Source organism: Priestia sp. SB1, from assembly GCF_038898415.1.
In genome coordinates this window covers 228,434-459,119 of sequence record NZ_JBBJSS010000001.1, presented here as the reverse complement: position 1 = coordinate 459,119, position 230,686 = coordinate 228,434, and the positions used below count along the sequence as shown (strand labels likewise).

225 protein-coding genes, 2 pseudogenes and 1 other annotated feature (2 of these 228 cut by a window edge) are annotated in these 230,686 nt (G+C 39.5%); of the genes and pseudogenes, 219 read left to right on the top strand and 8 right to left on the bottom strand.

Annotated features, from left to right (window positions below):
* From trpE to WKH56_RS02225, 20 genes and pseudogenes are all read left to right on the top strand, one after another.
* A protein-coding gene (trpE, locus tag WKH56_RS02320; protein WP_028411503.1) for an anthranilate synthase component I crosses the window boundary here: on the top strand, window positions 1-1,072 show its 3' portion. The gene continues 443 nt to the left of window position 1, outside the view; only the last 1,072 of its 1,515 coding nucleotides appear in the window; its start codon lies off the left edge, out of view; it ends in the stop codon at window positions 1,070-1,072.
* Window positions 1,065-2,090: an anthranilate phosphoribosyltransferase gene (gene trpD / locus WKH56_RS02315; protein WP_028411502.1), complete on the top strand. Its 1,026-nt coding sequence runs from the start codon at window positions 1,065-1,067 to the stop codon at window positions 2,088-2,090. Before trpE ends, trpD begins: the two co-directional genes overlap by 8 nt.
* Window positions 2,080-2,847: an indole-3-glycerol phosphate synthase TrpC gene (gene trpC / locus WKH56_RS02310; protein WP_028411501.1), complete on the top strand. Its 768-nt coding sequence runs from the start codon at window positions 2,080-2,082 to the stop codon at window positions 2,845-2,847. The genes trpD and trpC overlap by 11 nt, the downstream gene beginning before the upstream one ends.
* Window positions 2,837-3,430 (top strand): annotated as a pseudogene (locus WKH56_RS02305) (phosphoribosylanthranilate isomerase); the annotation flags it as partial. The gene trpC and the pseudogene WKH56_RS02305, both read left to right, overlap by 11 nt.
* Before the next feature lie 30 nt (window positions 3,431-3,460).
* Window positions 3,461-4,675: a tryptophan synthase subunit beta gene (gene trpB / locus WKH56_RS02300; RefSeq protein ID WP_028411500.1), complete on the top strand. Its 1,215-nt coding sequence runs from the start codon at window positions 3,461-3,463 to the stop codon at window positions 4,673-4,675.
* A complete protein-coding gene (trpA, locus tag WKH56_RS02295) occupies window positions 4,662-5,477 on the top strand; it encodes a tryptophan synthase subunit alpha (RefSeq protein WP_034270878.1) in 816 nt (271 codons plus the stop codon). Before trpB ends, trpA begins: the two co-directional genes overlap by 14 nt.
* Before the next feature lie 4 nt (window positions 5,478-5,481).
* Window positions 5,482-6,585, top strand: a complete 1,104-nt coding sequence (gene hisC, locus WKH56_RS02290; protein WP_034270875.1) for a histidinol-phosphate transaminase — start codon at window positions 5,482-5,484, stop codon at window positions 6,583-6,585.
* A 72-nt stretch (window positions 6,586-6,657) separates the two neighbouring features.
* Window positions 6,658-7,758: a prephenate dehydrogenase gene (locus tag WKH56_RS02285; protein ID WP_310884086.1), complete on the top strand. Its 1,101-nt coding sequence runs from the start codon at window positions 6,658-6,660 to the stop codon at window positions 7,756-7,758.
* Window positions 7,759-7,779: 21 nt separating this feature from the next.
* Window positions 7,780-9,069 (top strand): 3-phosphoshikimate 1-carboxyvinyltransferase, encoded by a 1,290-nt coding sequence (aroA, locus tag WKH56_RS02280; RefSeq protein WP_047749880.1) that lies wholly within the window; start codon window positions 7,780-7,782, stop codon window positions 9,067-9,069.
* A gap of 298 nt (window positions 9,070-9,367) precedes the next feature.
* Window positions 9,368-10,630, top strand: coding sequence for a tetratricopeptide repeat protein (locus tag WKH56_RS02275; protein ID WP_285851863.1), 1,263 nt, complete (start codon window positions 9,368-9,370; stop codon window positions 10,628-10,630).
* 97 nt (window positions 10,631-10,727) lie between these two features.
* On the top strand, window positions 10,728-11,273 hold the full coding sequence (locus WKH56_RS02270; protein ID WP_013058996.1) for a ReoY family proteolytic degradation factor: 546 nt from the start codon (window positions 10,728-10,730) through the stop codon (window positions 11,271-11,273).
* Between the two features lie 117 nt (window positions 11,274-11,390).
* Window positions 11,391-11,849 (top strand): YpiF family protein, encoded by a 459-nt coding sequence (locus tag WKH56_RS02265; RefSeq protein ID WP_028411494.1) that lies wholly within the window; start codon window positions 11,391-11,393, stop codon window positions 11,847-11,849.
* A gap of 204 nt (window positions 11,850-12,053) precedes the next feature.
* Window positions 12,054-12,554: a QcrA and Rieske domain-containing protein gene (locus tag WKH56_RS02260; protein ID WP_013058993.1), complete on the top strand. Its 501-nt coding sequence runs from the start codon at window positions 12,054-12,056 to the stop codon at window positions 12,552-12,554.
* 3 nt (window positions 12,555-12,557) lie between these two features.
* The gene (qcrB, locus tag WKH56_RS02255; protein WP_013058992.1) at window positions 12,558-13,232 is read left to right on the top strand and encodes a menaquinol-cytochrome c reductase cytochrome b subunit; all 675 of its coding nucleotides are present in this window, start codon (window positions 12,558-12,560) and stop codon (window positions 13,230-13,232) included.
* A 110-nt stretch (window positions 13,233-13,342) separates the two neighbouring features.
* A complete protein-coding gene (locus tag WKH56_RS02250; RefSeq protein ID WP_034270862.1) occupies window positions 13,343-14,110 on the top strand; it encodes a menaquinol-cytochrome c reductase cytochrome b/c subunit in 768 nt (255 codons plus the stop codon).
* A gap of 134 nt (window positions 14,111-14,244) precedes the next feature.
* The gene (gene lhaT, locus WKH56_RS02245) at window positions 14,245-14,832 is read left to right on the top strand and encodes a lipoprotein heptaprenylglyceryl N-acetyltransferase LhaT (RefSeq protein WP_028411492.1); all 588 of its coding nucleotides are present in this window, start codon (window positions 14,245-14,247) and stop codon (window positions 14,830-14,832) included.
* An 82-nt stretch (window positions 14,833-14,914) separates the two neighbouring features.
* Window positions 14,915-15,325, top strand: coding sequence for a YlbD family protein (gene ylbD, locus WKH56_RS02240; RefSeq protein ID WP_034270859.1), 411 nt, complete (start codon window positions 14,915-14,917; stop codon window positions 15,323-15,325).
* Between the two features lie 5 nt (window positions 15,326-15,330).
* Entirely contained in the window at window positions 15,331-15,567 is a 237-nt protein-coding gene (locus tag WKH56_RS02235) for a YlbE-like family protein (RefSeq protein ID WP_013058988.1), read from the top strand.
* 99 nt (window positions 15,568-15,666) lie between these two features.
* Window positions 15,667-16,053 carry a carbohydrate-binding protein gene (locus WKH56_RS02230; protein ID WP_033579756.1) on the top strand — a complete coding sequence of 129 codons (387 nt, stop codon included), beginning with the start codon at window positions 15,667-15,669 and terminating at the stop codon, window positions 16,051-16,053.
* A gap of 100 nt (window positions 16,054-16,153) precedes the next feature.
* The gene (locus WKH56_RS02225) at window positions 16,154-16,600 is read left to right on the top strand and encodes a YlbF/YmcA family competence regulator (protein ID WP_028411490.1); all 447 of its coding nucleotides are present in this window, start codon (window positions 16,154-16,156) and stop codon (window positions 16,598-16,600) included.
* A 5-nt stretch (window positions 16,601-16,605) separates the two neighbouring features.
* Here the strand turns inward: WKH56_RS02225 and WKH56_RS02220 are convergent, their stop codons facing one another.
* Window positions 16,606-16,920 carry a hypothetical protein gene (locus WKH56_RS02220; protein WP_033579757.1) on the bottom strand — a complete coding sequence of 105 codons (315 nt, stop codon included), beginning with the start codon at window positions 16,918-16,920 and terminating at the stop codon, window positions 16,606-16,608.
* Between the two features lie 77 nt (window positions 16,921-16,997).
* On the opposite strand from WKH56_RS02220, the gene WKH56_RS02215 reads away from it, so the two are divergent.
* Window positions 16,998-17,273 carry a YlbG family protein gene (locus WKH56_RS02215; protein WP_013058985.1) on the top strand — a complete coding sequence of 92 codons (276 nt, stop codon included), beginning with the start codon at window positions 16,998-17,000 and terminating at the stop codon, window positions 17,271-17,273.
* Window positions 17,274-17,347: 74 nt separating this feature from the next.
* Here the strand turns inward: WKH56_RS02215 and WKH56_RS02210 are convergent, their stop codons facing one another.
* The gene (locus tag WKH56_RS02210; RefSeq protein ID WP_034270854.1) at window positions 17,348-17,734 is read right to left on the bottom strand and encodes a DUF7147 family protein; all 387 of its coding nucleotides are present in this window, start codon (window positions 17,732-17,734) and stop codon (window positions 17,348-17,350) included.
* Between the two features lie 589 nt (window positions 17,735-18,323).
* Here WKH56_RS02210 and rsmD point away from each other — a divergent pair.
* The gene (gene rsmD, locus WKH56_RS02205; protein WP_013084870.1) at window positions 18,324-18,893 is read left to right on the top strand and encodes a 16S rRNA (guanine(966)-N(2))-methyltransferase RsmD; all 570 of its coding nucleotides are present in this window, start codon (window positions 18,324-18,326) and stop codon (window positions 18,891-18,893) included.
* 35 nt (window positions 18,894-18,928) lie between these two features.
* Entirely contained in the window at window positions 18,929-19,423 is a 495-nt protein-coding gene (gene coaD, locus WKH56_RS02200; RefSeq protein WP_013058982.1) for a pantetheine-phosphate adenylyltransferase, read from the top strand.
* A gap of 58 nt (window positions 19,424-19,481) precedes the next feature.
* On the opposite strand, the gene ylbJ is transcribed toward coaD, so the two are convergent.
* Window positions 19,482-20,690: a sporulation integral membrane protein YlbJ gene (gene ylbJ, locus WKH56_RS02195; RefSeq protein WP_033579758.1), complete on the bottom strand. Its 1,209-nt coding sequence runs from the start codon at window positions 20,688-20,690 to the stop codon at window positions 19,482-19,484.
* A 466-nt stretch (window positions 20,691-21,156) separates the two neighbouring features.
* Here ylbJ and WKH56_RS02190 point away from each other — a divergent pair, with 466 nt between their 5' ends.
* Together WKH56_RS02190 and WKH56_RS02185 are read left to right on the top strand one after the other, a co-directional pair.
* A complete protein-coding gene (locus WKH56_RS02190; RefSeq protein ID WP_028411486.1) occupies window positions 21,157-21,954 on the top strand; it encodes a patatin-like phospholipase family protein in 798 nt (265 codons plus the stop codon).
* Window positions 21,944-22,960, top strand: coding sequence for a SepM family pheromone-processing serine protease (locus WKH56_RS02185; RefSeq protein WP_028411485.1), 1,017 nt, complete (start codon window positions 21,944-21,946; stop codon window positions 22,958-22,960). Before WKH56_RS02190 ends, WKH56_RS02185 begins: the two co-directional genes overlap by 11 nt.
* Before the next feature lie 27 nt (window positions 22,961-22,987).
* On the opposite strand, the gene WKH56_RS02180 is transcribed toward WKH56_RS02185, so the two are convergent.
* On the bottom strand, window positions 22,988-24,187 hold the full coding sequence (locus WKH56_RS02180) for a nucleotidyltransferase (protein ID WP_221817794.1): 1,200 nt from the start codon (window positions 24,185-24,187) through the stop codon (window positions 22,988-22,990).
* 179 nt (window positions 24,188-24,366) lie between these two features.
* Between WKH56_RS02180 and WKH56_RS02175 the strand changes: the two genes are divergently transcribed.
* The 4 genes from WKH56_RS02175 to WKH56_RS02160 all read left to right on the top strand — a co-directional run bounded on the left by WKH56_RS02175 (window position 24,367) and on the right by WKH56_RS02160 (window position 26,842).
* Entirely contained in the window at window positions 24,367-24,885 is a 519-nt protein-coding gene (locus WKH56_RS02175; RefSeq protein ID WP_014458367.1) for a YceD family protein, read from the top strand.
* Window positions 24,886-24,950: 65 nt separating this feature from the next.
* Entirely contained in the window at window positions 24,951-25,124 is a 174-nt protein-coding gene (gene rpmF / locus WKH56_RS02170) for a 50S ribosomal protein L32 (RefSeq protein ID WP_013058976.1), read from the top strand.
* A gap of 169 nt (window positions 25,125-25,293) precedes the next feature.
* Window positions 25,294-26,061: an enoyl-CoA hydratase/isomerase family protein gene (locus tag WKH56_RS02165; RefSeq protein ID WP_028411483.1), complete on the top strand. Its 768-nt coding sequence runs from the start codon at window positions 25,294-25,296 to the stop codon at window positions 26,059-26,061.
* A 178-nt stretch (window positions 26,062-26,239) separates the two neighbouring features.
* Entirely contained in the window at window positions 26,240-26,842 is a 603-nt protein-coding gene (locus tag WKH56_RS02160) for an RsfA family transcriptional regulator (RefSeq protein ID WP_028411482.1), read from the top strand.
* Between the two features lie 81 nt (window positions 26,843-26,923).
* Here the strand turns inward: WKH56_RS02160 and WKH56_RS02155 are convergent, their stop codons facing one another.
* Entirely contained in the window at window positions 26,924-27,394 is a 471-nt protein-coding gene (locus WKH56_RS02155; protein WP_013058973.1) for an N-acetyltransferase, read from the bottom strand.
* Window positions 27,395-27,707: 313 nt separating this feature from the next.
* On the opposite strand from WKH56_RS02155, the gene WKH56_RS02150 reads away from it, so the two are divergent.
* From WKH56_RS02150 to pyrE, 42 genes are all read left to right on the top strand, one after another.
* Window positions 27,708-29,060, top strand: a complete 1,353-nt coding sequence (locus WKH56_RS02150; protein ID WP_034265301.1) for an acetyl-CoA carboxylase biotin carboxylase subunit — start codon at window positions 27,708-27,710, stop codon at window positions 29,058-29,060.
* Window positions 29,057-29,269 (top strand): biotin/lipoyl-containing protein, encoded by a 213-nt coding sequence (locus WKH56_RS02145; protein WP_033579761.1) that lies wholly within the window; start codon window positions 29,057-29,059, stop codon window positions 29,267-29,269. Before WKH56_RS02150 ends, WKH56_RS02145 begins: the two co-directional genes overlap by 4 nt.
* 19 nt (window positions 29,270-29,288) lie before the next feature.
* The gene (locus tag WKH56_RS02140; RefSeq protein WP_049166164.1) at window positions 29,289-30,830 is read left to right on the top strand and encodes an acyl-CoA carboxylase subunit beta; all 1,542 of its coding nucleotides are present in this window, start codon (window positions 29,289-29,291) and stop codon (window positions 30,828-30,830) included.
* Window positions 30,831-30,988: 158 nt separating this feature from the next.
* Window positions 30,989-31,870, top strand: a complete 882-nt coding sequence (locus tag WKH56_RS02135) for a 2-dehydropantoate 2-reductase (protein ID WP_342834720.1) — start codon at window positions 30,989-30,991, stop codon at window positions 31,868-31,870.
* A 1-nt stretch (window position 31,871) separates the two neighbouring features.
* The gene (locus WKH56_RS02130) at window positions 31,872-32,255 is read left to right on the top strand and encodes a DUF3397 domain-containing protein (protein ID WP_013058968.1); all 384 of its coding nucleotides are present in this window, start codon (window positions 31,872-31,874) and stop codon (window positions 32,253-32,255) included.
* Between the two features lie 90 nt (window positions 32,256-32,345).
* Complete coding sequence (bshC, locus tag WKH56_RS02125) at window positions 32,346-33,971, top strand: bacillithiol biosynthesis cysteine-adding enzyme BshC (RefSeq protein WP_098112913.1); 1,626 nt, start codon at window positions 32,346-32,348, stop codon at window positions 33,969-33,971.
* Window positions 33,972-34,305: 334 nt separating this feature from the next.
* Window positions 34,306-35,241 (top strand): 16S rRNA (cytosine(1402)-N(4))-methyltransferase RsmH, encoded by a 936-nt coding sequence (rsmH, locus tag WKH56_RS02120; RefSeq protein WP_028411477.1) that lies wholly within the window; start codon window positions 34,306-34,308, stop codon window positions 35,239-35,241.
* A gap of 33 nt (window positions 35,242-35,274) precedes the next feature.
* Complete coding sequence (ftsL, locus tag WKH56_RS02115) at window positions 35,275-35,634, top strand: cell division protein FtsL (RefSeq protein ID WP_028410764.1); 360 nt, start codon at window positions 35,275-35,277, stop codon at window positions 35,632-35,634.
* Window positions 35,635-35,639: 5 nt separating this feature from the next.
* Entirely contained in the window at window positions 35,640-37,898 is a 2,259-nt protein-coding gene (locus tag WKH56_RS02110) for a penicillin-binding protein (protein ID WP_310884085.1), read from the top strand.
* A 69-nt stretch (window positions 37,899-37,967) separates the two neighbouring features.
* Complete coding sequence (locus WKH56_RS02105) at window positions 37,968-39,884, top strand: stage V sporulation protein D (protein ID WP_221832065.1); 1,917 nt, start codon at window positions 37,968-37,970, stop codon at window positions 39,882-39,884.
* Window positions 39,885-40,095: 211 nt separating this feature from the next.
* A complete protein-coding gene (locus WKH56_RS02100; protein WP_221832067.1) occupies window positions 40,096-41,559 on the top strand; it encodes a UDP-N-acetylmuramoyl-L-alanyl-D-glutamate--2,6-diaminopimelate ligase in 1,464 nt (487 codons plus the stop codon).
* A gap of 61 nt (window positions 41,560-41,620) precedes the next feature.
* Entirely contained in the window at window positions 41,621-42,595 is a 975-nt protein-coding gene (gene mraY / locus WKH56_RS02095) for a phospho-N-acetylmuramoyl-pentapeptide-transferase (RefSeq protein WP_013058961.1), read from the top strand.
* Complete coding sequence (gene murD, locus WKH56_RS02090) at window positions 42,596-43,945, top strand: UDP-N-acetylmuramoyl-L-alanine--D-glutamate ligase (RefSeq protein ID WP_028411474.1); 1,350 nt, start codon at window positions 42,596-42,598, stop codon at window positions 43,943-43,945.
* A 61-nt stretch (window positions 43,946-44,006) separates the two neighbouring features.
* On the top strand, window positions 44,007-45,107 hold the full coding sequence (gene spoVE / locus WKH56_RS02085) for a stage V sporulation protein E (RefSeq protein ID WP_013058959.1): 1,101 nt from the start codon (window positions 44,007-44,009) through the stop codon (window positions 45,105-45,107).
* A gap of 540 nt (window positions 45,108-45,647) precedes the next feature.
* Entirely contained in the window at window positions 45,648-46,553 is a 906-nt protein-coding gene (gene murB, locus WKH56_RS02080) for a UDP-N-acetylmuramate dehydrogenase (protein WP_028411473.1), read from the top strand.
* Between the two features lie 153 nt (window positions 46,554-46,706).
* The gene (locus tag WKH56_RS02075) at window positions 46,707-47,465 is read left to right on the top strand and encodes a cell division protein FtsQ/DivIB (RefSeq protein WP_016765445.1); all 759 of its coding nucleotides are present in this window, start codon (window positions 46,707-46,709) and stop codon (window positions 47,463-47,465) included.
* Window positions 47,466-47,890: 425 nt separating this feature from the next.
* Window positions 47,891-49,186, top strand: a complete 1,296-nt coding sequence (gene ftsA, locus WKH56_RS02070; protein WP_013058956.1) for a cell division protein FtsA — start codon at window positions 47,891-47,893, stop codon at window positions 49,184-49,186.
* A 41-nt stretch (window positions 49,187-49,227) separates the two neighbouring features.
* Window positions 49,228-50,385: a cell division protein FtsZ gene (gene ftsZ / locus WKH56_RS02065; protein ID WP_013058955.1), complete on the top strand. Its 1,158-nt coding sequence runs from the start codon at window positions 49,228-49,230 to the stop codon at window positions 50,383-50,385.
* 276 nt (window positions 50,386-50,661) lie between these two features.
* Window positions 50,662-51,585: a sigma-E processing peptidase SpoIIGA gene (spoIIGA, locus tag WKH56_RS02060; RefSeq protein WP_014458377.1), complete on the top strand. Its 924-nt coding sequence runs from the start codon at window positions 50,662-50,664 to the stop codon at window positions 51,583-51,585.
* 30 nt (window positions 51,586-51,615) lie between these two features.
* Complete coding sequence (sigE, locus tag WKH56_RS02055) at window positions 51,616-52,335, top strand: RNA polymerase sporulation sigma factor SigE (RefSeq protein ID WP_013058953.1); 720 nt, start codon at window positions 51,616-51,618, stop codon at window positions 52,333-52,335.
* A 148-nt stretch (window positions 52,336-52,483) separates the two neighbouring features.
* Complete coding sequence (gene sigG / locus WKH56_RS02050) at window positions 52,484-53,263, top strand: RNA polymerase sporulation sigma factor SigG (RefSeq protein ID WP_013058952.1); 780 nt, start codon at window positions 52,484-52,486, stop codon at window positions 53,261-53,263.
* A 345-nt stretch (window positions 53,264-53,608) separates the two neighbouring features.
* Entirely contained in the window at window positions 53,609-53,863 is a 255-nt protein-coding gene (locus tag WKH56_RS02045) for a YlmC/YmxH family sporulation protein (RefSeq protein WP_013058951.1), read from the top strand.
* A 74-nt stretch (window positions 53,864-53,937) separates the two neighbouring features.
* A complete protein-coding gene (gene pgeF / locus WKH56_RS02040) occupies window positions 53,938-54,759 on the top strand; it encodes a peptidoglycan editing factor PgeF (RefSeq protein WP_063248569.1) in 822 nt (273 codons plus the stop codon).
* A gap of 7 nt (window positions 54,760-54,766) precedes the next feature.
* On the top strand, window positions 54,767-55,450 hold the full coding sequence (locus tag WKH56_RS02035) for a YggS family pyridoxal phosphate-dependent enzyme (RefSeq protein WP_048019827.1): 684 nt from the start codon (window positions 54,767-54,769) through the stop codon (window positions 55,448-55,450).
* 16 nt (window positions 55,451-55,466) lie between these two features.
* Window positions 55,467-55,934 (top strand): cell division protein SepF, encoded by a 468-nt coding sequence (locus WKH56_RS02030; protein WP_014458381.1) that lies wholly within the window; start codon window positions 55,467-55,469, stop codon window positions 55,932-55,934.
* 3 nt (window positions 55,935-55,937) lie between these two features.
* Window positions 55,938-56,207 carry a YggT family protein gene (locus tag WKH56_RS02025; protein WP_028411469.1) on the top strand — a complete coding sequence of 90 codons (270 nt, stop codon included), beginning with the start codon at window positions 55,938-55,940 and terminating at the stop codon, window positions 56,205-56,207.
* A 51-nt stretch (window positions 56,208-56,258) separates the two neighbouring features.
* Window positions 56,259-57,032 (top strand): YlmH family RNA-binding protein, encoded by a 774-nt coding sequence (locus WKH56_RS02020; RefSeq protein ID WP_013058946.1) that lies wholly within the window; start codon window positions 56,259-56,261, stop codon window positions 57,030-57,032.
* Window positions 57,033-57,116: 84 nt separating this feature from the next.
* Window positions 57,117-57,611: a DivIVA domain-containing protein gene (locus WKH56_RS02015; protein WP_013058945.1), complete on the top strand. Its 495-nt coding sequence runs from the start codon at window positions 57,117-57,119 to the stop codon at window positions 57,609-57,611.
* A 69-nt stretch (window positions 57,612-57,680) separates the two neighbouring features.
* Window positions 57,681-57,901 (top strand) — a binding site (T-box leader).
* A gap of 71 nt (window positions 57,902-57,972) precedes the next feature.
* On the top strand, window positions 57,973-60,738 hold the full coding sequence (gene ileS / locus WKH56_RS02010) for an isoleucine--tRNA ligase (protein WP_014458384.1): 2,766 nt from the start codon (window positions 57,973-57,975) through the stop codon (window positions 60,736-60,738).
* Between the two features lie 170 nt (window positions 60,739-60,908).
* Window positions 60,909-61,196, top strand: a complete 288-nt coding sequence (locus tag WKH56_RS02005; RefSeq protein WP_028411468.1) for a conjugal transfer protein TraR — start codon at window positions 60,909-60,911, stop codon at window positions 61,194-61,196.
* 80 nt (window positions 61,197-61,276) lie between these two features.
* Window positions 61,277-61,744 carry a signal peptidase II gene (lspA, locus tag WKH56_RS02000; protein WP_013084844.1) on the top strand — a complete coding sequence of 156 codons (468 nt, stop codon included), beginning with the start codon at window positions 61,277-61,279 and terminating at the stop codon, window positions 61,742-61,744.
* Complete coding sequence (locus tag WKH56_RS01995; RefSeq protein WP_013058941.1) at window positions 61,741-62,655, top strand: RluA family pseudouridine synthase; 915 nt, start codon at window positions 61,741-61,743, stop codon at window positions 62,653-62,655. Before lspA ends, WKH56_RS01995 begins: the two co-directional genes overlap by 4 nt.
* Before the next feature lie 191 nt (window positions 62,656-62,846).
* Window positions 62,847-63,389 (top strand): bifunctional pyr operon transcriptional regulator/uracil phosphoribosyltransferase PyrR, encoded by a 543-nt coding sequence (gene pyrR, locus WKH56_RS01990; protein ID WP_013058940.1) that lies wholly within the window; start codon window positions 62,847-62,849, stop codon window positions 63,387-63,389.
* A 156-nt stretch (window positions 63,390-63,545) separates the two neighbouring features.
* The gene (locus tag WKH56_RS01985) at window positions 63,546-64,853 is read left to right on the top strand and encodes a uracil-xanthine permease family protein (protein ID WP_028411467.1); all 1,308 of its coding nucleotides are present in this window, start codon (window positions 63,546-63,548) and stop codon (window positions 64,851-64,853) included.
* Between the two features lie 148 nt (window positions 64,854-65,001).
* On the top strand, window positions 65,002-65,940 hold the full coding sequence (locus WKH56_RS01980) for an aspartate carbamoyltransferase catalytic subunit (RefSeq protein WP_028411466.1): 939 nt from the start codon (window positions 65,002-65,004) through the stop codon (window positions 65,938-65,940).
* A complete protein-coding gene (locus WKH56_RS01975; protein WP_063248571.1) occupies window positions 65,903-67,192 on the top strand; it encodes a dihydroorotase in 1,290 nt (429 codons plus the stop codon). Before WKH56_RS01980 ends, WKH56_RS01975 begins: the two co-directional genes overlap by 38 nt.
* Window positions 67,177-68,262, top strand: coding sequence for a carbamoyl phosphate synthase small subunit (locus tag WKH56_RS01970; RefSeq protein WP_028411464.1), 1,086 nt, complete (start codon window positions 67,177-67,179; stop codon window positions 68,260-68,262). The genes WKH56_RS01975 and WKH56_RS01970 overlap by 16 nt, the downstream gene beginning before the upstream one ends.
* Window positions 68,262-71,474, top strand: coding sequence for a carbamoyl-phosphate synthase large subunit (gene carB, locus WKH56_RS01965; RefSeq protein WP_014458390.1), 3,213 nt, complete (start codon window positions 68,262-68,264; stop codon window positions 71,472-71,474). The genes WKH56_RS01970 and carB overlap by 1 nt, the downstream gene beginning before the upstream one ends.
* A complete protein-coding gene (locus WKH56_RS01960; protein ID WP_034265289.1) occupies window positions 71,471-72,244 on the top strand; it encodes a dihydroorotate dehydrogenase electron transfer subunit in 774 nt (257 codons plus the stop codon). Before carB ends, WKH56_RS01960 begins: the two co-directional genes overlap by 4 nt.
* Entirely contained in the window at window positions 72,241-73,182 is a 942-nt protein-coding gene (locus tag WKH56_RS01955; protein ID WP_221832069.1) for a dihydroorotate dehydrogenase, read from the top strand. Before WKH56_RS01960 ends, WKH56_RS01955 begins: the two co-directional genes overlap by 4 nt.
* Window positions 73,154-73,876 (top strand): orotidine-5'-phosphate decarboxylase, encoded by a 723-nt coding sequence (gene pyrF, locus WKH56_RS01950; protein ID WP_028411462.1) that lies wholly within the window; start codon window positions 73,154-73,156, stop codon window positions 73,874-73,876. Before WKH56_RS01955 ends, pyrF begins: the two co-directional genes overlap by 29 nt.
* Window positions 73,873-74,511 (top strand): orotate phosphoribosyltransferase, encoded by a 639-nt coding sequence (gene pyrE, locus WKH56_RS01945; RefSeq protein WP_063248572.1) that lies wholly within the window; start codon window positions 73,873-73,875, stop codon window positions 74,509-74,511. Before pyrF ends, pyrE begins: the two co-directional genes overlap by 4 nt.
* 34 nt (window positions 74,512-74,545) lie before the next feature.
* Here the strand turns inward: pyrE and WKH56_RS01940 are convergent, their stop codons facing one another.
* A complete protein-coding gene (locus WKH56_RS01940; protein ID WP_176343453.1) occupies window positions 74,546-76,258 on the bottom strand; it encodes an Rqc2 family fibronectin-binding protein in 1,713 nt (570 codons plus the stop codon).
* 141 nt (window positions 76,259-76,399) lie between these two features.
* On the opposite strand from WKH56_RS01940, the gene WKH56_RS01935 reads away from it, so the two are divergent.
* From WKH56_RS01935 to spoVM, 17 genes are all read left to right on the top strand, one after another.
* Window positions 76,400-79,078 (top strand): cation-translocating P-type ATPase, encoded by a 2,679-nt coding sequence (locus WKH56_RS01935; RefSeq protein ID WP_028411459.1) that lies wholly within the window; start codon window positions 76,400-76,402, stop codon window positions 79,076-79,078.
* A gap of 153 nt (window positions 79,079-79,231) precedes the next feature.
* Window positions 79,232-80,107: a YicC/YloC family endoribonuclease gene (locus WKH56_RS01930; protein WP_028411458.1), complete on the top strand. Its 876-nt coding sequence runs from the start codon at window positions 79,232-79,234 to the stop codon at window positions 80,105-80,107.
* A gap of 46 nt (window positions 80,108-80,153) precedes the next feature.
* Entirely contained in the window at window positions 80,154-80,414 is a 261-nt protein-coding gene (locus tag WKH56_RS01925; protein ID WP_013084831.1) for a DUF370 domain-containing protein, read from the top strand.
* A 13-nt stretch (window positions 80,415-80,427) separates the two neighbouring features.
* Window positions 80,428-81,042, top strand: a complete 615-nt coding sequence (gene gmk, locus WKH56_RS01920; RefSeq protein ID WP_013058927.1) for a guanylate kinase — start codon at window positions 80,428-80,430, stop codon at window positions 81,040-81,042.
* A gap of 2 nt (window positions 81,043-81,044) precedes the next feature.
* Window positions 81,045-81,266: a DNA-directed RNA polymerase subunit omega gene (gene rpoZ / locus WKH56_RS01915; RefSeq protein WP_013058926.1), complete on the top strand. Its 222-nt coding sequence runs from the start codon at window positions 81,045-81,047 to the stop codon at window positions 81,264-81,266.
* A gap of 180 nt (window positions 81,267-81,446) precedes the next feature.
* Window positions 81,447-82,664 carry a bifunctional phosphopantothenoylcysteine decarboxylase/phosphopantothenate--cysteine ligase CoaBC gene (gene coaBC, locus WKH56_RS01910; RefSeq protein WP_342834719.1) on the top strand — a complete coding sequence of 406 codons (1,218 nt, stop codon included), beginning with the start codon at window positions 81,447-81,449 and terminating at the stop codon, window positions 82,662-82,664.
* On the top strand, window positions 82,661-85,075 hold the full coding sequence (gene priA / locus WKH56_RS01905) for a primosomal protein N' (RefSeq protein ID WP_028411456.1): 2,415 nt from the start codon (window positions 82,661-82,663) through the stop codon (window positions 85,073-85,075). Before coaBC ends, priA begins: the two co-directional genes overlap by 4 nt.
* 70 nt (window positions 85,076-85,145) lie before the next feature.
* On the top strand, window positions 85,146-85,619 hold the full coding sequence (gene def, locus WKH56_RS01900) for a peptide deformylase (RefSeq protein ID WP_013084828.1): 474 nt from the start codon (window positions 85,146-85,148) through the stop codon (window positions 85,617-85,619).
* A gap of 10 nt (window positions 85,620-85,629) precedes the next feature.
* Entirely contained in the window at window positions 85,630-86,568 is a 939-nt protein-coding gene (fmt, locus tag WKH56_RS01895; protein ID WP_028411455.1) for a methionyl-tRNA formyltransferase, read from the top strand.
* Window positions 86,561-87,901: a 16S rRNA (cytosine(967)-C(5))-methyltransferase RsmB gene (rsmB, locus tag WKH56_RS01890; RefSeq protein WP_028411454.1), complete on the top strand. Its 1,341-nt coding sequence runs from the start codon at window positions 86,561-86,563 to the stop codon at window positions 87,899-87,901. The genes fmt and rsmB overlap by 8 nt, the downstream gene beginning before the upstream one ends.
* A gap of 2 nt (window positions 87,902-87,903) precedes the next feature.
* On the top strand, window positions 87,904-88,995 hold the full coding sequence (gene rlmN / locus WKH56_RS01885) for a dual-specificity RNA methyltransferase RlmN (RefSeq protein ID WP_342834748.1): 1,092 nt from the start codon (window positions 87,904-87,906) through the stop codon (window positions 88,993-88,995).
* Window positions 88,996-88,999: 4 nt separating this feature from the next.
* Window positions 89,000-89,743 carry a Stp1/IreP family PP2C-type Ser/Thr phosphatase gene (locus WKH56_RS01880; protein WP_048019836.1) on the top strand — a complete coding sequence of 248 codons (744 nt, stop codon included), beginning with the start codon at window positions 89,000-89,002 and terminating at the stop codon, window positions 89,741-89,743.
* A 5-nt stretch (window positions 89,744-89,748) separates the two neighbouring features.
* Complete coding sequence (pknB, locus tag WKH56_RS01875; RefSeq protein ID WP_048019985.1) at window positions 89,749-91,794, top strand: Stk1 family PASTA domain-containing Ser/Thr kinase; 2,046 nt, start codon at window positions 89,749-89,751, stop codon at window positions 91,792-91,794.
* A 13-nt stretch (window positions 91,795-91,807) separates the two neighbouring features.
* The gene (gene rsgA / locus WKH56_RS01870) at window positions 91,808-92,689 is read left to right on the top strand and encodes a ribosome small subunit-dependent GTPase A (RefSeq protein WP_048019837.1); all 882 of its coding nucleotides are present in this window, start codon (window positions 91,808-91,810) and stop codon (window positions 92,687-92,689) included.
* Window positions 92,690-92,691: 2 nt separating this feature from the next.
* The gene (gene rpe / locus WKH56_RS01865) at window positions 92,692-93,348 is read left to right on the top strand and encodes a ribulose-phosphate 3-epimerase (protein ID WP_013058916.1); all 657 of its coding nucleotides are present in this window, start codon (window positions 92,692-92,694) and stop codon (window positions 93,346-93,348) included.
* A gap of 116 nt (window positions 93,349-93,464) precedes the next feature.
* On the top strand, window positions 93,465-94,112 hold the full coding sequence (locus tag WKH56_RS01860) for a thiamine diphosphokinase (protein ID WP_048019838.1): 648 nt from the start codon (window positions 93,465-93,467) through the stop codon (window positions 94,110-94,112).
* 79 nt (window positions 94,113-94,191) lie between these two features.
* Window positions 94,192-94,272 (top strand): stage V sporulation protein SpoVM, encoded by an 81-nt coding sequence (spoVM, locus tag WKH56_RS01855; protein WP_016765421.1) that lies wholly within the window; start codon window positions 94,192-94,194, stop codon window positions 94,270-94,272.
* A gap of 57 nt (window positions 94,273-94,329) precedes the next feature.
* On the opposite strand, the gene rpmB is transcribed toward spoVM, so the two are convergent.
* Window positions 94,330-94,518: a 50S ribosomal protein L28 gene (rpmB, locus tag WKH56_RS01850; protein WP_013058914.1), complete on the bottom strand. Its 189-nt coding sequence runs from the start codon at window positions 94,516-94,518 to the stop codon at window positions 94,330-94,332.
* A gap of 314 nt (window positions 94,519-94,832) precedes the next feature.
* Here rpmB and WKH56_RS01845 point away from each other — a divergent pair, with 314 nt between their 5' ends.
* The 129 genes and pseudogenes from WKH56_RS01845 (at window position 94,833) to spoVK (ending at window position 228,463) form a co-directional block, all read left to right on the top strand.
* Window positions 94,833-95,195, top strand: coding sequence for an Asp23/Gls24 family envelope stress response protein (locus WKH56_RS01845; protein WP_013058913.1), 363 nt, complete (start codon window positions 94,833-94,835; stop codon window positions 95,193-95,195).
* 16 nt (window positions 95,196-95,211) lie between these two features.
* Entirely contained in the window at window positions 95,212-96,879 is a 1,668-nt protein-coding gene (locus WKH56_RS01840) for a DAK2 domain-containing protein (RefSeq protein WP_048407589.1), read from the top strand.
* Between the two features lie 195 nt (window positions 96,880-97,074).
* Window positions 97,075-98,103 carry a PTS sugar transporter subunit IIC gene (locus WKH56_RS01835; RefSeq protein WP_016765419.1) on the top strand — a complete coding sequence of 343 codons (1,029 nt, stop codon included), beginning with the start codon at window positions 97,075-97,077 and terminating at the stop codon, window positions 98,101-98,103.
* A gap of 212 nt (window positions 98,104-98,315) precedes the next feature.
* The gene (gene sdaAB / locus WKH56_RS01830) at window positions 98,316-98,978 is read left to right on the top strand and encodes an L-serine ammonia-lyase, iron-sulfur-dependent subunit beta (protein WP_028411448.1); all 663 of its coding nucleotides are present in this window, start codon (window positions 98,316-98,318) and stop codon (window positions 98,976-98,978) included.
* Window positions 98,979-99,057: 79 nt separating this feature from the next.
* Window positions 99,058-99,945, top strand: a complete 888-nt coding sequence (gene sdaAA, locus WKH56_RS01825) for an L-serine ammonia-lyase, iron-sulfur-dependent, subunit alpha (RefSeq protein ID WP_013084817.1) — start codon at window positions 99,058-99,060, stop codon at window positions 99,943-99,945.
* Window positions 99,938-101,986, top strand: coding sequence for an ATP-dependent DNA helicase RecG (recG, locus tag WKH56_RS01820; RefSeq protein ID WP_048019840.1), 2,049 nt, complete (start codon window positions 99,938-99,940; stop codon window positions 101,984-101,986). Before sdaAA ends, recG begins: the two co-directional genes overlap by 8 nt.
* 263 nt (window positions 101,987-102,249) lie before the next feature.
* A complete protein-coding gene (fapR, locus tag WKH56_RS01815) occupies window positions 102,250-102,813 on the top strand; it encodes a transcription factor FapR (protein ID WP_013058909.1) in 564 nt (187 codons plus the stop codon).
* Between the two features lie 20 nt (window positions 102,814-102,833).
* A complete protein-coding gene (gene plsX, locus WKH56_RS01810) occupies window positions 102,834-103,838 on the top strand; it encodes a phosphate acyltransferase PlsX (RefSeq protein ID WP_048019841.1) in 1,005 nt (334 codons plus the stop codon).
* 3 nt (window positions 103,839-103,841) lie between these two features.
* A complete protein-coding gene (fabD, locus tag WKH56_RS01805; RefSeq protein WP_048019842.1) occupies window positions 103,842-104,786 on the top strand; it encodes an ACP S-malonyltransferase in 945 nt (314 codons plus the stop codon).
* Between the two features lies 1 nt (window position 104,787).
* Entirely contained in the window at window positions 104,788-105,528 is a 741-nt protein-coding gene (gene fabG / locus WKH56_RS01800; RefSeq protein ID WP_013058906.1) for a 3-oxoacyl-[acyl-carrier-protein] reductase, read from the top strand.
* 138 nt (window positions 105,529-105,666) lie between these two features.
* Complete coding sequence (gene acpP, locus WKH56_RS01795; protein ID WP_013058905.1) at window positions 105,667-105,900, top strand: acyl carrier protein; 234 nt, start codon at window positions 105,667-105,669, stop codon at window positions 105,898-105,900.
* Window positions 105,901-106,080: 180 nt separating this feature from the next.
* Window positions 106,081-106,827 carry a ribonuclease III gene (gene rnc, locus WKH56_RS01790; protein ID WP_013058904.1) on the top strand — a complete coding sequence of 249 codons (747 nt, stop codon included), beginning with the start codon at window positions 106,081-106,083 and terminating at the stop codon, window positions 106,825-106,827.
* A 77-nt stretch (window positions 106,828-106,904) separates the two neighbouring features.
* Window positions 106,905-110,465 (top strand): chromosome segregation protein SMC, encoded by a 3,561-nt coding sequence (gene smc / locus WKH56_RS01785; RefSeq protein WP_221832072.1) that lies wholly within the window; start codon window positions 106,905-106,907, stop codon window positions 110,463-110,465.
* A gap of 25 nt (window positions 110,466-110,490) precedes the next feature.
* Complete coding sequence (gene ftsY / locus WKH56_RS01780) at window positions 110,491-111,489, top strand: signal recognition particle-docking protein FtsY (protein WP_013058902.1); 999 nt, start codon at window positions 110,491-110,493, stop codon at window positions 111,487-111,489.
* A 273-nt stretch (window positions 111,490-111,762) separates the two neighbouring features.
* A complete protein-coding gene (locus WKH56_RS01775; RefSeq protein WP_025750337.1) occupies window positions 111,763-112,095 on the top strand; it encodes a putative DNA-binding protein in 333 nt (110 codons plus the stop codon).
* A gap of 12 nt (window positions 112,096-112,107) precedes the next feature.
* Window positions 112,108-113,451, top strand: a complete 1,344-nt coding sequence (ffh, locus tag WKH56_RS01770) for a signal recognition particle protein (protein WP_028411443.1) — start codon at window positions 112,108-112,110, stop codon at window positions 113,449-113,451.
* A 137-nt stretch (window positions 113,452-113,588) separates the two neighbouring features.
* Complete coding sequence (gene rpsP / locus WKH56_RS01765; RefSeq protein ID WP_013058899.1) at window positions 113,589-113,861, top strand: 30S ribosomal protein S16; 273 nt, start codon at window positions 113,589-113,591, stop codon at window positions 113,859-113,861.
* A gap of 11 nt (window positions 113,862-113,872) precedes the next feature.
* Window positions 113,873-114,103 (top strand): KH domain-containing protein, encoded by a 231-nt coding sequence (locus WKH56_RS01760; RefSeq protein WP_013058898.1) that lies wholly within the window; start codon window positions 113,873-113,875, stop codon window positions 114,101-114,103.
* Between the two features lie 151 nt (window positions 114,104-114,254).
* Window positions 114,255-114,638, top strand: a complete 384-nt coding sequence (locus WKH56_RS01755; protein WP_013058897.1) for a YlqD family protein — start codon at window positions 114,255-114,257, stop codon at window positions 114,636-114,638.
* Between the two features lie 12 nt (window positions 114,639-114,650).
* Window positions 114,651-115,163, top strand: a complete 513-nt coding sequence (rimM, locus tag WKH56_RS01750) for a ribosome maturation factor RimM (protein WP_028411442.1) — start codon at window positions 114,651-114,653, stop codon at window positions 115,161-115,163.
* A complete protein-coding gene (gene trmD / locus WKH56_RS01745; RefSeq protein ID WP_014458419.1) occupies window positions 115,163-115,903 on the top strand; it encodes a tRNA (guanosine(37)-N1)-methyltransferase TrmD in 741 nt (246 codons plus the stop codon). Before rimM ends, trmD begins: the two co-directional genes overlap by 1 nt.
* A 161-nt stretch (window positions 115,904-116,064) precedes the next feature.
* Window positions 116,065-116,409, top strand: coding sequence for a 50S ribosomal protein L19 (gene rplS, locus WKH56_RS01740; protein WP_013084808.1), 345 nt, complete (start codon window positions 116,065-116,067; stop codon window positions 116,407-116,409).
* Window positions 116,410-116,585: 176 nt separating this feature from the next.
* The gene (lepB, locus tag WKH56_RS01735) at window positions 116,586-117,137 is read left to right on the top strand and encodes a signal peptidase I (protein WP_013058893.1); all 552 of its coding nucleotides are present in this window, start codon (window positions 116,586-116,588) and stop codon (window positions 117,135-117,137) included.
* Between the two features lie 21 nt (window positions 117,138-117,158).
* Window positions 117,159-118,025 (top strand): ribosome biogenesis GTPase YlqF, encoded by an 867-nt coding sequence (gene ylqF / locus WKH56_RS01730; RefSeq protein ID WP_025750333.1) that lies wholly within the window; start codon window positions 117,159-117,161, stop codon window positions 118,023-118,025.
* 107 nt (window positions 118,026-118,132) lie between these two features.
* On the top strand, window positions 118,133-118,900 hold the full coding sequence (locus WKH56_RS01725) for a ribonuclease HII (protein WP_048019844.1): 768 nt from the start codon (window positions 118,133-118,135) through the stop codon (window positions 118,898-118,900).
* 44 nt (window positions 118,901-118,944) lie between these two features.
* Window positions 118,945-119,079: a hypothetical protein gene (locus WKH56_RS01720; RefSeq protein ID WP_342834718.1), complete on the top strand. Its 135-nt coding sequence runs from the start codon at window positions 118,945-118,947 to the stop codon at window positions 119,077-119,079.
* A 189-nt stretch (window positions 119,080-119,268) separates the two neighbouring features.
* Window positions 119,269-120,429, top strand: a complete 1,161-nt coding sequence (gene sucC, locus WKH56_RS01715; RefSeq protein WP_013058890.1) for an ADP-forming succinate--CoA ligase subunit beta — start codon at window positions 119,269-119,271, stop codon at window positions 120,427-120,429.
* 18 nt (window positions 120,430-120,447) lie between these two features.
* Window positions 120,448-121,350, top strand: a complete 903-nt coding sequence (sucD, locus tag WKH56_RS01710) for a succinate--CoA ligase subunit alpha (protein ID WP_310884083.1) — start codon at window positions 120,448-120,450, stop codon at window positions 121,348-121,350.
* Between the two features lie 63 nt (window positions 121,351-121,413).
* A complete protein-coding gene (dprA, locus tag WKH56_RS01705; RefSeq protein WP_033579776.1) occupies window positions 121,414-122,295 on the top strand; it encodes a DNA-processing protein DprA in 882 nt (293 codons plus the stop codon).
* Between the two features lie 154 nt (window positions 122,296-122,449).
* Window positions 122,450-124,525 carry a type I DNA topoisomerase gene (gene topA, locus WKH56_RS01700; RefSeq protein ID WP_028411437.1) on the top strand — a complete coding sequence of 692 codons (2,076 nt, stop codon included), beginning with the start codon at window positions 122,450-122,452 and terminating at the stop codon, window positions 124,523-124,525.
* A gap of 206 nt (window positions 124,526-124,731) precedes the next feature.
* Window positions 124,732-126,036, top strand: coding sequence for an FADH(2)-oxidizing methylenetetrahydrofolate--tRNA-(uracil(54)-C(5))-methyltransferase TrmFO (trmFO, locus tag WKH56_RS01695; RefSeq protein WP_028411436.1), 1,305 nt, complete (start codon window positions 124,732-124,734; stop codon window positions 126,034-126,036).
* Between the two features lie 65 nt (window positions 126,037-126,101).
* Entirely contained in the window at window positions 126,102-127,004 is a 903-nt protein-coding gene (xerC, locus tag WKH56_RS01690) for a tyrosine recombinase XerC (protein WP_014458427.1), read from the top strand.
* Window positions 127,005-127,018: 14 nt separating this feature from the next.
* The gene (gene hslV, locus WKH56_RS01685; protein WP_013058884.1) at window positions 127,019-127,561 is read left to right on the top strand and encodes an ATP-dependent protease subunit HslV; all 543 of its coding nucleotides are present in this window, start codon (window positions 127,019-127,021) and stop codon (window positions 127,559-127,561) included.
* A gap of 16 nt (window positions 127,562-127,577) precedes the next feature.
* Window positions 127,578-128,978 carry an HslU--HslV peptidase ATPase subunit gene (gene hslU / locus WKH56_RS01680; protein WP_013084801.1) on the top strand — a complete coding sequence of 467 codons (1,401 nt, stop codon included), beginning with the start codon at window positions 127,578-127,580 and terminating at the stop codon, window positions 128,976-128,978.
* A gap of 28 nt (window positions 128,979-129,006) precedes the next feature.
* Window positions 129,007-129,786: a GTP-sensing pleiotropic transcriptional regulator CodY gene (gene codY / locus WKH56_RS01675; RefSeq protein ID WP_013058882.1), complete on the top strand. Its 780-nt coding sequence runs from the start codon at window positions 129,007-129,009 to the stop codon at window positions 129,784-129,786.
* A gap of 443 nt (window positions 129,787-130,229) precedes the next feature.
* Window positions 130,230-130,619, top strand: coding sequence for a flagellar basal body rod protein FlgB (gene flgB, locus WKH56_RS01670; protein WP_028411435.1), 390 nt, complete (start codon window positions 130,230-130,232; stop codon window positions 130,617-130,619).
* A gap of 2 nt (window positions 130,620-130,621) precedes the next feature.
* On the top strand, window positions 130,622-131,071 hold the full coding sequence (flgC, locus tag WKH56_RS01665; RefSeq protein ID WP_063248579.1) for a flagellar basal body rod protein FlgC: 450 nt from the start codon (window positions 130,622-130,624) through the stop codon (window positions 131,069-131,071).
* Between the two features lie 12 nt (window positions 131,072-131,083).
* Window positions 131,084-131,374: a flagellar hook-basal body complex protein FliE gene (gene fliE / locus WKH56_RS01660; protein ID WP_028411433.1), complete on the top strand. Its 291-nt coding sequence runs from the start codon at window positions 131,084-131,086 to the stop codon at window positions 131,372-131,374.
* 49 nt (window positions 131,375-131,423) lie between these two features.
* Window positions 131,424-133,016 (top strand): flagellar basal-body MS-ring/collar protein FliF, encoded by a 1,593-nt coding sequence (gene fliF, locus WKH56_RS01655; protein ID WP_048019845.1) that lies wholly within the window; start codon window positions 131,424-131,426, stop codon window positions 133,014-133,016.
* An 11-nt stretch (window positions 133,017-133,027) separates the two neighbouring features.
* The gene (gene fliG, locus WKH56_RS01650) at window positions 133,028-134,047 is read left to right on the top strand and encodes a flagellar motor switch protein FliG (protein ID WP_310884082.1); all 1,020 of its coding nucleotides are present in this window, start codon (window positions 133,028-133,030) and stop codon (window positions 134,045-134,047) included.
* The gene (gene fliH, locus WKH56_RS01645) at window positions 134,040-134,828 is read left to right on the top strand and encodes a flagellar assembly protein FliH (protein ID WP_063248580.1); all 789 of its coding nucleotides are present in this window, start codon (window positions 134,040-134,042) and stop codon (window positions 134,826-134,828) included. Before fliG ends, fliH begins: the two co-directional genes overlap by 8 nt.
* Window positions 134,803-136,116 carry a flagellar protein export ATPase FliI gene (gene fliI, locus WKH56_RS01640; protein WP_034265238.1) on the top strand — a complete coding sequence of 438 codons (1,314 nt, stop codon included), beginning with the start codon at window positions 134,803-134,805 and terminating at the stop codon, window positions 136,114-136,116. The genes fliH and fliI overlap by 26 nt, the downstream gene beginning before the upstream one ends.
* A gap of 2 nt (window positions 136,117-136,118) precedes the next feature.
* Window positions 136,119-136,562 (top strand): flagellar export protein FliJ, encoded by a 444-nt coding sequence (gene fliJ / locus WKH56_RS01635; RefSeq protein ID WP_028411429.1) that lies wholly within the window; start codon window positions 136,119-136,121, stop codon window positions 136,560-136,562.
* A 9-nt stretch (window positions 136,563-136,571) separates the two neighbouring features.
* Window positions 136,572-137,204 carry a MotE family protein gene (locus WKH56_RS01630; protein ID WP_063248581.1) on the top strand — a complete coding sequence of 211 codons (633 nt, stop codon included), beginning with the start codon at window positions 136,572-136,574 and terminating at the stop codon, window positions 137,202-137,204.
* Window positions 137,205-137,221: 17 nt separating this feature from the next.
* On the top strand, window positions 137,222-139,840 hold the full coding sequence (locus tag WKH56_RS01625) for a flagellar hook-length control protein FliK (RefSeq protein WP_310884081.1): 2,619 nt from the start codon (window positions 137,222-137,224) through the stop codon (window positions 139,838-139,840).
* Between the two features lie 9 nt (window positions 139,841-139,849).
* Window positions 139,850-140,278 (top strand): flagellar hook assembly protein FlgD, encoded by a 429-nt coding sequence (gene flgD, locus WKH56_RS01620; protein ID WP_063248582.1) that lies wholly within the window; start codon window positions 139,850-139,852, stop codon window positions 140,276-140,278.
* 25 nt (window positions 140,279-140,303) lie between these two features.
* Window positions 140,304-141,098 (top strand): flagellar basal body rod protein FlgG, encoded by a 795-nt coding sequence (gene flgG / locus WKH56_RS01615; protein ID WP_033579783.1) that lies wholly within the window; start codon window positions 140,304-140,306, stop codon window positions 141,096-141,098.
* Between the two features lie 35 nt (window positions 141,099-141,133).
* Window positions 141,134-141,343: a flagellar FlbD family protein gene (locus WKH56_RS01610; RefSeq protein WP_025750317.1), complete on the top strand. Its 210-nt coding sequence runs from the start codon at window positions 141,134-141,136 to the stop codon at window positions 141,341-141,343.
* 3 nt (window positions 141,344-141,346) lie between these two features.
* On the top strand, window positions 141,347-141,778 hold the full coding sequence (gene fliL, locus WKH56_RS01605; protein ID WP_028411424.1) for a flagellar basal body-associated protein FliL: 432 nt from the start codon (window positions 141,347-141,349) through the stop codon (window positions 141,776-141,778).
* 20 nt (window positions 141,779-141,798) lie between these two features.
* The gene (gene fliM, locus WKH56_RS01600; protein ID WP_034265235.1) at window positions 141,799-142,800 is read left to right on the top strand and encodes a flagellar motor switch protein FliM; all 1,002 of its coding nucleotides are present in this window, start codon (window positions 141,799-141,801) and stop codon (window positions 142,798-142,800) included.
* Window positions 142,790-143,920, top strand: a complete 1,131-nt coding sequence (fliY, locus tag WKH56_RS01595; RefSeq protein WP_028411423.1) for a flagellar motor switch phosphatase FliY — start codon at window positions 142,790-142,792, stop codon at window positions 143,918-143,920. Before fliM ends, fliY begins: the two co-directional genes overlap by 11 nt.
* Before the next feature lie 21 nt (window positions 143,921-143,941).
* Window positions 143,942-144,304: a response regulator gene (locus tag WKH56_RS01590; RefSeq protein ID WP_033579786.1), complete on the top strand. Its 363-nt coding sequence runs from the start codon at window positions 143,942-143,944 to the stop codon at window positions 144,302-144,304.
* Window positions 144,305-144,367: 63 nt separating this feature from the next.
* Window positions 144,368-145,009, top strand: coding sequence for a flagellar biosynthetic protein FliO (locus tag WKH56_RS01585; protein ID WP_063248584.1), 642 nt, complete (start codon window positions 144,368-144,370; stop codon window positions 145,007-145,009).
* Window positions 145,002-145,670, top strand: coding sequence for a flagellar type III secretion system pore protein FliP (gene fliP, locus WKH56_RS01580; RefSeq protein WP_028411420.1), 669 nt, complete (start codon window positions 145,002-145,004; stop codon window positions 145,668-145,670). The genes WKH56_RS01585 and fliP overlap by 8 nt, the downstream gene beginning before the upstream one ends.
* Before the next feature lie 10 nt (window positions 145,671-145,680).
* Window positions 145,681-145,950, top strand: coding sequence for a flagellar biosynthesis protein FliQ (gene fliQ, locus WKH56_RS01575; protein WP_033579787.1), 270 nt, complete (start codon window positions 145,681-145,683; stop codon window positions 145,948-145,950).
* A gap of 2 nt (window positions 145,951-145,952) precedes the next feature.
* Window positions 145,953-146,729, top strand: a complete 777-nt coding sequence (gene fliR / locus WKH56_RS01570) for a flagellar biosynthetic protein FliR (RefSeq protein ID WP_310884080.1) — start codon at window positions 145,953-145,955, stop codon at window positions 146,727-146,729.
* Between the two features lie 2 nt (window positions 146,730-146,731).
* A complete protein-coding gene (gene flhB, locus WKH56_RS01565) occupies window positions 146,732-147,814 on the top strand; it encodes a flagellar biosynthesis protein FlhB (protein WP_310884079.1) in 1,083 nt (360 codons plus the stop codon).
* Between the two features lie 30 nt (window positions 147,815-147,844).
* A complete protein-coding gene (flhA, locus tag WKH56_RS01560) occupies window positions 147,845-149,881 on the top strand; it encodes a flagellar biosynthesis protein FlhA (RefSeq protein WP_033579790.1) in 2,037 nt (678 codons plus the stop codon).
* Window positions 149,881-150,978: a flagellar biosynthesis GTPase FlhF gene (gene flhF / locus WKH56_RS01555; RefSeq protein ID WP_310884078.1), complete on the top strand. Its 1,098-nt coding sequence runs from the start codon at window positions 149,881-149,883 to the stop codon at window positions 150,976-150,978. Before flhA ends, flhF begins: the two co-directional genes overlap by 1 nt.
* Complete coding sequence (locus WKH56_RS01550; RefSeq protein WP_274862950.1) at window positions 150,971-151,840, top strand: MinD/ParA family protein; 870 nt, start codon at window positions 150,971-150,973, stop codon at window positions 151,838-151,840. Before flhF ends, WKH56_RS01550 begins: the two co-directional genes overlap by 8 nt.
* Before the next feature lie 9 nt (window positions 151,841-151,849).
* On the top strand, window positions 151,850-152,893 hold the full coding sequence (locus WKH56_RS01545; RefSeq protein WP_310884077.1) for a protein-glutamate methylesterase/protein-glutamine glutaminase: 1,044 nt from the start codon (window positions 151,850-151,852) through the stop codon (window positions 152,891-152,893).
* A gap of 14 nt (window positions 152,894-152,907) precedes the next feature.
* On the top strand, window positions 152,908-154,887 hold the full coding sequence (locus tag WKH56_RS01540; RefSeq protein WP_310884076.1) for a chemotaxis protein CheA: 1,980 nt from the start codon (window positions 152,908-152,910) through the stop codon (window positions 154,885-154,887).
* 30 nt (window positions 154,888-154,917) lie between these two features.
* Entirely contained in the window at window positions 154,918-155,346 is a 429-nt protein-coding gene (locus WKH56_RS01535) for a chemotaxis protein CheW (RefSeq protein WP_014458457.1), read from the top strand.
* Window positions 155,347-155,396: 50 nt separating this feature from the next.
* On the top strand, window positions 155,397-155,891 hold the full coding sequence (locus WKH56_RS01530; protein WP_028411411.1) for a chemotaxis protein CheD: 495 nt from the start codon (window positions 155,397-155,399) through the stop codon (window positions 155,889-155,891).
* Between the two features lie 56 nt (window positions 155,892-155,947).
* Window positions 155,948-156,709 (top strand): FliA/WhiG family RNA polymerase sigma factor, encoded by a 762-nt coding sequence (locus WKH56_RS01525; protein ID WP_025750299.1) that lies wholly within the window; start codon window positions 155,948-155,950, stop codon window positions 156,707-156,709.
* A 15-nt stretch (window positions 156,710-156,724) separates the two neighbouring features.
* On the top strand, window positions 156,725-157,252 hold the full coding sequence (locus tag WKH56_RS01520) for a hypothetical protein (RefSeq protein WP_310884075.1): 528 nt from the start codon (window positions 156,725-156,727) through the stop codon (window positions 157,250-157,252).
* Window positions 157,253-157,410: 158 nt separating this feature from the next.
* Window positions 157,411-158,130 carry a 30S ribosomal protein S2 gene (gene rpsB, locus WKH56_RS01515; protein WP_013058850.1) on the top strand — a complete coding sequence of 240 codons (720 nt, stop codon included), beginning with the start codon at window positions 157,411-157,413 and terminating at the stop codon, window positions 158,128-158,130.
* Between the two features lie 107 nt (window positions 158,131-158,237).
* On the top strand, window positions 158,238-159,119 hold the full coding sequence (gene tsf, locus WKH56_RS01510; RefSeq protein ID WP_013058849.1) for a translation elongation factor Ts: 882 nt from the start codon (window positions 158,238-158,240) through the stop codon (window positions 159,117-159,119).
* Window positions 159,120-159,195: 76 nt separating this feature from the next.
* The gene (gene pyrH, locus WKH56_RS01505) at window positions 159,196-159,918 is read left to right on the top strand and encodes a UMP kinase (protein WP_028411409.1); all 723 of its coding nucleotides are present in this window, start codon (window positions 159,196-159,198) and stop codon (window positions 159,916-159,918) included.
* Between the two features lie 2 nt (window positions 159,919-159,920).
* Complete coding sequence (frr, locus tag WKH56_RS01500; protein WP_013058847.1) at window positions 159,921-160,478, top strand: ribosome recycling factor; 558 nt, start codon at window positions 159,921-159,923, stop codon at window positions 160,476-160,478.
* A gap of 134 nt (window positions 160,479-160,612) precedes the next feature.
* The gene (locus WKH56_RS01495; protein ID WP_028411408.1) at window positions 160,613-161,395 is read left to right on the top strand and encodes an isoprenyl transferase; all 783 of its coding nucleotides are present in this window, start codon (window positions 160,613-160,615) and stop codon (window positions 161,393-161,395) included.
* Window positions 161,396-161,413: 18 nt separating this feature from the next.
* Window positions 161,414-162,205, top strand: coding sequence for a phosphatidate cytidylyltransferase (locus WKH56_RS01490; RefSeq protein ID WP_033579794.1), 792 nt, complete (start codon window positions 161,414-161,416; stop codon window positions 162,203-162,205).
* Window positions 162,206-162,240: 35 nt separating this feature from the next.
* A complete protein-coding gene (dxr, locus tag WKH56_RS01485; RefSeq protein ID WP_310884074.1) occupies window positions 162,241-163,389 on the top strand; it encodes a 1-deoxy-D-xylulose-5-phosphate reductoisomerase in 1,149 nt (382 codons plus the stop codon).
* Between the two features lie 78 nt (window positions 163,390-163,467).
* Window positions 163,468-164,727 (top strand): RIP metalloprotease RseP, encoded by a 1,260-nt coding sequence (gene rseP / locus WKH56_RS01480; protein ID WP_028411405.1) that lies wholly within the window; start codon window positions 163,468-163,470, stop codon window positions 164,725-164,727.
* A 104-nt stretch (window positions 164,728-164,831) separates the two neighbouring features.
* On the top strand, window positions 164,832-166,529 hold the full coding sequence (locus tag WKH56_RS01475) for a proline--tRNA ligase (RefSeq protein WP_063248589.1): 1,698 nt from the start codon (window positions 164,832-164,834) through the stop codon (window positions 166,527-166,529).
* A 118-nt stretch (window positions 166,530-166,647) separates the two neighbouring features.
* Window positions 166,648-170,958: a PolC-type DNA polymerase III gene (locus WKH56_RS01470; RefSeq protein ID WP_028411403.1), complete on the top strand. Its 4,311-nt coding sequence runs from the start codon at window positions 166,648-166,650 to the stop codon at window positions 170,956-170,958.
* A gap of 365 nt (window positions 170,959-171,323) precedes the next feature.
* Window positions 171,324-171,794, top strand: coding sequence for a ribosome maturation factor RimP (gene rimP, locus WKH56_RS01465; RefSeq protein ID WP_028411402.1), 471 nt, complete (start codon window positions 171,324-171,326; stop codon window positions 171,792-171,794).
* Window positions 171,795-171,831: 37 nt separating this feature from the next.
* Entirely contained in the window at window positions 171,832-172,944 is a 1,113-nt protein-coding gene (gene nusA, locus WKH56_RS01460; RefSeq protein ID WP_028411401.1) for a transcription termination factor NusA, read from the top strand.
* 13 nt (window positions 172,945-172,957) lie between these two features.
* Window positions 172,958-173,239 (top strand): RNase P modulator RnpM, encoded by a 282-nt coding sequence (gene rnpM / locus WKH56_RS01455; protein ID WP_013058838.1) that lies wholly within the window; start codon window positions 172,958-172,960, stop codon window positions 173,237-173,239.
* Window positions 173,239-173,538: a YlxQ family RNA-binding protein gene (locus WKH56_RS01450; protein ID WP_028411400.1), complete on the top strand. Its 300-nt coding sequence runs from the start codon at window positions 173,239-173,241 to the stop codon at window positions 173,536-173,538. The genes rnpM and WKH56_RS01450 overlap by 1 nt, the downstream gene beginning before the upstream one ends.
* Window positions 173,539-173,560: 22 nt before the next feature.
* Window positions 173,561-175,429: pseudogene (gene infB / locus WKH56_RS01445) on the top strand (translation initiation factor IF-2); the annotation flags it as partial.
* Window positions 175,426-175,704 carry a DUF503 domain-containing protein gene (locus WKH56_RS01440; RefSeq protein WP_013058835.1) on the top strand — a complete coding sequence of 93 codons (279 nt, stop codon included), beginning with the start codon at window positions 175,426-175,428 and terminating at the stop codon, window positions 175,702-175,704. The pseudogene infB and the gene WKH56_RS01440, both read left to right, overlap by 4 nt.
* A 14-nt stretch (window positions 175,705-175,718) precedes the next feature.
* Window positions 175,719-176,084 (top strand): 30S ribosome-binding factor RbfA, encoded by a 366-nt coding sequence (gene rbfA / locus WKH56_RS01435; protein WP_013058834.1) that lies wholly within the window; start codon window positions 175,719-175,721, stop codon window positions 176,082-176,084.
* Window positions 176,085-176,176: 92 nt separating this feature from the next.
* Window positions 176,177-177,094, top strand: coding sequence for a tRNA pseudouridine(55) synthase TruB (gene truB / locus WKH56_RS01430; protein WP_342834717.1), 918 nt, complete (start codon window positions 176,177-176,179; stop codon window positions 177,092-177,094).
* 28 nt (window positions 177,095-177,122) lie between these two features.
* Window positions 177,123-178,079 carry a bifunctional riboflavin kinase/FAD synthetase gene (gene ribF / locus WKH56_RS01425; RefSeq protein WP_048019858.1) on the top strand — a complete coding sequence of 319 codons (957 nt, stop codon included), beginning with the start codon at window positions 177,123-177,125 and terminating at the stop codon, window positions 178,077-178,079.
* A gap of 149 nt (window positions 178,080-178,228) precedes the next feature.
* Window positions 178,229-178,498, top strand: a complete 270-nt coding sequence (gene rpsO, locus WKH56_RS01420) for a 30S ribosomal protein S15 (RefSeq protein WP_013058831.1) — start codon at window positions 178,229-178,231, stop codon at window positions 178,496-178,498.
* Between the two features lie 168 nt (window positions 178,499-178,666).
* Entirely contained in the window at window positions 178,667-180,793 is a 2,127-nt protein-coding gene (gene pnp, locus WKH56_RS01415) for a polyribonucleotide nucleotidyltransferase (protein ID WP_014458473.1), read from the top strand.
* Window positions 180,794-180,935: 142 nt separating this feature from the next.
* A complete protein-coding gene (locus tag WKH56_RS01410; protein WP_033579798.1) occupies window positions 180,936-181,916 on the top strand; it encodes a polysaccharide deacetylase family protein in 981 nt (326 codons plus the stop codon).
* A gap of 28 nt (window positions 181,917-181,944) precedes the next feature.
* Entirely contained in the window at window positions 181,945-183,189 is a 1,245-nt protein-coding gene (locus WKH56_RS01405; protein ID WP_028411394.1) for a M16 family metallopeptidase, read from the top strand.
* Window positions 183,190-183,287: 98 nt separating this feature from the next.
* A complete protein-coding gene (locus WKH56_RS01400; RefSeq protein ID WP_013058827.1) occupies window positions 183,288-183,554 on the top strand; it encodes a YlmC/YmxH family sporulation protein in 267 nt (88 codons plus the stop codon).
* Between the two features lie 188 nt (window positions 183,555-183,742).
* Complete coding sequence (gene dpaA / locus WKH56_RS01395; RefSeq protein WP_013058826.1) at window positions 183,743-184,642, top strand: dipicolinic acid synthetase subunit A; 900 nt, start codon at window positions 183,743-183,745, stop codon at window positions 184,640-184,642.
* The gene (locus tag WKH56_RS01390; RefSeq protein WP_013058825.1) at window positions 184,642-185,247 is read left to right on the top strand and encodes a dipicolinate synthase subunit B; all 606 of its coding nucleotides are present in this window, start codon (window positions 184,642-184,644) and stop codon (window positions 185,245-185,247) included. The genes dpaA and WKH56_RS01390 overlap by 1 nt, the downstream gene beginning before the upstream one ends.
* 191 nt (window positions 185,248-185,438) lie before the next feature.
* Entirely contained in the window at window positions 185,439-186,482 is a 1,044-nt protein-coding gene (asd, locus tag WKH56_RS01385; protein ID WP_013058824.1) for an aspartate-semialdehyde dehydrogenase, read from the top strand.
* A 39-nt stretch (window positions 186,483-186,521) separates the two neighbouring features.
* Entirely contained in the window at window positions 186,522-187,754 is a 1,233-nt protein-coding gene (gene dapG, locus WKH56_RS01380) for an aspartate kinase (RefSeq protein ID WP_028411393.1), read from the top strand.
* A gap of 75 nt (window positions 187,755-187,829) precedes the next feature.
* Window positions 187,830-188,702 carry a 4-hydroxy-tetrahydrodipicolinate synthase gene (gene dapA / locus WKH56_RS01375; RefSeq protein WP_013058822.1) on the top strand — a complete coding sequence of 291 codons (873 nt, stop codon included), beginning with the start codon at window positions 187,830-187,832 and terminating at the stop codon, window positions 188,700-188,702.
* Window positions 188,703-188,896: 194 nt separating this feature from the next.
* A complete protein-coding gene (locus tag WKH56_RS01370; protein WP_047749913.1) occupies window positions 188,897-190,564 on the top strand; it encodes a ribonuclease J in 1,668 nt (555 codons plus the stop codon).
* A 105-nt stretch (window positions 190,565-190,669) separates the two neighbouring features.
* Entirely contained in the window at window positions 190,670-191,422 is a 753-nt protein-coding gene (locus tag WKH56_RS01365; protein ID WP_013058820.1) for a ClpP family protease, read from the top strand.
* Window positions 191,419-191,628 (top strand): YlzJ-like family protein, encoded by a 210-nt coding sequence (locus WKH56_RS01360; protein WP_028411391.1) that lies wholly within the window; start codon window positions 191,419-191,421, stop codon window positions 191,626-191,628. The genes WKH56_RS01365 and WKH56_RS01360 overlap by 4 nt, the downstream gene beginning before the upstream one ends.
* 138 nt (window positions 191,629-191,766) lie before the next feature.
* Window positions 191,767-194,124, top strand: a complete 2,358-nt coding sequence (locus tag WKH56_RS01355) for an FtsK/SpoIIIE family DNA translocase (protein ID WP_310884073.1) — start codon at window positions 191,767-191,769, stop codon at window positions 194,122-194,124.
* A gap of 640 nt (window positions 194,125-194,764) precedes the next feature.
* Window positions 194,765-195,490 carry a GntR family transcriptional regulator gene (locus WKH56_RS01345; RefSeq protein ID WP_028411389.1) on the top strand — a complete coding sequence of 242 codons (726 nt, stop codon included), beginning with the start codon at window positions 194,765-194,767 and terminating at the stop codon, window positions 195,488-195,490.
* Between the two features lie 133 nt (window positions 195,491-195,623).
* Complete coding sequence (locus WKH56_RS01340; protein WP_310884072.1) at window positions 195,624-196,712, top strand: BMP family lipoprotein; 1,089 nt, start codon at window positions 195,624-195,626, stop codon at window positions 196,710-196,712.
* A 119-nt stretch (window positions 196,713-196,831) separates the two neighbouring features.
* Window positions 196,832-198,361 carry an ABC transporter ATP-binding protein gene (locus tag WKH56_RS01335; RefSeq protein WP_048019860.1) on the top strand — a complete coding sequence of 510 codons (1,530 nt, stop codon included), beginning with the start codon at window positions 196,832-196,834 and terminating at the stop codon, window positions 198,359-198,361.
* Complete coding sequence (locus WKH56_RS01330; RefSeq protein WP_014458483.1) at window positions 198,358-199,419, top strand: ABC transporter permease; 1,062 nt, start codon at window positions 198,358-198,360, stop codon at window positions 199,417-199,419. The genes WKH56_RS01335 and WKH56_RS01330 overlap by 4 nt, the downstream gene beginning before the upstream one ends.
* Entirely contained in the window at window positions 199,416-200,375 is a 960-nt protein-coding gene (locus WKH56_RS01325) for an ABC transporter permease (protein WP_048019861.1), read from the top strand. The genes WKH56_RS01330 and WKH56_RS01325 overlap by 4 nt, the downstream gene beginning before the upstream one ends.
* A 258-nt stretch (window positions 200,376-200,633) precedes the next feature.
* Window positions 200,634-201,929, top strand: a complete 1,296-nt coding sequence (yfmF, locus tag WKH56_RS01320; RefSeq protein ID WP_028411385.1) for an EF-P 5-aminopentanol modification-associated protein YfmF — start codon at window positions 200,634-200,636, stop codon at window positions 201,927-201,929.
* Window positions 201,916-203,199: an EF-P 5-aminopentanol modification-associated protein YfmH gene (gene yfmH, locus WKH56_RS01315; protein WP_025750276.1), complete on the top strand. Its 1,284-nt coding sequence runs from the start codon at window positions 201,916-201,918 to the stop codon at window positions 203,197-203,199. Before yfmF ends, yfmH begins: the two co-directional genes overlap by 14 nt.
* Before the next feature lie 63 nt (window positions 203,200-203,262).
* A complete protein-coding gene (gene ymfI / locus WKH56_RS01310; RefSeq protein ID WP_048019862.1) occupies window positions 203,263-203,988 on the top strand; it encodes an elongation factor P 5-aminopentanone reductase in 726 nt (241 codons plus the stop codon).
* A 65-nt stretch (window positions 203,989-204,053) separates the two neighbouring features.
* Window positions 204,054-204,314 carry a DUF3243 domain-containing protein gene (locus WKH56_RS01305; RefSeq protein ID WP_013058809.1) on the top strand — a complete coding sequence of 87 codons (261 nt, stop codon included), beginning with the start codon at window positions 204,054-204,056 and terminating at the stop codon, window positions 204,312-204,314.
* Between the two features lie 213 nt (window positions 204,315-204,527).
* Window positions 204,528-205,319 carry a DUF3388 domain-containing protein gene (locus tag WKH56_RS01300; RefSeq protein ID WP_013058808.1) on the top strand — a complete coding sequence of 264 codons (792 nt, stop codon included), beginning with the start codon at window positions 204,528-204,530 and terminating at the stop codon, window positions 205,317-205,319.
* Between the two features lie 12 nt (window positions 205,320-205,331).
* Window positions 205,332-206,309: a helix-turn-helix domain-containing protein gene (locus WKH56_RS01295; protein ID WP_223268970.1), complete on the top strand. Its 978-nt coding sequence runs from the start codon at window positions 205,332-205,334 to the stop codon at window positions 206,307-206,309.
* Between the two features lie 144 nt (window positions 206,310-206,453).
* Window positions 206,454-207,038 (top strand): CDP-diacylglycerol--glycerol-3-phosphate 3-phosphatidyltransferase, encoded by a 585-nt coding sequence (gene pgsA, locus WKH56_RS01290; protein WP_028411382.1) that lies wholly within the window; start codon window positions 206,454-206,456, stop codon window positions 207,036-207,038.
* Between the two features lie 16 nt (window positions 207,039-207,054).
* Window positions 207,055-208,296, top strand: a complete 1,242-nt coding sequence (locus tag WKH56_RS01285; RefSeq protein WP_048019864.1) for a competence/damage-inducible protein A — start codon at window positions 207,055-207,057, stop codon at window positions 208,294-208,296.
* Window positions 208,297-208,495: 199 nt separating this feature from the next.
* Window positions 208,496-209,533: a recombinase RecA gene (recA, locus tag WKH56_RS01280; protein WP_013058804.1), complete on the top strand. Its 1,038-nt coding sequence runs from the start codon at window positions 208,496-208,498 to the stop codon at window positions 209,531-209,533.
* A gap of 281 nt (window positions 209,534-209,814) precedes the next feature.
* Window positions 209,815-211,374 carry a ribonuclease Y gene (gene rny, locus WKH56_RS01275; protein ID WP_013058803.1) on the top strand — a complete coding sequence of 520 codons (1,560 nt, stop codon included), beginning with the start codon at window positions 209,815-209,817 and terminating at the stop codon, window positions 211,372-211,374.
* 81 nt (window positions 211,375-211,455) lie between these two features.
* Complete coding sequence (locus WKH56_RS01270) at window positions 211,456-212,253, top strand: TIGR00282 family metallophosphoesterase (RefSeq protein ID WP_028411380.1); 798 nt, start codon at window positions 211,456-211,458, stop codon at window positions 212,251-212,253.
* Window positions 212,254-212,476: 223 nt separating this feature from the next.
* Window positions 212,477-212,737 (top strand): stage V sporulation protein SpoVS, encoded by a 261-nt coding sequence (gene spoVS, locus WKH56_RS01265; RefSeq protein WP_003181955.1) that lies wholly within the window; start codon window positions 212,477-212,479, stop codon window positions 212,735-212,737.
* A 75-nt stretch (window positions 212,738-212,812) separates the two neighbouring features.
* Window positions 212,813-213,730: a dipeptidase gene (locus WKH56_RS01260; RefSeq protein WP_048019865.1), complete on the top strand. Its 918-nt coding sequence runs from the start codon at window positions 212,813-212,815 to the stop codon at window positions 213,728-213,730.
* A gap of 185 nt (window positions 213,731-213,915) precedes the next feature.
* A complete protein-coding gene (locus tag WKH56_RS01255) occupies window positions 213,916-214,092 on the top strand; it encodes a hypothetical protein (protein ID WP_014458494.1) in 177 nt (58 codons plus the stop codon).
* A 17-nt stretch (window positions 214,093-214,109) separates the two neighbouring features.
* Window positions 214,110-215,867: a 2-oxoacid:acceptor oxidoreductase subunit alpha gene (locus WKH56_RS01250; RefSeq protein ID WP_310884071.1), complete on the top strand. Its 1,758-nt coding sequence runs from the start codon at window positions 214,110-214,112 to the stop codon at window positions 215,865-215,867.
* The gene (locus WKH56_RS01245; RefSeq protein WP_013058799.1) at window positions 215,854-216,720 is read left to right on the top strand and encodes a 2-oxoacid:ferredoxin oxidoreductase subunit beta; all 867 of its coding nucleotides are present in this window, start codon (window positions 215,854-215,856) and stop codon (window positions 216,718-216,720) included. The genes WKH56_RS01250 and WKH56_RS01245 overlap by 14 nt, the downstream gene beginning before the upstream one ends.
* Before the next feature lie 254 nt (window positions 216,721-216,974).
* Window positions 216,975-218,504, top strand: coding sequence for a tRNA (N6-isopentenyl adenosine(37)-C2)-methylthiotransferase MiaB (gene miaB, locus WKH56_RS01240; RefSeq protein ID WP_025601388.1), 1,530 nt, complete (start codon window positions 216,975-216,977; stop codon window positions 218,502-218,504).
* Between the two features lies 1 nt (window position 218,505).
* On the top strand, window positions 218,506-218,937 hold the full coding sequence (locus WKH56_RS01235) for a YlbF/YmcA family competence regulator (protein WP_013058797.1): 432 nt from the start codon (window positions 218,506-218,508) through the stop codon (window positions 218,935-218,937).
* A 236-nt stretch (window positions 218,938-219,173) separates the two neighbouring features.
* The gene (locus tag WKH56_RS01230; protein ID WP_013058796.1) at window positions 219,174-219,719 is read left to right on the top strand and encodes an outer spore coat protein CotE; all 546 of its coding nucleotides are present in this window, start codon (window positions 219,174-219,176) and stop codon (window positions 219,717-219,719) included.
* 177 nt (window positions 219,720-219,896) lie between these two features.
* Window positions 219,897-221,294 carry a branched-chain amino acid transporter BcaP gene (gene bcaP, locus WKH56_RS01225; protein WP_048019867.1) on the top strand — a complete coding sequence of 466 codons (1,398 nt, stop codon included), beginning with the start codon at window positions 219,897-219,899 and terminating at the stop codon, window positions 221,292-221,294.
* A gap of 163 nt (window positions 221,295-221,457) precedes the next feature.
* Window positions 221,458-224,115: a DNA mismatch repair protein MutS gene (gene mutS / locus WKH56_RS01220; protein WP_275210793.1), complete on the top strand. Its 2,658-nt coding sequence runs from the start codon at window positions 221,458-221,460 to the stop codon at window positions 224,113-224,115.
* 18 nt (window positions 224,116-224,133) lie between these two features.
* On the top strand, window positions 224,134-226,011 hold the full coding sequence (mutL, locus tag WKH56_RS01215) for a DNA mismatch repair endonuclease MutL (RefSeq protein ID WP_028411376.1): 1,878 nt from the start codon (window positions 224,134-224,136) through the stop codon (window positions 226,009-226,011).
* A 100-nt stretch (window positions 226,012-226,111) separates the two neighbouring features.
* On the top strand, window positions 226,112-227,062 hold the full coding sequence (gene miaA, locus WKH56_RS01210) for a tRNA (adenosine(37)-N6)-dimethylallyltransferase MiaA (RefSeq protein ID WP_342834747.1): 951 nt from the start codon (window positions 226,112-226,114) through the stop codon (window positions 227,060-227,062).
* A 32-nt stretch (window positions 227,063-227,094) separates the two neighbouring features.
* Window positions 227,095-227,319, top strand: a complete 225-nt coding sequence (gene hfq / locus WKH56_RS01205) for an RNA chaperone Hfq (RefSeq protein WP_013058791.1) — start codon at window positions 227,095-227,097, stop codon at window positions 227,317-227,319.
* Window positions 227,320-227,524: 205 nt separating this feature from the next.
* Complete coding sequence (spoVK, locus tag WKH56_RS01200) at window positions 227,525-228,463, top strand: stage V sporulation protein K (RefSeq protein WP_223546698.1); 939 nt, start codon at window positions 227,525-227,527, stop codon at window positions 228,461-228,463.
* A gap of 31 nt (window positions 228,464-228,494) precedes the next feature.
* Here spoVK and WKH56_RS01195 read toward each other — a convergent pair whose 3' ends face one another.
* Window positions 228,495-229,106, bottom strand: coding sequence for a trimeric intracellular cation channel family protein (locus tag WKH56_RS01195; RefSeq protein WP_013058789.1), 612 nt, complete (start codon window positions 229,104-229,106; stop codon window positions 228,495-228,497).
* A 277-nt stretch (window positions 229,107-229,383) separates the two neighbouring features.
* On the opposite strand from WKH56_RS01195, the gene hflX reads away from it, so the two are divergent.
* A complete protein-coding gene (gene hflX / locus WKH56_RS01190; protein ID WP_080968623.1) occupies window positions 229,384-230,646 on the top strand; it encodes a GTPase HflX in 1,263 nt (420 codons plus the stop codon).
* Window positions 230,647-230,660: 14 nt separating this feature from the next.
* Window positions 230,661-230,686, top strand: the 5' portion of a protein-coding gene (locus WKH56_RS01185) for a methionine gamma-lyase family protein (RefSeq protein ID WP_033579808.1). 1,237 nt of this gene lie beyond the right edge of the window; 26 of the gene's 1,263 nt are visible here — the first part of the coding sequence; the start codon lies at window positions 230,661-230,663; the stop codon falls past the right edge of the window.

Sequence of the window (230,686 nt, the reverse complement as noted above, 5' to 3'; positions counted from 1 at the left end):
TATCTATTGTCAAACGATGCTCGCTTATAATCACCAAACAAAAGAGCTTATGGTGATTCACTACATTCAGCTTGATGAGCAAGATAAAGAACAGCAGAAAAAAGAAAAACATGATGAAGCTCTAGCAGAGATCAATCGATATGTTGAAAGAATAGCGCAGACGGTGAAAGAAAAGCCGATGATGTTTGAAAGCGAGCAGCGCGAAGTTAGCTTTGAAGGTGTGACATCGTCATACCAAAAAGATAAATTTGTGCAAGATGTGGAAAAAATTAAGGAATACATTAAAAGCGGAGATGTTTTTCAAGCCGTATTGTCGCAGAGATTTCAAATTGATACGACCGTAGCTGGATTTGATATTTACAGAGTATTGCGATTAGTTAATCCATCTCCTTATTTATTTTACGTGAAAGTAAAGGGAGTGGAATTGATTGGAAGTTCCCCTGAGCGGTTGATTCAAATTGAAAACGGCCATTTAGAAATTCATCCAATTGCAGGAACGAGAAGACGCGGCAGAGATGCAGAAGAAGATGCGCGCTTGTATGAAGACTTAATTAACGATGAAAAAGAGCGGGCAGAACACTATATGCTCGTGGACTTAGCAAGAAATGACATCGGCCGAGTTGCACAGTATGGAAGTGTCCAAACGCCGGTATTAATGCAGCAGGTTAATTTTTCGCACGTCATGCACTTGATTTCTAAAGTGACAGGACGCCTAGATGAAAAAGTACATCCTATTGATGCGCTGCTTTCTGCATTTCCAGCGGGTACCGTATCTGGCGCTCCAAAAGTGCGGGCGATGCAAATCTTAAATGAAATTGAACCAGTTGCGCGAAATGTATATGCAGGAACCGTAGCATATCTCGGATTTGATGGAAACATTGATTCGTGCATTGCAATTCGTACCATTCTTTTGAAAGACCAAACCGCTTATATACAGGCTGGAGCAGGAGTGGTTGCTGACTCAAAACCGGAGCTTGAGTGGAAAGAAACCCGCAATAAAGCTAGCGCTTTAATTAAAACAATTCAATTAGCTCAAGACATCTACGATAAAAAGGAGGATGTATATGTTTAAAGAATTGTTGAAAAAGTGTTTGCGCGGCGAGTCACTTTCAGCGGAAGAAGCAGAAAAAATTATGAATGATATTATGAACGGTAAAGTCCCGGCAGCTCAAATTGCTAGCGTGCTAACCATTTTAACGTACCGAGGAGAAACCGTCGATGAAATTGTTGGTTTTGTCCGGGGTATGAAAAACAACATGAATGCTATTTCTCTAGAAGAATTAAACGTAGTAGATACGTGCGGTACGGGAGGAGACGGCGCCTCTACGTTTAATATTTCGACGGCTAGTGCGATTGTGGCATCTGCTGCTGGAGTAAAGGTTGCGAAACATGGGAATCGCGCGGTGTCTTCTAAAAGCGGAAGTGCAGACGTGTTAGAACATCTGGATATATGGATTCAAGGAAATGAAAAAGAAGTGAAAAATGCGGTGTCTGACCTCAACATGTCCTTTTTATTTGCGCCGCTTTATCACCCTGCTATGAAGCACGTTGCTGCTACTCGAAAGGAATTAGGGTTTAGAACCGTTTTTAATGCATTAGGTCCGTTAGCAAACCCTACTAATTGCACAAAGCAAGTAATTGGCGTTTACTCTATTGAGCTTGCACGGAAATTAGCAGAAGCGCTTGTTGTACTGGGAGCTAACCACGTTCTTCTCGTTGCGGGCAGGGACGGTTTGGATGAAATTAGTGCCACGGATGTAACGGATATTGTAGAAGTGCAAGACAATGTTATTACAGAATATACGCTTGCACCAGAGGATGTACACTTACAGAGAGGTAAGCTTGAAGACTTGGTGGTAGAAGACGCGAAATCGAGTGCAGAGCTCATTGAATCGCTATTTTTAAATAAAAGTAATGTAACTGCTAAAAATGCAGTCGTGTTGAACTCTGCTGCAGCTATTTACGTTAGCGGAAACGTTTCTACTTTTGAAGAAGGAGTAGCTGTAGCTTTAGAAACAATTGAATCAGGTGCTGCATACACGCAATTACAACGATTGAAATCGAAAAAGGTGGTTGAACATGCTCAATAAAATTATTGAAACAAAAAAAGAAGAAATTCAAAACCTACAGTTACCCGAACAGCAAAATGTTACAAAACGATCATTTTTAGAAGCTTTATCAAATCCAAATCGAGAGCTGGCTCTTATTGCAGAAGTAAAAAAAGCCTCTCCTTCCAAAGGATTAATAAAGGAGAATTTTCAGCCTGTGGAAATTGCTAAAGCCTACGAGGAAGGAAAAGCAGATGCTTTGTCTGTGTTAACGGATCAGCACTATTTTCAAGGACACCGAACGTTTTTAAGTGATATTAAACAGCATGTCTCTATTCCTGTGCTTCGTAAGGATTTCATCATTGATTCCATTCAAGTGGAAGAAAGTGCAAGAATCGGTGCCGATGCTATTTTACTCATCGGAGAAGCACTTGAACCATTAAAATTGCAAGAGCTTTATCTTCAAGCTGCTGAAAAAGAGTTAGATTGTTTAGTAGAAGTGCATTCTTTAGAAACTCTTGAACAGCTGTTAGCTGTATTTACACCGAAGATTATCGGGATTAATAATCGAAATCTTCATACGTTTGAAACCAGCGTGCAGCAGACAAAAGAAATCGCTAAGCACGTGCCGAAAGATCAGCTTTTAGTAAGTGAAAGCGGCATTTACTTATACGATGATGTTTCCTACGTAAAAGAAGCCGGAGCAAAAGCTATTTTAGTAGGAGAATCGCTTATGAGACAGGATAATCAAACCAAAGCGATTAAAAAGCTGTTTGGGGAAAGTGAATATGCTTATTAAGTACTGCGGTATTCGATCAAAACAAGATATAGCTTTAATCGAAAAGTCGGCTGCTACTCACATTGGCTTTATTTTCTACCCTAAAAGTAAACGATATGTAAAGCCTGAACGAGTAAATGAGTTTGTAACGGATGAAATAAAAAAACAAGTCTCGCTAGTAGGGGTATTTGTTAATACACCGGTGGATCAAATACTTGAAATTGCCTCCGTGACAAATTTAGATGTGATTCAGTGCCACGGGCAAGAGACTGCTGCTGAAGTACGTGAGTTAAAGCAGCGTGGATATGAAGTATGGAAAGCACTCCCGCACAATAACGAGACGCTGCAGCAAATGCATGTATATGAAGAAGCTGACGGTTATGTAATTGACAGCAAGGTTAAAGAACAATTCGGAGGAACGGGCGTCGCTTTTGATTGGAGCTTCGTTCCTCAGTATGAATCAGCTGCACAAAAGTTAGGTAAAAAATGCTTTATTGCTGGAGGAATCAATGCTTTTAACATTGAGAACTTGTTACCCTACAAGCCTGGGGCGATTGATATTTCTGGCGGTATTGAAACAAATGGAACGAAGGACTATACAAAAATTATAGAGATTGAAAGGAAGATCCATACTATGACATACAATCATCCTGATGAATTTGGCCGCTTTGGTGAATTTGGCGGAAAATACGTACCTGAAACATTAATGAAACCACTTGAAGAAGTAGAAGCAGCTTTGAATCAAGCAATGAAAGATCCGGCATTTAAAGATGAGTATCTATCCTTACTCGTCAATTACTCAGGGCGTCCAACGGCTTTAACATATGCTGATAATATTACCGAAACACTCGGCGGGGCAAAAATTTATTTAAAACGTGAAGACTTAAATCATACGGGTGCTCACAAAATCAACAATGCCATTGGACAGATTTTACTTGCTAAACGGATGGGCAAAACAAAAATTATTGCTGAAACAGGAGCGGGTCAGCACGGGGTAGCCACAGCTACAGTAGCTGCAAAGTTCGGAATGGAATGTAAAGTATTCATGGGAGAAGAAGATATTGAACGTCAGGCGTTGAACGTCTTTCGCATGAAGCTTCTAGGAGCGGAAGTCATTCCTGCAACTTCTGGAACAAAAACGCTAAAAGATGCAACAAATGAAGCAATCCGCTACTGGGTTCAACACTGTGAAGATCATTTTTACTTAATTGGTTCGGCAATTGGACCGCATCCTTATCCTAAAATGGTTCGAGATTTCCAAAAAATTATTGGAGAAGAAGCAAAAGAACAGTTTACAGCGGTAGAAGGAAAACTTCCGAATGCTGTCGTGGCATGTGTCGGAGGCGGCAGTAATGCAATCGGTATGTTTTATGATTTTATTAAAGAAGAACATGTACGCTTGATTGGAGTAGAAGCAGGGGGGAAAGGACTAAATACAGCTCTTCATGCTGCTAAAATGGCTAAAGGCACAAAAGGTGTTATTCATGGAACGCTCACGTATTTACTTCAAGATGAAAATGGTCAAATTACAGAGCCTTATTCTATTTCAGCAGGTTTGGATTATCCGGGTATCGGTCCAGAGCATTCTCACCTTTCATCTATTGGACGAGTAGAATATGAAAGTGTAACGGATGATGAATCAATCGAAGCTCTTCAGCTGCTGGCGAAAACGGAGGGAATCATCCCGGCTATCGAATCCGCCCATGCGCTGGCAAAAGCATTTGAACTGGCTAAAAGCATGACGAAAGAAGAAACCATTTTAATTTGCTTATCAGGTCGAGGAGATAAGGACGTTCATACATTAGTAAACTTGCTAGAAGGGAAGGAAGAAGAACATGAATACGTTTGAAGCGAGACTACCTAAACATGAAACATTATTTATTCCATTTATTACAGCAGGAGATCCTCATGAAGATGCAACGGTGGAGATTGCTTTGTCTTTGCAAAAGCAAGGTGCTTCTATTTTAGAGCTGGGCGTACCGTATTCCGATCCTTTAGCAGATGGTCCAATTATTCAAGAGGCGTCCAAAAGAGCTTTATCTGGCGGCATGTCTATTTCAAAAGCTATTAAGCTTGTATCGGTGATGAGAAAAAAAGGTGTGAAAATACCGGTAATTCTCTTTACCTATTTTAATCCTGTGTTACAATTAGGTTTAGAATCCTTTTTCGCGTTAATGCGAGAAAATGAAATAGATGGAGTGCTAATTCCGGATTTACCGTACGAAGAGAGTGGCCGTATCCGGGAGCTTGCCGCTGAAAATGAAGTTGCGTACATTTCAATGGTTGCTCCTACATCTAAAGAGCGTATTCAAAAAATTGCTGCAGATGCAACGGGCTTCTTATACTGCGTGTCGTCTTTAGGCGTTACTGGGGTTCGCTCTACGCTGCCGGCTGATATTGGCACCTTTTTAGAAGATGTGAAAGCAGTAGCTTCTATACCGGTTGCCGTCGGTTTTGGGATTTCAACAAGCGAACAAGTAGAGGTATTAAAAGAACACAGCGACGGCATTGTAATCGGAAGTGCAATTGTTAATAAAATTGGCCAGCTTGAACAAGTTCTTTTAAATAAGGATACACGCCGAGACGGATTAAATCAAATTGAGGAGTATGTTGCATCCATCGTTTCGCCTATACAAAAATGCGAGGTGTAACACGGTGAAAGTAAAAGAACAATTACTAACTTTATCTCCATATAAACCAGGTAAGCCAATTGAAGAAGTGAAGCGTGAATTTAATTTAGATCGCGTTGTAAAATTAGCATCCAATGAAAATCCTTACGGCAGCTCTGCTGTAGTAAAAGAGGCGATTGCTGCAGAAATTGAAAATATGGCGCTTTATCCAGACGGTTATGCAGCTGAACTGCGTGCAGCAGTAGCAAAACACGTAGGTGTAGAGCAAGATCAGCTGATTTTTGGAAATGGGTCTGATGAAGTCATTCAAATTATTTGCCGAGCTTTACTATCGGCTGATACAAACACTGTCATGCCAACGCCATCATTTCCTCAATATAAGCACAATGCCGTAATTGAAGGTGCAGAAATTCGTGAAGTACCGCTGCGCGGCGGAGATCATGATTTAAATGCTATGCTTCGTGCAATTGATGAAAATACGACAATTGTATGGGTATGCAGTCCTAATAACCCAACGGGCACGTATGTGAAGGGCGATGAGTTAATTTCCTTTATGAAGCAAGTTCCTAAGCATACGTTAATCGTTATGGATGAAGCGTATTTTGAGTATGCAGCAGATCAAGCCGACTATCCGAATACGGTAGAGCTTTTGAATGAATACGAAAACTTAATTGTACTTCGCACATTTTCAAAAGCATACGGCTTAGCTTCTTTGCGTATTGGTTACGGTATTGCAAACGAATCATTGCTACAAAAAATTGAGCCGGCTCGCGAACCTTTTAATACAAGCCGCATGGCTCAAAAAGCAGCAATCGTTGCTCTTGAAGACCAAGCGTTCATTGAAGAGTGCAAAAAGAAAAATGAAGCAGGTTTGCAGCAGTACTATGCTTTCTGTGATAAGAATGGCTTAAACTATTATCCTTCTTTCACTAATTTTGTTCTAATTGATTTTGGCCGTCAAGGCGATGAAGTGTTTCAATTTTTATTGGAGCGCGGATTTATCGTTCGTTCAGGGAATGCATTAGGCTTCCCAACTTCCGTTCGTATTACGGTGGGAACAAAAGAACAAAATGAACAAATCATTGAATTGCTTCAGCAGTTTGTTAACCAAGAAACGGCGAAAGCTTAATACCTAATATAGTAAAAGATGAGAGTGTGATTTCACACTCTCATCTTCATATGCACAATGAGGTGAAGGAAAGTGAAAGAAAATGTTTTTGTTATAGGCCTAGGATTAATTGGAGGATCTCTTGCACTTAATATAAAAAAGACGCATCATCATCTTGATGTAATAGGTTTTGACATTAATCAAGAGCAGCTGGAGCTCGCTAAAACTCTAGGCGTAATTGACCAAGCGGCTTCTTCTTTGCAACAAGGCGCTGAGCAAGCGGATTATATTGTTATTGCCATTCCAGTCACCCAAGCAGCGGAAGTGCTAAAACAGTTCGAACATTTTACGCTCAAACAGTCTGTCATCGTAACAGACGTAGGAAGTACAAAAGAAGAAGTAGTGAAGACAGCCGAGGCTCTTATTTCTAAAGGCATTGAGTTTATCGGGGGTCATCCAATGGCGGGGTCTCATAAAAGCGGAGTAGCTGCTTCTAAAGCTCATTTATTTGAAAATGCAATGTATGTATTAACACCTTCATCTTCTACTTCTTCGGAGGCTTTAAACAGCTTAAAGGAATTGCTAAGTGGTACAAAAGCTAAAATTATTGTAATGTCACCAAAAGAACATGATAAATTAGCAGGTGTCATTAGCCATTTTCCACATATTATTGCTGCAAGCCTTGTTCATCAAGCAGAATATTACCAACAAGACAATCAGCTAGTTTCGCAGCTTGCGGCTGGAGGGTTTCGTGATATTACACGTATTGCTTCAAGCAGTCCAGCGATGTGGAGAGATATTTTGCTTCATAACCAGGATGCGCTTCTTTCAATGTTTGACCACTGGCTTGAAGAAATGAACGACGTGCGAAATATGATCGAACGAAAAGATGCGAATGATATCTATACATATTTTTCACAAGCGAAACAATTTAGAGATCAGCTTCCTGTACGAACCAAAGGAGCGATTCCATCCTTTTATGATCTCTATGTGGATGTTCCTGACTATCCGGGTATTATCTCAGAAGTAACCGGTTATTTAGCAGAAGATGAAATCAGTATTACAAATATTCGAATTTTAGAAACACGAGAAGATATATACGGAGTATTACGTTTGAGCTTTCAAACAGAGGAAGATAGAAAGCGGGCAAGAGCGTGTCTCTATCAGCATCAATATCAGACGTTTATTTCTTAATGTACGAAAGGTGTGAATGAAATGAGTGGAAAACCATTAAAAACGAATCTTTCATCTCTTCAAGGAGAAATTTCTATTCCCGGGGATAAGTCGATTTCTCACAGAGCTGTGATGTTCGGAGCGATGGCAGAAGGGAAAACTACGATTAATCATTTTTTAGCAGGTGAAGATTGCTTAAGTACCATCTCTTGTTTTGAAAAGATGGGCGTATCGATTAAAAGAGAAGGCGAGTATGTTGAAGTGGAAGGTAAAGGTATCGAAGGATTAAGTGAACCTACTTCCATCTTAGATGTAGGAAATTCAGGAACAACTACTCGTTTAATGCTGGGGATTCTTGCCGGTGTGCCATTTCATACGTCTCTAATTGGAGATGAGTCGATTGCCAAGCGTCCAATGAGCCGTGTTACGGTGCCGCTGCGCTCTATGGGTGCAAAGATTGATGGGCGTGAGCATGGCCAATATACGCCTTTATCTACTAGAGGAGGAGCATTAAAAGCAATTCATTACCATTCTCCTGTAGCAAGTGCACAAGTAAAATCGGCGATTTTACTTGCGGGACTTCATGCCGAAGGCACAACAAAAGTAACCGAGCCTTTTACATCACGCGACCATACCGAGCGTATGCTTCGCGCATTTGGAGTAGACGTAGAGGTAGATGGAACGACTGTAAGTATTGAAGGGGGACAATCCCTGCGCGGAACGGATGTGTACGTCCCTGGAGACATTTCTTCAGCTGCATTCTTTCTTGTTGCAGGAGCCATTGTTCCAAACAGCCGAATCGTTTTGAAAAACGTCGGACTCAATCCTACAAGAACAGGTATTATTGATGTGCTTCAGCAAATGGGTGCACGCCTTACAATTTCCAATGAACGTATTCAAAATGGAGAGCCTATTGGCGATTTGACGATTGAAACGTCTCAGTTGAAAGGGATTGAAATTGGGGGCGATTTAATTCCTCGTTTAATTGATGAAATTCCGGTAATCGCTCTTTTGGCGACTCAGGCAACTGGGAAAACGGTGATTAAAGATGCGGAAGAACTAAAAGTAAAAGAAACGAACCGCATCGATACGGTTGCAACCGAGCTAAGCAAGCTGGGTGCCTCTGTTACGCCAACAGCTGATGGCCTCATCATTGAAGGCAAGACGGCCCTGCGAAGCGGTGAAGTAGACAGCTACGGAGATCATCGAATTGGAATGATGCTTGCGGTCGCAGCAGCCATTGCAACGGGAGAGGTAACGCTAAATAGAAGTGATGCCATTCACGTCTCCTACCCTACTTTTTTTGAAGATCTTGATGAGCTAAGCCAATAAGGAAGAGGCTGGAACAAACGTATTTTGGTTGAAGGGAAATCCGAACGAGGAATTGATATTGTTGATGAAAAATCAAACTCGTTCGGATTTTTTATTGAGATGGTGAACGAAGGTTTCATGTCTCAATCTCGTTTTTACCTAAAAAAATGTAAGCGTATTCAAATTGATTTGTTGAACAAACGCTCAAACTATTTTATCATTGTGTATAGAAGCATGTGTTCTTGCTTCGAGTTTGGAAAAATAGAAAATTAATTCGTTTTATTTTTATATAAAAAGTGAATGTAATAATAAAGGAGAATTGTGTGTGAAAGAACTAGACCGCGCGATAGGTTACGTAGAATCCAATGAAATTGAAAAAGGTCTTGCCCTTATTCATGAATTGAAAGATAAAGCTACAGACGAAGAAAAGTTTTTAATGGCTGAACAGCTGCAGGAGTGGGGACTAGTAAATGATGCGCTGCCTTTAATAGACGAGCTCATCGCTAAATACCCAGAAGAAGGCGAGCTGTATTTATTAAAAGCTGAAATGCTCATTGATTTAGAAGAAGAAGAAGAAGCCATTCATATTTTAAATCAAATTAACAGCGAAGACGATAATTATGTGCCAGCTCTGCTTCTTGTAGCTGACTTATATCAAATGCAAGGCCTTAGTGAAGTAAGTGAGCAAAAGTTAATGGAAGCGAAAAAAATGCTTCCAAATGAGCCGGTTATCGATTTTGGGCTCGGTGAATTTTACAGCAGTCAAGGAATTTATCAAAAGGCAATTCCTTTTTATCAAACGCTGCTAAAAACAGAAAAAGAATTTAACGGTACGGATCTTCGTCAGCGATTAGCTGAAAGTCTAGCAGGTATCGGCCAGTTCGAAGAAGCGCTTCCTTACTTTGATCAAGCGTTAAAAGATAAGCTTGAGATTAACACACTATTTGAATATGCGATTTCAGCGTATCAAGCAGGTCATTATCAGACCGCTATTGAAAAGTTTACAGAACTAAAAGAGTTAGACCGTGAGTACCATTCTCTTTATTTATATTTAGCAAAGTCATATGAACATGAAGAGATGCTAGAAGAGGCTGCGGTGGCTGTCAACGAAGGTATTGCGCAGGATGAATTTCAAAAAGAACTTTACTTTTTTAAAGGTAAAATAGCATTAAAGCGCGGTCTAGAAGAAGAGGCTGAATCGGCGTTTCAACAAGCGATTGCACTAGATCCAGGGTACATTGAAGCTATTTTAACTCTCTCTAAACTTTATATGAGTCAAGAGAGATATGAAGATGTAGTAGAGAATATCGAGCATGCCAAAGAATATAATGAGCATGATCCTCATTTTGAATGGGATTTAGCAAAAGCTTATCAGGAATTAGAAAATTATGAAGAAGCGCTAAAATACTACGAATCTGCATATACTGTTTTTAAAGAAGAGTATGCGTTTTTAGAAGAGTATGGCTATTTCTTATTAGAAGAAGGACAGCGCTCGAAAGCGAAGGGGATTTTCCAAGCTTTATTAGCCATGGATCCAACAGTAGATGAAATTCAAGACATATTATTTCAATTAGAAGAATAAATAATAGTTCAGAGGATTTTATTGCTGCCGTGTGGAATAAATAACTGTAAAAGGTGTTTTAACTGAGAGTTTAAACACAGAGGAGGGAAGTGAGAATATGACGACCCCTGTTACTGTCAACGAGAAAAAAGAATTTGTTCGCTGGTTTTTAACGAATTATCAGCTGAAGCGCAGAGAATGTGTATGGATTTTAAATTATTTGATGAGCCATGATCAATTGATGAAACGAGTTCACTTCGTTGAGCAAGCACAGTTTTGTCCTCGCGGGATGGTGATGTCTACGCACTGTGTGGAAGACCCTCCATTTCGTTTTTATAAAGAAAATATCATGACAACCGATGCAGAAAAATCATTTCATGATATTCGTTTGAATCGAGAAGAAGACATTTATATTCAATTAAACTTCCGATCGTTGTATTCATCGCCTCAATATGTGGCTGTACTGGAAGACAATCCTTATATGCCAAAAGCTAATCAAACAAATGAAAAAGATAGAGTATTAGCTGAGCAAATATTGGAAGAATCTATTCAGAAATTTCAACGATCAAAAATCATGGAACTAATTGATAAAGCATTAGATGAAAATGATAAAGAGGAATTTCAGCGCTTAAGCGAATATTTAAATAACCATTATGTACAGTAGATAAACGAGAGATTGGCTAGCTTCTTAGAAAAAGGTCAATCTCTTTTTTTATCTCCTTATTCAGTTTGAAAAATAAATAAGACAAGCCTTAGCAAGCTTGCTGAGAGGAGAAGAAAGTTGAAGCTGCAGGCGAAGGAAATGGATGTGTATTTACAATCCAAAAGTTATGTTGATACTGTATTGGTTCCACTCATTCCTATTGATTTCGGAGAAGATTTAAAGCTTACTGCATCTATGAGTGAATATACGACTGCTCTTACTGAAGAGTTAGAGAGACAATTTAAAGGAAGAGTGATTTTAACACCTAGTTTTACATACTTAAAAAAAGATGGAGTAGCTGCTGTTTATGAAACATTACTTCGTTGGAATGAGCATATAAATGACAATGAAGTCAAACATCTTTTTGTGCTTACTAGCGACCGAGATTGGCTGCAGTATGAGAAAGAAATAGGGGCTCACTGCATTTGGATACCTGCTTTACCGCTTGAGCATATAGACGACTCGCATAAGTATACGCTCATACATGAACAAGTCCAACAGCTCCTGCCGATTTTTGTAGAGAAATGGAGTGTTTAAAAAGGCTGTAGAATAAGCAATGGAAGCGCAAACAAAATAATGACGAAAAATTTAGAAAAATAAAGATTATTTCCATGTTTTAGGTTTTTATTGTATTGACCTTCCAGAAATATTAATATATCATGATTATGTCCTAGTTTAATAGAATGGTCCATCATGTGTCCAAAATTCTCTGGACTGAACTTTTTTAAAGGGGGGAAAAGCATGGGTGATCGGGTATCAAGACGACAGTTTTTAAACTATACGCTCACTGGTGTAGGGGGATTTATGGCTGCTGGAATGTTAATGCCAATGGTGCGCTTTGCAGTAGATCCAATTTTGGAAAAAGAAGCGGGTCAGGATTTAGTAGCTGTAGCGCAGGTTAAAGACATTACAAAAGAGCCGAAACGTGTCGATTTTAAAATCAAGCAAGTGGATGCGTGGCATAAATCAGAAGAACCAAGATCGGCTTGGGTGTACAAAACTGATAAAGGTGAAATCGTCGCGCTGTCACCAATTTGTAAGCATTTAGGCTGTACGGTTAACTGGGCTGGTGACAAAAACTATCCACATCGTTTCTACTGCCCTTGTCATGGGGGAATGTATGAAAAAAGCGGTAAAAATGTACCGGGGACACCACCGATGGGACCGTTAGATGTATACGTTCAAAAGGTAAAAGGCGGTACGTTATATCTAGGAAAAGCCAAACCACAAGGAGGGGCATAGAAAATGTTGAATAAAATCTATGACTGGGTGGATGAACGGCTAGATATTACTCCTTTATGGCGAGATGTGGCCGATCATGAAGTGCCAGAACACGTAAATCCTGCACATCACTTTTCAGCATTTGTGTATTGTTTTGGTGGATTGACGTTTTTTGTTACCGTTATTCAAATTTTATCAGGCATGTTTTTGACCATGTATTATGTACCAGATATAAAAAATGCATGGGAATCCGTTTATTATCTGCAAAATGAAGTCGCTTTCGGACAAATTGTTCGAGGTATGCATCACTGGGGAGCAAGTTTGGTTATCGTCATGATGTTTTTACATACACTTCGTGTTTTCTTCCAAGGAGCATACAAAAAACCCCGCGAGTTAAACTGGATTGTGGGTGTGTTAATTTTCTTTGTTATGTTAGGTTTAGGTTTTACAGGTTATTTGTTGCCGTGGGATATGAAAGCGCTATTTGCAACGAAAGTAGGTTTGCAAATTGCTGAATCCACACCAATTATAGGCCAGCAAGTGAAGACATTACTCTCAGGACATCCAGACATCGTTGGTGCTCAAACACTAACTCGCTTTTTCGCCATTCACGTATTCTTTTTACCCGGAGCCCTGCTTGGCTTAATGGGTGCCCACTTCTTAATGATTCGTAAACAAGGAATTTCAGGACCACTATAAAAGTTTATACGCTTTATTCAATTAGTCAATCACACTAGTCATCATATGCATCAAGCACATACTCCGTTGTTAGTACTTTCACTAGAACAGTGAGAAAAAGGAGGGAGAACATGCATCGTGGTAAAGGGATGAAGTTTGTTGGAGATTCACGTGTTCCTGCAGAACGAAAACCCAATATTCCAAAAGATTACTCTGAATTTCCAGGGAAAACAGAAGCATTCTGGCCAAACTTTTTACTAAAAGAATGGATGGTAGGAGCAGTTTTTTTAATTGGTTATTTATGTTTAACCATCGCTCATCCATCTCCGCTTGAACGTATTGCCGATCCGACTGATACGGGGTACTTGCCTCTTCCCGACTGGTATTTTTTGTTCCTATATCAATTGCTTAAATATTCATTTGCTTCTGGTCCATATAATATTATAGGTGCATTTATTATTCCTGGGATTGCATTTGGCGCATTAATGCTTGCTCCTTTCATTGATCGGGGACCAGAAAGAAGACCGGCTAAGAGACCGTTTGCGACAGGATTCATGCTTCTGGCTATAGCAGCAGTCTTTTTCCTAACGTGGCAGTCAGCGACACAGGTAGATTGGAAAGCACGTGAAGAGCAAGGGAAAATTAGAGAAGAAGTAGCGATTGACAAAAATTCAGAAGGCTACAAAATTATGCAAAAGCAAACGTGCTTGACCTGTCATGGTGATAATTTACAGGGAGGCCCTGCGGCTCCGGCTTTAACAGGAATTGATTTATCTCCTGAAGAAATCGCCAATATCGCAAAAAATGGTAAAGGCAATATGCCAAAAGGTGTTTTCAAAGGTTCAGATAAAGAATTGAAAACGCTCTCGGAATTTGTCGGAAACTTAGGAAAAAAATAATGAAAACCAGCCAAAAGGCTGGTTTTTTTTGAATTTATTTAATGTTGTGGTTTATATCAATGAGATAGGTGCTTGCTATTGTCCAAAAACTGTACATAATAAAGAAGAGATTAAATGTAAAGGAGACTTTCTGAATGGCTTGGTTATGGTATACCTTAAAAGATAAGCGTTTTTTAACGCTTTTGCTGATTGTAAATATACTAGGAACAATCTACGGATATATTTGGTATGGGAGTCAATTAGCGGAAACACCTAAGAAGTTTTTATTATTTGTACCTGATAGTCCAACGGCAAGCTTGTTTTTTGTTATCGTACTTATCGGTCTTTTACTCGGAAAACATTTTTCACTATTTGAAGCTTTAGCCATGGTCACGCTGTTTAAATACGGGATTTGGGCCGTTATAATGAATGTATTGGTCTATGTGTTAACAGGATACATTGATTGGATGATGCTTATGTTAATGGCTTCTCATGCAGCAATGGCTTTTCAAGGGCTTTTATACGTACCGTTTTACCGGATTAAGTTATGGCATGTAGCGGTTGCCGCTGTATGGGCCGTACATAATGATATCATTGATTACGTTTTTTCTATGATGCCAAGATACAGCATGCTCAATGCGTATATGTCTGAAATTGGTTATTTTACATTTTGGCTAAGCATTTTATCTATTTTCATTACATACTGGTTCACAGTTCGTGCTTCTTCAAAAAAACAGCTATAAAAAATTTTTGAAATAGGCGCACGAAACGAGCTCTCTTTTTCTAAGATATAGTAGGCTATATTTAAGTATGAGGTGAGTTACTGTGAAGGAAACCAAACGAGAGCTTCATCCGTCCGTTGTGGAATTTAAACAATTTGTAAAATCACATCCCAAATTAGTAGAACAGGTTCGAAAGCAGCAAAAAACGTGGAAAGAGCTTTATGAAGATTGGTATTTATTCGGTGCAGAAGACCCAATGTGGGAGGCATATCGTTCAGAAGAAAGTGAAAAGGCTGAACCAGCTGCTACCACAGAGGAGAAAAAAGATATTATGGGTACAATCGTATCCTCGCTGAAAAACATGGACTTGAATCAAATGCAAAATCATATCACAAATGTAAATTCCGCTATTTCGAATATTCAACAAGTACTGCAGCAATTTCAGCCATCTAAGCCATCCGGTGGAGGAGCAGCTTCCGGGCCAGGGAATCCATTTGGCTTTAGGAAAGATTAAACGCAATGAGAAAAGATATATACGAGTATATGCAGTCTCGTCCTAAACTCAACGACTTCGTTCGTGAACAGCCAATGTGGTACCGGCGTTTATCTAGGAACCCTGAAGAACTGGAGAAATTTGAATTAGAATCCAAACACTACTACAAACAAACCATTCCTCATAAAGTTGAAAAGTTTTCGAATTCGATTCAAATGGCAAACATGATGTTTCATATGTTTCAATCCATGAAAAATCAATGATCTCTGCATACATAGCGATGCAGAGATTTTTGCACGTCATGAGTAAAAATAAAGAGTTTGTAAACACTATGGAGAAACGAATGATAAAGGAATGGTATTATGCGCTTACTATTAACGACGGCCTTATGTGTAGTTTCTCTGCTAGGATGCAACCATGATAAACCAAAACCTGAGACTAAAACTTCCTCTCAACCGCGGGCAGCTGAAACGTTTGGTGCAATGAATACAAAACCTTCACTGATGGTACACCAGCATGTGAAAGGACAGAACGTATACGTCGAATGTATTCTAAGCGGGTTTTCATTTTCAACAGAGAGTGGATTCCTTCAAATCACAGTAGATGGAAAACCATTTAAAGAAATGAAGCAAGCAGCCTTTGTTTTAAGTGATCTTCCAAAAGGATCTCATACTGTTACGATTGAACTGATGAAATCTAAAGAAGAAAGTTATCAAGTGAGGAATACCTTTACGGTTGAAATTATATAGTTAAAAAGTAGAACTTGTAGTAAATCAGTGTAAGCTGTTTTAGCAAGTTCTTTTTCTTTAGATCCAAAACGTGATAAGATAAAAACGGAGGTGCACAGCCATGCTGACAACAATGAGAACTGTTGAATTACTCGACGAGTCTGATCACGTAGCGAACATGGTGTTACAATCAGACGTAGCCGAGAACTATCGTCAATGTTTATATAGATTAAATAAAGATTCACATGCACAGGCATTAATTGCTCAATTTGTGAAAATAAAGGAACAGTATGAGGATGTTCAGCGATTTGGAAAATATCATCCTGACTATAAAACCATTACGAGACAAGTACGTGATGTAAAGCGTCAAGTTGATTTACATGCGACAATCGCTGCGTTCAAAAAAGCAGAAAATGAATTGCAAAAACTGCTTGATGAAATTAGCGTTATCCTTGGTCAAGCTGTTTCAGAGCATGTTAAAGTACCGACGGGAAATCCGTTTTTTGATACGGGAAGCAGCTGCGGCGGTGGCTGCGGATCTGGTGGAAGCTGCGGGTGCAGCGCATAAGCCGTTCACTGTATAAATCGAACGCAATCAGCACAGGAATTTCCGCAGCAGGCCATTTTACGCTGTGGAACGTAAAACCTGTGCTGATAGACATAAGTAAGATGCTGACTTCTGACAAAACTTGAGCGCCACGTAGCATTTGTATTGGATGTAGCAAAAATAGATGAAGCTTCTAGAAGCTCATCTATTTTTCTACGCTCAATTGATGTGTTTATATACAAAAAGGGTATATTTGTGATTTTTTTGAAAATGACTTGTTCAATAGCTCTGTGCTCGTTAAAATGAGTAAGAAAGAGCATCCAGATATCATCTAAATTCATACATAAAGCACCTACTTCATATAAAAGAATTTATGATAAAGAAAACCAATATAACGTATGCAAAAGGGGAACTAAATATGTTTGTTGAACGTCAAGGAATTGTGGCGTATGTGCATTCTGTTAAGCAAGCAAAAGCATTGCGAAAGTACGGAAATGTACATTACGTATCTAAAGAATTAAAGTATGTTGTCTTATATTGCAACCAAGATGGCATTGAAAAAACAATCCATAAACTTCAGTCTCTACCTTTTGTGAAGAAAGTAGATCCTTCTTATCGGCCGTTTTTAAAAACAGAATTCGAAAATTCAAAGCCGGATAAAGCGAAGGAATATGACTATAAGATAGGAATTTAAACAAAAAAGGAATGTAATGTACATTCCTTTTTTTATTTTACTTGGCCTTAGCAAACGAATAGGCAGGGATGAGGTTATTGCATTGGCGGAATAAAGCGGTTCATTCGCAAAATGCCAATAAGGTGCTGATAGTATAGTGCTGTTTCTGGAAAGGTAGTAGATGGTTTGACATCGAGTACCACAATTTCTTTTCCCGCTTCCTCAGCTGCTCGTTTAAATAACTCAACGCGCTTGCTGTCGTTTTGTTTTAAAACAATTCCTTCTCGGCAAACGTAAAGCGGTTGGAAATTCCCTTCAGCTGTTGGATGCAAGACAGCGACAAAAGAAGCTACTTGTCGATCTTTTTTTACTGTTCGCAGCATAATAAGATGGGCAAGACGATGTTTGTTGCTTTTGACAATCTCTAACAGCTCATAAATATCTGAATACCCTTCTCCGAGCTCAATAAAACGCTGAATCATATGTATTTCCCCCTCTATGTATTAAAAAAGCAAACTCACGTAGTTTAATGTATCACTGAATATTTTAGGAGTAAATAAAAAAATCCCTACAACTACTCATTGTAGGGCCCTTCAATAAAGGGGTGTAATCACCTCTGCGATTACAAGCACCTTGATGAAGGCAAAGGGAGAGGAGAAACCGGAGGAAGAACTTATGGGGAAACGTAAGTCTTCTCCGCGGTTGGCAACAACATCGGTTAGATGATGTTGTTACTAGTCAGTATGTCCGTTTTAAACGTTCATATACCTGTCTCGTGAAATTCACTTTTTAAAATATAAAAGACTGATAACATGACAGAGAAAAAGGGTAAATTTACGTTTATGATGACATATTAAAGTAAAGGAAATCTTTTATGAACGAAATGCCGAATGATCTGCATAGGTGTATCTAAGGAGACGGTCGTAAAAGTCCAGCATAAAAGCAAGCTGCTGGGTTATTGCACAGAATGCATACAGCATTGAATAAATTGAGGATTTTTGCTAGTCTTTGTAATTCAAAATATGTTAGGATAATGAAGAATAAGGAAGTAAAAGTAAGGTAGTGATAAGGATGAGAGTAGTAGCAGGTTTATATAAAGGCCATGCGTTAAAGGCGGTTCCAGGATACTCAACCCGCCCTACAACAGATAAGGTGAAAGAAGCTATTTTTAATATGATTGGACCGTTTTTTGAAGGTGGAACAGCTCTTGATTTGTTCGGTGGAAGCGGTGGCTTGGGAATTGAAGCTCTAAGTCGAGGAATAGATAAAGTCATTTTTGTGGATCGGGATGGCAAAGCGATTCAGACGATTAAAGCAAACTTAGCATCCTGTCGGTTAGAAGACCGCGCTGAAGTGTATCGAAATGATGCAGAGCGTGCACTGAAAGCGATAAAGAAAAGGGAGCTGACTGTCGATTTACTTTTGCTTGACCCACCGTATAAAGCACAAAAGTTGAAAGCGCTTATCGAAACGGTAAGTGAAGAAAACCTTCTGGCAAAAACAGGAATTATTGTAGCGGAGCATTCTCATGATGTACATTTAGATAATGAGATTGGTTTATTTGAAAAAATAAAAAGCGAAACGTACGGTATCATTGGTGTTTCTATTTATACATACAAGAAAGAAGAATCAGTTGAATAAATCAATGAGCTGTTAGATGTAGAAAGGGGATACGTATGGGCAGTATAGCTGTTTGTCCAGGAAGCTTTGATCCAGTTACGAATGGACATTTTGATATTATTAAACGAGGCGCAAATGTATTTGATACGATTTATGTGGTTGTTTTAAATAACTCCTCAAAAAGTCCTCTATTTACAGGGGAAGAGCGAGTAGCTTTGCTGAAAGAAGTAACAAAATCACTTCCTAATGTGGTAGTAGAGTCGTACAGCGGATTATTAATGGAGTATGCAAAAGAAAAGCAGGCAAAGACCATTTTAAGAGGTTTGCGTGCAGTATCAGATTTTGAGTACGAGATGCAAATCACATCTGTAAATCGCGTATTAGATAAAGAAATCGAAACGTTATTTATGATGACAAATAATCAATACTCGTTTTTAAGTTCTAGTATTGTAAAAGAGGTAGCTAAATATGGCGGGAATATTTCTGAATTAGTTCCTCCCCCTGTTAGAGAAGCGCTTGCAGAAAAATTTGAACAGCTGTCTCAAAAATAAGATAAAAAAGAACGTGACGTTTTCTTTGCCGATAAGAAAACGTCACGTTCTTTTTTTACTAGGAACGATGAAGAAACGCTCGTTTTGAATATAGATAAATATAGCAGCACAGCGTAAAAATCGTTAGGAGGGGGCCGTACACGTTTAGCCACTGCGATAGAATCGTAACGGACTCCAAGTGAGAAAAAACCGGCAGTGCTCCTTCAGATGCTTGAAAAGTAGTAATGGATTCCCGAAGAGGACCCCATAGAAAGATAGTGAATACTACCGCAAAACAGCCGTGAAAAATTCGGGCAATAAAAAACGGGAAAAATCGAATATCTGTTTCGGCGAGTATGCTAGCTACTTGTGCTTGAACAGAGAAACCGCTAAAGCCTAATACAAAGCTAACGATGATAATTTGATGAAACAGCAGCGTGTCCGGTGCTTCGCTTGCTAGGCGGCTTCCTAACGTAATTTCAAAAAGCCCCGAAATAAAGGGAAGGCTCAGCTCAGTCCCTATATGACAAAGGGAAAATAAATAAGCTAGACCGCTGCTTAAAACGGCCGTGATATGAGTCACATATAAAAGTTTGTTTAATACAGAAAATAAAATGATAAAACCGCCAATCATTAAGAGAGATTGAACTGCAGAAGTAACCGCATCTCCTAAAAGCTTCCCGATAGGACGCTTATCTTTTAATCGCGTTTTATGCATTTCGTGAAAAGCTAACGATAAAGAAGGTTTTTGAATTACTTGTCCTTTAGGTTTTGCTGATCCATAAAACCGCATCACCAGTCCTACACAAATATTCCCTATGTAATGAGAGAGAGCTAATATGATACCGACAGCTGGATTGTGAAAAAAGCCAACTGCCACAGCTCCAAAAATAAAAATAGGGTTAGATGAGTTAGTAAATGATACGAGTCTTTCAGCTTCAATAGCTGTTAGCTGTTTTTCTTGGCGCAGCCGGGAAGTGATTTTTGCACCTGAAGGAAATCCAGAAGCCATGCCCATTGCTAAAGCAAAACCCCCTACTCCAGGTACTCGGAATAAAGGCCTCATAAACGGCTCTAATAAGATCCCAATGAACTTCACTACGCCAAACCCAATAAGCATTTCTGAAACAATAAAAAAGGGCAGCAGAGAAGGAAAGACGACCTTCCACCATGTGTTGAGACCTCTTACTGAACCTTCTAGCGCTTCTTTTGGATATACAATAAGCGCAATAGCGAGAAGTGTTACGCTCGTCCCGAGCAGAAGTGTTTTCACCATCGATTTATTCAACGAACGATTCATCTCCTTTTCTAAGCTCACGTCATTTTGATAGGAATGAAATGAGGAGTTTTAGGCAAATGTACAAGTTCTTCTATATATCAATATACGAAGCTATGCATCGACTTTATGCCTATGTGTAAGGAGAAAATAAATTCATACTGAATAAAAAGGCGTCTTGTCACATTTGGAAATACAATTCATATACATAAATCAATGCACTTCTAGAATAGTCAAGGAGTAAAAAAACGTATACGCAGCAAGAGAAGAGTAAGAATTTCTTAAAACAACCTTCAGTATAGTATAATGCTTAATAACCACCGTTGATTGAGCAAAACATATCTTTAGCTTCATACAAAATGAACAAATAGAAAATGAAGAATAGTCCTATTGAAGACAGGGCAACAATGATAGAGAAGCTCATCAAAAGTTTTTACATTTTTAGAAGTCTATAAGGTAAAACGAGGGGGCAGGTAAAGTGGAAAGCCCAAAAATAGGAGTTGCGTTAGGCTCAGGTGGAGCTAGAGGTTTTGCACATTTAGGAGTAATCAAAGCGCTAACAGAAAATAACATTCCTATTGATTTTCTAGCTGGCAGCAGCATGGGAGCTTTAGTTGGTGCACTATATGCGTCAGGTATTGAACTGGCAACTCTTTATAAAATGGCGCTAACGTTCAAACGAAAGTATTATTTGGATTTTACCGTGCCAAAAATGGGATTTATTACGGGCAACAGAGTAAAGTCGTTGGTTCGCACTTTTACGCAAAATAGAAACATTGAACAGTTATCTATACCGTTTGCCATTGTAGCGACAGATTTGAAAACAGGAGAGAAAGTGGTGTTTAAAAAAGGACCTATCGCTGAAGCGGTGAGAGCAAGTATTTCAATTCCAGGAATTTTTGCTCCCGAAGTAATTGATGGGCGATTGCTTGTAGACGGCGGGGTAGTGGACCGTATTCCTGTATCGGTTGTAAAAGAGATGGGATCTGATATTGTCATTGGAGTCGATGTATCAAAAGCGAAAGTGAATGCAGAAATCAGCTCCATTTTTGATGTCATTATGCAAAGTTTAGATATTTTGCAAGATGAGCTAGTAGCTCACCGAACTATTGCTTCAGACGTTATGATTCGTCCTAATCTCGATACTTTTAGTTCCAGAGCATTTACAAACATTCAAGAAATGATGTCAATTGGTGAACAAGCAGCACATGAGCAGTTGCCTTCTATTCTACAAGCAATTGATCATTGGAAGGAGAACAAAAAAAGTGAAATCTAGAATTAGAATTTTGGTATATTTGGCTGTTATTGCAGTGGTGGCAATGCTTTGTTTTTATCCATTACCGTACTACATTACAAAGCCTGGAATGGCAGAAGAACTTGCGCCTATTATTAAGGTAGAAGATGGATACCATGAAAAAGGGACGTTTATGCTTACAACTGTAAGAATGGGCAGAGCAACTCCTCTTTCATATGGTCTTGCGAAAATACAGGACTTTCATGAAATTTTCCCTACAAAGCAAATTTTGCAGCAGGGTGAAAGCGATGAAGATTACTCGACAAGGCAATTACATATGATGGATACGTCAAAAAATGCCGCTATTTCAGTAGCATATGAAGCAGCTGGAAAGAGCGTTTCCTACCACAATAAAGGCGTATATGTTACATATGTTGTAGAAAATATGCCTGCACATGGAAAACTTCATGTTGGAGATGTCGTGACAAAAGTAGATGAGAAAAAAATTCAAACTGCTGAGGACTTAATCAACTACGTATCGACTAAAAAAGCAGGAGATTCAGTATCAATTTATGTGAAAAGAGATGGCAAAGAAAGCAAACATACTCTAAAAGTTAAAGCATTTCCTGATGAGCCGAAACGAGTAGGCCTAGGAATTGCCTTAGAAACGAACCAAGAATTAAAAGTCAAGCCCGATATACATATTGATACTGAAAAAATAGGAGGGCCTTCAGCGGGACTGATGTTCTCACTTGAAATCTATAATCAGCTTGTTAAAGAGGACATGACAAAAGGCCACCGCGTTGCAGGTACAGGGACTATCAATGATAAAGGAGAGGTAGGACCAATCGGAGGTATTTCACAAAAGATTGTAGCCGCAGATAAAGAAGGAGCAGAGATTTTCTTTGCACCAAATGAAAAAGGGGCTGCTGGCTCTAACTACCGAGAAGCAGTGAAGACAGCCAAAAAAATAAACAGTGATATGAAAATTGTACCCGTAGATTCATTTTCGGATGCCGTAACCTATTTAGAAAAGCTGAAACCATAAAAAAATCGTCTCTTGCAGACGATTTTTTTATGGCCAAATGATAGGAGGCTGCGTATATTCTTGTTTCATAAACTGAGAGCGCAGAGGCTCCTGAAACGGCGTACTATAAACATGTGTCGCTTTAATATCGGTATCAATTTCTTTTAGTTTACATTGCGATACAGTGGATACAATAGGAAGGGACAGCTTTTTCTTAATTGTTTTTAAATAGGCTTGTCCGGTCTTTGACATTCCCAATAAGCGAATATAAGGATCAGCTTGTTGCATCTCACTTTTTGTTGTATTGGTTAAAAGGTGAACGCACATGCGCTGTAAACGGGTTCTCGTATATCGCTTCGTTTTAACATTTGTTAAAAAATCTTCAAATGAAGTAGATGAAGAAATATAAGATAGCAGTCGATGTTCAATACCTTCTTCTATTTCATAAATACGCTGTAAGTCATAAAGTGGAGTAGTTAATAATTTGTATTTCAAAAATGGGAAATAGTGCTCCCAATGATGAAACTGTCCGTGTGCTTGTTTGTAAGCTGCTAATTCGTTTGCTGTACTAACTGGCATATGCTTGCCCAGGTCCCCATTGCTGCTGCTGTCAAAAATAGCTTTACGTATGCTTGTAGCGCTTGAAATAAAAGAGGAAGACAGGGAATCATCGTGATAATGTGATTGAATTCGAGTGATTGTATATGGTTTAATAGATGCATGCTGTTTTTTTATGGCAGCTACATAGCTCATTCCAAGCACATTATTTGGCTGAGATAGATCAATAGGAGCCTCCGTGAAAAGCTGTAAGAAAGCATTGGAAGCTGATTTTGGATAACTGTTTCCTTTTTTCATCTCTTGTTGAATTAAGGCAGATAGTTCTGATTCATGAGCTTCGAGCAAATCAGCGGTGCGGGTAAATGAGTCAATATTGCCATTTTCGCTGCCAAAGCATACAAAGTCAGCGTGAAGGGATTCCAAAATAGAAATAGCGCCGCTTGCGAATGTTTCAGCTTTTTGAGTAGAAAAAGCATAGGGTAATTCAACGACTAAGTCTGCACCAGCGGCTAAAGCCATTCTTGTGCGGGACCATTTCGATACAAGAGCAGGCTCTCCGCGCTGCAAAAAGTGCCCGCTCATCACAGCAATCACACAATCTGCTCCGGTTTGTTGTTTGGCTTGCTGCAAATGATAAGCGTGTCCGTTATGAAAAGGATTATATTCGACAATTATTCCAACTGCTTGCATAATGTCTCCTTTTAATTTATTATTTTTAGTCTAGCTCTTTGTTTTAAAAACGTTTTTTTATGAAAGTAAGAAATTTTTACAAAAAAGCATATTTAAGTACATTATAGTGTAAAGAAAAAATATTGACAAATAATCTTGTGAAAGCTATAATAACCTTTGTTGCCTTGAGGTGATTAACAATGAAATGGACAATACATCAATTGTATCAGTTGCAAAATAAAGGTCTAACATTTGACGAAGTGATTGACGGCAAAGAGTTTATGAATGCTGATCCTCAAATTCGTAGAATGTCAGATGTAAACGTGAAAGGAAGAGCCGACATTAGCTCTTCGAAAGTAACGTTTCACCTTAAAATTTCAGGAGAAATGACGTTGCCTTGTGCTCGTACATTAGTTGACGTTCCGTATCCGTTTGAAATTAACGCAACTGAAACGTTTTTATTGAATGTGAATGCTGATTATGAAGAAGATGCTGAAGTACGCATTGTAGAGGGAGAAACGGTTGATTTACAACCTTTGATTCAAGAGTTAATTATTGTTGAAATTCCTCTGCAGGTATTTAGTGAAAATCAGCAAGCGGCAGGAGCAGCTCCACAGTCAGGAAAAGACTGGGAAGTTGTTACCGAAGAAGAACAGCAGGAAAAAGTAGATCCCCGCTTAGCCGTACTCGAAAATTTCTTTAAAGACAAAAAGAAATAAAAATGCGAAGATCCGGCTTTCGGGCCTTCATATGATTTTAAAATTCTTTTAAGGAGGTGGGAATAATGGCTGTACCTTTTAGAAGAACATCTAAAATGAAGAAAAGAACGCGTCGTACGCACTTTAAATTACAAGTTCCTGGTATGGTAGAGTGCCCAAATTGTGGTGAAATGAAACTATCACACCGCGTATGTAAAGCTTGTGGTACTTACAAAGGAAATGACGTAGTAAGCAAATAATTGCTTATTTAAATAAAAGACCCTCTTAAAGGGTCTTTTATTTTTTTTGCCTTTTTTCCTTCTCTGCCCTTTGGAAGAGAAGGATTTTTCTTATAGAACAAGAACTCTTTTTAAATAAACAATTACTGTTGTAAAAGGATTCATACCTTGTCCATAAGGAGGAAAAAGCATGAAAAAAAGCGAGCTGTTTACTACAAGCCAAGGCATTGCTACATTTGTGATTAATCGCCCTGAAAAGCGTAATGCCATTGATTATGATGTGATGAATGAACTGCAGCAAGCTGTAGATTATGTGAAACATAATCAGTTAGTAAAAGCTTTTGTAATTACAGGTGCTGGTTCAGACGCATTTTGCAGTGGAGGAGATTTAAGCGTATTTCATGAGCTAAAGACTTCGAAAGAGGCGTCTCAAATGTTAACGAAAATGGGGAGAATTCTTTATGAAATTTTAACGCTCCCAAAACCAACAGTTGCCCTTTTGAATGGAACATCGGTTGGGGGGGGGTGTGAGCTTGCGATTGCATGTGACTTCCGTATAAGTGCAACACATAGCGAAATGGGCTTTATTCAAGGGAATTTAGGAATTACAACAGGCTGGGGAGGAGGAACCATTCTTCTTGAAAAGCTGCGGTATCAAGAAGCGATGGAAATGATCTACAGTGCTCAGCTGTATGGAGTAGAACGAGCAAAGCAAATTGGATTTCTTTCCTATGTTACGTCGTTTAAAGAGCTAACTATGAGGTGTGAGGAGTGGTTAGCTCCTATTACTCATAAATCGACCCAAGTATTGCAAGCTTACAAAGAAATCGCTATTGAGAAATGGGAGCAAAGCCGGGTTTGGAATCGAATGGAACAAGAAATTCATCGCTGTTCGATATTGTGGGAATCGCCTGAACATGAAGAAGCGGTTCAAAAGGTCATCGTTAAAAAAACATAGTTATGAACTGCATTTCCATAGCAATATAGTTAATAAGCAAAAGATGAAAGAATCACGGATTTCCCATTTTGCTTCAAAGTATATGAAAGATTTTCTTGATTGAGAAGAGGAACAATAGTCTATCTTATCTAGTAGGTGCATATTCATTTAATAAGTACGGATAAGGAGGGATAGAAAAATGACTTCTTCTCGTCAAGATGCATGGACTCATGATGAAGATTTATTACTCGCAGAAATTGTACTGCGTCATATACGTGAAGGTGGCACTCAGCTAGCTGCATTTGAAGAAGTGGGGAAGAAACTTACACGAACATCAGCAGCTTGTGGCTTCCGCTGGAATTCTTTTGTGCGCAAACAATACAAGACTGGTATTGACCTTGCGAAAAAACAGAGAAAAGAATTAAAAGCAAGAACTGTTTCAAAAGACGACGAGCAGCCTGCACGCTTATCATATATGGAAGCAGAGAAACATATTTCGCTTAATGAGGTAATTAAGTATTTAGAAAATGTAGATCAAGGGCAAAAACACTCGTCGGAGCTTCTCGAAGCTAATGAAGAACTGCAGCAAAAGATTGAACGTTTACAAGAGAAAGTAACGATTTTGGAAAAAGAAAAAAAAGCTTTGCAAAACAATTTGTTAATTGTGGAAGATGACTATAAAGCTCTTATTGAAATTATGGAGAGGGCTCGTAAAATGGTTGTATTAAAAGAGGATGAAAAAAGTAGAAAAGTGAAATTTCAAGTGGATAAAAATTTAAATTTAGAAAAAGTTCAAAAGTAAAGCGATAGCTTGAATGCTCCCTACTTCATGTTAATCATATATACCACATAGATATAAAATAAACAGCTGGAAATCAGCTGTTTATTTTTGTTCGCTTACACCGTTTGGTAGCCAAATAAGAGGGTTTTCTCCCAAATCACGATCGATATCATACGTTACAGGTACGAACCCCATTTTTGACCAAAAATCACTCGATTTTACTCGCGGGCTTGTTTTGATAGGTAATTGAAAGGATTTGGCATATTCAACGAGCGTTTGACCTAATCCTTTGCGCTGAAAATCGCTGAGCACTTCAAGTTTCCACACTTCAATATACGTTTGAGGCGGCTCGAAATATTGATCGTACTGTTTGTTTCGTTTATAGAGACTCATGCGAGCCACTAAGCTATTTCCAAAATAAATGCCGTAAAACGGAGAATTTATTTCATTATCGGAAATCTTGGCATGTAATTCTTCTAGCATTGAAAGTTCTTGAATGCCATATTCTTTGAATTTCTTGAACTCTTCTAGCGTTTTAAAATTAATTTTTAAATGCTTCACTTCGTAATTCATCCCATATCCCCCTTGTTATGTCTCCTTGCTAGATGAACGAACTGGATTGGTTCGTTCATCTAATATTATATAACAAAAATACAAAATATTCTGTTTTCGTGATTGGTGAACGAATATTCAATGCGCACAAAGAAAAATGAATTCTTTCGGTTAAACACGAAGAATACATTACTATAAACATCACTTTTTAGAAAGGAGGCAAAAGGGAAACAGAATTCAAATAGAAAGCGTTTTCAAAAATTGTAGAGGAGTTTTAAAATTATTGTAGAATTATATGGGGGAAAGTAGAAATTTGAGGAAAGGGGAGAGAAAGGTGAAAAAAATACTGATTGCAAATCGAGGAGAAATTGCTCTTCGTATTATTCATACATGCAAACAAATGGGCATTGAAACGGTGGCTGTCTATTCCGATGCAGATGCAGAACTTCCTTATGTTCAAGCGGCTACAAAAGCACGTCGAATTGGAGAGCCTCCTGTGCAAAAGTCATATTTGAATGTGGAAGAGCTGCTTAGAATTAGTCATGAAGAAAAAGTAGACGCCATTCATCCTGGATATGGATTTTTATCGGAAAATAGTGCATTTGCTAAAAGAGCGATTGATGAAGGTTTTTGTTTTATCGGTCCTTCTCCCGAAATCATTTCGATGATGGGCGACAAAATTGCTGCCCGCGCTGCGATGAAAGAAGCGGGTGTACCTGTTGTCCCCGGCAGCGAAGGTGATGTGACGTCGGTTGAAGAGGCTTGTAAAGTAGCGGGGGTAATTGGATATCCCGTTATGTTAAAAGCAAGCGGAGGCGGCGGAGGAATTGGAATGGTGCGCTGCGATAACGAAGAAGCAGTAAAACAAGTATATGCCTCAACAAAAGCAAGAGCAAAAGCATATTTTGGTCATGAAGGAATGTTTATTGAAAAGCTTATAACAAACGCAAAACATATCGAGGTACAGGTCTTTGGAGATCAGCATGGTAATGTCGTTCATCTTTTTGAACGCGATTGTTCTGTACAAAGAAGAAATCAAAAAGTGATTGAAGAAGCCCCTGCGCTTTCTTTAAAAGAAAGTACGCGACAAGCCATGCAAAACCAAGCCGTTCAAGCGGCTAGAGCAATCGGCTATTATAATGCGGGTACGGTGGAGTTTATCGTGGATGAAGACGAAAATTTTTATTTTCTTGAAATGAACACGCGGCTGCAAGTTGAGCATCCGATCACCGAGCAAATTGCAGGGGTCGATTTAGTTAAGTGGCAGATCTTAGCTGCGCGCGGTGAAAAGCTTCCTCGTATGCAAGAGGAAATAGCAGCAAATAACTACGCCATTGAATTTCGAATTTATGCAGAAGATCCGTTTACTTTTTTACCGGCTCCGGGGAAAATTACGGGTTATCACTTGCCGGAGCGAACCTACGCGCGCGTAGATAGCGGCTACAGTGATATGAATGCGGTTACACCTTTTTATGATCCAATGATTGCAAAGGTTATCATTACTGGTCGTACGCGTTCAAATGCAATTGAACTAGCTAAATCATATTTTACAGAAGCTGTTGTAGAGGGAATCAAAACAAATATTCCTCTATTTAAGCAGTTGTTAAATGAAGAGTTATATGAAAAGGGCACCTATAACACATCGTTATTATCAACAGTATTAAATAAAGGAGGAGCACCACAATGAGTGAAATCAAAGCGACAATGGCAGGCATGGTATTTAATGTGTTTGTTCAGCAAGGAGCAAGTGTAACTAAAGGAGAAGTTGTTGTTGTATTAGAATCTATGAAAATGGAAATTCCTATTGAAAGCGATCAAGCCGGTATTGCAGAGACTGTCCATATAGCCGTGGGGGATTTTGTGAACGAAGGCGACGTTTTGGTGACTATTTCATAACTCATAAAGGGGAGATATCATGATACATACAGGTGAATCTCAGAAAAAATATGATGAAAACCGTCAAAAAGTAGAGCGGGGCAACGCTGAAAAGTACAAAGAGAAACTTGCAAAACAACAGAAGCTTTTTGTAAGAGATCGTTTAGCCCTTTTATTCGATGACGGGAAATATGAAGAAGACGGCATGTTTGCAAATAATAAAGCCGAAGGGTTGCCGGCAGACGGTGTTGTAACTGCGATTGGAAAAGTAAACGGTGAAACGGTTTGTGTAATGGCTAATGATTCTACTGTAAAAGCAGGGTCTTGGGGAGCTAGAACAGTAGAAAAAATTATTCGGATTCAAGAAGTTGCAGAAAAACTGCATGTGCCTTTACTGTACCTAGTGGATTCTGCTGGAGCGCGTATTACGGATCAATTAGATATGTTTCCAAACCGCCGAGGAGCTGGAAGGATCTTTCACAATCAAGTAAAACTTTCCGGCGTCATTCCTCAAATTTGTTTGCTTTTCGGTCCGTCAGCAGCTGGAGGGGCTTATATCCCTGCATTTTGTGATATTGTTGTGATGGTAGATGGGAACGCTTCTATGTACTTAGGGTCGCCGCGTATGGCGGAAGCCGTTATTGGAGAAAAGGTTACGCTAGAAGAAATGGGAGGAGCACATATGCACTGCAGCGTTAGCGGGTGCGGGGATGTGCTGGCTTATTCTGAAGAAGAAGCTATTTCGTATGCCAAATCTTATTTAACGTACTTTCCACAAAACTATCAAGAGAAGCCTAAAGTACAAAAAGCTAAAGAGCCTAAGCAGACAAAAGATTTAATAGAACTAATTCCGGAGAATCAAAATGTTCCATTTGATATCTATGAAGCAATTGATACCCTTATTGACGAGGGGAGCTTTTTTGAAATAAAAAAACTGTTTGCCGCCGAATTGGTAACAGGGCTTGCACGAATAGATGGAAAAGTAGTAGGGATTGTTGCTAATCAGCCAAAAGTTAAAGGGGGAGTGCTGTTTGTAGATTCAGCAGATAAAGGCGCAAAATTTATTCAATTGTGCGATGCATTCCATATTCCTTTGCTGTTTTTAGCTGACGTGCCTGGATTTATGATTGGAACCAAAGTAGAAAGAGCTGGCATCATTAGACATGGAGCCAAATTAATTGCAGCGATGAGTTCAGCTACAGTTCCTAAAATTTCCGTAGTCATGCGTAAAGCTTATGGCGCAGGGCTTTACGCTATGGCTGGTCCGGCTTTTGAACCAGATTGCTGCATTGCATTGCCTACTGCTCAAATTGCCGTAATGGGTCCTGAAGCTGCAGTAAATGCCGTCTATTCTAATAAAATTAATGAAATTGAAGATCCGAAAGAGCGGTTCATGTTTGTTAAACAGAAACAGCAAGAGTATAAAGAACACATCGATATCTATACGCTGGCATCTGAACTTATTATTGACGACATCGTTCCTGCTAACGAACTGCGTCGAACGTTAATTGACCGCTTTCGCTTATATGAAACAAAGAATGTGACCTTTAGCCGTCGTAAACATCCGGTGTATCCCGTATAATAGAAAAAAACGGGATCACTCTAAATAATTTACAATAAGCCCGGTGATTTTTAATCACACGGGCTATATGAATAGGTAAAATTTAAAGAATGCATTTAATTCAAAGCATTTTTTTGCTAAAATGAAACTCAATAATAGAAAGAGGAACAAAAAATACGATGAAAACTATAGGTATTATTGGAGGCGGATCATTAGGTCTGTTGTTTAGCGCGTATTTATCAGATTGTTATGATGTAACCTTGTACACGAAAACACCAACTCAAGCAAAGTGTATTAACGAAAATGGAATTACCTTACATAGACAAGGGGAACATCACACGAAAAAAGTCAGTGCTATCCCTCTGGAAAAAAACATAAAAGAAGCAGATTTAATCATTATTACTGTAAAACAGTATCATTTAAAAGAGATTATTCCTTTTATTAAAACCCTTACTATACATACTCCCCTTTTGTTTATCCAAAACGGTATGAGCCATATTGAAATTCTCAAAAACCTCCCGCAGCGCACTCTCTATTTGGGTACAGTTGAACATGGGGCAATGCGTACAAATATGGATAGCATCCATCATACAGGAATAGGAACAACCCGTATTGCTTCGTACAGAGGAGAAATGGAGTCTATCTTACCAATTGTGAATTTTCCTTGGGTAATTGAAAAAGATTGGTATGCGATGCTGGTGAAGAAATTAGTTGTAAATGCGCTCATTAATCCTCTTACGGCGCTGTATCGCGTGAAAAATGGGCAGCTGATTCACAACAGCTATTTTTATAAAACGATGCGTCTATTGTTTGAAGAGATTGCGGATGTATTAAAACTAGATTCAGCTTTTAATTATTGGGAAAATGCGCTGGGGGTTTGTTCGCGCACGAGTACCAATCAATCTTCTATGCTAAAAGATATACAGGAGGGGCGGCAAACCGAGATTGATGCTATCTTAGGTTATATCCAAACACAAGCTGCTGAAAAAAGAACGTCGACGCCTATTGTTGACTTTTTATATAGGTCAATAAAAGGAATCGAAGAAGAAAAGGGTGAGTAACATGGGAAGTTTTATTGCTGGCGTTTTTGCGACGTTTGTCACTCTGCCGCTCGTCGGTTTTTTTATTCTATACATGCTTTTACGCAAACTGACGAAAAATAAAAGGAAATCTGTCCACATAGCAACGTACATTACTACGGTTTTTCTTATTTTGTCCGTGCATTATGCAGCTGTGGAAATTTTCGGGCACTCTTTTTTGTGGTTGATTGCGTTAGTCCTTTTAGTTGTGGCAATGATTATGATGTTTGTACATTGGAAAGTCAAACATGACTTAGAAATGAAGCTTATTGCGAAAGGGTTCTTTCGGATGAATTTCGTTTTGTTTCTTATTGCACATATTGTGTTAAATATAGGTGGAATCGCTTTTCGTATTTCCTCTCTGTAAAGCATGTTACTAGACGTGAGCAGTTACATTATGGATAATGAAGCTATATGTAGAGAATATAAGTATTAGGAAAAGAAAGGAAGTTCTTTCATGGAGATTACAGACGTCTCTTTAAAGGCGGGAAACAAACTAACGAACGATTACATAAAAGGTGAAAAGCAAGCACTTTCCTTTTTTCATTATAATATACACGAAAAAGACGTATATGAAAAACGTTTAGCGGACGTTCAAAAGCAGTCTTATCCAAGAGAACAGCTTGCTGAGTATCTGCTTGATTTTAATAAGCGCTACGGAGCATCTTCTAAGACGATTGAAAATATTGAAAAGCTAAAAGATCCTAACAGCGTAGTGGTCGTTGGAGGTCAGCAAGCGGGGCTGCTTACGGGTCCTTTGTACACCATTCATAAAGTGATTTCAATTGTGCTGCTAGCTAAACAACAAGAGGCAGCTCTAAACGTGCCCGTGCTTCCGGTATTTTGGATTGCTGGAGAAGATCATGATTTTGCTGAGATCAACCATGTATACACAGAGCATAAAAACCAGCTTTTAAAGAAAACGTTAAAGCATTCTTTAAAGAAAAAGCAAATGGTTTCTCAAATCGAATTAGATCATGAAGCCTGTAGAAGCTGGGTTCGTGATGTTTTTCAAACGTTTAACGAAACGGCGCATACAAATCAGGTGTTACACTTTGTTTTAGAGGCGTTAGATAAATCACGTACCTATGTCGATTTCTTTGCTCATTTGGTTACCACATTGTTTGCAGAGTCAGGTCTTATTTTAATGGATGCAGCTTCTAAAGAAGTGCGCAGCATTGAATCTTCTTTCTTTGTGACGTTAATTGAACAAAATGACAAATTATCGTCAGCCGTTGTGGAACAGCAAACAGAGATTCAAAAACAATACGGACGAATGATTGAAGTGGGAGAAGAAACGGCCCATCTCTTTTATTCACACAACGAAAACAGAGTACTTTTAGAAAGAGACGCAGAGCAAGAGCAGTTTGTTGGAAAGCAAAATGAACTCGCGCTGTCTAAAGAAGAGCTGGTTCAAATTGCTAAACAAACGCCAGAGCTTCTTAGTAATAACGTTGTGACTAGACCCCTTATGCAGGAGTACTTACTTCCTACCCTTGCGTTTATTGCAGGTCCAGGGGAAGTAGCGTATTGGGCAGAGCTTGAAAAAGCATTTTCTTTATTTAGCTTTAAAATGCCTCCCGTGGTTCCGAGGTTATCCTATGCAATCGTAGAAAGACATATCGAGAAGTATATGGATGAACTTCAGTTAGACCTTTCGAATGTCATTAACAAAGGCGTAGATGCAGAGAGGGAGCACTGGCTTAAGACAGAAGTTCACAACCCGTACGAAATGTATTTTGAAAAAGCGAAAGAAGATTTTGAAAAAATTCATAAAACTCTTCGTGAAAATATTCAAAAAGAAGACAAAACATTTGATGAAGTCATGCTTAAAAATCGAGCGATTATTCAAAAGCAGTTTGAAACCATTCAAAAGATTGTCGAATCCAAACAGCTCATTAAGCACGATGTGAAGCATTCAAAATATGCTCAAATTGAACTTGCTCTTCGTCCCTACAATGCTCCACAAGAACGCATGTGGAATATTATGTATTATTTAAACGGCTATGGTATGCAATTTGTGTCAGATTTACTAAGTGCTGAAGTCGAATTAAATCACCAGTTAAAAGTCTATTATGTCTAATAAAATCCTGCTGAAAAGCAGGATTTTTATTTTGGAAAAGAGAACAAGTTTACAAGGTGAATGTCAGCCAATTGGATCCTTATAAGGTATTTATTTCTAATTACACAAAAAAACCTTATATTCCTTACATTTTATTCTACGAATATGTCCTACTTTTAACAAAATGACACTATTTGTGACAAAAAGACAAAATTCTACTTAATTCTTATATAAATAGCTGAAATAATGTTGAACTTTGATATATAATATAAACGTGTATATATATCAAAGAAAAACACCGTTTTTTGCTTTTTGTATACATAACTAAGTAGTTTAGAAAGAAGTAGGTGTCATAATGTTTAATCACACAACTGTTTTGCTTAAAGAAGCAGCGGAAGGCTTAAATATTAAGCCGGATGGAGTATATGTCGACTGCACGCTTGGCGGAGCAGGTCATAGTGAATATATCGTAAAACAGCTATCAGAAAAAGGGAAATTAATTGCGTTTGATCAAGACGATGTTGCTCTTGAAAATGCAAAAGAAAAATTAGCCCCGTATCTAGACAGAGTTATTCTAATCAAAAGTAATTTTCGCTATTTAAAAGAGCAGCTAATGAAACATGGAATTGAAGAAGTAGATGGAGTATTGTTTGACCTAGGCGTCTCGTCTCCTCAGTTGGATACACCAGAGCGAGGGTTCAGCTTTCATCATGAGGCCCCGCTTGATATGCGCATGGATCAAAACTCAAAGTTTTCTGCGTACAACGTAGTAAATGAATGGCCTTATGAAAAACTTGTAAAAATCTTTTTCCAATATGGAGAAGAAAAGTTTTCGAAACAAATTGCCCGCAAAATTGAGGCATATCGAGAGTCTAAACCAATTGAAACAACGCTAGAGCTGGTTGATCTTATTAAAGATGGTATTCCAGCGCCAGCTAGACGAACGGGTGGACATCCGGCAAAACGGATTTTCCAGGCTATTCGAATTGCTGTAAATGATGAGCTTCAAGTATTTGAAGATGCAATTGAACAGGCCATGGATGTAATCAAAAAAGGTGGACGTGTAAGTGTTATTACCTTCCATTCACTTGAAGACCGAATTTGTAAAGTAGCGTTTAAAAATGCAAGCACGGTTCCGCAGCTTCCTCATGGACTGCCGGTTATTCCAGAAGAATTTAAACCTAAAATGAAAGTCATTACAAGAAAACCTATTTTACCTTCAGAAGAAGAGGTAGAAGAAAATAAGCGCGCGCGTTCGGCAAAGCTTCGAATTGTTGAGAAATTAGTCTAATAAAAGGGTTTAATCAAAGAGGAGGGGACGAGAATGAACAATGCAGCATACAAAGTAAGAGAGCAAGACCAGCAGCAGAAGCAGCAAAAGACGGTACGTCAAGTTGTTCGAAAGACAAAAAGAAAAATCACGGTTGGTGAAAAAATTGTGTATTCTGGGTTTGTCGCACTCATGCTGTTTGGGTCTGTGCAAATCATTTCAAATCAATCTTCGCTTTATAGCATCAGTGAAGAAGTGCAATCACTCGATGGAAAGATTGACAAGCAAGAAGCAAAAAACAATGAGTTAAAATTACAGGTAACAGAGTTAAGTGCATACGATCGTATTTGGACAAAAGCAAAAGAACTTGGACTAAAATTGAATGAAAATAACGTAAAAGTCGTTAACGATTAATTGCGATGACTACGCCAAGAAAAAATAGCAATATTAGTACAGGAGCAGCAATATTAATTTTAATATTTGCATTGCTCTTTTTTGTATTAGCCATCAGGTTCTTTTACATCCAAGCGACGGGCAAAGCAGACGGAGAAGCTTTAGCCGAAATTGCACAAAAACAGCATACGCGAACGTCTAAAATTGAAGGACAGCGCGGTACGATTTACGATCGAAATGGAGAAGCAATCGCCCAAGACACGGGTGCTTATACGGTTGTGGCGATTTTAGATAAAAAACAAACAAAAGATAAAGATCACCCGCAACATGTGGTAGACCCAGAAAAAACGGCTCAAAAATTAGCCCCATTGTTGAAGATGGACGAATCGAAAATTGAAAGCATGTTAACGAGAGGAATTAAACGTGGTACCTTCCAAGTAGAACTTGGCCCAGGCGGACGTGATATTGATAACGTGCTAAAGCAAAAAATTGAGAAGCTAAATCTCCCGGGCATCACGTTTTTACGCGATTCGAAGCGCTTCTATCCAAACGGTGTATTTGCCTCAAGTATTTTAGGATATGCACAAAAAGATGATACGGGTAAAATCGTAGGGAAAATGGGAATTGAAAAAGTATTTGATAAGCAGCTTTCTGAAGAAGATGGATATGTAAAATACGAAGCTGCTAAAAATGGAATTAAGCTTCCGGATCCAAAAGAGTCAATTGTAGCTCCTAAAAACGGAGACAGCGTTACGCTTACGATTGATGAAAAAATTCAAACGTTTTTAGAAGATGCGATGACAACAGCAGCTAAAGAATATAAACCAGAAGAGCTAATGGCAACGGTAGTGAATCCGAAAACCGGTGAAATTTTGGCGATGTCAAACCGACCTTCATTTGATCCAAATATTCGTGATATCACTTCTTATCGCAATCCGTTTGTTGAAAACAGCTATGAGCTTGGTTCAACGATGAAAATCTTTACGCTAGCAGCCGCGATTGATGCAGGCGTTTATAACGGCGAAGACCGCTATCAGTCGGGATCTTATAAAGTAACGAAAAACAGCGTTCCGATTAACGATCACAACGGCGGAGTCGGCTGGGGAGCTATTACATTTAATGAAGGAATTCAAAGGTCTTCAAATGTAGCGGTTGCCATTTTAGCCAACGAAAAATTAGGTACCGACCGTTTGTATAAATACTTGGACAAGTTTGGCTTTATGGATAAGACGGGAATTGACTTGCCAAATGAAGCTTCTAGCAAGTTAGTGACGAAGTACCCGAGAGACCGCGTAACCACTGCGTTTGGACAGGCGTCTGCTTTTACGCCTATTCAAGAAATTCAAGCGGCTACTGCGATTGCGAATGACGGGAAAATGATGAAGCCTTACGTGATTAAACAAGTAGTCGATGAAACAAATAAGAAAACAATTAAGAAAACAAAACCTACCGTAGTAGGCCAGCCTATTTCTAAAAAAGCAGCGAACGAAACGCTAGGTATTTTAGAAACCGTTGTTTCTTCTGATGATGGAACAGGCAAACCTTACGCGATTGAAGGATACGATGTCGCTGGAAAGACGGGAACAGCTCAAATTCCTGGGCCTACCGGAGGCTACTTGCATGGACACGGAAAAAATTTCATTTCCTTTATGGGCTTTGCACCTGCTAAGGATCCAAAGCTCCTTGTCTATGTAGCCGTTAAAAATCCAACTCTCACGCCTCAAGAAACGGGTACTGCGCCGCTTACAGCTGTATTTAATCCGGTGATGAAAAATAGTCTGCAGTATTTAGGAGTGGAGCCTCAAAAAACGAATGAAGACGGAAAAGAAACGAAAGAAAAGAAAGTGGATTCAGAAATCAAGCTTAAATCTTACGTTAATGAATCAGTTGATAGTACCGTGAAAGACTTAAAACAAAAAGGACTTGTTCCTGTTGTAATAGGTAAAGGAGATACGGTAGAAAGCCAATCACCTACTTCTGATACTATTGTCACTGGTCAACGCGTGTTCATTAAGACAAATGGAAAAGCCACAATGCCTGATTTAACAGGTTTTTCACATCGTGATGTTATTCGCTTTAGTGAATTTGTCAACGTTCGACCTAGCGCACTTGAAAATGGTTATGTTGTAAGTCAAAGTATTAAAGCAGGCGATCCGCTAAAAGCAGGCACGTACCTGAAAGTGGAACTTGAAACGCCTAAAGAATTTTCAAGCACGTTAAATAAGTTAAAAGAAACGGAAAAAAGTGAATCTGATAGTAAAAAAGACGATAAGCAACTTGACTAGAAAATAAGTTCTAGTGAATCCTGTACAAGCATATATTGGAACGAGCCGATTCAGAGGAGGTTCTAATATATGCGGGTATCAGGAGTCACAGTTCGTAAAAGGCTAGCCATTGTTTTGTTTGTCGGTTTTATTGTGTTTTTGATTATTGATACAAGGCTTGGATATGTACAGTTGCTGACTGGGGATATGCTAACTGAAAAAGCCAAAGACTTATGGAGTCGGAATATTCCTTTTGAACCTGAAAGAGGAAAGATACTAGATCGCAATGATGTGGCACTTGCTACAAATAAAAGTGCACCGACCGTTTTAGTTATGCCAAGACAAGTTGAAAATCCAGCTGTTACGGCTGAAAAGTTAGCAAAAGTGCTGGGAGCATCAAAAGAAAAAGTATATGAACAAATAACAAAAGCTTCTTCTAGCGTATATTTGCGTCCTGAAGGAAGAAAAATTTCACATGCGAAAGCAAATGAAGTGCGAAATTTAAATTTAAAAGGCGTATATATAGCTGAGGATTCGAAGCGGTACTATCCGTTTGGAAGTTATTTGTCGCATGTATTAGGCTTTGCGGGAGTAGATAATCAAGGATTAACGGGCCTTGAATTATATTATGATAAAGAGCTAAAAGGACAAAAAGGTTCAGTTAAATTGTATTCTGATGCTAAAGGTAAAAAGATGCCCAATATAGCCGATGACTACACAGCGCCTGTGGACGGGCTCGATTTGAGATTGACCATTGATTCACGTGTGCAAACAATCATGGAGCGTGAGTTGGATAATGCTCAGACAGCTTATAATCCAGATGGTATGATAGCCATTGCCATGAATCCTAAAAACGGTGAAATTTTAGGTATGTCAAGTCGTCCGGGCTTTGATCCGACGGATTTTAAAAATGTGAAGCCTGAGGTGTATAATCGCAATCTTCCAATCTGGAGCGTATATGAGCCCGGATCAACGTTTAAGATTATTACACTGGCAGCTGCTCTTGAAGAAAAGAAAGTGGATTTACTAAAAGATCAATTCTACGATGATGGAGCCGCGGAAGTTGGAGGAGCGAGACTTCGCTGCTGGAAAAAAGGCGGACACGGACAGCAGTCTTTTTTAGAAGTTGTACAGAACTCATGTAACCCTGGTTTTGTGGAGCTTGGGGAACGTTTAGGAAAAGAGAAATTGTTCAAATACATTAAAGAATTTGGCTTTGGTCAAAAAACAGGTATTGATTTACAAGGGGAAGCAAAAGGAATTTTGTTCCCGCTTGAGCGCGTGGGGCCGGTTGAACAAGCTACAACAGCTTTTGGGCAAGGGGTTGCTGTTACTCCTATTCAACAAGTAGCTGCTGTTTCAGCAGCCGTAAACGGTGGAACGCTTTATGAACCTTATATTGCAAAAGAGTGGGTGGATCCAACTACCGGAAAAGTTGTAAGCAGTCATAAACCGGTTGCTAAGCGAAAAGTTATTTCCGAGGAAACGTCTAAGCAAGTGCGTTTTGCTCTTGAAAGTGTAGTCGCACAAGGAAGCGGAAAAGGAGCTTTTGTGGAAGGGTACCGCGTTGGAGGAAAGACGGGTACGGCGCAGAAAGCTCAAAATGGAAAGTATTTAAAAAATAATCACATCGTTTCTTTTATCGGTGTTGCACCAGCAGATAACCCTGAAATTGTCGTGTATGTTGCGGTTGATAATCCAAAGGGCACCATTCAGTTTGGTGGAGTGGTAGCAGCTCCGATTGTAGGTAAAATGATTGAAGACAGTTTGCGTGTGATGGACGTTAAACCGCGTAAAGGACAAATTGAAAAAGAGTTAACGTGGCTGGACACACCAATGATAAAAGTACCAAATGTCGTAGGAATGTCAAAAAAAGAGTTACAAGAACAGCTACTTAATTTAAAATTAGATGTGAGTGGCGAAGGAGATAAAGTGGTCAAGCAGTCTCCTGCAGCCGGAACGAAAGTTAAAGAAGGCGAAACGGTTAGAATTTATATGGGAAAATAAAAATCTCTATAAACTATTATTCTTCCTTGCATGATAATCAGCAGGTTACGCTGCGTGTGAACATGAAATCAACAAATAAGCCTTGGGGGTGTTCCCTCCGGGCTTCTTTTTCTGTAAAATGTAATAGGTTAGGTGCTAGAAAAAGAAGAATAGTTGCCATAGCGTCTTATAACAAACGTTTCACTTTACAAATAGAGAGGACATGGTAGGAATGGATTTACGAGAACTACTAACACATTTACATGATTTTGTTCAGCTTCCTGAACAGAATATTGATATTACGTCAATTGAAATGGATTCAAGAGAAGTTAAGCCCGGAGCATTGTTCATTTGTATAGACGGCTATACGGTTGATGGTCATAGCTTTGCACAGATGGCTGTGGAAAAAGGGGCAGTAGCAATCTTAGCAGAAAAGCCTGTGGATGTAGAAGTGCCCGTTGTACGCGTGAAGAGTACAAAGCGAGCAATGGCAGTGCTGGCGGATGCTTTCTACAATCAGCCCACACAAAAAATGCATTTAATTGGTGTAACAGGCACAAATGGAAAAACAACGATTACACATTTAATTGAGCATATCTTTAAATCACAGCATAAAAAGACGGGTCTAATTGGAACGATTGAAATTCGTATTGGTGATACGTCTTATGATGTGAAAAACACAACGCCTGAATCGCTGACTCTTCAAAAAACATTTAATCAAATGGTGGAAGAGAATGTAGAAGTAGCGATGATGGAAGTATCATCTCACGCGCTTGACTTAGGACGCGTACACGGGTGTGACTTTGACGTGGCGGTATTTAGTAACTTAACGCAAGATCACCTCGACTATCATCATACAATGGAAGATTATCGTCGTGCGAAAGGGTTGCTATTTGCACAGTTAGGAAATGCTTATAACCATACTCGTCCTAAATTTGCTGTTCTTAATGTCGATGATGCGGCAACCGAGGAATATATTAAAAACACGGCTGCTACAGTGATTACGTATGGTATTGAACGTGAAAGTGATATTCGTGCAACGAATATTCAAATTACAAACAGCGGCACAACGTTCGATTTGACAACACCGACAGAAACGGTTTCTGTAGAAATGAAGCTTATTGGGAAATTTAGCGTCTACAACGTATTAGCGGCTACGGCTGCATGTTTAGTATCTGGTCTCCCTCTGTCAGTTATTGTCGAGGAAATAAAAGTGTTAGAAGGTGTGTCTGGGCGTTTTGAAGTGGTTGATGCGCAGCAAGATTTTACGGTTATCGTGGATTATGCCCACACGCCGGACAGCTTAGAGAACGTGTTAAAAACTGTAAAAGAATTCGCAAAACGCAATATATATGTTATTGTTGGTTGTGGCGGAGATCGAGATCGTACAAAACGACCAATCATGGCTCGGATTGCAGCTGAATACAGTACACAAGCTATTTTGACATCTGATAATCCACGAAGTGAAGATCCATTGGCTATTTTAAAAGATATGGAAGAAGGTTTGGATACAGATAACTATGTGACGATTGCTGATCGTGCAGAAGCTATTCGCTATGCAGTGGAAACAGCGCATGCAGATGATGTTATTGTCATTGCTGGAAAAGGGCACGAGACCTATCAAATTATTGGTAAAAAAGTATTCGATTTTGACGATCGAGAAGTAGCACGCAAAATGATTGAGGAGCGAAAGTAGTAATGAAATGGGTAGAGAACAAAATGAGTCGGAATGAGTTGGAAGTTAAGGAGGGGGCATCGTGCTAGAACAATCAATTTTATTGACAATCGGCGTAGCCTTTTTGATTACGGTTGTATTGTCGCCGATTTTTATTCCCTTCTTAAGAAGATTAAAGTTTGGTCAAAGTATTCGTGATGAAGGCCCGAAATCTCACCAAAAAAAATCAGGTACACCTACAATGGGCGGTATCATGATTTTATTATCTATTATTGTGGCAACTCTTATTATGGTCAATCAATATGCAGAACTTACATATAAGACGTTTCTATTATTATTTGTCACAATCGGATTTGGTTTATTAGGATTTTTAGATGATTTTATAAAAGTAGTGTTAAAGCGTAACCTTGGATTAACATCTAAACAAAAGTTTTTAGGTCAGGTTGTCATTTCAATTATTTTTTACTTTATTGCAAGACAGTTTGAGTTTTCAACTGAAGTGACGATTCCAGGAATTAAAGACCCAATCGATTTAGGTTGGTTTTATGTTGTTTTCCTCATCATCTGGCTTGTTGGTTTTTCAAACGCGGTCAACTTAACGGATGGATTAGACGGACTTGTATCTGGTACAAGTGCGATTGCTTTTGGTGCATTTGCAGTTCTCGCCTGGAATGCAGAGCAGTTTGAACTATCTATTTTCTCAGTTGCTGTAGTAGGAGCTGTGTTAGGATTTTTAGTTTTTAACGCCCATCCTGCAAAAGTGTTTATGGGAGATACGGGTTCTTTAGCGCTAGGAGGAGCTATCGCTACGGTGGCTGTCTTAATGAAAATGGAATTCTTGCTTGTTATTATCGGTGGTGTGTTTGTTATTGAAACATTATCTGTTATTATTCAAGTCGCATCTTTCAAAACAACAGGAAAACGTGTGTTTAAAATGAGCCCGCTTCATCACCATTACGAGCTAAGCGGCTGGTCGGAATGGCGCGTAGTTATGACTTTTTGGGCTGTAGGACTATTATTTGCAATGCTTGGAATTTATATCGAGGTGTGGATTTAAATGAAATCAGTCAATACGTATCAAGGTAAACAAGTACTTATTTTAGGATTAGCCAAGAGCGGTTTAGCAGCCGCTCAGTTAGTTAAACAGCTTGGTGCTAAAGTAGTCGTTAATGATCAAAAACCGTACGAAGAGAACGCAGCAGCACAGGAATTAGAAAAAACGGGCATTGAAGTTGTCTGTGGACATCATCCGCTTGAGCTTTTAGACAAAGCGGACGTTATTGTAAAAAACCCTGGGATTCCGTATTCAAATGTTCTATTGCAAGAAGCATTAAAGCGACATATTCCGATTTTAACAGAGGTAGAATTAGCTTATGAAATTAGCGAAGCTCCTTTTATCGGAATTACGGGAAGCAATGGGAAGACAACAACAACAACGCTCATTTATAAAATGTTAGAAGAAGATCAAAAGCAGCCGTTGATTGCTGGAAATATTGGAACAGTAGCTTGTGAAGTGGCGCAAAAAGCAACAAAGGACAATGTAATTGTAACGGAGCTTTCTTCTTTTCAGCTGATGGGAATTGAAAAATTCCGTCCGAAAATCTCTTTATTATTGAATTTGTTTGATGCTCACTTAGACTATCATGGTACAAAAGAGGAATATATTAAAGCGAAAGCAAATCTCTTTAACAATCAAACAAGTGAAGACTTTGCCGTTATTAATGCGGATGATGAGCTAGTGATGAAAGCTAGTGCAAATATTAAAGCGACAAAAGTACCTTTTTCTGTTACAGCTCAAACGACAGAAGGAGCGTATATTAAAAACGAAACGATTTTCTTTAAAGATGAAGAAGTGATGTCGTTAAAAGATGTGGTGCTGCCAGGCAAACATAATCAAGAAAATATTTTAGCAGCTGTATCCGTTGTGAAGCTGTACGGCTGTTCAAATGAAGCTATCTACTCCGTGCTCACAACGTTTGCTGGTGTTAAACACCGCGTTCAATATGTCACGACAATCAACAAACGTAAGTTTTATAATGACTCTAAAGCTACAAATATGCTTGCTACAAAAGTAGCTCTTTCCGCTTTTTCACAGCCGACGATTCTACTTGCAGGCGGACTCGATCGCGGCAATGAGTTTGATGATTTAAAAGAAGAGTTTAAAAATGTGAAAGCTGTTATTACGTTTGGTGAAACGGCTCCTAAAATTGAACGCGTAGCCAAAGAAGAGGGAATACAAATTGTAAAACGTGTCGATAATGTTAAACAAGCAGTTTCAGAAGCATATGCTTGTTCAGATGAAGAAGATGTTATTTTATTATCTCCTGCTTGTGCAAGCTGGGATCAATTTAAAACTTTTGAAGAACGTGGTGACATCTTTATTGAATCTGTGCATAAACTGAAATAAGGGCTTGTCTAAACACCTAGAAAATACACTAGCCCTAATCTATTTTTAGAGGTGTGTGACAGTGTCGACAAAAAGGTCTACCCCAGATTTTTTTCTCATAATCGTTACGCTTTCCTTGCTAACCATCGGCCTTATCATGGTATACAGTGCAAGTGCGGTATGGGCTACATACAAGTTTAATGATTCTTTTTTCTTTGCTAAACGCCAGCTCTTATTTGCAGGGCTTGGAGTATGCGCGATGTTTGTCATCATGAATATTGATTATTGGATGTGGCGTACGTGGGCAAAGCCAATTGTAATCATTTGCTTTGTTATGCTGGTACTTGTATTGATTCCGGGAGTAGGGCTAGTACGGAATGGGTCGCAAAGTTGGATAGGAGTTGGAGCGTTTTCGATTCAGCCTTCAGAATTTATGAAGTTTGCTATGATTATATTTTTAGCGAAATATTTATCAGAAAACCAGAAGAAAATTACATCCTTTAGAAAAGGAATGTTACCGGCGTTATTACTGGTTTTCTTACCGTTTGGCATTATTATGATGCAGCCGGATTTAGGAACTGGAACGGTGCTTGTTGGAACTTGTTTAGTCATGATTTTTGTTTCAGGAGCAAAGGTAAGTCACTTTGCAGGTCTTGGGTTGCTTGGCGTTGCCGGTTTTGTAGGGCTTGTTTTATCAGCTCCTTATCGGATTAAACGCATCACCTCATTTTTAAATCCTTGGGAAGATCCGCTTGGAAGCGGGTTTCAAATCATTCAATCTCTTTATGCAATTGGGCCGGGGGGATTGCTTGGATTAGGGTTAGGGCAAAGTAGACAAAAGTTCTTTTATCTGCCGGAACCTCAAACTGATTTTATTTTTGCTATTCTGGCAGAAGAGCTTGGTTTCATCGGAGGAACACTTGTTCTACTTTTGTTTAGCTTATTGCTTTGGAGAGGAATTAAAGTAGCGCTGGGAGCACCTGATCTTTACGGAACGTTCTTAGCCTTAGGAATTATTTCAATGGTTGCGATTCAAGTCATGATCAATATAGGCGTGGTAACAGGTCTTATGCCTGTTACGGGAATTACGCTTCCATTTTTAAGTTACGGCGGATCGTCGCTGACGCTCATGCTGGCAGCAGTTGGAGTTTTGTTAAATGTTAGTAGATATTCTCGCTATTAATTGAAAAAAATTGTATAATGTCAAGTAGGCAATGGTCTACTGAAGTAAACCGTCATCTTAAATCCAAGTGCACGCCGGATTTTGTTGGCGGTTTATTTTCGATTTTTTACAGATAGATGATATTTTTGTATGAAATGTTTTTAAAATGTAATGTTGTGATAACCAATTTTGAGTCCAACTATGGTATGATGTGTAAGGTTAAATGTTTTATCTTAGTGAGTAGGTGAACGTATGTGCACTTATGAGCGTAGCGTTTTTTTATGACTGTCAGCATGTGTTTAACTTCTAAATGAAAAACGATAAAAAAACAATCAAAATTACTTTATATAGCAGATGAACGTACATTCTATGGGTGAATGTCATACGATAAATAAAAATGATGAAATTGACAACAGAATAGAGTGCCTTCGTAGAAAAAAGGTATCTTACAAGGTGCTGCTGCTTAGTTATGAATCTGTTCTTATTATTCTTATGCATTAGAAGTAAGGGCGCATTGACATGAAAGTTTTATAACAGCAAAGAGGGTTTTAGGAGGTTCTTATGGAAGCGTTAGTAAAAGAGTTAGTCGAAGCGAATATTGGAAAGGTTCGTGAAAATGAACCGCTAGCAAAACATACAACAATGAAAATTGGTGGTCCAGCAGATGTGCTTGTAGAACCTGATTCTGTTGATCACTTAAAAGTTACAATGGATATGATTAAAAAACACGGCGTGAAATGGAGAGCGATTGGTCGAGGATCTAATCTTCTTGTTTCTGATAAGGGAATTGAAGGTGTGGTCATTAAGCTCGGAGCCGGATTAGATGATTTAACAGTAGATGGAGAGACGGTTACTGTAGGTGGGGGATACCCTAGCATCAAGCTTGCAACAGTTATTACAAAACAAGGTCTGTCTGGATTGGAGTTTTCAAGTGGAATTCCTGGATCTGTGGGAGGCGCTGTTTATATGAATGCAGGTGCCCATGGTTCTGATATGTCTCATGTAGTCGAAAAAGCGCTGATTTTATTTGAAGATGGCACTCTGGAGTGGCTGACAAATGAAGAGCTTCAATTTTCGTATCGTCATTCCATTCTACAAAAAGACCGTCCTGGAGTATGTGTAGAAGCTGTGCTGCGTTTGAAAAAGGGAACGAAAGATGATATTGTGGCGGTCATGCAGAAAAATAAAGACTATCGCCGTGAAACACAGCCTTGGAATTTCCCTTGTGCAGGAAGTATTTTTAGAAATCCGCTTCCAAATTATGCAGGAGACTTAATTGAAAAGTCCAACTTAAAAGGTTTTTCAGTAGGCGGTGCGCAAATTAGTGAACAGCATGCGAACTTCATTGTCAATACAGGAGATGCAACGGCTTCAGACGTGCTGAATTTAATTGCTCATGTTAAGAAAACAATTAAAGAGAAATTCGATATTGATATTCATACAGAAGTTGAGATTATCGGTCGCTAATTACTCAGCCCTTCGCTGTATGGCTATGCGTGAAAAGGTAGCTTTTATGTGTTTATTCTATGCTATAATGGGGATATTCTCATGAAGCAAAGATTGGAAATAAATAGATGGTAAGTCCTCGTTTATTTTCTCAAATGGATAAGGGTGAAAAAAATGGAAAAAGGTAAGTTAATTGTTTTAGAAGATCGTGTACCGAAGCTGCAAGAACAGCGAAAGCAAAAAGCAAATAGACGGCTTATTTTGTATTTATCACTCTTTTTCATCCTTATTTTATTTATTGTATATTCTCAATCTTCTCTGAGTAATGTTTCTAACATTGAAGTACAAGGGAATAAACATGTAAGTGATAAGGATATTGTCAAAGCGAGTGGTCTGTCCAAAAAAACCAGCTACTGGAAAGCTGACGCTGATCAAATTCAAGAAAAAGTCGAAAAAAACCCTGAGGTAAAGGAAGCTGTCATTCATAAAACATTTCCTAATAAGGTTGTAATCGACGTAAAAGAGTACGCAAGAATTGCATATGTAACCTCGGGGAATAAATATTTCCCTGTGAATGAAAATGGAAAAGTTTTAAAAGAAGTAAGTGCTAAGAAAGTGTCATCCGACGCTCCGTTGCTAATTGACTGGAAAGACGGAGACGCTATACAAAGCATGGTTCAAGAATTAGCTAAAACGCCTAAGAGCATAAAAGGGGCTATTTCTGAGATTTACTATGCGCCGACAAAATCAGAACCTCTTCACATCGAGGTGTTTATGAATGATACGCGTGAAGTAAGCGGGAAAATTAGCAACTTCTCTGATAAAATTGTTCATTACCCAGCTATTGCAAGTAAATTGAGTGATGATCAAAAAGGTATTATTGATTTAGAAGAAGGATATGCATTTAAACCTTATAAAAAGAGCAAGCAGTAATTATTTTTTATAAGTGTTAATTAAAGGAAATAGATGAGTTGAGACTGGCAAACTAGCCCTTGTACATTGTATAATCACATGCAAGTATTCTGCATACATATGATTTTCTTCTCCGGTGCTGTGAAATGGAAATGTAATATTTGTTCTAGGTAAGTTTCGCTTTTCTCAGTGTACATCTTAGTGTAGACTTGTAGTTAAATAGCTTTTTTCAGTGAATTTGAGGCTTAAATCTAAAAAAAAGTCAAAACCAGAACGTTTTGTTCTTTGAAAGAGATAAAGTCTGTGAAAAACTTGAAAAAAATTGATTTTACAAAAGGGAAACAGATGTATTTGTTGAATATTTTCATATAATAAAAAATTAATATTGTTGTTCTTCTTAATTTATTAAGATGACATGTGCAGAAAGAAAAAGGAGGTGCCAAAGAATGAACAGCAATGAAATATACGTTAGTTTAGACATCGGTACATCCAGTGTGAAAGTAATCATCGGAGAGATGAGTAACGATTCATTGAATATCATTGGTGTAGGGAATGTTAAATCACACGGACTAAAAAAAGGTTCTATCGTTGATATAGATGCAACAGTTCAATCTATTAGAAAAGCAGTAGAACAAGCTGAACGAATGGTAGGCATTACAATTAAAAAGGTTGTAGTGGGCATAAGCGGAAATCATGTATTTTTACAGGATTGTCACGGAGTAGTAGCCGTGTCAAGCGAAAATCGTGAAATTACAAACGAAGATATTCATCGAGTAATTGATGCTGCTCAAGTCATGTCTATCCCGCCAGATCGTGAAATCATTGATGTTATTCCAAAGCAATTTATTGTAGATGGCTTAGAAGGTATTAACGATCCTAGAGGTATGATTGGGGTACGTTTAGAAATGGAAGGCACAATCATAACGGGATCTAGAACGGTTTTACATAACTTATTACGCTGTGTAGAAAGAGCTGGTTTAGAAATCAGTGATATTTGTTTACAGCCTCTAGCCGCTGGTTCAATTGCATTATCTCGTGATGAAAAAAACTTAGGTGTCGCACTGGTAGATATCGGTGGGGGTTCAACAACGGTTGCGATCTTTGACCAAGGACATTTGAAAGTAACAAATGTACTAGCTGTTGGCGGAGAGCACATTACCAAAGATTTATCGATTGGCCTTCGCACATCGACTGAAGATGCGGAAAATATTAAGATAAAGCATGGACATGCTTTCTACGATCATGCTTCTGAAGAAGAAGTATTTAGTGTACCGATCATTGGAAGCGATCAGCATCAGCAGTTTAATCAGCTCGAAATCTCTGATATTATTGAAGCTAGATTAGAAGAGATTTTAGATATGATTACGCAGGAGGTAAACCGCCTAGGATACAAAGATATTCCAGGAGGATTTGTTCTAACAGGCGGAGTAGTAGCGATGCCTGGTATTCTTGAGCTAGCTCAAGTGATTTTAAAGAATAACGTGCGCATAGCAGTGCCTGATTATATTGGAGTACGTGAGCCGCATTATACAACAGGCGTAGGATTAATAAAATTTGCATACAAAAATGCTAAAATACAAGGCCGGGAAATTGGAGCGCCAGTTGTGGAAGAAGAGCCGATTGAGCAAGAAATGATCAAACCTAGCCCGAAACCACAGCAGCCGCAACAATCAGCTGAGCAGCCGAAAAAGAAAAATGACCAAAATTTAATGAAGAAGTTTTTTGGATACTTCTTTGATTAACGTTACGGATTGGTAATTTCGAAGAATTAGGAGGAACTATCATGTTGGAGTTTGATACAAGTGTAGACCAATTAGCGACGATTAAAGTAATCGGTGTCGGAGGCGGCGGTAACAACGCGGTTAACCGAATGATTGAACATGGCGTCCAAGGTGTAGAATTTATTGCAGTTAATACAGATGCACAGGCATTAAATTTATCAAAAGCTGAAACAAAAATGCAAATCGGCGCTAAATTAACAAGAGGATTAGGTGCAGGTGCTAATCCGGAAGTTGGTAAAAAAGCAGCTGAAGAAAGTAAGGAACAAATCCAAGAAGCACTAAAAGGTGCAGACATGGTTTTCGTAACAGCTGGTATGGGTGGAGGAACTGGAACTGGTGCAGCTCCAGTCATTGCCCAAATTGCTCGTGAGCTAGGAGCACTAACGGTAGGTGTTGTTACTCGTCCGTTTACGTTTGAAGGCCGTAAGCGTTCTACTCAAGCGGCAGGCGGCATCGCGTCAATGAAAGAAGCAGTGGATACGCTGATTGTTATTCCAAATGATCGCTTATTAGAAATCGTTGATAAAAACACGCCAATGCTAGAAGCGTTCCGTGAAGCTGATAACGTATTACGACAAGGTGTGCAAGGTATTTCAGATTTAATCGCAGTTCCTGGATTAATTAACTTAGACTTCGCTGACGTGAAAACAATTATGTCTAACAAAGGATCTGCACTTATGGGTATCGGTATTGCGACTGGTGAAAACCGCGCTGCTGAAGCAGCTAAAAAAGCTATTTCAAGTCCACTTCTTGAAACATCTATCGATGGAGCTCAAGGTGTGTTAATGAATATCACAGGCGGTACAAACCTAAGTCTTTACGAAGTACAAGAAGCTGCAGATATCGTTGCTTCGGCTTCTGACCAAGAAGTGAACATGATCTTTGGATCTGTTATTAACGAAAACCTAAAAGATGAGATTGTTGTTACAGTTATTGCAACTGGCTTTAGTGACCAAGATTTATCACAGCCAAAACCAGGTCGTCCTTCGTTATCGGCGAATCGCATGCAGCAATCGACACAGCAACCGGCTCCACAGCCGAAGCGTGAAGTAAAGCGTGAAGAACCTGTACAGCAAGAATATACGCGTCCATCTCAGCCGCAGTCTGAAGATGCGCTAGATATTCCAACATTCTTACGAAACCGTAATCGTAGACGCTAAGAAAATAAAAAGCCAAGACCTCTGTTTTATACAGAGGTCTTTTTTTATGCAATGAATCTAGAAAACTCAAAAAGAGTATAAAAAACATTCGACATGGTCAATATGACGCCTTCAAAGGGTTTGTGTTTTCTTTCTAAAAGTGGTGTGACAAATATCGAATGATTTCCTCAAAAATACTGCTTGTTTCTCGGCATGAACTGACAGACTTTCTAATAGGATGTACTATATACTAATTTTTAACAGAAAAATTCAGAAAGAATGGAGAGGTTATAAACATTGCCAATCTATTTAGATTTAATATGGATGCTGAATTTTGGGTTAGATACGATCTTACTAATGTTATGTGCTGTTGTACTTAAACGGAATTACAAGTGGTGGCGGCTTTTGCTTGGCGGCTTTATCGGTTCATTGATTGTCCTTCTTATGTTTACACCTTTTTCTCATCTTATGGTTCATCCTGCTATTAAAATTTTATTCTCGTTTTTTATGGTATTGATGGCGTTTGGTTATAAACGACTGCGCTTTTTCTTTGAGAATTTATTAACGTTTTATTTTGCAACCTTTGTTGTGGGTGGAGGGTTAATGGGCGTTCACTTTTTATTTCAAGATCAGTTCCTTGTTCTTAATCAAATGGTTGATACGAAATCTCCACAGTTTGGTGATCCTATTAGCTGGATATTTGTTCTTATTGGTTTTCCGCTATTATCTTATTTTTCAAAAGCACGAGTTGATGATTTGCGAATGAAAAATATTACATTTGATCAGCTGGTAGATGTAGAAGTTATTTTAAACGAACAGACGCTGTCGATGAAAGGACTTATTGATAGTGGGAATCAGCTTGTAGATCCGCTGACGAAAACCCCGGTTATGATTGTTACAGCAGATTCTTTAAAAGAAATATTGCCTGAAGGCTTAATGGAATTAAGCAAAAATGTCCAATCCTTTTCACACAGCGAAGATATTGATCAAGAGTGGTATTCAAAAGTCCGCTTTGTCCCTTATCGAAGCGTGGGCCAAGCCAATCAGCTGCTTCTTGCTCTAAAGCCAGATATGGTAAGGCTGGTGCATCAGTCCAATACGATTGAAGTCACTAAAGTATTAGTAGGTATTAGTCATACAACGCTTTCAGTGGAGAAGCAATATGAATGTATTGTTCATCCGAAGCTCATTGTTATTGGAGAAGTAAGTTCCGCATCGTAAAAGGTGTGAACAAATAAAGGAGGATACAGAATGGCTACATATCGAATTCGATTTCAATTATGGTGGTACAAATTATTAATTAAACTTAAGCTAAAAACAGATGAAGTGTACTATATAGGAGGAAGTGAAGCTCTTCCACCGCCGCTGACAAAAGATGAAGAAGAAGTGCTCCTGAAAAAACTCCCATCAGGAGATGAAGCAGCACGTTCACTGTTGATTGAGCGTAATTTGCGACTGGTTGTTTATATTGCCCGCAAGTTTGAAAATACGGGAATCAATATTGAGGATTTAATTAGCATCGGCACCATCGGTTTAATTAAAGCAGTAAACACGTTTAATCCTGAAAAGAAAATTAAGCTAGCGACGTACGCCTCTCGCTGTATTGAAAATGAAATTTTAATGTATTTGCGCCGCAACAATAAAATTCGATCTGAAGTTTCATTTGATGAGCCGTTAAATATTGATTGGGATGGAAACGAACTGTTATTGTCTGACGTGATGGGAACCGAAGAAGATATTATCACAAAAGACCTGGAAGCCAATGTAGATCGAAAACTTTTGTTGAAAGCACTGCACCAATTAAATGATCGCGAAAAGCAAATTATGGAGCTGCGCTTTGGGCTAGCCGGCGGAGAAGAAAAAACGCAAAAAGATGTAGCTGATATGCTAGGCATTTCTCAGTCTTATATTTCAAGGCTCGAAAAACGAATTATTAAACGGCTGCGAAAAGAATTTAATAAAATGGTTTAAGTAAAAAAGCTGATTGTATAAGGGCTGAGAAGCATCTTATACAATCAGCTTTTTTAGCGTGGAATTGTCAGAATTGTAAAAGTGCATATTTTTTCCTTCTGAGGAGATACTGAATTCAGAACATCATCTCCTGTTAGGAGGGAAAGAGTTGACAAGAAATAAAGTAGAAATTTGTGGAGTAGATACTTCGAAACTTCCCGTATTAAAAAATGAAGAAATGCGAAAGTTGTTTAAACAAATGCAGGCTGGAGATGGAACAGCAAGAGAAAAGCTAGTAAGCGGAAATTTACGTCTCGTACTCAGCGTGATCCAACGTTTTAACAATCGTGGAGAATTTGTTGACGACTTATTTCAGGTTGGATGTATTGGATTAATGAAATCCATTGACAATTTTGATTTAAGTCAAAACGTGAAGTTTTCTACATATGCTGTCCCAATGATTATAGGGGAAATTCGCCGCTATTTACGTGACAATAATCCAATCCGTGTTTCTCGTTCCCTTCGTGATATTGCTTATAAAGCTCTTCAAGTTCGTGAAAGGCTTATGAGTGAAACATCCAAGGAACCTACAGCTGAGGAAATTTCAAAAGTCCTAGAAGTACCGCATGAAGAAATTGTGTTTGCTTTAGATGCTATCCAAGATCCGGTTTCTTTATTTGAACCTATTTACAATGATGGCGGAGACCCAATCTATGTGATGGATCAGCTAAGCGATGAACGCAACCGTGATTCAACTTGGATTGAAGAAATTGCTTTGCAAGAAGGTATGAGAAGATTGAACGAGCGAGAAAAACTAATTTTACGAAAGCGCTTCTTCCAAGGTAAAACACAGATGGAAGTGGCTGAAGAAATTGGTATTTCTCAAGCGCAGGTTTCTCGTTTAGAAAAAGCTGCTATTAAACAGATGAATAAAAATATTCAAAGTTAACAAAAGCTCTCTAAACTGGCAGCTGCCCGTGTTCATACAATCAATACCATTCACTTTATTTGATGTTCAACTTAATAAGCATCGTGTCTATAAAAACGGACACGGTGCTTATTTTGTATGTATCAATGAATATATGACCAAAAGATATTCATGTTAGATTTCCTATTGCTATGAGGACTTCTCGCTGCTTGTTGAGAATGTCTCTTGATGAAAAACTGTGTAATTAGTGAACAAAATGCTTATAGAAAGAGAATGGCAGAGAAAAAATAAGCTTTTCCTTCATGAAATGAAAATTTGAAAATATATATAGGCTAAGGAATAAAGTTGGCTATAGGAGGAGAGAGCATGTTAAAGATTTCAGAGTTTCAGCTGAAAGATGTAGTGAATGTAGCTGATGGCAAAAAACTTGGAAATGTAGGGGATATTGATATTGACTTAACAACGGGAAAAATACAGGCCGTCATTATCGGAGGCTCTCGTGTATTGGGCTTCTTTGGAAAAGATGATGAAATTGTGATTCCGTGGAAAAATATTGTGAAAATTGGTTCCGATGTCATTTTAGTACGTTATAAAGACGCATTTCAGCCTGAAGAGAATTAGTTTTTTGTCAACAGCACCTAGCAATCTGTGGTACAATATGTGAGAATAAATGAAACAAGGGATGTGTCACATACATGAATCCTGAGCCATTAAAAAAAAGCCATCACGAGTCGTTTATGTGGCTGAGCCCTTGGGTAGAAAAGAATGATATGCTTGTTGTTGGTTTCACCACAAAAAATGGTGGCGTGAGTAAACCTCCATTTGCTTCTTTTAACCTAGGGCTTCACGTAAACGATAACGTAGAAGATGTTATTACAAATAGAAAAATTTTAGCAGCCGAACTAGACATGTCTTTTGAAAGCTTTGTATGTGCTGAACAAGTACATGAAGCAACTGTTCAAAAAGTAACAAAAGCCGACTGTACAAAAGGACTCTACAAGTATGAAGAGGGCATAAAAGCAGCGGATGGCATTTATACAAATGAATCTGATATTTTGTTAGCTTTATGTTATGCAGATTGCGTTCCGCTGTACTTCTATGCGCCTGATCACCATTTAGTTGGTCTTGCTCATGCTGGGTGGAAGGGAACAGTAAAAGATATTGCAAAAAATATGATTCGGCGGTGGGTAGAGCAAGAAAATGTTCCGGTTGAAGATATTTACGTGGCGATTGGCCCTTCGATTGAAGATTGCTGTTATGTTGTCGATAACCGCGTCATTACACAAGTAAACGAAGTAGTTGGCCAAAATGGATATCAAGAAGTAAGCCCTGGACAATACGCGCTTAATTTAAAAAAAGTCAATAAGCTGCTGATTCAAAACGCAGGCGTATTGCCGGAACGAATTTTAACATCGTCGTATTGTACAAGCTGTGAAGATGACCTGTTCTTCTCACATCGCCGCGACCAAGGGAAAACAGGACGCATGTTTAACTTCATAGGCTTTAAGGAGGAGTAATTACATAGTGACAGCTAGCGTAAGTGAAAATCTAGAAGCAGTTCAACAAACAATTGCTGAAGCATGTAAAAAAGTTAATCGAAATCGAGAAGATGTAGAGCTGATTGCTGTAACAAAATATGTTTCCACAAAACGAGCAGCAGAAGCAGTGGATGCAGGCATTTTACATCTTGGAGAAAACAGGGATGAAGGTCTTCTAGAAAAGTATGAATCAATCGGTGAGAAAGCGACCTGGCATTTTATCGGAAGCTTACAAACAAGAAAAGTAAAACATGTGATTGATAAAGTTGACTATATTCATTCACTAGACCGATTATCTTTAGCAAAAGAAATTGATAAACGTGCAGGACATCGTATAAAATGTTTTGTACAAGTTAATGTTGCCGAAGAACAATCAAAGCATGGCCTTGCTGTAGAAGAGGTAATTCCATTTATTCAATCTCTTGAAACATTTACAAATATCCAAGTAGTTGGATTAATGACCATGGCTCCTCACACAGATGACGAGTCCTTGCTTCGCAGCTGTTTTCAAGGTCTAAAAAAATTGCAGAGTCGTATACAAGAACTAAACTTGCAATATGCACCGTGTACGGAGCTATCAATGGGAATGTCAAACGATTATGCAATTGCAATTGAAGAAGGAGCAACATTCATTCGACTAGGAACCACGTTAGTTGGGAATGAACGTTAAGGAGGTGTAATTCAAGATGAGTATGAAAAATCGCTTTAGAAGTTTCTTTGCTCTTGATGACGATACTGAATATGTAGAAGAACATTACGAACAAGAAGAGTCGGTAGAAGAGCCTGTACAGCAGTCGAGACCAGCAGTGAAAGCTAGTCAGCAGCCGAATCAGCAGCAAAACGTGATTAGCTTACAAAGCGTTCAAAAATCATCAAAAATGATGCTTTGCGAACCTCGCGTCTATGCCGAAGCACAAGAAATTACGGATCATTTAAAAAATCGTAAAGTCGTAGTTGTTAATTTACAGCGCATTCAACGAGATCAAGCAGTGAGAATTGTCGACTTTTTAAGTGGTACAGTTTATGCTTTAGGCGGGGACATTCAAAAAATTGGAACCGACATCTTTTTATGTACACCTGATAATGTAGACGTAAGCGGAAGCATTTCAGATATGATGGGAGAACACGATACAACAAACGTAAAGAGGTGGTAGTTTTTGGACATCGTTTTTGGGATTCTCGCAAAATTGATTGGGCTTTACTCATGGGCACTGATTATTTACATTTTGATGTCTTGGGTACCCGATGTAAGAGCCTCTAAGTTTGGTCAGCTGCTTGGCAGTATTTGCGAGCCTTACTTAGAGCCTTTTCGTAAAATCATTCCGCCTATTGGCATGATTGATATTTCACCTCTTGTTGCAATCTTTTTACTACGATTTGCGGAAAGAGGCGTGTATTCACTTAATAATGTGATGGGGTTTATTTAAAAAAGGAATCGCTGGATTCCTTTTTTACATACCAATAGTAGGAGTAATAATATGTCTATTTATGAACATTTTAGGCAAGAAGAACATGGGTTTATTGATCAAGTTCTTCAGTGGAAAGAAGATGTCCTACATCAATACAGCCCAAAATTAACGGACTTTTTAGATCCAAGAGAGCAGCAGATTGTGACGGCTATTGTTGGGACTGAAGGAGAGGTTCAAGTTTCATTTGATGGTGGACAACCGTTTGCTGAACGCAAGCGTGCGCTGCTATATCCGGATTACTATGTGCCTGAAAGCGAAGATTTTCAGTTGCATATGTACGAATTGAATTATCCTAAAAAGTTTGTGACGATTGAACATCCTCAAGTTCTTGGTTCGGCGATGTCCTTAGGACTGCGCCGTTCAAAATTTGGCGATATTTTGGTCGCGGGAGACGATATTCAGCTTGTAGCTGCAGAGGAAATTTCTTCTTATATTGAGATGAATTTAACATCAATTGGAAAAGCCAAAGTTTCACTTTCTTCTATTCAAAGAGAGCAGCTGCATGTGGTAAAAGAAGAGCTGATTGAACACGTTTATACAGTTTCTTCAATGAGGCTTGATGTTTTGCTGTCGACCATTCACAATCTATCAAGACAAAAAGTCCAGCCGTTTATTGCAAATGGAGCGGTAAAAGTAAATTTTAAAGTCATTGAACAGCCTTCTTTTGAATGTCATGAAGGTGATATTTTGTCGCTTCGTGGCCACGGCAGAAGTCGTATCGTTTCACTTGAAGGCAAAACCAAAAAAGAAAAATGGCGAATTGTTGTAGGGAAGCAGAAATAAAGAAATCTACTAGCAGGAAATTTTAAAAATATGTCGAATAAACCATTACTAATGATGTAATGAGACAACACGGAGGTGGCCTAGATGCCTTTAACCCCTTTGGATATTCATAACAAAGAGTTTAATCGCGGGTTTCGCGGATATGATGAAGATGAAGTAAATGAGTTTCTTGACCAAGTAATTAAAGACTATGAGCTGGTAATGCGTGATAAAAAGGAGTTAGAAGGAAGGGTATCTGAATTAACAGATCGTCTTGGACATTTTACTAACATCGAAGAAACGTTAAATAAATCAATTTTAATTGCTCAAGAAGCAGCGGAAGATGTAAAGCGAAACGCTGAAAAAGAAGCGAAGCTCATTATAAAAGAAGCAGAAAAAAATGCGGACCGTATTATTAATGAAGCACTGTCTAAGTCTCGTAAAATTGCGATGGACATTGAGGAGACGAAAAAGCAGTCTAAAGTATTTAGAACTCGTTTCAAAATGTTAATTGAAGCACAGCTTGAAATGTTAAACAGCGATGACTGGGATCAGTTGATGGATTATGAGATGCCAGCGCTAGAAGAAAAAATTGACTAGTCAAGACATCATCTTGACTTCTCACGTTTTGTTGTCATATAATTTGGTAACAGATGAAATTTCATATCAAACAGTACGGAGACAGGGACAGTAGCTTTTTTAGTTTGTCAAAGCGAATCGAGGATGGTGCGAGCTCGATAACAAACAAAAAAGTGAAAATCACCCTAGAGTACCATTGCTGAAATGATGATAGTAAGCAGTGGCGGTTTATTCACGTTACGAATGCAAAGAGGATTTGCGTGCAGCAAATCTACTAGGGTGGTACCGCGGGAGGCCTTCTCGTCCCTTTTTGGGATGAGGAGGTCTTTTTGTTATGGTGCAAAAAGATATGAAATTTACGTTTTTTTTTGGAGGGTAAAACATGGAATATAAAGATACATTATTGATGCCAAAAACTGAATTTCCGATGCGTGGAAATTTACCGAACCGCGAGCCTAAAATGCAAGAACAGTGGGCTGAAATGAATATTTATGAAAAAGTACAAAAACGTACGGAAGGCCGCCCGCTATTCGTCCTGCATGATGGACCTCCATATGCCAATGGCGATATTCACATGGGACATGCCTTAAATAAAATTTTAAAAGATTTTATCGTTCGCTATAAGTCGATGTCAGGCTTCTGCGCACCTTATGTGCCAGGCTGGGATACACACGGCTTGCCAATTGAAACGGCTTTAACAAAAAATAAAAAAGTAAACCGCAAAGAAATGACAGTAGCTGAATTCCGTAAGCTTTGCGAACAGTATGCTTGGGAACAAGTAAACGGCCAGCGTGAGCAGTTCAAGCGTTTAGGCGTACGCGGAGATTGGGATAATCCATATGTAACGCTTCAGCCACAGTACGAAGCGCAGCAAATCAAAGTATTTGGCGATATGGCGAAAAAAGGCTATATCTACAAAGGATTAAAACCTGTATACTGGTCTCCTTCAAGTGAATCTGCTTTAGCAGAAGCGGAAATTGAATACTATGACAAGCGTTCAGCTTCTATTTACGTAGCGTTTAATGTGAAAGATGGTAAAGGCGTGCTTGAACAAGATGAAAAATTCATCATTTGGACGACAACACCATGGACAATGCCAGCTAACCAAGGGATTGCTGTCAATCCCGAGCTTCAGTACAGCGTAGTTGAAGCAGATGGAGCAAAATATGTGGTAGCAACTGAACTTATTGAAACAGTTGCTAAAGAAATTGAATGGGCTGACTATAAGACACTTCGTACAGTAAAAGGTTCAGAACTTGAACGCGTGGTAGCTGAACATCCAATCTACAAGCGCGATTCTTTAGTTGTTCTTGGCGATCACGTAACGACTGATGCTGGTACTGGCTGTGTTCATACAGCACCGGGACACGGGGAAGACGACTTTATCGTTGGTCAAAAATACGGTTTGGAAGTTCTTTGTCCAGTTGATAGTAAGGGTCATATGACGAATGAAGCACCAGGATTTGAAGGATTATTCTATGATAAAGCGAATAAGCCGATTACAGACAAACTAGAAGAAGAAGGCGCGCTGTTAAAATTAAGTTTCATTACCCACTCATATCCACATGACTGGCGTACGAAGAAACCAACAATTTTCCGTGCAACAGCACAGTGGTTTGCGTCTATTAAAGATTTCCGTGAAGATTTATTAAAAGCAGTAGAAAAAACAGAATGGGTGCCTACTTGGGGTGAAACTCGACTTTATAACATGGTGCGTGACCGCGGAGACTGGTGTATTTCTCGTCAACGTGCATGGGGCGTTCCGATTCCAGTATTTTATGCTGAAAATGATGAGCCAATCATTACGGACGAGACAATTGAGCACGTATCAAATCTATTTAGAGAACATGGATCAAACGTATGGTTTGAGCGTGAAGCAAAAGACTTGCTTCCAGAAGGCTTTACTCATGAAGGAAGCCCAAATGGCCGTTTCACAAAAGAAACAGACATCATGGACGTATGGTTTGACTCTGGTTCTTCACATCAAGCTGTTCTTGAAGAGCGTGAAGACTTACAGCGTCCGGCTGATTTGTATTTAGAAGGTTCTGACCAATACCGCGGCTGGTTTAATTCAAGTCTTTCTACAAGTGTAGCTGTAACAGGTGAAGCACCTTATAAAGGCGTACTTAGCCACGGATTTGCTTTAGACGGTGAAGGTCGCAAAATGAGTAAGTCATTAGGGAATGTTGTAATTCCAGAAAAAGTAATGAAACAACTAGGTGCGGATATTTTACGTCTATGGGTAGCTTCTGTAGATTACCAAGCGGATGTTCGTGTATCTGATAACATTTTAAAACAAGTAGCAGAAGTATACCGTAAAATCCGCAACACGTTCCGTTTCTTACTAGGAAACCTAGCGGATTTTAATCCAACAACTGACGCTGTAGCCGTTGAAGACCTTCGTGAAGTAGATCGCTACATGCTTGTGAAGCTGAACAAATTAATTGATAAAGTGAAAAAATCTTATGATTCATATGAATTCTCAAGCATTTATCACGCAGTGCATAATTTCTGTACAATTGATATGAGTTCATTCTACTTAGACTTTGCAAAAGATGTATTGTACATTGAAGCAGAAAATAATGTAGAGCGTCGCAGCATTCAAACGGTTCTTTATGAAACGTTATTATCGTTAACGAAATTAGTGTCTCCAATTCTTTCTCATACAGCAGACGAAGTATGGGTTCACATTCCGAACGTAACGGAAGAAAGCGCGCAGCTAGTTGATATGCCAGAGGTTCAAGAAATTGAAGGAGCAGATCAATTAGTAGAGAAATGGGATGCGTTCATGGAGCTTCGCGATGAAGTCTTAAAAGCGCTAGAACAAGCTCGTAATGAAAAAGTAATCGGTAAGTCTTTAGAAGCAAAATTAACGCTGTATCCAACAGCAGATACGAAAGAGCTGTTAGCCTCTATTTCTGAAAATGTAGGTCAACTCTTCATCGTTTCAGATCTTGAAGTAGCAGAAGGTGAAGCGCCTGCTGAAGCACAAAAATTCAGCTATGCTTCAATTGTTGTAAGTAAAGCAGAAGGTGAGAAGTGTGAGCGCTGCTGGGTAGTATCACCAACAGTTGGCGAAGATCAAGATCACCCAACTTTATGTACACGCTGTGCGGATGTTGTGAAAAATCACTACGTTCAGCAGTAATGAACAAAAGCACGTCCTTTTTGGGCGTGTTTTTTGCTGTACGAAATTCCCAAATACAATGGTATAAAGCATTCAAAGCCTTAGGAAAAACTTGTGTTGTAGATTCGATGGAAAACTCGGTAAACCTAACATCATTAATACTTCATCTTATCAGCACAGGAGGCGTTTGCATGTATGAAAATTATCTTTCCATTGGACAGGAATTAGCTCTTATCAAAGAAGAATTACAAGATCGCCTATTGAGATATGCTACAGAACAATCTGGTTATATAGATGAAAAGGAACGTTACGTAATAGAAATGATTAAAGCCGATTTAAAAGATGTAGAACACGCGCTAGCAAAGCTTGACGTTGGTGCGTTTGGAATTGATGAACTAACTGGCGAAGTGATGTCTATTCATAAATTAAAAGTAATGCCGACGGCCCGCACAAACGAAGATTTATTTGTTTTCTGGTGAGAAGCGAGAAAAAAAATGAATTATGTGCTAAAATGCTTTAGTATGGATTCGTTTGATTTTATTGCGGGAGGAAAACGTTTGTGTTTTATTATCTTATCGCTTTAGCTGTTATACTTATTGATCAGGTAACAAAATGGATGATTGTAAAAGAAATGTATTATGGACAAAGCATTACCGTAATTGAAAACTTTCTTTACATTACCTCTCATCGTAACAGAGGAGCCGCGTGGGGTATTCTACAAGGACAGATGTGGTTCTTTTATCTCATTACGGTGGTTGTGGTAGTCGGTTTAATAATTTATATTCAAAAGCTCAAAAAACAAGATAAATGGTTCGGTATTGCGCTAGCATTAATGTTAGGCGGCGCCATTGGAAACTTTATTGATCGAGTGGTCCGTAAAGAAGTAGTTGATTTCGTAAATACATACATCTTTACGTATGATTTTCCGATTTTTAACGTAGCTGATTCGGCACTTGTCGTCGGAGTAATCATCATGTTTATTATGACGCTGTTTGAAGGGAAAATGAAGAAGGAGCACAAAGAATGAATGTAATTGAAACAGTTATAAATGAAGAACAAGCGGGAGAACGTATTGATAAAGTACTTTCGACTGTAAATGCAGAATGGTCACGTTCACAAGTGCAGCAGTGGATCAAAGAAGGTCATGCAAAAGTGAATGATAAAACCGTTAAAGGAAACTATAAATGTAAAACAGGAGACGCTATTATTATTGAAGTGCCGGAACTAGAGGAGCTTGATGTGGTAGCGGAAGAAATGGATTTAGATATTTATTATGAAGATCAAGATGTGCTTGTTGTAAATAAACCTCGCGGCATGGTTGTACATCCAGCTCCAGGTCATCATAGCGGCACGCTTGTAAACGGCTTAATGGCTCACTGTAAAGATTTATCCGGTATTAACGGCGTTATGCGCCCTGGTATCGTTCATCGAATTGATAAAGATACGTCCGGTTTACTTATGGTTGCAAAAAATGATTTAGCTCATGAATCACTAGTTAGTCAGCTTGTAGCTAAAACAGTGACGCGCCGCTATAAAGCTATCGTTCACGGAGTAATTGCGCACGATCACGGTACAATTGATGCGCCAATCGGCCGAGATAAGCAAGATCGTCAAAGCATGACGGTCACTGATGAAAACAGTCGTGATGCAGTGACGCACTTTACTGTATTACAGCGTTTTAAAGATTTTTCACTTGTCGAATGTAAGCTAGAAACGGGGCGAACACACCAAATTCGCGTTCACATGAAGTATATTGGCTTTCCGCTTGCCGGGGATCCGAAGTACGGACCGAAAAAAACGCTTCCGATTGACGGACAAGCGCTTCATGCAGGTGTATTAGGCTTTATTCACCCTCGTACAAATGAATATATGGAATTTGAAGCACCGGCTCCAAAAGAGTTTAATGAGATGCTCGAGCTTATTGAAAAAAGAAGTTGACAACTGTCATAAGTGATGGCATACTTGTATTAACTTAATAAGAACCTTTAAGAACAGTCCAGAGAGGCTGAGAAGGAAACGGTGCAGAAAAGGCATACTTATAGCCTTTTTGAAGAAATATATCTAAAACCAAATCCTCTTGCCTCAAGGCAAGAGGATTTTTTTATGTCAACAACTTGAGGTGAAAAACAGTGAACGTAAAAGCTACCGTCCTTGACGAACAGGCTATCCGCCGCGCTTTAACTCGAATTGCACATGAGATTATTGAAAAGAATAAAGGAATCGAAAATTGTGTGCTAGTGGGGATTAAAACGCGAGGTATTTATATCGCAAAACGTTTAGCAGAACGAATTGCACAAATTGAAGGAAACACATTGCCAGTCGGAGAACTAGACATCACGCTTTACCGAGATGATTTATCGAAAGTGACAAGCAATGACGAACCTCTCGTAAAAGGATCAGATATTCCGACAGATATTGCAAATAAGAACGTCATCTTAGTAGACGATGTGTTATATACGGGCCGTACGGTTCGAGCAGCACTTGATGCACTGATTGATATCGGCCGACCTGAACTCATTCAGCTGGCTGTTTTAGTGGATAGAGGGCACCGCGAGCTGCCGATTCGAGCAGACTATGTTGGCAAAAACGTACCGACAGCTAAAAGTGAAAAAATTGCGGTGCATTTAATGGAAGTAGACGAAAAAGACCACGTGTCTATTTACGAAAAATAAATTATATACCCTTTTAAATGGTAGTCCCGTGAGGCTGCAAAAGGGGGGTCACTATACAAGGAAAACTATACTGCGGTATAGCGTCTTCCTTGTATGCTGAAAACCTCTTTGCCTCTGCGTAAAGAGGTTTTTTTATAGTGATAGGAGGAAAAACATATGAGTCAACAACGAGATTTTGTACTTGATATACATGATAAACCAAAAGCAGTAAATTGGTTAACATTGAGTCTGCAGCATTTGTTTGCAATGTTTGGATCGACGGTGTTAGTGCCTTTCCTGGTCGGATTCAGCCCGGCAATTGCTTTGATTTCAAGCGGGGTAGGAACGCTTGCTTTCCTGCTCATTACAAGAGGTCAAATTCCTTCTTACCTTGGTTCATCGTTCGCGTTCATCACGCCAATCATTTTCGCAAAAGCTTCGTTTGGACCTGAAGAAACGATGGTTGGCTGTTTCTTAGCCGGACTTGTGTATGGAATCGTTGCTTTGATTATAAAAGGAACAGGAATCAATTGGATTATGAAGCTGCTTCCTCCGGTTGTAGTAGGACCAGTTATTATGGTTATAGGCTTAGGATTAGCTAATACAGCAGTAGGCATGGCGATGAACGATGCAAAAGGAAATTACAGCTTAACTTACCTGATGGTTGCGCTTGTGACACTAGCGATAACAGTTGCTTGCTCAATCTTCTTTAAAAACATTATCAGCCTGATTCCGGTACTGATGGGAATTATCGGCGGATACATCTTTGCTTATACACAAGGATTGGTAGACTTTTCAAAGGTAATGAAAGCAGAGTGGATTGAAATACCTCACTTCTACGTGCCGTTCGTCACATACACGCCGTCCATTTCATTAGGGATTGTGCTTATCATGGTACCTGTAGCAGTCGTAACACTTTCAGAACATATTGGACACATTCTTGTTTTAAATAAGATTGTGGATCGAAACTATATTGAAAAGCCAGGGCTGCACAGATCGATTTTAGGAGACGGAGTAGCCACTATGCTTGCTGCGCTGATCGGCGGACCTCCAAACACAACATATGGTGAGAACATCGGAGTGTTAGCCATCACAAAGGTGCTTAGCGTATTTGTAATAGCAGGAGCAGCAGTCTTCGCGATTTTGTTCGGGTTTGTCGGCAAAATCAACGCTCTTATTTCAAGTATACCAACGCCGGTCATGGGTGGGATTTCAATTCTCTTATTCGGAATCATTGCTTCATCAGGCTTGCGCATGATGGTGGATGCAAAGGTAGATCTTGGATCAAAACGAAACTTAATGATTGCTTCGATTATCTTAGTGTTAGGAATCGGAGGAGCACACTTAGATATCTCAGAACATGTAAAGATTGATAGCATGGCACTGTCTGCTATCATGGGAGTTCTGCTGAATCTAGTTCTGCCGAAAGAGAAGATAAAAGAAGCAGAAAACGTTCAACAAACGTCAGCACGAAAAATTTCATAGAACGCCTTTTAATTGAAATCCAGAGAGGTTTCTAAGGGTGTGTGAAAAGCGCGTTATAGACGAAGCTTGTTTTCTTACACCCTTTCTAAGTTAGAAAGGGTGTTTTTTATAAAGAAATGCGAGGAAAGCAAAAATGGAGGGAATCGATATGAAACATTTAGTGACAGTCTCAACACTAGAAACAAATGAAATTCTAGAGATTTTAGACAGCGCTGAAAACTATCGAACGAATAAACAAGGATGGAAACCGGAAGAGAAAATGTTTGTTGCCAACTTATTTTTTGAAGCGAGCACGCGTACTCGATGCAGCTTTGAAATGGCAGAACAGCAGCTAGGATTAACAACAATTCCGTTTGAAGTAACAACTTCAAGCGTCCAAAAAGGAGAAACGCTTTATGACACGATTGAAACATTAGCTTCAATCGGTGTTCAGTCAGTTGTTATTCGCCACCCGCAAGATCGTTATTATGAAGCACTGCAGGAAAAAGTATCGATTCCCATCATTAATGCAGGAGACGGATGCGGTCAGCATCCAACTCAGTGTCTGCTTGATCTACTGACAATTCGCCAAGAGTTCGGCTCGTTTAAAGGATTAAAAGTCGCAATAGTCGGAGATTTGCGACATAGCCGCGTAGCGAGATCGAATGCAGAAATGCTGACAAAACTAGGGGCGACCGTATATTTTGCGGGACCTGAAGAATGGAAAGATGAAGAGAACAGACACGGTACATATCTTGATATCGATGAAGCAATCGAAACGGTCGATGTTGTGATGCTACTGCGTATTCAATTTGAAAGGCATGAAGAGAACACTTCAGAGCTTGCAAAGAACTACCATAGCCGCTTCGGATTAACCGTTGAACGAGAGCGGAAAATGAAATCACATAGCATTATTCTTCATCCAGCTCCGGTGAACAGAGGAGTCGAAATTGCAGATGAGCTCGTTGAATGTGAACGCTCAAGAATTTTTAAACAAATGCAAAATGGCGTGTACATTCGCATGGCAGTATTAGCAAGAGCGCTACAACCAATTGAAAGGGGACTTAATAATGACAACAATTATCAAAAATGCTACATGGTCAAATGAAGGAAAAATTGAAAAAGTCGAACTGAAAATTGAAAATGGTGTAATTGCTGAAATAGCTTCACACATTGACGTAGAGAATGAAGAAGTCATTGATGCAGGCGGGAACTTCTTATCACCGGGTTTAATCGATGTTCATGTTCACTTGCGTGAGCCAGGGGGAGAAAAGAAAGAAACAATTGAAACAGGTACTCTAGCAGCTGCAAAGGGCGGTTTTACAGCAATTGCTGCAATGCCGAACACGCGTCCAGTGCCTGATACTGTTGAACAAATGGAGTGGGTAAACAAGCGCATTGAACAAACAGCACATGTGCGCGTATTACCGTACGCATCGATTACTACTCGTCAATTGGGAAAAGAATTAACGGACTTTGAAGGCTTAAAAGAAGCGGGAGCATTTGCTTTTACAGATGATGGAGTAGGGGTTCAGTCAACAGGAATGATGCTAGAAGCGATGAAAAAAGCCGCTTCATTAAACAAAGCAATCGTTGCACACTGTGAAGATAATGATTTAATTAACAAAGGCTGCGTACACGACGGGAAATTTGCAAAAGAACATGGACTAAACGGTATCCCATCTATCTGCGAAGCCGTTCAAATTGCACGAGATGTCCTGCTTGCTGAAGCAGCAAACTGTCACTACCATGTGTGTCACGTAAGTACAAAAGAATCCATTCGCGCCATTCGTGATGCGAAAAAAGCAGGCATTCGCGTAACTGCAGAAGTAACGCCTCATCATCTGTTACTAAATGAAGAAGATATCCCGGGACTTGATTCGAATTTCAAAATGAATCCGCCGCTTCGAGGAAAAGATGATCAACAGGCATTAATTGAAGCTTTATTAGACGGAACGCTTGATTTTATCGCCACTGATCACGCACCGCACACAGCGGACGAAAAAGCAGAAGGAATGGAGCTTGCGCCGTTTGGAATTGTGGGACTTGAAACAGCTTTCCCGCTTCTTTATACAAACTTGGTATTAAAAGAAGTAATGACGCTAGAGCAGCTAGTATCGTATTTAACAAACAAGCCGGCTGAAACATTCAATCTTCCTTATGGCACGATTGAAGTGGGAAAAACAGCGGATTTAACCATCATTGATCTTGAAACAGAAAAAGCAATTAATCCAGAAGAATTTGTATCCAAAGGTAAAAACACGCCGTTTGCTAACTGGGTATGCAAAGGTTGGCCGGTAATGACATTAGTAGAAGGTAAACGAGTATGGGAGGATGTTAAAGCATGCAACGTCAACTAATTTTAGAAGATGGAACAGTATTTATCGGAAAAGGATTCGGCAGCGACAAAGAAATGACAGGAGAAGTTGTTTTCAACACGGGAATGACAGGATATCAAGAAATTCTATCTGATCCATCATACTGTGCACAAATTGTGACATTAACATATCCTTTAATCGGAAACTACGGTATTAACCGCGATGACTTTGAGTCGATTGAACCAGCTGTACACGGTTTGATTGTAAAAGAAATTTGTGATGCTCCTTCAAACTTCAGAAGCGAACTATCAGTAGATGAATTTTTAAAACAAAAAGATATTCCAGGATTAGCTGGAATCGACACGCGAAAATTAACGCGAAAAATTCGTCAGCACGGTGCGCTTCGCGGACGCGTATGCAGCATGGAAGTCAATGTAGAAGAAGTGGTAGCACAGCTTCAAAATCATGAACTTCCAACTGATTCAGTTAAAAAAGTATCAACGGTGAAGCCTTACCCAAGCCCAGGCAGAGGTAAAAAAGTGGTACTCGTTGACTTTGGAATGAAACACGGAATTTTACGTGAATTAACAGCTCGTCAATGCGACGTGATTGTGGTTCCTTATAACGTAACTGCGCAAGAAATTCTTCAATTAAATCCAGATGGCATCATGTTAAGCAACGGACCTGGAGACCCAAAAGACGTACCTGAAGCAATCGAGATGATTCAAGGGGTTTTAGGGAAGGTTCCGCTTTTCGGAATTTGTTTAGGACATCAGCTGTTTGCCCTAGCATGCGGAGCAGATACAGAAAAAATGAAATTTGGTCATCGTGGATCCAACCATCCTGTAAAGGATCTAAAAACCAATAAAGTAGCTCTTACATCTCAAAACCACGGCTATACAGTGTGTGAGCCATCTCTTGTCAACACGCCATTAGAAGTGACGCACGTTGCGCTTAACGATGGAACAGTTGAAGGAGTAAAGCATAAAGAATATCCGGCATTTACGGTTCAGTATCACCCTGAAGCATCACCGGGACCTGAAGATGCAAACGGATTGTTCAACGAATTTATGGATCTTATGAAAAACAATCAGAAAGTAGGTAATTGCTAATGCCAAAACGTCAAGATATTAACACAATTCTCGTAATCGGATCAGGACCAATCGTCATTGGACAGGCGGCAGAGTTTGACTATGCAGGAGCGCAAGCATGTATTGCGTTAAAAGAAGAAGGATACAAAGTTATTCTTGTGAACTCCAATCCTGCAACAATCATGACAGATTCAGAAATGGCAGACAAAGTATATATTGAACCTCTAACGGTTGAATTTGTAAGCTCAATTATTCGTAAAGAACGCCCGGATGCACTGCTTCCAACGCTTGGCGGTCAAACGGGACTGAACTTAGCGGTAGAATTACACGAAACGGGCATTTTAGAAGAATTTAACGTAGAAATTCTCGGGACAAAATTATCAGCGATTGAACAAGCTGAAGACCGTGAGCAGTTCCGTTCATTAATGAATGAACTAAATCAGCCTGTCCCAGCAAGTGAAATCATTCATTCACTAGACGAAGCGTATGCGTTTGTTGAACAAGTAAACTATCCGGTAATCGTGCGTCCTGCTTATACGCTTGGCGGTACGGGAGGCGGAATTTGTAACAACGAGCAAGAGCTGATTGAAATTGTAACAAGTGGGTTAAAACACAGTCCTGTAACACAGTGCTTACTTGAGAAAAGCATTGCAGGCTTTAAAGAAATTGAATATGAAGTAATGCGCGATGCAAACGATAATGCGATTGTAGTATGTAATATGGAAAACTTTGACCCGGTCGGTATTCATACGGGAGATTCAATTGTTGTAGCACCAAGCCAAACGCTAAGCGACCGTGAGTATCAGCTGCTTAGAAATGCGTCACTAACAATTATCCGAGCGCTTAAAATCGAAGGCGGATGTAACGTTCAGCTAGCACTAGACCCAGAAAGCTTCCAGTATTACGTAATTGAAGTAAACCCTCGTGTAAGCCGTTCGTCGGCCTTAGCATCAAAAGCAACAGGGTATCCAATTGCAAAATTAGCCGCAAAAATTGCGGTAGGGTTAACATTAGATGAAATGATGAACCCGGTAACTGGGAAGACATACGCATGTTTCGAACCTGCACTAGATTACATCGTATCTAAAATTCCACGCTGGCCGTTTGATAAATTTGAATCAGCTAACCGTAAACTAGGTACACAGATGAAGGCAACAGGGGAAGTAATGGCAATTGGCCGCACGTTCGAAGAGTCAATTTTAAAAGCCGTACGCTCACTTGAGTCAAACGTTCATCACTTAGAGCTAAAAGATGCGCATGAATTTGATGATGCCATTATTGAAAAACGTATTCGCAAAGCTGGCGATGAGCGATTATTCTACGTCGCAGAAGCCATTCGCCGCGGCGTAACAATTCAGCAAATTCACGAGTGGAGCAAAATCGATCTTTTCTTCTTAGTAAAACTTGAAAAAGTGATTGCTTTTGAAAATGTGTTAAAAGAAGAGATTCATAATGTAGAAGTTTTACAGGAAGCAAAAGAAATGGGATTTGCAGACTGCACGATTGCTAAGCTATGGAATCAAACAGAGCGTGAAGTATACGACTTCCGCAAACAAAACGGCGTGATGCCAGTATACAAAACGGTAGATACATGTGCAGCAGAATTTGAATCTACAACACCATATTTCTACGGTACGTTTGAAGATGAAAATGAATCGATTGTTACAGATCGTAAAAGCGTTGTAGTGTTAGGGTCAGGTCCGATCCGCATCGGGCAAGGAATTGAGTTTGACTATGCAACGGTTCACTCGGTGTGGGCGATTAAAGAAGCTGGATACGAAGCGATTATTGTCAATAACAATCCAGAAACAGTGTCAACTGACTTCAGTATTTCAGATAAATTATACTTCGAGCCGCTGACGATTGAAGATGTGATGCATATCATCGATTTAGAAAAACCAGAAGGTGTGGTTGTACAGTTCGGTGGTCAAACAGCAATCAACTTAGCGGATGAGCTAGAAGCAAGAGGGGTCAAGATCTTAGGTACGTCGCTTGAAAGCTTAGATGCAGCGGAAGACCGTAAAAAATTCGAAGCGACGCTAGCGCGTTTAGAAGTACCTCAGCCGCTTGGAAAGACGGTTACTTCAGTTGAAGAAGCAGTGGTTGTGGCAAAAGAAATTGGTTATCCGGTGCTTGTACGTCCTTCATACGTACTGGGCGGACGCGCGATGGAAATTGTGTACAAAGAAGAAGAGCTGCTTCATTATATGAAACACGCGGTAAAAGTACACGCTGATCATCCTGTATTAATCGACCGCTACTTAACAGGAAAAGAGATTGAAGTCGATGCCATTTCAGACGGTGAAACAGTGGTTATTCCAGGAATCATGGAGCATGTAGAGCGCGCGGGTGTCCACTCAGGCGACTCCATCGCTGTATACCCACCGCAAACTCTGTCACAGGACGTAAAAGATACGATCATTGATTACACAACACGAATTGCAAAAGGCTTAAACATTATTGGACTGCTTAACATTCAGTTCGTCTTATCAAAAGGAGAAGTGTTTGTTCTTGAAGTAAATCCTCGTTCAAGCCGTACGGTGCCGTTCTTAAGTAAAATCACGCGTATTCCGATGGCGAATGTGGCAACAAAAGTAATTTTAGGAACAAGTTTAAAAGATCTTGGCTATGAATCAGGCATGCACCCTGAAGAAGAAGGCGTCTACGTAAAAGTGCCGGTCTTCTCATTTGCAAAGCTGCGCCGCGTAGATATTACGCTTGGACCTGAAATGAAATCTACTGGAGAAGTAATGGGGCAAGATTCAACGTACGAAAAAGCATTATATAAAGGACTAATTGCGTCAGGTATGTCCATTAAGCCGTACGGTTCAGTACTTATGACAGTAGCGGATAAAGATAAGGAAGAGGCAACAGCGTTAGCAAAGCGCTTTGCTAATATTGGCTACCAGGTGATTGCAACGGAAGGAACAGCTTCAACGTTTACAAAAGAAGACATTCGCGTAAAAATAGTAAATAAAATTCATCATGAAGATCACAATCTTTTAGATGTGATACGAAAAGGTGAAGCCCAGCTGGTCATCAACACGCTAACAAAAGGAAAACAGCCTGCGCGTGACGGATTTAAAATTCGCCGTGAAGCAGTTGAAAATGGCGTGCCTTGCTTAACATCACTTGATACAGCAGAAGCGATTTTACGAGTGCTTGAAACGATCAGCTTCCATACAACGCCAATGAAAAAAGTTCGTCCAACCAAAGAGGTGACAACCGTATGATCAAACATGAAATGATGCAAGTCGTCAGTCAGCGACCGTTAACACACAATGTATATGAATTAACCCTTCAAGGCGAGCTTGTTCGTTTCATGAATGAGCCGGGGCAGTTTGTGCATATCCGCGTCAACAACGACTATTTGCCACTGCTTCGCAGACCAATCAGTATTGCAGAAATTGATCAAACGCACGAACAATTTACGATGATTTACCGTGCAGAAGGGGCGGGAACATCGCTGCTCGCCGAAAAACAAGCCGGCCAGTCGATTGACGTGTTAGGTCCCCTTGGCCACGGTTTTCCATTAGATGCAATAGAGTCAGGTCAAACGGCTTTATTAGTAGGGGGAGGCATTGGAGTGCCTCCGCTCTATGAGCTTTCAAAAAGACTTCGTGAAAAAGGCGTGCAGGTTATCCACGTCCTGGGTTTTCAATCAAAAGCAGACGTATTTTATGAACGAGAGTTTTTAGCTTTAGGAGAAACATATATTGCAACGGTAGACGGCTCTTACGGAACAAAAGGTTTTGTCACAACGGTGATTGACGAGCATCAGTTTTCATATGACGTTATGTTTTCATGCGGTCCAACTCCGATGTTAAAAGCACTAGAAAATAATTATACAAACAAGCCGCTTTACATTTCTTTAGAAGAAAGAATGGGCTGTGGAATCGGCGCTTGCTTTGCATGTGTATGCAGGGAAAGTGAAGATTCTACGGCGTATAAAAAAATCTGCAGCGACGGTCCCGTCTTTCAAGCAGGGGAGGTGCTTCTATGAGTATGCTAAAAACGACATTGCCAGGGTTAGATTTGAAAAATCCAATTATGCCAGCATCCGGCTGCTTTGGATTTGGGCGTGAGTATGCTCAATTTTATTCACTTGATGCACTTGGAGCCATTATGATTAAAGCGACTACTGCTGAAACTCGTTTTGGCAATCCAACTCCTCGCGTAGCGGAGACATCTGCAGGAATGTTAAATGCGATTGGATTACAAAATCCTGGGCTAGAAAAAGTAATGAATGAAGAGCTCGTTTGGCTTCAGCAATATGATGTGCCGATTATCGCGAACGTAGCCGGTGCTTCAATTGAAGAATATGTGCACGTAGCAAAAGAAATTTCAACCGTATCAAATGTGAAAGCACTTGAATTGAATATTTCATGTCCTAACGTAAAGGAAGGCGGAATTGCGTTTGGCGTAGATCCTGTCATCGCTGCTCGTTTAACAAAAGCGGTAAAAGATGTTTCAGATGTTCCAGTTTATGTTAAACTATCACCAAACGTATCCAATATTGTAGACATGGCAATGGCTGTTGAAGAAGCTGGCGCGGATGGCTTAACGATGATCAATACGCTTCTCGGGATGCGTCTGGATTTGAAAACAGCTCAGCCGGTTTTAGCGAACGGCACAGGCGGACTGTCAGGACCTTCAATTAAACCGGTAGCGATTCGAATGGTGTATGAAGTGAGCCAAAAAGTAAACATTCCAATTATCGGTATGGGCGGAGTGACGACTGCTGAAGATGCACTTGAATTTTTATATGCAGGTGCAAGTGCCGTAGCGGTTGGTACAGCAAACTTTGTCGATCCGTATGTATGCCCAACCATCATTGACGAACTGCCAAGGCTATTAACATCATTAGGATACGAGCATGTTTCAGAATGTATCGGAAGGAGCTGGAAAAAGCGTGAAGCAACCGTTAATCATTGCTCTTGATTTTTCATCAATTAACGATGTACAGCAGTTTTTAATGCCTTTTCAACAAGAATCATTATTTGTGAAAGTAGGCATGGAACTGTTTTATAAAGAAGGGCTATCCATTATTTCTGCATTAAAAGAGCAAAACCACCAGATTTTCTTAGACTTAAAGCTTCATGATATTCCCAATACGGTAAAGCAAGGAATGAAGTCTTTGGCTTCTCTTGAAGTGGATTTGGTTAACGTTCACGCAGCCGGCGGAACGAATATGATGCAAGCAGCCGTTGAAGGACTTGACTTAGGAACCGCTGCTGGCAAAAAACGTCCGGATTGTATTGCGGTTACTCAGCTAACAAGTACATCGGATGAAATGCTAAAAGAGCAGCAGCTGATTACGCACTCGATGCAAGAAGTGGTTACGCATTATGCAGCGCTTGCTAAAAAAAGCGGACTAGACGGCGTTGTATGTTCTACTCATGAAGTGCCTTCGATTCGAAAAGCAGCAGGAGAGGACTTTTTGACCGTAACGCCGGGTATTCGTATGGGCGCAGATTCAGTAGATGACCAAGTCCGCGTAGCAACGCCTCAGCTAGCGAGAGAATATGGCTCAAGTGCCATTGTGGTTGGACGTTCTATTACTAAAGCAAAAGACCCGCTTAAAGCATATTATGAGATGTTACAGCAGTGGAAAGGGGAGCGTATTACGCGATGACAAAACTACGAAAAGAAATTGCAAAACAATTAATTGATATTGAGGCAGTAAGCCTTCAACCGAACGATCCGTTTACGTGGGCCTCTGGAATTAAGTCGCCTATTTATTGTGACAACCGTCTAACGCTTAGCTACCCAAAAGTGCGAAAAGAAATTGCAAAAGGTCTGCAGCATTTAATTAAAACGTATTTTGCCAATGCAGAAGTGATTGCTGGTACAGCTACAGCTGGTATTCCTCATGCAGCATGGGTAAGTGAAGCGCTAGAGCTTCCGATGTGCTATGTGCGAAGCAAAGCAAAAGAACATGGCCAAGGAAATCAAATTGAAGGAAAAGTAACAAAAGGTCAAAAAGTAGTTGTGATTGAAGATTTGATTTCAACTGGCGGAAGTGTATTTACCGCAGTCGATGCATTAAAAGCGCAGGGTTGTGAAGTACTGGGAGTTGTTTCTATCTTTACATATGAGCTGGAAAAAGCGCGTCAGCTGTTTAAAGCAAAAGAACTTCAAGTTTATTCTTTAACAGACTACTCTACGCTAGTAGAGGCGGCAAACGAAGCGGGATACATTGAAGAAGAAGCGATGGAAAAGCTATTTAAATGGCGTGAAAATCCTTCAGATCCTTCATGGATGAACTAAACTAAAAACCCCCTATATAGAAAGGGGGTTTTTGTTATGACTGACGCAGCTTTAGTACAAGTTCTTCGCTAGGCGTTACGTACACCGTTTGCTGATTATCATACGTCACAAAACCAGGTTTAGCACCGCTTGGTTTTTTTACATGGCGAATTTTTGTATAGTCCACTGGTACCGAACTTGAATTCTTGGCTTTACTAAAGTAAGCAGCAAGGTGAGCCGCTTCTAAAATTGTTTCTTCTGAAGGCTCTTGGCTGCGGATAACAACGTGAGAACCCGGTATATCTTTCGTATGAAACCAAACGTCATCACGAGCAGCAAGGCGATTTGTTAAATACTCATTTTGCTTATTGTTTTTTCCAACTAAAATCGTCGTGCCGTCGCTTGAAACGTATTGTTCAAGTGTAGGCGTGGTGTTTTTTTGTTTTTTTGCTTGCTTTTGCTGACGGTTGCGCAAATATCCTTCTTCCACAAGCTCTTCGCGAATCTCGGCAATGTCTTTGTGAGTAGCAGTATCCATTTGCTGAATAAGTGATTCAAAATACTGTACTTCTTCGTTTGCTTTTTCAATCTGTTCGATTACAATCGAAACGGAATTTTTCGCTTTTTGATACTTTGTAAAATAGCTTTGAGCATTTTGAGACGGTGATTTTTGCGGATCTAATGAAATCGTAAGTGTACCGCTATTTTCATCGTAATAATTAATCACGTCCACTTTCGCATCTCCTTTTTTGACAAGGTGTAAATTGGCCGTAAGGAGTTCACCGGCTAGCTGATAATCAGATGCTTTTTCTGCATTTTGCAGCGTTTGCTCAAGTTTTTTTATTTTTTTCTCATTTTTCTTTTTCTCGGTGGAAATAAACTGTACTAAATCATGCGCTTGCTGCTTTACACGATCTCGCTCTGCTTTCCCGTAGTAATAGCGGTCAAGAAGCTCGCTGATAGTTGCATACGTTTTTTTCGTACCCTCTAAATGCGTTAATTCGAGTAAATAAAAATAGTCTTTTTGATTAACGGTTGTCAGAGTCGGTGTAAACTGACCTTCTTTGATCAGCGTCATGGTTTCGACGAATGATTTTGGAAGGGTAGAACGATTCGCTAAGCCAGAGCGAAACACTACTTCATTTGCAATTAAAGGAGAAAGCCCTGAGAAGGTCTGCACTAGCTGACTGGCTAGCTTTCCACTATTAAAATCAATTTTTTTAACCACGGTTTCCTCGTCCGCTTCAAATGGATGAAGCTTATCTTGGCTAGGAGGCAGTACGTAAGGAGCTCCGGGTAGAAGCGTACGATGCCTGTTCAAGGCCATTGGAACATGCTTAATACTGTCGATAATCGTTTGTTTTTCTTTATCTACAAGTACAACATTACTATGTCTTCCCATGATTTCAATAATAAGCTGCTTGTACGTCACGTCGCCAATTTCATTTCGTCCTTTTGTTTCAATGACTAAAATGCGGTCTAATCCAAGCTGATACACTTGTTCAATAATGCTTCCTTCTAAATGCTTGCGAAGAAGCATACAAAACATAGGAGGCTCAGATGGATTTTCATAGGGCTCATTTGTAAAATGAACGCGTGAATAGTTAGGGTGAGCTGAGATTAAAAGTTTGCGGTTTTCACCTTTAGCGCGTACTTGTAAAATCAACTCGTTTGGAAACGGCTGATATATTTTTGAAATTCGTCCTGAAACCAAGGTCTCAGATAATTCTTGTAAAATGCCATATGTAAAAATACCATCAAATGACACAGTGCTCACATCCTTAAGTAATTGAAAATTGTCCTATAGAAAAGTATAGCATTTTTTAGGACGAGTCTGAATAAGCATACGATATAAGATTGTAACAATCTAATAGGTGCATTTACAAATAAAAGGGTGTGAAAAGATGCAATGAAATGGTATGAATTAGGTGAAAAAGCAATAGTAGAAGTAACAAAAACAGACAGGCAGCATGGTCTTACACACAAAGAAGTAAAAGCACGTCAGCAGCAACAAGGGTTTAATGAATTGACTGAAGGAGAGAAAAAACCAGCCATTCTTGTGTTTCTAGAGCAGTTTAAAGATTTTATGGTACTGGTTTTACTAGCTGCCACGCTTATTTCAGGGCTTTTAGGAGAATACATCGATGCAATTGCTATCATTGCTATTGTGGTAATTAATGGATTTCTTGGGTTCTTCCAAGAAAGAAAAGCAGAGAAATCTCTTCATGCATTAAAAGAGCTTTCGGCTCCTCAAGTAGCAGCCATGCGTGAAGGAAAATGGGTTAAGTTACCATCTAAAGAGCTGGTAGTAGGAGACGTTGTAAAGTTTTCGAGCGGAGACCGTATTGGAGCTGACCTTCGGATTATGGAAGCCAAAAGTCTAGAAATTGAAGAATCAGCGCTTACGGGAGAGTCTTTGCCTGTTGGTAAGCAAATAAAAGCATTGTCAGGAGATGAAGTGCCGCTTGGAGATCAGGACAATATGGCGTTTATGGGTACCCTTGTAACCAGAGGAAGCGGAACAGGTATCGTTGTAGGGATTGGAATGAAAACAGCAATGGGGCAAATTGCTGATTTACTTCAAAATGCTGAAGCCATGATTACTCCTCTTCAACGGAAGTTAGAGCAATTGGGCAAAATTTTAATTGTTGTAGCTCTTGCACTTACTGTATTAGTTGTTGGGATTGGTGTGCTGCAAGGGCATGATTTATACAGTATGTTCTTAGCGGGAGTTTCCTTAGCTGTTGCTGCCATACCCGAAGGTCTTCCTGCCATCGTAACCGTGGCGCTATCTCTTGGTGTACAGCGCATGATTAAGCAAAGATCCATTGTTCGCAAACTTCCTGCTGTTGAGACACTAGGATGCGCGTCAGTCATTTGCTCAGACAAAACGGGCACATTAACGCAAAATAAAATGACGGTTACCCACCTCTGGTCGGGAGGAATGACGTGGAGAGTATCAGGGACAGGGTATGAACCTACGGGCGTATTTTCACGAGAGGAAAGAGAAGTTGATACACGGAGTGAAAAACCGCTTCAGCAGCTTTTGGTGTTTGGTCTGCTTTGCAATCAAACATCCATCTCGAGAAAAGATAAAGAATATGTTATCGACGGGGATCCTACTGAAGCGGCTTTGCTTGTTGCCGCGATGAAAGCGGGGCTGACAAAAGAAAATATTCAAAAGCAGTTTACGATTATTGAAGAGTTTCCATTTGATTCAACGCGTAAAATGATGAGTGTAGTCATTGAAGACGCATCTCATAAACGCTATGTGATAACAAAAGGTGCTCCGGATGTGCTGCTTATAAACAGCAAAAATATTTTGTGGGAAAGCAGACAACAAACGCTGTCGGTAACGGTTCATAATGAAGTAAAAGGAGCGATTGATCAGTTAGCTAGCCAAGCGCTTCGAACCATTGCTATTGCATATCGACCGTTAGGAGAACATGAGAGCGTTCATACAGAGAAGGAAGCAGAAAAAGACCTGACTTTCCTCGGGCTTCAAGGAATGATTGATCCGCCAAGACCAGAGGTCAAGCAAGCGGTCAAAGAATGCCGAGACGCAGGCATCAAAACCGTTATGATTACAGGTGACCACGTTATTACAGCACAGGCGATTGCAAAACAGCTCGGAATTTTACCGAAAAACGGTCAAGTCTTGGAAGGAACGGATTTATCCAAAATGACGCAGGAAGAGCTAGAAGAAGTAGTAGATGATGTTTATGTATATGCAAGGGTATCACCTGAGCATAAGCTTAAAATTGTTAAAGCTCTTCAAGCAAAAGATCACATTGTAGCGATGACGGGCGACGGCGTAAATGACGCACCGGCTATTAAAGCAGCAGACATAGGCATTGCGATGGGCATCACCGGGACAGACGTAGCAAAAGAAGCGTCTTCACTCGTTTTGCTTGATGATAATTTTGCCACTATTAAATCAGCGATCAAAGAAGGGCGAAATATCTATGAAAATATTCGGAAGTTTATCCGTTACTTGCTTGCATCAAATGTAGGAGAAATTTTAGTTATGCTCTTTGCGATGATTTTAGCACTTCCGCTTCCGCTAGTGCCCATTCAGATACTATGGGTAAACTTAGTAACAGACGGTTTGCCTGCGATGGCTCTTGGCTTAGACCAGCCAGAGGACAACGTGATGAAGCGCCATCCAAGGCATCCGCGCGAAGGTATTTTTGCAAGAGGATTAGGATGGAAAGTAGTCAGCCGTGGATTTTTAATTGGAGCTGCTACACTTGCTGCGTTTATGATTGTTTACGACAATGACCCAGATCGGTTGCAGTATGCTCAGACGATTGCATTTGCCACACTTGTCATGGCACAGCTTATTCACGTATTTGACTGCCGAAGTGAAAAATCAATTTTTGATCGGAATCCATTTCAGAACTTATATCTTGTAGGGGCTGTTATTTCATCTATTATCCTTATGCTGGTGGCCATCTACTATCCGCCGCTGCAGCCTATTTTCCATACAATGGCCATTGCACCGCGGGAATGGCTCGTTATTTTAGGACTTGCAAGCCTTCCAACTTTTTTACTTGCTGGTTCACTTTTAACAAGAAAACCTTCATAAATTGTGCTATACTTTAATACAGGCTGTCCCAAATGAGAAAACTCATGAAGGCAGCCTTTACAGGTTGAATAAAGAAGAGAGATTTCTTTTTTTTGCTAACACTTTCTTTTACGATACTTTTTATGTAAGATGTACATAGTGGATGTGATAATAATGATAAAAAGTATGACTGGTTTTGGCCGCGGAAAAGCGGAAGTGGAAAATCGATCAGTAACAGTGGAAATGAAGTCTGTTAATCATCGTTTTTGTGAAATTGTTATCCGTATGCCAAGACAATTAATTGAAATTGAAGATAAAATAAAAAAAATCGTTCAAACATACATAAAACGTGGTAGAGTAGAAGTATTTGTTACTATTTCAGGTGAAGAAATGGCAAAAAAGAAACTGCAGACGGATTGGCAGCTGCTTGATGAATACATGAATGCGTTGCAGCAAGTAAAAGAAAAGCACGGGCTGTCACAATCTGTTCAAATTCAAGACATTTTACACATGCCTGAAGTGATGACAACTTATGAAGAAGAAGCTGATCAGACGAGTATTCATGGTGCAATCTTTGAAGCTGTTGAAGCTGCTGTTCATCAGTTAGTGGATATGCGGAAACGAGAGGGATCAGAGCTGTATCACGATTTAATGGGATACTTACAGGACATTCAAGACATTCGCGAAAAAATTACACAGCTTGCTCCTGAAGTTGCTGAACAATATCGCGAGCGTATTAAAAGAAAGCTGAGCGACTATTTAGAAGGTACTTTCGATGAGCAGCGAGTGCTGACTGAAGTAGCTATTTTTGCTGAAAAAGCAGATATTAGCGAAGAACTTACGCGAATTCAAAGTCATGTTTCACAATTTATTCAAGCATTAAATACACCTGATTCAGTGGGACGCAAGCTGGATTTTCTTGTTCAAGAGCTGAATCGTGAAATGAATACAATCGGTGCGAAGGCAAATAATGGTACTATTGCTCAGTATGTTATTAGTATGAAAGCACAATTAGAACGCATAAAAGAGCAGGTTCAAAATATTGAATAGCCTTCGTGTAAGATAAAGATTATATTGGTATAGCAGGAGGCTTCTTATGAGCGGTAAATTAGTGAACGTTGGATTTGGAAATTTTATTTCTTCTAATCGTATAATCTCTGTCGTTCATCCTGAATCAGCTCCAATCAAACGCATTATTCAAGATGCAAAAGATCGAGGCTCTTTAATAGATGCAACGCAAGGACGTAAAACACGATCTGTTATTGTTATGGATAGCGATCATGTTATTTTAGCTCCTGTACAGCCAGAAACTGTGTCGCAGCGACTTATAAACAAAGAAGAATTATTAGAAGGGTAGGTCACTTGAACCGATGATTGAAAGAGGTTTATTAATCGTTCTTTCCGGACCATCAGGTGTTGGAAAAGGAACGGTACGAAAAGCATTGTTTGAGCAAGAAGACATTAAATTGCAGTATTCTATCTCTGCAACAACAAGAAAGCCCCGCGAAGGTGAAGTAGACGGCGTTGACTATTTCTTCAAACCACGCGAAGAGTTTGAGCGCATGATTGAAAATAAGAAATTATTAGAGTGGGCTGAATACGTAGGCAACTACTACGGTACCCCGGTTGATTATGTAGAACAAACGTTATCTGAAGGAAAAGACGTATTTCTAGAAATTGAAGTGCAAGGTGCTCTTCAAGTGAAAGAAGCATTTCCAGAAGGTTTGTTCATCTTCTTGGCACCGCCGAGTTTATCAGAGCTTAAAAGTCGTATCGTAAACCGCGGTACTGAAACAGAAGACTTAATCAATAACCGTATGCGCGTGGCAAAAGAAGAAATTGAACTTATGGACGCCTACGATTATGTTGTAGAAAATGACAAAGTAGAAAATGCTTGTGCTCGCATCCGTGCTATCGTAACGGCTGAACACTGCCGTCGTGATCGTATTTCTGCGCGCTATAAAAGAATGCTGGAGGTAGAATAAACATGCTTTATCCATCAATTGATTCCCTAATGGAAAAATTAGATTCTAAGTACACGCTTGTGACAGTAGCTGCAAAACGCGCTCGTCAATTACAGCTTCACAATGATACGCCGATTGAAAAGCCGGTTTCTTATAAGTTTGTAGGCTGTGCTTTAGAAGAAATTAATGCTGAACAATTAAGCTATAAGCAAGGTGTAGCAGAAGAAGATTCTAAACATCAGTAAGTGAAAAAATAACAACCTACTTTATAGGTTGTTATTTTTTTGATGCTTTTGTTTGTATTCAAGCAGGATAGTGAATGTCTCACTACAAAAATGGTATAATAATTGAATTGAAAAGCTTTAGATAGTTACCCGAGTAAACAAGCGGATGCTGGTTGAGCGGGATAAATAGATGGGGGCATAATGATGAAGGGAAAACGAATTTTATTATGTGTTAGCGGCGGAATCGCCGTATATAAAGCCGTAGCTTTAACAAGTAAATTAGTACAAGCAGGAGCAGAAGTTAAAGTAATGATGACTGCTTCAGCACGCGAGTTCGTAACGCCGCTTACGTTTCAAGCTCTGTCTCGAAACCCAGTTTATACAGATACGTTTGATGAAAAAGATCCATCTGTGATTGCACATATTGATTTAGCCGATTGGCCCGATTTAATTTTAGTGGCTCCTGCTACGGCTAATATGATAGGGAAAATAGCAAATGGTCTTGCAGATGATATGATTTCCACAACGCTGCTGGCTCCTACTGCACCTGTGTGGATTGCGCCTGCAATGAATGTTCATATGTACGATCATCCCGCTGTTAAAAAAAATATGAGCACTCTTTCATCATTTGGTTACTCTTTTGTAGAACCAGGAGAAGGGTATTTAGCATGCGGTTATGTAGGAAAAGGTCGTCTTGAAGAGCCAGAAACAATTGTTTCACTAATCGGCTCTTATTTTTCCAAAGTATCAGATACACAAAAAATCTTTGACGGTATCAATGTATTGGTTACAGCAGGACCTACGGTAGAACGCGTTGATCCCGTCCGATTTTTCACCAATCGCTCTACTGGGAAAATGGGCTATGCTCTTGCAGAACAAGCTGCTAAGTTAGGTGCATCGGTAACACTTGTAACGGGACCGACGAATTTAGAGTATCCAAAAGGGGTGCAGGTTGTTCAAATTGAAAGTGCGCAGCAGATGCTTGAAGCTGTTATGCAGCGCTATCATGAAGCAGATGTTGTCATTAAATCAGCCGCAGTGGCAGATTACCGACCAAAGCATGTGTTTAATCAAAAGATGAAAAAGCAGCCTGGTGAAGCAGTATTAGAGCTAGAGAGAACAACAGATATTTTACGCACGCTTGGAGAGCGAAAAGAACACCAGCTTTTAGTCGGCTTTGCAGCAGAAACAGAACAAGTGGATGAATATGCACAAAAGAAACTCGCATCTAAAAACTTGGATATGATTGTAGCCAATAACGTGACGACAGAAGGAGCAGGTTTTGGGACGGACACAAATATTGTGACGCTCTATAAGCGAAGCGGAGAGTCTAAAGAACTTCCCATTCTTTCAAAACACGATGTAGCTACCGAGGTGTTAAAAGAAGTGAAGGAAATGTTAGAAGGGCTGAGAAAATGAGTGTAGCTAGTGTAATTGTGGACGTGGCTGCTAAACAAACAGATCGAGCTTTTGACTACGCCATTCCTGACAAATGGAAAGGAATTATTGTTCCGGGTATGCGAGTTGTCGTTCCGTTTGGTCCAAGAAAAGTTCAAGGGTTTGTGGTGGCTCTTAAAGAAGAGGCTGAAGTTAAGCGTGTTAAACCAATCGCTGACCTGCTTGATTTAACGCCGGTTCTGACTCCTGAACTGTTAGAGATTGGGCACTGGCTAACAGAAAAAACGCTTTGTTTTATGATATCGGCTTTTCAAGTCATGCTGCCTGCGGCGATGAAAGCAAAATATGATAAAGAACTGTCACTCCTTTCAAAAGAGGCATACGAACAGCTTCATGAGCAAGTCAAGCCGTTTTTTCAGTCAAGATCCTCGCTGAAGTGGAGTGAAGTGGAAAAAACAGCCGCTGCTCCTGCTTTTCACCGTGATATTCAAAAAGGTCTAATTGAAGTCGTCTACGTGGTGAAAAACAAAGGAAACAAAAAAACGGCAAAAGGCGTAAAACTGAATCAAAGCCTTGAAGACATTCAACAGTTTATGAACGAGTTAAATAAGCAGGCAGAAAAGCAAAAGCAAGTGCTGTCTTTTATGCTCGAGCGAAATGAAGAAGTAGCCATAAAAGAAATAGCGGAAGATTTGCAGATTACCTCCGCTCCTATAAAAGCGCTGATTAACAAAGGACTCTTAGAGGAAACGGAAATTGAAATATACCGTGATCCTTATCAAGATCGATACTTTACACCGTCAAAGCCATTTCAATTGACCGATGAACAAGCTGAGGCAATCGCACCGATTCTGCAGGACATCGAAGAAAATCTTCACGATGTGTTTTTAATGTATGGAGTAACGGGAAGCGGAAAAACAGAAGTGTATCTCCAATCGATTGATCAAGTATTAAAAAAAGGAAAAGAAGCGATTATGCTTGTTCCGGAGATTTCACTTACCCCTCAGATGGTCAAGCGGTTTAAAGAGCGGTTCGGCTCAAAAGTTGCTGTGCTTCATAGCGGCTTGTCTACTGGAGAAAAATACGATGAATGGCGAAAAATTCAGCGAAAAGAAGTATCCGTTGTGGTAGGGGCCCGCTCTGCTGTATTTGCTCCATTTGAAAATTTAGGCCTTCTTATTATCGATGAAGAACATGAGACGAGTTATAAACAAGAAGAAAACCCCCGTTATCATGCAAAAGATGTAGCCATTTACCGAGGGCAGCATCATCAGTGTCCAGTCATTTTAGGAAGTGCAACACCAACGCTTGAGTCCTTTGCAAGAGCGCAAAAAGGTGTATATAAGCTACTGACGTTAAAGCAAAGAATGAATAAGTCATCGATGCCGTCGGTGGATATTGTTGATATGAGAGAGGAACTTCGCAGCGGCAATCGCTCTATGTTTTCAACTATGCTGTTTGAAAAGATGAAAAACCGTTTGGAAAAAGGAGAGCAAATCGTTTTATTTTTAAATAAAAGAGGCCATTCTTCTTTTGTTATGTGCAGGGACTGCGGTTACGTTCCGACATGTGAGCACTGTGAAATTTCACTAACGTATCACCGCTATCAAAATAAATTAAAGTGCCATTACTGCGGACACGAAGAACATGTACACACTGAGTGCCCAGAATGCCACAGCGAACATATCCGCTTTTTCGGATCTGGTACACAAAAAGTGGAAGAAGAATTAACAAAAGTGCTGCCTGAAGCTAGAGTTGTACGAATGGATGTTGATACGACAAGCCGAAAAGGCGCGCATGAAAAGCTCCTGAACAAGTTTGCAAGTGGAGAAGCGCAAATTTTACTAGGGACGCAGATGATTGCCAAAGGGCTAGACTTTCCAAACGTCACGCTTGTAGGCGTTTTAACAGCAGATACGATGCTGAATTTACCTGACTTTCGTGCATCTGAAAAAACGTTTCAGCTTTTAACACAAGTAAGCGGAAGAGCAGGACGCCACAAGCTTCCAGGAGAAGTAGTGATTCAAACGTACACGCCTGAGCACTACAGCATTCAACTTGCGAGTCAGCATGATTACGATGCGTTTTATAAGCAGGAGATGGAAATTCGTAAAATGCATAAATATCCGCCTTTCTTTTACTTGGCGCTTGTAACGGTATCTCATGAAAATATTGCAAAAGTGGTGTCTGTTACAGACAAAATTTCGCAGTATCTGGGTCAGAAACTTTCGCCGCAAACAACAATCTTAGGGCCAGTCGCATCTCCCATTGCTAAGATAAAAGATAGATATCGCTATCAATGCATGTTAAAATACAAGCTGGAACCAAGCCTGATTCCGCTGTTGAAATATATATTAGAACGTTATCAAGCGGAAATGCAGAAGGAAAATTTAACGATTACAATTGATTTGAATCCATACTCGATGATGTAACTAGTCGTCTTGATGGCGTTAAAGAAGAAGCTTTTTGGATATAAATAGAAAGAATAAAGGAGGTGCCTATTTGGCTAAGCTTAAGCTTGTTTACCATCCTAATGAAGTACTTGAACAAGAGTGTGAAGTCGTTAAAAACTTTGATAATAAATTAGCGAAATTACTAAACGGCATGTATGATTTAATGCTTGAAGCAGACGGTGTGGGTCTAGCTGCTCCTCAAGTAGGAGTTCTGCAGCAAGTGGCAGTGGTAGACGTGGACGATCGACACGGTAAAATTGAGTTAATTAATCCGGTAATTATTGAGCAACGAGGCGAACAAATCGGTCCAGAAGGCTGCCTAAGTTTTCCGGGCCTTTTTGGTGACGTGGCTCGAGCTGATTATGTGAAAGTACGTGCGCAAAATCGTAAAGGAAAACCTTATTTTATAGAAGCAAAAGGTTTTTTAGCACGAGCCATTCAACATGAAATTGATCACTTACACGGTGTATTGTTCACGGAAAAAGTAACAAAGTATTACGAAGAGGATGAACTAGAAGGGTAGGTTTTACACGATGAAAGTCGTATTTATGGGAACGCCGGATTTTTCAGTGCCGGTTTTACAAACATTACTTAAAGATGGATATGAAGTGGTCGCAGTGGTTACACAGCCGGACCGACCAAAAGGACGCAAGCGCGTATTAACACCTCCTCCTGTAAAAGTTGAGGCGTTAAAACATGAAATACCTGTACTGCAGCCAGAAAAGATTCGTTTAGAAGAAGAATATCAGCAAGTGTTAGCGTATGAGCCTGACCTAATTGTAACAGCGGCTTTTGGTCAAATTTTACCAACTCCTATTTTAGAAGCGCCTAAATACGGCTGTATTAACGTACATGCTTCTCTGTTACCTGAACTGCGCGGAGGCGCGCCGATTCACTATTCAATTCTACAAGGTAAGCCGAAAACTGGTGTTACAATTATGTATATGGTAGAAAAATTAGATGCAGGTGATATCTTAACACAGGTAGAAGTTCCGATTGAAGAACGTGATCACGTGGGCACACTTCACGATAAACTCAGCGCTGCTGGTGCAAAATTGCTTTCAGAAACCATTCCTTCTCTTGTGAAAGGTGAAATTACGCCGGTTAAACAAAACGATGGCGAAGCGACATTTGCTTCCAATATTAAGCGTGAACAAGAGAAAATTGATTGGGCCCGTACAGGAGAAGAAATTTATAATCATATCCGCGGACTTCATCCTTGGCCCGTTGCTTATACAACAGCAGACGGTCAAGTTATGAAAATTTGGTGGGGAGAGAAAGTATCCGCATCAGGCAAACCGGGTACCGTTTTATCACTTGAAGAGGACGGATTTGTAGTAGCAACTGGAAATGAAACGGCTATTAAAGTGACGGAACTTCAGCCGGCTGGAAAAAAACGTATGGATGCAGCGCAGTATTTACGAGGTACATCTGTTGAAGTCGGAACAGTATTAGGGGATGTCAATGAGTAAGTACAACGTTCGAGACATAGCTTTAGATATTTTACTAGCTATTGAAAAAAATCAGGCATTCAGCAATCTATTGTTAAATAACAGTATACAAAAACGTGGTATTCAAGGGAAAGATGCAGGACTGTTAACGGAAATCGTGTATGGAACGATTCAAAGACGCGATACGTTAGATTACGGGTTAGCCCCTTTCTTGAAAAATCCCAAAAAACTTCAGCCTTGGGTGCGAGTGCTGCTTCGTTTATCTCTTTATCAGATGATGTATTTAGACCGAGTACCTGACCGGGCAATCCTTCATGAAGCAGTAGAAATTGCTAAAAAACGCGGTCACAAAGGAATTGCCTCAATGGTAAACGGCGTTTTACGAAATATTCAGCGCAGCGGCACGCCTTCTTTAGAAGAAATACAAAATCCTGTGGAGCGCTTGGCAATTGAAACGAGTCATCCAGTATGGCTTGTAAAACGCTGGGTGGAACAATATGGATTGGACAAAACACGCGGAATCTGTTTAGCTAATTTAATGGCCCCTAAACAAACAATCCGAGTAAACAGTGCACGCTTTACGCAAAATGAAGTAAAAGAAGCGCTAGAAAAAGAAGGTATTGTTGTAGAACCAGGCCATTTTGTAGAAGAAGCGCTAGAAGTTCAAAAAGGAAATGCAGCTCATACACAAGCATTTCGTGAAGGAATGTTTACCGTTCAAGATGAAAGCTCTATGTTAGTAGCTCATGCACTAGGCGCAGAAGCAGAAGAGCTGATTTTAGATAGCTGTGCTGCACCGGGAGGAAAATCAACTCATATTGCAGAGCAGCTTAAAAACAGTGGTAGAGTTATTTCCTTGGACATTCATGACCATAAAGTAAAGCTGATTGCCCAGCAGGCAGAGCGTCTGCATCTTACCAATATTGAGCCAACGGTTCAAGACAGCCGCAAAGCCGGTGAACAGTTTGATAAAGAAATGTTTGACCGCATTTTAGTAGATGCCCCGTGCTCAGGTTTTGGTGTGATGAGACGTAAACCTGATTTGAAATATACAAAAACTGAGCAGGATGTAAAGCAGCTGGCGCGTATTCAACAAGATATTTTAAATGCGGTTGCGCCTTTATTAAAAAAAGGTGGGACCCTCGTATATAGTACATGTACAATTGATCGGGATGAAAATGGGGATGTTGTAGCAGCATTTTTAGCAGATCATGCTGATTTTCAAAAAGACGAAACGCTTGCTGCACGCATGCCGCAAAGACTTAAACAAAACGTAAAACATGGTGAAATTCAATTGCTGCCAGATGCACAAAGCGATGGATTTTATATTGCATGTTTACAGAAGAAGGTGTAAAAATGGAAGAAGTAGCTAAAAGAAAAGCAAAAGCAGAAGAAAAAACGCAAAAACCATCTATTTATTCATTAGAAATGCACGACCTAGAAAATTGGTTAGTGGAACACGGGGATAAAAAGTTCCGTGCTAAACAAATTTTTGACTGGTTATATGTTAAACGCGTAACGGACTTTGACGATATGTCGAACTTATCTAAAGGATTACGTGAACAACTAAAAGACAAATTTGCATTAACGACATTAAAAACAGTTGTTCAGCAAACGTCTGGAGACGGCACGATGAAGTTTTTATTCGAACTCCATGACGGTTATACGATTGAAACGGTGCTTATGCGTCATGAATACGGAAATTCTGTCTGCGTAACAACTCAAGTTGGCTGTCGCATCGGCTGTACGTTCTGTGCGTCTACTCTTGGAGGTTTAAAGCGTAACTTAGAAGCTGGAGAAATCGTAGCGCAAGTAGTAAAAGTGCAAAAAGCGCTAGATGAACAAGGAGAACGCGTGAGCTCTGTCGTAATTATGGGTATTGGGGAGCCATTTGATAACTATGATGAAATGATGCGCTTCTTAAAAACAATTAACAGTGATGATGGATTAAATATTGGTGCACGTCATATCACAGTATCGACAAGTGGAATCATTCCAAAAATCTATAAGTTTGCTGATGAAAAAATGCAAATCAATTTTGCGATTTCACTTCACGCTCCAAACAATGACATCCGCTCACGCTTAATGCCGATTAACCGTGCGTATAAACTTTCTGATTTGATGGAAGCCATTAAATATTATACGGATAAAACGGGAAGACGTATTAGCTTTGAGTATGGTCTATTCGGAGGAGTAAACGATCAAGTAGAGCATGCGGAGGAATTAGCGGATTTGATTAAAGACGTTAAATGTCACGTGAACTTGATTCCGGTAAACTATGTGCCTGAGCGTGATTATGTTCGTACACCGCGTGAACAGATTTTTGCATTTGAACGTACGCTTAAAAAGCGTGGCATTAACGTGACTATTCGACGTGAGCAAGGTCATGATATCGATGCAGCTTGTGGCCAATTACGTGCGAAGGAGCGTAAAGAAGAGACGAGGTGATTGTATGGCAACTGTCTTCATGACAGACCGAGGGAGAGTTAGACAACACAATGAAGATAACGGAGGGGTATTTTTGAACCAACACAATCAGCTGCTTGCAATTGTAGCTGATGGTATGGGAGGTCATCGAGCTGGCGACATCGCCAGTGAGATGGCGGTTCAAAAATTGCAAATAGCGTGGGAAGAAGCGGACAAAGTAACGTCTCCTGATGAGGCGACCCAGTGGATTCGTACGCATGTTTCACAAATTAATCAAGATATTTATCAGTATGCTCAGGAGCATGAAGAGTGTAAAGGCATGGGTACGACAGTTGTACTTGCTTTATGCGCCGATACGTTTTGTGCGATTGGGAATATAGGAGACAGCAGGTGCTATATTTCCAATGAATATGGATTTCAACAAGTAACAGAAGATCATTCTCTTGTGAATGAACTCGTAAAAAATGGTCAAATCACAAAAGAAGATGCTGAGCATCATCCGAGAAAAAATATCTTATTGCGAGCACTAGGTACCGAAGAAAATGTTAGTTTAGATGTAAAAACAATTGAAGTGGAAAAAGAAGATCGATTATTATTATGTTCAGATGGACTGACAAATAAGGTAACGGAACAAAAGCTGAACGACACGTTATCAACAAGTTCATCACTTCACGAAAAGGGTACGAGCCTGATTCAATTAGCAAATGAGCTTGGTGGAGAAGACAATATTACACTTGCAATTGTGGACTTTACATCTGAAAGTGGGTGAGAGTGTTGCTAATAGGTAGACGGCTAAACGACCGTTATAAGGTATTGCAAGTAATTGGTGGAGGCGGAATGGCAAACGTCTATTTAGGTCGCGACATGATTTTGGATCGTGATGTGGCAATTAAAGTGCTTCGCTTAGACTTTGCAAGTGACGATGCGTTTATAAAGCGTTTCCATCGAGAAGCACAATCTGCTACGAGTATTGCTCATCCTAATATTGTCAGCATTTATGATGTTGGAGAAGAAGAAGATATTTACTATATCATCATGGAATATGTACCGGGTATGACATTAAAGCAATACATTCTGCAAGAATCACCATTATCTCTTGATAAAGCCATACATATTATGACGCAGATTACATCAGCTATTGCCCATGCTCATCAGTACGGAATTATTCACCGGGATATTAAGCCTCAAAATATTTTAATTGATCATGATGATACCATTAAAGTTACTGACTTCGGCATTGCCGTAGCACTAAGTTCTACAACCATTACGCATACTAATTCTGTTTTGGGCTCTGTTCATTATTTATCTCCTGAACAGGCAAGGGGAGGGCTTGCGAATAAGCGTTCTGATATTTATTCGCTTGGCATCGTCCTATTTGAATTGCTAACGGGTCGAGTCCCTTTTTCTGGGGAATCGGCTGTGTCAATTGCATTAAAACATTTACAGACAGAAACACCTTCTCCAAAAAGGTGGAATCCATCTATCCCTCAAAGCGTGGAGAATGTTGTATTAAAAGCAACAACTAAAGATCCATTTTACCGATACAGTTCCGTCGAAGAACTCGAAGCGGATTTACAGTCTGCTGTTCATCCAAATCGTTATAATGAACAAAGGTTTACGGTGCCTGATGATGAAGAAGTGACAAAAGCCATTCCAGTTATTAAGGAGGATTTTGTTGAATCTGAAGAAACGCACGTACCTGTGAGAAAACCACCTCACTTAGAGCGTGAAGAACAAGAAGAAGAAGAATTAAAGCCTAAGAAAAAAAAGAAGAAAAAGAAAAAAGGCAAAAGCAAGCTGATTGTAACGCTTGTTTTAATTTTTTTGCTGCTGGCAGCTGCTAGCGTAGCCGCCGTTACATTTATTCCGGCTTTATTACTGCCAAAAGACGTAAAGGTTCCTGATTTACATAATCAAGATTATGAATCAGCAGTAACCGATTTAGTTTCTTTAGGCTTTAAAGTGAAGAATCCTAAAGATATATCCGATAATGAAGTGGAAGAAGGCGACGTGGTTAAAACGATGCCAGAAGCGGGAGACGTGATCAAAGAAGGATCTAACGTCATTATTTATCGAAGTACAGGAAAGAAAAAAGAAGCATTTAACCGGTACATTGGAAGAAGCTTTACGGAAGTAAAGAGTCTGTTAGAAAAGCAGAATTATAAAGATATCCAATCCATCGAAGTTGAAAGCACAGAGCCAAAAGGCAATATTACAGATCAGACGCCTAAAGAAACCGAACAAGTCGTGCCGGAAGATACAACGGTTACGCTATGGGTAAGTAAAGGTCCGCCGAAGATTACATTAAAGGATTTCTCGGGCTGGACGGAAAAAAGCGTAAAAGATTATGCATCAGATGAAGATATCGAAGTGGACGTGAAAACCGCGTATTCCGACACCGTTGAAAAAGGTCTTGTGATGTCTCAAAAGCCTGCAGCGGAGCAGAGTATCGAGCAAGGTGATAAGCTCAGCATTACGGTCTCAATGGGCAAAGAGCCAAAAGCTCCTCAAACGGTGTCAGTGGATGTGACTATTCCGTATAAAGAAGAGGCTGACACCGAAGCAAGCACGGAACAAGGCGACGCAACGGAAACAGGCGATGCCACTGAAACAGAAGAGGAAAAGCCAAAGCCGCAAAAAGTACAAATTTATATCGAAGATGCAGATAACGATATGTCGGTTCCTGCTAAAGAACTAACGATTACTGAAACAACAAAAGAATCATTCGATGTTTTAGTTGATGAAAATGAAAAAGCGTCTTATAAAATTGTCCGAGACGGGGAAGTTATTGAAGAAAAAGACGTTGAATATCCAGAGTGATAGGAGTGAGGTTATGCCAGAAGGAAGAATTATTAAATCCCTTAGCGGATTTTATTATGTTCTTCATGACGGACAAGTAACGCAATGTCGAGGACGAGGTGTTTTTCGTAAAAAGAAGGTAACGCCTTTAGTCGGTGACAATGTAGTATTTCAGGCGGAAAATAAGCTTGAAGGATATATACTTGAAATTAAAGAACGTAAAAATGAATTAGTTCGTCCCCCAATTTCAAATGTTGATCAGGCGCTGCTTGTTTTTTCAGCGATTGAACCTGATTTTAGTACAATGCTTCTTGACCGATTTTTAGTGTTAGTGGAGTCTAATCATATTGAACCTATTATTTGTATTTCAAAAGTAGATCTTTTATCACAGCAGCAAAAGCAAGAAATCGAGCAATATGCCGAAGAATATCGTAAAATAGGATATGAGGTCATTTTAACGTCGACAGTCACAGAAAAAGGCATGGAACAAATTCAGCCGTTATTTGAAGATCGCGTAACGGTTATTGCTGGACAGTCAGGTGTAGGTAAATCTTCATTGCTAAATACGCTTAAACCAGAGCTTGAGTTAAAGACAAATGATATTTCAATGTCACTTGGAAGAGGAAAGCATACAACACGTCATGTAGAACTGATTTCGTTTGGTGAAGGTTTAGTAGCCGATACGCCAGGCTTTAGCTCACTGGAATTTTTAACGTTAGAAGTAGAAGAGTTGACCGATTGTTTTCCTGAAATGTCGCGTTTGAGTGAACAGTGTAAATTTCGAGGTTGTTTGCATGTGAAAGAACCAAAATGTGCGGTGAAAGAAGCATACGAACAAAAAAAAATTCCGAGTTATCGCTACGAACATTACTTGCAATTTGTTGAGGAAATTAAGCAAAGAAAGCCGAGGTATTAAAAATGACAAAAATCGCACCTTCCATTTTATCTGCCAATTTTTCAAAGCTTGCTGAAGAAATTCGTGAAGTTGAAGCAGGTGGAGCAGACTACATCCATATAGACGTTATGGATGGCCATTTTGTTCCTAATATTACAATTGGACCGCTTATCGTTGAGGCTGTACGCCCTGTCACAACACTGCCATTAGATGTGCATTTAATGATTGAAAACCCAGATCAATACGTTCCAATGTTTGCAAAGGCAGGTGCTGATATTTTAACGGTACATGCTGAAGCGTGTACTCATTTGCACCGCACCATTCAATTAATCAAAGAGCACGGCATGAAAGCAGGCGTTGCTTTAAATCCTGCAACGCCAATTGACGTGGTAAAGCATATCTTAGAAGATATCGATCTTATTTTATTAATGACGGTGAACCCAGGCTTTGGAGGACAAAACTTCATTCCAAGTGTACTGCCGAAAATTGAGCAAATCTCTCAGCTTATTGAAATCCGTCACCTTTCTATTGAAGTAGAGGTTGATGGAGGAATTAATGAAGAAACAGCAAGAAAATGTGTAGAAGCAGGAGCAAATGTCTTAGTGGCTGGCTCAGCTATTTATAATCAAGAAGATCGAGCTGGCGCAATCAGCCAAATTCGCACAACTGTTCAAGCGTAAGTAATAAAAGCTGCTGTGTACAACGGGTAGAACTTGTACACAGCAGCTTTTTCTTTTAGGATAAAGAAAACATATTTATTTCGTTCATTTTTTAATAGAAAAGGAGCATATACATAATGAAAATTCATATTCTAGCAGGGGGACCGGATGAACATATGCCACTCCTGCACCAATCAAATGATGTAAAGTGGGTAGGAGTAGACCGGGGCGTATTCCTGCTTCTTCAACAAGACATTTTGCCCGTGAAAGCATTCGGAGATTTTGATTCCATTACAAATGCGCAGCTTAAGCGAGTGAGAGAAGCATTACAAGATGTTGAATTGTATCCTGCGGAAAAAGATGCAACTGATTTGGAACTTGCTTTTGAGTGGGCAATAGAGCAAAAACCGGACAGTATTTGTATCTTTGGAGCAACAGGTGGAAGACTTGACCACATGTTTGGAAGCGTTCAGCTCCTGTACAAAGGCTTAAAAAAGAAAGCGAATGTACAAATGATTGACAATCAAAATATCATTCAATTGTTTGAACCAGGCACTTATCATGTTGATCGTTTAAAGGAGTTTCACTATATTTCATTCGTTCCTTTTGCAGGCGGTGTAAAAGAGCTTACGCTAGAAGGTTTCAAATATCCGCTCAATAAGCATGAAGTAGAACTCGGCTCAACTTTATGTATTAGCAATGAACTTATTCAACAAAGAGGTACTTTTTCATTTACAAAAGGCATATTAATGATGGTAAGAAGCAATGATAAACGTTGCTTGTGATGAAGTATGGAAAATGAGAGCAGGACATAGGGCTTTCTTTAAAAGGAGATAAAGTGTGGAGACGGTTAGGAGGGACAGTATGAAATTCTATACAATCAAACTTCCAAAGTTTTTAGGTGGGATCGTAAAGGTCATGCTTAATTCGTTTAAAAAAGATTAACAACGCCGGAATAATAAAAGAAGCACCATAAAATATGGTGCTTTTTCATTATAAAGATTAAACGCGTTGAACTTTACCAGACTTAAGGGCTCTAGCTGAAACGTACACACGTTTTGGTTTACCGTTCACTAAGATACGTACTTTTTGAACGTTAGCACCCCATTTACGCTTAGTAGCGTTCATTGCGTGAGAACGTGCGTTACCTGAACGAGCTTTTCTACCAGTTACTACACATTTGCGTGCCATGATTTTCCCTCCTAACACCAAAAAAACTACTCAATTCTGTTTTGAGAAATACTATATTAATTTATCACAGCCTTAAAGAGAATGCAATAGTTCTGGAGAAAAGCTTTCAAGAAATTTTCCTTGACATATAAAATGAATCTATGTTCAATAATATAGAGAGTAGAAATAGGTATAACTTGGGCAATTACTTATTTTAAGACAAGTTGATACCCAATACTGTCATCTTTAAAAGGGACAAGCTGGACGCCTCTTTTAAAACGAGATTGATTATAGTAGAATATTTATAACCTATGAAAGTAGAAAGGGGAACGAGTATGTCCATCGAAATGAAAACGAAGTATGGTCAAATTGATATTTCTACAGATGTAATTGCAACAATTGCTGGAGGAGCAGCTGTTGATTGTTACGGGATTGTCGGAATGGCTTCAAAAAATCAGCTTAAAGATGGTCTTACAGAAATTCTTCGCAAAGAAAACTTTACACGAGGTATTGTGGTAAGACAAGAAGAGGATGACGTACATATCGACATGTACATTATCGTAAGCTATGGAACAAAAATTTCTGAAATTGCTCATAATGTGCAAACAAAAGTAAAATACACGCTGGAACAAACGGTTGGTCTAACGGTTGATTCAGTAAATATTTATGTGCAGGGTGTTCGTGTAACGAACGTTTAATTAAGGAGGAAGATTCGTGTCAATGACAAGGTTGGACGGAAAGCGGTTTAGAGAAATGGTGCTTCAAGGAGCCCAGCATCTATCTAACAATGCAGATTACGTGGATGCGCTGAACGTTTTTCCTGTACCAGATGGTGATACTGGAACAAATATGAACTTATCGATTACGTCTGGTGCTAAAGAAGTGAAAAATAAACTATCTGATCACATCGGTCAAGTGAGTCAAGCTTTGTCTAAGGGCTTATTGATGGGCGCGCGCGGTAATTCAGGAGTTATTTTATCTCAATTATTCCGCGGTTTTGCGAAATCGGTTGAGCAAAAGTCAGCGATTACAACAGTTGAGTTTGCTGAAGCTCTTGAGCTTGGTGTAGAAACTGCTTATAAAGCTGTTATGAAACCAATCGAAGGAACCATTTTAACAGTAGCTAAGGATACTGCTAAAAAAGCAGTGGCTGTTGCTAAAAAGCAATCTGATATGATTCTGTTCATGGAAGAAGTACTTAAGGAAGCTAATGCTTCGTTAAATCGCACGCCAGATCTTTTACCCGTGTTAAAAGAAGTAGGCGTAGTGGATAGCGGAGGTCAAGGGCTTGTTTTAATTTATGAAGGGTTTTTAGCTGAATTAAAAGGTGAAAAACTTCCGGGTGTACCCATGTCAGCTCCTTCGATGAATGAACTTGTAAATGCTGAGCATCATAAGCATGTGCAAAGCCATATGAATACAGAAGATATTGAATTTGGCTATTGTACAGAATTTATGGTAAGGCTGGAAGAGGATAAGCCCGCAGCTAAAACATTTTCTGAAGAAACGTTTCGCCAAGATTTAAGTAAATGGGGCGACTCGTTGCTTGTAGTATCTGATGATGAAATTGTGAAAGTTCATATTCACGCCGAGCATCCTGGAGAAGTGTTAAACTACGGGCAGCAATATGGAAGTTTAATTAAAATGAAGATTGAAAACATGAGAGAACAGCATAGCAGCATTGTTTCAGATGAAGAAAAGCCTGCAGTAAAAAAGGCTGAAAAACAGCCCTTTGGCATTGTTACTGTATCAATGGGAAAAGGAATAGCTGAATTGTTCAAGAGCCTTGGGGCAACGGTTGTCATTGAAGGCGGACAAACAATGAATCCAAGTACGGAGGATATTGTCAAAGCGATTGAAGAAACAAATGCAGAACAGGTACTTATTTTACCTAATAACGGAAATATTGTAATGGCTGCTAACCAAGCGGCTGCTGTTGCGGGCAGTCACGTTTCGGTTGTCCCGTCTAAAACGGTTCCTCAAGGAATGACAGCGCTGCTATCATTTAATCCTCAGCAAAGCTTAAAAGAAAACGAGGAAGCAATGACAGAAGCTCTGCAGCACGTAAAAACAGGGCAAGTAACGTATGCAGTTCGCGATACAAATATTGATGGTCTTGAATTAGCTAAAGGCGATTTTATGGGTATTGCCGAAAAGAAAATCGTCGTAAAAGATTCAGAGAAATTAGAAGCAGCGAAAAAGCTATTGACTTATATGATTGATGACGAAGCGGAAATCCTTACGATTCTTCAAGGAGAGGATGTCTCAGACGATGAAGCTGAAGCGCTAACATCGTTTGTAGAAGAAACGTTTGAAGAAGTTGAGGTAGAGCTTCATAAAGGAGATCAACCTTTATATTCTTACATTTTTGCAATTGAATAACAAAAAAAGAAGCACTCCTCTCAAGGGGCGCTTCTTTTTTGTGTTTTTTAAGTTAAATACGAACTATTTTATTTTTGCATGTTGTAATCGTTCGGCATATTAGGTATATTAGTTGAAAAGAACCCGTTTGTATGGTAGTTTTGAAAACTGATTGAGTCAAATGTGAAAGAAAACAGCATGAGAGGAGAGGCAACAGTGGATATTTTAAAAGGAACAGGTTTATTGTTATTAGTTTTATTTTTATTTTGGTTGTTTAGCAACAAGGCACCTTATGGCATGAAAGCGATGGGGGCTCTGGCAAGCGGAGCGGTGGCTGCGTTTCTCGTAGAGGCCTTTCAGTCATATGTAGGAGGAGATTTACTAGGTATTTCATTCTTAGGTGAAGTTGGAAAGGCTGCAGGAGGAATGGGAGGAGTTGCGGCGGCAGCACTAGTTGCTTTGGCGTTAGGAGTATCTCCTGTATATGCTCTTATGATGGGCGTGGTGTGTTCGGGACTAGGCTTGCTCCCTGGATTTTTTGCGGGATACCTCATGGCATTTGTAGTGAAATTTATTGAGAAAAAGGCACCTGCTGGTCTAGACTTATTAGGCAATATCTTAATTGCAGCACCTTTAACAAGATTAATTGGTAATGCATTCTCACCTATTGTAGATGCGACGCTTTTAAATATTGGAGGAATTATTAAAGATACAACAAGTGCTAGCCCTATTTTGATGGGAATTATTTTAGGGGGAGTTATTACAGTAGTAGCAACGGCTCCGCTTAGCTCAATGGCTTTAACGGCTATGCTAGGGTTAACGGGATTGCCTATGGCGATTGGAGCTCTTGCTGTGTTTGGTTCTTCTTTCATGAACTATGTGCTGTTTGATCGATTAAAAATTGGGGATCGTCGTACAACCATTTCAGTTGCAGTTGAACCTTTAACACAAGCGAATATTATTTCAGCCAATCCAATTCCTATTTACATTACCAACTTTGTTGGAGGGGCACTAGCGGGTGTAGTTGTGGCTCTGTTCGGATTAGTAAATGATGCTGCAGGCACGGCAACGCCAATCGCAGGACTTGCAGTGATGTTTGGGTTTAATGACCCTATGAAGGTCACAATTTGTGCAGTACTTTGTGCACTAGCGGGAGCATTAGCTGGGTTTATAGGTTCAGTTGTTTTTAAAAACTTTAAAATTAAAACAGTAGACGATGTAGCTTCAGAGCAAGAAGCAGCGTAAGTAATTCATCTTTTCCTGCATAACATAGCAAAAAAAGCGGTGTGCTTATCCTATTTTTATGGATAAATACACCGCTTTTTTTGTGCGTGAATCTCTAATAAAAATGAGAATTTTTAAATTTTTTAAGAGCGTGAAACAAAGCTTCCAAAAAGTCAAAAGCTCAAGTAACATATAAGTAATAACAATGTCTAAATAGCAGGGGGAAAATCCTTATGAAATATAAATCTGTCTTCGATATTATTGGTCCGGTAATGATTGGACCATCTAGTTCACATACGGCTGGTGCAGCGCGTATTGGACGCGTTGCCCGAACACTCTTTGGTAAGCAGCCCACAAAAGTTGTGGTTTCATTGTACGGTTCTTTTGCTCAAACGTATAAAGGGCACGGAACAGACGTAGCGTTGATTGGCGGTATTTTAGATTTTGATACATTCGATCAGCGTATTCCGGAGTCTTTGGACTTGGCTAAAAAAGAAGGAATTGACGTCACATTTGTTGAGGAAGCGGCAATCACAGACCATCCGAATACTGCTCGCATCAAAATGAGCGACGGATTAAAGGAAATTGAAGTTGTTGGAATTTCAATTGGCGGAGGAAAAATTCAAATTACGGAACTTAACGGATTTGAATTAAATTTATCAGGCATGAATCCAGCTATTCTCGTTGTGCATAATGATCGATTTGGTGCCATTGCGACCGTTACAAATATTTTGATGAAACATTCAATTAATATCGGACATATGGAAGTATCTCGCAAAGAGCGCGGCGAAGTAGCGCTTATGGCAATTGAAATGGATACGAATATTGAAGATGATGTAATTGAAGAGTTAAAAACATTGCCTCACATTATTCAAGTAACAAGAATGGTTGAATAGGAAAGGCCTGGGAGAATAAATCGAATAATTATATATGGTTCTAAAGTGAAAATAAGACAGAATAATAGCGGAGGTTACTATGTTTCGAAATGTAGCAGAACTAGTAGAATTAGCAGAAAGTCAAAATGTAAAAATTGCAGAGATTATGATTCAACAGGAAATAGATATCACGGGAGTTACTCGTGAAGAAATCATGGAAAAAATGGACCGGAACTTAACGGTTATGGAAGAAGCGGTTGAACGCGGTTTAAAAGGGGTACAGTCTGTTACAGGTTTAACAGGCGGGGATGCAGTGCTGCTTCAAAACTATATTCAAAGCGGAAAATCTTTATCTGGAAATTTAATTTTAGATGCAGTTAGCAAAGCTGTAGCGACAAACGAAGTAAATGCGGCAATGGGTACAATCTGTGCAACGCCTACTGCTGGATCTGCAGGGGTAGTGCCAGGAACGCTGTTTGCAGTGCAACATAAGCTAAATCCCACTCGTAAAGAAATGATTGAATTTTTATTTACATCAGGTGCTTTTGGGTTTGTTGTAGCCAATAATGCGTCTATTTCAGGAGCAGCAGGCGGATGTCAAGCAGAAGTTGGTTCAGCTTCAGGTATGGCAGCTGCAGCGATCGTTGAAATGGCAGGAGGTACACCTAGTCAGGCAGCTGAAGCAATGGCAATTACTCTCAAAAATATGCTAGGATTAGTATGTGACCCAGTAGCGGGGCTAGTAGAAGTTCCATGTGTGAAACGAAACGCAATGGGAGCGGCGAATGCAATGATTGCAGCAGATATGGCCTTAGCAGGCATTACAAGTCGTATTCCATGTGATGAAGTCATTGATGCTATGTATAAAATTGGTCAAACAATGCCGGTTGCATTACGAGAAACTGCACAAGGAGGCTTAGCGGCAACACCAACAGGTCGCGAGCTTGAAGCGAAGATCTTTGGTATTGCATTAAATAAAAGTGAATGAACTAACAACTATTTCAATTAAAACCATTAAAGGTATTGGAGATGAAACAGCACAAGCATTAGAGGATATGCATATTCACAGTGTGCATGACTTGTTAGAACATTTCCCATACCGCTATGAAGATTATGAGTTAAAAGATTTGGCTGAAGCAAAGCACGACGAAAAGGTCACCGTAGAAGGAAAGGTTCACAGCGTCCCCTCGCTTACGTATTACGGCAAAAAACGTTCGCGCCTTACGTTTCGGCTGCTAGTAAACCGCTATTTGATTACGGTTACTTGTTTTAATCGCCCTTACTATAAATCAAAGTTAGAAATCGATCAAACTGTTACGGTTACAGGGAAATGGGATCAGCATCGGCAAACGATTAACTTGCAGGAGCTTCAATTTTCTCCGTTTGTTAAAAATCAAACGATTGAGCCTGTTTACTCAGTTAAAGGCAGCTTAACGGTCAAAGGAATGCGGAAGTTCGTCTCTCTTGCGTTGAAGAATTATGGCAGCAGCATTCAGGATATGCTCCCGGCCTCTATTCGTTCTAGGTACAAACTAGTAACGCGTGAAGAAGCGGTTAGAAGTATTCACTTACCTCGTGATCATGAAGATTTAAAACAAGCGAGACGTCGATTTGTCTATGAAGAATTTCTACTTTTTCAATTAAAAATGCAGGCGCTGAGAAAGCGCGAAAGAGAAGAAACGCCTGGAATGAAGCAAGCATTTGATTCAACTGAGCTGGTAAACTTCACGAACTTGCTGCCGTTTCCGTTAACAAGCGCTCAAAAACGTGTAGTAAACGAAATTACGCACGATATGAAATCGCCTTATCGCATGAATCGCTTGCTGCAAGGTGATGTAGGGTCAGGTAAAACAGTCGTAGCAGCGGTTGCTTTATACGCCACTGTTTTAGCGGGACATCAAGGTGCTTTAATGGTACCGACTGAAATTTTAGCTGAACAGCATGCAGAGTCATTAACTGCGATGCTTGAAAAGGTAGGCATCAGCGTAGGCTTGCTAACAGGGTCTGTTAAAGGAAAAGCAAGAAGAGAGCTGCTTCAGCGAGTGAGCGACGGAGATGTTCATGTATTAGTAGGTACACATGCCTTAATTCAAGACGAAGTTATATATAATAGTTTAGGGCTCGTCATTACGGATGAACAGCACCGCTTTGGAGTTGGACAGCGCCGGGTTTTACGTGAAAAAGGAGAAAGTCCGGATGTACTGTTTATGACGGCGACTCCTATTCCAAGAACCCTTGCTATTACGGTGTTTGGAGAAATGGATGTGTCCATTATTGATGAAATGCCAGCAGGACGTAAGGCTATTGAAACGTACTGGGTAAAACATGATATGCTTGAACGTATTTTACATTTCGTTGAAAAAGAAATACACGATGGCAGACAAGCTTATGTTATTTGTCCGTTGATTGAAGAATCGGACAAGCTGGATGTTCAAAATGCAATTGATGTGCATGCAACACTCACTCACTATTTTAATGGAAAAGCAAGCGTTGGTCTCATGCACGGAAGATTGTCACCTGATGAAAAAGAAGAAGTGATGAAACAGTTTAGCGTAAATGACGTGCAGATTTTAGTATCAACAACGGTTGTAGAAGTAGGAGTGAACGTTCCGAATGCAACCGTAATGGTCATTTATGATGCAGAGCGCTTTGGGTTATCTCAGCTTCATCAGCTAAGAGGACGCGTAGGACGAGGAGATGCACAGTCATATTGTATTCTACTCGCGGATCCGAAATCAGAAGTTGGAAAAGAACGAATGACCATTATGACGGAAACAAACGATGGATTTGTATTATCAGAAAGAGACTTAGAGCTTCGTGGGCCTGGTGATTTCTTTGGTAGAAAACAAAGCGGGATGCCTGAGTTTAAAGTAGCAGACATGGTGCACGATTACCGTGCGCTTGAAGTAGCTCGAGAAGATGCTGCTAAGCTTGTAAATTCCGACAGTTTTTGGACAGAAGAGCAGTTTGCGCTGCTGAGAATACAATTAGAAGCAACGGGCGTATTAACTGGAGAAAAATTTGATTAGTAAAAGAGGCTGAAAGTAGTTTAGTTGAAGGGAAATCCGAACGATGAATCGAGATTCTTGATGAAGAATCCAACTCGTTCGGATTTTTTCATTGGTAGGGTGAACGTCGGTTTCATGTATGTAGATACTTTTAGCGGCTGTTAATAGTCATGAATATCCATAGTGTGATGCACAGAATATAGCATGTGAAAAATGTTGCAATTAGAAGGCAATGATTATATACTGCTATTAGTACCTAGTATTAAAAGTTCGGATGGTGGACAATGAAGCGCAGTAAAAAAGAAAGACAGCAGCTATTAAAAACGACAATTGAAGAAAACCCATTTATTACGGATGAAGAACTAGCAGACCGTTTTTCAGTGAGCGTTCAAACAATTCGATTAGACCGCCTAGAGTTGTCGATTCCTGAACTGCGAGAACGTATTAAGCATGTAGCTTCAAAACAACTAGACGAGGAAGTGCGTTCGCTTCCGATTGAAGAAGTCATTGGAGAAGTTATCGACATTGAACTAGATCAATCAGCGATATCTATTTTTGATGTGAAAACAGAGCATGTGTTTCAGCGTAATCAAATCGCTCGTGGTCACCACCTTTTTGCGCAGGCTAATTCGTTAGCTGTCGCTGTTATTAACAACGAACTAGCGCTCACAGCAGATGCGTCGATCCGTTATCATCGCCCTGTTAAGCTTCATGAACGAGTGATAGCAAAAGCGAAAGTTCTGTCAACTAGTGAAGTGCGAACCACCGTTGAGGTAAACAGCTATGTAGGGCAAGAGCAAGTGTTCTCTGGCACTTTTAAAATGTATCGTTCTACAAAGGATAAATAATAAAAAGGATGAGACGCAACATGAAACTAGCTATTGATGCAATGGGCGGAGATCATGCACCGAAAGCCATTATTGAAGGTGTAGAAAAAGCTACTGCTCAATTTAAAGAATTACATATTACGTTAATTGGAAACGAATCAGAAATAAAAAAGCATTTAACGAATCCAGATCGTATTTCGATTATTCATACAGAAGAAACCATTGATGCAACTGATGAGCCAGTGCGAGCTGTGCGCCGTAAAAAACAAGCATCTATGGTATTAATGGCAAATGAAGTAGCCGAAGGTCGTGCTGATGCTTGTATTTCAGCAGGAAACACAGGTGCGTTAATGACAGCGGGACTTTTTATTGTAGGTCGCATCAAAGGCATTGAACGTCCAGCACTTGCTCCGACGCTTCCGACACTAGATGGAAAAGGCTTTTTAATGCTAGACGTTGGTGCAAACGTTGATGCCAAGCCTGAACATTTGCTCCAGTACGCTGTGATGGGGTCGGTGTATGCCGAAAAAGTACGCGGCATTCAAGCTCCTAGAGTGGGACTGTTGAACATTGGAACTGAAGATAAAAAAGGAAATGACTTAACCAAACAAGCTTTTCAGCTACTAAAAAACGCTGATCTCAATTTTGTAGGCAACGTGGAATCTCGTGATTTGCTAAACGGCGTAGCCGATGTGGTTGTAACAGATGGTTTTACAGGAAATATGACTCTTAAGAGCATTGAGGGAACGGCGCTTTCCTTGTTTTCAATGATTAAACAAGAATTAATGAGCACGTTAAAAAGCAAGTTAGCCGCAGCGGTACTCAAGCCTCAGCTGCAGGGTTTAAAAGCGAAAATGGATTACAGTGAATATGGAGGAGCAGGGCTGTTTGGATTGCATGCGCCTGTTATCAAAGCGCACGGTTCGTCGGATGCGAATGCAGTATTTAGCGCGATTAAGCAAGCAGTGAATATGGTGGAAAACAATGTGTCTTCCACTATTCAAAAAGCAATCGAACAAACTGCTAATGAAGAAAAGGAGAGATAAGAAATGGGGAAAATTGCTTTTATCTTTCCAGGCCAAGGGTCACAAACTGTTGGTATGGGAAAAGATTTATATGATGAAACAGAGGAAGCAAGAAAGCTGATTCATACAGCTGACGAAGCTTTAGGGTTCAGTCTTTCAAACATTATTTTTGAAGGGCCTCAAGAAGAATTGACTTTAACTTATCACGCTCAACCTGCTCTTTTAACAACGAGTACAATGCTGCTTGAAGCGTTTAAAACGAGCGGAATTACACCCGATTTTGTTGCGGGTCACAGTCTAGGAGAATACAGTGCGCTTGTGGCTGCTGAGGTTTTATCGTTTAGAGATGCTGTTGTGGCTGTTCACAAAAGAGGTCGCTATATGGACGAAGCTGTACCAGCAGGTCAAGGTACAATGGCAGCAGTGCTTGGCATGTCTGCGGAAGATCTAGAAGCCGTTACCGCTCAAATTACAAACGAAGGCGAAGCTGTTCAGCTTGCAAATATTAACTGTCCGGGTCAAATTGTTATTTCAGGTACGGTAAATGGCGTAGAAAAAGCAGGAGCTCTTGCCAAAGAAAAAGGTGCAAAACGCGTGATTCCTCTAGTGGTAAGCGGTCCGTTTCACTCTAGTTTAATGAAGCCAGCTGCTGAAAAATTACGTGATACGCTAGAAACAGTGGGCTTTAGCGATGCGAAAGTTCCAGTCATAGCAAACGTAACAGCAAAGCCGGTTACTGACAGTCAAGATATTCAAAACAAGCTAGTGGAACAACTGTATTCTCCAGTGAGATGGGAAGAAACAGTTGAGACACTTCTTGCAGAAGGTGTAGATACATTTGTTGAAATTGGACCAGGAAAAGTATTATCAGGTCTTGTGAAAAAAGTAAATCGCCGTGCGGCTGTTTACGCTGTTAATGATCTTACATCATTAAAATCAACGATTGACGCACTAAAAGGGGGAGAATAACATGTTACAAGGGAAAGTTGCAGTTGTAACAGGCGCTTCTCGCGGAATTGGTCGTGCCGTTGCAATTGAGCTGGGAAAGCTTGGTGCTAAAGTAGTTGTAAACTATTCTGGAAGCGAAGCGAAAGCTCTTGAAGTTGTGGATGAAATTAAAGGACTAGGAACGGATGCAATTGCTGTACAAGCAAATGTGGCAGAAAGTGATTCTGTACAAGCAATGATAAAAGAAGCGATTTCTACATTTGGTTCAGTAGATATTTTAGTAAACAACGCGGGCATCACACGTGATAATCTTCTTATGCGTATGAAAGAAGACGAATGGGATGATGTTATTAATACAAACTTAAAAGGCGTGTTTTTGTGTACAAAAGCGGTTACTCGTCAAATGATGAAGCAGCGCGCAGGACGCATCATTAACATTTCATCAATTGTCGGCGTCAGCGGTAATGCTGGACAAGCAAATTATGTAGCAGCAAAATCAGGCGTGATTGGTTTAACAAAAACAACTGCCAAAGAATTAGCAAGCCGCAATATTACAGTGAATGCAGTTGCTCCTGGTTTCATTGCAACAGACATGACGGATAAATTGAATGAAGAAGTTCAGGCGGAAATGTTAAAGCAAATTCCTCTTGCAAGTTTTGGCCAGCCTGAGGATGTTGCGAACGCAGTTGCGTTTTTAGCATCAGATGCAAGCCGTTATATTACCGGTCAAACGATTCACGTTGACGGCGGAATGGTGATGTAAAAAAGGCACTTTACGAAAAGTGCAATTTGGTGATAAAGTACAAAGGGACGTTTACTAGGCGACCGATAAACTTTATTATTCAACCATAGTATTTTAGATGGAAATCATCTATAATGACTTGAGGGGAGGTGAAGAACAATGGCAGAGGTACTAGAACGCGTAACAACAATCATTGTTGATCGTCTTGGTGTAGACAAAAGTGAAGTGAAACTAGAATCTAGTTTCAAAGAAGACTTAGGTGCTGACTCTCTAGACGTAGTTGAATTTGTAATGGAGCTTGAAGAGGAATTCGATATCGAAATTTCTGACGAAGAAGCTGAAAAAATTTCAACTGTAGGAGATGCAGTTAATTACATACAGAGCCAAATTTAATCTGTAGTATATGTATGAAAAGCCCCGTTAAACAGCGGGGCTTTCTCTTCTTTTTAAGAATTTCAAAAAAAGACCTCTTTTTTTGAAAAGGTAGTGTATCTTTTAGGATACCTCGTTTTATAATGAGAGATGGTAGGGAAAAACTACGAAACAATTGAAGCAGGTAAGCGGAGGTATTTTATGCCTAAACAATATTCAAATCGAGATCGAAAGATGAACGTGAAATTCAAGCAAAATTTTGCCGAGTTTCAAAAGGAAATTGGTATTCAGTTTACAAATGAAGCGCTTCTTTTTCAAGCATTTACACATTCATCCTATGTGAATGAGCATCGCAGAAGACCGTATGAAGACAACGAGCGTCTTGAGTTTTTAGGAGATGCCGTATTAGAGCTAACCGTATCACAATTTTTATTTAAAAAGTATCCAACGATGAGTGAAGGTGAGTTAACGAAGCTTCGTGCAGCAGTTGTGTGTGAACCGTCGCTTGTTACTTTTGCAAATGAAATGGATTTTGGTAAACTAGTGTTACTTGGAAAAGGTGAAGAGATGACGGGCGGCCGATCTAGACCGGCTTTACTGGCCGATGTGTTTGAAGCATTTATCGGAGCTCTTTATTTAGACCAAGGGCTTGATACGGTAGTAACGATTCTAAAAAAAGTTGTCTTTCCAAAAATTAATGAAGGTGCTTTTTCTCATGTGATGGATTTCAAAAGCCAGCTTCAAGAAGTGATTCAACGTGATGGAGTTGGACAATTAGAATACAAAGTTTTGCAAGAAAAAGGTCCAGCGCATAATCGCGAATTCTTATCTCGCGTATCGTTAAATGGTGAAGAGCTCGGCGTTGGTGTAGGCCGTTCGAAAAAAGAAGCAGAGCAAAAAGCAGCTCAAGTAGCTATTACGAAAATTAGAGCAAGTCAAACGAAATAAAATGATCCCCCTCTTAACGCATTCGTTATAAAGGGGGATTTGCTATGAAAAGATTACATGTGTGAGGGGGGATTTCTATGTTCCTCAAACGATTAGATATTGCAGGGTTCAAATCGTTTGCAGAAAAAGTATCGATAGATTTTGTGCCAGGTGTAACGGCGGTAGTAGGACCGAATGGGAGCGGAAAAAGCAACATTACGGATGCTATACGCTGGGTGCTTGGAGAACAGTCAGCCAAATCGCTTCGTGGAGGGAAAATGGAGGACATTATTTTTGCAGGAAGCGAATCACGCCGTGCGGTAAACGTGGCTGACGTAACGCTGACTTTGGAAAATGATGACCAGTTTCTCCCGCTTGATTATCATGAAGTTAGTATTACAAGGCGCGTGTACCGCTCAGGAGACAGTGAATTTTTTATTAACAACCAGCCGTGCCGTTTAAAAGATATTGTCGATTTATTTATGGACTCAGGACTTGGAAGAGAAGCTTTTTCGATTATCAGTCAAGGAAAAGTAGAAGAAGTACTAAGCAGTAAATCTGACGAGCGCCGTAAAATTTTTGAAGAAGCAGCAGGTGTATTAAAATACAAAACGCGTAAACGAAAAGCGGAGCTTCGGCTTCTCGAAACGCAAGAAAATTTAAATCGAGTAGTAGATATTCTTCATGAAATTGAAGGTCAGTTAGAGCCTTTACAGATTCAATCGTCTATTGCAAAAGATTATTTGCAGAAAAAAGAAGAATTAGAGCACATTGATGTGGCTGTTACGGTATTTGAAGTTGAAGATCTTCATCAGAAATGGGAAAAATTAAAAGCTGAAATGGCTCAGCACGAGCAGCTTGAAGAATCTCTCGCGACCAATATTCGCACGCGTGAAGGAGAAATCCAGACCCTTCGTTCGCATATTCAGCAAATCGATGAACAGCTAGACTCTTTACATAAAAAACTACTATATGTAAGTGAAGAAGTAGAAAAGCTAGAAGGCAAAAAAGAAGTATTAAAAGAGCGTAAGAAAAATGCTTTTCAAAATAAAGAGCAGCTGGAACGTTTAGTAAAAGAGTATACTCATAAGCATCAAGAGCTAAGTAAAGCAAAAGACAGCGAAGGAAAAGATCTTGAGCAATCTCAAAAAGAAGTGCAAGAGATACGTTTGAAGCTTGCTGAGCAGGAACAGTTGTTTAGGCAGTACAGTGAGAATCTAGAAGAAAAACTTGAACAGATGAAAAGCGAATATTTTGAATTAGCGAACGCTCAAACATCCGCTCGAAATGAAATTTCATTTTTAGAGCAGCAAAAAATGCAAACGTTTGAAAAAGAGCAGCGCTTAACAAAATCCAACGAGCAATACGTCGAACAGCGCCGTGAATTAACGCAGCGAAAAGAAGCGGCGATTAAAAGGCTCGCTCAGTTTCGTCAAGAGCTTCAGCAGGCTGTACAAGTGTATAAGCAGCAAGGAGAGAAGCTTGAGTCATTAAGGCAAGCCTATCGTAAACAAGAGTCTACGCTTTATCAAGCTTATCAGTACGTGCAACAGACAAAATCACGAAAAGAAATGCTTGAAGAGATGCAAGAAGACTATGAAGGTTATTTTCACGGTGTAAAAGAAGTATTAAAAGCGCGTGATGGGAAGCTTGCAGGTATTAAAGGTGCCATTGCTGAGCTAATTAATGTCCCAAAAGAGTATGAAACAGCGCTTGAAATTGCGCTTGGAGGAGCAGCTCAGCACATTGTCGTTCAAGACGAACAAAGTGCCCGTCAGGCAATTGGCTTTTTGAAACAAAACGGTTACGGCAGAGCTACATTTTTACCACTGACGTCTGTAAAAGACCGTTATGTTCCGGCTCAAACTATTTCTATGCTAGAGAGTCACGAAGCGTATGTAGGAATCGCTTCATCTCTTGTTAAATACGAAGCTACCTACGACCGAGTTATTAAAAATTTGCTTGGAACCGTTATTGTTGTCAATGATTTAAAAGGCGCGAATGAACTTGCCCGCCTTGTGCAGCATCGCTATCGTTTTGTGACCGTTAAAGGGGATGTGGTCAACCCCGGTGGTTCGATGACAGGCGGTTCAATGAAGCAAAAGTCCAACTCTTTGTTAGGCCGTCAGCGTGAAGTGGAAGCCATTACGGCAAAAATAGAAGAGATGGAACAAAAGACGCTTGTGCTCGAGCAAGATGTGAAAGATAAAAAGTCACAGATTGAAGAGCTTCAACAGGAAATTAATAAACAGCAGGCATTTGTGGAACGCTTGAAAGACAAAGAGCAGGAATCTGACCGAGAAGTAAAGCAAATTGACATCGAAGAAAAAGCAGTGAATGACCGCTTAACCATGTATGATCATGATATTGCTAGCTTTAGACAAGATCAAACAAGCTTGTCCGCTCGAATTGATGAGCTGCATACGAGTTTGCAGGGAAATCAGCAGCAGGCAAATGTATTAGAGAAAAACATTGAAGAGTTAGCTGCACGCAAGCATACACAGCAAACGTCTAAAGAAACGGTTCAACATGAGCTTACAGAAGTAAAAGTGCTTCTTGCGAAAAAAGAACAGTTCCTCACAAATCAGCAAGAAAAATACGAAAGAGTGTGCTTTGAGCTTGATCAAACCATTCAGCGTTTGTCTGAAGCTACAGATGATCTTTCTCTTTTAACGAGTGAAATCACGAGCAACGACTCGGGTGAACTTCAGCTCGAAGAAGCGGCGCATGAGCGAATAAAAGAAAAGACAGAAACGTTGCAATTAATGGATGACTGCAGATCAGAGCGGTTGAAAGCCCAGAATAAGCTTGAAGACGAAGAAAGGGTTGTAAAAGAGCTCCAGCGTCAGTACAAACAAATTACGGATGCTTTAAAAGATGAAGAAGTCAAAATCAATCGAATTGACGTAGAGCTAGACAGCCGTCTCCAGCAGCTGACAGAAGAGTACGAAATTAGCTTTGAAGCAGCAAAAGAAAAGTATCCTTTAACATTAGATATTCAAGAAGCAAGGAAAAAAATCAAGCTCATTAAGCTGGCAATTGATGAATTAGGAACCGTAAACTTAGGTTCTATCGAACAATACGAACGCGTTTCAGAGCGCTATGAATTTTTAAATACGCAGCGAGCTGACCTCGACGAAGCGAAAAATACCCTGTATCAAGTGATTGAAGAAATGGACGAGGAAATGAAGAAACGTTTTTCTGATACGTTCTCTCGTATCCGCAATGAATTTGGTACAGTGTTCTCTTCACTATTCGGAGGAGGAAAAGCGGATTTGAAATTAACAGATCCGAAAGATTTATTAAATACAGGGGTGGAAATTGTTGCCCAGCCTCCTGGGAAAAAACTGCAGAATCTAGGGTTGCTGTCAGGCGGCGAGCGTTCGTTAACAGCCATTGCCCTCCTGTTTTCTATTTTGAAAGTACGTCCGGTGCCGTTTTGTGTGCTAGATGAAGTGGAAGCGGCGCTTGATGAAGCGAACGTTCATCGCTTCGCTACGTATTTACGCAAATTTAGTAATCAAACACAGTTCATTGTTATTACTCACCGAAAAGGTACAATGGAAGAAGCTGACGTACTGTACGGTGTGACAATGCAAGAATCTGGCGTATCGAAATTAGTCTCTGTTCGTTTAGAAGAATCAAAGCAATATGTTTAACTCATAGAATGAAAGGGTGGTACGAATGAGCTTTTTTAAGAAATTAAAAGAAAAAATTACAATGCAAACGGATTCTGTTACACAAAAATTTAAAGATGGACTATCAAAAACACGCAATTCTTTTTCGGAACGTGTGAATGATCTAGTGTCTCGCTATCGTCAAGTAGACGAAGAGTTTTTTGAGGAATTAGAGGAAATTTTAATTAGCGCTGATGTGGGCGTGGCTACCGTGTTGGATTTAATTGATGACTTAAAATCGGAAGTGAAACGCCGTAATATTAAGGACCCTCAAGATGTACAGGCTGTCATCTCTGAGAAATTAATTGATATTTATGAATCTGGTGAAGAGCAGATTGGTGAATTAAATATGCAGCAAAATGATTTAACGGTTATTTTGTTTGTAGGGGTAAACGGCGTTGGGAAAACAACAACAATTGGGAAAATTGCACATAAATTCAAACAAGAAGGCAAAAAAGTCGTAATGGCGGCAGGAGATACGTTCCGTGCCGGTGCGATTGAGCAGTTAGAAGTATGGGGAGAACGCGTTGGTGTTGATGTTATTAAGCAATCTGCAGGCTCTGACCCTGCCGCTGTCATGTATGACGCTGTTCAGTCAGCCAAGGCTCGAAAAGCAGATGTTTTATTATGTGATACAGCAGGTCGCCTTCAAAACAAAGTGAATTTAATGAAAGAATTAGAGAAAGTAAAGCGTGTTATTGAGCGAGAAATTCCTGGTGCTCCGCATGAAGTGCTTCTCGTACTTGATGCGACGACGGGTCAAAACGCTTTAAGTCAGGCTAAAACATTCTCAGAAGCAACGAACGTGACTGGAATTGTGTTAACAAAACTAGATGGTACGGCTAAAGGCGGAATTGTTCTTGCCATTCGAAACGAACTGAAGCTTCCTGTTAAATTCGTTGGACTTGGAGAAAAAGTAGACGACCTTCAGCCGTTTGACACGGAGCAATATATCTATGGGTTATTTGCCAATGCTGTAGAAGAAGAAACAGAAAAAGAGGCGTAATCTAAAAAGAGGCTGGGATAAAAGTATCTTCGTTGAAGGAAGATCCGAACGATTAATCGTTCGGATCTTTTTATTAGTAGGGTGGACGCAGGTTTCATATTTAGTCGTCTTTAAATTGAAGTAATTTAGTTATGTTTCCATCTCTTTTAAGTGGAAAAATGTGAGGTGTTAAGGAAAAAACTTGACATTCAAACCTCGCCTAGTTAAACTAATAACATGTAAAGGCTTTTCACTTAACAAGGGGGCGGTCAGATGGTTGAAAAGAGCGTACATATGCTCGAGAAAACAACAAGAATGAATTACTTATTTGACTTCTATCAGGCGCTGTTGACGCCCAAACAAAGAAGTTATATGTCACTTTATTACTTGGATGATTATTCCCTCGGTGAAATAGCGGAAGAATTTGATGTGAGTCGTCAAGCAGTTTATGATAATATAAAACGTACAGAGCAAATGCTTGAACAATATGAGGAAAAGCTATTGTTATTTCAACGGTTTCAAGAGCGTCAATCAATTGTTCAACAACTGAAAGACGAACTTGCAGCCGACTTACACAAGAACAGTAAGCTTTCTTCTCTTCTTGATTCGCTCGAGAAATTAGATTAGGGGGCGGCGTATATGGCATTTGAAGGATTAGCCGACCGTTTGCAAAGCACACTGCAAAAGTTAAAAGGAAAAGGAAAAGTTAACGAAGCTGATGTTAAAGAAATGATGCGTGAAGTTAGACTTGCCCTTTTAGAAGCCGATGTAAACTTTAAAGTAGTAAAAGACTTTGTTAAGCGCGTAAGCGAACGTGCTGTAGGTCAAGACGTTCTTAAGAGCTTAACGCCTGGACAGCAAGTTATTAAGGTTGTACAAGAAGAATTAACTGCACTTATGGGCGGAGAGCAAAGCAAGATTGCAGTAGCTCCAAAAGCTCCAACTGTAATTATGATGGTTGGACTTCAAGGTGCAGGTAAAACAACAACAACTGGTAAACTTGCCAATTTATTACGTAAAAAATATAACCGTAATCCATTGCTTGTAGCAGCAGATATTTATCGTCCGGCAGCTATTAAACAGCTTGAAACACTAGGGAAACAGCTTAGCATGTCTGTTTTTTCATTAGGTGATCAAGTAAGTCCTGTGGAGATTGCGAAACAAGCTATTGCTCATGCGAAAGAAGAGCATCACGATTATGTATTAATTGATACAGCGGGACGTTTGCATGTTGATGAAAATCTAATGGAGGAGTTAGAACAGATCAAAGAGCTTTCTAACCCAGACGAAATTTTCCTTGTTGTCGATGCGATGACGGGTCAAGATGCAGTAAACGTTGCGGATAGCTTTAATAAGCAATTAGGATTAACTGGCGTTGTATTAACGAAACTAGACGGCGATACGCGCGGTGGTGCAGCGCTTTCTATTCGTGCAGTAACTGATACACCAATTAAGTTTGTCGGTCTTGGAGAAAAGATGGATGCTATTGAAGCATTCCACCCAGAGCGTATGGCTTCCCGTATCTTAGGTATGGGTGATGTGCTGACGCTTATCGAAAAGGCTCAGGCAAATGTAGATGCTGAAAAGGCAAAAGAGCTTGAAGCTAAGCTGCGCACGCAGTCATTTACATTCGATGACTTTTTAGATCAACTTGCTCAGGTGCGTCAAATGGGACCGCTTGATGAGCTAATTGGTATGCTTCCGGGCGCCAATAAAGTAAAGGGGCTCAAAAACCTGCAGGTTGATGAAAAGCAAATTAATCATGTAGAAGCAATTATTCGTTCGATGACGAAAGCGGAAAAAACAAACCCTGAAATCATTAATTCAAGTCGAAGAAAGCGTATTGCAAAAGGAAGCGGGCGTTCTGTACAAGAAGTCAACCGTTTGCTTAAACAATTTGAAGACATGAAAAAAATGATGAAACAAATGACAAATATGTCAAAAGGCAAGAAAAAGGGTATGAAACTTCCATTCTTTTCATGATAAAATGCTTGATTTGAACTGAAAAAACCAAAGAAAATAAAATATTTTTCTAGTGTTAAGAAAAAAACCTTTACAAACATTTTACCTATTTGATATTATATTATCTTGTTGAAACATATTCGGAGGTGCTTTATAAAATGGCAGTAAAAATTCGTTTAAAACGTATGGGAGCTAAAAAATCTCCTTTCTATCGTATCGTAGCAGCAGACTCTCGTTCACCACGTGATGGACGTTACATCGAAGTAGTTGGAACTTACAATCCTGTAGTTCAACCAGCTGAAGTTAAAATCGATGAAGAGCTAGCTCTTAAATGGTTACAAAATGGTGCTAAACCATCTGATACAGTTCGTAACCTTTTCTCTAACGAAGGCATCATGGAAAAATTCCATAATGCTAAATTAGGAAAATAATTTCACTCGAGATGACATCACTAATCGAAACAATTGTAAAGCCGCTTGTTGATTATCCAGCTGATGTTAAAGTGGAGGAACAAGAAGATGAACGTCAAGTGACTTACATCCTTACTGTTCACCAAGAAGATGTCGGCAAAGTAATCGGCAAACAAGGCCGCGTTGCAAAAGCGATTCGAACTGTTGTGAATGCAGCAGCATCACAGCAAGGTAAAAAAGTGTATGTGAAAATTCAAGAGTAATCAAAAAGGGAGAGGGATAACCTCGCCCTTTTTTTATGTTATGATAAGATGAACGTTTTGATCACAGTAAGTCTTTTGCGAGCAAGAAGCAGCTATTTCAATACGCATGTAAAAAGCACAAGGTCACTATCTTGAGGGCGGAGGGAACGTTTTGAACATTATTCAAAAAGTGGTTGTGAAACAAGTGTTAACTGAAGCAAGCAAACAAGATCTTGAAAATCGTTTTATAAACCGCAAGCAGGCGCTTGAAAAAGAAATGGAACAGCTGAAATTTCAGTTAAAGCACATGGAAAAAGCCAATAAAGGTTCTTCTTTATTACATAGTCAATTTGAAAAAGAAAAATCCGCTCGCCTTGAAAAAATTGAAGTGTTGAACTTTCAGCTGACGCAATTAGAAAAGCTTCCTTTAGGGAGCGAACTCGTTGAAACGGAACTAGATGCCTTAGTAGAGGTAAAAATCGGCGATGATTGGGAAAAGATAAAAGAAAGTAAAACAATTATTATAAAAGATAGCAAAGTTGTTGAGATTAGATAGAGGTGAAGAAGAATGAAATGGTTTAAGGTTGGAAAAATTGTGAATACCCATGGTGTAAAAGGAGAAATTCGTATTGTATCAACTACGGATTTTGCTGATGAGCGCTATGAAAAAGGAAATAAACTTTATATCTTTAAAGAAAAGCAAAGCGAGCCAGTGGAAGTAACGGTAGCAAGCCATCGCAGGCATAAAAATTTTGATCTGCTTACATTCGAAGGCTATCACAACGTAAATGATGTTGAGCAGTACAAAAACTGCGAAGTGAAAATTCCTGAGGAGCAGCTAACGGATTTAGAAGACGGTGAATTTTATTTCCACGAAATTATTGGGTGTACAGTAAAAACAGAAGACGGAGTAGAGGTAGGAACGGTCAAAGAAATTTTAACGCCGGGAGCTAATGATGTGTGGGTCGTTAAAAAAGGCGGAAAAGAAGTTCTTATTCCTTACATCGACGACGTTGTACAATCTATTGATATAGAGGAAAAAGAGATTGTTATTACAGTAATGGAAGGGTTATTGGACTAATGAAAATTGATGTACTATCGCTATTTCCTTCTATGTTTGACGGTGTTTTTGGTGAATCAATTTTGAAAAAAGCACAGGAAAAAAATGCGGTTGAACTGAATGTAGTTAATTTCCGAGAATATTCTACGAACAAACATCAAAATGTGGACGATTATCCTTACGGCGGAGGTGCTGGAATGGTATTGACACCTCAGCCTATTTTTGACGCTGTAGAAAAGCTGACTGAAACAGCTAAGAAGCCCCGGGTAGTTTTGCTTTGTCCGCAGGGCGAACGCTATACACAGGCAAAAGCAGAAGAACTAGCAGCAGAAGAGCATTTAATTTTTATTTGCGGTCATTACGAAGGATATGATGAACGAATTCGTGAGCAGCTGGTAACTGATGAAATTTCAATTGGTGACTATGTATTAACTGGAGGAGAGCTTGGTGCAATGGTTGTGATCGATAGCGTTGTTCGCCTGCTTCCTGATGTCCTTGGCAATAATCATTCAGCTGTGCAAGACTCACACAGTACAGGTTTACTAGAGCACCCCCACTATACGCGTCCTGCTGATTTTAGAGGCTTAACAGTTCCTGAAGTACTTATGTCAGGAAATCATAAAAAAATTGAACAGTGGCGCCAAAAAGAGTCTTTAAAGCGCACGTTGCTTCGAAGACCGGACATGCTTGAAAAGATGGAGCTAACGGAAGAGCAAAAGAAACTAGTAGCTCAATTAAAAGAGGAAAACAACCTTTCATAAATCCATAAAATTTATGCATAAACTCTGTTGCATACGGTATAAGAGTGTGCTAAGATAGATTTTGTGGCTTGGGCAGATGTCTGGTCACCTATAACGATGTTCCGCTGCAATGATTGAAAAGCATTGGTATGAGCGTCTGTTGGAAGGAGTTGAAACACGCGATGCAAAAATTAATCGAAGAGATTACAAAAGAACAATTAAAAACAGATCTTCCTACGTTCCGTCCTGGTGATACTGTACGTGTACACGTAAATATCGTTGAGGGTACTCGTGAACGTGTTCAGGTATTTGAAGGTGTTGTTATTAAGCGTCGTGGCGGTGGTATCAGCGAAACATTTACAGTACGTAAGATTTCTTACGGTGTAGGTGTAGAGCGTACATTCCCACTTCATACGCCAAAAATTGCAAAAATCGAAGTAATGCGCCGCGGTAAAGTACGCCGTGCGAAACTTTATTACCTACGTGAATTACGTGGTAAAGCTGCGCGTATTAAAGAAATTCGATAATAGTAAAGGGGAGCTTGTTTATACAAGCTCCTTTTTTCAAATGTTTTTTTAGAACGATTCGTTCTCTGACAGTGAAAAATAGACGTACAAGTCATCATTTTTTTATTCTATTTATTAGGCGTTTCAAACATTATCGTTTAAAATAAAGGTATGACATAAGAGTTGGAGGACTGAAGATGGCTCGAAAGAAAAATGAACTGTGGGAATGGATAAAAGCAATCGCCATTGCCGTACTGTTAGCTGTTGTAATTCGCTATTTTTTGTTTGCACCGATTGTAGTAGATGGACTTTCTATGATGCCTACGCTGCATGACCAAAATCGAATGATTGTAAATAAGTTCTCCTATAAGATTGGTGATCCTGATCGCTTTGATATTATTGTTTTTCATGCTACAGCGGAAAAAGATTACATAAAACGTATTATCGGACTGCCGGGTGATCATATTGAGTATCGAAATGATACGCTATATGTAAATGGAAAAGCTTATAAAGAGCCCTATTTAGATCAGTATAAAAAAGAAGTGATTGACGGTAATTTAACCGAAGATTTTAAACTAGAAGACGTAACGGGTAAAAAGACCGTGCCAGAAGGCTATTTGTTCGTGATGGGAGACAATCGACGCTACAGTAAAGACAGCCGTCAGATTGGCTTTGTGAGCATGGACAAGGTGCTTGGTAAAACGAGTGCCGTATACTGGCCGATTAAAGAAGCGCGTTTTGCAAAGTAAAATATAAAAGGTGAGTAAAATATGACAATTCAATGGTTTCCTGGCCATATGGCCAAGGCCAGAAGACAAGTAACTGAAAAGCTAAAATTGATTGATATTGTATACGAACTGGTTGATGCACGCATTCCGCAATCATCGCGAAATCCAATGATTGATGAGATTATTGTGAACAAGCCCAGAATCGTATTGTTGAATAAAGTGGACAAAGCGGATCCGCGCGTCACTCAGCAGTGGTTAGATTATTACAAAGAACAAGGTATTTATGCCTTAGCTATTGACGCACAAGCAGGTAAAGGAATGAAACAAATTGTTTCGTCTTCTAAAGAACTTCTTCAAGAGAAGTTTGACCGCATGCGCGCAAAAGGAGTTAAAAAACCCCGCGCTATCCGTGCGATGATTGTAGGGATTCCTAACGTCGGTAAATCAACGCTAATTAATCGCCTTGCCAGCAAAAAAATCGCCAAGACGGGAGATCGTCCAGGTGTGACGCAGGCACAGCAGTGGATTAAGGTAGGAAACGAGCTAGAGCTGCTTGATACGCCAGGTATTTTGTGGCCTAAGTTTGAAGATGAAACAGTTGGATATAAGCTTGCGACAACGGGTGCTATCAAAGATACCATTTTAAATATGCAAGATGTCGCTGTTTATGCGCTGCGCTTCTTAACTAGCCATTACCCAGAACAATTAAAGCAGCGTTATGATTTAAATGAAATCCCTGAAGACATTGTAGAGCTTTTTGATGCAATTGGGTCGCGCCGCGGCTGTTTAATGGGTGGCGGCATGGTGGATTACGATAAAACAGCTGAGCTTGTTCTTCGAGAAATTCGAACGGATAAAATTGGCACCTTTACATTTGATGATCCAAGTGAAGCTGAACAACAGCTGTAAGCAACACATTGCGAACTGAAGCAAAAAACGCCTCTGCCTTTTCAGCATGAGGCGTTTTTTATGTGAAAGTGCCGCGTGAAAATGTTGATATAAAGAAGGTGGAGCTAATGAAAAAGAGTATTAAGGAAATAAAAGAGGAACTAAAGCAAGTGAGAAGCCCGGAAGATGCTGTATTTAAGGCATATGCGCAAGATGAGCGTAAAGGTGTGCAGCAGGTTATTATTCAAAAACAAAGGCAATTTGAAGCGGCTGAGCGCTTGAAGCAACAGTTTGATGAAATGATGGCATATGAAAATGAATTATATAGGCAAGGAGCAACTTATATTGCCGGAGTAGACGAAGTAGGAAGAGGACCGTTAGCAGGACCGGTAGTAGCGGCTGCTGTTATTTTGCCTCCCGATTTTTTTCTCCCTGGTCTGACGGATTCAAAGAAGTTATCAGAAGCAAAGCGAGAAGCGTTTTATGAAGAAATTTGTAAAAAAGCTGTCGCTATCGGTATAGGGATTATAGACGCAGAGGTCATTGATTCTATTAATATTTACGAAGCAACAAAAAAGGCAATGACTGAAGCCATTGAACTGCTGGCAGTTCAGCCTGATGAACTGCTCATTGATGCGATGAAGCTGCCGGTGCCTATTTCGCAGCAGTCAATCATTAAAGGCGATGCTACAAGCATTTCAATTGCTGCAAGTTCTGTTATTGCAAAAGTGACGCGAGATCGAATGATGAAAGAACTTGGTGAACGCTATCCTGCATACGGATTCGAAAAACATATGGGATATGGAACAAAACAACATTTAGAAGCAATCGAACAATATGGAATTTTGCCAGAACACCGCCGATCTTTTGCACCGATAAAAAACCAAGTAAACTAGAACATGATACCCGAGCATATCTCTGCTTTTTAGCGCATGTTTCAATGCGAGATTCTAGGCTTAAAAAGAATATAGCCTATGTAAGCGGAGATATTGCAGCGGGAAAAATTCGTAAATTATTTTCCTCTCAGTCTGCTTTAGTTATGAAGGTTGATTTACATGATCAACCACACGTTTAACGTCCGCAGAGCCTCATCTACTTCATAAGGTATGGTTAAGTACTATCTCCATAAAAATATCAATTTTCTTATTATTTCAATATTTTTCACTAGAATAGTAGACAATTAGACAATTATTTTTATACAATGAAAGCGCAGTCTATTTTGTGCAGTATAGTTTTGTGGTTGATTATGTTAGGAGGATGGGAAATGAATATCCATGAGTATCAAGGAAAAGAACTACTCAGAAAATATGGGGTTGCAGTACCAAACGGTCGAGTAGCTTTTACTGTTGAAGAAGCAGTTGAAGCAGCAAAGGAATTAGGTTCACAAGTATCAGTGGTGAAAGCACAAATCCATGCTGGTGGACGCGGTAAAGCGGGCGGTGTCAAAGTAGCAAAAAACTTAGATGAAGTTCGTACATATGCACAAGATATTTTAGGAAAGACCCTCGTAACGCACCAAACAGGCCCTGAAGGAAAAGAAGTTAAGCGCTTGTTAGTTGAAGAGGGATGCGATATTAAGAAAGAATACTACATCGGTTTAGTTCTTGATCGTGCAACGTCTCAAGTTGTATTGATGGGTTCTGAAGAAGGTGGAACTGAAATTGAAGAAGTGGCGGAAAAAACGCCTGAAAAAATCTTTAAAGAATATGTAGATCCTGCGATTGGTTTACAAGCATTCCAAGCTCGCAGACTTGCATTCAATATTAATATTCCAAAAGAATTAGTTGGAAAAGCAGTTAAATTCATGACAGGTTTATATACAGTATTTGTTGAAAAAGACTGCTCAATTGCAGAGATTAACCCTCTAGTTGTAACAGGTGACGGAGACGTTATGGCATTGGATGCGAAGTTAAACTTTGATTCAAATGCGCTGTATCGCCAAAAAGATATTCTTGAATATCGTGACCTTGAAGAGGAAGATGCTAAAGAAATTGAAGCATCTAAATACGACTTAAGCTACATTTCACTAGACGGTAATATCGGTTGTATGGTAAACGGTGCAGGTTTAGCGATGGCAACGATGGATATTATTAAGCATTACGGAGGCGACCCTGCTAACTTCCTGGATGTTGGGGGCGGCGCAACTGCTGAAAAAGTAACAGAAGCATTTAAAATTATTTTATCTGACCAAAATGTAAAAGGTATTTTCGTTAATATTTTCGGCGGAATTATGAAATGTGATGTTATTGCAACAGGTGTTGTTGAAGCAACAAAACAAGTTGGATTAAGCCTTCCATTAGTTGTTCGCTTAGAAGGAACAAACGTTGAACTTGGAAAAGAAATTTTACAAAAATCAGGCTTAAATATCACAGCTGCTGAATCTATGGCAGACGGCGCACAAAAAATCGTTTCACTAGTGAAATAGAAAGGCTGGGGGATAGGAATGAGCGTATTTATTAATCAAGATACAAAAGTAATTGTACAAGGAATTACAGGCGGAGTTGGCCTTTTTCATACACAGCAAATGTTAGAATATGGAACAAAAATTGTTGGTGGCGTAACGCCGGGTAAAGGCGGCTTAGAAGTAGAAGGTGTTCCGGTATTTAATACGGTTGCCGAGGCGAAAGAAAAAACAGGCGCAACGGCTTCTGTTGTATATGTTCCACCAGCATTCGCAGCTGACTCCATTATTGAAGCAGTTGACGCAGATTTAGATTTAGTTATTTGTATTACAGAAGGTATTCCAGTATTAGATATGGTAAAAGTAAAGCGTTATATGGAAGGAAAACGTACGCGTCTTGTAGGGCCTAACTGCCCAGGTGTTATTACACCGGAAGAATGTAAAATTGGCATTATGCCAGGGTACATTCACAAAAAAGGTCATGTAGGTGTAGTTTCGCGTTCTGGTACATTAACATATGAAGCTGTTCACCAACTTTCTGAAGCTGGAATTGGCCAATCAACAGCTGTTGGTATCGGCGGTGACCCGGTGAATGGCACGAACTTTATCGATGTATTAAAAGCGTTTAATGAAGATGAAGATACGTATGCAGTAATTATGATTGGGGAAATCGGCGGTACAGCAGAAGAAGAAGCGGCAGAATGGGTAAAAGCAAATATGACAAAACCTGTTGTCGGCTTCATTGGCGGTCAAACAGCGCCTCCAGGAAAACGTATGGGCCATGCTGGTGCGATTATTTCAGGCGGTAAAGGGACAGCGTCTGAAAAAATTAAAACAATGAATGAGTGCGATATCCAAGTAGCTGAAACACCATCTGTTATGGGAGAAACACTTATTAAAGTGTTAAAAGAACAAGGCATTTACGAGCAGTGTAAGACTCATTAATAGAAGACATATAGCCTCCTTTGACCGGGGGCTATTTTGTCCATTTAAAAAGGAGATTGTAGAATGTCTGGTTTACGGGAAAAATTAATTCATTTAGCACATTGTCCATCTGTTAATTGGAAACAAATTTTTACGCTACTTCAACAGAATTCTTCATTACAAAATCTCTACGAGTACTCTCCATCACAGCTTCAAAAACTATTGACTCTCTCGATTGAACGTGCTAATCAAATAAAAAAAGATTTGCAAACTATTCCAATACGAGATATTCTAGATAAATATGACGCTGAGAATATTCGATGTGTCACCATCTTAGATGATGAATATCCTGAACTTTTGCGCCATATTTATGATCCGCCTTGGGTATTATTTGCAAGGGGGAACTTGTCTCTTTTACACGCTCCGGCAAGCTTAAGCGTTGTAGGAACAAGAAATCCTACTTCATATGGAACTGCAGCTTTAACTCGTATTGTTAAGCCGATGCTGCATGAAGAATTTGTCGTTGTGAGTGGGCTAGCCTTAGGAATTGACCAGGCTGCTCATGAACTGGCTATCGCTGAAAAAGCTAAAACGATTGCAGTTTTAGGCGGAGGGTTTTATAATATTTACCCAAGAGGAAACCAAAATTTAGCAAGAGAAATTGCGCAGCATCATTTGCTGCTTTCTGAATATGCCCCGTTTATGAAGCCGACGAAATGGTTTTTCCCTCGCAGAAACAGAATCATTAGCGGATTAACAGGAGGCACGTTGGTGGTGCAAGCAAAAGAAAGAAGTGGATCTTTTATTACCGCCGACCAGGCGCTTCAGCAAGGAAGAGAAGTATTTGCCATACCGGGTTCTATTTTTGAAGAAACATCATGTGGAACGAATAAGTTAATCCAATTAGGGGCAAAACTTGTGCAAAGCGCTGCTGATATTACAGATGAAATGATGTATATAAGATGAATGTTTCAAAGTAGTCATATTCTTGCATGGTATGAAATACTAGTGAGATACGTAGGAAAATCGTATGACTTATCTTTTTGACATTTGACAAACAAGAACCAAATATTTAATAATAATGAAGATTTTATTCTACCTCTTGAGGAGGAACAAATAGATGTCTGACTACCTAGTAATTGTAGAATCGCCTGCAAAGGCTAAAACAATTGAACGTTATTTAGGAAAGAAATATAAAGTAAAAGCATCGATGGGACATGTTCGCGATTTACCTAAAAGTCAAATGGGAATTGATATTGAACAAGATTACAACCCGAAATATATTACAATTCGCGGGAAAGGCCCGGTTTTAAAAGAACTAAAAACAGCGGCTAAAAAAGCAAAAAAGATTTACCTAGCAGCCGATCCAGACCGTGAAGGAGAAGCGATTGCATGGCATTTGGCGCACAGTTTGGATGTAGACATTGCATCGGACTGCCGCGTAGTGTTTAACGAGATTACAAAAGAAGCGATTAAAGAATCTTTTAAACATCCACGAGCAATTAATATGGATTTAGTAGATGCTCAACAAGCACGACGTATTCTTGACAGGCTGGTTGGCTACAATATCAGTCCATTGCTGTGGAAAAAAGTGAAAAAAGGATTAAGTGCCGGAAGGGTTCAATCAATTGCAGTGCGGTTAATTATTGATCGTGAAAAAGAAATTGCAAAGTTTATCCCAGAAGAATACTGGACGGTAAAAGCAACTTTTCAAAAAGGGAACGACCAGTTTGAAGGCCAGTTAATCGAATATCAAGGGAAAAAAGTAGAGCTATCGAATGAAGATGATGTAACCAACATTGTTAAACAATTAGATGGAAACGAATTTTCAATTTCTAAAGTAACAAAACGTGAGCGAAAGCGTAATGCGGCTCCTTCTTTTACCACGTCTTCATTACAGCAAGAGGCAGCGCGGAAACTGAACTTCCGAGCGAAAAAAACGATGATGATTGCGCAGCAATTATATGAAGGAATTGATTTAGGAAAAGAAGGTACAGTAGGTCTTATCACGTATATGCGTACCGATTCTACTCGTATTTCAGAAACAGCTCAAACAGAAGCTAGAGATTACATTACGAACGCGTACGGAAATCAGTTTGTGGCAACGGAAAAGCGTAAAGAAAAGAAGAATTCAAATGCGCAAGATGCCCACGAAGCGATTCGTCCAACTTCAGCTCTTCGTAAACCAGGAGAGGTAAAAGAGTTCTTATCGCGTGATCAGTATCGACTGTATAAGTTAGTATGGGAGCGCTTCGTTGCTAGTCAAATGGCACCTGCCATTATGGATACAATGGCTGTAGATTTGAAAAATGGAGACGTAACATTTAGAGCGAACGGCTCAAAAGTTAAATTTCCAGGCTTTATGAAAGTGTATGTTGAAGGCAATGATGATCAAGTGGAGGAAAAAGAAAATCTTCTTCCAGACTTAGAAGAAGGAGAAGTAGCTTATTCTAAGGACATCGATGAAAAGCAGCATTTCACACAGCCGCCGCCAAGATATACAGAAGCTCGTTTAGTTAAGACATTAGAAGAGCTAGGCATTGGCCGACCGTCTACATATGCTCCAACACTTGATACGATTCAAAAGCGCGGATACGTAGCGCTCGATAACAAGCGTTTTGTTCCAACAGAACTTGGAGAAATTGTACTAGAGCTTGTATTGGAGTTTTTCCCGGAAATTTTAGATGTAGAGTTTACAGCTAAAATGGAAAACGATTTGGATGAAGTGGAAGATGGTAATGTTCAATGGGTGCGTGTTATTGACGAATTTTACAGTGATTTTGAAAAACGCTTAGAACATGCTGAAAAAGAAATGCGCGAAGTGGAGATTAAAGATGAACCTGCCGGAGAAGACTGTGAAGAATGCGGTTCACCTATGGTATACAAAATGGGACGCTACGGAAAATTTATGGCATGCTCTAATTTCCCTGACTGTCGCAACACGAAGCCAATTGTAAAAGAGATTGGCGTAAAGTGTCCGAAATGTGAAGAAGGAAATATCGTTGAGCGAAAATCGAAGAAAAAGCGTACATTTTATGGCTGTGATCGATTCCCGGGCTGTGACTTCGTATCTTGGGATAAACCGATTGCAAGAAAATGTCCGAAATGTGAAAATCTGCTTGTAGAGAAGAAACAGAAAAAAGGAACTCAAGTCGTCTGTACAAGTTGTGATTATAAAGAGGAAGCTCAGCAGTAAAAGAGAATGGGATGAATTCCCATACTTTAAATTTAAAAATAGCAGTTATATAAGATGCGGCGACATTGCTTCATGTGCTAAAATGGAAACGTTATTAGCGACATTGAGTAATGTCGCATTTTCTTTGTCCCGTTAAAAAAGGAAAAGACAAGTGAATGAATAAGCAAAATGATAGAAAAGATAGAAATGAAGTTGGAGGATTTACAATGAATGAACAAGTAATTAATGTTATTGGAGCAGGTCTTGCTGGAAGTGAAGCAGCTTGGCAAATCGCAAAGCGCGGTTTGAAAGTCCGTCTTTATGAGATGAGACCAGTAAAGCAAACACCTGCTCATCATACGGACAAATTTGCTGAATTAGTATGTAGTAATTCACTGCGTGCGAATACATTAACAAATGCAGTGGGTGTGCTAAAAGAAGAAATGCGATTATTAGACTCTGTCATTATTCGTTCAGCAGACGAGTGTGCGGTTCCAGCAGGTGGAGCACTGGCTGTTGATCGTCACGAATTTGCCTCTCGTGTGACGGAAAGCGTTAAAAACCATCCGAACGTAACGGTTGTTAATGAAGAGATTACGGAAATTCCACAGGGACCAACTGTTATTGCAACAGGTCCGCTAACGTCAAAAGATTTATCGGAACAGCTGCGCGCGTTAACAAGTGAAGATTATTTATATTTTTACGATGCGGCTGCACCTATTATTGAAAAAGACAGCATTGATATGGATAAAGTATATCTTAAATCTCGCTATGACAAAGGGGAAGCTGCCTATTTAAACTGTCCGATGACAAAAGAAGAATTCCAGCGCTTTCATGAAGCATTAATCAATGCAGAGACGGTTCCTTTAAAAGAATTTGAGAAGGAAATTTATTTTGAAGGATGTATGCCAATTGAAGTAATGGCTTCACGCGGAGAAAAAACAATGCTCTTTGGACCAATGAAACCAGTTGGGTTAGAAGATCCGAAAACAGGAAAGCGACCTTATGCAGTTGTTCAGCTTCGTCAAGATGATGCAGCAGGTACACTATATAATATTGTAGGTTTCCAAACACATTTAAAATGGGGAGCACAAAAAGAAGTATTAAGCTTAATCCCAGGTTTAGAAAATGCAGAAGTAGTACGCTACGGGGTTATGCATAGAAATACGTTTATTAATTCTCCTAAATTGTTAAAGCCTACGTATCAATATCGCGAGCGTGATGACTTATTCTTTGCTGGACAAATGACGGGAGTAGAAGGATATGTAGAATCAGCTGCGAGCGGATTAATGGCAGGAATGAACGCGGCTCGACTTGTGCTTGGTGAAGAATTGGTTGTATTGCCGCAGGAAACAGCGATTGGCAGTATGGCTCACTATATCACACATACAAACGCCAAAAACTTCCAGCCGATGAATGCCAACTTTGGCTTATTCAAAGAATTGGAAGTGCGAATCAAAAACAAACAAGAACGAAATGAAACGCTGGCTAAACGAGCATTGGAAACTATTCAGAATTTTACAACAAAATAATCAAAATTGTTTGCAAGGGCTACTTAATTGTGATAATATTTAGTAGCCCTTGTGAGGTGATAACATTGGAATTTGTTAAAGATGTATTAAATTCCTTTCTAGAATATTTACAAATTGAGAAAAATTATTCAAAATATACAGTTGACTGCTATGAAAAAGACATAGGTATCTTCATGTCTTTTATGCAGGAAGAGCAAATACAAAACCTACAAAGTGTTACATATGCTGATGCAAGGCTGTTTTTAACACGCCTATATGAAAAGCAGTATTCAAAAAGATCGATGTCACGCAAAATTTCTTGTTTGAGAACGTTTTATCGTTACTTAAATAGAGAAGAATTAGTAGAAGATAATCCATTTGCGCTCGTTACCCTTCCTAAAAAGGAAGAGAGAAATCCTCGCTTCCTGTATGAAGAGGAGATTGTGAAATTATTTCAAATGAATGACTTAACAACTCCGTTAGGGCAGCGTAATCAGTCTCTCTTAGAATTGCTGTATGCCACCGGAATACGAGTGAGTGAATGTGCATCTATTAAGCTTAGCGATATAGATTTTTCACTTCAAACTTTGCTCGTATATGGCAAAGGGAAAAAACAACGGTACGTGCCATTTGGCTGTTATGCCAAGGACGCTCTTAGAGTATATATAGATAATGGAAGAAAGCTTCTTTTAAAAAAGGCTCCTTCTGATACTCATTCGCTCTTTTTAAATTATAAGGGGACACCGTTGACAGACCGAGGCATACGCTTAGTCATTGATCAGTTAGTAAAGAAAACCGCTGAGAATATACATATTAGTCCACACGTTTTGCGGCATACTTTTGCGACTCATATGTTAAATGAAGGGGCAGATTTACGTACAGTTCAAGAAATGCTAGGTCATGAACATTTATCAACCACTCAAATATACACACATGTGACGAAGGATCGTTTAAAGGCAGTTTATATGAATCACCATCCTCGCGCATAAAAGGAGGAGTTAATTTGTCTACTTTCCATGCTACTACGATTTTTGCAGTTCAGCATAACGGTCAATGTGCCATGTCTGGGGACGGACAAGTAACGTTTGGAAATGCTGTTGTGATGAAACATACTGCTCGAAAAGTAAGACGTCTATTTCAAGGGCAAGTTCTTGCCGGCTTTGCAGGTTCAGTAGCTGATGCATTCACTCTTTTTGAATTATTTGAAACGAAGCTTGAAGAGTATAACGGAAATCTTCAGCGTGCAGCCGTGGAGCTTGCTAAACAATGGAGAAGTGACAAAGTATTGCGAAAGTTAGAAGCAATGCTTATTGTTATGAACAAAGATAACTTACTGTTAGTATCAGGAACGGGTGAAGTTATTGAACCGGACGACGGCATTTTAGCAATTGGATCAGGCGGAAATTATGCTTTATCAGCGGGACGTGCATTAAAACAACATGCAGGCGAACATTTAACAGCTAAAGAAATTGCAAAAGCAGCTTTAGATGTAGCAAGTGAGATATGTGTTTATACAAATGATCATATTATTGTAGAAGAACTGTAGGAAAGGGGATTTTTTTATGAATTCTCATTTAACACCTCGACAAATTGTAGAAAAGCTCGATCAGTATATTATTGGTCAAACGAAGGCAAAGAAAGCGGTCGCTGTTGCGCTGCGAAATCGCTATCGCCGCGGTCTGCTAGACGAATCTTTACGTGATGAAGTTGTGCCGAAAAACATTTTAATGATTGGTCCTACAGGTGTGGGTAAAACCGAGATTGCACGCCGCTTAGCTAAGCTTGTCGGTGCACCTTTTATTAAGGTTGAGGCAACAAAATTTACGGAAGTTGGATATGTAGGACGCGATGTGGAATCAATGGTTCGTGATTTAGTGGAAACGTCAGTTCGACTTGTGAAAGAAGAAAAAATGAACGGCGTGCGTGATCGTGCAGAAGAAAATGCAAACAAGCGGATAGTGGAGCTTCTTGTTCCAAGCAAAAAGAAGCAGCAATCGTTTAAAAATCCGTTTGAAATGATTTTTTCAAACGGTACACAGTCAAGCGATGCGGATCCTGATCAAGATGAGGAAACGAATATTGCAACGAAGCGCAAGCAGATTGCTCATCAGCTTGCTCTAGGAGAGCTTGAAAATCATTATGTCACAATTGAAGTAGAAGAGCAACAGCCTTCTATGTTTGATATGTTACAAGGTTCGGGTATGGAACAAATGGGCATGAACATGCAGGATGCCTTAAGCAATTTTATGCCTAAAAAACAAAAAAAGCGCAAACTTACTGTTAAAGATGCACGAAAAGTATTAACAAATGAAGAAGCGCAAAAATTGATTGATATGGATGAAGTGACGCAAGAAGCTGTGAATCGTGCAGAACAATACGGAATTATTTTCATTGACGAAATTGATAAAATTGCTCAAAAAAGTGGTAATTCATCTTCCGCTGATGTTTCACGTGAAGGCGTGCAGCGAGATATTTTACCAATTGTAGAAGGATCAACGATTGTTACCAAATATGGTGCAGTTAAAACTGATCATGTTTTATTTGTAGCAGCTGGTGCTTTCCATGTATCAAAACCGTCGGATTTAATTCCAGAATTGCAAGGTCGATTCCCAATTCGCGTTGAATTAACGAAGCTAACCGTTGAAGATTTTATAAACATTTTAGTAGAGCCAGATAATGCGTTATTAAAGCAATATGCGGCATTATTGGAAACTGAAGGTATACAAATTGAATTTTCTGACGATGCTATACGTAAGATTGCAGAAATTGCATATCAGGTAAATCAAGATACGGACAATATTGGTGCAAGAAGGCTTCATACGATTTTAGAACGTTTGCTAGAGGATTTATCGTTTGAAGCACCAGAAGTAACATTAGAGAAAATTGTGATTACTCCGCAGTATGTGGAAGAAAAATTAGAAAAAATCGCTAAAAACAAAGATTTGAGTCAATTTATTTTATAGAACTGAAATCGCAGGAGGAAGAGTACTAATGGATTTATTAGGGAAAACTAGAAAGATTAATGCAATGCTACAAAAAGCAGCTGGTAAACCAGTAAACTTTAAAGAAATGGCTGAAACACTTTGCGAAGTGATCGAATCAAACGTATTCGTAGTAAGTCGTCGCGGTAAATTATTAGGAATCGCTGTTAAACAGCAAATTGAGAATGCGCGCATGAAAGATATGTTAGAAGCACGCCAGTTCCCAGAAGAATATACTCAAAGCCTATTTAACATTCAAGAAACATCTTCTAATTTAAACATTGAAAGTCAATATACAGCTTTCCCAGTTGAAAATAAAGACTTATTTGATGCAGGACTAACAACAATCGTTCCAATTATCGGAGGCGGAGAGCGTCTAGGTACGCTTGTACTATCTCGTTTAGACCGTCAGTTCGAAGACGATGATTTAATCCTTGCTGAATACGGTGCAACGGTAGTAGGTATGGAAATTCTTCGTGAAAAAGCAGAAGAGATTGAAGAAGAAGCACGTAGCAAAGCTGTTGTACAAATGGCAATTAGCTCATTATCATACAGTGAGTTAGAAGCTATTGAGCACATCTTTGAAGAGTTAAATGGAAATGAAGGACTATTAGTCGCAAGTAAAATTGCTGACCGCGTTGGAATTACACGTTCAGTAATCGTAAATGCGCTACGTAAATTAGAAAGTGCTGGCGTTATCGAATCACGTTCGCTAGGAATGAAAGGAACTTACATTAAAGTTCTTAACAACAAATTCTTAGTAGAGCTTGAAAAATTAAAATCTAACTAAGTTTATGAACCAAAAAGCACACGGGCAAAGCCCGTGTGCTTTTTTTATATGCTCTCAGTATGAAAAGGTTCGCTCTGGGTTAAGACGATTCGTTCACTATTTTTATAAATCTTTAACAAACTTCATATAAAAATCTAAAAATTATATTATAGAATCTTTAAATAGTAAAAAGATACTAGTTGATTACAAATCGTTACTTTTATTACATATTGTTCAGGACTTATGGTATGTATTTTGATTTTAAATTAAAAAAATAGAGCTAAAGTACAGCATTGATGTTAAAATATGCTTGGAAATCTAATGAAAATTTTGGTTTATAGTCCAAAAGTTCTTAAAAAAGGATAGACATTGCATGAAGTTTTTCTTACAATAAGTTCTATGGTACTAAAGTCGAAATTTGTCTCATTTTCGAGAAAAATAGAATAGGTAAGCAGGTGTAAGAATTGAGTTTGTTTTCAACTACTTTTCAAACAATTGAAAATGGAATTAGCTACGCGTCACAAAAGCAGCAGACGATTGCACAAAATATCGCAAACGTTGATACTCCAAATTATAAATCGAAAACAGTATCGCGTACGAGTGAATTTCGAGATTTATTACATAACGAGTTAGAAGCATATCAGACTGATTCAAAACATATCCCATTTTCCGATTCATCCCAGCGAGTGATTACCCAGCAAGGAAACACTTCCTATCAAGCAAATGGAAACAATGTGGATATGGATAAAGAGATGGCGGATATGGCTGAAAATCAAATTTACTATGAGGCGCTAGTAGATCGTTTAAACGGAAAATTTAATTCTCTTCAAACAGTCATTAGAGGGGGGAAATAAGTTTGACTATTTTTCAAAATATGAATATTACATCTTCAGCTTTAACTGCCAATCGTTTAAGGATGGACGTTGTTTCATCTAACATGGCGAATGCTGAAACGACAAGAGGGACGTACGTTAATGGTGAGTGGCAGCCTTACAAAAGAAAAATGGTTGTCATGCAGTCTGATCGTTCGCCTTCTTTTTCGTCTCTCTTACACTCCGAAATCAATAAAAGTCAAAACAATGGTGTAAAAGTCACAGATATCGTAGAAGATAATACTCCTTTTAATTTAGTATATAATCCGACGCATCCAGATGCTAATGACCAAGGGTACGTGCAGATGCCGAACGTAGATCCTTTAAAGGAAATGACGGATTTAATTAGTGCTACTCGATCCTATGAAGCAAACGTGACGGTCTTTAATACAAACAAAAGTATATTAACAAAGACGTTAGAAATTGGAAAATAAAGGAGCGATAAAATGATTAATGGTATCAGCAATCAAATAGCAATAGCAAAAACAGCCGCTTCGACTGGCACTGGACAAACAACTCAACAGTTTTCAACGTTTTTAAAAGACTCAATCAATGAGTTAAACAATGCTCAACGCGCTTCGGATATAGCGACTGAAAAGCTTGCTAAAGGAGAAAATGTCGAACTCCAAGATGTAATGATTACTGCTCAAAAAGCAAGTATTACGATGCAAACGGCTCTTGAAATACGCAATAAAGCTGTTGAAGCCTATCAGGAAATGATGAGAATGCAAATGTAATTGAGCGGTTATTAAAGAAAATGAAAATAGTAATAACCGGAGGAATACCATGAATGAAAGAATAGCTCTTTATCGAGATAAGATGAAAGTCTTTTGGAATAACCGCAAAAAAGGACAGAAAATAGCCCTTATCGCTGCTCCTCTTGCGGCTATTCTAGTCATTAGTTTAGCATCTGTTTTCTTAAACAAAGATAAATTTGTCCCTCTTTATAGCAATCTATCGGCTCAAGAAACAGGACAAATCAAAGCAGAGCTTGATGCTAGAAGCGTTCCTTCAGAAATCTCTGATAATGGAACAACCATTTCGGTGCCTGAACAAAGCGTTGACTCGCTAAAAGTTGATTTAGCTGCACAAGGAATTCCTGATAGTGGAAGTATCGACTATTCGTTTTTTGGGAAAAATGCGAGCTTTGGTATGACAGACAATGAATTTGATGTGTTAAAACTCGATGCGATGCAAACTGAATTGGCTAACTTAATGAAAAACATTCAAGGAGTCAACGATGCAAAAGTGATGATTACCCTTCCCAATGAAAGTGTATGGGCGAATGAAAAGCAGGGAGAAGCCTCTGCATCGATTGTGCTTAATACAAAGGCTGGTTATAAATTTGATGATCAGCAAATTAAATCTCTTTATCATTTAGTATCCAAAAGTGTGCCAAACCTTCCTACAGATAATATCGTCATTATGAACCAATATTTTGAGTACTTTGATTTAAAAGGAAATGAAACGGATTCAGCTTCTAGCTCATTTGCTTCGCAGAACGAAGCGAAAAAAGAAGTTGAGCGGGATATTCAGCGTCAAGTACAGCAAATGCTAGGAAGACTGGTCGGTCAAGACAAAGTAATGGTCTCTGTTACAGCAGATCTTGATTTTACACAGGAAAATCGCGAAGAAAAGCTAGTAGAGCCTGTTGATAAAGATAATATGCAAGGAATTGCCGTTAGCGCTGAAAAAATCAATGAAACATTTTCTGGTAAAAATGCTCAAGATGGAGGCGTTGCTGGAACAGGAGAAGAAGATACAACAAATTACTCATCTAGCACAGCAAGTGGAGACGGAGACTACGAAAAAAACGAAGAACGTATTAATTATGAAGTGAATCGAATTCATAAAGAAATCGTTGAAAGTCCATACAAAATTCAAGACCTTGGCATTCAAGTAATGATAGATCCCTCCAATGCAAAAGGGAAATCACAAGTGTCCGATACACTTGAGTCAGACGTTCAAAAAATGTTAGGTACAATTGTCCGTACTTCTATTTCAAAAGATGCAAATACGAAAGCTCTCTCGGATAACGCGGTCAGCGATAAGATTACCGTTTCCGTTCAGCCGTTTAATGGACAAGAAACAGCTGACAGCACAGCAAGTTCGATTCCATTGTGGATGTATATAATCGGAGGAGCACTGCTGCTTATTATTGTTGTTCTTATTGTGCTGTTGGTTAGGAAAAGGCGTCAAGACTTAGATGAAGACGAATATGATGAAGAGTATGATGAAACTTTTGAAGCATATGAAGCGGCACAAAAAGCCCCTGTTTTAAGTGCTGAACAGCAAACAAAAAGCAATCTTGAAACGTTAGCGAAGCAAGACCCGGAAGAGTTTGCAAAGCTGCTACGAACATGGATTAGTGAGGATTAGGAGGAAAGCTAATGGTAAAGGCTATGCAAAAAAATGAGTTAATTGGAAAGCAAAAAGCAGCAATTTTGTTGATTTCTCTCGGTCCGGATGTATCAGCTTCTATCTATAAACATCTCAGTGAAGATGAAATTGAGCAACTAACGCTTGAAATTTCTTCAGTGAGAAAGGTAGAGCCGTCCCTAAAAGAAGCTGTGCTTCATGAGTTTGAACAAATAACGCTTGCTCAAAACTACCTTGAAAAAGGAGGAGTAAGCTATGCGAAACAGGTGTTAGAAAAAGCACTTGGACCAGAGCAGGCTATGATGATTATCAATCGATTAACTTCTTCTTTGCAAGTTCGTCCGTTTGACTTTGCCAGAAAAGCTGATCCTATGCAGCTGTTAAATTTTATTCAGCATGAGCATCCTCAGACGATTGCCCTTATTTTATCTTACTTAGAACCGCCGCAGGCAGGACAAATCTTATCATCACTGCCTCAGGAAAGGCAAGCGGATATTGCAAGGCGGATTGCAACGATGGGAAGTACGTCTCCGGAAGTCATTAATGAAGTGGAGCAAATTTTAGAGAGAAAGCTTTCAGCTACCGTTACCCAAGATTATACCCAAACAGGTGGTTTAGAAGCAGTAGTTGAAGTATTAAATGGAGTGGACCGAGCGACTGAAAAAATTATTATTGATACGCTTGAAATTCAAGATCCGGCATTAGCAGAAGAAATCAAACAGCGAATGTTTGTATTTGAGGATATCGTAACGCTCGATAACCGTTCTATTCAGCGTGTGATACGAGATGTAGAAAATGATGATTTATTGTTGAGCTTAAAAGTAGCAAGTGAAGAAGTGAAATCTATTATTTTTAAAAATATGTCTAGCCGTATGGTGGAAACGTTTAAAGAAGAAATGGAATTTATGGGCCCTGTGCGTTTGAAAGATGTAGAGGAAGCCCAGTCACGTATCGTTGCTGCAATTAGACGTTTAGAAGATGCTGGTGAAATTGTACTAGCTCGAGGTGGAGGAGACGATATTATTGTCTAATATCATTAAATCAACTTATACGAACAAACTTTCAGACGAAAATGCTAAGCACATTCAAGTCATTCCATTTGGTTTTCCGATACAAGATGAGCCGACAGAAGAACATCTTCAGCAAGAAAATGCACAGCACGTTATTGAACAAGCGCATAGTGAAGCTGAAATGATAAAGGCCGAGGCAGACGCTTACCGCAAACAAGCTCAAAACGAAGTTGAACATTTGAAAAAGCAGTGGGAAGAAGAGAAGGTGCTGCTGTTTCAACAAGAAAAAAAACGCGGCTATGAAGAAGGGTACGAAGAAGGGCTGCTTCAAGGGAAACAAGAGTACGAACATGTATTAGCCATGTCGCGAAACATTGTTGACGAAACAAAGAATCAGTACTACGAATATATAAATCAATCTGAAGAAGTCATTTTTGAATTAGGTTTCACCCTAGCAGAAACGCTTTTAAATGAGCAGCTTCAAAGAGATGAATCATTTTTATCACTTGTTGCAAGGTCTTTAAAAGAAGTTAGAGAACATAAAGAAATCCAGCTTTTTGTTTCTCCCAAAAAATATGCATATGTATGTGAACATAAACGAGAACTGTTCGATTTATTAAACGGAGAAACCGGGCTGTTTATTTATGCAGATGAAAATCTTCAGGAAATGGATTGTGTCATCGATTCCTCTTATGGGCGTCTTGTTGCTTCTTTTGATAGTCAGTTAATGGAAATGAAGAAAAAATTAAAAGAACGTTTGTTAGAGGGGAGTAAACATGAAAGTCGCACAACTCATTCATGAAATCCCGCGCACATCTTCTTTTAAACGGTACGGGAAAGTCAGCCGAGTAGTAGGAATGATGATTGAATCTAAAGGACCTAGAACGTCAATAGGAGATGTTTGTTTTATTCATCTCAGTGAACGAGGAGATAAAATTCGTGCAGAAGTTGTTGGTTTTAACGGTGAGCACGTCGTTTTAATGCCTTATACGTCTGTTCGATATATCGGACCTGGCTGCCTAGTGGAAACAACAGAAAAACCTCTGCAGGTAAGCGTGGGGAAAGAGTTAATAGGTCAAGTGCTTGATTCGTTAGGCAACCCTTTAGATGGGTCTGAACTTTCTCATTATTTGCCTTTTGTTTTAACCGATCAAGACCCCCCTAATCCTTTAGAGCGCCCGCCTATTGAACAGCCTATTGAAGTAGGTGTACGGACGATTGATAGTTTGTTAACCGTAGGCCGAGGGCAGCGCATAGGTATTTTTGCAGGAAGCGGTGTTGGGAAAAGTACGCTGCTCGGGATGATTGCTCGTAATACAAAAGCAGATATCAATGTCATTGCCCTTGTAGGCGAGCGAGGAAGAGAAGTTAGAGAATTTATTGAACGAGATCTTGGAGAGGAAGGGTTAAAGCGCTCCGTTGTAGTAGTTGCTACCTCGGATCAGCCTGCTCTACTTCGAATGAAAGCAGCATATACAGCTACTTCTATTGCTGAATACTTTCGAGATGAGGGGCTGAGCGTCATGATGATGATGGATTCTGTTACCCGTGTAGCAATGGCTCAGAGAGAAATTGGATTAGCCGTAGGTGAACCTCCGACTACCAAAGGTTATACACCATCTGTTTTTGCTAGCTTGCCAAGGCTGCTTGAACGTACAGGGACTAATCAACATGGATCTATTACCGCTTTTTACACTGTATTAGTAGACGGTGATGATATGAACGAACCTATTTCGGATACGGTGCGAGGCATTATAGACGGACATATTGTACTAGACAGGGAGCTTGCCAATAAAGGTCAATATCCGGCCATCAATGTCTTAAAAAGCGTTAGTCGCGTGATGAACCATATCGTAAGTGAACGGCATAAAGAAGCAGCTGAAAAACTGCGTTCATTAATGGCTACCTACGCTAATTCTGAAGACTTAATTAACATAGGTGCCTACAAAAGAGGATCTTCTGCTTACATTGATGAGGCAATCCACTATCATCCTGTCATTGAGGCGTTTTTAAAGCAAAAAACGAACGAACATCCATCGTTTGAAACAAGTGTAACAAAGCTCTGTGAACTGTTTGTGAAAGGTGAGTAAATATGGCATATGAATTTAGGTTATCTAAAATAATGGCAATTAAGTCAAATGAAAAAGATGAACTGCTATCTCAATATAATCAGTCCTTACAGCAGTTTGAAACAGCGGGTGAAAAGCTTTATAAAAAGTTAAAAGAAAAAGAAACGCTGATTGAACAGCATACGGGCAAAATGAAGCAGGGGCTTTCTATTTTAGAAATTACATCATTTCAGCAGTTTTTAACAAGTGCCGAACGAGTGATTGAAAGGCTGCAACAAGAGGTCATGTTTGCCAGACAGCAAATGAACTTAAAGAAACTGAAGCTAGAAGAAAAGAATATAGAAGTAAAGAAGTATGAAAAATTAAAAAAGAAAGACTACGATTCTTATATAACAGCGGAAAAACAATTAGAAGCGAAGCAAATGGATGAGCTGTCTTTACAGCAGTACATGCTGCATAGAAATTAGGTGAAAAACATGGCTAAACGAAAAGAATTAAGAGAAGAGTACGAAGAAGAAAACTATGAAGATGGGAAATCTTACAGTAAAATCCAGGTGTTTTTATTTTTAATCTTTATTCCAGCGGTGTTCCTCATCTTGGCAGCTTACATTGTCCTGACACTTTTAGGCGTCAATATAAATGATAAGGTTTCTGCTGTTACACACGCCATTCCATTTGTATCAAGTGAGCAGTCACAAAAAAATGAAAATATTCAAGAAAGCAATGAAGAAATACAAAAGCAGGTTGAGAGCCTTCAAAAGAAGCTGAGCACGAAAGAAAAGCAAATTTCAGCCTATGAGAAAACGATCAGTACAAAAGATCGTCAAATGGATGAACTAAAAATTGAAATGCGTGATATGGAAGAAAAAGCCGATGACGAAGCGAAAAAACAAAAGAACAATCAGCTGGCGAAAAAAGATGTCATTGCTACCTATGAAAACATGTCTCCTAAAAATGCAGCGCTCATTTTTGCCGAATTAAAAGAAGACAAAGCGGTCGCGATGCTTAAGCAGTTCAAAGCAAGTACAAGAACGGCAATCTTAGAAAAAATGGATCCGAAAGTAGCTGCACGCTATACGACATTGTTAACAGATCAGATTGATGAATAAAAGCAGAGGTGAAAACAGTGGAAATTTCACTACGTCCAGCAGCTGCATCAAAGGTAAACTGCGATGAAAAAGCGGCTGTTATTCAGACTCAGGGTTTTTTTGAAGAAATCGTTCAACAGCTTCAGCAGCTAAATGCGCAACCTTTAGCGAGCCGGGAGAAATCATTGAATGAACAAGCGATAAATCAAGACGTCTTTAACGCGGTCGGGTTAATTGCGATTCAGTTAAGCGAAGCAGAATATGAAGGAGATGAACCGTCTGTCTTATACGAACATCTAGCCGAAATGATCAGTAGTATTCCAAGTAGTCTAGATTTGGAACAGCCGCTTCTAAAGCTGCAGCACGTGTTAACAGAAATGCAGCAGGAACCTGTTTCATCTAAAACAGACAGTCAAGAACAATATTTGTCTTCTATTTCTAGCTTGTTGACTATATGCAAAAACACGTCGTCTGCGTTTCAAACAGAATTCGCTGAGCTGATGGAAGAACTACAAAAACCGCAGCTACAGTCAGTGAAGCTTTCAGATACGCAGCTTCAAGGCTTGCGGAAAGCTGCTGTTGAAAAAATAGAGAAAATTCATAAACAACCACGTGTATTAACCGATACCTTACATGAAAAGCGCTCAGCTGGTTTTTTCGCCGTTGTTCATTCAACTTCAAAAAATTCTCTAAAAGATATGAGCGCTGTTCGTAAAGAAGAAAAAGGGCCGCTATTTAATCAGCTGCCATGGAAAAAAGATGTGGTTTTAGGTAACTCAAGTATAGATAGTGAAAGTTCTTTCACTGCTAAAACAGCCGGGTTGACGTTAAAAAATAACCCATCAGCTTTTGGAGCTGGAGAAATGCTTAAGATCCAAGAGTTTTCTATTGATCTAGGGCAAGCAAACTCTGATCATCAACAGTCTGACAATCTGGTAAATGAGCTGCAAAAAATATGGAGTAAAGCTTCGATCAGTACTGAAGAAGGAGCATCTAAGCTTTCCATTAAATTGTTTCCAAAGCAGCTAGGGACGATTTCGATTGAAGTGCTTCAACAAGACAATGAAACAATTGCGCAGGTTGTGGTAACGTCAGCGAAAACAAAAAAGCTTTTAGACGCCAGCCTTTTCAGCTTACGACAAGCTCTTGCGGCTCAGCATGTATCGGTTGAACAAGTGGATGTGGCCGCTGTTGGAGCAGCTCCAGAAAGTTCTGTAACAGAGATGAATGCTTTTGGTAAAGAAGAAAAAGAGCCGCAGTTTTCTATTGATTTAAGCCAAGTAAAATCAGACTATCAGCAGTCTAGGGATTTGGTGAATAATCTGGAAAAAATATGGAGTGAAGCTTCCATCAGTATTGAAGAAGGAGCATCCAAGCTTTCCATTCAGTTATTTCCAAAGCAGCTAGGGCCGATTTCAATTGAAGTGTTTCAACAAGACAATGAAACGGTTGCACAAGTAGCTGTATCGTCAGCGAAAACAAAAGAGCTGTTAAATGCCAACCTTTTCAGTTTACGACAAGCTCTCACGTCTCAGCATGTATCCGTTGATGAAGTGGATGTGGCTACTGTTCAAGCAGCTCCAAAAAGTTCAGTAACAGATATGACTGCTTTTGGTAAAGAAGAAAAAAGGCCGCAGTTTTCTATTGATTTAGGGAAAGCGAAATCAGATTATGAACAGTCTAGCGATCTGGTAAACGAGCTGCAAAAAATATGGAGTAAAGCTTCAGTTGGATCTGAAGAGGGGGCGTCCAAGCTTTCCATTCAGCTATTTCCAAATCAGCTAGGGACAATATCAATTGAAGTGCTTCAACAAGACGATGAAACGATTGCGCAGGTTGTGGTAATGTCAGCGAAAACAAAAGAGCTGTTAGATGCCAATCTTTTCAGATTACGGCAAGCTCTCGGGTCTCAGCATGTATCGGTTGAACAAGGGGATGTGGACGCTGTTCATACAGCTTCAGAAAGTTCTGTGAAAAATATGACTGCTTTTCCTAAAGAAGAAAAAGCACCGTTTTTTAATCAGCTTCCATGGAAAAAAGATGTGGTTGTACCCAGCGGAAGTATAGATACCAATAGCTTTTTGGAAAATAGCGAAAGTCCGGCAGGTACACACACAACCGGGGCGCCAGTAGAGAATCAGGCATCATCCTTTGGAAGTGGAGAAATGCCTAAGCTTCAGCAGTTCTCTATTTATCTAGGGCAAGCAAAATCAGACTATCAGCAGTCTAGCAATTTGGTAAACGAGCTGCAAAAAATATGGAGTAAAGCTTCGTTTAGTACTGAAGAGGGAACATCCAAGCTTCTCATTAAGTTATTTCCCAAACAGCTAGGTGCGATTTCAATTGAAATGCTTCAGAAAGACAGCGAAACGGTTGCGCGAATTGTCGTATCGTCAGTAAAAACAAAAGAGTTATTGGACTCCAATCTTTCAACTTTGCGGCATGGTCTCGCGTCTCAGCATGTATCAATTGATAAAATCGATGTGCTGCTGTCAGAACAAGCGATGTCGTATAACAATGAAAACGATCAGCAAAAAGAAAGACAGGAAAAAGAGCTGTTTAGAAACGAAGAGGAAGATCAAGATTCACAACACTTGGAAGAAGGGGCTTCATTTTTGTCTTCTTTTGAAGCAGCGCTTATTAACTACAACGTATAGGTGATAACAATGACAAATGAAATTACGTCTGACTTGTATCTAAGCAATAGGGAAACACAAGTGAAGCAAACGGGAAACAGCTCGCTTGGCAAAGATGACTTTTTGAAGCTTTTGATTGCACAGCTTCAAAATCAAGATCCAATGAATCCAATGGAAGACAAAGACTTTATTGCTCAAATGGCTCAGTTTTCATCCCTTGAACAAATGACAAATATGAGCACATCGCTCAATACGTTTGTAACGCAGTCTCAGGCTTCTCCTATTTTAAAAGGAAGCGAATTAATTGGTAAAACCGCTGCATGGTTAGATGAAGAAGGAAATAAAAAGCAAGGAGTCATTTCAACAGCATCCGTCAAAAACAATGAGATATCGTTTACGATCAACGATGAAAATCATACGGTACTTTCGCTAAACGATATCTTAGAAGTAAGCAGTTAACCAACCAAATTTAAGGAGTGATTTTATGTTACGTTCGATGTATTCAGGAATCAGCGGCATGAAAAATTTTCAAACTAAATTAGATGTCCTAGGAAATAACATTGCCAATGTTAATACATACGGCTATAAAAAAGGACGTACAACGTTTCAAGATTTAGTAAGTCAGCAGGTAGCAGGAGCGACGGCACCGGGAGCTAACCGTGGAGGTGTTAATGCTAAACAAGTCGGGTTAGGTTCACAGATTGGCACGATTGATACAGTTCAAACGGCAGGAAGCATTCAGTCAACGGGACGTCCGCTTGATTTGGCTATTTCTGGGGATGGGTATTTTGTTGTAAATGATGGAAACACAAATTATTACACAAGAGCAGGTAATTTTTATTTGGATAGCAGCGGTAATTTGGTAACGGGTGATGGACTGTATGTACAAAAAACTGGAGGAGGGAATATTAATATTCCTTCAACAAGTAAGAGCTACAGTATAGGAGCAAATGGGAAGGTTAATATCATAGATGCTAACGGAAATATAACTCCAAATACACCAACAATTGAACTTGCTAAATTTGCAAATAATGAAGGACTCCAAAAGGCAGGAGGAAATTTATTTACTCAAAGCGTAAACTCAGGAAATCCTTTGCTAGGAGCTCCAGGAGCCAACGGTACAGGAACCTTCGTCTCAAGCGCCCTTGAAATGTCCAACGTTGATTTATCCGAGGAATTCACGGACATGATTGTTGCACAGCGCGGATTTCAAGCGAATACAAGAATTATCACAACATCCGATGAAATACTGCAAGAATTAGTGAATCTAAAACGATAGGCGGGAGGAAGGAGTAGGTATTACTCCGGTTGATTATGATCACTTTAACGAGGCTAAACGGCAAAACATTTACGTTAAATGCTCTTTACATCGAGCAGGTTGAGGCATTTCCCGATACAACTATTACGCTAACAAATAACAAAAAGCTAGTGGTAAAGGATTCAGTTGAAGAAGTGAATGAGAAAGTGACGAGTTATTATCAGCGAATTAACGTATTAGGACTGCAGCAAACGACGGAGGAATAAAGTGTGTTCAAAAATAAGCTAATTAGTAAGATGATTATTATCCTGCTTTCTCTTACTTTAATAGGAAGCATTGCGGTTATTGTGACGTTAAAGTATACGGAGCAGGCAAGTACCGAAAAAGGTCCATCTATCGACGATGTGATTAAAGCTTCTGTGGATGTAACGGATATCAAAACCAATTTAAAAAGCAATAACTACATCAGCATCTCCTTTAAAATTCAAATGGATAGTAAAAAAGCGGCAGCAGAGCTTCAAAAAAGAGACTTTCAAGTAAGAGACATTATTATCAAACGGCTCTCCGATATGAGTGCTCAAGATTTTGAAGGAACGCAAGGGCTCAGTACGTTAGAAACAGATATTGCAAAGCAAATTGATCAATTAATGGAAAACGGACATGTTGTTAAAATTTATACAACGTCTAAAGTGTTGCAGTAAAGAAAAAGGGAGGGAAGCTAGTGGCTGGGGATGTATTATCACAAAATGAAATTGATGCCCTATTATCCGCGTTATCAACCGGAGAGATGGATGCGGATGAGCTAAAAAAGGAAAATAAAAAACAGCGTATTCGTACATATGATTTTAAACGCGCCCTGCGTTTTTCAAAAGATCAGATTCGCAGTTTGACGCGAATTCATGAAAATTATGCGCGCATGTTAATTAACGTCTTTTCGGCGCAGCTTCGTAACGTTGTACAAGTGTCCGTTGTATCAGTGGATCAAATTCCGTATGAGGAGTTCATTCGCTCTGTTCCGAAAGTAACCATCTTAAACGTGATAGCCGTCCCTCCTTTAGAAGGGCATATCATTATGGAAGTCAATCCGAACATTGCCTATGCGATGCTTGACCGCTTGCTCGGGGGACAAGGCGAGAGCGGTGGGAAAATTAGTAACTTAACGGAGATTGAAACGAGCTTGGTTCGAAACTTGTTAGAGAAAACGTTAGACAGTATGAGAGAAGCTTGGAGTTCTATTGCGGAAATTGAACCTGAAACATCAGAGTTTGAAGTGAATCCTCAGTTTTTGCAGGTAATTTCACCAAATGAAATTGTCATCGTCATTTCATTAAACGTACAAATTGGAGATGAAACGGGCATGATCAATCTATGTATTCCGCACGTGACGCTTGAGCCGATTGTGTCCAAACTGTCCGTTCATTACTGGATGCAATCTTCGAAAAAAGAACCTAACGTACAAGAGGTTGAGCAGCTAAAGGAACAAATCAATGATGCGGAATTGCAGGTTGTAGCCGAGCTAGGAAAAGCGGATATTTCCATTGAAGATTTCCTAGCATTAGATGAGGGAGATGTTATTCGACTGCAAACAAGCGTTCATAATCCGTTAACTATTTACGTCGGAGAACAACCTAAATTTATTGCACAGCCTGGAAAAGTCAGTCGGAAAGTCGCTGTGCAAATTCTAGATGATGTTAAGAGGAGGAACGAAAGGAATGAACGATGACATGCTTTCGCAAGATGAAATTGATGCGTTGTTAAAAGGAACTTCTTCACTTGACGAGTTTTCAGAGCCGAATAAGTCAAGTCAAGTAGACGATTACTTTACGGAAATGGAAAAAGACGCGCTTGGCGAAATTGGAAATATTTCGTTTGGCAGTTCAGCAACAGCGTTATCGGCTTTATTGAATCAAAAAGTCGATATTACCACACCGTTTGTATCGCTCGTGTATAAAGAAGAGCTGACGGATGAATTTCCAAATCCTCATGTCGCTGTGCAAGTTCAGTACACAGAAGGCTTTTCTGGTACGAATTTGTTAGTTATTAAACATGAAGATGCAGCTGTTATTTCAGATTTGATGCTTGGTGGAACGGGAGAGAATCCGACGGAAATCATGGATGAAATTAAGCTGAGTGCAGTGCAGGAAGCGATGAATCAAATGATGGGTTCTGCAGCGACGTCTATGTCTACGGTATTTCAAAAGAAAATTGATATCTCTCCGCCGAGCTTAGATATTTTAAATATTCAAAAAGGGGAAGGCACAGAGCTGATTCCCCAAGATGACGTCTTTGTAAAAGTCTCTTTTAATTTGAAGGTAGGCACATTAATCGATTCCAATATTATGCAGCTGTTATCGATATCTTTTGCCAAAAGTTTGGTGGAAGAGCTCTTAGTTCCAAGCGCAGAAGGTACCGCAGCTTCTATTGAAAAAGAATCAGATCTTAACGAAAAGCAAACAGAACCGCCGGCAGCTGAATACATACAGCATGAAGAAACACAGCAGGCAGAACCTGTTCATGTACCAGTTGATGTTCAGCCCGCATCGTTTTCAGAGTTCGAGCACGTGTCTTCTCCTCAAGGGGATTCGCGAAATTTAGACATGCTGCTTGATATCCCGCTTCAAGTTACCGTGGAGCTTGGAAGGACTAAGCGAACGGTTCAAGAGATTTTAGCATTATCTTCTGGTGCAATCATTGAACTTGATAAACTAGCAGGCGAACCGGTAGATATCTTGATTAATAGCAAATTAATTGCAAAAGGTGAAGTGGTCGTCATTGACGAGAATTTTGGCGTTCGCGTAACTGATATTATTAGTCAAAGAGACCGTATTAACAAACTAAAGTAATGATTTTTAGGAGGAGTAGAGATGGGAAACCGAATTTTAATTGTAGATGATGCTGCGTTCATGCGCATGATGATTAAAGATATTTTAACGAAAAATGGATATGAAGTAGTAGCGGAAGCGGCAGATGGCCAGCAGGCTGTGGAGTTATTTAAAGAGCATGCACCAGATCTTGTCACAATGGATATTACGATGCCTGAAATGGATGGAATTACGGCCTTAAAAGAAATTAAAAACATAAAAAGTGATGCCAAGGTGATCATGTGTTCAGCGATGGGACAGCAGGCAATGGTGATTGATGCCATTCAAGCAGGGGCAAAAGATTTTATCGTTAAGCCGTTTCAAGCAGATCGTGTATTAGAGGCAATTTCAAAAGCAATTGGATAAACAACAGATTGGCGGGACTTTCCCGCTAATCTTACACTATGTTGAAGTAAGAGGTGGCAGACATTGCTGCGAAAGTTCGTAATTGTTGCGCTGTTAATAAGCGTATTAGCAGAATCAAATCAAATCGTCTATGCAGAAAGTGGATCTGCATCGGTAAAAGAATGTTTGGAGAAAACGGAGAAGTGTTCAGAGAGTGAGAGTACTGATTCAAAAGAAAAAACTGAACTCCAGGCGACGCCTGCGCTTTCAGCTGGAGATATCGTGAAGATGATATTCGCGTTTTTACTTGTAATTGGGCTGCTTTTTGTGCTCTTAAAATTTGTAAATAAAAAAGGAAGGCTGCTACAAAAAAATAAAGTCGTACAAAACTTGGGTGGTACAAATGTTGGAAGCAGCAAGTCTGTACAAGTAGTCAAAGTTGGAAATCAGCTTTTTGTTATTGGAGTCGGTGAAAACGTGCAGCTTCTTTCAGAAATTACAGGGCAAGAGAAACAGCAGCTGCTTACGCAGTATGAGGAACAACAGAAAAACGAGGGCGAATATAAAGTCGTACTACCGTCTTTTTTAGAAAAATTCACTTCTAAAAAAGAAGAGAAATCTAGTCATTCTTTTCAGCAGCTTTTTCAGCGAGAAATGAATGAGATGAAAATAAAAAGACAAAACGCACTGAAAGAGTTAGAAAGGAACAAAAAGAACGATGAATGAAGTGATGAATCTCTTTAACTCGAGCAGTCCTACAAATATTTCAACTTCTGTCCAGCTTTTGTTGCTGCTGACGGTGTTTTCAGTAGCTCCTGGAATTTTAATCATGATGACCTGCTTTACACGAATTGTCATTGTGCTTTCATTTGTACGTACGTCGCTTGGGACACAGCAAATGCCTCCTAATCAAGTATTAGTTGGTTTATCGCTGTTTTTAACATTTTTTATTATGGCACCAACTTTTTCTCAGGTAAATGAACAGGCGCTTCAGCCGCTTTTAAAAGAAAAAATCACGTTGAATCAAGCCTATAAAAAAGCAGCTGAACCAATGAAAGAATTTATGAGTGCTCATACAAGACAAAAAGATTTAGCTCTTTTTTTAGAATATGCGGATATAGATAAACCATCCTCTGTTCAAGATATTCCCTTAACTGCGCTCGTTCCAGCTTATGCGATCAGTGAGCTAAAGACGGCATTTCAAATTGGATTTATGATTTTTATTCCTTTTCTCATTATCGATATGATTATAGCAAGCGTGCTGATGTCTATGGGAATGATGATGCTTCCTCCCGTTATGATTTCGCTCCCATTTAAAATTTTACTATTTGTACTGGTTGACGGCTGGAATTTAGTTGTTAAATCATTATTAATAAGTTTTCAATAGGTGATAGACAATGAATGGAGAATTTGTCATTTCATTAGCAGAAAAAGGCGTGTATACGATTTTAATTGTATCTGGTCCTCTATTACTGCTGGCCCTTGTAGTTGGGCTCATTATTAGTATTTTTCAAGCAACTACCCAAATTCAAGAGCAAACTCTTGCTTTTGTTCCTAAGATTGTAGCGGTCTTAGTAGGGATTGTATTTTTTGGTCCGTGGATGTTATCGAAAATGATTTCATTTACATATGAAATTTTTGCTAATCTGTATCGGTACGTAGGATAGCTATGAGTCAGTTGATCTTATCCTATCCCGCGTTTTTACTAGTACTAGTGCGGGTAACGTCTTTTTTCATCACTGTTCCGCTATTTTCATACAAAACGATTCCCGCAGTTCATAAGGTAGGTTTGTCTGCCTCGCTATCCGTCATTATTGCGACAACGATTGATTTACCCGTCGTTTCGTTAGATGCACAGTTTGTACTTTTAGTAGTAAAAGAATGTGCTGTTGGGTTGTTTATTGGTTTGACTGCGTATGTATTTATTATGGCTATTCAAATCGCCGGAGGTCTCATCGATTTTCAAGTTGGGTTTGCCATTGCCAGTGTAGTAGACCCGCAGACAGGGGCGCAAAGTCCAATACTAGGTCAATATTTATATGTATTTGCTCTTCTATTTTTATTATCGACCAATGGGCATCATTTATTAATAGACGGCATTTATAATAGTTATTTAATTATTCCATTAGACAAAGTAGCTTTCCCTGTGGGAAGCCAAGCATTTGCTACACACATCATAACTGTTTTTTCATCGATGTTTTTAGTAGCCGTTCAAATGTCTTTGCCTTTGGTTGGTTCATTATTTTTAGTCGATATCGCGCTTGGCATCATCGCGAGAACGGTTCCGCAGTTAAATATTTTCGTAGTTGGATTTCCGGTGAAAATCATCGTTGCTTTTATTTTACTAATTGTAGTGATGGGGAGCATGTTTTATATGATGCAAATCATATTTGAACAAATGATAGAAGCGATGCGCGCGATGATCCGCATATTAGGAGGGGTGTAGCTTTGTTTTTAGTAAAAGTTGATTTGCAATTTTTTGCAGGAGAAAAAACGGAAAAAGCTACACCTAAAAAAAAGCAGGACTCTCGAAAAAAAGGACAGGTAGCTAAAAGTCAAGACGTTACCACTGCGCTCATTCTTTTAATGGTTTTTCTTTATTTTTTGTTTGGAGCCAAACAATTTTTACAGCAAATGATGAAGCTGTTAAGAGAAGCTTTTCAAACGTATATGCTTGAGGAAGTGACGGCAGAGCGCGTATTTGCGATGTTTAAGCATCTTCTTCCTTCAATTGCTCTTGCAGGGGGTCCTGTCATGCTCGCAGCTTTTGTTGCTGCGCTCGGAGCGAATTATATGCAGGTTGGCATTCTTTTTTCCACGGAGTCCCTTCAGCCTAAGTTAGAAAAGATTAACCCTATTAGCGGAGCCAAACGAATTTTTGCCATGAGAGCGCTGGTAGAACTAATCAAGTCAACGCTGAAAATTATGTGTATCGGAGCCGTCACGTTTTTTATCTTATGGATTCACATAGAAGATGTATTAAATTTATCTCAAAAAAGTATAGGGGACTCGCTGGTTGTTCTGTCTAAGCTTGTTTTTCAAATGGGACTTGCAGCTTCGCTTATGCTTTTATTTTTATCGCTGCTTGATTATTTGTACCAAAAGTTTGATTTCGAGAAAAATATTCGAATGTCAAAGCAAGATATCAAAGATGAGCATAAAAACATTGAAGGAGATCCTCTAATCAAATCAAAAATAAAGCAAAAGCAGCGTGAAATGGCAATGTCTCGCATGATGCAAGAAGTTCCAAAAGCAGATGTCGTCATTACAAACCCTACTCATTATGCCATTGCTTTAAAATATGATGAAGAAAAAATGGATGCTCCCTATGTTGTAGCCAGCGGCGTAGATTTTATTGCTCAAAAGATCAAAGGAATTGCCAAAAGTCATGAAATTATCATGGTAGAGAACCGCCCGCTGGCAAGAGCGCTTTTTGATCAAACCAAAGTAGGGGATGCGGTTCCAGAAGAGTTTTTTAAAGCGGTGGCTGAAATATTAGCTTACGTATACCGCATTCAAAATAAAATGTAACGTTACGCTATTGTAAGGAGAGAAAAATTAATGTCTGCAAGAGAACTGCCAGTTGTTATAGGTGTTGTACTCATTATCGTTATGCTTGTTATTCCGTTGCCTTCATGGTTATTAAGTATTTTAATCATGATTAACATTTCTCTTGCGCTGCTTGTACTGCTCGTTTCCATGAATATGAAAGAACCTTTAGAGCTATCGGTGTTTCCGTCTTTGCTGCTGGTTCTTACGCTGTTTCGATTAGGTTTGAACGTATCGACAACCCGTTCAATTTTAGGAACAGGAGAAGCAGGCGGAGTAGTGGAAACATTTGGCCACTTCGTGATTGGTGGAAATCCGTTAGTGGGGTTTGTTGTCTTTATTATTTTAATTATCATTCAGTTTCTCGTTATTACAAAAGGAGCGGAGCGTGTTTCTGAAGTAGCTGCACGTTTTACCTTGGATGCGATGCCAGGGAAACAAATGAGCATTGATGCAGATTTAAATGCAGGTATGATTTCAGAAAAACAAGCAATTGACCGCCGTGAAAAAATTCAGCGCGAAGCAGATTTTTACGGAGCAATGGATGGAGCTAGTAAATTTGTCAAAGGTGATGCCATTGCAGGGATTGTCATTACCCTTATTAACATCTTGTTTGGAATTATTATCGGCATGCTGCAAATGGGAATGTCCATCACTGAAGCATCCCAAACGTTTACTTTGTTAACAGTAGGCGATGGATTAGTGAGTCAAATTCCAGCCCTCATGATTTCAACAGCGACGGGAATTATTGTCACGAGAGCTGCTTCAACAGGCAATTTGAGCGAAGATATTACACGGCAGCTGTTTGCTTTTCCCGTTATGCTTTATGTAACTGGAGGAACAATTGCCGCTCTTGGTTTAATCACGCCAATTAATGATGTCATTACAATGCCTATTGCTATTTTATTAGGGGTGGGAGGCTATTATTTGTCTCAGGCTAAAAATCAGGCGGTTCGTGAAGAAATGGCCCCTACTGAAGAAGAGCTAGAAGACAATGAAATGAAAAGTCCAGAGAGTGTTGTCAATCTATTAAGCGTTGATCCGATTGAATTTGAATTTGGGTATGCATTAATTCCGCTTGCTGATACGAATCAAGGAGGCGATTTACTCGATCGAATTGTTATGATTAGGCGCCAGCTGGCACTTGAGCTAGGATTAGTCATTCCAGTTGTTCGTATCAGAGATAACATTCAGCTTCAGCCCAACGAATACTGTCTTAAAATAAAGGGCAATGAAGTGGCGAAAGGGGAGCTGCTGCTCGATCACTACTTAGCAATCAGTCCCGGAATGGATGATGAGTTGATTGAAGGAATTGATACGTTAGAACCAGCTTTTAAAATGCCTGCGAAATGGATTAGCGAGTCGGTGAAGGAGCAGGCTGAGATGTTTGGGTATACCGTTGTGGACCCACCGTCGGTTGTGTCTACGCACATAACAGAAGTTATAAAATCGTATGCGCATGAGCTGATTGGAAGGCAGGAGACAAAGCAACTAATTGATCACACAAAAGAAACGTATCCTATTTTAATTGAGGAAGTAACGCCTAATCCGCTTTCCGTTGGAGACATTCAAAGGGTACTGGCAAAACTTTTAAAAGAGAGCGTCTCAATTCGAAATTTACCCATTATTTTTGAGGTGCTGGCCGACTACGGAAAAATGACGTCAGACACCGATTTGTTAACTGAATATGTCAGGCAAGGACTTGCAAGGCAAATTACCAGTCAATATACGGTCCAAGAAGGTCTGCTTCGAGTTCTTACCCTTTCAGGAAAAGTTGAAAAAACGATGGCGGAAGCTGTTCAACAAACGGAACATGGGAACTATTTATCACTAGACCCTAACGTTTCACAAGCTATTGTGGAAAGTATAGCTAAGCAAATAGAAACACTTTCTTTTCAAGAACAGTCTCCAATTGTGTTATGTTCTCCTGCAGTGAGGATGTACGTGCGTCAAATCACTGAGCGGTATTTTCCTCATATGGCGGTTTTATCATATAACGAGTTAGAAGCAAATGTTGAAGTTCAAAGTGTTGGAGTGGTGGATATCTGATGAAAGTAAAAAAATATGTAGTAGAATCTATGCCGCAAGCTATGAAAGCCATTCGTTCAGATTTAGGTGAGGAAGCGGTTATTTTACATTCGAAACAAATTCGAACAGGAGGTTTTCTTGGCTTATTTACTAAGGCGAAAATAGAAGTATTGGCAGCTGTCGATCCCGTAGAAAAGCTGAGCGTAAAGAAGAACTCAGCGCCGCCAGAACCCAGTATGGAAAATAATCAATCTTTTATGAAGCAGCAGCTCAGTGAGTTAAATACTCTTGTCTCACAAATGAGTCAAATGCCAAAGGTTTCTTCAGGTTCATATCCAAAAGTAGTGGAAGATGTGCTTGCTTATTTGCGTTTGCAAGAAATAGACGAAGCTATTTTAGAAAACTTGGAGGCTCCTATGCTAGAGTATTACTACTTACATCGCCCTAACTCAAACCAACTCATGAAGTGGACGAAAAACTGGTTTACCAATCAGTTTAAAGCAAGTGAATGGAGCGGTCCTTTCAAAAAATATGTAAGTGTAGTAGGGCCAACAGGTGTCGGTAAAACAACCACTCTTGCTAAATTGGCTGCAAAGTGTGTCCTAGAACAAAATCAAAAAATAGCATTTATCACAACGGACACCTATAGAATTTCAGCGATTGAGCAACTCAAGACGTACGCTTCGATCTTAAATGCGCCTTTAACGATTTGCTATAACGGAGAAGATTTTAAAAAAGCTTTGCTGGAAACAAAAGCATACGATGTGATTTTTATTGACACAGCAGGCCGTAACTTTTTAGAACCGCAATATGTAAATGATTTAAAGAAAATTATTACGTTTCAAGAAGATTTGCAAACGTTTCTTGTTCTAGCACTAACGTCAAAAGCATCAGATATGAAAGCTATATATGAACGTTTTGCTAGTCTCCCTGTTGATCAACTGATTTTTACGAAGCGAGATGAAACAACTCACAAAGGCTCGCTTTTAAATATGTTGTATCGTTACGGCCAACGAGCTGCTTTTACAACAAACGGGCAGGATGTACCAGAAGATGTTTCATCATTTAAAATAGAAGAGTTTATCGACGATGTGTTTGGAGATTGGAAAGGTGAATGATCAAGCAGCAGTTTTAAGAGAAAAAGTGTTAAAGAAACATCAAAACTCTTTAAGGAATTGTAAAACGATAGCCGTGTTAAGCGGAAAAGGAGGAGTTGGAAAGTCGAATCTATCATTAAACTTATCTCTTGCGCTAACGAAGCAAAAGCAAAGAGTTCTTCTTTTTGACATGGATATAGGAATGGGAAATATTGATATTTTGATTGGACAAACTGCTTCCTATACGATGGTTGATTTGCTAGAAAAAAAGCTTTCCATCCAGCAAATTATTAAAAAAGGTCCTGAAGATTTAGCTTATGTGGCTGGTGGAACGGGAATTTCCTCTGTATTTGAATGGTCTCCATCGGACCTTGCTCATTTAATACAAGAATTGAGTTCTTTAACAAATCAATACGATTACATGATTTTTGATATGGGAGCGGGCATGTCAGAGAGTGTGCTTAAGTTTTTAAAAGCTGTAGATGAAATGATCGTGGTCACAACACCCGAACCTACATCTATCACAGATGCTTACGCTGCTATTAAGCTAGCAGCTTCCTATTCTGTATCAGCACCGGTTCGTCTTATTATTAACAAAACGCTTTCTGACAAAGAAGGAAATGAGACGTATGAACGATTTAACCGAGCTGTTCAGCAGTTTTTGAACATATCTACTTCTCTATTAGGTATTGTGCCAAACGATCAAGCTGTCCAGAAAGCGGTCAATCGCCAAATGCCTTTTTTGCTTCAAAACCCAGCATCTAAAGCAAGTGTATCACTAATAGAAATGGTGAATATTCTTATTCCTCAAGACAATAGGATAACGGCTAAAAACGAGGGAATGTTTATTCGGCGCCTCAAACGATTTTTTCTTGAAAGGTAGGAAATGAGAGTGAATGAAATAAAGGTGCTTATTGTGGATGATTCTGCATTTATGCGAAAGCTAATCGGCGATTTTTTAGCATGTGACAGTCGTTTTCACATTGTGGGTACCGCACGTAACGGTGAAGAAGGGTTGAAAAAAGCGCTCGAGCTGTCGCCAGACGTTGTGACACTTGATATCGAAATGCCTAAAATGAATGGCTTAGATATGTTAAAGCAGCTTATGCGTGTGAAGCCCCTTCCTGTTGTCATGTTATCGAGTACAACAATAGAAGGTGCTGAAAATACGCTGACCGCTATGCAGTACGGCGCAGTTGATTTTGTTGCTAAACCTTCGGGAGCTATTTCGCTGGACTTACATAAAGTGAAAGATGAGCTTATCTCTAAACTATTGCTTGCTAGTAAAGCCAACATATCTTCAAGCAGCCATCAGCACGTGCAAAACAGAAGTGTATATAACCTCCCGATGGGGACGAAAGTGAACAAAATGATTTGTATTGGCACTTCTACTGGAGGACCGCGTGCGCTGCAAGAAGTATTATCAACTGTTTCAAAAGACATAAACGCACCTATTTTTATTGTGCAGCATATGCCTCCAAATTTCACAAAATCATTAGCGGTTAGACTAGATCAGCTAGCTGATATTGAAGTGAAAGAAGCACAAGACAATGAAATCGTGCGCTCAGGATGTGCGTACATTGCGCCTGGAGGTTTTCATATGACGGTTGTAGAGAAAGAAGGACAGCTCAGCATTTGTTTAGACACTTCTTCACCTGTAAAGGGACATCGCCCCTCAGTGGATCGTTTGTTTCAGTCGATTAGTAAAATTTCAGGTTATCAAAAACTTGCTATTGTGTTGACGGGAATGGGGGCGGATGGAACGGAAGGCATTATTGATTTAAAGAAAAATAAAGACGCGCTTATATTGGCTGAATCTAAAGAAACAGCTGTCATTTATGGGATGCCCAAATCAGCTGTTTCTACAAAGCTTGTTGATTATATTGAACCGCTGCGAAACGTTGGAAGCTTTATTTCTCGCTACGCACAGAAATAGGAGGGAAAGTTACGATGGATATGAATCAATATCTAGAAGTGTTTATTGAAGAAAGCAAGGAACATCTTCAAAACGTTAACGACCAGCTAATGCGTTTTGAAAAAAATACCGATGATCTTGGTTATGTAAATGAAATTTTTCGGTCTGCTCATACGTTAAAAGGTATGTCTGCAACAATGGGATTTGATGATTTAGCACAATTAACTCACAAAATGGAAAACGTGCTAGATGCCGTTCGAAATCATCAAATCGACGCTCACACGGAAGTTCTTGATGCTTTGTTTGAATCAGTCGATGCGCTAGAAATAATGGTTCAATCTATTTCTGAAGGGGGCGATGGTCAGCTTGATGTCAAATTGCTTGTTCAAAAGCTGCAGCGTATTGTAGCAGAGGAACCCGCAGCAGAGCATGCGGCTTCTTCTATTGAGTATGATGAGTTCGTACAAACGCTGCTCAGTCAAACAGCAGGGCAAGGATTTAATGCGTTTGAAATAACCGTACAGCTCGAACGCACCTGTCTGTTAAAAGCTGCGCGTGCATATATGGTATTTGATGTGTTAGAGCAAGCGGGAGACGTCATTAAGTCAGCGCCAACTGTTCAAGATATCGAACAAGAAAAATTTGAATCATCTTTTATCGTTATATTAGTAACAAGCGAATCGCAAGAAAAGCTGAAGGCGAGCATTATGGAGGTCTCTGAAGTAGAAAGCGTGAAAATTGCTGCGGTCCCCATAAAAAAGGAGACAGAAATGCAGGAGCTTGTTTCACAAGAAGAAGCAGCAGCTATACAGGAAGTTACTGTGTCAGCACCTTCTAAATCGCCTGTTGAAGAGAAAAGACAGCTCTCAAATAACAAGACGATTCGAGTCAATATTGACCGTTTGGACAGTCTCATGAACTTGTTTGAAGAACTAGTTATTGATAGAGGCAGGTTAGAACAAATATCAAAAGAATTGAATAATAGCGAATTAGACGAAACGGTAGAGCGGATGTCCCGTATTTCTGGAGATTTGCAAACGATTATTTTAAATATGCGTATGGTGCCTGTAGAAACCGTTTTTAATCGGTTTCCCCGTATGGTGAGACAGCTTTCAAAAGATTTAGGGAAACAAATTGAACTTCAAATTGTCGGAGCTGATACAGAGTTGGACCGGACCGTCATTGATGAAATTGGAGATCCGCTTGTTCACTTATTAAGAAATGCCGTTGACCACGGAATTGAAATGCCTCAAGCACGCTTAAAGAATGGAAAGAATGAAAAGGGAACGATTCGCCTTAAATCTTATCATAGCGGAAATCATGTCTTTATTGATTTAGAAGATGACGGGGCGGGCATCAATCGTGAAAAGGTACTGCAAAAAGCGTTAGATCGAGGAATTATCGATGGGAAAACTGCTGAAACGCTGACGGATAAACAAGTGTACGAGCTCATTTTCGCTTCGGGCTTTTCGACGGCTGAACAAATTTCAGATGTTTCCGGACGAGGAGTAGGTCTAGATGTCGTGAAAAACACGATTGAATCGCTAGGGGGTTCTGTAACGATCGATTCTAACGAAGGATACGGTTCGCGTTTTTCTATTCAACTGCCGCTCACTCTGTCTATCATTTCTGCTTTACTCGTGCAAATGAGTGAAGAGCGCTATGCCTTACCGCTTTCTTCGATTATTGAAACAGCTATTGTTCAGCCGAAAGAGGTCATGCATGTACATGGTCAAAAGGTTATTGACTTTCGAGGAGCCATTATTCCTCTTATTGATTTAAAAGAACTATTTACTGTGCCTAACCCGATACAAAGAGATCATTATTCCGTCGTTATTGTGAAAAAAGGAGAAAAGACCGCCGGGCTAATTGTTGATTCTTTTATCGGTCAGCAGGAAATCGTTTTAAAATCTTTAGGTCATTATCTGCCGGGTGTATTTGCTATTTCAGGAGCCACGATTTTAGGCGATGGACAAGTAGCGCTTATCATTGATTGCAACGCTTTGATCAAATAACAAATGCTGTAAAAAGAAAGGGAGAAAGGCATGAAAATTATTGTGTTTCAATTGGGGGACGAGGAGTACGGAATTTCAGTGGAAGAAGTGCAATCGATTGAAAAGATTCAGCACATAACACGCGTTCCTGGAGTAAAAGAATATGTAAAAGGTGTTATTAATCTTCGCGGTGTTATTACACCGATTATTGATTTGCGCACTCGTTTTAACTTACAAGAACAGCTTAACCATGAGCTGACACGTATTATTATGGTTCGTCTTAATGATGTAGAAGCAGGTTTGATTGTGGATGCGGCAAATGATGTAGTAGACATTGATGAAAAAACGATTGCTTCAGTGCCTGAAACAGTTGAAGGAACAGCTGTAGAATACTTGAACGGAGTTGTTAAAGTAGATAGCCGTTTAATTGTTCTTCTAAATTTACCTAAAGTTCTCTCTTTAGAAGACCACCTCCAGTGAGCCAAGCGAATAATGGATATCACGCTGAAGTTTGTAGGAGTTGAAGAATCATGAGAGATGATAAACAAGTGATTAAGGTAGGAATTGCCGAGATGAATGTTACACATGCACCCGCAGTGCTTCGAACAGCTGGATTAGGGTCATGTGTAGGAGTTGTCGTTTACGACTCTGTTCACTCAGTAGCTGGGCTCGCTCATGTAATGCTTCCCGATTCAAGCGGGGCTAAATGTCCTTTTAATAGAGCTAAATATGCAGATACAGCCATTTTTGATTTGATAAATATGTTGATTAAACAAGGTGCACATAGAAGATTATTAAAAGCAAAAATAGCAGGGGGCGCACAGATGTTTCAATTTGAACCAAGAAATGATGTGATGCGAATTGGCCTTCGAAATGTTCAAGCAGTGGAGAGAGAACTGCATAGAAACAGTGTAGAAATTGCAGCAAAAGCTACAGGAGGACACAACGGACGCACAATTGAATTTGATCCTCAAACGGCTATTTTAAAGGTTCGTACGATTAATGAAGGGATAAAAACGATATAAAGCGCGCTCTGACCGTTGACCGTTTAATAGCGCTATAAAAAGGAGTTGAAAGACCCTTGAAAAGTATACAAGAAGTTGAAGAACATAAAATTTGGCAGGAATGGATAGAGACGAGAGACTCCCATGCGGGAAACATGCTTGTTAAAAAGTATATGCCGCTTGTTAACTATCACGTTCAGCGGATTAGTGTAGGGCTGCCGAAGAATATTCATAAAGAAGAGCTTCGTAGTTTAGGATTAATCGGCCTTTACGATGCTTTGGAAAAGTTTGATTACGGTAGAGACTTAAAGTTTGATACATATGCGTCTTTTCGAATTCGAGGGGCGATAATAGACGGGCTTCGTAAAGAAGATTGGTTATCAAGAAGCGCAAGGGAAAAGACGAAAAGAATTGAGCAAGCAACAGAAGCACTTGAACAAAGATACTTGCGCAGAGTTGCACCAAGTGAGGTTGCAAAAGAAGTAGGCATGACAGAAGCAGATGTTGTTCATACAATGAATGAAGGCTTTTTAGCTAACGTTTTGTCAATGGAAGAACAGCCAAAAGAGTATGAAGATGGAGAGCAAAAATACACGATTAAAGATGAAAAAACGCTCTCTCCTGAAGAGGAGCTAATTAACGACGAACGATATCAAGAGCTCGCTGAAGTTATCGAGCAGCTAAATGAAAAGGAGCAGCTTGTTGTTTCATTATTTTATAAAGAGGAGTTGACTTTCACAGAGATCGCGCAGCTGTTAGGGCTATCCACTTCACGCATTTCTCAAATTCATTCGAAAGCGCTGTTTAAAATGCGTACGAGTTTAAGCAAAATAATTTAACAAAGAGGTAAAGTGATGGGGTTTTTACTCACAGTTAGTTTTTTAATTCATGGTCTATCACTGTTTTGCATTATTCTTTTATATATGCAAGTGACCAAAGTGAAAAGGATTGAACGCTTGCACCAGCAAAATATAAATAAAATGGAAGCTGCAATGAGTTCATATCTCGCTGAATTTCAGGAACAAAACGAGCAGTTTTTACGGCAGCTTCGTGAGCGTTCAACTTCGCTTTCTTCCGAAATGGAAGAAAGCAGCGCCAAATCACCTTTGGTAGATGAAGAAGACGTGCCTGTTCAAAGGGTGGATCTAAAAAGTAAGCCTTCCCAGTCGCTGCATGAACTTCTCTCTATAGAAGAAAATCAGAAACATATAAGCACATCTTTTGATGAATTAACTACAGACCAAATTCAAGATTTGTCAGGTGAAGAGATAAAAGAATTTTCCGTTTATTTAAAGGGAAAAGGTTTAACAATTGAAGAAATTGCAAAACATTTACACAGAGGGAAAACTGAAATTGAATTATTATTGAAATTTCATCAATAAACTTAATGAAACGCTTGCTTGTGAAAAAGGAGTATGCTATATTAGTTTTTGGTGTTATTACACACGCTTGTTGATTCGGTTGATGGTGCTACTTTTTGTAGTTTCAGCTGAAGATGATATAAGCGGAGGAGACTTAAAACCATTAGGAGGAAAAACACATGTCAGTAATTTCAATGAAACAATTACTAGAAGCTGGTGTACATTTCGGTCACCAAACTCGCCGTTGGAACCCAAAAATGAAGAAATATATCTTCACTGAGCGTAACGGCATCTACATTATCGATCTTCAAAAAACAGTTAAGAAAGTAGAAGAAGCGTACAAATTCGTTAAAGAATTAGCTGCAGACGGCGGTACTGTTTTATTCGTAGGTACGAAAAAACAAGCTCAAGATTCTGTTAAAGAAGAAGCAGCTCGCGCTGGTATGTACTTTGTTAACCAACGTTGGTTAGGTGGTACATTAACTAACTTCTCAACTATCCAAAAACGTATCAAACGTTTAAAAGATATCGAAAAAATGCAAGAAGACGGTACTTTCGAAGTACTACCTAAGAAAGAAGTAGTTCAACTTAAAAAAGAGTTAGAGCGTCTTGAAAAATTCTTAGGCGGCATTAAAGATATGAAACAACTTCCAGATGCATTATTCATCATTGACCCTCGTAAAGAGCGTATTGCAGTAGCGGAAGCTAAAAAATTACACATTCCAATCGTTGGTATCGTAGACACTAACTGTGATCCAGACGAAATTGATTATGTAATCCCTGCAAACGATGATGCAATTCGTGCTGTTAAACTTTTAACTTCTAAAGTTGCTGATGCTATTCTAGAAGCTAAACAAGGTGAAGAAACAGCAGTTGAAACTGAAACAACTACTGCTTAATTCCGTGAAAGGTGATAAGAGGGAATAGCCTTTTATCACCTTTTTTTGAAAAGATTTAACCCATTTATATACATTAATTACATACCCAAACAAGGAGGCTACACATTATGGCAATTACTGCTCAAATGGTAAAAGAACTACGTGAAAAAACAGGCGCTGGTATGATGGATTGTAAAAAAGCGTTAACTGAAACTAACGGTGATATGGAGCAAGCAATCGATTTCTTACGTGAAAAAGGTATTGCAAAAGCTGCTAAAAAATCAGACCGTATTGCTGCTGAAGGTCTAACTTACATCGAAACTCAAGGTAACGAAGCTGTTATCTTAGAAGTTAACTCTGAAACTGATTTCGTTGCGAAAAACGAAGGTTTTCAAAAATTAACAAAAGAATTAGCTGCTCACATCTTAGCTAACAAACCAGCTGACGCTGCTGAAGCTGCTACTCAAAAAATGGAAAACGGTGCAACTGTTGAAGAACACATCAACTCTGCAATCGCTACAATCGGAGAAAAATTATCTCTACGTCGTTTCGCTGTAGCAACAAAGACTGATGCTGATGCATTCGGTGCTTACCTACATGCTGGCGGACGTATCGGTGTGTTAACAGTATTATCTGGTACAACTGAAGAAGCTGTTGCAAAAGACGTTGCTATGCACATCGCTGCAATCAACCCTAAATACATCTCTCGTGACCAAGTTTCTGCTGAAGAAACTGAGCGTGAGCGCGAAGTATTGACTCAACAAGCATTAAACGAAGGCAAACCAGAAAAAATCGTTGCAAAAATGGTTGAAGGTCGCCTTGGCAAATTCTTCGAAGATATTTGCTTACTAGATCAAACATTTGTTAAAAATCCTGATCAAAAAGTACGTCAGTTCGTTGAGAGCAAAGGCGCTACTGTTGAAAGCTTCGTTCGTTTTGAAGTAGGAGAAGGTATTGAGAAACGTCAAGACAACTTCGCTGAAGAAGTAATGAACCAAGTTAAAAAGTAAGGGTTTGACCGTATAGGGAACACTGTGTGTTCCCTTTTTTACAAAAGAGATCTCACCGTTAACGATGGAGGTAAGCATGAGTCAAGCAAAATATAATCGTATCGTATTAAAGTTAAGTGGAGAAGCATTAGCTGGTGAAGATGGTTTTGGTATTAACCCATCCATCATCAAATCTGTTGCTGAACAAGTAAAAGCCGTTTATGAATTAGGTGTGGAAATTGCTGTAGTCGTTGGTGGTGGAAACATTTGGCGTGGTAAAATTGGTAGTGAAATGGGTATGGATCGTGCAGCTGCTGATTATATGGGAATGCTAGCAACAGTGATGAACTCGCTGGCTCTTCAAGATAGCTTAGAGAACATTGGTGTGCAAACACGAGTTCAGACTTCTATCGAGATGAGACAAGTAGCAGAGCCTTATATTAGAAGAAAAGCTGTTCGACATCTTGAGAAAAAACGCGTTGTTATTTTCGCTGCGGGTACAGGAAACCCTTATTTCTCTACAGATACAACAGCAGCTTTGCGTGCAGCTGAAATCGAAGCTGACGTTATCTTAATGGCTAAAAACAACGTAGATGGCGTTTATAATGCAGATCCTAAGCTTGTACCTGATGCTGTAAAATATGAAACATTAACATATATTGATGTTTTAAAAGATGGACTAGCTGTTATGGATTCTACAGCTTCTTCATTATGTATGGACAACGATATTCCGCTAATTGTTTTCTCAATTACGGAAGAAGGCAATATTAAACGTGCCGTTACAGGCGAAAACATTGGAACAATTGTAAAGGGGAAATAAACATGCCAAAACAAGTGTTGCAAAACGCAAAAGAAAGAATGGAAAAAGCAATTCAATCATTTAGCCGCGAACTAGCATCAATTCGCGCTGGACGTGCAAGCGCGTCACTTCTTGACCGCGTAACGGTAGAATACTACGGTGCACCAACACCGATTAACCAATTGGCGCAAGTAAGCGTACCGGAAGCTCGTATGCTTGTTATTCAGCCTTATGACAAATCACAAATTGGTGAAGTTGAAAAAGCTATTTTAAAATCTGATTTAGGATTGACACCTACAAGCGATGGAACTATTATCCGTTTATCGATTCCTGCTTTAACGGAAGAGCGTCGTCGTGAGTTAGTGAAAATGGTTAAAAAATATGCTGAAGAAGCAAAAGTTGCGGTTCGTAACGTACGCCGTGATGCAAACGATGATTTCAAAAAGTTAGAGAAAAAAGGTGAAATTACTGAAGACGATCTACGCGGCTACAGTGATGACATTCAAAAACTAACAGATGACCATATCGTAAAAGTGGATAAAGTGGCAAAAGATAAAGAAGAAGAAATTATGGCAGTTTAAGTCATTTCAAGGTAAAATATATTGTAAAAGACCCTCTATTGTTTACAGGGGGTTTTTTTGTTAATAATGTGTAGTAAGAAAAAACTCACATAAGCTACACGTTTATGTGAGAGCGTACAACGGGGGACCTTTGCATGTTAAGAAAATTTCAAGCATGGAAGAAAAGTCAAGATTTAAATACACTGTCTTTGTCAGAACGAAAAGATCAAGTGAAACAGCACCCTGTTCCTGAACATATTGCAATTATTATGGATGGGAACGGTCGTTGGGCGCAAAAACGAGCTCTTCCTCGCATGATGGGCCATCATGAAGGAATGAAAGTAGTACGTCATGTGACCAGACTGGCCAATGAATTAGGTGTTAAAGTATTAACTTTATATGCATTTTCCACTGAAAATTGGAAGCGCCCCAAAACTGAAGTTGAGTTTTTGATGAAACTGCCAGAGGAATTTTTAACAACCTTTTTGCCTGAGCTAATTGAAAAAAATGTGCAAGTTCGTATTATGGGAGATAAAAGTGAGCTCCCTGCCCATACGATTCGAGCCGTGGATAAGGCAATTGAAAAAACAAAGCATAACACGGGGATGATTTTAAACTTCGCGCTTAATTACGGTAGCCGTCACGAAATTGTGGGCGCTATTCGGTCATTGGCAGAAGATGTAGAACAGGGAAAAGTGGCTTCCTCTTCTATTTCAGAAAATTTATTTTCTTCCTATTTAATGAGCAAAAGCCTTCCAGATCCGGATTTGCTTATTCGCACAAGTGGCGAGCTTCGCTTAAGTAACTTTATGCTTTGGCAGCTAGCGTACACAGAGTTTTGGTTTACAAAAGTATTATGGCCAGATTTTAAAGAAAATCATTTAATCGAAGCAGTCGAGGCGTTTCAAAAGCGCGGTCGCCGCTTTGGTGGTGTATAAGAAGGTGTGGAAAACAAGATGAAACAGCGCATTATCACCGCGATTGTAGCACTTGCGGTATTTGTGCCGATTGTTTTAATTGGAGGGTTACCTTTTACCCTTATCATGTATGTGATCGGAACAGTTGGTGTAATTGAGCTTTTAAAAATGAAACATTTGAAAGCAATGTCTTTTCCAAGTATCATTAGTTTATTACTAACTTGGGTGTTTTTACTACCAAACGGAAGAGATGTTGCATTTCAATTCTTAAGTGAACATAAGATAGAAGTAGCGCTTGCTGCTGTCCTTCTTTTATTAATGTACACGGTTGTAGTTAAAAATAAATTTACCTTCGATGACGTTGGGTTTATTTTATTAACAACAGTATATGTTGGCTTTGGCTTTCATTATTTTATCGAGGTTCGTCAAGAGTTCGGGTTAGCTTATTTGTTCTTTGCTTTCCTTATTATTTGGGCGACGGATTCCGGAGCTTATTTTATTGGACGAGCAATGGGGAAACGAAAGCTATGGCCGGAAATCAGTCCCAATAAAACAATTGAAGGTTTTGTTGGTGGCGTCGTATGCGCTATTATAGTAGCCATTGTATTTAAGCTGTTAGCAAATATTGATCAAACTATGATTGAGCTACTTGTAATTGGTATTATCGTATCGTTATTTGGACAGATGGGTGATCTTGTACAATCAGCGTTCAAACGTCACTATGGCGTAAAAGATTCAGGGAAAATTTTACCGGGTCATGGTGGGATTTTAGACCGTTTTGACAGTTTAATGTTCATCATGCCAATTTTAGCTTTTTTATTATCTCTATAAAAAAGATGTCTTTGTTTTAATAGGAGTGAATATACTTGAAGAAAATTTCCTTGTTAGGAGCTACAGGTTCAATCGGTACTCAAACCGTTGATATTGTTCGAGCGCATCCTGAGCATTTTGAGCTCTCAGCAATCTCTGTAGGTCGAAATATTAACGAAGCAAGAAAGATTATTCAGCAGTGTAAGCCAGCCCTTGTTTCTGTAATGAAGAAAGAAGATTGTCTGTCACTGCAAGGAGAATTCCCTTCTATTCGATTTGTTTATGGAGAAGAAGGACTTGTGGAAGTAGCAACTCATCCTTCTACAGAAGTGTTGGTAAACGCTGTTCTTGGAAGTGTAGGGTTGACTCCTACGCTAGAAGCAATCAAAATGAGAAAAACAATTGCTATTGCAAATAAGGAGACACTTGTTACCGCTGGTCACCTTGTCATGGAAGCAGCCAAGGAATATGGCGCTGATATTTTACCGGTAGACAGTGAGCATTCAGCTATTTTTCAAAGTTTGCAAGGGCAAGATCAAAAAGCAATAGACCGTTTAATTTTAACGGCTTCTGGAGGGAGCTTTCGAGATAAGACGAGAGCAGAACTACAGGGAGTAACGGTTGAAGATGCGTTAAATCATCCAAACTGGTCAATGGGAGCTAAAATTACAATTGATTCGGCAACGATGATGAATAAGGGACTAGAAGTGATTGAAGCACATTGGCTTTTTGATCTTCCCTATGAGAAAATTGATGTATTGTTACATAAGGAAAGCATCATTCATTCTATGGTAGAGTATTCTGATACAAGCGTTATTGCTCAGCTTGGAACGCCCGATATGCGCGTGCCAATTCAATACGCGTTAACGTATCCAAGACGCATGTCTTTGCCTGACACCAAGCGTTTAAGTTTGGCGGATATTGGTCAGCTTCACTTCGCTAAAATGGATGAAGAGCGTTTTCGCTGTTTAGCTTTTGCATTTGAGGCTGGCAAAGCGGGTGGAACACTTCCGACTGTTTTAAATGCAGCTAATGAAGAAGCTGTTCAAGCCTTTCTAGATGGTCACATTACATTTTTACAAATTGAAGATGTGATTGAAAAAGCAATGAATGAACATACTGTAATACAGAAACCTTGTTTATCTACTATTAAAGAAGTAGATTTAGAAGCAAGAGAGTTTGTTAGATCCGCCATCTCTCGATAATGTGCGTGCGAGAGAAGCCACTCCCTTATTTTTGGTGGGTGGAGGTTTGACTCTATTACATGAAGGGGGTAATACCCATTGAACACAGTCATTGCGTTTGTCGTCATTTTTGGAGCTCTTGTATTCTTTCATGAGCTTGGTCATTTAGTTTTTGCAAAGCGTGCAGGCATCTTATGCCGTGAGTTTGCCATTGGGTTTGGTCCCAAAATCTTTTCATTTAAACGAGATGAAACAGTTTATACCATTCGCTTACTGCCTCTAGGTGGATTTGTTCGAATGGCTGGAGAAGACCCGGAAATGATTGAAGTTAAGCCAGGTCAAATGGTGGGCCTCATGTTTGATAAGGAAGGCAAAGTAAATAAAGTCATTATTAATAACAAGGAACAGCATCCAAATGCAAAAGTTATTGAGGTAGAGCAAGCAGACTTAGAGCATAATCTATTTATTTCAGGTTATGAAGAAGGTGAAGATGAACATCTGCAAAAATTCGAGGTAGCAGAAGAATCTTACTTTGTTATGGACGGAGAAGACATTCAAATTGCACCTTACAGCCGTCAGTTTGCTTCCAAAACTCTTGGTCAGCGTGCGCTAGCCATTTTCGCTGGTCCGCTAATGAACTTTATATTAGCCTTTGTTATTTTTATCGTTCTTGGGATTTCTCAAGGATATGTTGTTGACAAACCTGTGATGGGCAAATTAACATCAGATGGAGTAGCCGTTGATGCGGGACTTAAACAAGGAGATAAAGTTCAAGCAATTGATGGACAAAGTGTTTCAACGTGGGATGATGTCGTAAAAGTAATTCAAAAACATCCTGAACAGCAAATTACATTCACGGTTCAGCGCGGCGGCAAAACCCTAGATATTCCAATTACACCTGAAAGCCGCAAGGTTGGGGAACAGACAATTGGATTAATTGGCGTATATGCACCGGTTGAAAAGTCATTCATTGGTTCGATCACGCACGGAGCTACTGAAACATATACGTGGATGAAAGAAATTTTAACGGGCCTTGGGAAGCTTGTGACAGGACAGTTCAAACTGGATATGCTTTCTGGTCCTGTAGGTATTTACGCAGCAACCGATCAAGTAGCACAGTCAGGCATTTATTACCTAATGAAATGGGCAGCCGTTTTAAGTATTAACTTAGGGATTGTCAATTTGCTTCCACTTCCTGCTTTAGATGGAGGACGACTATTATTCTTCGCTGTAGAAGGAATTCGCGGTAAGCCAATTGATCGTCAAAAAGAAGGGATTGTTCATTTTATCGGTTTTGCTTTATTAATGCTGCTGATGCTCGTTGTAACGTGGAACGATATTCAAAAGTTCTTTTTATAAGACATACGCTCAGCGAGGGATATTCCCTCGCTGATTATATGAAAATTGCGGCATGGTCCGCCTTAAAAAATAAGATAGAGAAGTAAGCAAAGAGGTGCGAGGTTATGAGACAAAGTTCTACATTGATTCCTACATTAAGAGAAGTGCCAGCTGATGCGGATATAAAAAGCCATCAGCTTCTATTGCGCGCAGGTTATATGCGCCAAAATGCAAGCGGCGTGTACAGCTTTTTACCGCTTGGTAAGCGTGTATTGCAAAAAGTTGAACAAATTGTTCGTGAAGAGATGGACCGTGCAGGTTCTGTCGAATTATTGATGCCTGCTTTACAACAAGCTGAATTGTGGCAAGAGTCTGGCCGCTGGTATTCATATGGGCCTGAGTTAATGCGTATGAAAGATCGTCACGGCCGTGAATTTGCTTTGGGAGCAACACACGAAGAAGTTATCACAAGCTTGCTTCGTGACGAAGTGAAGTCATACAAACGTTTACCGCTAAATTTATATCAAATTCAAACGAAGTTCCGCGATGAAAAACGTCCACGCTTTGGCTTATTACGCGGTCGTGAATTTATTATGAAAGATGCATATTCGTTTCATGCTTCTCAAGAAAGTTTAGATAAAGTGTATGATAAAATGTTTGCTGCCTACAGCCGCATCTTTGAGCGCTGCGGATTAAATTTCCGTGCGGTTATCGCTGATTCAGGTGCAATGGGCGGAAAAGATACGCATGAATTTATGGTTCTTTCTGAAATCGGGGAAGATACAATTGCTTATTCAGATACATCTTCTTATGCAGCAAATGTTGAAATGGCACCGGTTGTAAATACGTATGAAAAATCAGATGAAGCTGAAAAAGAATTAACAAAAGTGGAAACACCAAATCAGCATAGCATTGAAGACGTAGCTGCTTTCTTAAATGTTGAAGCGACTTCTTGTATCAAGTCCCTTTTATTTAAAGTAGATGATCGTTTTGTGCTTGTACTTGTTCGCGGGGATCACGAAGTAAACGATATTAAAGTGAAAAACTATTTTGAAGCTTCCGTCGTTGAACTGGCAACTCCAGAAGAAACAAAAGAAGCATTAAAATGCGCAGTTGGTTCGGTAGGACCGATTGGTGTAAGTGATTCAGTAGAAGTGGTAGCTGATCATGCGGTAAAAGCAATCGTTAACGGTGTATGCGGAGCAAATGAAGAAGGTTATCACTATACAAATGTGAATGAACGTAACTTTAATGCAACTTACGAAGATTTCCGCTTCATCCAAGAAGGAGATCAGTCACCAGATGGACAAGGTGTTATTAAGTTCGCTAAAGGTATTGAAGTCGGACATGTCTTTAAGCTAGGAACTCGCTACAGTGAAGCGATGGGAGCAACGTATCTAGATGAGAACGGACGCAGCCAGCCAATGATTATGGGTTGCTATGGTATCGGTGTTTCTCGTACAGTAGCTGCGATTGCAGAACAATTCAATGATGAAAACGGTCTTCTATGGCCAGAGGCTGTTACGCCTTATCAAGTGCACGTTATTCCAGTTAACGTGAAAAATGATGAACAGCGTGAACTAGGTGAGAAATTATATAATGAGTTATTAGATAATCGCTTTGAAGTGCTGTTAGATGACCGCCAAGAGCGTGCAGGAGTAAAATTTGCAGATTCAGATTTAATTGGTCTTCCTGTTCGAGTAACAGTTGGTAAACGTGCATCTGAAGGAATTGTAGAAGTAAAAGTACGGAAAACTGGGGAGTCACTAGAAGTGTCAGTTGACAATCTTGTTTCAACAGTGAAAGAACTGCTAGCGAAGTAATGAAGCAGCGGGGATTTGTATCCCTGCTGTTTTTATGTTTATAAACAGAACATATGACAGAATAGAAGTCATTTATGTTAAAATAGATTGCACTCATTTATAAAAGGAGGCAGAAAACTTGGAAGCACAAACGCTAGGAAAAAAAGAGCGTTTTAAGTTGCTGCTGCAGCAGTTAGAGCTGACGAGTGATCAAATTGTTCCTTATTTTGAAAACGCAGCGATTGAAAAGCTCGTCATTCAGAAAGAACAAAAAAAATGGCATTTTCATTTTTCTTTAGAAGGGTTATTACCTTTTGAGATCTATGAGTTATTCCATGCTCGCATGTCTTCAGCTTTTTCTCATATTGCGAGTGTTTCTTTTTCTATTCAAACCGTTAATAAAGAATGTACGGAAGAGCATGTACAGTCATATTGGAAGCATTGTATTGGAGAAATGCAGGGAATATCCCCGCTTTTACAGTCGCTTTTACAAGATCAAATGCCGAGATTGAACGGTGCCAAATTGATTGTGAACGCACGACATGATGCAGAAGGAACGGCTTTACGTAAAAAGTACAGTCAGTTAATTGCTGATCAGTATGCGTCCTATGGCTTTCCGAACCTTCAGCTAATGACGGAAGTTGTACATTCAGAAGAAGCATTTCAGCAGTTTGTAGAGCAACGAAAACAAGAAGATACAGAAAAAGTATTACAAGCCATCACAGAAATGCAAAATAAAGAAAATGAAAAAAGTGATGGACCAGACCTACCAAAAGGTCCGCTTACAATTGGATATACGATTAAAGACGAGACGGTTCGCCTAGACTCCATTGTGGATGAAGAAAAGCGAATTGCCGTTGAAGGATACGTATTTGATGCAGAAACTAGAGAATTACGAAGCGGACGTACGCTTCTTATTTTTAAAGTGACAGATTATACAAACTCTATTATGGTTAAAATGTTTTCACGTGACAAAGAAGATATTCCTTTACTTCAAGCGATTAAAAAAGGAATGTGGGTAAAGGTTCGCGGAAGTGTACAAAATGATACATTTGTCCGTGATTTAGTTATGATTGGAAATGATGTCAACGAGATTACCGGTCCTGCTAGACAAGATACAGCGCCTGAAGATGAAAAGCGTGTGGAGCTTCACTTGCATACGCCAATGAGTCAAATGGATGCCGTTTCATCTGTTGGAGCTTTAGTCGGACAAGCTAAAAAATGGGGACATCCGGCTGTAGCGATAACTGATCATGCGGTTGCACAGTCGTTTCCTGAAGCATATGGAGCCGGGAAAAAGAACGGCATTAAAATACTGTACGGAGTGGAAGTTAATTTAGTAGACGACGGCGTGCCGATTGCCTATAATCCGAAGCATGTGGATTTGACAGAAGCAACTTACGTAGTATTTGACGTCGAAACAACCGGTTTGTCAGCCGTATACGATACCATTATTGAACTTGCTGCCGTGAAGATGAAAGAAGGAGAAATCATCGATCGATTTGAACGGTTTGCAAATCCTCATCATCCTCTGTCTGCAACAACAATTGAGCTGACAGGTATTACAGATGATATGGTCCAAAATGCGCCTGAAATCTCAGAAGTACTTCGTGATTTTCACGAGTGGATGGGTGACAGTATTTTAGTTGCTCACAATGCAAGCTTTGATATGGGATTTTTAAATATGGGACTGCAAAAAATCGGGTTGGAAAAAGCAGCTAACGGCGTTATTGATACGCTTGAACTCGGAAGATTTTTGTATCCGCATATGAAAAACCATCGTTTGAATACTCTTGCTAAAAAGTTTGATATTGAACTTGTGCAGCATCACCGCGCGATTTATGATGCGGAAACAACCGGCTATTTGTTAAATAAAATGCTGAAAGATGCATTTGAACGGGAAATTACAATGCATGATCGCTTAAATGATTATATGGGAGAAGGGAATGCCTATCAGCGGGCCCGTCCTTATCATGCGACTCTTTTAGCACAAACCGACGTAGGATTAAAAAATCTATTTAAACTTGTTTCGATTTCTCATTTAAATTACTTTTATCGAGTTCCGCGAATTCCAAGATCTCAGCTCGACAAATATCGCGAAGGCATCTTGATTGGAACCGCATGTGACCGAGGCGAAGTATTCGAAGGCATGATGCAAAAAGGAATTGATGAAGTAGAAGGAGTAGCTGAATTTTATGATTACATCGAAGTACAGCCTCCTGACAACTACAAGCACTTAATTGAACTAGATTTAGTGCGAGATGAGAAAGCCTTAAAAGATATTATTAGCAATATTGTGAAGCTTGGTGAAAAGATTGGAAAGCCGGTTGTAGCAACAGGAAATGTTCACTATCTCAATCCGGAAGACAAAATTTACCGAAAAATTTTAATTGGTTCACAAGGCGGGGCTAATCCTTTAAACCGTCATCAGCTGCCGGATGTTCACTTTAGATCAACGGATGAGATGCTGAATTGTTTTTCATTTTTAGATGGGGACAAAGCGAAAGAAATTGTTGTTCATAATACGCAAAAAATAGCCGATATGATCGATGATATTAAACCAATTAAAGATGATTTATATACGCCGAAAATTGAAGGTGCGGACGAAGAAATGCGTGAAATGAGCTATGCGATGGCACGCAGCATCTACGGTGAAGAGCTGCCTGAAGTAGTAGAAGCTCGTCTAGAGAAAGAGTTGAAAAGTATTATCGGCCACGGGTTTGCCGTTATTTACTTGATCTCGCATAAACTCGTTAAAAAATCATTAAATGATGGTTACTTAGTTGGTTCACGTGGTTCCGTAGGGTCTTCATTTGTTGCGACGATGACGGAAATTACAGAAGTAAACCCACTGCCGCCGCATTATGTGTGTCCAAAATGTAAGAAATCCGAGTTTTTTAATGACGGTTCCGTAGGTTCTGGATTCGATCTGCCGGACAAAAGCTGCGACGATTGTGGCGTACCGTTTATTAAAGATGGACACGATATTCCGTTTGAAACGTTCTTAGGATTCAAGGGAGACAAGGTTCCCGATATCGATTTGAACTTCTCCGGAGAGTATCAGCCGCGAGCTCATAACTATACAAAAGTACTGTTTGGAGAAGATAATGTATACCGTGCGGGAACAATCGGTACAGTTGCCGAAAAAACAGCTTATGGCTATGTAAAAGGCTATGCTGGTGACCGTGATTTACATTTACGAAACGCAGAAGTGGATCGTTTAGTAGCAGGATGTACGGGCGTAAAACGTACAACTGGTCAGCATCCAGGAGGAATTATTGTTGTACCGGACTATATGGATATTTTTGATTTTTCACCCATCCAGTTTCCAGCTGACGACCGTAATTCCGAATGGAGAACAACTCATTTTGACTTCCATTCGATTCATGATAATTTATTAAAACTTGATATACTCGGACACGATGATCCGACCGTGATTCGCATGCTTCAAGATTTAAGTGGAATTGATCCAAAAACAATTCCAACGGATGATCCTGAAGTGATGAAAATTTTTAGTGGAACGGAATCACTTGGCGTAACAGAAGAACAAATTATGTGTAAAACAGGAACGCTTGGCATACCTGAATTTGGAACGCGCTTTGTGCGTCAAATGTTAGAAGATACGAAGCCAACGACGTTTTCAGAACTTGTTCAAATCTCGGGACTGTCGCACGGGACGGACGTATGGCTTGGTAATGCGCAGGAGCTAATTCGCAATGATATTTGCAACTTAAGTGAAGTAATCGGCTGTCGTGATGACATCATGGTTTATCTAATTTATCAAGGTCTTGAACCTTCACTTGCTTTTAAAATTATGGAGTCTGTGCGTAAAGGGAAAGGGCTAACACCTGAATTTGAAGAAGAAATGATCAAAAATGGTGTTCCGGACTGGTATATTGATTCTTGTAAAAAGATTAAGTACATGTTCCCTAAAGCCCATGCGGCTGCTTATGTATTGATGGCCGTGCGTATTGCTTATTTCAAAGTGCACCACGCGCTTCTTTATTACGCAGCATACTTTACGGTTCGTGCAGATGACTTTGATATTGATACAATGATTAAAGGATCAACTGCCATTCGAGCGAAGATGGAAGAAATCAATGCCAAAGGTTTAGATGCATCTCCTAAAGAGAAAAACTTATTAACGGTGCTTGAGCTTTCTTTGGAAATGTGCGAACGAGGCTATTCATTTAAAAAAGTAGATTTATATGAATCGAGCGCAGACGAATTTTTAATTGACGGCACATCTTTAATTCCACCGTTTAATGCCATTCCTGGTCTTGGCACAAATGCAGCGCTGAACATTGTAAAAGCTCGTGAAACGGGAGAGTTTTTATCGAAAGAAGACTTGCAGCAGCGAGGCAAAGTATCGAAGACGATTTTAGAGTATCTAGACAACCATGGATGCCTTGAATCATTACCTGATCAGAACCAGCTTTCTCTTTTCTAACATTTGCATAAAATAAGCGGTTATGATATAGTAATTGTGGAAATGCTAAGGATACGGACGAGAAAGAGTGGGGAAACCCGCTCTTTCTTATTGATATGAACTTACTGTCATAGTAAGTAGTATGGAGAACGAATCGGCTTCTAGCATGATTCGTTTTTTCTGTAGATTTTCAATCACCATGATTGATTTATTATGTGACGTTTAAAATCCTGCAACACAAATGACAACATTTCCACTCTAGTAGGTTAGACCTCTTAATAGAGTGCAAAATAAAAATAGCAAATAAACCACTCTTTTTTGATATAAGAGACATAAAAAACGCGTAACCTAAACATACCATGCAATGTCTCGAAGGGAGGATTAGAATGAGTAAAAATGTAAAACAAACAGTGGAAGAAATGGTTTCCCCTATCTTAGAGGAAATGAATTTAGAGCTTGTTGAAATTGAATACGTAAAAGAAGGAAAAGATTGGTTTTTACGTGTGTTTATCGACTCTGATACCGGCGTGGATATCGAAGACTGCGGAGCAGTAAGTGAAAAATTGAGTGAGAAAATGGATGCAGTAGATCCAATCCCTCATAACTATTTTTTAGAAGTATCATCGCCTGGTGCGGAACGCCCATTAAAAAAAGATAAAGATTTTGAACGTGCAATTGGTAAGCATGTATACATAAAAACATATGAACCAATTGAAGGTGCAAAAGAATTTGAAGGCGAATTACAATCATTTGACGGAGAAACTGTCACATTATCTATTCGTATCAAAACACGCACAAAAACGGTGATTTTACCATATGACAAAGTCGCTTTTGCTCGATTAGCGATTGTATTTTAATGTGTAGGGGCCAATATTAAAGGGGGATTATCCAACGATGAGCAGTGAGTTATTTGATGCCTTAGTCATTCTTGAAAAAGAGAAAGGCATTAGCAAAGATGTAATTATTGAAGCAATTGAAGCAGCGCTAATTTCTGCTTACAAACGCAACTTTAACCAAGCGCAAAACGTACGCGTTGATTTAAATTTAGAAAGAGGTTCAATGCGCGTGTTTGCTCGCAAAGATGTGGTTGATGAAGTATATGATCCACGTCTAGAAATTTCGGTTGAAGAAGCACAAACAATCAACCCTAACTTCCAGCTAGACGATGTGGTTGAAATCGAAGTAACGCCAAAAGACTTTGGACGCATCGCGGCTCAAACAGCAAAACAAGTTGTTACACAGCGTGTTCGTGAGGCGGAGCGCGGCGTTATCTACTCAGAGTTCAGCGATCGTGAAGAAGATATTATGACAGGTATTGTTCAGCGTCAAGATTCTCGCTTCATTTACGTGAGCCTTGGCAAAATTGAAGCATTGCTTCCTCAAAGCGAGCAAATGCCAAATGAGCAGTATAAACCTCATGATCGTATTAAAGTGTATATTACGAAAGTAGAAAAAACAACAAAAGGACCACAAATCTATGTTTCACGTACGCATCCAGGTCTTTTAAAACGTCTTTTCGAAAAAGAAGTTCCGGAAATCTATGACGGTACAGTTGAATTAAAATCAGTAGCTCGCGAAGCTGGAGACCGTTCAAAAATCTCTGTTCATTCTGAGTATGCTGAAGTAGATCCGGTCGGCTCTTGTGTTGGGCCAAAAGGTCAGCGCGTACAGGCTGTTGTGAATGAACTAAAAGGTGAAAAAATTGACATCGTTCGCTGGTCAAATGACCCAGTTGAATTTGTTGCCAATGCCCTAAGTCCATCTAAGGTAGTAGATGTGATTGTAGATGAAAATGAAAAAGCAACAACTGTTATCGTTCCTGACTATCAGCTGTCACTTGCAATTGGTAAGCGTGGACAAAATGCACGTCTAGCCGCTAAGCTGACAGGCTGGAAAATTGATATTAAAAGTCAATCAGAAGCTGAGCAAGAAGGTATGGTTGTAAAAAGCAGCGATGATATGCTAGTAAGTCAACATGCATTTGATTCAGATGAAGATATGGAATAAGAGGTGAGCCAAGGTGAACAATCGTAAAAAAGTCCCGATGCGAAAATGTGTGGCCACTGGAGAAATGAAGCCTAAAAAAGAGCTAGTACGCGTTGTACGTTCAAAAGAAGGCGACGTTTCAGTTGATGTAACGGGTAAAAAGTCCGGGCGCGGAGCTTATGTAAGCAAGGATAAAGAAGCAATTTTATTGGCGAAAAAGAAAAATGTGCTTTCGACACATTTAGGCGCGTCAATAGATGAAGCGGTTTATGAAGAGTTGCTAGCGCTTGTAGAAAAGGAGAAACAGTCACGCTAATGAATGAACAGTGGATCTCTTTTTTAGGGCTTGCAAACCGTGCACGCAAATTGATTTCTGGAGAAGAACTTGTGGTTAGAGAAGTTCGGAAACAAAAAGCAAAGTTAGTACTTTTAGCAAGCGATGCGTCTGAAAACACAAAGAAAAAAGTAACGGATAAATGTTCTTACTACAACGTTTCGGTTAGAATGGTTCCCGATCGCTACACGCTAGGTCAAGCGATTGGTAAAGATGCTCGAGTTGTGGTAGCCGTTATGGACGAGGGATTTGCTAAAAAGCTAGCAACGATGCTCGGTTAATTTTATGGGGGTGAAAGTATTGAATAAAAATACAAAATCAACAGCTAACAAAGGAAACAATAAAGGTAACAAAAAGCCACAGGCACAAAAGTCACAGGCACCAAAAGGTAGACCAGCTCCAGCAGCTGCAAAAGAGTTACCGGAAAAAGTAACGTTTGTCGGAAGCTTAACGGTTTCTGAGTTAGCAAAAGAATTAGGCAAAGAGCCTTCTGAAATTATTAAAAAATTATTTATGCTTGGTGTAATGGCAACAATTAACCAAGAGTTAGATAAAGATTCTATCGAACTAATTGCCGGAGAATACGGTGTAGAAGTTGAAGAAGAAGTAGTAGTAGATGACACTGCTTTTGAATCATTAGAAATTATTGACGACGAAAAAGACCTTCAAGTGCGTCCTCCAGTTGTTACAATCATGGGTCACGTTGACCACGGTAAAACGACGCTTCTTGACTCTATCCGTAACACAAAAGTAACGGCTGCAGAAGCAGGCGGTATCACGCAGCATATCGGTGCTTATCAAGTTGTGGTTGATGAAAAGAAAATTACATTCCTTGATACACCAGGGCATGCTGCATTTACAACAATGCGTGCTCGCGGTGCGCAGGTAACGGATATTACAATCCTTGTTGTTGCAGCAGACGATGGTGTAATGCCTCAAACAATTGAAGCGATTAACCATGCAAAAGCGGCAGAAGTGCCAATTATTGTTGCGGTTAACAAAATGGATAAAGAAGCAGCAAATCCAGATCGCGTTATGCAAGAACTAATGGAGCACGGCCTTGTAGCTGAAGAGTGGGGCGGAGAAACAATCTTCTGTAAGCTTTCAGCCATTTCAGGTGAAGGGATCGATCAATTACTTGAAATGATTTTACTTGTAAGTGAAGTAGAAGAGTTAAAAGCAAATCCTAACCGTCGTGCAGCAGGTACAGTTGTAGAAGCACAGCTAGATAAAGGCCGTGGGTCTGTAGCAACGCTTCTTGTTCAAACTGGTACACTACGCGTAGGTGATCCAATCGTAGTCGGAAATACGTTTGGCCGCGTTCGCGCAATGGTAAATGATATCGGCCGCCGTGTGAAGGAAGTAGGACCATCTACTCCGGTTGAGATTACTGGCTTAAACGAAGTTCCATTAGCTGGAGATCGTTTCTTAGTATTTGAAGATGAGAAAACAGCTCGTCAAATCGGAGAAGCTCGTGCTCAAAAGCAGCTTGAACAACAGCGCGGTGAAAAATCTCGCGTAAGCTTAGATGATTTATTTGAAAAAATTAAACAAGGTGAAATGAAAGACTTAAACCTTATCGTAAAAGCAGACGTACAAGGTTCTGTAGAAGCATTGGCTGCTGCTCTTCAAAAGATTGATGTAGAGGGTGTAAATGTTCGTATTATCCATACGGGTGTAGGCGCAATTACAGAATCTGATATCATTCTTGCAACTGCTTCTAACGCAATCGTTATCGGCTTTAACGTGCGTCCAGATGCTGGAGCAAAACGTACAGCTGACGTAGAAAACGTAGATATTCGTCTTCACCGCATTATTTATAAAGTAATTGAAGAAATTGAATCTGCGATGAAAGGAATGCTTGACCCTGAGTTTGCTGAAAAAATCATCGGTCAAGTGGAAGTACGTCAAACATTCAAAGTATCAAAAGTTGGTACAATCGCAGGAAGTTACGTAACAGACGGTAAAATTACGCGTAACAGTGGAATTCGTTTAATCCGTGACGGAATTGTTATCTTTGAAGGTGAAGTAGATGTGCTAAAACGCTTTAAAGACGATGCAAAAGAAGTCGCTCAAGGATATGAGTGTGGTATTACAATTAAAAACTTCAATGATATTAAAGAAGGAGATATTATTGAAGCATATGTAATGGAGCAAATTGATCCTAAATGATTGGACTAGTGGAGTGTGAATGCTTAATTTACGATGCTGCTTCTCTTAAAGAAAAACGTGCCGTGCTTCAGCGCATCTTGATGCGCTTGAAGCAGCGGTTTAACGTATCGGTTTCAGAAACTGATTTTCAAGATGTGTGGCAACGAACAAAAATTAGCATTGTCGCAGTCTCATCTAGCCGTGTCACAACGGAACAAGAACTGCAAAAAGCGCTAAGCTTGATTGATTCTTTTCCAGAGATTGAACGTACCATTACAACTTTTGATTGGTTATAAAAGGGGTGACACAGATGAACATAAGAGCAACTAGAGTCGGAGAACAAATGAAAAAAGAGATGGGCGAGATTTTAAATCGTAAAATCAAGGATCCGCGCATCGGTTTTGTGACTGTAACAGATGTTCAAGTATCAGGCGATTTACAGCAAGCGAAAGTTTATATCTCTGTTTTAGGAGATGCTGAGCAGCGTGAGAATACGTTAAAAGGCCTTGCGAAAGCAAAGGGATTTATCCGCTCAGAAATCGGTCAGCGCATTCGCTTACGTAAAACACCTGAAATTACGTTTGAGTTTGATGAATCAATTGATTATGGTAATCGAATTGAATCATTGCTTCATGAAATAAAAAAAGAAAGCGATGACCATCAAGAGAACGAATAAGATCAGTGAATGTAGAAACAAAAAAGGGTGTCTCAAAAGTGGTTTTTGCTTCTGAGACACCCTTTTTTAAATGAAAAGGAGATGAAGAATGAGTGGACGGTGTTTTAGTTTTACATAAACCAGCTGGCCAGACTTCGCACGACTGTGTGTTTAAAGTCCGAAAGCTGCTTCGCACTAAAAAAGTAGGGCATACAGGCACATTAGACCCAGACGTTACAGGGGTATTGCCTATTTGTATCGGTAGAGCTACCAAGATTGTAGAATATCTAACAGGAGCTACTAAAACCTATGAAGGGGAAGTTACACTCGGGTTTTCTACAACAACAGAAGATTCTTCCGGAGAGGTTGTAGAAGAAAAGAAAGTAGCGGATTCTTTTTCACGTGCTCAAATCGAAGAAGTGCTGTCTTCGATGACAGGAGAACTTCAGCAAGTCCCTCCAATGTATTCAGCGGTAAAGGTCAAAGGTAAAAAACTATATGAATATGCAAGGCAAGGAATCGAAGTAGAGCGCCCAGTTAGAACCATTCATATCTATAACTTTGAACTGCTGGATGATCGCGCTACATTTGAGGGAGAACAAATTTCCTTCAAATTCCGCGTAACGTGCAGCAAAGGTACATATGTGCGAACGCTTGCTGTGATGATTGGAGAAGCTCTTGGCTATCCATCTCATATGTCGTATTTGCAGCGAACGGGTTCCGGGCAGTTTTCACTCGAAGATTGTGTGACATTTGAAGATATTGAACGGGCGGTAGAAGAAGAAACGATCAATGAGAAACTACATTCGATCGAAGAAGCTCTTAATCATTTGCCGAAACTTCAAATTAGTGATACATTAGCAGAGAAAGTGAAAAATGGCGCGGTATTGCCGTGTACGGAAGATGAAGAGTTAAAAAAAGAACCCTTCTTTTTAATGATAAATTCTGCAGGCAAGTGCTTAGCAATTTATGCTCAGCACCCAACAAAAAAACATTTAATGAAGCCGGTTAAAGTGTTGGCAATCGACTAGACCGGTTAGGGAAAAGGTGAACTGTGTTTTGGAAACGATTGAAATTCGACATCCACACCACTTTCAACGAGAAGCTGTTCAACAATCAGTGTTAGCGCTTGGTTATTTTGATGGTGTGCATTTAGGGCATCAGCAAGTGATAAATTCAGCAAAACAGTTAGCCGATGAAAAAGGCATAGCTAGTGCTGTGATGACGTTTACTCCTCACCCTTCTGTGGTGCTCGGGCGCAATGTGCAGCACATTGATATGATCACACCGCTTCAAGAAAAAAAGAAACTCATTGAGGAAATGGGAATTGACTTTTTATATATCGTTCATTTTGATAAACAGTTTGCAGCACTATTGCCTCAAGAGTTTGTTGATCAGTATATTATTGGACTGAATGTACAGCATGTGGTAGCTGGATTTGACTATACGTATGGAAAGTTAGGTAAAGGAACAATGGAAATACTACCATTTCATTCTCGATCAAAATTCACGCAAACAACAATTGATAAGTTAACAAATGGCGAAGAAAAAATTAGTTCAACGCTTATTCGCGAAAGTTTAGCAAATGGAGATATGCATCGAGTAAAAGAGCTGCTTGGCCGCTATTATGAAGTGTCAGGTACAGTGACTCATGGAGAAAAGCGAGGCAGGCAAATAGGTTTTCCTACTGCTAACATCGCTTTAGACGATGAGTATTTACTTCCACGCATCGGTGTGTATGCTGTTGAGCTTCAGCTTCACGGTAAGTGGTATGCAGGAGTGTGCAACGTGGGCTACAAGCCGACTTTTCACGATAATTTAGAAAAGCCAACAATCGAAGTCCACTTATTATCATTTGACGAGCAAATCTACGATCAGCACGTAACGGTGAAATGGCACCGAATGATTCGCTCAGAAAAAAAGTTCAGCGGCATCGAAGAGCTTGTCGGTCAGATCTCAAAGGACAAGGAAGAAGCCCTTGCTTATTTTGAAGGAATTCAAAATAACAATAAATAAAAAAATATATATAAATAGCTGCTACGACTTGCTTTTTGTTCTAATAAGTAGTAACATAACACTTGTATGTAAAACAACCATTGCTTGGCATTACGATTCACCAACGTTTTGCTCGGTAACTGGGGTTTAATAATAAGGAGGTGAATAGGATGGCTATCACACAAGAGCGTAAAAATGAAATCATTAGTGAGTACAAAACTCATGCGAACGACACTGGTTCTCCAGAAGTTCAAATCGCTGTCCTAACAGAGCAAATTAACAATCTAAACGGTCACTTACGTACTCATAAAAAGGATCACCATTCACGTCGTGGTCTTTTAAAAATGGTAGGTCGACGTCGTAACTTACTTAACTACCTACGTAACAAAGACGTTACTCGTTATCGTGAGTTAATCAACAAACTTGGTTTACGTCGATAATAAGAAGAAAGCGGGAGCATTCCCGCTTTTTTAGTATGTACATTTAAGAAACATTAAAGATGCTACATAATGTGAAAAAAGCTATTGTTTTTGGATATTTCGTTTATAATAAAACTATCACATTTGATTACATACATATTTTATATGTAGAGAGGGGTACTCGTCGATATGGAACAAGAAAAACGAGTGTTCTCTGTAGATCTAGCTGGACGAAAGCTAGAAGTTGAAGTTGGCCAGTTGGCAAAACAAGCAAATGGCGCAGCATTAATCCGCTATGGAGACACAGTTGTATTAAGTACAGCAACGGCTTCAAAAGAGCCTAAAAATGTAGATTTCTTCCCGTTAACAGTAAACTATGAAGAGCGTTTATATGCAGTCGGTAAAATCCCAGGTGGATTCATTAAGCGTGAAGGCAGACCAAGTGAAAAAGCAATCTTGGCTAGCCGTTTAATCGACCGTCCGATTCGTCCTTTATTCGCAGATGGTTTCCGAAACGAAGTTCAAGTTGTCAGCGTTGTAATGAGCGTAGACCAAAACTGTTCTTCAGAAATCGCAGCAATGTTTGGTTCTTCATTAGCATTATCAGTATCTGATATTCCATTTGAAGGTCCTATTGCAGGCGTAATCGTAGGCCGTGTAGACAATGAATTTGTTGTAAACCCAACGGTAGATGAGCTTGAAAAAAGCGATATTCATCTGACGGTTGCTGGTACAAAAGACGCGATCAACATGGTTGAAGCAGGCGCTGATGAAGTACCGGAAGAAGTAATGTTAGAAGCAATTATGTTTGGACACGAGCAAATTAAAAAATTAATTGCGTTCCAAGAAGAAATTGTAGCAGCAGTAGGCAAAGAAAAAGTTGAAGTTGAGCTTTATACTGTTGATGCTGACCTTGAGCGTCAAGTTCGCGAAATTGCAGAAGGTGACATGAACCGTGCTGTTCAAGTTCAAGAAAAGCATGCGCGCGAAAATGCGATTAAAGAAGTGAAAAGCGCTGTAGCTGCAAAATTTGAAGAGCAAGATGTAGAAGAAGAAGTACTAAATCAAGTGAATGAAATTTTGTCGAAGCTTGTTAAAAGTGAAGTGCGTCGCTTGATCACAGAAGAAAAAGTACGTCCTGATGGCCGTAGTATTGACGAAATTCGTCCACTTTCTTCTGAAACAAACTTGCTTCCACGTACACACGGATCTGGATTATTTACGCGTGGACAAACTCAAGCGCTTAGCATCTGTACATTAGGTGCACTTGGCGATGTGCAAATTTTAGATGGTTTAAGTGTAGAAGAATCTAAACGCTTCATGCATCACTACAACTTCCCTTCATTTAGTGTTGGTGAAACTAGACCGATGCGCGGACCGGGTCGTCGTGAAATTGGACATGGTGCGCTAGGTGAACGTGCACTTGAGCCGGTTATTCCAAATGAAAAAGATTTCCCTTATACAATTCGTCTTGTATCTGAAGTATTAGAGTCAAACGGTTCTACTTCACAAGCAAGTATTTGTGCAAGTACGCTTGCAATGATGGATGCTGGGGTTCCAATTAAAGCACCTGTAGCAGGGATTGCAATGGGTCTGATCAAATCAGGTGAACACTACTCGATTCTAACGGACATTCAAGGAATGGAAGATCACCTAGGAGACATGGACTTTAAAGTAGCAGGTACCGAAAATGGCGTAACTGCGCTTCAAATGGATATTAAAATTGACGGGTTATCTCGTGAAATTTTAGACGAAGCCCTTCAACAAGCAAAAAAAGGCCGTATGCAAATCTTAAATCATATGATGTCAACGATTGCTACGCCTCGTCAAGAGCTTTCTCAATATGCGCCTAAGATCCTTACAATGGCGATTAACCCTGATAAAATTCGTGATGTTATTGGACCAAGCGGCAAGCAAATCAATAAAATCATCGAAGAAACAGGCGTTAAAATTGATATCGAACAAGATGGTACAATCTTCATTTCTTCTATTGATCAGCCGATGAATGAAAAAGCGAAGAAAATCATTGAAGATCTTGTACGCGAAGTTGAAGTCGGCCAAATGTACTTAGGAAAAGTAAAACGAATTGAAAAATTCGGTGCATTTGTAGAAATCTTCAGCGGAAAAGATGGGCTTGTTCATATTTCAGAGCTTGCAGAAGAGCGTATTGGAAAAGTAGAAGACGTTGTAGCGATTGGTGACGAGCTTTTAGTTAAAGTCATGGAAATTGATAAACAAGGTCGCGTTAACTTATCTCGTAAAGCAATTTTAAAAGAACAAAAAGAAAAAGAAGAAAAAGCAAAAGAAACAAAATAATCTTCTTTTACTACTATATAGATATTGTGAAATCGTCCATACATGAAGAAAATCCATGTGTAGGGCGATTTTATCGTTTGTAGATGTTTGTTCTACCTTGTCCTCTTTATACATATTTTAAATGGTAAAGGGGGAAGGATAAGTGAAGAGAACCATTGTGCAATTTACAGCATTTCTATTTTTACTGGCAATTACATATAAATCTATTTATAATCCTTTTGCTGAAGCATATATAGAAGCACTTAAATCCGATGTACAACTTGTATCAGCTCAGCATGATGCGTTATATCAAAAGATTGAAGAAAAAGCAAAAGATTATGAAAAGCCAGCGGCGAATGCACGAATCGATCCTGTTTGGAAACGGGTTCCTGGCTATAACGGCATAAAAGTTGATCTTGCTGCTTCTTATAAAAATATGAAACCTGCGGGTAAATTTGATGAAAAAAAATTAGTGTACAAACAGGTTAGACCAAAGGTTCACTTGAAGGATTTACCACAGGAACCTATCTACCGTGGACACGATGAAAAGCCTATGGTATCGTTTACAGTGAACGTAGCATGGGGGAACGAGTATTTGCCTAAAATGTTAGAAGTGCTGAAAAAGCACCATGCTAAAGCAACCTTCTTTTTAGAAGGAAAATGGGTTAAAAATAATCCAGATATGGCAAAAATGATTGTAGACGCAGGGCATGAAGTGGGAAATCACTCTTATTCTCATCCTGATATGGCCACTTTATCGGCTAGTCAAATCAATCAGCAGCTTAAAAAAACGAATGATATTATTACATCTACTACGGGACAAAAAGTAAAATGGTTTGCTCCGCCGAGCGGCAGTTTTCGCCCCGAAGTAGTAACGCTTGCTTCTCAGTTAAAAATGAGTACCATCATGTGGACAGTTGATACAATCGATTGGCAAAAGCCGAGTTCAGAAGTGTTAATTAATCGAGTAATGAAAAAGATTCATCCAGGGGCTATTGTACTGATGCACCCGACTGAATCAACGGCTGAATCGCTTGACCAATTGTTAACCGATATTGAACGCAAAGGCCTGAAAGTTAGCGATGTGTCAACGATGCTAGATGAAGAACGAATGATGAAACTACCTTCTTCTACTAAGAAGTAAGTGAGATAAGCAAAAGGGAGGCACTAGCTTGATAAAACGATATACGTGCAAAAATGGTGTAAGAATTGTATTGGAAAATATCCCAACTGTTCGATCTGTGGCCATTGGGGTATGGATCGGAACGGGTTCTCGAAGTGAACACCCTGAAATTAATGGTGTATCACATTTTCTTGAACATATGTTTTTTAAAGGAACAAAAACAAGATCTGCTCGTGAAATTGCAGAAAGCTTCGACCGCATTGGGGGACAAGTAAATGCATTCACTTCTAAAGAATACACGTGCTACTATGCAAAAGTATTAGACGAACACGCAGATCAAGCGCTAGATGTGCTGGCGGATATGTTCTTTAATTCTTCATTTGATGAAGAGGAATTAGCTCGTGAAAAAAATGTTGTATATGAAGAAATTAAAATGTATGAAGATACACCTGACGATATTGTACACGATCTATTAGGAAAAGCCGTATATGGCAATCATCCATTAGGGTATCCAATTTTAGGAACGGAAGATACGTTAAAAACATTTAACGGTGATTCGCTTCGTCAATATATGGAGCAAATGTATATTCCTGAAAACATCGTTATTTCAGTAGCTGGAAACATTGATGAGAGTTTTATACAACAGGTGGAAAACTATTTTGGTACATATACGTCAAGTCATTCCGCTCATCAATATGTTCAGCCTGAGTTCCATACAAATCATATTGCGCGCAAAAAAGAGACAGAACAAGCTCATCTTTGCCTTGGCTTTAAAGGTTTGCCAATTGGCGGAGAAGATGTATATAGCTTAATTGTATTAAACAACGTGCTTGGCGGAAGCATGAGCAGTCGTTTGTTCCAAGAAGTCCGCGAACAGCGCGGCTTGGCTTACTCTGTTTTCTCTTATCATTCTTCTTATCGAGACAGTGGTCTTGTAACGATTTATGGGGGAACTGGAAGCCATCAGCTCGACGTATTATATGATACGGTTCAAGAAACGCTTTATGATTTGAAAGACAAAGGTATTACAGATAAAGAACTTGCTAACAGCAAAGAGCAGCTGAAAGGAAACTTAATGCTGAGTCTTGAAAGTACAAATAGCCGTATGAGCAGAAACGGAAAAAATGAGTTAATGCTGGGCTATCACCGTTCATTAGATGAGATTTTAGACCTTGTTAATGCCGTGACTAAAGATAGTGTAAATGGTCTTGCACGAGATATTTTCAAAGACGAATTTGCGCTTTCATTAATAAGCCCGAGTGGAGATTTACCTAAGGGTTTTAAAGGAAATTAAACTATAAAAGTAAGGTTGGCTAAAATAATTGAGCCAGCCTTATTTTTATGTCATTTTTTGTATGGTTGTTCAATAAATTAGATGAAAGGAGGGATTTCATGAGATTAAGTGAGCTGAGTGGAAAAGAAATTGTAGATGTTAAGCGAGCAGAGCGTTTGGGTATTTTAGGGCAAACAGATCTTGAAATTAATGAACATACGGGACAAATTAATGCGCTTATTATTCCATCTGTGAAGTGGTTTGGATTTCGAAAACAAGGAGATGAAGTGCGAGTGCCGTGGGGGAATATCGAAAAAATTGGTACGGATATGGTGATTGTAAATGTTCATCAGCTAGAAGACATAAATAATGAGTCAACAAAATAACAAACGAGATGCTTCCTGCATCTCGTTTCTTTTATTTTCAGGGATAAAGATTCACCGATTCCTGTGTGTTTACATAGTATGTTGAAGAAAAGCAATAGGCATTCTAGGGCGTAATGATAGCACTTTACATCTCGATGGTTTAAGCGAAGGATACATCTATTTAATGTTAAAGAAGGTGAAAATGAAACATGTTAACGGATTTGCACATAGCTGTAATTGGCGGTGATGCTAGGCAGCTTGAAGTCATTCGAAAATTAATTCAATTAGATGCAAAAACCTCTCTTATTGGTTTTGATCAGCTAGATCATGGTTTTACAGGTGCGACGAAATATCAGATAGAGGAGCTGGATTTTTCAGATGTTGACGCCATCATCCTTCCAGTGCCTGGAACAAATCACGAAGGGCAAGTAGATACTATTTTTTCAAATGAAAAAGTAGTATTGACTGAAGAAATACTTAAAAAAACGCCTGAGCACTGCATTATTTATTCTGGTATTAGCAATGGGTATTTAAACGAATTAGTCAAAACGACAAACCGTAAACTCGTTCAGCTATTTGAGCGTGATGATGTAGCAATTTATAACTCTATTCCTACTGTTGAAGGTACCATCATGCTTGTTATTCAACATACGGATTTTACCATTCACGGTTCAAATATTTCTGTCCTAGGTTTAGGAAGAGTAGGAATGAGCGTGGCGAGGTCCTTTGCTGCACTTGGTGCCAATGTAAAAGTAGGAGCTAGAAAATCTGAACATTTAGCACGTATTGCTGAAATGGGTTTGCAGCCTTTCTATCTTTCTGAACTCGATAAAGAAATTGCTGATAGTGATATATGTATTAACACCATTCCATACCCTATCTTAACGGCTAAGACATTATCTAATGTCCCGACCCACGCGCTCATTATTGATTTAGCTTCAAAGCCTGGAGGAACCGATTTCCGCTATGCAGAAAAACGAGGAATTAAAGCTATTTTAGCACCTGGTCTTCCAGGGATTGTGGCTCCAAAAACAGCAGGTCAGATTGTCGCTAATGTATTAGTGAATTTATTAAAAGACGCTGCGGATGCGAGAGAGGAGAAAAAATAATGTCATTAAAAGGTAAAAGAATAGGATTCGGCTTGACCGGATCTCACTGTACGTATGATGCGGTTATGCCGGAAATTGAAAAGCTTGTTAATTTGGGAGCAGAAGTGTTACCGGTTGTTTCTTACACTGTACAATCCACAAATACTCGTTTTGGAGATGGAGAAGACTGGGTGAAGAAAATTGAGGAATTAACAGGTCATGCCGTCATCAATACAATTGTAAAAGCAGAGCCTCTAGGACCAAAGATTCCGCTTGATTGTATGGTAGTTGCCCCAATTACTGGGAATACGATGAGTAAGTTTGCGAATGCAATGACTGAATCTCCGGTACTCATGGCAGCTAAAGCAACGCTTCGTAATAATAAGCCAGTGGTACTGGGAATTTCGACTAATGACGCACTAGGGCTAAATGGTGTAAACTTAATGAGGCTAATGGCGACTAAAAATATTTATTTTATTCCATTTGGTCAAGATGACCCGGTGCTTAAACCAAATTCAATGGTAGCGCGTATGACGATGTTATCAGACACGGTGTACGCAGCGCTTGAAGATAAACAGATTCAGCCTGTTATTGTCGAAAGGTTCCGCGACGGTCAAGAGTCATAGGACATATATGCCTCTTGCTGTTGTATGAATCTGTTCAATACTGCGGCTGTAAGAGAACTCTCAATCTCAAAGAAGAGAAGATTTTAAAAATCTTCTCTTCTTTGACGCAATGAAGCATAATAATATGTTAAAATAGTCAGTATATGCAGATAAATGTTGAGTAGTTGAAAATTGTTGGAGGCGGTATTAAAATGACAAGAGAATTACATGTAGCAGTAGTAGGAGCAACAGGTGCAGTAGGACAACAAATGATTAAAACCCTACAGGAGCGTAATTTTCCAGTTGGTAAATTAACGTTATTATCTTCAGCTCGTTCAGCTGGTAAAAAAGTGTTGTTTAACGGAGAAGAAGTTGTTGTGCAAGAAGCAACTCCTGATAGCTTTGAAGGCGTAGACATTGCTTTATTCAGTGCAGGCGGCAGCATTTCAAAAGCACTTGCACCAGAGGCAGTAAAACGCGGAGCAATCGTTGTAGACAACACAAGCGCTTATCGAATGGATGAAAATGTCCCGTTAGTTGTGCCGGAAGTGAACGAAGATGCATTACACGCACATAACGGAATCATTGCTAATCCAAACTGCTCTACAATTCAAATGGTAGCAGCATTACAGCCATTACGCGAAACATACGGCTTATCTAAAGTGCTAGTATCAACGTATCAAGCCGTTTCTGGAGCAGGTGCTGCTGCAATTAATGAATTAAAAGAACAAGCTAAAGCTATTTTAGAAGAAAAAGAGTTTACACCGGAAATTTTACCGGTTGGTGGAGATAAAAAACATTATCAAATTGCTTTTAATGCCATTCCGCAAATTGATAAATTTCAAGATAACGGTTTTACATTTGAAGAAATGAAAATGATTAATGAAACGAAAAAAATTATGAGCATGCCTGAATTGCCAGTAGCTGCTACTTGTGTTCGTCTACCGGTTGTAACAGGTCATTCAGAGTCAGTGTACATTGAAATTGAAAAAGACGGTGTAACGGTAGCTGATGTGAAAAATTTATTGGCTGATGCACCTGGTATCGTATTGCAAGATGATCCAGAAAATCAAGTATATCCAATGCCAGCAGACTGTGTAGGTAAACGAGATGTGTTTGTCGGCCGTATTCGTAAAGATTTAGATCGCGATAACGGTTTCCATATGTGGATCGTTTCTGATAACTTGTTAAAAGGTGCAGCTTGGAATTCTGTACAAATTGCAGAATCACTTATTAAGCTTAGCTTAGTAAAATAAGCGCAACCAGAGTGTCTCGGAACATGATGAGGTGTAAGTATGAAAATAATCGTCCAAAAATTTGGAGGAACTTCCGTTCGTAACGAAGAAGGAAGAGCAAGAGCAATCTATCATTTAAATAATGCATTAAGTGAGGGTTACAAAGTAGTCGTTGTTGTATCGGCAATGGGACGAAAAGGTGAACCGTATGCAACGGATACATTGCTTTCACTTGTTGATGGAAATAAAGCGTCTCTTAACAAACGTGAGCTTGATATGCTTATGGCATGCGGAGAATTAATTTCATCGGTTGTGTTTACAAATTTATTAAACGAAAATGGGATTAAAGCTACAGCATTAAACGGTGCACAGGCAGGGTTTGTGACGAATGATGATTTTACCAATGCCAAGATACTAGAAATGAAATGCGACCGTTTGTTAAAAGAATTAGAAGAATATGATGTCGTTGTCGTAACAGGCTTTCAAGGGGCAACTGCTGAAGGTGATACAACAACGCTTGGACGCGGAGGTAGCGATACATCTGCTTCAGCGTTAGGTGCAGCCCTTATGGCTGATTACATTGACATTTTCACGGATGTAGAAGGTGTGATGACAGCGGACCCGCGTATTGTAGAAGATGCAAGACCGCTATCCGTTGTCACATATAACGAAATATGCAACATGGCTTATCAAGGTGCAAAAGTAGTTCACCCACGTGCCGTAGAGATCGCCATGCAAGCAAAAGTACCGATGCGCGTCCGTTCCACGTATGCTGATTCAGAAGGTACGCTCGTTACATCTCAAGGTGAAGCACAGCAGCGTGGAAGCGATGTGCAAGAACGCCTTGTAACAGGAATCGCCCACGTATCTAACGTGACTCAAATTAAAGTTTTTAGTAAAGAAGGCCATTATGATACGCAAGCAGAGGTATTCAAAGCAATGGCACAAGAAAAAATCAGCGTAGATTTTATCAATATTTCACCGAAGGGTGTTGTATATACGGTAACAGATGAAGCAACTGACAAAGCAATTGATGTGCTTCATGCGCTAGGGTATGAGCCGGCTGTTATTCGCAACTGTGCCAAAGTATCAACGGTTGGAGCAGGAATTGCAGGGGTGCCTGGTGTTACATCTAAAATTGTTACAGCTCTTTCTAGCGAAGGTATTCAGATTTTACAATCTGCTGACAGCCATACGACGATTTGGGTGCTTGTAAAAGAAGAGGATTTAAAGAAAGCCGTTAATGCTCTTCATGGTGCCTTTGACTTGTCAAAAGCACCGCAAAAAAGATAAACTACATGTTCCGTTAGCTATAAGCTAACGGTTCATTACATGAATAGGGATAATGCAATTTCAAGGAGTGAAAACATGATTGATTTTGGGAAAGTCGCAACAGCGATGGTAACGCCTTTTGATCATAAAGGAAATATTGATTTTGAAAAAACAACGCAGCTTATTAACTATTTAATCAGCAACGGTTCAGATGCGTTGGTTATTGCAGGAACAACTGGTGAATCTCCTACGCTTTCAACAGAAGAAAAGCTGGCGCTGTTCCGCCACTCAGTAAAGGTAGTAGATGGCCGTGTACCTGTTGTTGCAGGTACAGGAAGCAATAATACGTATGCATCAATTGAATTAACGAAAAAGGCAGAAGAAATCGGCGTAGATGCGATTATGATTGTAGCACCTTATTATAACAAGCCGAATCAGGAAGGCTTATATCAGCACTTTAAAACAATTGCTGAAAGTACAGAGCTGCCTGTCATGTTATACAATATTCCAGGGCGATCCGTGATCAATATGTCTGTGGATACAATTGTACGCCTAGCTGAACTGCCAAATGTTGTAGCGTTAAAAGATGCAAGCGGCGACCTTGACGCAATGACAGCTATTATCGCACAAACAAGCGATGATTTTGCTTTATACAGCGGTGATGATGGCTTAACACTGCCGGTATTAGCAATTGGAGGAACTGGGATTATTTCTGTTGCCTCTCACGTTATTGGAAATGAAATGCAAGAGATGGTTAAGTTGTATGAGTCAGGAAATCCGAAAGAAGCAGCAAAAATTCATCAGCGTATTGTACCTGTGATGAAATCTCTTTTTGCGGCTCCAAGTCCAACGCCTGTTAAAACAGCTTTACAGCTAAAAGGGTTAGACGTAGGATCGGTACGATTACCTTTAGTTCCGTTAACGGAAGAAGAACGCCAAACGTTAGTCAGCACATTAAATACGCTATAAGCTATAAGTATGTTTTTTAAACGTCTCTTCATTGACCGTATATACGAGTTGATGAAGAGACGTTTTTTTCTTATAAGATAATAGAAGAGCACATGACGGAAATAGACGAATGAAATTTCTTGTATTCCAATTCTTACTTCAGTTATAATGTAAGCAAATGAAATTGTACGGGTGAAAGTAAGTAGGAGGAACTTATGGTACTAGAAAAGACAGAAAATATTAAAATTTCAGCCTTGGGTGGAGTCGGAGAACTTGGAAAAAACATGTATGTGGTGGAAATCAATGAAAACATATATGTGTTAGATGCAGGGTCAAAGTTTCCGGGAGGGGAAATGTTAGGAATTGATATTGTCATTCCTGACATTACATATTTAGTAGAAAATCAGCAGAACGTAAAAGGCATTTTTGTTACTCATGGACATGAAGAGCAAATTGGGGCTATTCCCTTTATACTTCAAAAATTGGACGTGCCGGTATATGGTACAGAATTAACGCTAGCACTTATCAAAGAAAAGTTAAAAGAGTATGGAATTAAAAAATATGAGGCTTTACATCCTATCACTTCGTCAACGGTTTTATCGTTTGAAGGAGTGGATATTTCATTTTTTAGAACGCAGCACAGTATACAAGATTCAGTCGGCATTTGTTTACAAACCAATCAAGGTGCGATTGTATATACAGGTGATTTTAAATTTGATCAAAACTCAGTCAGCATTCAAAGCGCTGATATTGGAAAAATGGCTGCCATTGGGGAAAAAGGCGTCCTGTGTTTGCTTTCAGACAGTACAAATGCGGATAAGCCAGGCTATACAGTTTCCGAGGCCGTCATCGGACAAAATATTACCGACGCTTTTTATAAAAGCAAAGGTCGAATCATTGTTGCTGCATACAGTTCCAATCTGCACCGTATTCAGCAAGTTATTCATGCCGCATATCAGCATGGCCGTAACCTGATCGTTATGGAAAAGAGTATGCTGAAAATCATTGATATTGCAGCAAAACTTGGACATTTGCAGCTGCCTGAGGATTTAATTGTTCCTGTGCAAAAGCTAAAGGATCTTTCAGAACATGAAACGGTTATTTTAACAACAGGTCATCACGGAGAGCCGATTTCAGGTCTTACTCGAATGGCTAAACAGTCCCATAAATTTATTCAAATCAAACAAGATGACACGGTCCTGCTGGCTGCTACACCCGTGGCGGGGCACGAAACGACCTTTTCAAAAACAATTGACGTCATCTTTCGTTTAGGAGCAAGCGTAGTGTTTGCTCAGAAGAAAGTACAGGCTTCCGGACACGGCAGTCAAGAAGAATTAAAATTTATGATTAACTTAACAAAGCCGAAATATGTCATGCCTGTGAATGGAGAGTATCGAAAACAAAAAGCTTATGCAAAGCTAGCCGGTCAATTAGGAATATCAGAAGATCATATTTGTTTGCTTGAAAAAGGTGAGCGAGTTGAGTTTAAAGATGCTCGCATGTACCCTAGCGGTTCTATTCAAGCGGGAAATACGCTCATTGATGGACTAGGCGTCGGCGATATTGGGAATATCGTTCTGAGGGATCGCAGGCTGCTGTCACAGGACGGAATCTTAACGGTAGTAGTTACGATTAATAAACGTCAAAAAACAGTAGTAGCGGGGCCAGAAATCATCTCCCGCGGATTCGTCTATGTAAGAGAATCAGAAAAGCTTTTAGAAGAAGCAACGAAGATTGTTCAGCAAATTTTAGAAAAGTGTATGGAAGACAAAGTGATCGAGTGGTCTTCATTAAAATTAAAAATGAGAGAAAGTTTAAATCAATTTTTATATGAAAAAACCCGTCGTAAACCGATGATTTTACCGATTATCATGGAAATCTAATGTGAAGCCTTCCCGCTGGGAAGGCTTTTTATTTGCAGCTGATGGGGATGTAATAACTATGAGAAGTTCATACTACTACTATCAATAAGTGAAAGGAGCTAGAATATGTTTGAAAATAACGAAAGATTACATTCTGATGAAGCGCCTCAGCAGCCTAATAAAAATGAAGAAAGCAAGGGCGGAATATTAGATAAAATTCAACAATTGGGACAGACCAACGTGGCTCAGCTTCCTCAGGATTCTAATATTCACTGTTTAACGATTGTAGGACAAATCGAAGGGCACATGCAGCTGCCTCCTCAAAATAAAACGACAAAATATGAGCATGTCATCCCGCAAATTGTGGCGATTGAACAAAATCCAAAAATTGAAGGATTGCTTATTATTTTGAATACAGTAGGTGGAGATGTAGAAGCAGGTCTTGCCATTGCGGAAATGATTGCTTCGTTATCCAAGCCTTCTGTGTCCATTGTGCTAGGAGGCGGACATTCAATCGGTGTTCCAATTGCGGTTTCAACTGATTATTCGTATATTGCCGGTACAGCGACCATGACCATTCATCCCATTCGCTTAACGGGTCTTGTTATTGGTGTACCGCAAACATTCGAATACTTAGATAAAATGCAAGAGCGCGTGATTAACTTTGTGAGAGAACACTCTCATATTTCAGAAGAAAAGTTTAAAGAACTTATGTTTTCAAAAGGGAACTTAACGCGTGATATCGGGACAAATGTAGTTGGCGGAGATGCTGTTTCATACGGGTTAATTAACGAAGTAGGCGGAGTTGCTCAAGCAATCAAAAAATTGAATGAACTGATTGAGCAAGGACGTCAGAATGAGGAGCAGCTGCTGCAATGATTTTATATACAATGATGCCACAAGAACTGATTTTTCAGCAGTCTTATCATCAAGAACAATCTCAGCCAAAGCTTATTAATCATAATGGAATCCCGGTTATCGTTGAAGAAAATGAACAAAAACAACAGCAAATTGTGAGGGTTTTAAGCACGAATCCTCAAGATTATTTGAATGAAAATTATTATCCTGGTCAAATTTTGTCGTAAGGATTTCAGTATAATTATGGTGAATATGGTATAATGAATATGACGAAGAAGGCAGCCGCTGTATTGGCTGCTTTTTTATTCAACTGATAAAAGAAACAAAATCAACATAGGGTGTTGGACGTTGATTGGAGTGGAAAAATGGCAAAGAAAAAACGAAGAGGTCAAATAAAAAAGGATGAATGGAAACGCATATTGCGCTTTGAGCTTATTGGCTTATTTTTATTAGCGTTAACGTTAATTGCCATGGCAGGACTCGGTGCTGTAGGACAGGCTCTTGTACTCGTGGTCCGCTTATTTATTGGCGAATGGTATATGCTGTGTTTAATCGGAATGGTTATTCTATCTGTTTATATCATTTGGAAAAGAGAAATGCCTCCTTTAGTGACGCGGCAGCTTATCGGTACATACCTCATTATTTTATCTATTTTACTGTTTAGTCACGTGACGTTATTTGAAAATTTATCGAAAAACGGAACGTTTACAGATCCATCTGTCATTATGAATACGTGGGATTTGTATATGCTCGAAGCAACGGGACAATCGAATCACAGTGATTTAGGGGGAGGGATGATAGGAGCTATTATGTTTGCCATGTTCTACTATCTGTTTGATAGCTTAGGAACAGAACTTATCGCTGCCTTGCTTATTGTGATTGGGGTACTGCTCATTACCGGACGTTCGCTTCACGAAACGGTATTAAAACTTCTGTCACCTCTAGTTAATTTTTTAACAACGGAGTTAAAAGAAGGCTGGCAAGATATTCAGACGTGGAAACATAAGAAGAAAAAAGCCCCTAAAACAACAAAAAAGAGACGCCAAGAAAAAGCTGTTCAAGAACCTGAAGAAAGCGTGGAAATAGAAGTGGAAGCACCTTCGCCTCCAATTATTGAACACTTTGATTATGGAGAGGAAGAGTCTAGTCAATCTTCTGCTGCTCCTATAGCTCCGGTGCCTCCGGTTATGGAATCGAAGCCTGTAGCTGCTGCACCGCAACAGCCAAGGCCGCAAAAGGAACAGGAAGAAGAAAAAGCTCCTATGATTACCTTTACTGAAACGGAAAATAAAGAGTATGAGCTTCCTCCTATCAAGCTATTGACGATGCCAAAGAAAAGTAACCAGGCAAAAGAGCATAAAAACATTTATAAAAATGCCGAAAAGCTTGAAAAAACGTTTCAAAGTTTCGGCGTAAAAGCAAAAGTGGCAAAAGTTCACCTTGGACCAGCTGTTACAAAATATGAAGTATATCCTGATGTAGGAGTAAAAGTAAGTAAGATTGTCAATTTAAGTGATGATTTAGCACTTGCATTAGCTGCCAAAGATATTCGGATTGAAGCTCCAATTCCCGGGAAATCAGCGGTAGGAATTGAAGTGCCGAACGAAGAAGTAGCGATGGTTTCGCTTAGAGAAGTACTTGAAGCGACTGAAAATAACCGACCTGATAAAAAGCTATTAGTTGGTTTAGGAAGAGATATTTCAGGCGAAGCTGTGCTAGCAGAGCTTAATAAAATGCCTCATATGCTTGTAGCAGGGGCAACAGGAAGCGGAAAAAGTGTGTGTATCAACGGTATTATTATTAGTATTTTAATGAGAACAAAGCCTCATGAAGTAAAATTAATGATGATTGACCCTAAGATGGTTGAGTTGAATATGTACAATGGTATTCCGCATTTATTGGCTCCTGTCGTAACAGATCCGAAAAAAGCTTCTCAAGCATTAAAGAAAGTTGTAAGTGAGATGGAGCGACGTTATGAGTTGTTCTCACACAGCGGAACGAGAAACATTGAAGGATATAACGATTTAGTAAAACGTATGAATGATGATGGAGACGCCGATGCAAAACAGCCGACTCTTCCTTATATTGTGGTGATTGTTGATGAGTTGGCTGACTTGATGATGGTTGCTTCATCTGACGTCGAAGATTCGATCACACGTCTTGCTCAAATGGCTCGTGCTGCCGGCATTCATTTGATTATTGCTACACAGCGACCATCAGTAGATGTTATTACTGGAGTTATTAAAGCAAACATTCCTTCCCGAATCGCTTTTAGTGTATCTTCACAAACTGACTCTCGTACGATCCTAGATATGGGAGGAGCTGAGAAGCTTCTAGGAAGAGGAGATATGCTGTTCATGCCTGTTGGAGCTTCAAAACCTGTGCGTGTGCAAGGTGCCTTTTTATCAGATGAAGAAGTAGAAGAGATTGTTGATTTTGTAATTGCACAGCAAAAAGCACAGTATCAAGAAGAAATGATTCCAACAGATGCCCCTGAACAAGTCGATGATTTTGCAGATGAGCTATATGACGAAGCGGTTCAGCTTGTGGCAGAAATGCAAACAGCTTCTGTTTCTATGCTGCAGCGACGCTTTCGAATTGGCTATAACCGGGCTGCACGTTTAATCGATGCGATGGAAGATCGTGGAGTGGTTGGGCCTTACGAAGGAAGTAAGCCGCGTTCGGTGCTGATTTCTCAGCAAAATGAAGATGTTGGATCTTAATAAGGTTATTAGAAAAGATGGAGCTGGGACAAAAGTATTTTAGCCTAAGTGAAAAACGAATCACTAATCAACATGTCTGATTAGCGGTTCGTTTTTTTTGTTAGGGTGAATATAGGTTTCATCCGTTTCGTTCCTTCTAGCAGTTGACTGAAAGACAAGGTGAAGACTCCTGCGGGAAAAGCGTAAGCGACGAGGAGGCCCATCGCCCGCCCGTGGAAACCGAAGTCTTGCACGGAAATCAACTGCGGTGTCGCAAGCGTTTCAGCTCATGTATCTTATTTGTTTGTCTTTAGATTGGATTTATTTCGTTATGTCTCAACCTCATTTTTTTATGGAAGAAGAGACGGTAAGAATAGTATTACACAAAAATATGTCATGCTAAATAAATAAAATAAAAACGAATATTAAAAAATTTAATGACTAAAATGTTTGGTTTTTATCTAATATTAGAAGAAAAGTAGGTTGTTAGGTATGCTGACATTAAAAAATAACAAAAATTCATTTTTTTAAAAAAATATTAAAAATTTTAACAAAAAATTAATATAACCTATTTATTTATCTGTCGAAAAATGATATATTATTTTCGATTAAGTAGTCGAACATCAGAGGTCTGATGACTTTTTAATATGGAGGAAGAGTGATGTCTATACGTGCGGATAATCGGCACTTGTATTTACAAGTGATTGATAAAATTAAACAAAATATAGAAAAAGGAATTTTTAAAGAAAAGGAAAGACTCCCTTCAGAGTTTGATTTATCAAAGCAGCTAGGGGTTAGCCGCGCAACGCTACGTGAGGCACTTCGCATATTAGAAGAAGAGAATATTATTGTTCGCAGACACGGCGTGGGAACATTTGTCAACACGAAGCCTACTTTTTTGTCAGGGATTGAGCAATTAAATAGTATAACACATATGATTGAACAAGCTGGTATGAAGGCCGGAACAATCTTCTTATCTTCTCAAATACAAGAGTTGTCTGAAAATGATTTAACACGTTTTGCTTGCGGGGAAGACGAACAGATTTTATTTGTTGAACGGGTGAGAACGGCAAACGGAGAGCCTGTTGTATATTGCATGGACAAGGTTCCTCAAAAAATATTGCCTGAAAATTTCGAATATAAACAGGAATCTTTGCTAGAAATTCTTGAAAAACAAGCAGGAAAGCACATTTCATACGCCGTGGCAAATATTGAGCCTCTAGGCTATCATGAAAAAGTTTCTCCTATTTTACAATGCGAGCCAGAAACCGCTTTGCTTGTGCTGAAACAAATGCATTATGACCAGTATGATGAACCCATTTTATATTCCATCAATTATTTTAAAGCAGATCAATTTAGTTTCCAAGTACTGCGTAAACGCGTCTAGTTTTTTTATGGTTAAATGTCAGAAAATTTACAACTATTTAACATTGTCCTTTTAAGGAGGTGTCAAATGTAGGTCACAGGGACGAAATAGAAAATTGGCTTTATACTTTTAAAACTATTCAGGGGGTTAAAACATGTTAAAACGTAAAACGGGACTTGCATTATCACTAGTATTAGCGGCAGGAACACTTTTAAGCGCGTGTGGCTCAAACGACGCAGATAAGAGCAGCGGAGATAAAAAAGCAGCGGATTTTAAAGTGGGAATGGTAACAGATACGGGCGGGGTAGATGATAAATCGTTTAACCAATCTGCTTGGGAAGGTCTAACAAAGTTTGGGAAAGACAACGGACTTGATGAAGGGACTGGATACAAATATTTGCAGTCTACAAAAGCATCTGAATACGAGAGCAACCTTTCTAAATTTGCTGAGAGTGGCTACAACTTGACGTATGGAATTGGCTTTTTGTTAAAAGAAGACATTAAAAAAGCAGCGAAGCAGTATCCAGATGCTAACTTTGCATTAGTAGACGATACGCTAAAGTCAGAAAACTTAGATAACGTGGCGAGCATTTTATTTAAAGAAGAGCAGGGCTCTTTCTTAGTAGGTGTAGTGGCAGCGAAACAAACGAAAACGAACAAAATCGGCTTTATCGGAGGCGTTGAATCTCCATTAATCAAGAAGTTTGAAAACGGATTTAAAGCAGGTGTTAAATCTGTAAACCCAGACGCTGAAGTTATTTCTCAATACGCGGAAAGTTTTAACTCTCCAGAAAAAGGCTCAGCTATCGCTTCTACCATTTACAGCAAAGGCGCTGATATTATTTATCAAGCGGCTGGCGGTACTGGAAACGGCGTATTTACAGAAGCTAAAAACCGTTCAAAAGGCGGTAAAGACAAAAAGGTTTGGGTAATTGGAGTTGACCGCGATCAGCATGAAGAAGGTATGCCTGAAAACGTAACGTTAACTTCGATGGTAAAACGCGTTGACCTTGCTGTAGAAGATGTTGCAAAACAAGCAATGGACGACAAATTCCCAGGCGGTAAAGATGTTGTGTTTGGCTTAAAAGAAGACGGAGTGGGAATTGCTCCATCACAAGATAATGTAAGCAAAGATGCGTTAAAAGCAGTTGATGAGTATAAGCAAAAAATTCTAGACGGTGACATTACAGTGCCTCAAACGGATAAAGAATTTAAAGAGTTTGAAAAAACGCTTAAAAAATAAGCTGATATCTGTTAAGCAATGATTATATGAGTATAAAAGGCTAGTGAAAACTAGCCTTTTTCATAGCCAAAAAACGGAAGACAGAATCCTGTAGCAGGCAGGAATAGGGAGTGAAAGTAGTGGAATATGTTATTGAAATGCTAGATATTCGCAAAGAGTTTCCCGGTATTGTCGCTAATGACAATATTACACTCCAAGTGAAAAAGGGAGAAATTCATGCTTTGTTAGGAGAAAATGGTGCAGGTAAGTCAACGCTGATGAACGTTTTATTTGGGCTTTATCAGCCTGAAAAAGGACAGATTCGTGTAAACGGCCAAGAAGTCAAAATCACGGACCCTAACGTAGCGAATGACTTAGGAATTGGAATGGTTCATCAGCATTTTATGCTTGTTCAAAACTTTACAGTCACAGAAAATATTATTCTTGGGAACGAACCGACGCGAACGGGGAAAATCAATATTAAAAAAGCAGCTCAAGATATTCAAGAGCTTTCAAATCAATATGGATTATCGGTAGATCCATATGCGAAGATTCAAGATATCTCAGTTGGCATGCAGCAGCGAGTGGAAATTTTAAAAACGCTTTACAGAGGAGCCGACATTCTTATTTTTGATGAACCTACTGCCGCCTTAACACCTCAGGAAATTACGGAATTAATTCAAATTATGAAAAAATTAATTCAAGAAGGAAAGTCGATTATTTTAATTACGCATAAATTAAAAGAAATTATGTCAGTGTGTGACCGCTGTACAATTATTCGAAAAGGTGTCGGGGTTGGTACGGTAAATGTGCGAGAGACCAACCCTGATGAACTTGCTGCTTTAATGGTAGGAAGAGAAGTACATTTTAAAACTGAAAAGAAAACAGCGACTCCAAAAGAAGCTGTGTTAACAATAAAAGAATTAGTAGTAGAAGACAGCCGAGGAGTAGAGGCTGTAAGTTCACTTGATCTAAGCGTTCGAGCAGGCGAAATTGTAGGCATCGCGGGTGTGGATGGAAATGGCCAAACAGAGCTGATTGAGGCAATTACGGGTCTAAGAAAAATAAAGTCGGGCTCGGTCACGTTAAAAAATCAAGAGTTGTCTACGTTATCCACGCGTAAAATTACGGAGTCAGGAGTAGGACATATTCCGCAGGATCGCCATAAGCACGGGCTTGTATTAGATTATACAATTGGTGAAAATATCGGTCTTCAAACGTATTATCAAAAGCCGATGTCTAAATCAGGTATTTTGAATTATAAAGAGCTGTATAAAAAAGCAAAAGAGTTAATTGCAGAATATGATGTGCGAACCCCTAGTGAATATACGCAAGCGCGATCGCTATCGGGCGGAAATCAGCAAAAAGCCATTATTGCCCGTGAAGTAGACCGCAGTCCGGAACTATTAATTGCAGCTCAGCCAACGAGGGGGCTGGATGTAGGAGCCATTGAATTTATTCATAAAAAGCTGATTGAAGAACGAGATAAAGGACGGGCAGTGCTGCTCGTTTCGCTAGAACTAGATGAAGTAATGAATCTAAGCGATCGCATTGCGGTTATTTATGAAGGGAAAATAGTTGACATTGTAGATCCAAAAGAAACGAATGAACAAGAGTTAGGTCTATTAATGGCAGGCGGTACGCGTGAGAAAGCGGGTGGAACAGCATGAATAAACTTGTGAAAAACGAACGTGTAATGATGATTTTGATCCCTGTTGTATCGGCCATATTAGGACTCATTGCCGGAGCGGTTATTATGTTACTAGGCGGCTATGATCCAATGCTTGGCTATCAATCTCTTTTTGACGGGATGTTTGGGACGCCAAAAGCCATTGGAGAAACGATTCGTGCCATGACGCCTCTTGCTCTGGCCGGTATTGCGGTTGCGTTTGCTTATAAAACCGGTCTCTTTAACATTGGAGTAGAAGGACAGCTTTTAGTTGGCTGGTTGGCTTCAGTATGGGTTGGGTATGCGTTTGATTTACCAGCAGTCATTCATATTCCTTTAGCTGTATTAGCAGCAGCTGCAGCTGGAGCAGTTTGGGCGTTTATTCCAGGATTTTTAAAAGCAAAATTTCATGTTCATGAAGTAATTGTTTCCATCATGATGAACTATATTGCCCTTTACACCACGAGCAGCTTAATCCGTACGTATTTATACGCGGGTAATGAAAAATCGTATGATATTAAAGAATCGGCATCTTTAGCATCAAGCTTTTTAGCACAGTTAACCAATAACTCCCGCCTTCATTACGGCATTCTTATTACCATCGCTGCAGCCGTCGTAATGTGGTTTATTTTGAATAAAACAGCTAAGGGCTTCGAGCTAAGAGCCGTTGGTTTTAATCAGCATGCTTCACAGTATGCAGGAATGAATGTAGGCCGAAACATTGTGTTATCCATGGCGATTTCAGGCGCTTTTGCCGGGCTTGCCGGGGCTATGGAAGGGCTTGGAACATTTCAATATATGGGCACATTCACTGCGTTTACGGGTACGGGATTTGACGGTATTGCCGTAGCCCTTTTAGGAGCTAACAGCGCAATTGGAATTTTATTAGCTTCATTCTTTTTCGGAGGACTGCAAACTGCGGCTCCTCAAATGAACTTTATGACAGGCGTACCGTCTGAATTAATTCAAATTGTCATTGCGCTTATTATCTTTTTTGTTGCATCTAGTTATTTAATTCGCTGGGTGCTTGGCCGTGCAGGCAAGGGGGGAGCAAAATGAACTTCTTAGAGGTGTTAGCCATTATTATTCCAGCGGCGCTTTATTCAGCTGCACCGCTTATCTTTACCGCGCTCGGAGGGATATTTAGTGAACGTTCCGGGGTCGTGAACATTGGATTAGAAGGGCTGATGATGTTTGGCGCGTTCACAGGTATTGTTTCAACCCTTTTACTTCAGGATTCATTAGGTGCTTGGGCCCCGTGGGTAGCAATAGTAATTGCGGCTGTTGTTTGCGCTGTGTTCTCGCTGATTCATGCTGTTGCAAGCATTACATTAAAAGCAGATCAAACTGTAAGTGGTGTAGCCCTGAATTTTCTAGCTGCGGGTCTTTCAATCTTTTTAATTAAAAAGATTTTTGGGAAAGGACAAACAGATTTTATTCAATTCCGTATCGATAAAGTAAGTATTCCAGGTTTATCAGACATTCCAGTAATCGGTAAAATTCTGTTTTCGAACGTTCCTATTACGTCTTATATTGCGATTGTGCTAGCTTTTGCTGTATGGTACACCATTTATAAAACGCCGTTTGGTCTCCGTCTTCGTTCAGTTGGTGAACACCCAATGGCAGCAGACACGATGGGGATTAAAGTTGTGAGAATGCGCTACGTTGGCGTTATGATTTCCGGCATGTTCGCTGGAATTGGCGGAGCGGTGTATGCCACGTCTATCGCTACAAACTTTGCAGCGGGAACGATTGCTGGACAAGGGTTCCTTGCTATTGCGGCCATGATTTTCGGGAAGTGGCATCCTATTGGTGCTTTAGGTGCAGCCATGTTTTTCGGATTAGCACAGTCTTTGAGTATCACGGGAGCTCAGATTCCGGTTATTCAAGATATCCCATCCGTCCTTTTAACCATTGCACCGTACGTATTAACAATCTTAGCGCTTACTGGTTTTGTAGGACGTGCTGAGGCTCCTAAAGCGCTGGGCGTTCCTTATGAAAAAGGCCGCCGCTAATAAATCCTCTATACGAGGTCTAACAATGACTAAAGTTGGATAAATATAGAAGGTGGAGACAAAGAAATCATATTCTTTTCTCCGCCTTTTTTTCATTGAGAGAAAGAATATGAAAAGAAATGAGGAAGCGCGCGGCAAGTTACTTGAAAATGTTTCCTTGAATTCGATATAGTGGTTATAAGACTAAAATTAGCGTTAAAGATTCAAAATAGAAGTATTGTCTAGTTAATACATCAAAATTTAAAAGGAGGTTTATATATGAAATTATTGACTGAACAAAAACATGAACTAGAAGGATTGACTGTTCATACCATTCAAACAGCTAAGTACAAAACAAACACGTTCATTTTAAAACTAAATGCCCCTTTAGATAAGAAAACGGTGACAATGCGTGCCCTTTTACCTTATGTGCTTCAAAGCGCTACCGAGTCGCTGCCGTCTACGACAAAGCTTCGTACATATTTAGATGAGCTTTATGGTGCTACTTTACAAGTAGACTTAACAAAAAAAGGTGATAACCACGATATTACGATTCGCATTGATATAGCGAATGAAAAATATTTGAAAGATTCAACTCCGCTTTTGCAAAAAGCGTTAGCTCTTCTTGGCGATATTTTATTAAAGCCAGCAGTTGAAGGGGACTCTTTTTTAACGGATATTATGACAAAAGAAAAGCGTTCGCTTCGTCAGCGAATTCAAGCCGTATTTGATGATAAAATGCGCTATGCTAATTTAAGACTAGTTGAAGAAATGTGTAAGGAAGAACCTTACTCTTTACATGTAAACGGTCAAATTGACGATGTGGAAGAAATTACAGGTGAAAGTTTGTACGCTTATTATCAGCAGGTGTTAAAAGAAGATGCCATTCACCTTTATGCTATTGGAGATTTGCAAGTCGAAGAGGTTTTACAAACAGTAAAAGAAACATTTACTTTACCAAAGCGCGAGCAAAAAGACATTGAAGATTCTATCACGTCTAAAGAGATCTCAAACGTAAATGAAGTGGTGGAAAAACAAGAAGTCAAACAAGGGAAATTAAATATTGGCTATCGTACAAACGTTGTATACGGAGATAGACAGTATTTTGCTCTTCAAGTATTCAATGGGATATTCGGAGGGTTCTCACATTCCAAGCTATTTATTAACGTGCGTGAAAAAGCGAGCTTAGCTTACTATGCTGCTTCGAGAGTAGAGAGTCATAAAGGATTACTAATGGTCATGTCGGGTATTGATGCTAAAAATTACGACCAAGCTGTTACGATTATTAAAGAACAAATGCAGGAAATGAAACAAGGATCGTTTACAGACGGCGAAATCGCTCAAACGAAAGCCGTTATTCACAACCAGCTGCTTGAAACGGTGGATACTCCACGAGGACTAGTAGAGGTTATGTATCATAATGAATTAACGGGTAAAGATATTTCAATTGATGAATACTTAAAGCATATTGATGCGGTATCTAAGCAGGAAATTATTAAAGTGGCTGAGAAAATTGAAATGGATACAATTTATTTCTTAACAGGAACGGGCGGTGAAGAAAATGGAGAAAATTGAATTTTCGCAGCTTCAAGAACAGCTGTATCATGAAAAAATGGATAACGGGCTGCAGGTATACATTTTGCCAAAACCGGAGTTTAACAAAACGTTTGCCACTTTTACAACAAACTACGGATCGATTGACAATCAATTTGTACCGCTAAATGAAAATGAAATGACAAAAGTTCCGGATGGAATTGCCCACTTTTTAGAGCATAAATTATTTGAAAAAGAAGACGGAGATGTCTTTCAGCAGTTTAGTAAACAAGGTGCTTCGGCCAATGCATTTACTTCTTTTACCCGCACAGCTTACTTATTCAGCTGTACATCTAACTTTGAAGAAAATCTTGAAACATTAGTGGACTTTGTACAAGAGCCGTACTTCTCAGAAAAAACGGTAGAAAAAGAAAAGGGCATTATCGGTCAAGAAATTACAATGTATGACGACAATCCGGACTGGCGCTTGTATTTTGGTACCATTCAAAATATGTACAAAAACCATCCTGTTAAAATTGATATTGCTGGCACGATCGAATCGATTTCACATATTAATAAAGATTTACTGTACACATGCTATGAAACGTTTTATCATCCGAGCAACATGCTGTTGTTCATTGTAGGTCCTGTTGATGCGGAAAAAGTAATGAAGCAAGTTCGAGACAATCAGCAGAAAAAAGATTATAAAGAAATCTCTGACATACAGCGTCATTTTGACGAAGAGCCTGAAACGGTGGATCAAGAAAAACAAGTATTAAAAATGCCGGTGCAGTCTTCGAAATGTATGGTGGGTCTAAAAGCGAAAAATCCGCAGCGTTCAGGCGGAGAAATGCTTAAATACGAGTTAGCAATGAATATCATTTTAGATTATGCATTTGGAAAAAGCTCTTCGTACTATGAGGAGTTGTATGCAGACGGACTCATTGATGAAACGTTTGCGTATGATTATACGGAGGAAAGAGGATTTGGTTTTGCTCTTATCGGAGGAGATACGGATCAACCGGAACAGCTGTATGATCGAGTTAAACAAATTTTACTTGAAATGAAAACGAAATCACTAACAGAAGAGGAACTTGAACGTATTCGTAAAAAGAAAATCGGCGGATTTTTACGTTCATTAAACTCACCTGAGTTTATCGCTAATCAGTTTACACGCTATGCGTTTAATGATATGAATTTATTTGATATTGTTGAAACGCTAGAAAAACTGAAGGTAAACGAAATAAAAGATGTGCTAAACGAGATTATTGATGAAAAGAACTTTACGGTTTGTGAAGTAGTACCTAAATAAAGATGATTGTTGCCAAAAAAGCTGATGTTCATCAGCTTTTTTGCATGTAAAGGAGAGAAGGCTATGGAGAAATTTGCCCTTGTGACAGGTGCAAGCGGAGGAATTGGCACAGCGATTGCTAAGCAATTGGCTGAAGATGGATACTCGCTTATTTTGCACTATCATCAACGAAAAGACAAAATAGAGGCGCTTGCACATGAGCTAGCTGAAAAGGTGAAAACCGTGTTTACAGTACAAGCGGATTTATCATGTAAAGAGGGAATGGAGAAGTTTTTAAAGGAGATTATTGTTCCGGTAGAAGTTATTATTCATAACAGCGGACGAAGCGTTAGCGGGTTAATGACAGATGCTTCGGCAAATGAAACCGAAGAAATGATCTATCTTCACATCACGGCTCCCTTTGTTATTACAAAAGCTTTGCTGCCTAAAATGATCAGTGCTAAAAGCGGACAAATTATCATGATTTCTTCCATTTGGGGACTTACAGGAGCTTCGTTTGAAGTTCTTTATTCAATGGTAAAAGGCGCCCAAAATACGTTTGTAAAAGCTTTGGCAAAAGAGGTTGCATTAAGTGGAATTCGCGTCAATGGAGTTGCGCCCGGAGCGATTGAAACGGATATGATGGCCAGCTATTCAAAAGAAGAGGTTAAAGAGCTGGCTGAAGAGATCCCTTTAGGAAGAATAGGATATCCAAAAGAAGTGGCAGATGCGGTTTCATATTTAATATCTTCACGTGCTTCGTATATAACTGGACAAATATTATCGGTTAATGGCGGTTGGTACATATAAAGTGTGCATAAAATTAAAAACAAGGTACAAACTATGATATGAATAAACCTTAAGGAGGGCTACTCATGTCAGTATTAGAAAACTGGGATAGCTGGAAAGATTTTTTAGGCGACCGTTTACATCATGCACAAAACGAAGGAATGCAAGAAGAAGTTATTCATGATCTTGCTTATCAAATTGGTGGATATTTAGCAAACCAAGTTGATGCAAAAAATGATCAAGAGCGAATTTTAGCAGACCTTTGGAGCGTTGCTTCTAAAGAAGAGCAGCATGCGATTGCGAGCAGCATGGTGAAATTAGTTCAAAATAACGGATCAGTAAAATAAGTTATCGTTTCTAAAAAGGAGCTAATTCACCGCGTGTGAAAGCTCCTTTTTTCTTAGAATTAAATAGTACAAATAAATAAGCGCTTACATACATAACAAATGTAGAACTACTTGCCTTTAGGGTTTATAATATAATGGAAATCATTTATAGTTAAACTAGGTGAAAAAAAGGGGGCACCTCTCGAAGGCCAGCCAAGAAATGGGAGGGGTTTGATGGAGAAAATTGAGTGGTATTTAGAATATCAAATACAAAAAAATCGTCCGGGTCTTTTAGGTGATATTTCATCGCTTCTTGGAATGTTGTCAATTAATATTGTCACAATTAATGGAGTGGATGATATTCGCCGTGGATTATTGCTGCGCTGTGATTCACATGAGCAAATAGACAGGCTTGAATCTATTTTGAAAACAATGGATAATATCATTGTGACAAAAATGAGACCGCCTAAATTGCGTGATAAGTTAGCAGTGCGTCACGGTCGCTATATTCAGCGTGACGCAGATGATAAAAAGACATTCCGTTTCGTAAGAGATGAATTAGGTTTGCTCGTAGATTTTATGGCGGAACTGTTTAAACAAGACGGTCATAAGCTTATCGGTATTCGAGGTATGCCGCGAGTAGGCAAAACCGAATCGATTGTAGCAGCTAGCGTATGTGCGAACAAAAGGTGGCTTTTTGTGTCTTCTACACTCTTAAAACAAACGATTCGCAGTCAGCTTATTGCTGACGAATACAACGCTGATAATATTTTTATCATTGACGGGATTGTATCGACAAAACGAGCGAATGAAAAGCACTGGCAGCTTGTTCGAGAAGTAATGAATGTACCCGCGACAAAAATCGTGGAGCATCCGGATGTATTTGTACAAAATACCGAGTATTCGTTAGATGATTTTGCCTACATTATTGAAATAAGAAATGACCCCAATGAGAAGATTACATATGAAATAATGGAAGGTCCTCAAATGTTTCAAGACGGTGGATTATCGATGTTTGATTTTTAGCATAATTGGTAGGTGTTAGCATTGACAGAGTTAGGACAAAGGTTAAGACAAGAACGAGAAAGCAAAGGATTGTCGTTAGAGGATTTACAAAAACTAACGAAAATTCAAAAACGCTATTTACTTGGCATTGAAGAAGGCAATTATGAGGTTATGCCAGGGAAATTTTACGTACGAGCGTTTATTAAGCAATACTGCGAAGCAATTGGGTTGGACACAGATGCTATTTTTGAAGAATACAAATCAGACATTCCTTCAACTCAAACAGAAGACATGCCGCAGCAGCTTTCGCGCGTTCGCAGCCGCAAAGAAATTCCTCAGCATACAAAAGGAGTTTCAAAAGCATATGACTACCTTCCAACTGTTCTAGTGGTGGCGGGAGTTGTAGTTGTTGGGATTATTATTTGGGTAATCGCTCAAAATATCGTCTCGGATAAAAACAAGGAGCAGGCTAATCAAGAAGCTCCAAACAGCGAAGTTCAGCAGTCTAACACGCAGGAAGAAACGAATGAAACTACTGCAAAAAATGACAATAGCAAGTCAGAAGATGAACAAAGTGCTGCTGATAAGAAAGAAAAAGAAAAAGCTGAAAAAGAAAAAGCCGCAAAAGAAAAAGCTGAGAAAGAAAAAGCTGAAAAAGAAAAGAAAGACAGCGGTAAACAAGAATACAAGGAAGTTCAAAAAACAGGCAGAAGTGCTACGTATGCTCTTTCCGGTACAGATGCATTTAACCTAGAAGTAACATCCACTCAAGCAGATACTTGGTTAGATGTGAAAAATGGAAAAGGAAATGCTTTCTTTAGCTCCATTCTAAAAAAAGGTGAAACAAAAGAATTTGATTTGACGAAAGAAACGGAAGCTCGTGTCAACATCGGTTATTCACCTGGAGTAGAGTTAAAAGTAAATGGAAAAGCGGTTGACTTGCCGTTTGATTCATCCAAGCAAGTTCGACAAGTTGTAACGATTCAATATCAGCCGGCAGAAGCACAGTAAACAGCCTGTTTTAAAAAGTGGTCAGGGTGTAAATAAAGATAATATGTGAATTAAACACTCATTCACGCTATAATAAAACCAAAGCCGTGCAAACAACTTCGTTTGCACGCTTTCAGTTTGTAACAGTAATTGGAGGCAGAAGAAGTGAATTTACCAAACAAGATTACCATTTCGCGAATTTTTCTAATTCCCGTATTCCTCATTTTTATGATGGTGCCGCTACCATTTGGCACAGTGGAGGCAGCAGGAAAAGAGATTCCGATCGCTCATCTATTAGGGGCGGCATTATTTATTATTGCATCTACAACAGACTGGATCGACGGATACTATGCAAGAAAGTACGATTTAGTCACGAACTTGGGCAAGTTTTTAGATCCACTAGCAGACAAGCTGTTGGTTTCAGCTGCGCTTGTAGCTATTGTTGACTTAGATTTAATTGCAGGTGCAGGATGGGCTGCTATCATCATTATTAGCCGTGAATTTGCTATCACAGGTTTAAGACTTGTACTAGCAGGGGAAGGAGAAGTTGTAGCAGCCAATATGTTAGGTAAAATTAAAACATGGACTCAAATTTTAGCTATTTCAGCTATTCTGTTGTACAACTTGCCTTTTGAATGGATTTCCATTCCGTTTGCTAGCGTAATGCTTTGGATCTCAGTGATTTTTACGGTTATTTCAGGCTGGGACTACTTTGCTAAAAACAAACAGGCTTTTGTTAATTCAAAATAAGTAAGATGGAGATGATATGATGAACGCTGAAATTATTGGAGTCGGCTCTGAGCTGCTGCTTGGGCAAATTGCCAATACAAACGCTCAGTATTTATCGAAAAAATTAGCCGAACTTGGAATTAATGTTTACTATCATACAGTAGTAGGAGATAATGCACAGCGCTTGAAAGAAGTGATTGTTACAGCTCAAACACGTGCAGAGTTAATTATTTTCACAGGCGGGCTTGGTCCTACAAAAGATGATTTAACAAAAGAAACAATTGCGAGTGTGCTAGGAGTAGAGTTGACAACAAATGCGGAAGCACTTGAAAGCATTGAAGCCTATTTCAAACAGTCAAATCGTATCATGACACCTAACAATAAAAAACAGGCAATTGTACTTGAAGGTTCGACAGTGCTCCCTAATGATTACGGAATGGCTCCAGGTATGGGGCTTACAGTAGAGGGAAAACACTATATGCTATTCCCAGGGCCGCCAAAAGAGCTCTATCCAATGTATGAAGCATATGGTCAAGAATTTTTAGCTCAAAAGCTTGAATTAAAAGAAAGTATTGAATCACGCGTTCTTCGTTTTTTCGGAATAGGAGAATCACAGCTTGAGACGGAAATTGAAGATTTGCTTGATGCGCAAACAAACCCGACGATTGCACCGCTTGCAGGAGATGGAGAAGTGACGCTTCGCTTAACTGCTAAGCACGCTGATGCTGCTGAAGCACAGCGCATGTTAGACGAAGTGGAAAAAACCATTTCAGAGCGCGTAGGCGAGTATTTATATGGATACGAAGCAACTTCTTTACATAATGAATTGGTAAAAGAATTAACGGCACAAGGTTTGACGATTGCTTCAGCCGAAAGTTTAACCGGCGGGTTATTCAGCGAACGTTTAACAACTGTTTCAGGTGCTGGAGAAGTTGTTAAAGGCAGCCTGGTAGCCTATCATTATGAAATCAAGCAAAATATTCTCGGAGTGAGCGAACACACGCTGAATCAGTACGGAGCCGTTAGCGAGCAGTGCGCGGCTGAAATGGCTCAGCGTATTCAACAGTTATACAAAACGGATATTGGCATCGGTTTTACGGGTGTAGCTGGACCCTCTAAACAAGAAGGACACCCTGTAGGAACAGTGCATATAGGGGTCGCTTATAAGGATCAAACTCCTCAAGTTTACAGTTTGCAGCTATCTGGAAGGCGCCAAGGAATTCGTTCACGAACGGTTAATTACGGCTGTCATTACGTATTGAAGACGATAAAAAAATAAAGAAAAAAGGCTGCTTAGTTTTACCAAAGCAGCCTTTTTTTAATTTTATAAAAAACGAACATTTATTCGCTTTTTGCTTGTCAAACGACCCAAAAACTAGTATAGTAAGTTATAGAAAGTTGTTAATTCGACATTGCTACTACATCGTAGTAAGTTTGCAGTTTATAGATGATTTCAAAGAGATAGAGGAGGAAATTGAGTGAACGATCGTCAAGCAGCCCTTGATATGGCTTTAAAGCAAATTGAAAAGCAATTTGGTAAAGGTTCAATTATGAAATTAGGTGAACAAACGGAAAAAAGAATTTCTACAATTCCAAGTGGTTCATTAGCATTAGATATAGCTTTAGGCGTAGGTGGATATCCACGTGGACGTGTGGTGGAAGTATATGGCCCAGAAAGCTCAGGTAAAACAACAGTTGCTCTTCACGCGATTGCAGAAGTTCAACAGCAGGGCGGACAGGCTGCATTTATCGATGCGGAGCACGCGTTAGATCCTGTATATGCTCAAAAATTAGGTGTTAATATTGATGAGCTGTTATTATCTCAGCCTGATACAGGAGAACAAGCTTTAGAAATCGCTGAAGCTTTAGTTCGAAGCGGCGCAGTAGATATTATTGTTGTTGACTCAGTAGCAGCGTTAGTGCCAAAAGCGGAAATTGAAGGAGAAATGGGAGACTCTCACGTGGGTCTACAAGCTCGTTTAATGTCTCAAGCATTGCGTAAACTATCTGGAGCTATCAACAAGTCTAAAACAATCGCTATCTTTATTAACCAAATTCGTGAAAAAGTCGGCGTAATGTTTGGTAACCCTGAAACAACTCCTGGTGGACGTGCGCTTAAATTCTACTCTTCAGTGCGTCTAGAAGTGCGTCGTGCAGAGCAGTTAAAGCAAGGAAATGATATCGTAGGTAACAAAACAAGAATTAAAGTTGTGAAAAATAAAGTAGCTCCGCCTTTCCGTGCTGCCGAAGTAGATATTATGTACGGAGAAGGTATTTCAAAAGAGGGTGAAATTTTGGATATCGCTTCTGAACTAGATATTGTCCAAAAAAGTGGATCTTGGTATTCATATAATGACGAGCGTCTAGGTCAAGGCCGTGAAAATGCAAAGCAATTCTTAAAAGAAAATACTGATATTCGTCAGGAAATTGCGGGACAAGTGCGTGAACATCATGGTTTAGACCAAGATGGAGAGCCAGCTCCTGAGGATGACGATCAAGGCGATTTAAATATTTAATTTGCTGCGAGATAAAAAAAAGACTCCTCTATTTCAAAGAAGGGGTCTTTTTTTTGTAAAAATTGTTAATGCTAGAAAAGTAACATGCGAAATTTCAATATATACTGTAGAGGCAGGCTTGACAATAAAAATGCACAGATTTACAATTAAGATGTATATTTTCCCTTTTTAAAACATTTTAGCGTTTAAAAGCCTTTGTGTGTATATTGAAAGGTGAATACGATGTACATGCCGACATGAAATTTAAAACTTACAAGTTTATAGCAAGGGGAGGTGAAATGATGGATACTAATACAATCATCTTCGCTTTGCTTGGCCTAATCGTCGGTGCAGTTGTTGGCTTTTTTGTTTGTAAATCGATTGCTGAAGCTAAAATTGCGGGAGCAAAGTCTAGTGCAGAACAAATTATTGATGAAGGAACCCGCGAGGCGGAAGCTTTGAAAAAAGAAGCTTTACTAGAAGCGAAGGATGAAATCCATCAGCTTCGTACAGAGGCAGAACAAGATATTCGTGATCGTCGAGCAGAACTTCAAAAACAAGAAAATCGATTAATGCAAAAAGAGGAAAATCTTGATCGTAAAGACGAATCACTTGATAAACGTGAAGCGTTACTTGAAAAGAAAGATGATTCTCTTACTGTTAAACAACAGCATATTGAAGAGATGGAAAGCAAAGTTGAAGAAGTAGTACGTGCACAGCAAACAGAGCTAGAGCGCATTTCAAGCTTAACAAGAGAAGATGCAAGAGCGATTATTTTAGATCGTGTTGAAAATGAACTTTCTCACGACATTGCAATAATGGTAAAAGAAACAGAAAACCGTGCAAAAGAAGACGCCGATAAAAAGGCGAAAGAAATTCTTTCACTTGCTATTCAGCGTTGCGCAGCAGATCATGTTGCTGAAACGACTGTCTCAGTTGTTAACTTGCCAAATGACGAAATGAAAGGCCGAATTATCGGTCGAGAAGGTCGAAACATCCGTACGCTTGAAACTTTGACAGGAATTGATCTTATTATTGATGATACGCCAGAAGCAGTTATTTTATCAGGATTTGACCCAATTCGTCGTGAGACAGCAAGAATTGCACTTGATAAACTCGTTCAAGATGGTCGTATCCATCCCGCACGTATTGAAGAAATGGTTGAAAAATCTCGCCGCGAAGTGGACGAATATATTCGTGAAGTCGGTGAACAAACGACGTTTGAAGTCGGTGTTCATGGGTTGCACCCAGACTTGATGAAAATTCTTGGTCGCTTAAAATTCAGAACAAGCTATGGTCAAAATGTGCTGAAACATTCAATGGAAGTAGCGCATTTATCAGGACTTATGGCTGCTGAATTAGGTGAAGATGAAACGTTAGCCAAACGAGCAGGGTTGTTACATGATATTGGTAAAGCAATTGACCATGAGGTAGAAGGAAGCCACGTAGAAATCGGTGTTGAATTAGCTACAAAGTATAAAGAACATCCGGTTGTTATTAATGCGATTGCTTCTCACCATGGAGATACAGAACCAACATCAATCATTGCTGTACTAGTTGCAGCAGCGGATGCATTATCTGCTGCAAGACCAGGTGCTCGCAGTGAGACGTTAGAAAACTACATTCGTCGTCTTGAAAAGTTAGAAGAAATTTCAGAGTCTTATGAAGGCGTTGAAAAATCATTTGCAATTCAAGCAGGGCGTGAAGTTCGTATTATGGTGAAACCAGATACGATTGGTGATCTAGAAGCGCATCGACTTGCTCGAGATATCCGAAAACGAATTGAAGATGAGCTGGATTATCCTGGCCACATCAAAGTAACGGTTATTCGCGAAACAAGAGCAGTAGAGTATGCAAAATAAAAATGAAGTGGCGTTTCGCCACTTTATTTTTTTTCGTAGAGATGAAGATGCAGATTAAGAATGAAGTATAGGAGCTTTTACATGAGAATTTTATTTATTGGAGACGTAGTTGGTTCTCCAGGCCGTGAAATGGTTGAAGAATATTTACCGAGATTAAAAAGAAAATACTCTCCGGGACTTACAATTGTGAATGGAGAAAATGCAGCTTCAGGAAAAGGAATTACCGAAAAGATTTATCGTCAGTTCTTACAAGCAGGGGCTAACATTATTACTCTTGGTAACCATGCGTGGGACAAACGTGAAATTTTTGATTTTATTGACGATGCAAAAAATCTTGTTCGTCCAGCAAATTTTCCTGAAGGTACACCTGGCAAAGGAATTACGTATTTTACGTACAATCAGCTTGAGGTAGCCGTGATTAATTTACAAGGGCGTACGTTTATGGCTCCGCTCGATTGTCCATTTCAAAAAGCAGATGAATTAATTGAAGAAGCACGCCAGCGCACTCCGCTTATTTTTATTGATTTTCATGCTGAAACAACAAGTGAAAAGCAAGCGATTAGCTGGTATGTGGACGGTCGTGTCAGCGCTGTTGTCGGCACTCATACGCATGTTCAAACAGCTGACAATCGTATATTGCCAAAAGGAACAGCCTACATCTCTGACGTAGGAATGACGGGACCTTATGACGGCATTTTAGGGATGGAGCGCGAAGCAGTTATTAAGCGTTTTTTAACGTCTCTTCCTGTTCGATTTGAAGTGCCAAAAGAAGGAAGAACGCAGCTTAGTGGAATCGTTATTGATATTGATCAAAAGACGGGGAAAGCAACAAAAACAGAGCGAATTTTAATTAACGAAGATCATCCGTTTTTTGAATAAAGGGAAAAAGTCAATGTGTCGAAAGGCGATACATTGGCTTTTTTATTTTGTCAAAAACGTAAAAAGAAAAAAGAAAGGTGTAGAAATATAAGTTTTTGAATATTTAGGAAAAACAAGCAGGAATACGTTTGACATATCGTGAATATAGTAACATTGAAATCAATTAAGTCATTGGTCTAATGATCTCTCATCATACATTGTAAAGAATAAGGAGGAGCTAGATATGGAAATATTAAAAGTTTCAGCAAAGTCTAATCCAAATTCAGTTGCTGGTGCCTTAGCAGGCGTGCTGCGCGAACGCGGCGCAGCAGAAATTCAAGCCATTGGGGCCGGGGCACTTAATCAAGCAGTAAAAGCTGTAGCAATCGCAAGAGGGTTCGTTGCACCAAGTGGGGTTGATTTAATCTGCATCCCAGCTTTTACAGATATTCAAATTGATGGAGAAGAGCGAACAGCCATTAAATTAATTGTAGAGCCGCGATAATTATAAAAACCACGGACCTGTAAAGCATAGAAGCCAAACAGGTCCTTTTTGTATAGAGTTAAAGGGGTGTTGGTTGTGATATTTGATGCTCATTGCGATGTATTAATGAAGCTCTGGTTAAATAAACGTTTATCTTTTACATATGATTCAGCGCTGCATGTTACGTTAGAAGGCATAAAAAAAGCAAAAGGGAAAGTTCAGCTATTCGCTATTTATATTCCAGAAGCGGTTCCGGCAGCTCAGCGCTTTGATGTTGTGTTAGAAATGATTCAGCTGTTTCAGAGTCATATTTTATCGCTTCCCGGTGTAAAATGGGTTCGTTCAAAGCACGATATAGATAGCTTGAAAAAAGGTGAACTTGGAGCCATGCTGACGCTTGAAGGGTGCGATGTCATTGATACAAGTTTAGTTCGCTTAAAGACACTTTTTTCACTGGGTGTACGTTCAGTAGGCTTGACATGGAATTACAGCAATGCTGTATGTGACGGTATTTTAGAACCTCGAGGCGCGGGGTTATCTTCTTTTGGAAGAGAAGTTGTTGAATTGAATAATGAACATAAAGTGTGGACGGATGTCTCTCATTTATCGGTAAGAGGTTTTTGGGATGTGATTGAGCTAGCGCAATATGTAGTGGCTACTCATTCCAATTCACACGTATTGTGTTCTCATCCCCGGAATTTAAGAGACGATCAAATTCATGCTTTAATAAAGCGAAACGGCGTGATTGGCATTACGTTTGTCCCTGAATTTTTAACGAGCTCTGCCAAAGCGCAAATAGCGGATGTGATCCGTCACCTTGATTACATGTGTGAAAGAGGAGGCGAATACTCCGTTGGTTTTGGCTCTGACTTTGACGGCATTGACAAAACGGTTCATCGTCTCGGAAGATATGAACAGTATACGAATTTAATCGAAGAACTCCTTAAGCATTACACTGAGGAGCAGGTAAAACGTTTTCTGTTTCAAAACTTTGCTGATCGTGTATGCAGCTAATAAAAAAAGAGCTTTTTCTTCTTGGGAAAGCTCTTTTTTTATAGAAGATATTTATATACTAATGCCTCATTTGAAGACAGAAAAGATCATTAAAAAACTTCATCTTATTCATTAAATATAAATATAATTAAAACGATTGAGAATTCAATGGAAAGGGTTGCATTTTTCTGGCAATCGGAATAAAATTGAAAACGGATTATGGAGCTGCTCAAGCAGAAACGTATCCTGTACAGCGACAAGGTGCTGTGGGAGTTTTGCGAATGATTTTGGTTCGTGAAATGCAGAAGCAAATGAAATCGTTTGCTAATTTACTTTTTTCAGTTTTTATCAATAAAATAGATTTCTATATTAAGAGCAATTAAAGGAGTGGCGTTGATTTATGGTACAGCAACTTTCATGGAAAGTTGGCGGACAGCAGGGTGAGGGAATCGAAAGCACGGGAGAAATCTTTTCAACCGCTTTAAATCGATTAGGTTATTACTTATACGGCTATCGTCATTTTTCTTCTCGTATCAAAGGTGGACATACAAATAATAAGATCCGAGTGAGTACAACTCAGGTTCGATCTGTGTCAGATGATTTAGATATTTTAGTTGCGTTCGATCAGGAAACAATCGATGTAAACGTCCATGAGCTGCGCGTAGGAGGCGTTGTAATTGCAGATGCGAAATTCAACCCAAGTCTGCCCGAAACATGTACAACTGCTACGCTATACGCTGTTCCGTTTACAGAAATTGCAACGGAACTAGGAACGTCGCTAATGAAGAACATGGTTGCTGTAGGCGCTTCAAGTGCTGTGCTTCATATTGACACAGAAATATTTGAAGAAGTAGTGCTTGAAATCTTCGGTAAAAAGGGCCAAAAAGTTGTACAAAAAAACATGGAAGCTATTAAAAAAGGTGCAGATTACATTCGTGAACAGTTAGGCGAACAATTAGAAACAATGAAACTAGATCCAGCGGATGGTAAAAAACGTATGTTTATGATTGGAAACGATGCGATTGCACTAGGTGCTTTAGCCGGTGGGGCTCGTTTTATGCCAGCATATCCAATTACCCCTGCTTCAGAAATCATGGAATACTTAATTAAAAAGCTTCCTCAATTCGGTGGAACCGTTATTCAAACAGAAGATGAAATCGCAGCATGTACGATGGCTATCGGAGCTAACTATGCAGGCGTACGTGCGCTGACAGCATCAGCTGGACCTGGTCTATCATTAATGATGGAGTCGATTGGATTAGCGGGCATCACTGAGCAGCCTGTTGTGATTATTGATACGCAGCGCGGCGGTCCAAGTACAGGGCTTCCAACTAAGCAAGAACAGTCTGACTTAATGGCTATGATTTACGGTACGCACGGTGAAATTCCGAAGATCGTCATGGCGCCAAGTACGGTTGAAGAAGCATTCTACGATACGATTGAAGCGTTTAACTTAGCAGAAGAATATCAGTGTCCAGTTATTATGCTAACGGATTTACAGCTTTCACTTGGGAAACAGTCGGTAGAACCGCTTGACTATAACCGCGTTGAAATCCGCCGCGGCAAGCTTCAGCAAGGAGAGCTAGAAGAGTTGGAAGAAAAACAATATTACAAGCGCTACCGCGTAACAGAAGACGGCGTATCACCACGCGTCATTCCAGGAATGAAGCATGGCATTCATCACGTAACGGGAGTAGAACATGATGAGACAGGAAAGCCATCTGAATCTCCGGTGAACCGCGATGATCAAATGAATAAGCGTCTTCGTAAAACAAAAGGAATTCGTTTTAATACGCCAATTCATGTTCACTCTCATGAAAAAGAGTCTGATATTTTATTTGTTGGATTTAATTCGACGCGTGGAGTTATTGAAGAGGCAATGGAACGTTTGGAACAGGACGGTATAAAAGTAAATCACGCTCACATTCGTTTAATTCATCCTTTCCCAGCTGACGAACTGCTTCCTTACGTGCAAGGAGCTAAAAAAGTAGTTGTCGTTGAAAACAATGCTACTGGACAGCTTGCTAATATTTTAAAAATGAATATCGCAAGTCATGATAAAATTCAAAGCGTATTGAAGTACGATGGAAATCCATTTCTTCCGCAAGAAGTATACGCAAAAAGTAAGGAGATGTTTGTGTTAAATGGCAACGTTTAAAGATTTTCGTAACAGTGTAAAACCTAACTGGTGTCCGGGGTGTGGAGATTTCTCCGTACAAGCAGCCATTCAACGCGCATCTGCTAACGTAGGTTTAGAACCTCATGAGCTTGCTGTTATTTCAGGTATTGGATGTTCTGGACGTATCTCTGGTTATATTAATTCATATGGTTTTCACGGTATTCACGGACGTGCGCTTCCAATCGCTCAAGGTGTAAAAATGGCTAATCGTGACTTAACCGTTATCGCATCTGGCGGTGATGGAGATGGATTTGCTATCGGTATGGGACACACGGTACATGCGATTCGCCGAAACATCGATGTAACGTATATCGTAATGGATAACCAAATCTATGGTTTAACAAAAGGACAAACATCTCCTCGCAGTGAAGTAGGATTCAAGACAAAAAGTACGCCTGAAGGATCAATCGAGTCGTCTTTATCTGTCATGGAGCTGGCGTTAACTTCTGGAGCAACGTTTGTAGCGCAAAGCTTTTCAACGAATTTAAAAGAGTTAACAAGCTTAATTGAACAAGGCATTCAGCATAAAGGTTTTTCTTTAATTAACGTATTTAGCCCGTGCGTAACGTATAACAAAGTGAACACGTATGATTGGTTTAAAGAAAATCTAACTAGTCTTAGCACAATTGAAGGTTATGATGCAAACAATCGTATGCAAGCTATGCAGACGTTAATGGAGCATAATGGCTTAGTAACAGGGCTTATTTATCAAAATGCGCATCAGCCGTCGTATCAGCAGCTTGTTCACGGCTATAGTGAAGAGCCGCTGTCAAAAGCAGACTTAGGTATGACTGAGGAAAAATTTGATGAGCTAGTGGCTGAATTTATGTAAAAGAGGCTGCAATAAAAGCAGTTTAGTAGAGGGAAAATCCGAACGGTAAATTGAGATTCTTAATGGAGAATTCAGCTCGTTCGGATTTTTTCATAGTCATAGGTATAGAAAATAGGTATATGATTGTGTTCGCTACTTGAAAGTTATATACTATGTTAATGTGATGAGTTTTATGCATAAGCATAAGGCTGTCACATTTTTTTGCGATTTACAGGTGCAACGTGACAATTGTCATGGCGAAAGGAGATTTTTTTATGAACGAAAAACAACGTTTAGAAAGCAACCAAGTTAATCCAGCGGACAAAAAATCCGAAAAGGATTACAGCAAATATTTTCAAACAGTATACATGCCACCTTCTTTAAAAGATGCGAAAAAACGAGGAAAAGAAGAAGTTTCCTATCACAACGATTTTGCAATCGATGAACAGTTTCATGGAATGGGACAGGGACGTAAGTTTTATATCCGTACGTACGGCTGTCAAATGAATGAGCACGATACAGAAGTAATGGCTGGTATTTTTCTAGGCCTTGGCTACGAGCCGACTGACTCTGTTGAAGATGCTCATGTTATTTTATTGAATACGTGTGCGATCCGTGAAAATGCGGAAAATAAAGTGTTTGGTGAATTAGGACACTTGAAGGCCTTAAAGCGCGAGCGTCCTGAGCTATTAATCGGCGTCTGCGGATGTATGTCTCAAGAAGAGTCAGTTGTAAATAAAATTTTACAAAAACATCAGCACGTGGATATGATTTTTGGTACACATAACATTCACCGTTTGCCTCACATTTTGAACGAAGCATACTTAGCAAAAGAAATGGTGATTGAAGTATGGTCTAAAGAAGGGGACGTTATTGAAAACCTTCCAAGAGCACGTAAAGGCAGCGTCAAAGCATGGGTTAACATCATGTACGGCTGTGACAAGTTCTGTACGTACTGTATCGTTCCGTATACGCGAGGAAAAGAACGAAGCCGCCGTCCAGAAGATATTATCCAAGAAGTACGTCATTTAGCTGCTCAAGGCTACAAAGAAATTACGCTTCTAGGCCAAAACGTTAATGCATACGGAAAAGATTTTGAAGACATGACGTACGGCTTAGGCGACTTAATGGACGAAATCCGTAAAATTGACGTTGCTCGTATCCGTTTTACAACAAGTCATCCTCGTGACTTTGATGATCGTTTAATTGAAGTTCTTGCTAAAGGTGGAAATCTTGTCGATCACATTCACTTGCCTGTTCAATCAGGAAGCAGTGATATCTTAAAAATTATGGCACGAAAATATTCTCGTGAACATTATTTAGAGCTTGTTCGTAAAATTAAAGAAGCCATTCCAACGGCATCATTAACAACTGATATTATTGTTGGTTTCCCAAATGAAACGGATGAGCAGTTTGAAGAAACAATGTCGCTATATCGTGAGGTTGAATTTGATAGTGCTTATACGTTTATTTATTCACCTCGTGAAGGTACGCCGGCTGCTAAGATGCAAGACAACGTACCAATGGAAGTGAAAAAAGAGCGTCTTCAGCGTTTAAATGCTCTTGTAAATGAAATTTCTGCAAAGAAATTGAAGGAATATGAAGGTAAAGTTGTCGAAGTATTAGTAGAAGGTGAAAGTAAAAATAATCCGGAAGTACTAGCAGGCTACACGGAAAAAAGTAAGCTTGTAAACTTCAAAGCACCTAAGTCAGTGATTGGGCAACTTGTAAAAGTAAAAGTTACAAAAGCCAAAACATGGACATTAAACGGGGAAATGGTAGAAGAAACAGCAGAGGTGAAGTAATATGGCGCAGTATAACAAGAGTGACGTAATTAAACGTGCTCAAGAGCTGGCAAAAATGATTGCTGAAACGGAAGAAGTAGATTTCTTCAAGCGTGCCGAAGCTCAGCTTAACGAAAATCAAAAAGTGCGTGAAACCATTGCAAGCATTAAAAGTTTGCAAAAACAAGCTGTTAATTTCCAACATTATGGTAAAACAGAAGCGTTAAAACAAGTGGAGGCAAAAATCGATCGTTTACAGGAAGAACTGGATGAACTGCCGATTATTCAGCAGTTTCAAGAGTCTCAAATAAACGTGAATGATTTGCTTCAACTTGTCGCTAACACTATTTCAAACACAGTAACAGATGAAATTATTGTGTCAACAGATGGTGATTTACTGCGTGGTGAAACAGGTTCACAGGTGCGAAACAGCCCTGGATCTAGCTGCTCATAAAGAAAAAATGCCTTAGCAAATTGCTGAGGCATTTTTTTGTGCATCACGTGTGCATTATGTGGCATGAAAATTGGGCAGATTTTCTCTCTAATAATTGTCACGTTTTTCTATATCCTTGCATACAATGGAACATAGGTTTTTTATGCCTTAAACCTAGTTTCTTAAAAATAATGTGCAAACAAGTGAATGAGCCTGCATAGGATGAAATGAAGATAGTTTGAGGAGGGTATGCTCACATGTCACAACACTATAGAGAAATTATTACAAAAGCAGTCGTAGGTAAAGGTCGCAAGTTTACACAATCGTCTCATACGCTTGCACCGAAAAATCGACCAACAAGCATCTTAGGATGCTGGGTGATTAACCATGAGTACAAAGCAAAGAAAAGCGGCAGCAATGTAGAAGTTGACGGCAGATATGATATTAACATCTGGTATTCGTACAATAATAATACAAAAACCGAAGTTTGGACGGAAACCGTATCATACAAAGATAATATTAAGCTGCGCTATAAAGACGAAGATTCGATTGGAGACGATTACGAAGTAATTGTTCGCGTGCTGCAGCAGCCAAATTGCCTAGAGTGCACAATTTCACCAAATGGCAATAAAACGATTGTTCAAGTAGAGAGAGAATTGTTGGCGGAAGTGATTGGCGAAACCAAGGTTTGTGTTGCAGTAAATCCGAAAGGCTGCGATGATGAAGACGAGTTTGATTTAGACGTAGATGACGATGAATTTGAAGATTTAGATCCTGATTTTATATTAGGAGACGATGAGTAACTAGGAAGAAGTTCTTCCTAGTTTTTTTATTTTTACTATTTTAAGAAAATTCTTATAAAAATAAAAAAATATATTGCTTTTTGTCGAATGCGCAGTGTATAGTAAATCTAAAGAAAATAATGCATTAATTTTCAGAAAATTTAGTTATATCAGATAAGTATTTTTTGGGGGTTTACTATGAGCTTATTTCGTAAAAAATCAATTCAAACGTTAATTAGTGAAACCAACTCTAAAGGTGTTAAATTAAAAAAGGATTTAGGCGCTTTCGATTTAACAATGTTAGGAATTGGAGCCATTATCGGAACCGGAATTTTTGTATTAACGGGCGTAGCCGCCGCTGAACATGCCGGTCCAGCTTTAGTTATATCTTTCATTATGTCAGGACTTGCGTGTGTGTTTGCAGCTCTTTGTTATGCGGAGTTTGCCTCAACAGTTCCCGTTTCAGGAAGTGCATACACTTACAGTTATGCAACATTTGGTGAATTAATCGCTTGGATTTTAGGGTGGGATCTGATCTTGGAATACGGTCTTGCTTCTTCTGCTGTAGCGAGCGGATGGTCGGGATATTTCCAAGGATTGTTAGCAGGGTTTGGCATACATTTTCCAAAAGCTTTAACAAGTGCATACAATCCTGCAAACGGCACGTACGTTGATATTCCAGCAATTATGATTGTTTTCTTAATTACCTTGCTTTTAACACAAGGAGTAAAAAAATCTTCACGTTTTAATGCTATCATGGTTATTATTAAACTGGCTGTTGTACTTCTGTTTATCGTAGTAGGAGTTAGCTATGTTAAGCCAGAAAACTGGACGCCGTTTATGCCGTTTGGTTTCTCGGGAGTAGCGACAGGAGCAGCAACTGTATTCTTCGCCTACATTGGATTTGATGCTGTAGCAACAGCGGCCGAGGAAGTACGTAAGCCTCAGCGAGATATGCCGATCGGAATCATTGCATCTCTTGCGATTTGTACAGTCCTTTATATCGTCGTATCGCTTATCTTAACAGGGATCGTACCTTATACAGAATTAAATGTCAAAAACCCTGTAGCATTTGCTTTAAGCTACATTAACCAAGACTGGGTAGCAGGATTTATTTCATTAGGTGCAATTGTTGGTATTACAACGGTATTACTCGTTATGATGTATGGACAAACTCGTTTATTTTATGCGATCAGTCGAGATGGTCTATTGCCGAAGCCTTTTTCAAAAATCAGTGAGAAAAAACAAACGCCAGTAGTAAATACGTGGATTACATGTTTACTAGTATCTATCTTCTCTGGTTTAGTACCATTAGGAAGATTAGCAGAGTTAACAAATATCGGTACTCTTTTTGCTTTCATGACTGTATCAATTGGAATTTTATATTTACGTAAATCAAAACAAACTTCAGAATCGACTGGTTTCCGCGTACCATTCGTGCCGGTGATTCCAATTTTAGCTTTTGTGTTCTGTTTATACTTAGCACTTCAGCTTCCAAAGTTAACATGGATTAGTTTCGTAATTTGGCTTGTACTAGGGCTAGTGGTTTACTTCTTATACGGACGTAAGCATAGTCATTTGAACAGCAGTAAATAATGAAAAGCTTCGGACAAGCTTCTTCCTTCGTCCGAAGCTTTTTTATTTGTTTGATGAAAAGAAATTGAAGATTGTTCTATTTGAATAAATTAAGTTTAAGAAAGACTTATGTTATAATACGTGTAGCAAAAACGCACAACTAGATGTGGTATGGAGGAATAGTATGGCAGCGTATACGCCAATGATACAGCAATATTTGAGAATTAAGGCAGAGTATCAAGATGCCTTTTTATTTTTTAGATTAGGTGATTTTTATGAAATGTTCTTTGAAGATGCTACGACAGCTTCTCAAGAACTTGAAATAACATTGACAAGTCGAGACGGAGGAGGACAAGAGCGAATTCCGATGTGCGGGGTTCCGTATCACTCTGCTCCTACGTATATCGAGCGTTTAATTGAAAAGGGATTTAAAGTAGCTATTTGTGAGCAAGTAGAAGACCCTAAGCATGCAAAAGGTGTTGTAAAGCGAGAAGTGGTGCAGGTGATTTCACCCGGAACACTGATGAACGAACGCGGACTGCATGAAAAGGAAAATAACTATATTTGTTCTGTTACTGCGTTCGAGGATCAAACGTTTGGTCTTGCTCTTTCTGATTTGTCTACAGGAGAAAACAGCGTAACGCTTGTTAGTTCGTTTCACGATATCGTCTCAGAAATTTATGCAAAAGAAGCAAAAGAAGTTGTTGTAAGCTCTGAGTTTCCTGCTGACTTATTACAAACACTAAAAGAGCGCATGACGATTACCATTTCTTATGAGAATAGTACAGATCAAGTAGAAGGACTAGATTATTTAGTAGAGTCGCTTCAGCAGCAAAAGCTTATTACAACGTTTGCGCGTATTCTTCAGTATTTAACTCGCACGCAGAAGCGTTCGCTTGAGCACTTACAGCCCGTGCAGTTTTATCAAATCAATGAATATATGAAAATTGATTTGTTCTCTAAGCGAAACCTAGAGTTAACCGAAACGATTCGTTCAAAAGGAAAGAAAGGCTCGCTTCTATGGCTATTAGACCAGACCGTTACGGCAATGGGCGGCCGTTTATTAAAAAATTGGATTGACCGTCCGCTTTTAAAACAAGCGGATATTGATAATCGTTTGAATATGGTAGATGTCTTAATGAAACAGTTTTTTGAACGAGAAGAACTGCGTGAGTTGCTAAAAGACGTATATGATTTAGAACGCTTAGCTGGTCGAGTAGCTTTTGGGAATGTAAATGCTCGTGATTTAATTCAATTAAAAAAATCATTGCAAAATGTGCCTCATATTCAAGAGGTTGTGAATCGTTTGAATCATCCTTATGCCACAAAGCTTGTTGAAGACATTGATCCTTGTGAGCGATTAGCTAATCTTCTTGAAAGAGGATTAAAAGAGCACCCTCCTTTGTCAATTAAAGAAGGAGACATTATTAATGACGGCTATCATGAACAGCTTGATCAATACCGAGATGCAAGCCGAAACGGAAAAACATGGATTGCGTCACTTGAACAGCAAGAGCGTGAGAAAACAGGGATTCGCTCACTGAAAATTGGTTATAATCGCGTGTTCGGCTATTATATAGAAGTAACGCGGGCAAATCTGCATCTTTTGCCTGAAGGAATGTATGAACGAAAACAGACGTTAACCAATGCAGAACGTTTTATTACGCCTGAGCTGAAAGAAAAAGAAGCGCTGATTTTAGAAGCGGAAGAGAAAATTGTAGAGCTGGAATATGAATTGTTTTTACAAATTCGTGAAGAAGTAAAAGCATATATTCCAAGGCTGCAAGAACTTGCTAAAAAAGTAAGTGAGCTTGACGTACTGCAGTGCTTTGCAAAAATCAGTGAAGAACGTCATTACACGAAGCCTATTTTTTCAAGTGAAGACATTTCGATTCAAAATGGACGCCATCCAGTAGTAGAAAAAGTAATGAATTCGCAGGAATATGTGCCAAACGACTGTCAAATGACGGATGATAGTTCAATTTTACTGATTACAGGACCAAATATGTCTGGTAAAAGTACGTACATGCGTCAGGTCGCTTTAACGGCGATATTAGCTCAAATTGGCTGTTTTGTGCCAGCTGACGAAGCGGTTCTGCCGATTTTTGATCAAGTGTTTACGCGTATCGGAGCGGCTGATGACTTAATTTCAGGCCAAAGTACGTTTATGGTCGAGATGCTAGAAACGAAGAATGCAGTGACAAATGCCACTCAGTCGAGTCTGATCCTGTTAGATGAAATTGGACGGGGCACGTCTACGTATGACGGAATGGCTCTTGCTCAAGCAATTATTGAATACGTTCATGAACATATTGGCTGTAAGACACTATTTTCTACTCATTATCATGAATTAACCGTACTCGATGAGTCGCTTCCTGCGCTTAAAAATGTTCATGTAAGCGCGGTTGAAAAAAATGGGAAAGTCGTCTTTTTACACAAAATCAAAGATGGTGCCGCAGATAAAAGCTATGGTATTCACGTAGCGGAACTAGCAGAACTTCCAGATCCGCTTCTGGAGAGAGCTCGCGTCATCTTACACGATTTAGAACAATTTTCTGAGCGTGAACCTGTACGTCAGGCTCCAAAAAGAGAAGAGATAACACAACAAGTTCCACAAGAAGGTGCTTCTTTGGTTCAAGAAGAACGTGCAGATCGTAAAAAAGCAGATGAAGCCAATCAGCTTTCGTTCTTTGAAATGGAAGAGAAAAAAGAAAAGCCTGCGCTTTCAAAACGTGAAAAAGCAATTATCGATCGTTTAAAAGAGCTCGATATTTTAGAAATGACGCCTTTAGACGCAATGAATGCGATGTATGAACTGCAAAAATCATTAAAAAAGAAATAGATTGAGAGGAGTGAGTCTGTGGGTAAAATTGTGCAGCTTTCAGACGAACTTTCAAATAAAATTGCTGCCGGAGAGGTTGTTGAACGACCTGCTTCGGTGGTGAAAGAACTAGTCGAAAATGCTATTGATGCAAACAGTACAGTTATTGAAATTGAACTAGAAGAAGCTGGGCTTTCAAAAATTCGTATATTGGATAATGGAGACGGCATTGCTTCTGAAGACTGCTTGACCGCTTTTAAAAGACATGCGACAAGTAAAATCAAAACAGAACAAGATTTATTTCGAATTCGAACGTTAGGATTTCGCGGTGAAGCTTTGCCAAGTATTGCTTCGGTTTCAATGCTTGAACTCAAAACGAGTACGGGAGAAGAAGCTGGCACTCACCTTAAACTTAGAGGCGGAGAAATCGTTCATCACGAATTAACGTCAAGCCGAAAAGGTACCGAACTTGTTATTGAAAACCTATTTTTTAACACACCTGCACGTTTAAAATATATGAAGACGGTAAACACGGAGCTTGGTAACGTAACGGATGTCGTCAATCGCCTTGCGATGTCTCATCCTGAAGTTTCAATTCGGCTGATGCATCAAGGAAGACAGCTTCTGTATACGAACGGAAGCGGAGATGTGCGCCAAGTGCTTGCAGCTATTTATGGAATGGCAGTGGCTAAAAAAATGATTCCGATTAACGTTCAGTCTCTTGATTATGAAGTGAATGGTTACGTTGCTCTTCCTGAAATTACACGAGCTTCTCGCAACTATATGTCCACCATTATTAACGGTCGTTTTGTTAAAAACTACGGGTTGTTAAAAGCGGTACAGCAGGGCTATCATACCCTTTTACCTATCGGCCGTTTTCCAATCGTGTTTTTAACCATTACAATGGACCCTTTGTTAGTGGACGTGAATGTTCATCCAGCGAAACTAGAAGTGCGTTTAAGTAAAGAAGCGGAGCTGTTTGAGCTTATTGAACAAGGAGTAAAAGCTGCTTTTAAAAAGCAGCAGTTAATTCCGGATGCTGTAGTACCAACCAAGTCAAAATCAGCTGTGCAGCCAACTGAGCAGCAGACCTTTACATTTGATCATCAGTCTAAACCGTCTGGCTATCAGCCGTCTGATACGGTTCGCGAGCCTAGCTTTAAGGAGACTACCGCTCGTGTAGACGAGATCATGCCGCCTGTTAAAACAGAGGTCATACGTCAAGATGAAGAACTTGAGCCAACGTTTCGAGAAATAGAACACTATGAAGAATCGGTGGAAGAAAACGCACCTATTCCAGAACCAAACCGTTCAGCTAAAGAGCAGCCAGAACCGCGTGTTCCTGCGATGTACCCAATTGGACAAATGCACGGAACGTATATTTTGGCACAAAATGAAAAAGGATTATTTATTATTGATCAGCACGCGGCGCAGGAGAGAATTAAGTACGAATATTTTAAGCGAAAGCTTGGAGAAGTAGATTCAGAAGTTCAAGAACTGCTTATGCCGCTTACGCTAGAGTTCTCGGGAAATGAAGCCTTGATTTTAGAAGAATACAAAGACATGCTTGCTGAAGTAGGAGTTTTTTTAGAACCGTTTGGACAAAACTCCTATATCGTTCGCTCACATCCGCAGTGGTTTCCAAAAGGAGAGGAACAGGAAACCATTGAAGAAATGATTCAGCAAATCTTTACGATGAAACGAGTCAATATCGAGAAGTTACGAGAAGAAGCGGCTATTATGATGAGCTGTAAAGGATCGATTAAAGCGAATCATCATTTGCGAAACGATGAGATTTTTGCTTTACTTGAAACGTTAAGAAAAACAACGGATCCATTTACGTGTCCGCACGGACGACCAATTATTATTCATCATTCGACGTATGAAATGGAAAAAATGTTTAAGCGAGTGATGTAGGCAATGCGGCTAGCTGCAGCTAGCCGCTTTGTTGAATAAATCATGACCATTTGGATAAAATGGAATGATGTGAATGCCTATAGATGAAAGTAGTGTTGTTATGACGGGAGAGAAACCAAAACTTATTGTCATTATTGGACCAACTGCGGTTGGTAAAACAAAATTAAGCATTGAACTTGCCAAACAGTTAGACGGAGAAATTATTTCAGGTGATTCGATGCAAATTTATAAAGGGATGGATATCGGAACAGCAAAGGTGTCAGAAGAAGAGATGCAGGGTGTTCCCCATTACCTGATCGATATTAAGGAGCCGGATGAATCGTTTTCTGTGGCAGAATTTCAAGAGATTGTAAGAAAACAAATCGATGATATTCATGCTAGAGGAAAAATGCCGATGATTGTTGGAGGGACGGGTCTTTATATTCAATCCGTTATTTATGATTATCAGTTCACAGAAACGCCTAGTGATGAAAAAGTTCGTGAACGAATGGAAGTATTTATTAAAGCTCATGGCATTGACCCCCTGTATGAGAAGCTCAAAGAAATTGACCCAGACAGTGCGGCTGCTATTCATAAAAATAACCATCGCCGTGTAATTCGAGCGCTTGAAGTTTATGAAGTAACCGGCAAAAAATTCAGTGACTATACAAAAGAACAGTCGCAAGAGTTATTATACGATGTAACCATTATTGGACTTACAATGGATCGAGACGTATTATATGAGAGAATTAATCACCGAGTCGATATGATGATGCAGGTTGGACTGCTTGAGGAAGTCAAATCATTGTACGAAAGTGGTCTGCATGATGTACAATCAATTCAAGCTATCGGCTACAAAGAGCTTTATGCTTATTTTGAGGGACGCTGTACGCTCGAAGAAGCCGTTGAACAGTTGAAACAAAATTCACGCAGATATGCAAAGCGTCAGTTAACATGGTTTCGAAATAAAATGCCTGTAAAATGGATAGAGATGGAAGTTGACAAATTTCCCGAAAAGTTTGCTGAAATTTTTACATATATTGCAGGAAAGCTGAAGAAAGAAGCGAATTAAGTAAACAGATAGAGAAACGAGGAGGCCGAATAATGAAACAATCAGTTAATATTCAAGATCAATTTTTAAATCAATTACGTAAAGAAAATATCTATGTGACGGTATTTCTTTTAAATGGTTTTCAATTAAGAGGACTAATTAAAGGATTTGATAATTTTACTGTGCTAATTGAATCTGAAGGAAAACAGCAGCTGATTTATAAACATGCGATTTCGACATTTGTACCAAATAAAAATATTACAGTAGAACTTGAATAGAGATTAAAGAGAAGCATCCGCATATTCGGATGCTTTTTTTATGTAAATAAAGGCTTAGAAAAGTTTCTTAACATTGTTTTTACTCATTGAACATAAACCTTATAATAGACGATTATTTCTTCGGTAATAAGAGATCATTGTCTTCGTATCGTTCATCGCATGCAGCTATGCGATACAGAGAAGTGGGATGAAACGAGAGGTGAACATGGTGGAACAGCCGATAACTCTTAAAAATAATGGGCAAATTAATATCATTTTAAATAATGAAACAAAAAAGGAAAAATCGTATACGACATCAATTCCGCGTCCTGCCAAAAAAGCTGTGATAAATCATGAGCCGCTTCGGGAAATTGAACGAGAAATGAGCGGACTGGTTGGAATGGAAGAATTGAAAAAAATGATAAAAGAAATATATGCGTGGCTATATATTAACAAAAAAAGAGAGGAACAGGGCTTAAAAGCGGGAAAGCAGGCGCTGCATATGATGTTTAAAGGAAATCCAGGAACAGGGAAAACGACGGTAGCCCGCCTGCTGGGTAAATTATTTTTGAATATGAACATCTTGTCTAAAGGACATTTAATTGAAGCAGAGCGTGCAGATTTAGTTGGAGAATACATTGGTCATACCGCTCAGAAAACGAGAGATCTTGTAAAAAAAGCGCTTGGAGGTATTTTATTTATCGATGAGGCTTATTCTCTTGCAAGAGGGGGAGAAAAAGATTTTGGAAAAGAAGCGATTGATACATTGGTCAAACATATGGAAGATTCAAATGATAAGTTTGTATTGATTTTAGCTGGTTATCCAAGAGAAATGGAAAATTTCTTAAGTCTTAATCCAGGACTGCGCTCTAGGTTTCCGTTTATTTTTGATTTTCCGGATTATGATGTTAATGAACTGATGGACATTGCGGGTCATATGATGAATGACAGGCAGTATCAGTTTAGTACAGAGGCCTATAAAAAGCTAAAAGATCATTTTATGGACGTGAAGTACAATCAGACGCCTAGGGATTTTAGTAACGGTCGATATGTGCGAAACATTATTGAACGTTCCATACGTACTCAATCCATGAGGCTTTTAGAAGAAGAAAGCTTTGAACGTAACGAGCTTTTAACTTTAACGTCAAGCGATATTCAGCTGTAAAAAAAAGCCTTTCGTCATGAAAGGCTTTTTTTTACATATTTGGTTGTCGAATCGTTTTAATCGGCAGGCGCCATTTGTAAATGTATGAACACATCCGAAGGCCTACAAGCAAGATAAATAACGTATAAAGTTCTACAGGCGTGTTTGTAATATGGAGCCCTACGCTAAATCCTGCGATAATCGCCCATACGGCATAAATTTCATCCTTAAGAACAGTAGGCTTTCGGCGTGCTAATAAATCTCGGATAATCCCCCCGCCGCTTCCTGTTAAGACCGCAGCTACAATAACCGCGCTAAGCGGATGGTTCATATGAGTGGCATAAAGCGCTCCTTGAATCGCGAATGCTGCAAGGCCAATGGCGTCCGAAAAATTTCCCCATCGCTTCCAATGTTTTAAGATATTGTTTGGAAATAAAAAAGTGGCAGTGATAGATAATAAAGCAATTTGAAAAAAGAGTCCTTGTTCCCAAAGGGCAGACACCGGTACACCGATAAGCAGGTTTCGAATGGCTCCTCCGCCAAAAGCCGTTACGATTCCGAGTATGTAAACGCCTAAAATATCATATTCCTCTTCCATCGCAATGAAAGCTCCGCTGATTGCAAAAGCAATCGTTCCAATAATGCTAAGTACGTCCCAAGTCATGATGCTATCCCCTTTATTCTGTTTTCACCAAGTAGCGACTATTATTTTAAAATCAGGCAGACTGATTCAAATTTCGATAAGTAAACCAATTCAAATTGTATACAGAATTTCGTGATATTTCAATGTTTTTTTAATCATCGTTTTATAGATTTTAAAAAGGGTGTTAAACTAGTAAAAGACAATGTATTCTGTCTCTTTTGCAAAGATGGAGAAATGGAGATTTTTTTGATATGATATGAATGATTTGTCAATTTAATAGTAAGGGAAGGAAAAATCTTTGACAGCAGAAATGAATACTGAACTTGAACGCGTAATTTTAGTCGGATGTCAGCTTCATGACGATGACGAACGTTTTGAATATTCGATGGATGAGCTAGCATCTTTAACTGAGACTGCAAAAGGCGAAGTGCTGGTAAGGTTAACGCAAAAGCGCGATCGCATTCATCCAGCTACTTATATTGGAAAAGGGAAAGTAGAAGAACTTGTGGCTCTTGAAGAAGAGTTAGAGCCTGATTTAATTGTATTTAATGATGAATTGTCACCGAGTCAAATCCGCAATTTGTCAGCAGGGTTATCTGCGCGTGTTATTGACCGCACGCAGCTGATTTTGGATATCTTCGCACAGCGTGCTCAAACGCGAGAAGGAAAAATGCAGGTGGAACTTGCTCAATTAAATTATCTGCTGCCTAGGTTAGTAGGACAAGGTACCGCTTTGTCGCGTCTTGGAGGCGGAATTGGAACAAGAGGTCCTGGTGAAACGAAACTTGAAAGTGACCGCAGACATATTCGCCGTAAAATTGATGAAATTAAGCGTCAGTTAAAGACAGTGGTAAGTCACCGCGAACGTTATCGAGAAAGGCGTAAGCGTAATCATGTCTATCAAATTGCAATTGTGGGCTATACGAACGCTGGTAAATCGACGATCTTTAACCGCTTAACAGAAGCTGGTATTTTTGAAGAAAATCAGCTGTTTGCAACTCTTGATCCAACGACAAGACAGTATACGCTTCCGTCAGGATTAACCACGCTGTTAACGGATACGGTTGGATTTATTCAAGATCTTCCAACAACGTTAGTAGCCGCGTTCCGTTCAACACTTGAAGAAGTAACTGAAGCTGACCTTGTTCTGCACGTGGTAGATTCATCTAATCCAGATTACAACAACCACGAAAAAACAGTGCATCGCTTACTAGAAGAGCTTAACGTAACGGACATTCCGATGCTGACAGTTTACAATAAAGAAGATATGCAGCATGAACTATTTGTCCCATCCGCTTCAACATCGTTATCAATGAGCGCTTTTAAAGCTACGGATTTAGTGAAGCTTGGGGAAAGAATTCAAGAAGAAATGAAAAAAGAAATGGCGTTTTTTCATGTGCTGCTGCCGGCTTATGAAGGAAAAATGCTTGCTGAACTAAAAACGGTCTCTATTCTTGAGTCGTTAAAGTTCAATGAAGAAACTGAGAAGTATCAGTGCAAAGGGTATATTGCAAAAGAGCATCCCCTTTACAAAAAGCTACAAACGCTTGAAGAAAGTTGAGGAACAAAGAAATGATGTTTGATCAGTTAAAAAACGGGGC

Bases quoted from the DNA above. Each gene is read 5' to 3' on its own strand.
- trpD (WP_028411502.1), top strand. From the start codon at position 1,065: ATGTTTAAAGAATTGTTGAAAAAGTGTTTGCGCGGCGAGTCACTTTCA.
- trpC (WP_028411501.1), top strand. From the start codon at position 2,080: ATGCTCAATAAAATTATTGAAACAAAAAAAGAAGAAATTCAAAACCTA.
- trpB (WP_028411500.1), top strand. From the start codon at position 3,461: ATGACATACAATCATCCTGATGAATTTGGCCGCTTTGGTGAATTTGGC.
- trpA (WP_034270878.1), top strand. From the start codon at position 4,662: ATGAATACGTTTGAAGCGAGACTACCTAAACATGAAACATTATTTATT.
- aroA (WP_047749880.1), top strand. From the start codon at position 7,780: ATGAGTGGAAAACCATTAAAAACGAATCTTTCATCTCTTCAAGGAGAA.
- WKH56_RS02270 (WP_013058996.1), top strand. From the start codon at position 10,728: ATGACGACCCCTGTTACTGTCAACGAGAAAAAAGAATTTGTTCGCTGG.
- WKH56_RS02260 (WP_013058993.1), top strand. From the start codon at position 12,054: ATGGGTGATCGGGTATCAAGACGACAGTTTTTAAACTATACGCTCACT.
- qcrB (WP_013058992.1), top strand. From the start codon at position 12,558: ATGTTGAATAAAATCTATGACTGGGTGGATGAACGGCTAGATATTACT.
- WKH56_RS02250 (WP_034270862.1), top strand. From the start codon at position 13,343: ATGCATCGTGGTAAAGGGATGAAGTTTGTTGGAGATTCACGTGTTCCT.
- lhaT (WP_028411492.1), top strand. From the start codon at position 14,245: ATGGCTTGGTTATGGTATACCTTAAAAGATAAGCGTTTTTTAACGCTT.
- WKH56_RS02235 (WP_013058988.1), top strand. From the start codon at position 15,331: ATGAGAAAAGATATATACGAGTATATGCAGTCTCGTCCTAAACTCAAC.
- WKH56_RS02230 (WP_033579756.1), top strand. From the start codon at position 15,667: ATGCGCTTACTATTAACGACGGCCTTATGTGTAGTTTCTCTGCTAGGA.
- WKH56_RS02225 (WP_028411490.1), top strand. From the start codon at position 16,154: ATGCTGACAACAATGAGAACTGTTGAATTACTCGACGAGTCTGATCAC.
- WKH56_RS02220 (WP_033579757.1), bottom strand. From the start codon at position 16,920: ATGAATTTAGATGATATCTGGATGCTCTTTCTTACTCATTTTAACGAG.
- WKH56_RS02215 (WP_013058985.1), top strand. From the start codon at position 16,998: ATGTTTGTTGAACGTCAAGGAATTGTGGCGTATGTGCATTCTGTTAAG.
- WKH56_RS02210 (WP_034270854.1), bottom strand. From the start codon at position 17,734: ATGATTCAGCGTTTTATTGAGCTCGGAGAAGGGTATTCAGATATTTAT.
- rsmD (WP_013084870.1), top strand. From the start codon at position 18,324: ATGAGAGTAGTAGCAGGTTTATATAAAGGCCATGCGTTAAAGGCGGTT.
- coaD (WP_013058982.1), top strand. From the start codon at position 18,929: ATGGGCAGTATAGCTGTTTGTCCAGGAAGCTTTGATCCAGTTACGAAT.
- WKH56_RS02180 (WP_221817794.1), bottom strand. From the start codon at position 24,187: ATGCAAGCAGTTGGAATAATTGTCGAATATAATCCTTTTCATAACGGA.
- WKH56_RS02175 (WP_014458367.1), top strand. From the start codon at position 24,367: ATGAAATGGACAATACATCAATTGTATCAGTTGCAAAATAAAGGTCTA.
- rpmF (WP_013058976.1), top strand. From the start codon at position 24,951: ATGGCTGTACCTTTTAGAAGAACATCTAAAATGAAGAAAAGAACGCGT.
- WKH56_RS02165 (WP_028411483.1), top strand. From the start codon at position 25,294: ATGAAAAAAAGCGAGCTGTTTACTACAAGCCAAGGCATTGCTACATTT.
- WKH56_RS02160 (WP_028411482.1), top strand. From the start codon at position 26,240: ATGACTTCTTCTCGTCAAGATGCATGGACTCATGATGAAGATTTATTA.
- WKH56_RS02155 (WP_013058973.1), bottom strand. From the start codon at position 27,394: ATGAATTACGAAGTGAAGCATTTAAAAATTAATTTTAAAACGCTAGAA.
- WKH56_RS02145 (WP_033579761.1), top strand. From the start codon at position 29,057: ATGAGTGAAATCAAAGCGACAATGGCAGGCATGGTATTTAATGTGTTT.
- WKH56_RS02140 (WP_049166164.1), top strand. From the start codon at position 29,289: ATGATACATACAGGTGAATCTCAGAAAAAATATGATGAAAACCGTCAA.
- WKH56_RS02135 (WP_342834720.1), top strand. From the start codon at position 30,989: ATGAAAACTATAGGTATTATTGGAGGCGGATCATTAGGTCTGTTGTTT.
- WKH56_RS02130 (WP_013058968.1), top strand. From the start codon at position 31,872: ATGGGAAGTTTTATTGCTGGCGTTTTTGCGACGTTTGTCACTCTGCCG.
- bshC (WP_098112913.1), top strand. From the start codon at position 32,346: ATGGAGATTACAGACGTCTCTTTAAAGGCGGGAAACAAACTAACGAAC.
- rsmH (WP_028411477.1), top strand. From the start codon at position 34,306: ATGTTTAATCACACAACTGTTTTGCTTAAAGAAGCAGCGGAAGGCTTA.
- ftsL (WP_028410764.1), top strand. From the start codon at position 35,275: ATGAACAATGCAGCATACAAAGTAAGAGAGCAAGACCAGCAGCAGAAG.
- WKH56_RS02110 (WP_310884085.1), top strand. From the start codon at position 35,640: ATGACTACGCCAAGAAAAAATAGCAATATTAGTACAGGAGCAGCAATA.
- WKH56_RS02105 (WP_221832065.1), top strand. From the start codon at position 37,968: ATGCGGGTATCAGGAGTCACAGTTCGTAAAAGGCTAGCCATTGTTTTG.
- WKH56_RS02100 (WP_221832067.1), top strand. From the start codon at position 40,096: ATGGATTTACGAGAACTACTAACACATTTACATGATTTTGTTCAGCTT.
- murD (WP_028411474.1), top strand. From the start codon at position 42,596: ATGAAATCAGTCAATACGTATCAAGGTAAACAAGTACTTATTTTAGGA.
- murB (WP_028411473.1), top strand. From the start codon at position 45,648: ATGGAAGCGTTAGTAAAAGAGTTAGTCGAAGCGAATATTGGAAAGGTT.
- WKH56_RS02075 (WP_016765445.1), top strand. From the start codon at position 46,707: ATGGAAAAAGGTAAGTTAATTGTTTTAGAAGATCGTGTACCGAAGCTG.
- ftsA (WP_013058956.1), top strand. From the start codon at position 47,891: ATGAACAGCAATGAAATATACGTTAGTTTAGACATCGGTACATCCAGT.
- ftsZ (WP_013058955.1), top strand. From the start codon at position 49,228: ATGTTGGAGTTTGATACAAGTGTAGACCAATTAGCGACGATTAAAGTA.
- sigE (WP_013058953.1), top strand. From the start codon at position 51,616: ATGGCTACATATCGAATTCGATTTCAATTATGGTGGTACAAATTATTA.
- WKH56_RS02045 (WP_013058951.1), top strand. From the start codon at position 53,609: ATGTTAAAGATTTCAGAGTTTCAGCTGAAAGATGTAGTGAATGTAGCT.
- pgeF (WP_063248569.1), top strand. From the start codon at position 53,938: ATGAATCCTGAGCCATTAAAAAAAAGCCATCACGAGTCGTTTATGTGG.
- WKH56_RS02030 (WP_014458381.1), top strand. From the start codon at position 55,467: ATGAGTATGAAAAATCGCTTTAGAAGTTTCTTTGCTCTTGATGACGAT.
- WKH56_RS02020 (WP_013058946.1), top strand. From the start codon at position 56,259: ATGTCTATTTATGAACATTTTAGGCAAGAAGAACATGGGTTTATTGAT.
- WKH56_RS02015 (WP_013058945.1), top strand. From the start codon at position 57,117: ATGCCTTTAACCCCTTTGGATATTCATAACAAAGAGTTTAATCGCGGG.
- ileS (WP_014458384.1), top strand. From the start codon at position 57,973: ATGGAATATAAAGATACATTATTGATGCCAAAAACTGAATTTCCGATG.
- WKH56_RS02005 (WP_028411468.1), top strand. From the start codon at position 60,909: ATGTATGAAAATTATCTTTCCATTGGACAGGAATTAGCTCTTATCAAA.
- WKH56_RS01995 (WP_013058941.1), top strand. From the start codon at position 61,741: ATGAATGTAATTGAAACAGTTATAAATGAAGAACAAGCGGGAGAACGT.
- WKH56_RS01985 (WP_028411467.1), top strand. From the start codon at position 63,546: ATGAGTCAACAACGAGATTTTGTACTTGATATACATGATAAACCAAAA.
- WKH56_RS01980 (WP_028411466.1), top strand. From the start codon at position 65,002: ATGAAACATTTAGTGACAGTCTCAACACTAGAAACAAATGAAATTCTA.
- WKH56_RS01975 (WP_063248571.1), top strand. From the start codon at position 65,903: ATGACAACAATTATCAAAAATGCTACATGGTCAAATGAAGGAAAAATT.
- WKH56_RS01970 (WP_028411464.1), top strand. From the start codon at position 67,177: ATGCAACGTCAACTAATTTTAGAAGATGGAACAGTATTTATCGGAAAA.
- carB (WP_014458390.1), top strand. From the start codon at position 68,262: ATGCCAAAACGTCAAGATATTAACACAATTCTCGTAATCGGATCAGGA.
- WKH56_RS01960 (WP_034265289.1), top strand. From the start codon at position 71,471: ATGATCAAACATGAAATGATGCAAGTCGTCAGTCAGCGACCGTTAACA.
- WKH56_RS01955 (WP_221832069.1), top strand. From the start codon at position 72,241: ATGAGTATGCTAAAAACGACATTGCCAGGGTTAGATTTGAAAAATCCA.
- pyrE (WP_063248572.1), top strand. From the start codon at position 73,873: ATGACAAAACTACGAAAAGAAATTGCAAAACAATTAATTGATATTGAG.
- WKH56_RS01935 (WP_028411459.1), top strand. From the start codon at position 76,400: ATGAAATGGTATGAATTAGGTGAAAAAGCAATAGTAGAAGTAACAAAA.
- WKH56_RS01930 (WP_028411458.1), top strand. From the start codon at position 79,232: ATGATAAAAAGTATGACTGGTTTTGGCCGCGGAAAAGCGGAAGTGGAA.
- WKH56_RS01925 (WP_013084831.1), top strand. From the start codon at position 80,154: ATGAGCGGTAAATTAGTGAACGTTGGATTTGGAAATTTTATTTCTTCT.
- gmk (WP_013058927.1), top strand. From the start codon at position 80,428: ATGATTGAAAGAGGTTTATTAATCGTTCTTTCCGGACCATCAGGTGTT.
- rpoZ (WP_013058926.1), top strand. From the start codon at position 81,045: ATGCTTTATCCATCAATTGATTCCCTAATGGAAAAATTAGATTCTAAG.
- coaBC (WP_342834719.1), top strand. From the start codon at position 81,447: ATGATGAAGGGAAAACGAATTTTATTATGTGTTAGCGGCGGAATCGCC.
- priA (WP_028411456.1), top strand. From the start codon at position 82,661: ATGAGTGTAGCTAGTGTAATTGTGGACGTGGCTGCTAAACAAACAGAT.
- fmt (WP_028411455.1), top strand. From the start codon at position 85,630: ATGAAAGTCGTATTTATGGGAACGCCGGATTTTTCAGTGCCGGTTTTA.
- rsmB (WP_028411454.1), top strand. From the start codon at position 86,561: ATGAGTAAGTACAACGTTCGAGACATAGCTTTAGATATTTTACTAGCT.
- rlmN (WP_342834748.1), top strand. From the start codon at position 87,904: ATGGAAGAAGTAGCTAAAAGAAAAGCAAAAGCAGAAGAAAAAACGCAA.
- WKH56_RS01880 (WP_048019836.1), top strand. From the start codon at position 89,000: ATGGCAACTGTCTTCATGACAGACCGAGGGAGAGTTAGACAACACAAT.
- rsgA (WP_048019837.1), top strand. From the start codon at position 91,808: ATGCCAGAAGGAAGAATTATTAAATCCCTTAGCGGATTTTATTATGTT.
- rpe (WP_013058916.1), top strand. From the start codon at position 92,692: ATGACAAAAATCGCACCTTCCATTTTATCTGCCAATTTTTCAAAGCTT.
- WKH56_RS01860 (WP_048019838.1), top strand. From the start codon at position 93,465: ATGAAAATTCATATTCTAGCAGGGGGACCGGATGAACATATGCCACTC.
- spoVM (WP_016765421.1), top strand. From the start codon at position 94,192: ATGAAATTCTATACAATCAAACTTCCAAAGTTTTTAGGTGGGATCGTA.
- rpmB (WP_013058914.1), bottom strand. From the start codon at position 94,518: ATGGCACGCAAATGTGTAGTAACTGGTAGAAAAGCTCGTTCAGGTAAC.
- WKH56_RS01845 (WP_013058913.1), top strand. From the start codon at position 94,833: ATGTCCATCGAAATGAAAACGAAGTATGGTCAAATTGATATTTCTACA.
- sdaAB (WP_028411448.1), top strand. From the start codon at position 98,316: ATGAAATATAAATCTGTCTTCGATATTATTGGTCCGGTAATGATTGGA.
- sdaAA (WP_013084817.1), top strand. From the start codon at position 99,058: ATGTTTCGAAATGTAGCAGAACTAGTAGAATTAGCAGAAAGTCAAAAT.
- fapR (WP_013058909.1), top strand. From the start codon at position 102,250: ATGAAGCGCAGTAAAAAAGAAAGACAGCAGCTATTAAAAACGACAATT.
- plsX (WP_048019841.1), top strand. From the start codon at position 102,834: ATGAAACTAGCTATTGATGCAATGGGCGGAGATCATGCACCGAAAGCC.
- fabD (WP_048019842.1), top strand. From the start codon at position 103,842: ATGGGGAAAATTGCTTTTATCTTTCCAGGCCAAGGGTCACAAACTGTT.
- fabG (WP_013058906.1), top strand. From the start codon at position 104,788: ATGTTACAAGGGAAAGTTGCAGTTGTAACAGGCGCTTCTCGCGGAATT.
- acpP (WP_013058905.1), top strand. From the start codon at position 105,667: ATGGCAGAGGTACTAGAACGCGTAACAACAATCATTGTTGATCGTCTT.
- rnc (WP_013058904.1), top strand. From the start codon at position 106,081: ATGCCTAAACAATATTCAAATCGAGATCGAAAGATGAACGTGAAATTC.
- smc (WP_221832072.1), top strand. From the start codon at position 106,905: ATGTTCCTCAAACGATTAGATATTGCAGGGTTCAAATCGTTTGCAGAA.
- ftsY (WP_013058902.1), top strand. From the start codon at position 110,491: ATGAGCTTTTTTAAGAAATTAAAAGAAAAAATTACAATGCAAACGGAT.
- WKH56_RS01775 (WP_025750337.1), top strand. From the start codon at position 111,763: ATGCTCGAGAAAACAACAAGAATGAATTACTTATTTGACTTCTATCAG.
- ffh (WP_028411443.1), top strand. From the start codon at position 112,108: ATGGCATTTGAAGGATTAGCCGACCGTTTGCAAAGCACACTGCAAAAG.
- rpsP (WP_013058899.1), top strand. From the start codon at position 113,589: ATGGCAGTAAAAATTCGTTTAAAACGTATGGGAGCTAAAAAATCTCCT.
- WKH56_RS01760 (WP_013058898.1), top strand. From the start codon at position 113,873: ATGACATCACTAATCGAAACAATTGTAAAGCCGCTTGTTGATTATCCA.
- rimM (WP_028411442.1), top strand. From the start codon at position 114,651: ATGAAATGGTTTAAGGTTGGAAAAATTGTGAATACCCATGGTGTAAAA.
- trmD (WP_014458419.1), top strand. From the start codon at position 115,163: ATGAAAATTGATGTACTATCGCTATTTCCTTCTATGTTTGACGGTGTT.
- rplS (WP_013084808.1), top strand. From the start codon at position 116,065: ATGCAAAAATTAATCGAAGAGATTACAAAAGAACAATTAAAAACAGAT.
- lepB (WP_013058893.1), top strand. From the start codon at position 116,586: ATGGCTCGAAAGAAAAATGAACTGTGGGAATGGATAAAAGCAATCGCC.
- ylqF (WP_025750333.1), top strand. From the start codon at position 117,159: ATGACAATTCAATGGTTTCCTGGCCATATGGCCAAGGCCAGAAGACAA.
- WKH56_RS01725 (WP_048019844.1), top strand. From the start codon at position 118,133: ATGAAAAAGAGTATTAAGGAAATAAAAGAGGAACTAAAGCAAGTGAGA.
- WKH56_RS01720 (WP_342834718.1), top strand. From the start codon at position 118,945: ATGCGAGATTCTAGGCTTAAAAAGAATATAGCCTATGTAAGCGGAGAT.
- sucC (WP_013058890.1), top strand. From the start codon at position 119,269: ATGAATATCCATGAGTATCAAGGAAAAGAACTACTCAGAAAATATGGG.
- sucD (WP_310884083.1), top strand. From the start codon at position 120,448: ATGAGCGTATTTATTAATCAAGATACAAAAGTAATTGTACAAGGAATT.
- dprA (WP_033579776.1), top strand. From the start codon at position 121,414: ATGTCTGGTTTACGGGAAAAATTAATTCATTTAGCACATTGTCCATCT.
- topA (WP_028411437.1), top strand. From the start codon at position 122,450: ATGTCTGACTACCTAGTAATTGTAGAATCGCCTGCAAAGGCTAAAACA.
- trmFO (WP_028411436.1), top strand. From the start codon at position 124,732: ATGAATGAACAAGTAATTAATGTTATTGGAGCAGGTCTTGCTGGAAGT.
- hslU (WP_013084801.1), top strand. From the start codon at position 127,578: ATGAATTCTCATTTAACACCTCGACAAATTGTAGAAAAGCTCGATCAG.
- codY (WP_013058882.1), top strand. From the start codon at position 129,007: ATGGATTTATTAGGGAAAACTAGAAAGATTAATGCAATGCTACAAAAA.
- fliE (WP_028411433.1), top strand. From the start codon at position 131,084: ATGATTAATGGTATCAGCAATCAAATAGCAATAGCAAAAACAGCCGCT.
- fliF (WP_048019845.1), top strand. From the start codon at position 131,424: ATGAATGAAAGAATAGCTCTTTATCGAGATAAGATGAAAGTCTTTTGG.
- fliG (WP_310884082.1), top strand. From the start codon at position 133,028: ATGGTAAAGGCTATGCAAAAAAATGAGTTAATTGGAAAGCAAAAAGCA.
- fliI (WP_034265238.1), top strand. From the start codon at position 134,803: ATGAAAGTCGCACAACTCATTCATGAAATCCCGCGCACATCTTCTTTT.
- fliJ (WP_028411429.1), top strand. From the start codon at position 136,119: ATGGCATATGAATTTAGGTTATCTAAAATAATGGCAATTAAGTCAAAT.
- WKH56_RS01630 (WP_063248581.1), top strand. From the start codon at position 136,572: ATGGCTAAACGAAAAGAATTAAGAGAAGAGTACGAAGAAGAAAACTAT.
- flgD (WP_063248582.1), top strand. From the start codon at position 139,850: ATGACAAATGAAATTACGTCTGACTTGTATCTAAGCAATAGGGAAACA.
- flgG (WP_033579783.1), top strand. From the start codon at position 140,304: ATGTTACGTTCGATGTATTCAGGAATCAGCGGCATGAAAAATTTTCAA.
- WKH56_RS01610 (WP_025750317.1), top strand. From the start codon at position 141,134: ATGATCACTTTAACGAGGCTAAACGGCAAAACATTTACGTTAAATGCT.
- fliY (WP_028411423.1), top strand. From the start codon at position 142,790: ATGAACGATGACATGCTTTCGCAAGATGAAATTGATGCGTTGTTAAAA.
- WKH56_RS01590 (WP_033579786.1), top strand. From the start codon at position 143,942: ATGGGAAACCGAATTTTAATTGTAGATGATGCTGCGTTCATGCGCATG.
- fliP (WP_028411420.1), top strand. From the start codon at position 145,002: ATGAATGAAGTGATGAATCTCTTTAACTCGAGCAGTCCTACAAATATT.
- fliQ (WP_033579787.1), top strand. From the start codon at position 145,681: ATGAATGGAGAATTTGTCATTTCATTAGCAGAAAAAGGCGTGTATACG.
- fliR (WP_310884080.1), top strand. From the start codon at position 145,953: ATGAGTCAGTTGATCTTATCCTATCCCGCGTTTTTACTAGTACTAGTG.
- flhA (WP_033579790.1), top strand. From the start codon at position 147,845: ATGTCTGCAAGAGAACTGCCAGTTGTTATAGGTGTTGTACTCATTATC.
- flhF (WP_310884078.1), top strand. From the start codon at position 149,881: ATGAAAGTAAAAAAATATGTAGTAGAATCTATGCCGCAAGCTATGAAA.
- WKH56_RS01540 (WP_310884076.1), top strand. From the start codon at position 152,908: ATGGATATGAATCAATATCTAGAAGTGTTTATTGAAGAAAGCAAGGAA.
- WKH56_RS01535 (WP_014458457.1), top strand. From the start codon at position 154,918: ATGAAAATTATTGTGTTTCAATTGGGGGACGAGGAGTACGGAATTTCA.
- WKH56_RS01530 (WP_028411411.1), top strand. From the start codon at position 155,397: ATGAGAGATGATAAACAAGTGATTAAGGTAGGAATTGCCGAGATGAAT.
- WKH56_RS01520 (WP_310884075.1), top strand. From the start codon at position 156,725: ATGGGGTTTTTACTCACAGTTAGTTTTTTAATTCATGGTCTATCACTG.
- rpsB (WP_013058850.1), top strand. From the start codon at position 157,411: ATGTCAGTAATTTCAATGAAACAATTACTAGAAGCTGGTGTACATTTC.
- tsf (WP_013058849.1), top strand. From the start codon at position 158,238: ATGGCAATTACTGCTCAAATGGTAAAAGAACTACGTGAAAAAACAGGC.
- pyrH (WP_028411409.1), top strand. From the start codon at position 159,196: ATGAGTCAAGCAAAATATAATCGTATCGTATTAAAGTTAAGTGGAGAA.
- frr (WP_013058847.1), top strand. From the start codon at position 159,921: ATGCCAAAACAAGTGTTGCAAAACGCAAAAGAAAGAATGGAAAAAGCA.
- WKH56_RS01495 (WP_028411408.1), top strand. From the start codon at position 160,613: ATGTTAAGAAAATTTCAAGCATGGAAGAAAAGTCAAGATTTAAATACA.
- WKH56_RS01490 (WP_033579794.1), top strand. From the start codon at position 161,414: ATGAAACAGCGCATTATCACCGCGATTGTAGCACTTGCGGTATTTGTG.
- WKH56_RS01475 (WP_063248589.1), top strand. From the start codon at position 164,832: ATGAGACAAAGTTCTACATTGATTCCTACATTAAGAGAAGTGCCAGCT.
- rimP (WP_028411402.1), top strand. From the start codon at position 171,324: ATGAGTAAAAATGTAAAACAAACAGTGGAAGAAATGGTTTCCCCTATC.
- nusA (WP_028411401.1), top strand. From the start codon at position 171,832: ATGAGCAGTGAGTTATTTGATGCCTTAGTCATTCTTGAAAAAGAGAAA.
- WKH56_RS01450 (WP_028411400.1), top strand. From the start codon at position 173,239: ATGAATGAACAGTGGATCTCTTTTTTAGGGCTTGCAAACCGTGCACGC.
- WKH56_RS01440 (WP_013058835.1), top strand. From the start codon at position 175,426: ATGATTGGACTAGTGGAGTGTGAATGCTTAATTTACGATGCTGCTTCT.
- rbfA (WP_013058834.1), top strand. From the start codon at position 175,719: ATGAACATAAGAGCAACTAGAGTCGGAGAACAAATGAAAAAAGAGATG.
- rpsO (WP_013058831.1), top strand. From the start codon at position 178,229: ATGGCTATCACACAAGAGCGTAAAAATGAAATCATTAGTGAGTACAAA.
- pnp (WP_014458473.1), top strand. From the start codon at position 178,667: ATGGAACAAGAAAAACGAGTGTTCTCTGTAGATCTAGCTGGACGAAAG.
- WKH56_RS01400 (WP_013058827.1), top strand. From the start codon at position 183,288: ATGAGATTAAGTGAGCTGAGTGGAAAAGAAATTGTAGATGTTAAGCGA.
- dpaA (WP_013058826.1), top strand. From the start codon at position 183,743: ATGTTAACGGATTTGCACATAGCTGTAATTGGCGGTGATGCTAGGCAG.
- WKH56_RS01390 (WP_013058825.1), top strand. From the start codon at position 184,642: ATGTCATTAAAAGGTAAAAGAATAGGATTCGGCTTGACCGGATCTCAC.
- asd (WP_013058824.1), top strand. From the start codon at position 185,439: ATGACAAGAGAATTACATGTAGCAGTAGTAGGAGCAACAGGTGCAGTA.
- dapG (WP_028411393.1), top strand. From the start codon at position 186,522: ATGAAAATAATCGTCCAAAAATTTGGAGGAACTTCCGTTCGTAACGAA.
- dapA (WP_013058822.1), top strand. From the start codon at position 187,830: ATGATTGATTTTGGGAAAGTCGCAACAGCGATGGTAACGCCTTTTGAT.
- WKH56_RS01370 (WP_047749913.1), top strand. From the start codon at position 188,897: ATGGTACTAGAAAAGACAGAAAATATTAAAATTTCAGCCTTGGGTGGA.
- WKH56_RS01365 (WP_013058820.1), top strand. From the start codon at position 190,670: ATGTTTGAAAATAACGAAAGATTACATTCTGATGAAGCGCCTCAGCAG.
- WKH56_RS01360 (WP_028411391.1), top strand. From the start codon at position 191,419: ATGATTTTATATACAATGATGCCACAAGAACTGATTTTTCAGCAGTCT.
- WKH56_RS01355 (WP_310884073.1), top strand. From the start codon at position 191,767: ATGGCAAAGAAAAAACGAAGAGGTCAAATAAAAAAGGATGAATGGAAA.
- WKH56_RS01345 (WP_028411389.1), top strand. From the start codon at position 194,765: ATGTCTATACGTGCGGATAATCGGCACTTGTATTTACAAGTGATTGAT.
- WKH56_RS01340 (WP_310884072.1), top strand. From the start codon at position 195,624: ATGTTAAAACGTAAAACGGGACTTGCATTATCACTAGTATTAGCGGCA.
- WKH56_RS01330 (WP_014458483.1), top strand. From the start codon at position 198,358: ATGAATAAACTTGTGAAAAACGAACGTGTAATGATGATTTTGATCCCT.
- WKH56_RS01325 (WP_048019861.1), top strand. From the start codon at position 199,416: ATGAACTTCTTAGAGGTGTTAGCCATTATTATTCCAGCGGCGCTTTAT.
- yfmF (WP_028411385.1), top strand. From the start codon at position 200,634: ATGAAATTATTGACTGAACAAAAACATGAACTAGAAGGATTGACTGTT.
- yfmH (WP_025750276.1), top strand. From the start codon at position 201,916: ATGGAGAAAATTGAATTTTCGCAGCTTCAAGAACAGCTGTATCATGAA.
- ymfI (WP_048019862.1), top strand. From the start codon at position 203,263: ATGGAGAAATTTGCCCTTGTGACAGGTGCAAGCGGAGGAATTGGCACA.
- WKH56_RS01305 (WP_013058809.1), top strand. From the start codon at position 204,054: ATGTCAGTATTAGAAAACTGGGATAGCTGGAAAGATTTTTTAGGCGAC.
- WKH56_RS01300 (WP_013058808.1), top strand. From the start codon at position 204,528: ATGGAGAAAATTGAGTGGTATTTAGAATATCAAATACAAAAAAATCGT.
- WKH56_RS01285 (WP_048019864.1), top strand. From the start codon at position 207,055: ATGATGAACGCTGAAATTATTGGAGTCGGCTCTGAGCTGCTGCTTGGG.
- rny (WP_013058803.1), top strand. From the start codon at position 209,815: ATGGATACTAATACAATCATCTTCGCTTTGCTTGGCCTAATCGTCGGT.
- WKH56_RS01270 (WP_028411380.1), top strand. From the start codon at position 211,456: ATGAGAATTTTATTTATTGGAGACGTAGTTGGTTCTCCAGGCCGTGAA.
- spoVS (WP_003181955.1), top strand. From the start codon at position 212,477: ATGGAAATATTAAAAGTTTCAGCAAAGTCTAATCCAAATTCAGTTGCT.
- WKH56_RS01250 (WP_310884071.1), top strand. From the start codon at position 214,110: ATGGTACAGCAACTTTCATGGAAAGTTGGCGGACAGCAGGGTGAGGGA.
- WKH56_RS01245 (WP_013058799.1), top strand. From the start codon at position 215,854: ATGGCAACGTTTAAAGATTTTCGTAACAGTGTAAAACCTAACTGGTGT.
- miaB (WP_025601388.1), top strand. From the start codon at position 216,975: ATGAACGAAAAACAACGTTTAGAAAGCAACCAAGTTAATCCAGCGGAC.
- WKH56_RS01235 (WP_013058797.1), top strand. From the start codon at position 218,506: ATGGCGCAGTATAACAAGAGTGACGTAATTAAACGTGCTCAAGAGCTG.
- WKH56_RS01230 (WP_013058796.1), top strand. From the start codon at position 219,174: ATGTCACAACACTATAGAGAAATTATTACAAAAGCAGTCGTAGGTAAA.
- bcaP (WP_048019867.1), top strand. From the start codon at position 219,897: ATGAGCTTATTTCGTAAAAAATCAATTCAAACGTTAATTAGTGAAACC.
- mutS (WP_275210793.1), top strand. From the start codon at position 221,458: ATGGCAGCGTATACGCCAATGATACAGCAATATTTGAGAATTAAGGCA.
- miaA (WP_342834747.1), top strand. From the start codon at position 226,112: ATGACGGGAGAGAAACCAAAACTTATTGTCATTATTGGACCAACTGCG.
- hfq (WP_013058791.1), top strand. From the start codon at position 227,095: ATGAAACAATCAGTTAATATTCAAGATCAATTTTTAAATCAATTACGT.
- spoVK (WP_223546698.1), top strand. From the start codon at position 227,525: ATGGTGGAACAGCCGATAACTCTTAAAAATAATGGGCAAATTAATATC.
- WKH56_RS01195 (WP_013058789.1), bottom strand. From the start codon at position 229,106: ATGACTTGGGACGTACTTAGCATTATTGGAACGATTGCTTTTGCAATC.